Annotated in this window: 195 protein-coding genes, 5 tRNA genes, 1 rRNA gene, 1 other RNA gene, 2 pseudogenes and 1 riboswitch (1 of these 205 cut by a window edge); of the genes and pseudogenes, 69 read left to right on the forward strand and 135 right to left on the reverse strand. The window is 68.3% G+C overall.

From position 1 onward, the window contains the following. The 4 genes from BLR41_RS18040 to BLR41_RS18055 all read right to left on the reverse strand — a co-directional run. A 16S ribosomal RNA gene (locus tag BLR41_RS18040) occupies positions 1-322 on the reverse strand; the annotation flags it as partial. A gap of 555 nt (positions 323-877) precedes the next feature. Continuing rightward, positions 878-4,681 carry a hypothetical protein gene (locus BLR41_RS18045; RefSeq protein ID WP_092630955.1) on the reverse strand — a complete coding sequence of 1,268 codons (3,804 nt, stop codon included), beginning with the start codon at positions 4,679-4,681 and terminating at the stop codon, positions 878-880. 50 nt (positions 4,682-4,731) lie between these two features. After that, a complete protein-coding gene (locus BLR41_RS18050) occupies positions 4,732-6,075 on the reverse strand; it encodes a glutamine synthetase family protein (RefSeq protein WP_092630434.1) in 1,344 nt (447 codons plus the stop codon). Positions 6,076-6,250: 175 nt separating this feature from the next. After that, positions 6,251-7,828, reverse strand: a complete 1,578-nt coding sequence (locus BLR41_RS18055; RefSeq protein WP_092630436.1) for an alpha/beta hydrolase — start codon at positions 7,826-7,828, stop codon at positions 6,251-6,253. A gap of 86 nt (positions 7,829-7,914) precedes the next feature. Between BLR41_RS18055 and BLR41_RS18060 the strand changes: the two genes are divergently transcribed. The 5 genes and pseudogenes from BLR41_RS18060 to BLR41_RS18080 all read left to right on the forward strand — a co-directional run bounded on the left by BLR41_RS18060 (position 7,915) and on the right by BLR41_RS18080 (position 12,259). Then, the gene (locus BLR41_RS18060) at positions 7,915-9,690 is read left to right on the forward strand and encodes an NAD+ synthase (protein WP_092630439.1); all 1,776 of its coding nucleotides are present in this window, start codon (positions 7,915-7,917) and stop codon (positions 9,688-9,690) included. Between the two features lie 262 nt (positions 9,691-9,952). Then, on the forward strand, positions 9,953-10,642 hold the full coding sequence (locus BLR41_RS18065) for a DUF5753 domain-containing protein (protein ID WP_092630441.1): 690 nt from the start codon (positions 9,953-9,955) through the stop codon (positions 10,640-10,642). Further along, on the forward strand, positions 10,632-10,820 hold the full coding sequence (locus tag BLR41_RS18070) for a DUF397 domain-containing protein (protein ID WP_092630444.1): 189 nt from the start codon (positions 10,632-10,634) through the stop codon (positions 10,818-10,820). The genes BLR41_RS18065 and BLR41_RS18070 overlap by 11 nt, the downstream gene beginning before the upstream one ends. A gap of 198 nt (positions 10,821-11,018) precedes the next feature. After that, positions 11,019-11,504, forward strand: a pseudogene (locus BLR41_RS18075) (N-acetyltransferase family protein); the annotation flags it as partial. Positions 11,505-11,632: 128 nt separating this feature from the next. Next, the gene (locus BLR41_RS18080; protein WP_143013125.1) at positions 11,633-12,259 is read left to right on the forward strand and encodes a hypothetical protein; all 627 of its coding nucleotides are present in this window, start codon (positions 11,633-11,635) and stop codon (positions 12,257-12,259) included. A gap of 93 nt (positions 12,260-12,352) precedes the next feature. Here the strand turns inward: BLR41_RS18080 and BLR41_RS18085 are convergent, their stop codons facing one another. Beyond that, complete coding sequence (locus BLR41_RS18085) at positions 12,353-13,186, reverse strand: arylamine N-acetyltransferase family protein (RefSeq protein ID WP_092630958.1); 834 nt, start codon at positions 13,184-13,186, stop codon at positions 12,353-12,355. A 205-nt stretch (positions 13,187-13,391) separates the two neighbouring features. On the opposite strand from BLR41_RS18085, the gene panB reads away from it, so the two are divergent. Then, a complete protein-coding gene (gene panB / locus BLR41_RS18090; protein ID WP_218120232.1) occupies positions 13,392-14,285 on the forward strand; it encodes a 3-methyl-2-oxobutanoate hydroxymethyltransferase in 894 nt (297 codons plus the stop codon). Between the two features lie 116 nt (positions 14,286-14,401). Here the strand turns inward: panB and BLR41_RS18095 are convergent, their stop codons facing one another. The 14 genes from BLR41_RS18095 to BLR41_RS18165 all read right to left on the reverse strand — a co-directional run bounded on the left by BLR41_RS18095 (position 14,402) and on the right by BLR41_RS18165 (position 30,081). Next, positions 14,402-15,382, reverse strand: coding sequence for a glutathione S-transferase family protein (locus BLR41_RS18095; RefSeq protein ID WP_092630456.1), 981 nt, complete (start codon positions 15,380-15,382; stop codon positions 14,402-14,404). Between the two features lie 207 nt (positions 15,383-15,589). After that, a complete protein-coding gene (npdG, locus tag BLR41_RS18100) occupies positions 15,590-16,255 on the reverse strand; it encodes an NADPH-dependent F420 reductase (RefSeq protein WP_092630459.1) in 666 nt (221 codons plus the stop codon). Between the two features lie 318 nt (positions 16,256-16,573). Then, positions 16,574-18,082 (reverse strand): RNB domain-containing ribonuclease, encoded by a 1,509-nt coding sequence (locus tag BLR41_RS18110; RefSeq protein WP_092630465.1) that lies wholly within the window; start codon positions 18,080-18,082, stop codon positions 16,574-16,576. Between the two features lie 6 nt (positions 18,083-18,088). Then, positions 18,089-18,292 carry a hypothetical protein gene (locus BLR41_RS18115; protein WP_176798048.1) on the reverse strand — a complete coding sequence of 68 codons (204 nt, stop codon included), beginning with the start codon at positions 18,290-18,292 and terminating at the stop codon, positions 18,089-18,091. Between the two features lie 78 nt (positions 18,293-18,370). Next, complete coding sequence (locus BLR41_RS18120) at positions 18,371-18,802, reverse strand: hypothetical protein (RefSeq protein ID WP_092630964.1); 432 nt, start codon at positions 18,800-18,802, stop codon at positions 18,371-18,373. Positions 18,803-18,933: 131 nt separating this feature from the next. Beyond that, a complete protein-coding gene (locus tag BLR41_RS18125; protein ID WP_092630468.1) occupies positions 18,934-19,920 on the reverse strand; it encodes a C40 family peptidase in 987 nt (328 codons plus the stop codon). 1 nt (position 19,921) lies between these two features. Further along, entirely contained in the window at positions 19,922-20,548 is a 627-nt protein-coding gene (locus tag BLR41_RS18130; RefSeq protein WP_092630471.1) for a hypothetical protein, read from the reverse strand. Between the two features lie 27 nt (positions 20,549-20,575). Further along, positions 20,576-22,573 carry a hypothetical protein gene (locus BLR41_RS18135; protein ID WP_218120234.1) on the reverse strand — a complete coding sequence of 666 codons (1,998 nt, stop codon included), beginning with the start codon at positions 22,571-22,573 and terminating at the stop codon, positions 20,576-20,578. 2 nt (positions 22,574-22,575) lie between these two features. Further along, positions 22,576-25,506, reverse strand: a complete 2,931-nt coding sequence (locus tag BLR41_RS18140; protein WP_092630474.1) for an ATP-binding protein — start codon at positions 25,504-25,506, stop codon at positions 22,576-22,578. Then, a complete protein-coding gene (locus tag BLR41_RS18145; RefSeq protein ID WP_092630477.1) occupies positions 25,481-26,071 on the reverse strand; it encodes a hypothetical protein in 591 nt (196 codons plus the stop codon). The genes BLR41_RS18140 and BLR41_RS18145 overlap by 26 nt, the downstream gene beginning before the upstream one ends. 38 nt (positions 26,072-26,109) lie before the next feature. After that, positions 26,110-26,382, reverse strand: a complete 273-nt coding sequence (locus BLR41_RS18150; RefSeq protein ID WP_092630970.1) for a hypothetical protein — start codon at positions 26,380-26,382, stop codon at positions 26,110-26,112. 487 nt (positions 26,383-26,869) lie between these two features. Further along, positions 26,870-27,658, reverse strand: coding sequence for a class I SAM-dependent methyltransferase (locus BLR41_RS18155; RefSeq protein ID WP_176798049.1), 789 nt, complete (start codon positions 27,656-27,658; stop codon positions 26,870-26,872). A gap of 368 nt (positions 27,659-28,026) precedes the next feature. Beyond that, an RNA gene (gene rnpB, locus BLR41_RS18160) (RNase P RNA component class A) lies at positions 28,027-28,429 on the reverse strand. A gap of 215 nt (positions 28,430-28,644) precedes the next feature. Beyond that, positions 28,645-30,081 carry a sugar porter family MFS transporter gene (locus BLR41_RS18165; protein ID WP_092630483.1) on the reverse strand — a complete coding sequence of 479 codons (1,437 nt, stop codon included), beginning with the start codon at positions 30,079-30,081 and terminating at the stop codon, positions 28,645-28,647. Between the two features lie 179 nt (positions 30,082-30,260). Between BLR41_RS18165 and BLR41_RS18170 the strand changes: the two genes are divergently transcribed. Beyond that, a complete protein-coding gene (locus tag BLR41_RS18170; protein ID WP_092630486.1) occupies positions 30,261-31,424 on the forward strand; it encodes an ROK family protein in 1,164 nt (387 codons plus the stop codon). Between the two features lie 16 nt (positions 31,425-31,440). Here BLR41_RS18170 and BLR41_RS18175 read toward each other — a convergent pair whose 3' ends face one another. From BLR41_RS18175 to cobC, 4 genes are read right to left on the reverse strand one after another with little or no spacing between them, the layout of a single operon-like run. Next, entirely contained in the window at positions 31,441-32,652 is a 1,212-nt protein-coding gene (locus tag BLR41_RS18175) for a bifunctional RNase H/acid phosphatase (RefSeq protein ID WP_092630489.1), read from the reverse strand. Next, positions 32,649-33,383, reverse strand: coding sequence for a zinc ribbon domain-containing protein (locus BLR41_RS18180; protein WP_092630492.1), 735 nt, complete (start codon positions 33,381-33,383; stop codon positions 32,649-32,651). The genes BLR41_RS18175 and BLR41_RS18180 overlap by 4 nt, the downstream gene beginning before the upstream one ends. After that, complete coding sequence (locus BLR41_RS18185; RefSeq protein ID WP_092630495.1) at positions 33,380-34,240, reverse strand: Nif3-like dinuclear metal center hexameric protein; 861 nt, start codon at positions 34,238-34,240, stop codon at positions 33,380-33,382. The genes BLR41_RS18180 and BLR41_RS18185 overlap by 4 nt, the downstream gene beginning before the upstream one ends. Continuing rightward, positions 34,237-35,370 (reverse strand): Rv2231c family histidinol phosphate aminotransferase CobC, encoded by a 1,134-nt coding sequence (gene cobC, locus BLR41_RS18190; RefSeq protein ID WP_092630497.1) that lies wholly within the window; start codon positions 35,368-35,370, stop codon positions 34,237-34,239. Before cobC ends, BLR41_RS18185 begins: the two co-directional genes overlap by 4 nt. 151 nt (positions 35,371-35,521) lie before the next feature. Between cobC and BLR41_RS18195 the strand changes: the two genes are divergently transcribed. The 3 genes from BLR41_RS18195 (at position 35,522) to BLR41_RS18205 (ending at position 38,033) form a co-directional block, all read left to right on the forward strand. Beyond that, positions 35,522-36,079 carry a low molecular weight protein-tyrosine-phosphatase gene (locus BLR41_RS18195; RefSeq protein ID WP_092630500.1) on the forward strand — a complete coding sequence of 186 codons (558 nt, stop codon included), beginning with the start codon at positions 35,522-35,524 and terminating at the stop codon, positions 36,077-36,079. An 82-nt stretch (positions 36,080-36,161) separates the two neighbouring features. Beyond that, a complete protein-coding gene (locus BLR41_RS18200) occupies positions 36,162-37,055 on the forward strand; it encodes a fructosamine kinase family protein (protein WP_092630503.1) in 894 nt (297 codons plus the stop codon). Between the two features lie 72 nt (positions 37,056-37,127). Then, positions 37,128-38,033 (forward strand): SURF1 family cytochrome oxidase biogenesis protein, encoded by a 906-nt coding sequence (locus BLR41_RS18205; RefSeq protein ID WP_092630973.1) that lies wholly within the window; start codon positions 37,128-37,130, stop codon positions 38,031-38,033. A gap of 24 nt (positions 38,034-38,057) precedes the next feature. On the opposite strand, the gene BLR41_RS18210 is transcribed toward BLR41_RS18205, so the two are convergent. Then, on the reverse strand, positions 38,058-38,999 hold the full coding sequence (locus BLR41_RS18210; RefSeq protein ID WP_092630506.1) for a cobalamin biosynthesis protein: 942 nt from the start codon (positions 38,997-38,999) through the stop codon (positions 38,058-38,060). A gap of 133 nt (positions 39,000-39,132) precedes the next feature. On the opposite strand from BLR41_RS18210, the gene BLR41_RS23180 reads away from it, so the two are divergent. Genes BLR41_RS23180 through BLR41_RS18230 form a run of 4 tightly spaced genes read left to right on the forward strand, consistent with a single transcriptional unit; the run spans position 39,133 to position 47,667 of the window. Next, on the forward strand, positions 39,133-40,926 hold the full coding sequence (locus tag BLR41_RS23180; protein ID WP_245694456.1) for a DUF2397 domain-containing protein: 1,794 nt from the start codon (positions 39,133-39,135) through the stop codon (positions 40,924-40,926). Continuing rightward, positions 40,923-42,179, forward strand: a complete 1,257-nt coding sequence (locus tag BLR41_RS18220) for a TIGR02678 family protein (protein ID WP_092630509.1) — start codon at positions 40,923-40,925, stop codon at positions 42,177-42,179. The genes BLR41_RS23180 and BLR41_RS18220 overlap by 4 nt, the downstream gene beginning before the upstream one ends. Continuing rightward, positions 42,176-46,387, forward strand: coding sequence for a TIGR02680 family protein (locus BLR41_RS18225; RefSeq protein ID WP_092630512.1), 4,212 nt, complete (start codon positions 42,176-42,178; stop codon positions 46,385-46,387). Before BLR41_RS18220 ends, BLR41_RS18225 begins: the two co-directional genes overlap by 4 nt. Then, positions 46,384-47,667, forward strand: a complete 1,284-nt coding sequence (locus BLR41_RS18230; protein WP_092630515.1) for a DUF2399 domain-containing protein — start codon at positions 46,384-46,386, stop codon at positions 47,665-47,667. The genes BLR41_RS18225 and BLR41_RS18230 overlap by 4 nt, the downstream gene beginning before the upstream one ends. 103 nt (positions 47,668-47,770) lie before the next feature. Here the strand turns inward: BLR41_RS18230 and BLR41_RS18235 are convergent, their stop codons facing one another. The 3 genes from BLR41_RS18235 to BLR41_RS18245 form a co-directional block, all read right to left on the reverse strand. Continuing rightward, positions 47,771-50,305 carry a beta-glucosidase gene (locus BLR41_RS18235; RefSeq protein WP_092630518.1) on the reverse strand — a complete coding sequence of 845 codons (2,535 nt, stop codon included), beginning with the start codon at positions 50,303-50,305 and terminating at the stop codon, positions 47,771-47,773. Positions 50,306-50,585: 280 nt separating this feature from the next. Then, positions 50,586-50,969 (reverse strand): hypothetical protein, encoded by a 384-nt coding sequence (locus BLR41_RS18240; protein ID WP_143013126.1) that lies wholly within the window; start codon positions 50,967-50,969, stop codon positions 50,586-50,588. Positions 50,970-51,165: 196 nt separating this feature from the next. Continuing rightward, the gene (locus BLR41_RS18245) at positions 51,166-52,227 is read right to left on the reverse strand and encodes a saccharopine dehydrogenase family protein (RefSeq protein WP_092630524.1); all 1,062 of its coding nucleotides are present in this window, start codon (positions 52,225-52,227) and stop codon (positions 51,166-51,168) included. Between the two features lie 744 nt (positions 52,228-52,971). Between BLR41_RS18245 and BLR41_RS18250 the strand changes: the two genes are divergently transcribed. Beyond that, positions 52,972-53,289, forward strand: a complete 318-nt coding sequence (locus BLR41_RS18250) for a hypothetical protein (RefSeq protein WP_143013127.1) — start codon at positions 52,972-52,974, stop codon at positions 53,287-53,289. 832 nt (positions 53,290-54,121) lie between these two features. Here the strand turns inward: BLR41_RS18250 and BLR41_RS18255 are convergent. From BLR41_RS18255 to BLR41_RS18265, 3 genes are all read right to left on the reverse strand, one after another. Beyond that, positions 54,122-54,193 (reverse strand) — tRNA-Val (locus BLR41_RS18255). Positions 54,194-54,239: 46 nt separating this feature from the next. Beyond that, positions 54,240-54,704 (reverse strand): peroxiredoxin, encoded by a 465-nt coding sequence (locus tag BLR41_RS18260; RefSeq protein ID WP_092630530.1) that lies wholly within the window; start codon positions 54,702-54,704, stop codon positions 54,240-54,242. A 103-nt stretch (positions 54,705-54,807) separates the two neighbouring features. Continuing rightward, on the reverse strand, positions 54,808-55,245 hold the full coding sequence (locus tag BLR41_RS18265) for a DUF3052 domain-containing protein (RefSeq protein WP_092630533.1): 438 nt from the start codon (positions 55,243-55,245) through the stop codon (positions 54,808-54,810). Positions 55,246-55,604: 359 nt separating this feature from the next. Between BLR41_RS18265 and aceE the strand changes: the two genes are divergently transcribed. Next, the gene (gene aceE, locus BLR41_RS18270) at positions 55,605-58,442 is read left to right on the forward strand and encodes a pyruvate dehydrogenase (acetyl-transferring), homodimeric type (protein WP_092630536.1); all 2,838 of its coding nucleotides are present in this window, start codon (positions 55,605-55,607) and stop codon (positions 58,440-58,442) included. A 340-nt stretch (positions 58,443-58,782) separates the two neighbouring features. On the opposite strand, the pseudogene BLR41_RS23890 reads toward aceE, so the two are convergent. Together BLR41_RS23890 and BLR41_RS23185 are read right to left on the reverse strand one after the other, a co-directional pair. Then, positions 58,783-58,869: pseudogene (locus tag BLR41_RS23890) on the reverse strand (nicotinamide riboside transporter PnuC); the annotation flags it as partial. Then, entirely contained in the window at positions 58,830-59,258 is a 429-nt protein-coding gene (locus BLR41_RS23185) for a nicotinamide mononucleotide transporter (protein WP_218120237.1), read from the reverse strand. The gene BLR41_RS23185 and the pseudogene BLR41_RS23890, both read right to left, overlap by 40 nt. 130 nt (positions 59,259-59,388) lie before the next feature. On the opposite strand from BLR41_RS23185, the gene BLR41_RS18280 reads away from it, so the two are divergent. The 7 genes from BLR41_RS18280 to BLR41_RS18310 all read left to right on the forward strand — a co-directional run bounded on the left by BLR41_RS18280 (position 59,389) and on the right by BLR41_RS18310 (position 66,297). After that, on the forward strand, positions 59,389-59,652 hold the full coding sequence (locus BLR41_RS18280; RefSeq protein WP_092630539.1) for a DUF3263 domain-containing protein: 264 nt from the start codon (positions 59,389-59,391) through the stop codon (positions 59,650-59,652). A 77-nt stretch (positions 59,653-59,729) separates the two neighbouring features. Then, on the forward strand, positions 59,730-60,956 hold the full coding sequence (locus tag BLR41_RS18285) for a PucR family transcriptional regulator (RefSeq protein WP_176798051.1): 1,227 nt from the start codon (positions 59,730-59,732) through the stop codon (positions 60,954-60,956). 303 nt (positions 60,957-61,259) lie between these two features. Continuing rightward, positions 61,260-62,207, forward strand: a complete 948-nt coding sequence (locus BLR41_RS18290) for an ACP S-malonyltransferase (protein WP_176798057.1) — start codon at positions 61,260-61,262, stop codon at positions 62,205-62,207. Further along, positions 62,204-63,187 carry a beta-ketoacyl-ACP synthase III gene (locus BLR41_RS18295; RefSeq protein WP_092630545.1) on the forward strand — a complete coding sequence of 328 codons (984 nt, stop codon included), beginning with the start codon at positions 62,204-62,206 and terminating at the stop codon, positions 63,185-63,187. Before BLR41_RS18290 ends, BLR41_RS18295 begins: the two co-directional genes overlap by 4 nt. A 70-nt stretch (positions 63,188-63,257) precedes the next feature. Further along, complete coding sequence (locus BLR41_RS18300; RefSeq protein WP_092630548.1) at positions 63,258-63,497, forward strand: acyl carrier protein; 240 nt, start codon at positions 63,258-63,260, stop codon at positions 63,495-63,497. Next, the gene (locus BLR41_RS18305; protein ID WP_092630551.1) at positions 63,494-64,741 is read left to right on the forward strand and encodes a beta-ketoacyl-[acyl-carrier-protein] synthase family protein; all 1,248 of its coding nucleotides are present in this window, start codon (positions 63,494-63,496) and stop codon (positions 64,739-64,741) included. Before BLR41_RS18300 ends, BLR41_RS18305 begins: the two co-directional genes overlap by 4 nt. A 116-nt stretch (positions 64,742-64,857) precedes the next feature. After that, positions 64,858-66,297, forward strand: coding sequence for an acyl-CoA carboxylase subunit beta (locus BLR41_RS18310; protein ID WP_092630554.1), 1,440 nt, complete (start codon positions 64,858-64,860; stop codon positions 66,295-66,297). 115 nt (positions 66,298-66,412) lie between these two features. Here BLR41_RS18310 and BLR41_RS18315 read toward each other — a convergent pair whose 3' ends face one another. The 3 genes from BLR41_RS18315 to BLR41_RS18325 all read right to left on the reverse strand — a co-directional run bounded on the left by BLR41_RS18315 (position 66,413) and on the right by BLR41_RS18325 (position 69,189). Beyond that, positions 66,413-66,979, reverse strand: coding sequence for a hypothetical protein (locus tag BLR41_RS18315; protein ID WP_245694460.1), 567 nt, complete (start codon positions 66,977-66,979; stop codon positions 66,413-66,415). Between the two features lie 357 nt (positions 66,980-67,336). Next, positions 67,337-67,987 (reverse strand): response regulator, encoded by a 651-nt coding sequence (locus BLR41_RS18320; protein WP_092630561.1) that lies wholly within the window; start codon positions 67,985-67,987, stop codon positions 67,337-67,339. After that, the gene (locus BLR41_RS18325; protein WP_092630982.1) at positions 67,984-69,189 is read right to left on the reverse strand and encodes a sensor histidine kinase; all 1,206 of its coding nucleotides are present in this window, start codon (positions 69,187-69,189) and stop codon (positions 67,984-67,986) included. The genes BLR41_RS18320 and BLR41_RS18325 overlap by 4 nt, the downstream gene beginning before the upstream one ends. Before the next feature lie 252 nt (positions 69,190-69,441). Here BLR41_RS18325 and BLR41_RS18330 point away from each other — a divergent pair, with 252 nt between their 5' ends. After that, the gene (locus BLR41_RS18330) at positions 69,442-70,530 is read left to right on the forward strand and encodes an ABC transporter permease (RefSeq protein ID WP_092630564.1); all 1,089 of its coding nucleotides are present in this window, start codon (positions 69,442-69,444) and stop codon (positions 70,528-70,530) included. Beyond that, complete coding sequence (locus BLR41_RS18335; protein ID WP_092630568.1) at positions 70,527-71,195, forward strand: ABC transporter ATP-binding protein; 669 nt, start codon at positions 70,527-70,529, stop codon at positions 71,193-71,195. The genes BLR41_RS18330 and BLR41_RS18335 overlap by 4 nt, the downstream gene beginning before the upstream one ends. Positions 71,196-71,236: 41 nt before the next feature. Here the strand turns inward: BLR41_RS18335 and BLR41_RS18340 are convergent, their stop codons facing one another. From BLR41_RS18340 to BLR41_RS18360, 6 genes are all read right to left on the reverse strand, one after another. After that, complete coding sequence (locus tag BLR41_RS18340; protein ID WP_092630570.1) at positions 71,237-71,740, reverse strand: DUF3145 domain-containing protein; 504 nt, start codon at positions 71,738-71,740, stop codon at positions 71,237-71,239. A 346-nt stretch (positions 71,741-72,086) separates the two neighbouring features. Continuing rightward, the gene (locus tag BLR41_RS24050; protein WP_218120238.1) at positions 72,087-72,515 is read right to left on the reverse strand and encodes a hypothetical protein; all 429 of its coding nucleotides are present in this window, start codon (positions 72,513-72,515) and stop codon (positions 72,087-72,089) included. Further along, the gene (locus tag BLR41_RS18345; protein WP_218120239.1) at positions 72,455-73,549 is read right to left on the reverse strand and encodes an FAD-dependent oxidoreductase; all 1,095 of its coding nucleotides are present in this window, start codon (positions 73,547-73,549) and stop codon (positions 72,455-72,457) included. Before BLR41_RS18345 ends, BLR41_RS24050 begins: the two co-directional genes overlap by 61 nt. 199 nt (positions 73,550-73,748) lie before the next feature. Next, the gene (locus tag BLR41_RS18350; RefSeq protein ID WP_143013128.1) at positions 73,749-74,357 is read right to left on the reverse strand and encodes a hypothetical protein; all 609 of its coding nucleotides are present in this window, start codon (positions 74,355-74,357) and stop codon (positions 73,749-73,751) included. A gap of 267 nt (positions 74,358-74,624) precedes the next feature. Beyond that, positions 74,625-75,668, reverse strand: a complete 1,044-nt coding sequence (locus tag BLR41_RS18355; protein WP_092630575.1) for a hypothetical protein — start codon at positions 75,666-75,668, stop codon at positions 74,625-74,627. After that, positions 75,665-76,156 carry a SigE family RNA polymerase sigma factor gene (locus tag BLR41_RS18360; protein ID WP_092630578.1) on the reverse strand — a complete coding sequence of 164 codons (492 nt, stop codon included), beginning with the start codon at positions 76,154-76,156 and terminating at the stop codon, positions 75,665-75,667. Before BLR41_RS18360 ends, BLR41_RS18355 begins: the two co-directional genes overlap by 4 nt. A gap of 330 nt (positions 76,157-76,486) precedes the next feature. Here BLR41_RS18360 and BLR41_RS18365 point away from each other — a divergent pair, with 330 nt between their 5' ends. After that, positions 76,487-77,314: an LLM class F420-dependent oxidoreductase gene (locus tag BLR41_RS18365; protein ID WP_092630581.1), complete on the forward strand. Its 828-nt coding sequence runs from the start codon at positions 76,487-76,489 to the stop codon at positions 77,312-77,314. A gap of 445 nt (positions 77,315-77,759) precedes the next feature. After that, the gene (pobA, locus tag BLR41_RS18370; protein WP_092630584.1) at positions 77,760-78,938 is read left to right on the forward strand and encodes a 4-hydroxybenzoate 3-monooxygenase; all 1,179 of its coding nucleotides are present in this window, start codon (positions 77,760-77,762) and stop codon (positions 78,936-78,938) included. Positions 78,939-79,891: 953 nt separating this feature from the next. Here pobA and BLR41_RS18375 read toward each other — a convergent pair. The 5 genes from BLR41_RS18375 to dnaG form a co-directional block, all read right to left on the reverse strand. After that, positions 79,892-79,969: transfer RNA gene (locus BLR41_RS18375), tRNA-Ile, on the reverse strand. A 166-nt stretch (positions 79,970-80,135) separates the two neighbouring features. Then, positions 80,136-80,348 (reverse strand): hypothetical protein, encoded by a 213-nt coding sequence (locus tag BLR41_RS18380; RefSeq protein WP_092630587.1) that lies wholly within the window; start codon positions 80,346-80,348, stop codon positions 80,136-80,138. A gap of 759 nt (positions 80,349-81,107) precedes the next feature. Beyond that, positions 81,108-81,179, reverse strand: a tRNA-Asn gene (locus tag BLR41_RS18385). 436 nt (positions 81,180-81,615) lie between these two features. Next, positions 81,616-82,164, reverse strand: coding sequence for a hypothetical protein (locus BLR41_RS18390; RefSeq protein WP_092630590.1), 549 nt, complete (start codon positions 82,162-82,164; stop codon positions 81,616-81,618). Continuing rightward, positions 82,161-84,062 carry a DNA primase gene (gene dnaG, locus BLR41_RS18395; RefSeq protein WP_092630593.1) on the reverse strand — a complete coding sequence of 634 codons (1,902 nt, stop codon included), beginning with the start codon at positions 84,060-84,062 and terminating at the stop codon, positions 82,161-82,163. The genes BLR41_RS18390 and dnaG overlap by 4 nt, the downstream gene beginning before the upstream one ends. Before the next feature lie 195 nt (positions 84,063-84,257). Here dnaG and sigJ point away from each other — a divergent pair, with 195 nt between their 5' ends. Next, the gene (gene sigJ / locus BLR41_RS18400; RefSeq protein ID WP_245694470.1) at positions 84,258-85,193 is read left to right on the forward strand and encodes an RNA polymerase sigma factor SigJ; all 936 of its coding nucleotides are present in this window, start codon (positions 84,258-84,260) and stop codon (positions 85,191-85,193) included. A 67-nt stretch (positions 85,194-85,260) separates the two neighbouring features. On the opposite strand, the gene BLR41_RS18405 is transcribed toward sigJ, so the two are convergent. The 5 genes from BLR41_RS18405 to BLR41_RS18425 form a co-directional block, all read right to left on the reverse strand. Beyond that, entirely contained in the window at positions 85,261-86,364 is a 1,104-nt protein-coding gene (locus BLR41_RS18405; protein ID WP_245694472.1) for a serpin family protein, read from the reverse strand. Positions 86,365-86,493: 129 nt separating this feature from the next. Continuing rightward, a complete protein-coding gene (locus BLR41_RS18410; protein ID WP_092630596.1) occupies positions 86,494-86,691 on the reverse strand; it encodes a hypothetical protein in 198 nt (65 codons plus the stop codon). 132 nt (positions 86,692-86,823) lie between these two features. Beyond that, positions 86,824-88,116, reverse strand: a complete 1,293-nt coding sequence (locus BLR41_RS18415) for a deoxyguanosinetriphosphate triphosphohydrolase (RefSeq protein ID WP_092630600.1) — start codon at positions 88,114-88,116, stop codon at positions 86,824-86,826. 105 nt (positions 88,117-88,221) lie between these two features. Then, entirely contained in the window at positions 88,222-88,833 is a 612-nt protein-coding gene (locus BLR41_RS18420) for an ElyC/SanA/YdcF family protein (RefSeq protein ID WP_092630603.1), read from the reverse strand. A 93-nt stretch (positions 88,834-88,926) separates the two neighbouring features. Next, on the reverse strand, positions 88,927-90,312 hold the full coding sequence (locus tag BLR41_RS18425; RefSeq protein ID WP_092630992.1) for a glycine--tRNA ligase: 1,386 nt from the start codon (positions 90,310-90,312) through the stop codon (positions 88,927-88,929). A 354-nt stretch (positions 90,313-90,666) separates the two neighbouring features. Here BLR41_RS18425 and BLR41_RS18430 point away from each other — a divergent pair, with 354 nt between their 5' ends. Together BLR41_RS18430 and BLR41_RS18435 are read left to right on the forward strand one after the other, a co-directional pair. Then, the gene (locus BLR41_RS18430; RefSeq protein ID WP_092630606.1) at positions 90,667-91,044 is read left to right on the forward strand and encodes an ArsR/SmtB family transcription factor; all 378 of its coding nucleotides are present in this window, start codon (positions 90,667-90,669) and stop codon (positions 91,042-91,044) included. Between the two features lie 122 nt (positions 91,045-91,166). Then, a complete protein-coding gene (locus tag BLR41_RS18435; RefSeq protein ID WP_092630609.1) occupies positions 91,167-91,583 on the forward strand; it encodes a Fur family transcriptional regulator in 417 nt (138 codons plus the stop codon). A 145-nt stretch (positions 91,584-91,728) separates the two neighbouring features. Here the strand turns inward: BLR41_RS18435 and BLR41_RS18440 are convergent, their stop codons facing one another. The 5 genes from BLR41_RS18440 to BLR41_RS18460 form a co-directional block, all read right to left on the reverse strand. After that, positions 91,729-92,178 carry a YbjN domain-containing protein gene (locus BLR41_RS18440; protein WP_092630612.1) on the reverse strand — a complete coding sequence of 150 codons (450 nt, stop codon included), beginning with the start codon at positions 92,176-92,178 and terminating at the stop codon, positions 91,729-91,731. Then, a complete protein-coding gene (locus BLR41_RS18445; RefSeq protein WP_092630615.1) occupies positions 92,178-93,023 on the reverse strand; it encodes an isoprenyl transferase in 846 nt (281 codons plus the stop codon). Before BLR41_RS18445 ends, BLR41_RS18440 begins: the two co-directional genes overlap by 1 nt. A 73-nt stretch (positions 93,024-93,096) precedes the next feature. Further along, on the reverse strand, positions 93,097-93,672 hold the full coding sequence (locus tag BLR41_RS18450; RefSeq protein ID WP_245694479.1) for a GNAT family N-acetyltransferase: 576 nt from the start codon (positions 93,670-93,672) through the stop codon (positions 93,097-93,099). 29 nt (positions 93,673-93,701) lie between these two features. Then, positions 93,702-94,601, reverse strand: a complete 900-nt coding sequence (recO, locus tag BLR41_RS18455; protein WP_092630618.1) for a DNA repair protein RecO — start codon at positions 94,599-94,601, stop codon at positions 93,702-93,704. 27 nt (positions 94,602-94,628) lie between these two features. Further along, positions 94,629-95,042 carry a DUF2752 domain-containing protein gene (locus tag BLR41_RS18460; protein ID WP_092630621.1) on the reverse strand — a complete coding sequence of 138 codons (414 nt, stop codon included), beginning with the start codon at positions 95,040-95,042 and terminating at the stop codon, positions 94,629-94,631. 165 nt (positions 95,043-95,207) lie between these two features. Here BLR41_RS18460 and BLR41_RS18465 point away from each other — a divergent pair, with 165 nt between their 5' ends. After that, positions 95,208-95,675, forward strand: a complete 468-nt coding sequence (locus BLR41_RS18465; protein WP_092630624.1) for a DUF4190 domain-containing protein — start codon at positions 95,208-95,210, stop codon at positions 95,673-95,675. Positions 95,676-96,001: 326 nt separating this feature from the next. Here the strand turns inward: BLR41_RS18465 and era are convergent, their stop codons facing one another. Both era and BLR41_RS18480 read right to left on the reverse strand, forming a co-directional pair. Then, positions 96,002-96,910, reverse strand: coding sequence for a GTPase Era (gene era, locus BLR41_RS18475; protein WP_092630630.1), 909 nt, complete (start codon positions 96,908-96,910; stop codon positions 96,002-96,004). A gap of 116 nt (positions 96,911-97,026) precedes the next feature. Then, positions 97,027-98,802 carry a chloride channel protein gene (locus BLR41_RS18480; protein WP_176798052.1) on the reverse strand — a complete coding sequence of 592 codons (1,776 nt, stop codon included), beginning with the start codon at positions 98,800-98,802 and terminating at the stop codon, positions 97,027-97,029. Positions 98,803-98,856: 54 nt separating this feature from the next. Here BLR41_RS18480 and BLR41_RS18485 point away from each other — a divergent pair, with 54 nt between their 5' ends. Next, the gene (locus tag BLR41_RS18485) at positions 98,857-99,357 is read left to right on the forward strand and encodes a MarR family winged helix-turn-helix transcriptional regulator (RefSeq protein ID WP_092630636.1); all 501 of its coding nucleotides are present in this window, start codon (positions 98,857-98,859) and stop codon (positions 99,355-99,357) included. Positions 99,358-99,385: 28 nt separating this feature from the next. On the opposite strand, the gene BLR41_RS18490 is transcribed toward BLR41_RS18485, so the two are convergent. The 9 genes from BLR41_RS18490 to hemW all read right to left on the reverse strand — a co-directional run bounded on the left by BLR41_RS18490 (position 99,386) and on the right by hemW (position 108,044). Continuing rightward, positions 99,386-99,751, reverse strand: a complete 366-nt coding sequence (locus BLR41_RS18490; RefSeq protein WP_092630638.1) for a hypothetical protein — start codon at positions 99,749-99,751, stop codon at positions 99,386-99,388. After that, a complete protein-coding gene (locus tag BLR41_RS18495; RefSeq protein ID WP_176798058.1) occupies positions 99,744-101,060 on the reverse strand; it encodes a CNNM domain-containing protein in 1,317 nt (438 codons plus the stop codon). The genes BLR41_RS18490 and BLR41_RS18495 overlap by 8 nt, the downstream gene beginning before the upstream one ends. A 29-nt stretch (positions 101,061-101,089) precedes the next feature. Further along, entirely contained in the window at positions 101,090-101,656 is a 567-nt protein-coding gene (gene ybeY, locus BLR41_RS18500) for an rRNA maturation RNase YbeY (RefSeq protein ID WP_092630644.1), read from the reverse strand. Then, positions 101,653-102,732, reverse strand: coding sequence for a PhoH family protein (locus BLR41_RS18505; RefSeq protein ID WP_092630647.1), 1,080 nt, complete (start codon positions 102,730-102,732; stop codon positions 101,653-101,655). The genes ybeY and BLR41_RS18505 overlap by 4 nt, the downstream gene beginning before the upstream one ends. A 159-nt stretch (positions 102,733-102,891) precedes the next feature. Continuing rightward, complete coding sequence (locus BLR41_RS18510; RefSeq protein WP_092630650.1) at positions 102,892-103,242, reverse strand: histidine triad nucleotide-binding protein; 351 nt, start codon at positions 103,240-103,242, stop codon at positions 102,892-102,894. Between the two features lie 59 nt (positions 103,243-103,301). Further along, positions 103,302-104,042 carry a 16S rRNA (uracil(1498)-N(3))-methyltransferase gene (locus BLR41_RS18515; protein WP_092630653.1) on the reverse strand — a complete coding sequence of 247 codons (741 nt, stop codon included), beginning with the start codon at positions 104,040-104,042 and terminating at the stop codon, positions 103,302-103,304. A gap of 121 nt (positions 104,043-104,163) precedes the next feature. Then, positions 104,164-105,342: a molecular chaperone DnaJ gene (gene dnaJ / locus BLR41_RS18520; protein WP_092630656.1), complete on the reverse strand. Its 1,179-nt coding sequence runs from the start codon at positions 105,340-105,342 to the stop codon at positions 104,164-104,166. A 91-nt stretch (positions 105,343-105,433) separates the two neighbouring features. Continuing rightward, entirely contained in the window at positions 105,434-106,459 is a 1,026-nt protein-coding gene (gene hrcA, locus BLR41_RS18525) for a heat-inducible transcriptional repressor HrcA (RefSeq protein ID WP_165400776.1), read from the reverse strand. Between the two features lie 331 nt (positions 106,460-106,790). Then, positions 106,791-108,044: a radical SAM family heme chaperone HemW gene (gene hemW, locus BLR41_RS18530; protein ID WP_092630662.1), complete on the reverse strand. Its 1,254-nt coding sequence runs from the start codon at positions 108,042-108,044 to the stop codon at positions 106,791-106,793. A 310-nt stretch (positions 108,045-108,354) separates the two neighbouring features. On the opposite strand from hemW, the gene BLR41_RS23895 reads away from it, so the two are divergent. The 7 genes from BLR41_RS23895 (at position 108,355) to BLR41_RS18560 (ending at position 114,538) form a co-directional block, all read left to right on the forward strand. Continuing rightward, positions 108,355-108,471: a putative leader peptide gene (locus tag BLR41_RS23895; RefSeq protein ID WP_342745395.1), complete on the forward strand. Its 117-nt coding sequence runs from the start codon at positions 108,355-108,357 to the stop codon at positions 108,469-108,471. 234 nt (positions 108,472-108,705) lie between these two features. After that, entirely contained in the window at positions 108,706-110,418 is a 1,713-nt protein-coding gene (locus BLR41_RS18535; protein ID WP_092630664.1) for a nitrite/sulfite reductase, read from the forward strand. Then, positions 110,415-110,606 (forward strand): eL43 family ribosomal protein, encoded by a 192-nt coding sequence (locus tag BLR41_RS18540; protein WP_092630667.1) that lies wholly within the window; start codon positions 110,415-110,417, stop codon positions 110,604-110,606. The genes BLR41_RS18535 and BLR41_RS18540 overlap by 4 nt, the downstream gene beginning before the upstream one ends. Further along, entirely contained in the window at positions 110,603-111,328 is a 726-nt protein-coding gene (locus tag BLR41_RS18545) for a phosphoadenylyl-sulfate reductase (RefSeq protein ID WP_092630670.1), read from the forward strand. Before BLR41_RS18540 ends, BLR41_RS18545 begins: the two co-directional genes overlap by 4 nt. Positions 111,329-111,443: 115 nt before the next feature. Next, positions 111,444-112,388, forward strand: coding sequence for a sulfate adenylyltransferase subunit CysD (cysD, locus tag BLR41_RS18550; RefSeq protein ID WP_176798059.1), 945 nt, complete (start codon positions 111,444-111,446; stop codon positions 112,386-112,388). Next, positions 112,388-113,743 carry a sulfate adenylyltransferase subunit 1 gene (locus tag BLR41_RS18555; protein ID WP_092630676.1) on the forward strand — a complete coding sequence of 452 codons (1,356 nt, stop codon included), beginning with the start codon at positions 112,388-112,390 and terminating at the stop codon, positions 113,741-113,743. Before cysD ends, BLR41_RS18555 begins: the two co-directional genes overlap by 1 nt. Before the next feature lie 36 nt (positions 113,744-113,779). Continuing rightward, positions 113,780-114,538 carry a sirohydrochlorin chelatase gene (locus tag BLR41_RS18560; RefSeq protein WP_092630679.1) on the forward strand — a complete coding sequence of 253 codons (759 nt, stop codon included), beginning with the start codon at positions 113,780-113,782 and terminating at the stop codon, positions 114,536-114,538. Positions 114,539-114,677: 139 nt separating this feature from the next. Here the strand turns inward: BLR41_RS18560 and BLR41_RS18565 are convergent, their stop codons facing one another. After that, positions 114,678-115,472 (reverse strand): FkbM family methyltransferase, encoded by a 795-nt coding sequence (locus BLR41_RS18565; RefSeq protein ID WP_245694484.1) that lies wholly within the window; start codon positions 115,470-115,472, stop codon positions 114,678-114,680. Between the two features lie 274 nt (positions 115,473-115,746). Continuing rightward, positions 115,747-116,673, reverse strand: a complete 927-nt coding sequence (locus BLR41_RS18570) for a DUF5818 domain-containing protein (RefSeq protein ID WP_092630681.1) — start codon at positions 116,671-116,673, stop codon at positions 115,747-115,749. Positions 116,674-117,371: 698 nt separating this feature from the next. On the opposite strand from BLR41_RS18570, the gene BLR41_RS18575 reads away from it, so the two are divergent. The 3 genes from BLR41_RS18575 (at position 117,372) to BLR41_RS18585 (ending at position 125,402) form a co-directional block, all read left to right on the forward strand. After that, positions 117,372-122,561 carry a type VII secretion system-associated protein gene (locus tag BLR41_RS18575; RefSeq protein WP_092631002.1) on the forward strand — a complete coding sequence of 1,730 codons (5,190 nt, stop codon included), beginning with the start codon at positions 117,372-117,374 and terminating at the stop codon, positions 122,559-122,561. A gap of 24 nt (positions 122,562-122,585) precedes the next feature. Beyond that, positions 122,586-125,030 carry an ADP-ribosylglycohydrolase family protein gene (locus BLR41_RS18580; RefSeq protein WP_092630684.1) on the forward strand — a complete coding sequence of 815 codons (2,445 nt, stop codon included), beginning with the start codon at positions 122,586-122,588 and terminating at the stop codon, positions 125,028-125,030. Positions 125,031-125,159: 129 nt separating this feature from the next. Next, complete coding sequence (locus BLR41_RS18585; RefSeq protein ID WP_092630687.1) at positions 125,160-125,402, forward strand: hypothetical protein; 243 nt, start codon at positions 125,160-125,162, stop codon at positions 125,400-125,402. A 415-nt stretch (positions 125,403-125,817) separates the two neighbouring features. Here the strand turns inward: BLR41_RS18585 and BLR41_RS18590 are convergent, their stop codons facing one another. Together BLR41_RS18590 and BLR41_RS18595 are read right to left on the reverse strand one after the other, a co-directional pair. Beyond that, positions 125,818-126,597, reverse strand: a complete 780-nt coding sequence (locus BLR41_RS18590; protein ID WP_092630690.1) for a nucleotidyl transferase AbiEii/AbiGii toxin family protein — start codon at positions 126,595-126,597, stop codon at positions 125,818-125,820. 2 nt (positions 126,598-126,599) lie between these two features. After that, a complete protein-coding gene (locus tag BLR41_RS18595; RefSeq protein ID WP_245694485.1) occupies positions 126,600-127,232 on the reverse strand; it encodes a type IV toxin-antitoxin system AbiEi family antitoxin domain-containing protein in 633 nt (210 codons plus the stop codon). Positions 127,233-127,321: 89 nt separating this feature from the next. Between BLR41_RS18595 and BLR41_RS18600 the strand changes: the two genes are divergently transcribed. Next, complete coding sequence (locus tag BLR41_RS18600) at positions 127,322-127,612, forward strand: hypothetical protein (RefSeq protein ID WP_143013129.1); 291 nt, start codon at positions 127,322-127,324, stop codon at positions 127,610-127,612. A 46-nt stretch (positions 127,613-127,658) separates the two neighbouring features. Here the strand turns inward: BLR41_RS18600 and BLR41_RS18605 are convergent, their stop codons facing one another. Both BLR41_RS18605 and BLR41_RS23900 read right to left on the reverse strand, forming a co-directional pair. Beyond that, complete coding sequence (locus BLR41_RS18605; protein ID WP_092630696.1) at positions 127,659-128,888, reverse strand: RNA polymerase sigma factor; 1,230 nt, start codon at positions 128,886-128,888, stop codon at positions 127,659-127,661. Beyond that, positions 128,885-129,253: a YciI family protein gene (locus BLR41_RS23900; protein WP_092631009.1), complete on the reverse strand. Its 369-nt coding sequence runs from the start codon at positions 129,251-129,253 to the stop codon at positions 128,885-128,887. The genes BLR41_RS18605 and BLR41_RS23900 overlap by 4 nt, the downstream gene beginning before the upstream one ends. A gap of 244 nt (positions 129,254-129,497) precedes the next feature. Here BLR41_RS23900 and BLR41_RS18615 point away from each other — a divergent pair, with 244 nt between their 5' ends. Continuing rightward, positions 129,498-130,274, forward strand: a complete 777-nt coding sequence (locus tag BLR41_RS18615) for an enoyl-CoA hydratase-related protein (protein WP_092630700.1) — start codon at positions 129,498-129,500, stop codon at positions 130,272-130,274. Between the two features lie 321 nt (positions 130,275-130,595). On the opposite strand, the gene BLR41_RS18620 is transcribed toward BLR41_RS18615, so the two are convergent. The 6 genes from BLR41_RS18620 to BLR41_RS18650 all read right to left on the reverse strand — a co-directional run bounded on the left by BLR41_RS18620 (position 130,596) and on the right by BLR41_RS18650 (position 136,761). Further along, a complete protein-coding gene (locus BLR41_RS18620) occupies positions 130,596-130,934 on the reverse strand; it encodes a barstar family protein (RefSeq protein WP_425426934.1) in 339 nt (112 codons plus the stop codon). A gap of 250 nt (positions 130,935-131,184) precedes the next feature. Then, on the reverse strand, positions 131,185-131,466 hold the full coding sequence (locus BLR41_RS18625; RefSeq protein WP_218120244.1) for a hypothetical protein: 282 nt from the start codon (positions 131,464-131,466) through the stop codon (positions 131,185-131,187). Between the two features lie 437 nt (positions 131,467-131,903). Continuing rightward, complete coding sequence (gene mmsB / locus BLR41_RS18635; RefSeq protein WP_092630705.1) at positions 131,904-132,791, reverse strand: 3-hydroxyisobutyrate dehydrogenase; 888 nt, start codon at positions 132,789-132,791, stop codon at positions 131,904-131,906. Positions 132,792-132,850: 59 nt separating this feature from the next. Continuing rightward, positions 132,851-133,909, reverse strand: coding sequence for an enoyl-CoA hydratase/isomerase family protein (locus tag BLR41_RS18640; RefSeq protein WP_092630708.1), 1,059 nt, complete (start codon positions 133,907-133,909; stop codon positions 132,851-132,853). Continuing rightward, entirely contained in the window at positions 133,906-135,087 is a 1,182-nt protein-coding gene (locus BLR41_RS18645) for an acyl-CoA dehydrogenase family protein (RefSeq protein ID WP_092630711.1), read from the reverse strand. Before BLR41_RS18645 ends, BLR41_RS18640 begins: the two co-directional genes overlap by 4 nt. 174 nt (positions 135,088-135,261) lie before the next feature. Then, positions 135,262-136,761: a CoA-acylating methylmalonate-semialdehyde dehydrogenase gene (locus BLR41_RS18650; protein ID WP_092630714.1), complete on the reverse strand. Its 1,500-nt coding sequence runs from the start codon at positions 136,759-136,761 to the stop codon at positions 135,262-135,264. A gap of 325 nt (positions 136,762-137,086) precedes the next feature. On the opposite strand from BLR41_RS18650, the gene BLR41_RS18655 reads away from it, so the two are divergent. Then, the gene (locus BLR41_RS18655; RefSeq protein WP_092630717.1) at positions 137,087-137,428 is read left to right on the forward strand and encodes a type II toxin-antitoxin system PemK/MazF family toxin; all 342 of its coding nucleotides are present in this window, start codon (positions 137,087-137,089) and stop codon (positions 137,426-137,428) included. Between the two features lie 135 nt (positions 137,429-137,563). Here the strand turns inward: BLR41_RS18655 and BLR41_RS18660 are convergent, their stop codons facing one another. Together BLR41_RS18660 and aceA are read right to left on the reverse strand one after the other, a co-directional pair. Further along, on the reverse strand, positions 137,564-138,190 hold the full coding sequence (locus tag BLR41_RS18660; protein WP_218120245.1) for an MOSC domain-containing protein: 627 nt from the start codon (positions 138,188-138,190) through the stop codon (positions 137,564-137,566). Positions 138,191-138,659: 469 nt separating this feature from the next. Then, entirely contained in the window at positions 138,660-139,982 is a 1,323-nt protein-coding gene (gene aceA, locus BLR41_RS18665) for an isocitrate lyase (protein ID WP_092630723.1), read from the reverse strand. 115 nt (positions 139,983-140,097) lie between these two features. On the opposite strand from aceA, the gene BLR41_RS18670 reads away from it, so the two are divergent. Continuing rightward, on the forward strand, positions 140,098-141,573 hold the full coding sequence (locus tag BLR41_RS18670; protein ID WP_092630726.1) for an XRE family transcriptional regulator: 1,476 nt from the start codon (positions 140,098-140,100) through the stop codon (positions 141,571-141,573). Positions 141,574-141,898: 325 nt separating this feature from the next. On the opposite strand, the gene BLR41_RS18680 is transcribed toward BLR41_RS18670, so the two are convergent. The 8 genes from BLR41_RS18680 to BLR41_RS18715 all read right to left on the reverse strand — a co-directional run bounded on the left by BLR41_RS18680 (position 141,899) and on the right by BLR41_RS18715 (position 152,393). Beyond that, positions 141,899-143,563 carry a BCCT family transporter gene (locus BLR41_RS18680; protein ID WP_092630732.1) on the reverse strand — a complete coding sequence of 555 codons (1,665 nt, stop codon included), beginning with the start codon at positions 143,561-143,563 and terminating at the stop codon, positions 141,899-141,901. A gap of 429 nt (positions 143,564-143,992) precedes the next feature. Further along, a complete protein-coding gene (locus BLR41_RS18685) occupies positions 143,993-144,898 on the reverse strand; it encodes a LysR family transcriptional regulator (RefSeq protein ID WP_092630735.1) in 906 nt (301 codons plus the stop codon). Next, on the reverse strand, positions 144,868-145,875 hold the full coding sequence (locus BLR41_RS18690; RefSeq protein ID WP_092630737.1) for a formylglycine-generating enzyme family protein: 1,008 nt from the start codon (positions 145,873-145,875) through the stop codon (positions 144,868-144,870). Before BLR41_RS18690 ends, BLR41_RS18685 begins: the two co-directional genes overlap by 31 nt. Beyond that, complete coding sequence (locus BLR41_RS18695) at positions 145,868-148,231, reverse strand: arylsulfatase (protein ID WP_092630740.1); 2,364 nt, start codon at positions 148,229-148,231, stop codon at positions 145,868-145,870. The genes BLR41_RS18690 and BLR41_RS18695 overlap by 8 nt, the downstream gene beginning before the upstream one ends. A 522-nt stretch (positions 148,232-148,753) precedes the next feature. Further along, positions 148,754-149,227: an OsmC family protein gene (locus BLR41_RS18700; RefSeq protein ID WP_092630742.1), complete on the reverse strand. Its 474-nt coding sequence runs from the start codon at positions 149,225-149,227 to the stop codon at positions 148,754-148,756. 224 nt (positions 149,228-149,451) lie between these two features. Further along, positions 149,452-151,314, reverse strand: a complete 1,863-nt coding sequence (lepA, locus tag BLR41_RS18705) for a translation elongation factor 4 (RefSeq protein WP_092630745.1) — start codon at positions 151,312-151,314, stop codon at positions 149,452-149,454. A gap of 175 nt (positions 151,315-151,489) precedes the next feature. Continuing rightward, positions 151,490-151,873, reverse strand: coding sequence for a VOC family protein (locus BLR41_RS18710; protein ID WP_092630748.1), 384 nt, complete (start codon positions 151,871-151,873; stop codon positions 151,490-151,492). Continuing rightward, complete coding sequence (locus tag BLR41_RS18715) at positions 151,833-152,393, reverse strand: hypothetical protein (RefSeq protein WP_176798053.1); 561 nt, start codon at positions 152,391-152,393, stop codon at positions 151,833-151,835. Before BLR41_RS18715 ends, BLR41_RS18710 begins: the two co-directional genes overlap by 41 nt. 46 nt (positions 152,394-152,439) lie before the next feature. On the opposite strand from BLR41_RS18715, the gene BLR41_RS18720 reads away from it, so the two are divergent. The 3 genes from BLR41_RS18720 to rpsT all read left to right on the forward strand — a co-directional run bounded on the left by BLR41_RS18720 (position 152,440) and on the right by rpsT (position 154,136). Beyond that, positions 152,440-153,357: an SPFH domain-containing protein gene (locus tag BLR41_RS18720; protein WP_092630754.1), complete on the forward strand. Its 918-nt coding sequence runs from the start codon at positions 152,440-152,442 to the stop codon at positions 153,355-153,357. A gap of 9 nt (positions 153,358-153,366) precedes the next feature. Further along, positions 153,367-153,573 carry a type II toxin-antitoxin system antitoxin gene (locus tag BLR41_RS18725; RefSeq protein ID WP_092630757.1) on the forward strand — a complete coding sequence of 69 codons (207 nt, stop codon included), beginning with the start codon at positions 153,367-153,369 and terminating at the stop codon, positions 153,571-153,573. Between the two features lie 302 nt (positions 153,574-153,875). After that, the gene (gene rpsT / locus BLR41_RS18730) at positions 153,876-154,136 is read left to right on the forward strand and encodes a 30S ribosomal protein S20 (protein ID WP_092631015.1); all 261 of its coding nucleotides are present in this window, start codon (positions 153,876-153,878) and stop codon (positions 154,134-154,136) included. A 152-nt stretch (positions 154,137-154,288) separates the two neighbouring features. Here rpsT and holA read toward each other — a convergent pair whose 3' ends face one another. Continuing rightward, positions 154,289-155,269: a DNA polymerase III subunit delta gene (gene holA, locus BLR41_RS18735; protein ID WP_092630760.1), complete on the reverse strand. Its 981-nt coding sequence runs from the start codon at positions 155,267-155,269 to the stop codon at positions 154,289-154,291. 106 nt (positions 155,270-155,375) lie between these two features. Beyond that, positions 155,376-155,506: riboswitch (SAM riboswitch) on the forward strand. A 13-nt stretch (positions 155,507-155,519) separates the two neighbouring features. On the opposite strand from holA, the gene thrC reads away from it, so the two are divergent. Further along, the gene (gene thrC, locus BLR41_RS18740) at positions 155,520-156,791 is read left to right on the forward strand and encodes a threonine synthase (RefSeq protein WP_092630763.1); all 1,272 of its coding nucleotides are present in this window, start codon (positions 155,520-155,522) and stop codon (positions 156,789-156,791) included. Between the two features lie 407 nt (positions 156,792-157,198). Here thrC and BLR41_RS18745 read toward each other — a convergent pair whose 3' ends face one another. From BLR41_RS18745 to rsfS, 5 genes are all read right to left on the reverse strand, one after another. Further along, positions 157,199-159,580, reverse strand: coding sequence for a DNA internalization-related competence protein ComEC/Rec2 (locus BLR41_RS18745; protein WP_092630766.1), 2,382 nt, complete (start codon positions 159,578-159,580; stop codon positions 157,199-157,201). Between the two features lie 7 nt (positions 159,581-159,587). Beyond that, positions 159,588-160,436, reverse strand: coding sequence for a ComEA family DNA-binding protein (locus BLR41_RS18750; RefSeq protein ID WP_245694487.1), 849 nt, complete (start codon positions 160,434-160,436; stop codon positions 159,588-159,590). 279 nt (positions 160,437-160,715) lie between these two features. Further along, positions 160,716-161,630 carry a DegV family protein gene (locus BLR41_RS18755; RefSeq protein WP_092631021.1) on the reverse strand — a complete coding sequence of 305 codons (915 nt, stop codon included), beginning with the start codon at positions 161,628-161,630 and terminating at the stop codon, positions 160,716-160,718. 40 nt (positions 161,631-161,670) lie between these two features. After that, complete coding sequence (locus tag BLR41_RS18760; RefSeq protein ID WP_092630769.1) at positions 161,671-162,285, reverse strand: histidine phosphatase family protein; 615 nt, start codon at positions 162,283-162,285, stop codon at positions 161,671-161,673. Then, positions 162,282-162,692 carry a ribosome silencing factor gene (rsfS, locus tag BLR41_RS18765; RefSeq protein WP_092631025.1) on the reverse strand — a complete coding sequence of 137 codons (411 nt, stop codon included), beginning with the start codon at positions 162,690-162,692 and terminating at the stop codon, positions 162,282-162,284. The genes BLR41_RS18760 and rsfS overlap by 4 nt, the downstream gene beginning before the upstream one ends. A 786-nt stretch (positions 162,693-163,478) precedes the next feature. On the opposite strand from rsfS, the gene BLR41_RS18770 reads away from it, so the two are divergent. Then, positions 163,479-163,949, forward strand: a complete 471-nt coding sequence (locus tag BLR41_RS18770; protein ID WP_245694489.1) for a DUF421 domain-containing protein — start codon at positions 163,479-163,481, stop codon at positions 163,947-163,949. Here the strand turns inward: BLR41_RS18770 and nadD are convergent, their stop codons facing one another. The 4 genes from nadD to BLR41_RS18790 form a co-directional block, all read right to left on the reverse strand. After that, a complete protein-coding gene (nadD, locus tag BLR41_RS18775) occupies positions 163,950-164,573 on the reverse strand; it encodes a nicotinate-nucleotide adenylyltransferase (protein ID WP_092630773.1) in 624 nt (207 codons plus the stop codon). Positions 164,574-164,700: 127 nt separating this feature from the next. Next, a complete protein-coding gene (locus BLR41_RS18780) occupies positions 164,701-164,922 on the reverse strand; it encodes a ferredoxin (RefSeq protein ID WP_092630776.1) in 222 nt (73 codons plus the stop codon). 151 nt (positions 164,923-165,073) lie between these two features. Then, a complete protein-coding gene (locus BLR41_RS18785) occupies positions 165,074-166,273 on the reverse strand; it encodes a cytochrome P450 (protein WP_092630779.1) in 1,200 nt (399 codons plus the stop codon). Positions 166,274-166,415: 142 nt separating this feature from the next. Next, complete coding sequence (locus tag BLR41_RS18790; RefSeq protein WP_092630782.1) at positions 166,416-167,006, reverse strand: TetR/AcrR family transcriptional regulator; 591 nt, start codon at positions 167,004-167,006, stop codon at positions 166,416-166,418. A 379-nt stretch (positions 167,007-167,385) separates the two neighbouring features. On the opposite strand from BLR41_RS18790, the gene BLR41_RS18795 reads away from it, so the two are divergent. After that, positions 167,386-169,500: a RecQ family ATP-dependent DNA helicase gene (locus tag BLR41_RS18795; RefSeq protein ID WP_245694490.1), complete on the forward strand. Its 2,115-nt coding sequence runs from the start codon at positions 167,386-167,388 to the stop codon at positions 169,498-169,500. A 385-nt stretch (positions 169,501-169,885) separates the two neighbouring features. Here BLR41_RS18795 and proB read toward each other — a convergent pair whose 3' ends face one another. The 10 genes from proB to ndk form a co-directional block, all read right to left on the reverse strand. Continuing rightward, positions 169,886-171,022 (reverse strand): glutamate 5-kinase, encoded by a 1,137-nt coding sequence (gene proB / locus BLR41_RS18800; RefSeq protein ID WP_092630786.1) that lies wholly within the window; start codon positions 171,020-171,022, stop codon positions 169,886-169,888. Next, the gene (gene obgE / locus BLR41_RS18805; protein WP_092631031.1) at positions 171,019-172,527 is read right to left on the reverse strand and encodes a GTPase ObgE; all 1,509 of its coding nucleotides are present in this window, start codon (positions 172,525-172,527) and stop codon (positions 171,019-171,021) included. The genes proB and obgE overlap by 4 nt, the downstream gene beginning before the upstream one ends. 167 nt (positions 172,528-172,694) lie before the next feature. Beyond that, positions 172,695-172,952, reverse strand: a complete 258-nt coding sequence (rpmA, locus tag BLR41_RS18810) for a 50S ribosomal protein L27 (RefSeq protein WP_092630789.1) — start codon at positions 172,950-172,952, stop codon at positions 172,695-172,697. A gap of 14 nt (positions 172,953-172,966) precedes the next feature. Continuing rightward, complete coding sequence (gene rplU, locus BLR41_RS18815) at positions 172,967-173,275, reverse strand: 50S ribosomal protein L21 (protein WP_092630791.1); 309 nt, start codon at positions 173,273-173,275, stop codon at positions 172,967-172,969. A gap of 291 nt (positions 173,276-173,566) precedes the next feature. Further along, on the reverse strand, positions 173,567-174,373 hold the full coding sequence (locus BLR41_RS23200) for a hypothetical protein (RefSeq protein ID WP_218120248.1): 807 nt from the start codon (positions 174,371-174,373) through the stop codon (positions 173,567-173,569). A 50-nt stretch (positions 174,374-174,423) separates the two neighbouring features. Continuing rightward, on the reverse strand, positions 174,424-175,005 hold the full coding sequence (locus tag BLR41_RS23565; protein WP_245694491.1) for a DUF6114 domain-containing protein: 582 nt from the start codon (positions 175,003-175,005) through the stop codon (positions 174,424-174,426). Positions 175,006-175,107: 102 nt separating this feature from the next. Beyond that, positions 175,108-175,740: a DUF6230 family protein gene (locus BLR41_RS18830; RefSeq protein WP_092630794.1), complete on the reverse strand. Its 633-nt coding sequence runs from the start codon at positions 175,738-175,740 to the stop codon at positions 175,108-175,110. Between the two features lie 837 nt (positions 175,741-176,577). Further along, on the reverse strand, positions 176,578-179,919 hold the full coding sequence (locus BLR41_RS18835) for a translation initiation factor IF-2 N-terminal domain-containing protein (RefSeq protein ID WP_092630797.1): 3,342 nt from the start codon (positions 179,917-179,919) through the stop codon (positions 176,578-176,580). 1,121 nt (positions 179,920-181,040) lie between these two features. Next, complete coding sequence (locus tag BLR41_RS18845; RefSeq protein WP_092630801.1) at positions 181,041-181,577, reverse strand: GNAT family N-acetyltransferase; 537 nt, start codon at positions 181,575-181,577, stop codon at positions 181,041-181,043. Then, positions 181,574-181,990: a nucleoside-diphosphate kinase gene (gene ndk / locus BLR41_RS18850; RefSeq protein WP_092630804.1), complete on the reverse strand. Its 417-nt coding sequence runs from the start codon at positions 181,988-181,990 to the stop codon at positions 181,574-181,576. Before ndk ends, BLR41_RS18845 begins: the two co-directional genes overlap by 4 nt. Before the next feature lie 208 nt (positions 181,991-182,198). Between ndk and BLR41_RS18855 the strand changes: the two genes are divergently transcribed. Continuing rightward, complete coding sequence (locus tag BLR41_RS18855; protein ID WP_092630807.1) at positions 182,199-183,296, forward strand: zinc-binding dehydrogenase; 1,098 nt, start codon at positions 182,199-182,201, stop codon at positions 183,294-183,296. Positions 183,297-183,608: 312 nt separating this feature from the next. Here BLR41_RS18855 and BLR41_RS18860 read toward each other — a convergent pair whose 3' ends face one another. Genes BLR41_RS18860 through BLR41_RS18875 form a run of 4 tightly spaced genes read right to left on the reverse strand, consistent with a single transcriptional unit; the run spans position 183,609 to position 188,490 of the window. Further along, positions 183,609-183,932: a hypothetical protein gene (locus tag BLR41_RS18860; protein ID WP_143013130.1), complete on the reverse strand. Its 324-nt coding sequence runs from the start codon at positions 183,930-183,932 to the stop codon at positions 183,609-183,611. Between the two features lie 24 nt (positions 183,933-183,956). Next, the gene (locus BLR41_RS18865; protein WP_245694493.1) at positions 183,957-184,421 is read right to left on the reverse strand and encodes a DUF4233 domain-containing protein; all 465 of its coding nucleotides are present in this window, start codon (positions 184,419-184,421) and stop codon (positions 183,957-183,959) included. Further along, on the reverse strand, positions 184,418-185,785 hold the full coding sequence (gene folC / locus BLR41_RS18870; protein ID WP_092631040.1) for a bifunctional tetrahydrofolate synthase/dihydrofolate synthase: 1,368 nt from the start codon (positions 185,783-185,785) through the stop codon (positions 184,418-184,420). Before folC ends, BLR41_RS18865 begins: the two co-directional genes overlap by 4 nt. A 56-nt stretch (positions 185,786-185,841) precedes the next feature. Next, complete coding sequence (locus BLR41_RS18875) at positions 185,842-188,490, reverse strand: valine--tRNA ligase (protein ID WP_092630812.1); 2,649 nt, start codon at positions 188,488-188,490, stop codon at positions 185,842-185,844. An 88-nt stretch (positions 188,491-188,578) separates the two neighbouring features. On the opposite strand from BLR41_RS18875, the gene BLR41_RS18880 reads away from it, so the two are divergent. After that, entirely contained in the window at positions 188,579-189,256 is a 678-nt protein-coding gene (locus BLR41_RS18880) for a maleylpyruvate isomerase family mycothiol-dependent enzyme (protein ID WP_092630815.1), read from the forward strand. A gap of 202 nt (positions 189,257-189,458) precedes the next feature. Here the strand turns inward: BLR41_RS18880 and BLR41_RS18885 are convergent, their stop codons facing one another. Continuing rightward, positions 189,459-190,475, reverse strand: a complete 1,017-nt coding sequence (locus BLR41_RS18885; protein ID WP_092630818.1) for an SEC-C metal-binding domain-containing protein — start codon at positions 190,473-190,475, stop codon at positions 189,459-189,461. A 224-nt stretch (positions 190,476-190,699) separates the two neighbouring features. On the opposite strand from BLR41_RS18885, the gene BLR41_RS18890 reads away from it, so the two are divergent. Continuing rightward, a complete protein-coding gene (locus tag BLR41_RS18890) occupies positions 190,700-191,158 on the forward strand; it encodes a DUF6247 family protein (RefSeq protein WP_092630821.1) in 459 nt (152 codons plus the stop codon). A 273-nt stretch (positions 191,159-191,431) separates the two neighbouring features. Here BLR41_RS18890 and BLR41_RS18895 read toward each other — a convergent pair whose 3' ends face one another. Genes BLR41_RS18895 through BLR41_RS18905 form a run of 3 tightly spaced genes read right to left on the reverse strand, consistent with a single transcriptional unit; the run spans position 191,432 to position 192,791 of the window. Further along, positions 191,432-191,674, reverse strand: a complete 243-nt coding sequence (locus BLR41_RS18895; protein ID WP_245694494.1) for a DUF397 domain-containing protein — start codon at positions 191,672-191,674, stop codon at positions 191,432-191,434. Next, positions 191,658-191,882: a DUF397 domain-containing protein gene (locus BLR41_RS18900; protein WP_245694495.1), complete on the reverse strand. Its 225-nt coding sequence runs from the start codon at positions 191,880-191,882 to the stop codon at positions 191,658-191,660. The genes BLR41_RS18895 and BLR41_RS18900 overlap by 17 nt, the downstream gene beginning before the upstream one ends. 12 nt (positions 191,883-191,894) lie before the next feature. Beyond that, positions 191,895-192,791 (reverse strand): helix-turn-helix domain-containing protein, encoded by an 897-nt coding sequence (locus BLR41_RS18905; RefSeq protein ID WP_092630827.1) that lies wholly within the window; start codon positions 192,789-192,791, stop codon positions 191,895-191,897. 129 nt (positions 192,792-192,920) lie between these two features. Here BLR41_RS18905 and BLR41_RS18910 point away from each other — a divergent pair, with 129 nt between their 5' ends. After that, positions 192,921-193,241, forward strand: a complete 321-nt coding sequence (locus BLR41_RS18910) for a hypothetical protein (RefSeq protein WP_092630830.1) — start codon at positions 192,921-192,923, stop codon at positions 193,239-193,241. Positions 193,242-193,528: 287 nt separating this feature from the next. Here the strand turns inward: BLR41_RS18910 and BLR41_RS18915 are convergent, their stop codons facing one another. Continuing rightward, positions 193,529-194,218 carry an AMIN-like domain-containing (lipo)protein gene (locus BLR41_RS18915; protein WP_176798054.1) on the reverse strand — a complete coding sequence of 230 codons (690 nt, stop codon included), beginning with the start codon at positions 194,216-194,218 and terminating at the stop codon, positions 193,529-193,531. A 291-nt stretch (positions 194,219-194,509) separates the two neighbouring features. Between BLR41_RS18915 and fdhD the strand changes: the two genes are divergently transcribed. Beyond that, entirely contained in the window at positions 194,510-195,352 is an 843-nt protein-coding gene (gene fdhD / locus BLR41_RS18920; RefSeq protein ID WP_092630836.1) for a formate dehydrogenase accessory sulfurtransferase FdhD, read from the forward strand. Between the two features lie 27 nt (positions 195,353-195,379). On the opposite strand, the gene BLR41_RS18925 is transcribed toward fdhD, so the two are convergent. The 5 genes from BLR41_RS18925 to tig all read right to left on the reverse strand — a co-directional run bounded on the left by BLR41_RS18925 (position 195,380) and on the right by tig (position 201,085). Then, entirely contained in the window at positions 195,380-196,009 is a 630-nt protein-coding gene (locus BLR41_RS18925) for an RBBP9/YdeN family alpha/beta hydrolase (protein WP_092631046.1), read from the reverse strand. Between the two features lie 438 nt (positions 196,010-196,447). Continuing rightward, positions 196,448-197,734 carry an ATP-dependent Clp protease ATP-binding subunit ClpX gene (gene clpX / locus BLR41_RS18930; RefSeq protein WP_092630839.1) on the reverse strand — a complete coding sequence of 429 codons (1,287 nt, stop codon included), beginning with the start codon at positions 197,732-197,734 and terminating at the stop codon, positions 196,448-196,450. A gap of 420 nt (positions 197,735-198,154) precedes the next feature. Further along, positions 198,155-198,787, reverse strand: a complete 633-nt coding sequence (locus BLR41_RS18935) for an ATP-dependent Clp protease proteolytic subunit (protein WP_092630842.1) — start codon at positions 198,785-198,787, stop codon at positions 198,155-198,157. A 52-nt stretch (positions 198,788-198,839) separates the two neighbouring features. Then, entirely contained in the window at positions 198,840-199,466 is a 627-nt protein-coding gene (locus tag BLR41_RS18940; protein ID WP_092630845.1) for an ATP-dependent Clp protease proteolytic subunit, read from the reverse strand. Between the two features lie 224 nt (positions 199,467-199,690). Further along, positions 199,691-201,085 carry a trigger factor gene (gene tig / locus BLR41_RS18945; protein ID WP_092630848.1) on the reverse strand — a complete coding sequence of 465 codons (1,395 nt, stop codon included), beginning with the start codon at positions 201,083-201,085 and terminating at the stop codon, positions 199,691-199,693. 189 nt (positions 201,086-201,274) lie between these two features. On the opposite strand from tig, the gene BLR41_RS18950 reads away from it, so the two are divergent. Further along, complete coding sequence (locus BLR41_RS18950) at positions 201,275-202,207, forward strand: ferredoxin family protein (RefSeq protein WP_092630851.1); 933 nt, start codon at positions 201,275-201,277, stop codon at positions 202,205-202,207. Positions 202,208-202,303: 96 nt separating this feature from the next. Here the strand turns inward: BLR41_RS18950 and BLR41_RS18955 are convergent. Continuing rightward, a tRNA-Pro gene (locus BLR41_RS18955) sits at positions 202,304-202,377 on the reverse strand. Between the two features lie 164 nt (positions 202,378-202,541). On the opposite strand from BLR41_RS18955, the gene BLR41_RS18960 reads away from it, so the two are divergent. The 3 genes from BLR41_RS18960 (at position 202,542) to BLR41_RS18970 (ending at position 205,129) form a co-directional block, all read left to right on the forward strand. Continuing rightward, a tRNA-Gly gene (locus BLR41_RS18960) sits at positions 202,542-202,613 on the forward strand. A gap of 324 nt (positions 202,614-202,937) precedes the next feature. Next, positions 202,938-204,392, forward strand: a complete 1,455-nt coding sequence (locus BLR41_RS18965) for a DHA2 family efflux MFS transporter permease subunit (protein ID WP_092631049.1) — start codon at positions 202,938-202,940, stop codon at positions 204,390-204,392. 113 nt (positions 204,393-204,505) lie between these two features. Further along, on the forward strand, positions 204,506-205,129 hold the full coding sequence (locus BLR41_RS18970; protein ID WP_092630854.1) for a 2'-5' RNA ligase family protein: 624 nt from the start codon (positions 204,506-204,508) through the stop codon (positions 205,127-205,129). 114 nt (positions 205,130-205,243) lie between these two features. Here the strand turns inward: BLR41_RS18970 and BLR41_RS18975 are convergent, their stop codons facing one another. Together BLR41_RS18975 and BLR41_RS18980 are read right to left on the reverse strand one after the other, a co-directional pair. After that, a complete protein-coding gene (locus BLR41_RS18975; RefSeq protein WP_092630857.1) occupies positions 205,244-206,050 on the reverse strand; it encodes an Fpg/Nei family DNA glycosylase in 807 nt (268 codons plus the stop codon). Between the two features lie 88 nt (positions 206,051-206,138). Continuing rightward, positions 206,139-206,609, reverse strand: a complete 471-nt coding sequence (locus tag BLR41_RS18980) for a ribose-5-phosphate isomerase (RefSeq protein ID WP_092630860.1) — start codon at positions 206,607-206,609, stop codon at positions 206,139-206,141. A gap of 56 nt (positions 206,610-206,665) precedes the next feature. On the opposite strand from BLR41_RS18980, the gene BLR41_RS18985 reads away from it, so the two are divergent. Next, on the forward strand, positions 206,666-206,920 hold the full coding sequence (locus tag BLR41_RS18985) for a hypothetical protein (RefSeq protein WP_092630863.1): 255 nt from the start codon (positions 206,666-206,668) through the stop codon (positions 206,918-206,920). A 142-nt stretch (positions 206,921-207,062) separates the two neighbouring features. On the opposite strand, the gene BLR41_RS18990 is transcribed toward BLR41_RS18985, so the two are convergent. Continuing rightward, the gene (locus BLR41_RS18990) at positions 207,063-207,683 is read right to left on the reverse strand and encodes a mycothiol-dependent nitroreductase Rv2466c family protein (RefSeq protein ID WP_092631052.1); all 621 of its coding nucleotides are present in this window, start codon (positions 207,681-207,683) and stop codon (positions 207,063-207,065) included. A 301-nt stretch (positions 207,684-207,984) separates the two neighbouring features. Here BLR41_RS18990 and pepN point away from each other — a divergent pair, with 301 nt between their 5' ends. Then, positions 207,985-210,558, forward strand: coding sequence for an aminopeptidase N (gene pepN / locus BLR41_RS18995; protein WP_092630866.1), 2,574 nt, complete (start codon positions 207,985-207,987; stop codon positions 210,556-210,558). A gap of 217 nt (positions 210,559-210,775) precedes the next feature. Continuing rightward, positions 210,776-211,525, forward strand: a complete 750-nt coding sequence (locus BLR41_RS19000; protein WP_092630869.1) for a DNA-binding transcriptional response regulator — start codon at positions 210,776-210,778, stop codon at positions 211,523-211,525. A gap of 195 nt (positions 211,526-211,720) precedes the next feature. On the opposite strand, the gene BLR41_RS19005 is transcribed toward BLR41_RS19000, so the two are convergent. From BLR41_RS19005 to BLR41_RS19020, 3 genes are all read right to left on the reverse strand, one after another. Beyond that, entirely contained in the window at positions 211,721-212,227 is a 507-nt protein-coding gene (locus tag BLR41_RS19005) for a DUF5130 family protein (RefSeq protein WP_092630872.1), read from the reverse strand. Continuing rightward, on the reverse strand, positions 212,214-212,453 hold the full coding sequence (ctaJ, locus tag BLR41_RS19010; RefSeq protein WP_245694496.1) for an aa3-type cytochrome oxidase subunit CtaJ: 240 nt from the start codon (positions 212,451-212,453) through the stop codon (positions 212,214-212,216). Before ctaJ ends, BLR41_RS19005 begins: the two co-directional genes overlap by 14 nt. 949 nt (positions 212,454-213,402) lie before the next feature. Beyond that, positions 213,403-213,930 (reverse strand): HNH endonuclease, encoded by a 528-nt coding sequence (locus BLR41_RS19020; RefSeq protein WP_245694497.1) that lies wholly within the window; start codon positions 213,928-213,930, stop codon positions 213,403-213,405. A 391-nt stretch (positions 213,931-214,321) separates the two neighbouring features. On the opposite strand from BLR41_RS19020, the gene BLR41_RS19025 reads away from it, so the two are divergent. The 5 genes from BLR41_RS19025 to BLR41_RS19045 all read left to right on the forward strand — a co-directional run bounded on the left by BLR41_RS19025 (position 214,322) and on the right by BLR41_RS19045 (position 221,258). Beyond that, on the forward strand, positions 214,322-216,421 hold the full coding sequence (locus tag BLR41_RS19025) for a prolyl oligopeptidase family serine peptidase (protein WP_245694498.1): 2,100 nt from the start codon (positions 214,322-214,324) through the stop codon (positions 216,419-216,421). A gap of 207 nt (positions 216,422-216,628) precedes the next feature. Beyond that, on the forward strand, positions 216,629-217,609 hold the full coding sequence (locus tag BLR41_RS19030) for a mechanosensitive ion channel family protein (protein ID WP_092630884.1): 981 nt from the start codon (positions 216,629-216,631) through the stop codon (positions 217,607-217,609). 25 nt (positions 217,610-217,634) lie between these two features. After that, complete coding sequence (locus tag BLR41_RS19035; RefSeq protein WP_092630887.1) at positions 217,635-218,018, forward strand: globin; 384 nt, start codon at positions 217,635-217,637, stop codon at positions 218,016-218,018. 377 nt (positions 218,019-218,395) lie between these two features. Further along, entirely contained in the window at positions 218,396-219,694 is a 1,299-nt protein-coding gene (locus BLR41_RS19040) for an alpha-amylase family glycosyl hydrolase (RefSeq protein ID WP_245694499.1), read from the forward strand. 319 nt (positions 219,695-220,013) lie between these two features. Continuing rightward, positions 220,014-221,258, forward strand: coding sequence for an alpha-amylase family glycosyl hydrolase (locus BLR41_RS19045; RefSeq protein WP_425426932.1), 1,245 nt, complete (start codon positions 220,014-220,016; stop codon positions 221,256-221,258). Between the two features lie 56 nt (positions 221,259-221,314). Here BLR41_RS19045 and BLR41_RS19050 read toward each other — a convergent pair whose 3' ends face one another. The 5 genes from BLR41_RS19050 to ettA form a co-directional block, all read right to left on the reverse strand. After that, complete coding sequence (locus BLR41_RS19050; RefSeq protein WP_092630893.1) at positions 221,315-221,956, reverse strand: DUF8185 domain-containing protein; 642 nt, start codon at positions 221,954-221,956, stop codon at positions 221,315-221,317. Continuing rightward, positions 221,949-222,389, reverse strand: a complete 441-nt coding sequence (locus BLR41_RS19055) for an acyl-CoA thioesterase (RefSeq protein WP_092630896.1) — start codon at positions 222,387-222,389, stop codon at positions 221,949-221,951. Before BLR41_RS19055 ends, BLR41_RS19050 begins: the two co-directional genes overlap by 8 nt. A gap of 191 nt (positions 222,390-222,580) precedes the next feature. Continuing rightward, a complete protein-coding gene (locus BLR41_RS19060; protein ID WP_092630899.1) occupies positions 222,581-227,572 on the reverse strand; it encodes an NAD-glutamate dehydrogenase in 4,992 nt (1,663 codons plus the stop codon). Positions 227,573-227,744: 172 nt separating this feature from the next. Beyond that, positions 227,745-230,519 (reverse strand): hypothetical protein, encoded by a 2,775-nt coding sequence (locus tag BLR41_RS19065; RefSeq protein ID WP_092630902.1) that lies wholly within the window; start codon positions 230,517-230,519, stop codon positions 227,745-227,747. 16 nt (positions 230,520-230,535) lie between these two features. Continuing rightward, on the reverse strand, positions 230,536-230,686 hold the end of the coding sequence (gene ettA, locus BLR41_RS19070; RefSeq protein WP_092630905.1) for an energy-dependent translational throttle protein EttA. It continues 1,526 nt past the right edge of the window; the window shows 151 of its 1,677 coding nt (coding positions 1,527-1,677); the start codon falls outside the window, past its right edge; it ends in the stop codon at positions 230,536-230,538.

Here is a 230,686-nt window from a genome sequence, read left to right on the forward strand (position 1 = left end):
CCCTCTCAGGCCGGCTACCCGTCATCGCCTTGGTACGCCACTACCGCACCAACAAGCTGATGGGCCGCGAGCCCCTCCCAAGCCGGAACACCCCCTCACGAAGGTGCACCTTTCCCCACCCATCCATGCGAATGAATGGGGCCATCCGGTATTAGCCCCGGTTTCCCAGGGTTATCCCCACGCCCAGGGCAGGTTACTCACGTGTTACTCACCCGTCCGCCGCTCTGCACACCCACCACAAAGGCCGGTGCCATCGCTCGACTTGCATGTGTGAAGCGCGCCGTCAGCGTTCGTCCTGAGCCAGGATCAAACTCTCCAACAATGTATGGAAAAAATCAAACCCCAGCACAACCCACACCACACCCGGCAACCACACCCGCGGCCACCCAACCGTGATGCGAGCTGATACTCAAAGCAAAAAAGACAAGAAACAAACACACACACGCGTGCACAAACACTGTTGAATTCTCAAAGAACACACCCACCACCCACGCGGCAGGCCCTGCGATCAAGGAAAACCGAGAGTTTTTCCGGCTGTTCCCGATCGCTTCTGTTTTCAACTCTACCACCCGACTGTTCACCCCGTGGATCGGGGGTCCGGATTCAACCAGAACCCGGATCAGTCAAGCGCTGGAGTCGCCCCCGACAGTTTCCCATCGGGAGCACCAAGTTACTTTACTCGGCCCGACCGGCGGTGTCAACCCGCCTGTTCCGGCCCGTTCGAAACCCTGCGGGCTCCTGTTCACTTGCTCGTATAGCTTAGCCCACCGCTACAGCTCACTCGAACGGGGGTGTCCCTGTAACGTGAACCGCCCCTCCCGAGGCGGCGTCACGCCCGTGAGCCGCGGAAACGGCCGCAACGTGCTTGCCCCGGCGCTCATTCGGCGTTCGGCTCGGGCCGCAGCCACAGCTTGACGGTACTCGTCTCCGAAGCACCGATCGCCCGCATCAACTGCTCCGGCGCGACCGGTTCACTCCTTCCCACCGGCACGATGTCGTAACCCCAGGACGTGAACTCGTGCAACACACCGCTCGGTTCGTCGCCCAGTGCGCGTATCCCCGAGGGCGTGAACGAGCACACCACGGAAGGACGGTGCTGCCGCAACAGCCCCTCCGCCCCGTGCAGAATCCGATGCACCCTGGATCCGACATCCACGTGCAACACGGAGAGGTTGCGCTCACCGATCCCGTGCTCGCTGTTGAGCTCACCATCCAACCGCACCCCCCGCAGTCGGACGACGGAGGAGCGCCCGTCCGGAACGGACTGCTGACCCGTTCCCTCCGGTGCCGTCACTTCCACCCCGCCGGTGCCTGCGGGCAGTCCAAGGAGTTCGAGGTCCTCGTTCCAGGCCGCGCAATCCAGCACGGTGAGCCGTTCCCGGAGCCGCTCGGCGACGTTGACCTCGGCGTTGTGCTCCAGCAGCTCACGGGCTCCCGCGTCCGGCTCCACCGCGACCACACGCCCGGTGTGATTGAGCCTGCCGAGCACGCGGACCGCCTGGTAACCGACGTAGGCCCCCACGTCGAGGAAAACCCCACCCGGTTCCAGCAGGGAATCGATCAGGGCGGAGACCTCGGCGTCCCAGCGGTGGTGCGAGGACAGCCACGGCAGCATCACGGTGTCATCGCCGGGCAGCCGCAGCAGTCCCGCCTCGCACACCACTGGAGTGCCGGGCAGATGTGCCGTGTCGCTGTTGCGTTCGTGCTCCCGCAGCACGATGCGACGCAACGCGTCGGTACCGCGCAACGCGTTGTCGATGTCCAGGGCGCTGCGGCGCAACCCGTTCTCCAGCTGTTCCTGCTGGCTCTTCTCCGACTCCTCGATCCGCTGCTCCAACCGGTCGACCCGGTCCAGCGTCCGCTCCACCGCCCCGGTGAGGCTGTCGATGCGCTCGGCGAGCTCGGAGAGCTGCCGCTGACCGAGCGAATCGCCGGTTTCCTCCAGCCCGCGCAGCCTGCGGTCGTGCTCGGCCAGTTCGGTACGGGCCTGCACCGTGCTGTCGTCGGCTCCCGCCACTCGGGAACCGAGCTGCTCCTGTCGCTGGGCGAGTTGCGTGAGCTCGGCGCGTACCGCGTTGATGTCGAGGTCGTCGGCGCGTTCCTGCTGCCTGCGAAGCAGCTCGGAGGAGGTTTTCTCCACCCCGTCGAGCAATGAGCGAATGATGTCGCGAATGTGCTCGTCGTAGTGGCCCAACGCCTTGAGCACGGCCTTGCGCAACGCGGGTGTGACGGCATTGCGCCCACCCATCCCCACTTCCGGTGGGCGGTGCAGCGCGTGACGGGCGATCAGCAGCGGACGCAACGGGTCCTCGTCAGGGGAGTGCTGGTCGCGTGCCCACTTCGCCCGCCAATTGCGGTAGGCCGCCTCCACGCGCTCTCGCAGCTGTTCGCCCGCCCTGCCCGGGGCGAGCTGTCGGGACAGCCGTTCCCTCGCGCCGACGGCGAACCGCTGAAGTTCACTGGGATCGTCGGCGGCCGAGGTCAGCGCGGCAGCGGCGGACTCCACGTCGGGTTCGCCACTGCCGTGACATCCCACCAGCACCGCGCCGGACGAGCCGAACAGCTCACCGACCGCCCCCTGCTCCACCGTGATCACCGGAATCCCGCACCCCGCGGCGTGCAGCATTCGCAGCGCGTAGCGGTCACCTCCCACACCGCCGTCCGCCCGGTGCAGGGAGACGGCGCAGTCGGCGACCGACAGGACCGTCTCCTCGGCGTCGTCCCGCTCCAACAGCAGGATCCGGTGGTCGGTGGTGGTGGCCAACCGCAGGCGTTCCGCCGCCTCGGGATGCTCCGCGGCACCGCTGACCGCCACGACCAGCCGCACGTCGGTGCGGCTGCCGAACGCGGCACCGAAAGCGGTCACCAGGCCGAGCACGTTCGCGCGGTGTTCCTCGGCGTGGTCGGCGAAGGCTGCGAAGACGAACTCCTCGTCGATCCCGATGCGTTCCCGGGCGGCCTGCCGGGTGGCGGGCTCCGGTGGCTCCTGCTCCGGGAACGGCAGCGCGAGTACGCGGGCCTGCACTCCCACGTGACGCGCCGCGTGCCTGCCCGCCTGCGAGAGCGCCCACAGTTCGGTGGGTTCACCGGAAGCGGGAGTGGTGTCCGCCGGATCCGCCCCAGCGTCCGGCCGAATGTCGATGAGGTGGTGCCCCGCGGGTACGGGCACCGAGGGATCGCAGCGCAGCACGACGGGATAGCGCGCGTCGTCCGAGTTCGGGATGCCGGAGGTGCGTACGGCGAGCCGGACCAGTTCGGCGAGCCGTCCGGTACCGACGACCGCCACCCCGAGTTGGTCGGTCATCTCGGAGTCGTCGGTTCCCCTGCTCCGGGCCAACCGCGCGGGCACGCGCCCACTGGCCACCCCGACGCCGGCACACCACTCGCGGAACGCGGCGGCGTCGTCGGTCAGCGGACTCGGATAGTCGCGCCGCAACACCTGATCGTCCTGCCACAGGGCGAAGTCCCATCGCGAGCACCCTGCGGCGCGCTGCTGCTCGTCGGCGGGACTGCCCGCCCACTCCAGGAATTCGGCGAACGGGTCACGTTCCGGTCCGGCCGGTTCGAAGGGACTGGGCACGACGGGATCGCCCGAGGACTCGGCGGACAACCACTGGCTCCGGTACGCGGCGCGCAGCGAGGTCGGCAGCACCGTACCGTCGGGCAGTTCGTCGAACGGCGAGGCTCGTTCGCTCGTCATCCCCCGCGAGACGAGCGCGTTGCGGTAACCGGCGCACAGCTGCGCCAGCGGCGGTGATTCGGAGAGCAGCACCCGGGGGCGGTCGGAGTACTCCGCGGAGAACAACCAGGGGCGCTGCGGTTCGAACCCCTCGAAATGGACGGTACGCAGCGGATGACCATCCACGGTGTACTCGCCGTCGGAGGTTTCGAGCTCACGCTGCCCGGCGTTGTACACCGACAGCCCCACGCCCGGGTCGCGCAGCACCCGGTGTTCGACCATGGCGGGCAGCCCCTCGAAGAACTCGCTCGCGGCGTCCGGTTCGGCACGCACCCGCTGGGCCCACTCGTCGAGTACCCGTTCCGCACCGCGGGCCACCGCGAGCAGGTTCGGGTCGAACGAGCCCGCCCGGGCCAGGTCCCTCGCTCCGGGGCGCAGCCCGTCGGAGGGCAGCGGGCGAATCACCCGGGGAGCGAGCCCCAACGGCGCTTCGCCGCTCAACGTGGCGAGCGGTTCCCCGAACGGGCCGAACACCCGGACCACCGGCGAGAGGTACAACACGAGTGGTTCGGAGCGCAGCAGGTGGGCGAGCAGTCCGGGAAGTACGACCGAGTTGAGCAGGTCGCCACCGCAGGCCGTGGCAAGCCGGGAGAGCTCGACCTCGTCGATACCGATGTCGGCGGGGGTGCTGACCTCTTCCCGCAGCTCGGCTTCGAGATCGGTGGCGAAGTCCAGCAGCAGGATCGTGAACCGCCCGCCGGGGTGGCACCGCAGGAACGAGTCACGCAGTACCCGCGCCCCGGCGAGCTGACCGTGCCGGGCGACCGTGCAACCGTGCGGGACGGGGAACTCGGCCCCGTCCCCGGCGGGCCGAGTTGATTCGTCCTCCGGCAGTTCGGCGGGCCAGGCAGGCTCGTCGGCGAACTCGTCCGCCGAACCGAGTCCTTCCGGCTCGGCGGACGGCCACTGGTTCGATTCGGAGTGGTCCAGGGGATCGTTCACGAGTCCTGAACCTACCGTCGAGGCTTCGAGGTCGGCACTCCCCGACCGGATCACAGCATGGGCATCAGGGTGCGCAGCTCGTAAGGCGTGACGTGACTGCGATAGGCGTTCCATTCGGCCCGCTTGTTGCGCAGGAAGAAGTCGAACACGTGCTCGCCGAGCGTCTCCGCCATGAGCTCCGAGTTCTCCATCTCGGAGAGCGCCTCGTTGAGGTTCTGCGGCAGGCTGGGGTACCCGGCGGCCTTGCGCTCGCTCTCGGTCAGTGACCAGACGTCGTCCTCGGCGGCCGGGGGAAGCTCGTAGCCCTGCTCCACGCCGCGCAGCCCCGCGGCGAGGATGGCGGCATAAGCCAGGTAGGGGTTGCAAGCGGAGTCGAGGTTGCGCATCTCCACGCGCCGGGAGGAGGACTTGCCCGGCGAGTACATCGGCACCCGCACCAGCGCGGAGCGGTTCGCGTGGCCCCAGCAGACCGCCGTGGGTGCCTCACCGCCGACCACGAGGCGTTTGTAGGAATTCACCCATTGATTGGTAACCGCGCTGATTTCCCTGGCGTGTCGCAGCAGCCCGGCCACGAAGGCCCGACCGGTGTCGGAGAGCTCGTAGGGGTTCTCCGGGTGGTAGAAGGCGTTCTGGTCACCCTCGAACAGACTGATGTGGGTGTGCATCCCCGAACCGGGTTGCTCGCTGAACGGTTTGGGCATGAACGAGGCCCGCACGTTCTGGGTGAGTGCGACCTCCTTGACCGTGTAACGGAAGGTCATCACGTTGTCGGCCATGGTCAGGGCGTCGGCGTAGCGCAGGTCGATCTCCTGCTGCCCTGGGGCTCCCTCGTGGTGGCTGAACTCGACGGAGATCCCCATCGCCTCCAGCGCCTCGATGGCGTTGCGCCGGAAGTGCGGGGCGGCGTCGTGGCTGGCCTGGTCGAAGTACCCGCCGGAATCGGCGGCCACGGGCTCGCTGCCGTCGACGGGCAGATTCTTGAGCAGGAAGAACTCGATCTCCGGGTGCACGTAGCAGGTGAACCCGGCCTCGGTCGCCTTCGAGAGGGTGCGCCGGAGTACGTGCCTGGGGTCGGCCCAGCAGGGCGAGCCGTCCGGCATCGTGATGTCGCAGTACATCCGTGCCGAGTAGTGTTCGCCGTCGGCGGTTTCCCAGGGCAGTACCTGGAAGGTCGCCGGATCGGGGTTGGCGACCATGTCCGACTCGTAGATTCGGGAGAATCCTTCGATGGCGGAGCCGTCGAAACCGATCCCCTCGGCGAAGGCCCCTTCGAGCTCGGCGGGCGAGATGGCCACCGATTTGAGAATGCCGAGAACGTCGGTGAACCACAGCCGCACGAAGCGGATGTCGCGTTCTTCCAGAGTGCGGAGCACGAACTCCTGCTGACGGTCCATGCCCGCACCCTAAGCGTCCGGGCGGGTTCGTGCCCCACCCGCTCGGTCACGAGCGGGTGGGGCACCTCCGCCGAAAAGTAGGCGAGACCCGTTCGGGCCGGAGTGCTCGGCCCGGGCCATCGGTGCGGGGCTCTCGGCTCGGGACGGGCGCACGGTCCCGACCGGAAGACCTCGGTCAGGCCGAGCAGCGCTTGCCCTGCTCGGGGGCCTGCAGCTCGACCAGGTAGCGCGTTCCGGCCTTGTTCACGCAGTCGTTGTCGCCGAGGAAGACCCCGTGCCCCTCACCCTCGTAGGTCAGCAGCCGCCCGCCGAGCGCCTCGGCGAGCTCGCGGCCGTTCTCGTAGGGCGTGGCCGGATCGCCGGTGGTCGAGATCACCACCGTGGCGGGCAGTTTCCCCGGGCGCGGTTCCGGTTTGTCCCCGGTCTCCGGGAGGGGCCAGAAGGCACAGCGGCCACGGGCGGAACTGATCGGATGACCGTCGTCGGTGAAGGGGGCGGCCTGGCGGTACTTCCGGTTGAGTTCGCGCTGTTGCTGCCTGCCGCCGATGCGGTTGGCGTCCACGCAGAGCACCGCCTGGTGCGCGGCCATCATGTTGGAGTAGGAGCCGTCCTCGGCCCTGCCGTGGTAGAGGTCGGCCAGTCGCAGCAGCGTCGATCCGTCGCCGTTGGCCAGTCGGGCCAACCCCGCGTTGAGCGGCTTCCAGTACTGCTTCGTGTACATCGCCTGTACGAGACCGGTCTGGGCATCCGCGTAGGACAGTTTCCTCCCGTCGTACACGGTGGAGGCAGGATTGCCGATCAACGGTCGGGTGATCTCGTGGAACCGCTGCACCGCGCGGTCCGGATCGCTGCCCAGTGCGCAGCGCTGCTGCCGGGCGCACCACTGTGCGAAGGAGTCGAAGGCCTGCTGGAAGCCGGCGGCCTGTTCCAGCTGCATCTCGGTCTGGTCCCACTCCCCCGGCGCCACGGCGCCGTCGAGCACCATGGCCCGGACGCGGTCCGGGAATCGGGAGGCGTACTCGTTGCCGAGCAACGTGCCGTAGGAGTAACCGAGATAGGTGAGTTTCTCGTCACCGAGCGCGGCCCGCAGCACGTCCATGTCCCTGGCGACGCTGGCGGTGCCCACGTTGGCCAGTAACTTTTCCCCGCTGCGTTCGGCGCACTTCTCGGCGTAGCGGCGGTTCTCCCGCTCGATCCGTTCGACGGCTCCGTCGGAGGTGATCACCTCGGAGTTCTGTCGAGCCGCGTCCTTCTCCGTGGGAGTTAGGCACTCGACGCGAGGGGTGCTGGCCCCGACGCCGCGCGGGTCGAAGCCGACCAGGTCGAACTTCCCGCCGAGCTCGGTGCTCTTCACGCCGGAGACCCGTGCGGCGGCGCTCTGCATGCCCGAACCACCGGGCCCGCCCGGGTTGAGCACCAGTGAGCCGATACGCGCCTGCTCGTCGGAGGCGGACCGGCGCAGCACTCCGATCTTCGCGGTCTCGCCCTCGGGCTCGTCGTAGTCCAGCGGCACGGTCAGCCGGGCGCATTCCAGACCCTCGGCACCGAAGAGTTCCTCGGAGCGGGGCGTGGTGGTGTAGGACTTGCAGTTCTCCCAGTCGAGTGACTGCTGGTAGTAGCGCTGCAGTTCGGCGGTGGAGCTCTGCGCATCGGATGGTTCGTTGTGCTGCTGTTGTGACTCCTGCGTGTTCGAGCACGCCGTCATAACCCCCAGAAGAGCGACAGCGGCGACCACGATTCGTGGGCGAGGCATGCGCGAGATCGTGACACGCGACACCAACACCGCACGATGGGTCGCCCCGGCGAACGTGCGCGTCGTCACTGAGCGAAGATGGGGGCATGCCGCAGTTGCGCGTAGCTCTGGCCCAGGTAAACCCCTGCGTGGGCGATATCGCGGGTAACAGTTCGCTGGTCCTGGAACGCAGCGAGGAAGCCGTGGCGCGCGGGGCGCACGTCGTGGCCTTCCCGGAGATGGTGCTGTCCGGCTACCCGGTGGAGGACCTGGCGCTGCGCAAGTCGTTCGCGGCGGCCAACCGCGCCGAGCTGGAGTCGCTGGCGGTGCGGCTCCGGGACGCGGGCTGCGGCGAGGCGCTGGTGATCGTGGGACATCTGGACCGCGACGACGAGGGGGTGCGCAACGCGGCTTCGCTGCTGCACGGCGGCGAGGTGGTCGACACCTACTTCAAGCACCACCTGCCGAACTACGGCGTCTTCGACGAGGCACGCTACTTCGCCCCCGGCTACGACCTGCCGATCGTGCGGTTCCACGGTCTCGATATCGGTGTGGTCATCTGCGAGGACATCTGGCAGAACGGCGGACCGATCGCGGCCCTCGGCAAGGTCGGGGTGGACGCGGTGGTCTGCGTCAACGGTTCGCCGTACCAGCGGGCCAAGGACCACGAGCGCACCCAGCTGGTGGTGCGCCGCGCCGCCGAGGCCGGGGCACCGATGGCCTACGTGAACATGGTCGGCGCGCAGGACGAGCTGGTCTTCGACGGCGACTCGATGATCGCCACGAACCACGGGGAACTGCTGAGTCGCGCCCCTCGGTTCACGGAGCACCTGCTGGTGCGCGACCTGGAGCTCACCGCGGGCGGGCACACCTCCACCGATGTCTCCCCCGAACCGGTCGACCAGGGCACACCGCTGCACTTCCGCCCGCGCGCGCTGCCCGCCTTCCACGTCGACCGGATCACGCTGCGCCCTGATCCGCTGCCCGCCTACGAGCCTTCCGAGAGCGAGGGCGTCGCAGAGCCACTGTCCGAGGAGGCCGAGGTGTGGTGGGCGCTGGTCACCGGGCTGCGGGACTACCTGCGCAAGAACGGCTTCAAGTCGGTGGCCTTCGGCTTCTCCGGTGGCATCGACTCGTCGGTGTGCGCGGCGCTCAGCGCGGACGCCATCGGCCCGGCTGGGCTGTACGGGGTGTCGCTGCCCTCGCACTACTCCTCGGAGCACTCCCGTTCCGACGCGGCCGAGCTGGCCGAGCGGATCGGCTGCCACTTCGAGGTGCACGCGATCGAGGACATGGTCCGGGTGTTCGTCGACCAGCTGGGACTGTCCGGACTGGCCGAGGAGAACGTGCAGGCGCGCTGCCGGGGCATCACGCTGATGGCGCTGTCCAATCAGCACGGACATCTGGTGCTGGCTCCGGGCAACAAGACCGAGCTGGCGGTGGGCTACTCCACGATCTACGGCGACGCGGTCGGCGGGTTCGCGCCGATCAAGGACGTACCCAAGACGCTGGTGTGGCGGCTGGCGCGCTGGCGCAACGCGGAGGCCGAGAAGCGCGGGGAGACCCCGCCGATCCCGGAGAGCTCGATCACCAAGGCACCTTCGGCCGAGCTGCGGCCGGGCCAGGTGGACACTGACTCGCTACCGCCGTACGAACTGCTCGACGAGGTACTGGACGGCTACGTCGAGGGCGACAAGGGCTACGAGGACCTGATCGGTGAGGGATTCGACGCGGAGCTGGTGGAACGGGTGCTGCGGATGGTCGACCGGGCGGAGTACAAGCGCAGGCAGTACCCACCGGGCACCAAGATCACGCTGAAGGCGTTCGGCCGGGACCGCAGGTTGCCCGTGACGAACCGGTGGCGCGAGGCGCGGCCCGCATAACTCCGAGCCGTTCCGGTTGACGGCCCCCACCCGTGGCGGAACCTCTCGCACGCCTCTCGCTGCGGCGAGGCCTGACATCGGGTAGCGACCTACCCAACGTCGGGGCCGTCCTCGCGAGAGCCGCACGGGAGAACCCGCGACGGTGCCGATGGCGAGGGTGGTCGGAGTCCGGCTTGCGTAGATGGAGCGGCGATTTCGTGGGAAATTGACACAGCCGGAGCCACACCGTCGTGCTGGGCATCGATTTCGCGGTTGGCTTCAGGTGGTGGGTGCACCGGAGGAGTCACGAACGCAGATCGGCAAACTGACGCAGCTCGCGCGCCAGCGTCAGCCGCGCAGGATGTACTCCGACACGCTTCCCGGTGCGTTTCGCAGGCTGAGCGATCACGAACAGGACGCCACCGAGCTCTACTATTCGGACAGCGAGCTGATCCCCGGCCTGCTGCAGACCGAGAGCTACGCCCGCGCCCTGATCCGGACGGCACGAGCTGCGAGTGCCGGTGGTGAGCCCGGGGACGTGGAGGCGCGAGTCCAGTTCAGGCTGGACCGCCAGGAACTTCTCAGGCGGCCCGACGCACCCTATATGTGGTTCGTGATCGGCGAGGCCGCTCTACGGCGGCCCATCGGCCACAACGAGGTACTCCGTGAGCAACTCGGTCACCTGCTCGACCTGATCGAGCGACACGAACAACTCGTGATTCAGGTAGCACCGTTGGACATCGTGGATCACCCGCTCCTCGGTTGCCCCATCCAGATATTGCGTTTCGGCGGAATCGCACCGGACATAGTCCACCAGCCGACCTTCATAGGTGCCGGGGTGTATCTCGTGGACGAAGAGGACATCGCTGAGTGCTCACGGGCATTCGACCGCCTCAAAGCGGTATCGCTAGGGCCCGAAGAGTCACGAGTGTACATCGTTAAACGGCTTGAGGGGCTGGAAAATGAGCGCTGAGCAGCACGATTCCGACTGGTTCGTCAGCAGCTACAGCGGTGGCAACAACAACAGCTGCGTCGAAGTCCGTTTCACCGGCCACGGCACCGAGGTGCGCGACACCAAGAACCGCGCGGCGGCAACACTCACCTTCGGAGCGCACCGGTGGAACGCCTTTCTGCGGGCGCTGCGCGGCTGAGCCCGGGTGAGGGCGCTCCGGCCGTGTCCGGGTCAGCCGGAGCGCTGACAGCAGCTCCTCGCGAACCGGACACGGTTCCGGGCGCCGTGTCCGGGCTCGGTGTTCTGGCGAAACACGGTGGACACGTCGCGGAAACCCGTCACCGGTAGGCATCACGGCATGGCGACAGCTCCCCGCCGAGAAAGCCCCGGTTCCTTCGACGTCACCGTCCGCGCCATGTCGCCCTCGGACTGGCCCGCCGTACGGCGCGTCTACGCCGAGGGCATCGAAACCGGCATCGCGACCTTCGAGACCGAGGTGCCAGACGAAGCCGCCCTGGACGCGAAATGGCTGCCCGGTCATCGCTGGGTAGCCACCATCGGCGACACCGTCGTCGGCTGGGCCACCGCGAGCCCGACCTCCTCCCGCGAGTGCTACGCCGGGGTCGCCGAAACCACGGTTTACATCGCCGAGGGCTACCACGGTCGGGGAATCGGAAAATCCCTGTTGCACAAGCAAACCACAGCGGCGGACGAAGCCGGGCTCTGGACGCTGCAGGCCACGATCTTCACCACCAACCACGCCAGCATCGCCCTGCACCACTCGGCCGGTTATCGCACCGTGGGAGTTCGCGAACGGATAGCCCGCCGTGACGGCGTCTGGCACGACACCGTCCTGCTGGAACGCCGCTCCCCCGTCAACTGACGACCCGTGCCCGCGTCCCGCTCGTGCGGCCGAAACCGCGGGAAAGTGGCGCCTCCCGGGAGTCGGAAACCGTCGAGTGGACGAAAACGCCTGCTCGAACGTTCTTCGGTGCGCTACGGTGCCGAACCGTGGTATCCCAGCGACAACAACCGGACGGTCCGAATCCACCAGCTCCGGGGATCACTCCCGCAGTGTTCGACCTCGGCAAGCGGCTGCGCAGGAACGCGCTGATAGGCGCGCTGGTTCTGGGACCGTTCGGGCTTCTCGTGCTGTTCGGGAGCATCACGAACAACGTGGACGGTCCAGCGGCGGCGCGCGTGTTCTCCGGGATCTTCGGCGCCGCGCTGCTCGGTGTGGCCGTGCTGATAGCTCTGCTGTGGCCCGTGATCTCCCGGACGCAGCAACTGGTGCTCGAACACACCGGCATCCGCTGGCACGATCCGCGCGGCCGACCGTTCACCATCCGCTGGCAGGAACTGGCCGAAATCGTGGTGCACCGGAAATGGACACCCTCGAGGTTCGGGCGCTCCTCGGCACAGGTGCGGGTGGAGCTCTACCCCGCCGGGCACGACTTCCGGAAACGCCACCCTGACCTGGAACACCTCCTTCGGGAGGGGGAGGGCCGACCGCACTACCGCCTCACGCTCGGACCGAACAAGACGGCCGCCACGATCGTCGACGAGGGGCTGCAGCGCTTCCAGCCACGGTTGCGGCAGGGGATCCGGGAGGAGAACCAGCCCCCCTCAGCCAGGTGACTTCGGAGTTGAGTCCCGTTTCCCTTCGGCCCGCGTCGATTTCTCGCGAAATCGCCGCGCCCTCGGGACTACTACGAATCGGTCGAACTCGGCTCACACCCCCAGCTTGCCCCGCAGGACGGACAGCTCCTGCTCGGTGAGCTCGACGTCGAGCTCCCGCAGGCGCCGTCCCAGCTCGTCGCCGGGCACGGGAGTGCGCTCGACCTCCCCCGATGCGTGCTCCACCACCAGCTCGTCGCCCAGCAGCTTGCGCGTCGCCACGCGCTCCGGCCGCATCACCACGGGCTTGCCGACGAACGGCGAGTTCGGGTGGGTCGCCGTGTAGTGATGGGCCACCTCGTAGTCCACGGCCCGGCTCGGCGTCGTGTCGAAGGCGTGCAGCGACTCCCATCCCTCGGACGTCCACTTCTGCAGGTACCAGAACGCACCGTCGCGGCTCAGCCGGTGCCGGATGCCGTACTGGTCGACCTCGGCACCGTCGCGCAGCGGCATGGGGTGCGGAACTCCGGCGCCGAAACCGACATCGGCCAGGTAGTCGCCCTCCGCGAACGAGACGAGCAGCATCATGTGGCTGTAGGGGCCGGGACGCAGCGGCTGCACCCGGGCCATGTGCCGGGAGACAGTGAATCCCAGGCGTTGCAGCACGGCGGCGAACAGCAGGGCGTGCTCGTAGCAGTAACCGCCACGGGCGCGGCCCAGCAGCTTGGGCTGGATCGCCTCCAGTCCGAGCCCGGGGTGCTGCCCGAGCACCACGTCGATGTTCTCGAACGGGATCGCGCGCACGTGGGCCTCGTGCAGGGCGTGCAACGCCGCCACCGAGGGGGCAGCGGGCTCGGACTGTCCGACCCTGGCCAGGTAGTCGTCCACCGACACGGTGGCGACGTCCCACTCGTCGATATCGAGATGTCGCGATTCGATCGTCGTCATGTCACCGAAAGTCACACTTCGAGCGTGCTGGAAGTCAACGAGTTTCGCCGCCCGGGAAAACCGCTCCGCACCGGAATAACGAAGGCACGATGTGACGTGCGCCAGAAGTTGTCGAACCGGAGCCGCAACCGTGCCACTGTTGGGGGACAAACATCCGTTACGAGCCCGTGGACCCGCAGTGCGGGCCGCGAGGAAGAGGATGAACATGTCCGAACAGAACACCCCGAGCGCAGCCGGGGCGCACACCACCAACAACGGTGCAGCCGGCACCGAGACCTCGGCGCCCTACGGGAGCACCGCGCCGCGCCGCAGGACCCGCATCCACCACCTGCGCGAGTACAAACGTCGTGGCGAGGCCTGGGCGATGCTGACCTCCTACGACACCTACACCGCGCGGATCTTCGACCAGGCCGGTATCCCGGTGCTGCTGGTGGGTGACTCGGCGGCCAACAACGTGTACGGCTACGAGTCCTCGCTGCCCATCACGGTCGACGAGCTGCTGCCGTTGGTTCGGGCCGTTGCCGGGGCAGCCGAGCACTCGCTGGTGGTGGCCGACCTGCCGTTCGGTTCCTACCAGGCCTCGCCGGAGCAGGCGCTGCACACCGCCGTGAGGTTCATGAAGGCCGGGGCGCACGCGGTCAAGCTGGAAGGCGGGCGCCGCTACGCGGACCACGTGGAAGCCCTGGTGGCCGCGGGGATCCCGGTGATGGGCCACCTCGGGTTCACCCCGCAGAGCGAGCACGGTCTCGGCGGTTACCGCGTGCAGGGACGCGGCGACCAGGCCGAGAACCTGCTCGCCGACGCACGGACGTTGCAGGAAGTCGGAGCGTTCGCGGTGGTGCTGGAAATGGTCTCCTCGGACGCCGCGAAGCGGGTCACCGGCGAGCTGGAGATTCCCACGGTGGGGATCGGTGCCGGTCCCGAATGCGACGCCCAGGTGCTGGTGTGGACCGACATGGCCGGGCTCAACACCGGGCAGACCCCGCGCTTCGTCAAGCGCTACGCCGAGGTCGGGAACGAGCTGGCGCGGGCCGCGAGCGAGTTCGCCTCCGAAGTTCGCGACGGGCAGTTCCCCACCTCGGAACACGGCTTCGACTGATTCGAGAACCGCTCTCCCGGACGAGAGGTGGTTGACCAGCCGGGATGCGAGCCGGTGCACTGCCGCACGGGGCCGACTCCCCCGGCGGCGACCATCGGGTAGTCCCGGAGGCCGGTTCAGTCGACGGGCGGGGTGCCCGTGCCGAACGGGCTCCCGCCCAACGTTTCCCTGCCGTGCGGGGTGTGCCACTCGTCCGAAACGGGCCCGGCCGGCACGATCCCGCTGGGATTGATTGCCGGGTGGGTGCGGTAGTAGTGGTTCTTGATGTGCTCGAAGTTCACCGTCTCGCCGAAACCGGGCGTCTGGAACAGGTCGCGTGCGTAGGCCCACAGCACCGGCAGCTCGGTGAGCTTGTGCCGATTGCACTTGAAGTGGCCGTGGTAGACGGCGTCGAACCGCACCAGTGTCGTGAACAGCCTGATGTCGGCCTCGGTGATCGTCCCGCCGACGAGGTAGCGCTGCCGTTCGAGCCGTTCGGAGAGCAGGTCGAGTCGCCGGAACAGCGCGTCGAACGCCCGCTCGTAGGCACGCTGTGACGCGGCGAAACCGCAGCGGTAGACACCGTTGTTGACGTCGCGGTAGACCAACTCGTCGATCTCGTCGATCTCCGCGCGCAGCTGCACCGGATAGAGATCCGGCGCTCCGGGGCGGTGCAGCGCGTGCCACTCGGTCTCGAGGTCGAGGGTGAGCCGGTGGTAGTCGTTGCTGACGATCGTGCCGGACTCGACGTCGATCAGGGCGGGAACCGTGTAGCGACCGCTGAACTCCGGGTCGCTCGCCAGGTACGCCTCGGAGAGCAACCGGATCCCGGTGACCGGATCACGCCCCTCGGGGTCGAGTGTGAATCGCCAGCCACGCTCGTCCCGGAGCGGATCGACGATGCCGAGGGTGATCGCGTGCTCCAGCCCCAGCAGCCGCCGCACGATCAGCGAGCGGTGCGCCCAGGGACAGGCCAGACTCACCACCAGGTGGTATCGCCCCGGCAGGGCGGCCCACCCCGACGAGCCGTCGGCAGTCACCCGTTCGGTGAACCGGTTGCGCTGCCGCACCCACTCGCCGGTGGTGGCGGTTTCGGCCGGGAATTCGGCGGCGCTCATGCTTTCTCCCGCTCTCGGCCCCTCGTTCTCGGGCGCTCTACCCGAGCACACCGCCCGAGGCCTGGTCACGGCTCCGGCCGTGCGTGCCGGGCCGGAGCCGAACGCGGGCCGCCGGACGCGCCCTCGCACGAGGTATTGTCGACCGGGACCGCGGGCGGCGCCAGCCGGACGGGGTGCGGCGCTGCGGAGCGGACGCGGCGGGCGGGATCACACGTGGGTGATGCGCAGTCCCGCGTGTGCCTTGTAACGCCGATTGATCGCGATGACGTTGGCGGTCAACGCCTCCACCTGGTGCGCGTTGCGCAGCCTGCCGCCGTAGATGCCACGCACGCCGGGAATGACTTCGGCCAGCGACCTGACGAGATCGGTGGCTTCCCGGTCGTCCCCGAGGACCAGCACGTCCAGATCCACGTGCGAGACGTCGGTGTCGGCCAGCGTCACGGCCGAGACGTGGTGGAACGCGGCGGTGACCCTGGAGTCCGGCAGCAGCGCCTCCGCCTGCTGTGCCGCGCTGCCCTCCTCGACCGGGAGCGCGTACGGCCCCTTCTTGTCGAAACCGAGGGGGTTGACGCAGTCGATCACGATCTTGTCGGCCAGTTCCGAACGCAGCTCGCGCAGCGTGTCGGCGTGCGCCTCCCACGGCAGCGCCGCCAGCACCACGTCGGCCTCGGCGGCGCAGTCGGCGTTGCTCCGTCCCAGCGCCGAACCGCCACTGGTGGCGGCGATCTCCTCGGCCGCCTCGCCGGCCCGATCGGCCGACCTGGAACCGATCAACACCTTCAATCCCGCCTGGGCCCACCGGATGGCCAGCCCCTTGCCCTGCGCACCAGTACCGCCCAGCACTCCGACGGTCAGTTCCCGAACGTCAACCACCGTGACTCCTATCGACTCAGATCACGTACCCGCACACTTTATTACCCGACGGTAACCAGACGCGTGGCACCGGCCCGGCGTGTTCGCGACCACGGCTGGAAGTTCCCTCGGCGACGAGCGGAACGAATCGGCTCGCGGCTCGTTGAGCCGGATACCGCCCGATCGGACCGCACTCCGTTCCGGTGCCACTCGGTTCGGGGCCACTCGGTTCGGGGCCACTCGGTTCGGGGCCACTCGGTTCGGGGCGGCTCGGTTCGGGGCGGCTCGGTCCATGACGGGGCTGTGTCCATGACGAGGCCGTGCCACGATGCTCCGAGTTCAGTCGGAGGGCCCGTCGGCGAGTTCGAAAAGGACCTCGCGCCGAGCCGAGTCGACGTCGACGAGCCGTACGGAGACCCGCCGACCGCGAACCAGCTCGGCACCGTGGCAACGCGCTATCACCGGCGGCTCGGGCACGAACACCTCACCCGTGCCCGCCTCCTCGTCGGTGCGCAGCACGGTCGCCGTGAAGACCTCACCGAGCCGATCCGCGAGTTCCCAGGCCTGCACCTGCGCGATGCACGCCCGTTCCACACGCGAGGCCAGCCGGTCGGAATTGCCCATCGCCGAGGGCAGCTCCATGATGCCCTCCCGAACCCATTCCGGAACGGGCCGCCCAGCGACCACGGCGAGGCAGATCTCGGTGCACAACCTGTCCACCAGCCGCCGCAGCGGAGCCGTGACATGCGCGTAGGCGGCACCGATCCCCGCGTGACCGACCACGGCGGGTTTGCCCTCCCGAAAGGCGGTGTATCCCGCACCGCGCAGCAACCGGGTTCCCGCCACGTGCAGGGCCAACGACTCCGGACGCGACGGTTCCAGACCGGCCAGGAACTCCGCGGCCGACCGATCCGGGGGCCAGTACACCCCGAGCCGTTCCGCGGCACGACGCAGTCCCGACACGGCCTCCTCGTCGGGGTCGGGCACCGTGCGCAGCACCCCCACTCCGGCCGCGAGCATGATCTCGGCGGCGCACATGCCGGTGAGCAGGGAAATCTCGGCGTTGAACGCCTCGAGCCACATCCGGGGGCGCAGGCCCAGCCGCCAGCCGGAGCTGTCCGAGAATTCCACCCGTTGTTCCGGGAGTCCGAGCTCGATCGCCCCCCGGTGCGTCGTCTGCTCCCTGCGCAGCAGGCCGACCTCCGGCAACAGCTCCACGGCCGGGTGCGGGGCGCCCGCTTCGAAGGAGCGCAGCAGCCCCCGGTAGTCCAGTGCCGCCACGGAGCGGACCACGGCGCGGCGAACGTCGACTCTTACCGGGACACCGTGGCTGTCGAGGTCGACGGTCCAGAGCACTGCCGGTCTGACCTGCTCGGGCAGCAGGCTGGCCGCCCCCTCGGAAAGCAGCGGCGGGTGCAGCGGGATGTTGCCGTCCGGCAGGTAGAGGGTCTGACCGCGGCGAAAGGTCTCCCGGTCCAACGCACCGCCGGGTGCCACGAAGGTGGCCGTGTCGGCGATCGCGTAGTGCACCCGGAAACCGTGGCGCCGTCGCCGCAGCAGCACCGCCTGGTCGAGATCCTTGGAGCCCTCGGGATCAACGGTCACCAGTGGCAGACCGGTCGCGTCGGTGCGTTCGGCCGCGGAGAGCGGCTCGGCCACGGCCTGCTCCGCCTCCATCAGGGCGGCGGTGGGGAACTCCCCGGGCAGACCGAACTCGCGGCGGATACCGACGAAAGCCGTACCGGGACCGGCAGCGGCTCCCTCGGGAGCCGCTTCCCCTGCGTCCGGGTGCTCCGATTCGGCAGCAGCGACGGAATCGTTCCGCCGAGAGGTCCGCGCCGCTGCCATCGGTACTCAGCTCCCCTCGGCCCCCGGCTGCCGCTCCCAACGCAGATCGGCCTCGTCGGCTGCTTCGGTACGCTGCCTGGCCAGTTCCAGCGCGTGTTCGGCCGAAGCACGATCAGGGTATGGACCGAGACGGTTGAGCGAACGGCACACTTCACCGGGCGCTTCGACTCGTCGGTGCTTCAAGCAGAAGTACCAGCTGTTCGGGTCCATGCCACGAGCCTGGCACGCCGGAACAGGAATGTCACGTTCACGCCGCCGAGTGCGACCGGAGGACACCCGCCCGACGGCTCAGGAAGCTCCCCGGGAACCACCGTGTCGGCGCGGTATGGGATCCAGGCAGGGCACGAGGACGCGCTGCTGTTCCGGATCCTCGACCGGCATGCCGTCCCGGGAGCGGTACTCCAGTTCGCCGGTGTCGTCGACCTCCATGGTGTATCCGATCTCGGTCAGTTGATCCTCGTCCAGGTCGACCAGTCGCTCGTACCGGGTGGGCACGACGCGGTAGACCGGCCATTTCAGATGTCCGAACGCCTGGTGGAACTCGGCCAGCAAATCCCGCATGTGCCGCTGCCAGGGCAGCGGCATGGACTCGGCAAGCGAACGCGGCAGCACGGCATAGGCCTGATCGACACCGTGGTGCTGCTCGGAGAGGTAGTCCCCGAGGGGAGTGCTGGAAGCGGGCGGACCGTTGGGGCGTGGAATCGGGTCGGGGGTGAACATGCTGTTCCTCCTGGAGCGTGCGGCGAACCGTTCGGGGCGCCGTTCGACCGACCTGGACATTCTCGGCGCGATCGCGCCCGAATGCCCGTCTCGCCTGCCGGTGCTGTCGTTCGGGGCTCACGCACGACAGGTCACCGCGACCGGGAAAGCGTGGGGCGCACGGCCGTCGGCAACAGCTCGCCGCCGTCCCAGAGCTTGGCGATCTGGACCTTCTCGCCGGGCTGCGGGGCGTGCAGCACCTTGCTGTCGCCGAGGTAGAGCGCCACGTGGTGCACCTCGGTCGCCAACCGACCGGTTCCCCAGAACACCAGGTCCCCGGCCCGGGCCCGGGACAGCTCCACCTTGGCTCCGCCGCTGTCGTACTGGTCCTGCGAGACCCGTGGGATCTGCACCCCGGCGGCGGCATACGCCTGCTGCATCAGACCGGAGCAGTCGAACTCGTGCGGCCCCTCGGCCGCCCACTTGTAGGGGTCGCCGATCTGCTGCTTGGCGTAGTCGATCGCCTCGCTGACCAGGGAACCGGTGTTGGGCATCTCGTCGCAGCCGCTCAGCGCGGCGACGTCGCCCTGGTTGCTGACCAGGTGTGCCGCCATGGCCTCGGCCTCGTGGTAGCGGTCCGGAAACGCCGAACGTTCCACCGCCTGTGCCGCGGCACCGGGCCGCATCCGCTTCCAGCCCTCGACGTCGAGCAGTACGTCGTAGAACTTGTTGATCGCGTAGCCGAGGTCGGTCACCTGCCGCGGGGTCCCCCAGTTCATCGAGGGCCGCATCTGGAACACGCCCAACGAGTCGGCGTGCCCGTAGTCGAGATTGCGCAGGTTCGACTCCGTCTTGCCCGCCTGGATCGCGATCTGCCAGGCGCGCGGCGGCAGCTCGCGTTGCTTGCCGATCTGGATGATGCGAGCGGCTATCCTGCGCTGTTCGCGTTCGAGCTGGGCGGCCATGCGCTGCCCGCGTTGGCCGGAGTTACCCGAGGTCGCCAACGCGGTACTGCAACCAGCCCAGGTGGAGTTGCCGCTGCCTCCTCCCATACCGGCCAGCAGGCCGGTTACAGCACCGACACCGATCAGCCCACCGAAACCGGTGAGCAGCACCAGGACAACAGCGATCTTGCGCATATCAGTCCACCCTGTCGTAACCGGCAACACGCCAGCCCTGCTCCGCGCGGACCACGTGCAACCGCAACGTGGGTCCGTCGGTGGGCGCCAGTACCCGCATTGAGTTCTTCGTCGACTGCTGGGTTCGTAATTCGCCCGTTAGTTCGGTGGCCGGCACGTTGGCGGGTTCGACGGTCTCCAGCACACCGATGAACTCGGGGGTGGTGTGGGGCCGCAACCGGTCGAGCCACTGCTGCCGCTCCTGGCCGGTGGAGTGGCGTACCCAGTTCGTCACCCAGGAACGCGCCACATCGATTCCCGCCGGATCGGGGGCGGTGGACTTCGCCGTGACGGTGGGAACGGAGATCGTCGGCGGAGCTCCACCGAGCTCGTCCCGGCCGGTGCTCTCGCCGGAGCCCTCGGAGCCGCTCCCCTCCGAACCGGTCTCGACGGTGTAGTCGACGGAGTCGCGGTCGGTGCGGGGCGCGGCGCCGCCCCGCGAGGAGATCTCGGGGAGCAGCGTTCCGATGGCGCTGACCAGCGCCACCACCAGCACCAACGCCATGATCAGGTGTTTGGGGGAACGTAGCGGCCAGCCCCATAACCTGCGGTAGACGGCCGCACGGCCGCGGTGTGTTCTGATCGGCATCAGGATCGACCCTCTCGAAGCGACGCGTCACTCATCGGAGACCTCCAACCCACGCGAGGGGCGATAGACCACATTGACCGGTCGCCCCCGGACGAACTCGTTGTCGGGCCGCCGATCCGCGTCCGGGGACGTCCTCCGCACCGCACCGTTGCCACCGACCCGGGAGGGAACCACCACCGGATCCTGATCGCGTTCGTTCCACGAGCCGTCGCTGATCGGAGAGGTGTCCACCACACGGCTGCTCTCGCCGCCGGCCCCGGCAGCGGGCAGTGCTCCCGTGGCCCGTTGCGTCGCACCCGGGCGCTGCTGTCCGCCACCGGAGTGGTCCTCGGTGGCGGTGCCACCCGTGCGTGCGGCGGGGATCGCCGCCCCGGGCACACCCCCTTCACGACCGCCGTCGTGCCGTGCCGCGGGCCGATCCATGCGTTCGGAGGTCGCCGCCACCGGAGGCTCCACGGACTCGGGGCGGCCGCGCCCGGAACGGCTGCCGTTCGAGGACGAGGAGTCCTCCCCGTCCTCGGAGGCACGCACCCGGTCCCAGAAGTCGTCCTGGGCACCACTCTGCTGCCCGTCCGAGCGACTCCCGCGCGACCGGGAGAACAACGAAGGGGGACTGGGCAGCGCCCCGCCCGCGACGCCTGCCGAGAGCTGGACCATCTGCCCCATCCGACGGATCGGTCTACCGATCATCAGGAAGATGACGGTCAGCAGTCCGGCCAGCGCTATCTGGGGCAGCAGGGCGAACCCGCTCCGCGGAGCGAAGATCAGGTTCAGCACCACCGTGTGCACACCCGCCATCGCCGAGATGACCACCACGTTGAGCAGCGCGGACCCCGCGATACGGCCGACACCGCGCAACACGTCGTGGTGCAGTATCGCGATGAGACCGATGAGCGGCCCCGTCAGGATCAGCACGCGCAGCAGCAACTGGGCCAGCAGGATGGCGGCCTTGGCCAGTAGTTGGAACGTGGTGTAGGCGAGTGCCTGGAGCATGCTCAGCATGCCCGCACCGATCCTGCTGCCGTCCACGCCCTGGAGGTAGCCGTATGCCCCACCCATCCGGGAGGCGACGTCCTCGAACTGCTGCTGCTTCTCCTGCGCGGAACCGTCGGCGGCGCCGGACAGCACCTCCCGTTTGGTCCAGGCCTGCGCGTCGAGCAGCTCCATGCCCAGTTCCTCGGCCTTGGCCGAGTCGGGGTCACCGAACTCGCCGCGTAACCACCCCCGGTAGACCACCTGGTCGTGCAGCATGGTGGGCAGCCCGTCCCGCTCGTCGACACCGACCTCGCGCAGGAAGCCGCCCTGCACCGCGGAGGTACCGGTGATCACGACGTCGTCCAGGGCCTGGGTGTAGACCAGCGGGGTCAGATAGGTGGCGCTGGCGAGCCAGAGGCCCGCGAGTGCCCAGGTCGTCCGCTTTCCGATACTGGCGAGATCACCCCGCCAGATGTAGCGGAACAGCAGCACGGCGAGTATCACCGCGACCACCCCGAACCAGGGGGTGAACACGCTGTCGTACAGCGCCACGGTGGCCTCGGCGATCATGTCGTCCAGCGGTTCCATGAGATCGCCGGACAGCAACGAGTAGTGCAGCGAGTTGGTCACGCCCACCAGGTTCTTGGCGACGTTGAACAGCTGGTTGCCGATCCAGGTGTCGACCATCGCGTTGGGGTTGCTGACCCCCTGCGGCCCGCAGCCGAGATCGTAGGTGTGCCAGACCTGCCCGGCGTAGCCGTACTTGTCGTAGGCGCTGCCGCTCTGTCCCACCCCGATCGGCGCCGGATCCAGCGCGCCGACCATGCCGGTGCCGGGACGTCCCGGCGTCGGGGGTTCGGTGCAGTCCAACGGCTGCGCGTAGGCGGGAGCACCGGCCAGCGCCTGCAGCCCCAGGAGCGCGATCACGATGGTCAACGCGCCGCGACGCCCCCCGCGGGGCACCGGCGAACGAGCGGAACCGCGTCCCGCACGTCGGAGTCCGGCGACCACCGCCGTGGTCGCCGCGGCCAGGATCAACAGCAACCACACGATCAGGTAACACCTCGTGCTCGGTCCCCGCCCCGGTAACCGTTACTGCTCCCGGGATCCTCGTCGGGATCGGTCTGGTGGTTGTCGCGGCCCACACCGGCGGCGGTCAGCTCCCACTCGGTGAAGTCCTCCAGCAACTCCTCGCTCTCCTCCGAGACCGGCTCGTCCTCGGCGTCGGCACCGCTGATCTCGGCGATCGAGTCGGAGTTCGGCGTCAGCGAATCGTTTCCGTTCGAGGTGTTCTCCTCGGACTCCTCGGCCACCGGAGTGGTGTCCAGCGAGTCGCGCAGGTGCTGCAGGTGCGGACCGCTGAAGTCGATCCTGATGCGTTCCACACCACCGTCACCGTCACCGAAGATGAACTGCCGCGGCGAACGGTCCCGCTCGGTGCTGTTGCGCGACGGCCCGGGTCGACGTCCCAGTGCGGAGATGACCTGCTCGTAACCCGCGTCGACCGGCACCTTCAGCAGCCGCAGCGCGTCGGACTGGGCCTGCTCGTCGTCGAGCCTGCCGATGAACACCGAGTCCAGCAGCGACACGAAACCCTGGATGCGCAGGAAGTCGTCGGGAATCTGGCTGGAAAGCAGCACACGCACGTTCCACTTCCGGGAGTCCCGGGCGAAGCGGTTCATCAACACCCGCCCGGTGGGAACCTCGGACAGGAAGAACGCCTCGTCGATCCAGACGCCCTTGCGTTCCTCCTTCGGTCGTTCGTAGACGGTGCGCTGGGTCAGCCACGCCGCCAGGTTGAGCAGCTGGACCCCCAGGGCCTCGCTGTCGGTCCAGTGCTCACGGCCGACGCCGTCCTTGGGGAGGGTCAGCCCGGCCATGGTGAGCACGGTCAGCCGGTCCTCCCTGCGCTGCGAGTAGGGATCGGCGTCGGCCTCCGGAATCAGCAACGACATGCGTTCGCGGACCTCGTCGAGGAAGTCCGCGACCACCACGGCGTGCTCGTGGTGCTCACTGGCGTCCCTGCGCAACGCCTCGAACACCATGCCGGGGTGCGCGTCGGGCCTGCCGCCGACGGCCCGGACCGCGCGCAGCAGCACGATGCGGGTCTGCGGCATCCGGGCGACGTCGTAGGGCAGCAGGCCGGTGAGCACGTCGAGCACCAGGCGACGTCTGGTGGCCGCAGCCAGCGCGCGTTCCCGCCGCCAGCTGCGCTCCGGGTCCTCTTCGTCCACGAAGTGTTCCAGCTCCGGCTCGGCGACCACCCGGTACGGATTGAGGATCCCCGGTTGGGCGTTGAGCAGGTTGATCGGACGCGCGTAGGGCCGAAGTTCGGGCAGTTCGCACAGTTCGGCCAACGGACCCGAGGGATCCAGCAACGTCCAGTACGCCCCGGCCCGCAGCGTCTTGTACACCAGTCCGCCGCCGAGGAAAGACTTGCCGCCGCCGAGACCGGCGACCATGGCGGTCAGCCCGGAGGCGTCGCGCACCTCCTGCGCCATCCACGGGTCCCAGGCCACCGGGCGCCGGGTGGCGGTGCAGGTCTCGCCCAGCAGCACCCCCCTGCGGTCCCCCACCTCGGCGGTGGCCTGCGGTACCGAGGAGGCGGCCCACAGCACGGAGCCGCGACGCATGTAGGCCCCCGAGGCGAGCGGCTCACCGGGAATGAACTCCCGCGCCATGGCGTACTGGGCCTCGGGGTGCTCGATCGCCACCTTGGGTTTGTAGAGATCGAGCAACTGCTGGGCCAGCCGCAGCGCGTCACGTTCGGTCGGCCCGGACACCGACATGCGCCACCAGGAACGCACCCGGGTGGCCAACGCGGTGAAGCCGGAGGTCATCTCGTCGTCGATCTCCAGCACCCTGCCCGCCTGCCGGGAGAGCGAGGTGGGCGGTTCCAGGCCGTGTTCCTCGGTGTAGTGGCGCACCTGGGAGCGCACCTTGTTCATCTGGCGCTGCAGCTCCCCACCGACGTCCTCCGGACGACGGACGTAGATGCGGGCGGACCACTCGACCGGCGCGGGCAACCGGTCGGAGTGCTGCAACCAGGGATCGTCCACTTCGGGTATCTGCAGTCCGTGCGTCTGCCCGAGGGTCAGCACTGCCACCTGCCTGCTCACCCCGGCGTTGGAACCGGTACGCCCGCGGACGGTGACCGTGGGGGCGTAGGGCTCCTGGTGCATGTCGGCGGCGTCGGTGAAAGAGGCCAGATCCTCGGGTTGCCAGTCGCTGCTCGGGGTCGCGGGCAGGTTACGCGGGGCGGGCAGTCCGAGCGAGCACGAGCGGTGCATCAGCCAGGAGACTTCCTCTGCCGTGACCGGCCTGCCGTCCAGACCCGCCGAGCCGATCACCTGATCCAGGTGTTCGATCTCGCTGTCCAGGGCGACCAGTTCGGCGTCGACAGCCTCCGGGAACACTCGACGAAGCAGCGGCGCGGCTCGCTCGACCGCGCGGTCGACCACGTTGCGGGTCTGGACCTGCACCCCCAGGTAGACCTCCTTCTCGGCCATCGAGCGCCCCATGAGCTGCTGCTGTTCCCCGACCATGTAGTCGTCGAAACTCAACGCCCCCGCTACATCGGGAACCGGGTTGTGCGCGTTACGTACGTGCGCCTCGGCCCACATCCGGATCGGATAGGGCCGGTTCGTCACGCGAAGATGCAGCCAACGTCCCTGCAGCTCGGCGTACTGCCCGGCGATGGCGGCGATGAGGTCCTGTCGCTGCGAATCGGATCTGAACGACCAGCGCTGCGGGGAGAGCCGGTACCAGGCGAACACGTCCTGGCCGGTACGTAGCAGGTGACCGTCGATGGAGCGGGCCGCTATCGACGGCGTGTAGCTGGGCAGGGACTGCTCCCCGGAAGGCTTGCGGTCCTTGCGCTTGCTCCGCCGTCCGTTCTTCGACGCCTTCTGCGGCGCGGCACGGTACTGCTGTCCCGAGGCCCGCTTTGAATCGTTCTCACGACCTCGCCCGCGACCGAACACCGCGAACCTCCTTGCTACGCACACGACTGTTGGGGGGACTGGCTCGTCCGGCGGAACCGGAGCGATCACGCGGGGTCCGGACCTCGCGCGCGGGGCGGGTGGCCTCACCCTGCCGAGCGGGTCCGGCGGGTGCGGACCCGGCGGAGGCCCGCTTCCGGCGGGCGGATCGCTTCCCACGTCCGGACTGTTTGGACCGTGCGGGACGGGGACGTCGCGAACTGACCCGTACGGCGGCGGCACTCGCGGCTCCTCCCCTCCCCCGCACGGACCGACGCGGCGCCGTCAGCTCGCGCAACCACATCACCATCACGGCGCTCAGCGGTCGCTCGTGACTGATCCGGGAGCAGATCAGCCGGGTCAGCGCGATCGTGATGACCACGGCCCACGCTGTGGAGAAGAAACCGAAGCCGATGTTCATCCGACGTTCCGCTGCGAGCACCAGCAGAAAGACCAGGATCCCCACACCCCAGGCGACGTAGCGAGCGCGCCACGGGAAGGTCGCCTTCGGCGGGCCCAGCCAGACGGCGTCCACCCGGTAGATCTCGTCGTCGGTACGTACCTGCATATCCTCGCCACCTGCCCATCGGGCCGAACGCTCGGTCGTTACCCACCGCTGGTGCTGAACAGGCCGGCTATGAAGGTTCCGATGTCCACACCGGTACCGCTGACCGCGAGTCCGATGATCGCCAGTGCGACGAAGACGCCTCCGACACGGCGCATCACGCCCGCGTTGTCGCCCTTGCCGCCACCCAGCCACAGCAGCAGCAGTGCCACGGTCAACAGCAGCAGCGGGAGCAGATTGTTCAGAATCCATTCCCGGATGCCGTCGGTGTTCAGATCGGTCTGCGCGAGCACCGTCACCGGCGACCGCGTCATCACGAACGTTGCGATCGGGTCCAGGGCTGCTAGTGGCACGGCGGTCATTGTTACCTCTGTGTACGAGCGGTTGTCGGCTTTTTTCGACAAACCGGGGGATGCCCGGCACGCGGTATCGAGTAGAACATGTCACGTGTCCCGGAAGTAGTGGTAGCGCCCACCGGGTGTGGCGTCGAACGTGTCACTCTTACAGCATGCCCGCCGACACTGAAAACCACTCGTACGGCGCAACTTCGTGTCGCACGGTTCGACCGGGATTCACCCGTTCGTCCACACCGATCCGTGTTCCGTCTCTAGTGGGGGGTTCGACAGTGGCCAACTGAGGACCATCCTTTCGTAACCGACGGAACTCCGACAACGGCCCCGGTGATCAGTCGGCGCCCACACCGATGATGCCGGATCTCACATCACACTTCCGTGAAGCCAGTGTCGATCATCGTCGCACGTGCTCACCGTTGGGGTGGCAGCGGCGGAGAACGACCACTAGTCACCGAATCCCCGAATTGCCGACGAGCAGAAATCCGCGCATCGCGAAACGCCGGTCCTCCAGCAGTCGCATGGCGTGTCGCCAATCGGCGAGGTCAACCCGGCCGTCGGCGAGCACACGGTCCCGCAACTGCGTGAAATTGGCGCGGATCAGCTCACACCCGGGCGAACCACCCCGCCACACCTCGGCGGTCGCCGTGGAATCGACCCGGGTCAGTTCCGTCCGGCACAGCTCGCCGTAAAGGTGCCGTCCCCAGTGTATGTCGGCCCCCACGGCGGACATGGCGTCCAGATAGGACCACAACACGCGGTCGAAAACCTCCGCGTCCGTCTCGCTGGGAGCACAGACGGTTCCCGCGCCCTCCACGTCGAAGTCCTCGAGCAGCAGCACCCCACCGGGCTTGAGCGCCCCCACCAGGTGCCGCAGCAGTTCACATCGTCCTTCGAGCAGGATCAGCAGCAGTCTGCCGTGCACCAGGTCGTAACCGCTCCCGGCGAGTCGGTCCACGGTGAGATCGTGCTCGATGACTCGCAGGTTCCTCGCGGACACGTGCCGCAACCCACGAAGATCCAGATCGGTGGCGACCACTTCACCGCGCCGCCCGACCATGCCCGCCAGCCACGCGGCCAACGAACCGCTCCCGGCTCCCACGTCGAGACACCGCCAACCCGCCCGCACGCCGCAGTCGAGCAGCCGTCGGACGCTGATGTGGTCGAAGCTCCTGTCCAGGGCACCGAGATGGGCCGCGGTGAGTCGGTCGTCCGAGGCGAAGACATACCCTGCTGCCAAGCCGAGCTCCCAATTCCACGGGCGGGGGCGGATCCCGCTGCCCGGGTCGGCCGCCGGCGCGCGGGAAGGCGGCGGTGAAAGGCAGCGGCACGTCGTCGACCCACCTTTCGCGCGGGATCACTCGACGAAACGTCCCGCCTGCTCGCGCTCCGGGTGGCTCGACATCGATTGGTTACCACGCCATCGCGGATCTTTCCCCCGAAAACGCGGCACGGTCGAACCAACGGGTGACCGGATCGCTGCTCGGGATCGACACCGGGGATTCTCACCGGGGCGCCGAGAAGTACGGCCGGCCTACCGAACACGACGGACACGTCCGGTTCGGAAGAAGCACTGACAGCGGACGGCGGAAACGCCGCCCGGGAGAGCGGACGAGTCGACCTGTAAGCCGGATCCTGTACGCGGCGAACGCCCGAGGCGTTCCCGCGTGGCGGCCATCCATCTAGGCCCGCCGTTACCGACGGGCTCCAGCGGTCTACCCGCAAGTCTCGGGCGGGCCGCCCTCGAACACTTGCGCAGGCACCGACAACGGTGCCCTCTTGACCTTGCTCCGGGTGGGGTTTACCGAGCCGTCCCCGTCACCGGGGACGCTGGTGGTCTCTTACACCACCCTTTCACCCTTACCCGACCGAGCAGTACGGTCGAGCGGTTTGCTTTCTGTGGCACTTTCCCGAGGGTCACCCCTGGTTGCCGTTAGCAACCACCCTGCCCTGTGGAGTCCGGACTTTCCTCGACGGGGCCGAACCCCGTCGCGGCCGCCCGGTCGACTCGTCCGCACCGTCATTCTAGTAGGAGTCGGTCGCCCTCGTTCGCCCCAGGTACCCGGTTGACGGGTCCTCCCCTCCGTTCTCGCTCGCCAGTGGTGGCGAGGCCGAGAGTGCCCGCCACCTCGGGCACTGCGCACGGAGGCGGGAGGACTCCGACGGCGAACCGACCTTTCGGACCGCGGACCGGCAACTCGACGGGCCGCGGACCGAACAGGGTGCTCAGACCCTCGACGACACGGTGGTGCGATCCATGTCCTCGAGTGTCCGTCCCTTGGTTTCGGGGATCCACTTGATCACGAACCACACGGACACGGCCGCGAAGGCGGTGTACCCGAGGTAGGTCATCGACAGGCTGATGTCGGACAGCGGCGGGAAAGTGGCGGTGACGAGGAAGTTGGCCAGCCACTGGGCCGCGGCGGCGACCGCCAGCGCGGGGGCGCGGAACCGGTTCGGGAACATCTCACCCAGCAGCACCCACACGACCGGACCCCACGAGATGGCGAAGAAGAACACGAAGACGTGCGCGGCGACCAGCGCCATCGGTCCGTACGGGTTGGCCAGGTTCGGTTCGCCGTCCACGGTGCTCGCGTGGCTGAAGGCGAACGTGGCCAGGCCCAGCATGACCGTCATGCCCACCGAACCCGTCAGCAGCAGCGGGCGGCGTCCGACCTTGTCGAGCAGCAGCAGGGCGATGACGGTGCCCAGCACGTTGAAGATCTGGGTGGACAGGCTCAACAGCAGTGAGCTGGACTCGTCGATGCCGACCGACTGCCACAGCGCCGACGAGTAGTAGAAGATGACGTTGATCCCGCCGAACTGCTGTAACACGGACAGCACGATGCCGATCCAGACGATCGGAAGCAGCCCGGAGCGCGCGCTGCGCAGATCCCGCACCCGAGGACGGTGGTCGTTCACCACGGACTCCCGGATCTCGGCGAGCCGTTCGTCGACGTCGCCCTCCTCGGTGGTGTCCAGCACCTGTCGAGCACTGTCGAAGCGACCCCGTGTGACCAGGTAACGCGGTGATTCCGGGATGGTGAACGCCAGCGCACCGTAGAGAACCGCGGGAACCGCCTCCACAGCCAACATCCACTGCCAGGCGTCGAGTCCCAGCACCGGCTCAGCGGCGCCACCGGCCGCACCCGCGATGGCCCAGTTGATCACCTGGGAAATCGCGATGCCCAGCACGATGGCCAGTTGTTGCAGGGTGCCGAGCCGCCCCCTGCGCCGGGCAGGGGCGATCTCGGCGATGTAGGCCGGTGCGATCACCGAGGCCATGCCGACCGCGACGCCGCCGACGAGCCGCCAGAACGTGAAGTCCCAGACGGTGAACGGCAGGGCCGATCCGATCGCGCTCAACAGGAAGAGCACCGCAGCGGTGCGCATCGTGACCAGTCGGCCGTACCGGTCGGCGAGCGTCCCGGCGTTCCACGCACCGAGGGCGGACCCGATCAGGGCCATGGCGACGGCCAGCCCGGTGACCACCGAACCGACCCCGAAGGTTTCCCGGATCGAGGTGACGGCTCCGTTGATCACGGCGGTGTCGTAACCGAAGAGAAACCCGCCGAGCGCCGCCACCGAGGCGAAGTGGGCCGTGCGCAGTGGTCGGGCGTGAGATCCGGCACCCGAGGTGCCGGTGGTGGAATGGAAGGACATCTATGCTCCATTGCACTCAAGGGGAAGTGTGACCCAGCAATGGTTGGTAAGGATCGTATCCTTACTAATGCGTGTCAATACGGTGAACGACTGTTACTCATGGTTTCGATCGATCACCGAGAGTCGCAGCGCTCGCGGCCGGTAGTGATCCGTGAGCCGTACGAGGAGGTTTTCGCGGCATGGCCGACCCACGGACGGTCCGGCAGCTGAACCGACAGCACATGATCGAGCTGTTCAGCGACGGCCAAGCGCGCTCGCGCGCAGCGGTGGCCCGCACGACCGGTCTGACCAAGCCCTCGGTGTCCTCGATCATCGACTCGCTGCTCGAAGAGGAACTGCTCGTCCCGGCCGGGGTCGGTGAGGCGGCCGTGGCGGGCGGCCGCAGGCCGAATCTCGTGATCTTCAACCCGGACGCGCGTGCCTACGTGGGGGTCCACCTAGGGGTGCGCAACAGTTCGGTGGCCGTGGCCGACGCACTGGGCAGGACGCTGGCGCGGGCATCGGCTCCCAGCTCGGTCGGCGACGCGGCGGCAGGTGTGAACCGACTGGAGCCACTGGTCCGCGAAGCGGCGGAACGAGCGGGAGTTCCCGTGACGCGCATCTCCTCCGTCGGAGTTTCGGTCTCCGGACTGGTCGACCACCGCAGCGGTCGTTGCCTGCTGGCTCCGAATCTGGATTGGCACGACGTGCCGCTTCGGGAGTGGGTCGAGGAGCTGTTCGGCGTCCCGGCGGTGATCTACAACGAGGCGCATGCGGGCGCGTTGGCGGAACAACGCTTCGGTTGGGGCGACGGCATCGCCAACTTCGTCCGGATCATGGTCGACACGGGCATCGGCGCGGGCGTAGTGCTGGACTCGCGGTTGTTCTCGGGAGCGGCGGGAATCGGCGGCGAGATCGGACACTGCCGCGTGGAGGACAACGGTCGGCAGTGCGCCTGCGGCAACTCGGGATGCCTGGAGAGCGTGGCCTCGCGACCCGCGATTCTGCAGTCGGTGCGCGAGGCCGCCGAGGACGGAACCCCGACCGCGCTCGCGTCCGACTGCGACATCGACACCGTGCTGCACGCCGCCGAGCACGGCGATGCCGGGGCGACGGCAGCGCTGCGGCGGGCGGGTACGGCGTTGGGACGCGGAATCGCCTACCTCCGCAACGTGCTCAATCCGGATCTGGTCGTCCTCGGTGGTGCGGTGACCAGGGCGGGCGAGGTACTGCGGCAACCGATGGAGCAGGCGGTGCGGTGCTCCTCGCTACCGCACTCCGCCTGTCGCCTGGTGACGAGCTCGCTGCACCACGCCGAGCTCGACGGCGCCGTGGTGCTGGCTCGCGAACACGTCGCTCTCTGAGCGGCGGTGGAAGCTTTCAGAGACCTCGAAGGTGTGAAGTGTCGTTGACCAACCGAACCGAGGCGTTGCCATCGGGATAGAACTCGGCCACCGACAACGAGGCGAGATCGAGGTGGAGCCGGTAGAACAGTTCGGGCCCGGCCCCCAGGGCCATACGTAACAGCGCCTTGATAGGTGTCACGTGGGTTACGAGCACGATCGTTCGTCCCGCGTAGTCCCGCAGCAGCCGGTTTCGCACCTCGTCGACCCGCGCGAAGACCGCGTTCATGCTCTCGCCCTCCGGGGGTGTCACCGCGGGATCACCGAGCCAGCTGCGATGCAGCTCGGGGTACCGCTGTGCCGCCTCGGTGAAGGTCAGCCCCTCCCAGGCACCGAAGTCGGTCTCCACCAACCCCTCGTACGGCACCAGCTGCCCGCCGATGGCCGTGGCCACCGCCTCGGCGGTGCCGCGAGCCCGGCTCAGCGGCGAGGAGAGCACCGGGACCGCTCCCTCCTCGGGAACGAGCTCCTCCATCGTCAGCAGTCGCCCGGCAGCGGCTCGCGCCTGTCGCCTCCCCAGCTCGGTGAGCGGCACGTCCCCACGGCCGGAATAGCGTTTGTCCACCGACATGGGCGACTGTCCGTGCCGCAGCAACAGCAACCGCGTCGGGGCTCCCACCGCACCGCTCCAGCTGGCGACGCCACTCGGCGCGGAATCGGCCTCGGCCGTTTCGGCCGTCGCGGTTCGCTCAGCGGGCTCGGGCGATTCGACGGACTCGGCGGGCACCGCCGATCCGGGTGCGAACAGCTGGCCGGCTTCGGTCACCGGCTCCGCGCCGTCGCCCTGCCGGTCCATGGCCTCGTTGGCGAGCCGGTCGGCGTGCTTGTTGCGCTCCCGTGGAATCCACTCGAACCGCGCGGAGGTGAACCGCGACACGAGCTTCCGCGCCTCGGCGGCCAACGGTTGCAACACCGGGTTCTTGACCCGCCACCTGCCCGACATCTGTTCGACGACGAGTTTGGAGTCCAGCCGGATCTCGGCCTCCGCCGCGCCGAGTTCCAGGGCCGCTTCCAGCCCGGCGATCATGCCGCGGTACTCGGCCACGTTGTTGGTCGTCTCCCCCAGCCCGTCGGAACGCTCGGCCAACACCCGACCGTCCGCGGCGTCGCGAACCACCGCTCCGTAGCCCGCCGCACCGGGATTACCACGCGACCCGCCATCTGCCTCGACGATCACCCGGTTGCTCACTGGTCCAACTCCTTGGTGCGCACCATGATCGCGCCGCACTCCTCACAGCGCACCACGTCGTCCGCCGCGGCCTCCCGCACCGAGGCGAGCGCCGCACGGTCCAGTTCGAGGCGGCAGGCACCGCACCTGTTCCCCTGCAGACGTCCGGCACCCGAACCACGCTGCTGCCTGATGCGTTCGTAGAGGTCCAGAAGCTGCTGCGGTATGTCCGCGACCAACGACTCCCGTTCGGCCAGTCGCTTGGCCTCGTCGCTTTCCAGGTCCGCCAGCGCCTCGTCACGAGCGTGCCGCGCGTCCTCCAATTCGGACTCCGCGGTGTTCACCTCCTGCTGGGCGTGCGAAACGTCGGTCTCCTGGGCTTCGCGGCGCTCCATGACCTCCAGCATGTCGTCCTCCAGCGCGGCCTCGCGCCTGCTGAGAGTACTCATCTCGTGCTGCAGGTCCTCCAGCTGCTTGGAGGAGTCGGTGGAGTCCATCATCTGCTGATCGCGCTGCTGCCTCGACCGCACCTGGTCGACCTCGTGCTCCAGCCGCTCGACCTCGCTGCGCAGATCGTCGAGTGTGGTCCGCGCTGCCACCAACGCGTCCTGCTTGGTCCGAACCTCGCGCTCGGCTACGCCGATCCGCTCCAGTTCCGGCAGCGACCACCTGCGGTGGTTGATGCGGTTGAGCTCGGCATCGACGTTGGCGACTTCGAGCAACCTGCGTTGTGCGGCGGGATCGGCTTTCACTCCGGCTTCCTCCCAGTATCGGTGGCCGTGGCGTGCGCGTGCACCGTCCATGGATCGGTGCGGCACGAGGAGACGAGGACTTCGACGGTATCGGGCAACGCCGCGCCGAGGACATCGGCTGCCTGCTCGCACCAGGGCCACTCGCTGGCCCAGTGCGCGACGTCGACGAGGTTGGGGACACGCGTGTCCGGCACATCGGCACGCGAGAGGTGTTCGGTCGCCGGGTGGTGCCGCAGATCCGCGGTGACGTAGGCATCCACCCCGGCCTCGACAGCGGCCTCCAGATTCGAGTCACCGGAACCGCCGCACACGGCGACCCGCCGCACGGGGCGGTTCGGGTCACCCGCCCCGCGTACCCCCCAAGAGGTCACGGGCAGCGCATCGGCGACCCGGTGCACGAATCGTTCGAACGGTTCGGGCTCGGGCAAAGTTCCCAGCCTGCCCAGGCCGGTTTCGGCCCCCTCCCGGTGCGGGCTGAGCGGGCCGGTGACGGTCAGTCCGAGCCGCGCGGCGAGCGCATCGGAAACACCGGGGCTCGCCGTGTCGGCGTTGGTGTGGGCGCAGTACAGTCCGATCCCGGCACGGATCAGCCGGTGCAGCAGACGGCCCTTGGGGTCGTCGGCAGGCAGGGCGTGCACCCCGCGCAGCAGCAGCGGGTGGTGCGAGACGAGCAGCTGGGCGCCCTGCTCGACGGCGGCGTCGACGGTCTCCTCGACCGGATCGACGCAGCACAGCACACGACGCACCGTCGCATCGGGATCGCCGCAGACCAACCCGACCGCATCCCACGACTCGGCGTAACTCGGCGGGTAGGCGGCTTCGAGTACGTCGAGCACATCCCTGATCCGTGTGGTCATCGAGTCGCTTCCCGTGTCGTGGATCGATTTTCGGTAACGGTGGCAACCGGCTCGTGGTCGGTGGGTGCGCACCCCCGGCCCTCCGGTGGTGCGACGACTCCCCGCAGCGCCGAGACCAGTCGGGAGTTCTCCGTATCGTCGCGCACGGCCACCCGGATGTGGTCCTCGTCGAGCCCGGGGAAGGTGTCGGCCCGGCGTACCGCGATCCCGTGTCGCCGCAGCCCCGCGCGCACCGAAGAGCCGTCCGGCACCCGCAACAGCAGGAAGGGGGCCGCGGCGGGCAGGGCGACGTCGACTCCCGGGATGTCGGCGAGCTGGGCCGCCAGCTCGTCGCGGCGATGGGCGAGCCGGTCCGCCGCGCGTTGCGACTCGGCGACGGCCTCGGGTTCACAACACGCCAGTAGGGCTTCCAACCCGAGCGTGCCCACCGGCCAGTGCGGGCGACGGTGCGTCAACCGACGCAGCAGTTCCGGTTCTCCCAGCGCGTACCCGACCCGCAGTCCGGGCAGTCCCCACATCTTGGTCAGCGAACGAAGCACGAGCAGTCCGGGGATCCGTTCGGCGGCCAGCGATTCCGGCTCGTCGACCACCGCGTCGGCGAAGGCCTCGTCCACGACCAGCACCCGTCCGGGACGGGCCAGCGAACGCAGGGTCTCGGCGGGGTGCAGCACCGAGGTGGGATTCGTGGGGTTGCCCAGCACCACCAGATCGGCCCGCTCGGGCACGGCCTCCGGCCGGAGTCGGTACCCGTCGGCCGGATCGAGCAGCACTCGGGTGACGTCGACCCCACCCTCGCGCAGCGCCAGCTCCGGCTCGGTGAACGAGGGATGCACCACGGCTGCCAGCTCCGGACGGAGGGTGGGCAGCAACGCGAACCCCTCCGCCGCCCCCGCGAGGGGCAGCACTTCCTCGGGAGAACGATCGTGCCGTCGGGCCACCGCGCACCGGGCCGCGAGGTCGTCCTCGGCGGACGGGTAACCGCCCAGCCTGTCCAACGCGCCGATCAGCCGGTCGCGCAACCACTCGGGGGGTCGGCGCAGCCGGACGTTGACCGCGAAGTCGAGCAGCTCGCCAGCGGCGTCCACATCTCCGTGATGGCGGAGCATCTCCCTGTCGTCCCGGCGAGTCATCCCCGGCAGTCTAGCTACCGATCGGGTCGGGCCGGACAGCGCCGGTGGTGCCGCCGGAACCACCGCACGCCGGTGCTAGGCAGCCCCACGGAAAGCGTCACGTGGGAGAACCCGGCGCCCGGGCGATGCCGCGCAACGGGACACTGGGGGTGTGACATTCGATTCCACCACCAAGGCCTTCCACGTCTCCTTCGTCTGCACCGGCAACATCTGCCGGTCCCCCATGGCAGCGCTGGTGTTCGGGGAGCACCTGCGGCGTGCCGGGCTCTCCGACCGGGTCGAGGTGTCCAGCGCGGGCACCGGTCCCTGGCACGCCGGGGAGTCGGCCGATCCCCGCACCAGCGCGGTGTTGGCGGATCACGGCTATTCCACCGAGCACACCGCCGCACAACTCGACGAGCACCACCTCGACGCGGACTTGCTGGTGGCCATGGACGCGGGGCACCTGCGCGTGCTCCGGGACGAGGTTCAGGACGCCGACCGGGTCAGGCTGCTGCGCTCGTTCGACCCGAAGTCCGACGAGTGGGCGGAGGTGCCGGATCCCTACTTCGGTGGCGAGCGCGGTTTCGACGGGGTGATGGAGATGATCGAGGCCGCTGTCCCGGGACTGCTCGACCGGGTCAGGGCAGGCCTGGGACTGCCCGCCGTGGGAGAGCGGAGTTCCGCCTCCTCGGCCGAGACGACGTCTCCCTCCGAGCCGGCGTCGTGACCGCTCGTCGCACCGGTCGAGAGCGGAAACGACCGGAACCGTTCGTAACTCACGACCCGACGACCCGATCGAGGGGGATTTCATGAGCCGTCCGGGGTTGGCCGAAGCGGTCGCGGAACTGACGGGGGCCGAGGCGGCGGAGCCTCGTCGCCTCGGGGGCGGCGACGCCTCTGCTGCCTACGAGGTCCGACTCGACGACGGCCGCAGCGTGTTCGCCAAGGCCGCCCCGCCGGACATGCCGCACGCGCTGCGTGCGGAGGCGGCCTCACTGCGGTGGCTGGCCGAGGCGGGCACGATACGCGTACCCGAGGTCTTCGGCGAGGACGAGCAGTGGCTGGTCACCGAGCACGTGGCCGAGAACCCTCCCAGCGCCGAGGCGGCGGCGGAGTTCGGACGCGCACTCGCGCGGACGCACGCCGCCGGGGCCACCGCGCACGGCTGCCCACCTCCGGGCGGCCCCGAGGACGCCTGGATCGGTCTGGCCCCGATGCGCAACGAGCCCGTGGCGGACTGGCCGAACTTCTACAGCACGCTGCGCGTGGAGCCCTACGTGCGGCGGTTGGTGGACGCGGGCACGCTGTACCGCTCGGAGGCGGAGCCGATAACCGAACTCTGCGAACGACTCGGCGAACTTCCCGGCGCCGACGAGGCGCCCGCCAGGCTGCACGGCGACCTGTGGAGCGGCAACGTGCACTGGGGGCGAGCCCCGGAGGACACGACTCACGTGTGGCTGATCGACCCGGCCGCGCACGGCGGGCACCGCGAGACCGATCTGGCGATGCTGCGGTTGTTCGGCTGTCCCCATCTGGAGCAGGTGCTGGCCGCCTACGAGGCGGAGACTCCCCTGGCGCCGGGCTGGCGTGAGCGGGTGGGGATACATCAGCTGTTCCCGTTGCTGGTGCACGGCGTGTTGTTCGGTCGCGGTTTCGCCAGTCAGGCCCATTCGGTCGCGCGGGAGGCGTTGCGCTCGTTCTGAGCCGGGAGACGAGTCCCACTACCGGATGGACCCGTGCGGCGCACCGGCCATCGCCCGGCCTACCGTGGACCCGTGCGTTTCGGGTTTCTACTGCGCCCCGGCTGGATCGCGTTGCTCCTGCTGGTGGGTGTTTTTTCCACGCTCTGCTTCACGGTGCTGTCACCGTGGCAGTTCAGCAGGCACAACGAGACGCAGGCGCGCAACGACGCGATCCGGGCATCGATGCGCGCGGAGCCCAAGCCGTTGCGTGATGTGCTGCCGAGCGGGGAGGCTCCGGGCTCCTCGACCGAGTGGAAGCGGGTCACGTTCACCGGTCACTACCTTTCCCGTGGCGAGACACTGGCCTGGCAGCGCACCGTGCTCGGCGAACCCGCCTTCGAGGTGCTGACCCCGTTCCGGCTGGAGAGCGGTGGGACGGTGCTGGTCGACCGTGGATTCATCCGCCCGGTGGAGTCCACCAGGGCGCCGGAGTACGCGGCCGCCCCGGAGGGGACGGTGCGGTTGACGGCGCGGATCCGCGCGAACGAGTACGACGCCGAACAACGCTCGATGTTCCGCCACGACGGCCACCGGTGGACGTACGCGATCAACGCGAACACGGTGGAGCGCGGCGTCGATATTCCGCTGCGCCCCGGTTACTTCACACTGGTCTCCAACCAGCCCGGTGTGCTGCAGGCCGTGCCACTGCCGAGGCTGGAGTCCGGCCCCTACTTCTCGTACGCGATGCAGTGGATCATCTTCGGAGCCATGGCCCCGCTGGCGGTGGGGTATCTGGTCTACGGCGAGATGCGTTCCCCCCGCACTCCGAGCGGCCGGGTACCGAGCGGGGGATCACCGCACGGGGAGGCGTCCGAGAGCGGCGGGCGGAAGCGGAGATCCCGCATGTCGGTCGCCGAGGTGATCGCGGCGGAGGAACGCCGGGAGCAGGAGAGTCGGGAACAGGAGAAGCGGGAGCAGGAGAACTCGGCGGGTACCTGACCGGCGAGCTCCCCGCGGGACGTCTCACCTCCGCCTGCCCACGAGCAGCGCCGTCACCGAAGCCAGCACACCCCCCACGGTGCCGATCAGCCTGGACAGCTCGACACTTCGGGTGATGTCGCCACCGTCGGCGGTACGCCCCTCCCCCAGCACGGGGCGGGTCTCGGCGGTGTGCTCGTAGTCGATCCGGCCTCCCAGCCTGATGCGCAGCGCACCGGCGAACGCCGCCTCGACCTGGCCCGCGTTGGGACTGGGGTGCGCCGAGGCGTCCCGTCGCCTGATCCGACCGCTCTCGCGCGCCGAGCCACCGACCACCGGTGCGCACGCCACGGTCAGCATCGCGGTGGTGCGTGCCGGGAGCAGGTTCAGCAGATCGTCCAGTCGCGCCGCGGCCCAGCCGAAAGCGTGATACCTGCTGCTCCGGTTCCCGATCATGGCGTCGAGCGTGTTGGTCGCCCGATAACCGACCAGTCCCGGAACTCCCGCGAGGGCGCCCCAGAACAGCGGAGCGATGACCGCGTCCGAGGTGTTCTCCGCCACCGATTCGACCGTGGCACGCGCCAGTCCCTGGTTGTCGAGCTCGTCGGCGCGGCGCCCGCACAGTCCTCGCAACCTGGAACGCGCCGCCGCCAGCTCACCGGAGTCGAGGTGACCGGCCATCGCGCTGCCCTCCCGCGCCAGGGATGCGCCGCCGAGCGCACTCCAGGTCGCCAGGGCGGTCAACGTCGCTTCGGCCACCGGCGAACGCCGGACCATCCGCTGCGACAGCGCACCGAGGCCAACGGTCGCGCCGACCAACGCGGCGGTGTGCAGCACGCCTGCCGAACGGTCGGCGCGGTAGGTGACCGACTCCACCCGCTGCGCGATCCTGCCGAACGCCGCCACCGGGTGGCCGCGTTTCGGATCCCCCAGCACCGCGTCAGCGGCTACGCCGAGTAATAAACCGACCGCCCGCCCCGAGCTCACGCCTACTCCTCCTCGCAAGGTCGACCACGTCCGTGGCGGACGCTACCTTTCCGTGACGACACGAGGCACACCGAGGTCACGAGTAACGGAGTGTTTTCGGTGGCTCCCGAGTCCGGGGTTATCGTGGCTGACCGTGACCGCCGATCACGAAGCCGTCGAACCGAGCTCCGGGGCGATGCCGAACGCCGTGCCGCCCCACCCCGCTCCGGTCGCGCATCCACCTGGTCCGGAATGGATCACCGGAGCCGGAACGGACGGCGCCGACCTCGCGAGAACCGCTTCCCCGCACGGCGGGACAACCGCGGGCGCCGAGGTCTCGGACGGTCCGGCGGCCGAACGGGAGCTTCCGACGGACCCGGACGTCGACTCCGGTGAACGACGCCTGCTGCTCTACCGCCACCTGCAGGTGAGCGGCCACCGCACCTACCTGACGATCATGCGGCTGTTCACCTCCACACTGCTGGCGGACCTCTCCGCGGCGGAGGTGGCGGGCACGCTGGCGGTGGCCGAACGCGAGGGCAGGATCGCCGAAGGTGAGTCCGAGCTGTCGACAGTGGTCGAACGGCTGCGCAAGCTCCGCGAATGGGGCAACCTGACCCACGGCAGGCGCGAGACCACCGCGTCCAGCATCGCGGAGTTCCAGCACGGCAGCGTGCGCTTCCAGGTGAGCAAGCTGGGTGTGCGGGTGCAGCGGGACGTGGACGCGCTGCTGCGGGTTCCCGAGGGCGCACGGGAAGTCTCCAAGGAGTTGCTGCCCGCCATCGAGCGCGGGCTGCACGGGATCGTGGAACTGCTTCCCGAGGAGACGAGCGTCGAGACACTGCCGGAACGGACCAGGGAGCGCCTCTCGGAACAGGTAACCACGGTCTTCCTGCAGCACTCCGAGCTCGCCGACACGGTTCGCGACTTCTACGCCTACCTCGGCCAGGTGGTTACCAGGCATCACCTGAACGCGAGCGAGATATCCGGTTTCCGGAATCTGCTGGTGGAGTACATCCAGGCGGTGGTAGAGGACGTGATCCGCCACACCGAGCCGATCGCGGCGTCGTTGAGCGTGCTGGCACGGCGTCGGGAGCAACTGCTGGCGGCGCTGGGCACCGTGGAGGACCTCGGCGCGGAGGTGGAGCGGGCACGCGGCAGGACCGGGGCCGACTGGCAGGAACTCACCGACTGGTTCCTGGACTCACCGGGCAGGCCGAGCCAGGTGTCGGCACTGCGCGAGGCTACCGCACGCGCGATCGGCTCGTTGCTGGCCAGCGTCAAGCACGCAACCTCGGGCGGCGGGCCGGTACCCGGGCGCCGGAGCGATCTGCTCCACCTGGCGCGCTGGTTCGACGACTCCGATCAGGCCGGTGCGCATCGGCTCTACGCCGCCGCTTTCGGGCTGTACTCCTCCCGATGTTTTCAGCCCGCCCCGCCGCACGACGGGGACGAGCACGCCACCAGCTGGCTGGCGGGAAACCGCGTGGAGATCCCGGTCAACGTTCGCAACCGCGCCGACCGGAGCGGCAGCGGCGGCACCTCGCGGGTGCTGCACGACCCCATGACCGAGCGGCAACTGCTGGACGAACGCCGAGCCGAGCAGCAGCGGCGTGCCGCCGCCGTGGACGAGCTGGCCGCGACCGCGGAAAACCTGACGGCGAGCAGGCTCTCCGCCGATGCGCTGGAAGTGCTGTGCGAACTGCTGACATTGGCGATGGCCGACCGGGAGGATCCGACCGAAACCCGCACGGCGCTGGAACCGGTCCACCGACTGCGGCTGCGAATCCGGCACGCCCCGGAGAGCCCGACCACGATTTCCAGCGTGCGCGGCGAACTCACCCTGCGAGAGACGGCGGTGGAGCTGGATGTCTCCGAGATGTCCGGGAAAATCACCGCGACCGGATCCGCGAACCACGAGAACGTCACCGACGGAGCGATCCGATGAGAACACGGGAGACCTCGGTTCCGGGGTTCGACCGACTCGGCGACATAGACGCGGCCAACGTGGTGCGCTGTGCCAGGACCCTGCTGCGCCGCCCGTTACTGCACGCGGCGAGCCAGGACGGCGACCTGCTGGGCATGATCTACCGCCACCGCGCGGTGCTGCGGGAACTGTTCGCCACACTGCTCGGCTACCGGCTGGTGATCCGCAGACGGTACGCACGGTTGTACAAGTCCGGCCCCGGCCCGGACGCCACCAGGGCGGTCCCCACCCTCACCCCGCGCGGCTACGCCTACGTGGCGCTGACGCTGGCCGCGCTGACCGGGTGCGGAAAGCAGGTGCTGCTCTCGCGGCTGATCGACGACATCCGGGGGGCCGCCGTGGAAGCCGGGATCACGATCGACGACGAACCCGGCGAACGCAGGGCGCTGGCCACCGCACTGCGCCATCTGGTCACCCTCGGGGTGCTCACCGAGACCGAGGGCACGGTCGGCCCGCTCGCCAACGACGCCACGGCGGAGGCGCTGATCACCGTCGACACCGATCTACTCGGTCAACTCGTGACCGGACCGCTGTCGGAGGCCGACGGTCCACAACGGCTGGTGGAACTGGCCTCGGGCAGTACGGGGGCGCACGCGGCCACCGTGGAGCAGGCCGTGCGACGCAGGCTGGTGGAGGACCCGGTGGTGCACTACCGGGATCTGCCGGAGGCCCAGGCGAACTGGCTGCGCAGGCACCGAACCGGTGAGACCGGGCTGCTGGAGCGGTACTTCGGTATCGTGGCCGAGTCGCGCTCGGAGGGCATCGCCACCACCGATCCGCAGGACTACCTCAACGACACCTCGTTCCCCGGTAGCTCGACGGTGGCGCGCGTGGCCCAGCTCGCGATCCCGCCGCTGCTGCACGGCTCCGCCCCCCGGGAGGGCGATCACCGGCACCCGGTCGCGCGGGAGGATTTCCGCGTGGCGTGCGAGGAGCTGCTGGAGAGATATCCGGCAGCCTGGTCCCGCCGGGCGATCGAGGATCCGGATTCGCTGGTCACGATGGTGATGGATCTGCTGCGGCGGGTGGGCGTGCTGATCCCGCACGAGTCCGGTGATTCGGAGCGGTGGCTGCTCAGCCCCAGCGCGCACCGCTGGCTACCGATCCCGGACGGCGAACCGGCCCCGGCGGAACGGGAAACGGAGCCTCCCGCCGACACGGCGGTACCCGACCTCGCGTTGTTCGACTACCCGGAAGGAGAAACCGCCCGGTGAGCACGGAAGCGGTGACGAGGCCCGACGGCGCTGCAGGACAGCACCTTTCGACCGCTCCCGGCGGAGACTCCCCAGGGCGGGAAGAAGTCGGTGGCCGGTGGCGTCTGCGGCGGGGCGGCGTGGTCAACATCTGGCAGTACGCCAACCAGACGTTCGACCTCAGCGGGGGACGCGCGATCTTCCAGGGGACCAACGGCTCCGGAAAGTCCCGAACCCTGGAGTTGTTGCTGCCGCTGTGTCTGGACGGTGATCTGCGACAGATCGGGTCCAAGGGATTCGACACGGTCAGCATGAAGCGGCTGATGCTCGACGAACGTGAGAGCGGGGGCAACCGGCTCGGCTACGCCTGGGTGGAACTGTCCAGGACGGCACGCGACGGCTCCGAGCGGTTTCTGACCTGTGGGATCGGAGTGAAGGCCACCGCGACCTCGAACCAGATCAGCGATTCGTGGCGGTTCGTCACCGAACGCCGGGTCGAGCACGACCTGCGGTTGATCGGGTCGGGGGAGGTGCCGCTGAGCCAGCCCCAGCTGCGCGATGAGCTGGGTGCGGAGTGCCTGCACGACGAGCAGTCCTTCCGGGCCCGGATCGCGGGCACGGTTTACGGCATCACCCCGGAGCGCTACGGCGATCTGCTGCATCTGCAACGCACGCTGCGCAATCCCGACGTCGGGCTGCGAGTGCAGGAGGGACAGCTCGAACAGATCCTGTCCGACGCGCTGCCACCGCTGGACTCGACGCTGATACAGCGGCTGGCGACCTCGTTCGAGGACCTGGAGTCGATCCGCGAGAACATCCTGCGACTGACCACGGCCGACAGCGCGCTGAGCTCGTTTTTGACCACCTACGCGGACTACGCGCTGACAGTGCTGCGCACGCGGGCGAAGGCCTCCCGAGAGGCGGCCAGGCAGCACGACTCGCTGCACACGACGATCGACGAGCTGGCCGAGCGGTACCGTTCCGAACTGGACGAACGTTCCGAGAACGAGGAGCTGGTCGGCGAGCTGGAGCAGCGCGACCGCGAGCTGGACTCCTCGCTGGGTGCGTTGCGGCAGAGTCCGGCCTACACCGAGCTGCAGAACCTGCACGACCGCAGGGCACTGGTGGACAACGAGCGCTCCGCGGCGGAAGGCGCGCTCCGCACGGCCGAACGGCATCGTGACCAGGAACAGCGCTCTGCCTCCACGGTGCTGGGCATGTTGGAACGACTGAGCTCGGACATCGACGCGGCCGAACAGCACCGCCGCCAGGCCGATGCGGGACTCAGGGCGTCGGGGCTGGACGGTTCGCTGGCACCGGCGATACCGACGATGCCTCCTACGGAGGCGACGGTCCGCTGGGAGGTCGTGCGCGGCACGGCCGACAGCGGTTCCGAATGGCTCGATGTGGCACGGCACATCCCGCCACAGCCCGACACCGAGGAACTCGCCTCCCGGCTGCGTGAGGTGGACGAGCATGCCGCCGCGGCGGTCGAGGCCGCGCGGGAACGCGGTGCGTTGACCCTGACACTGCGACAGCAGGCCGAGGAGACGGATCGGCAGCGGGCCGAGGTCTCCGACGCCGAACGGCAGGCCGAAGCGGCGAAGGTGACCGCCACGGAGGCCGCCGCGCGGCGCAACCAGGTACGGCAGGACCTCTACGACACCGCCGTGACATGGCTGGACCGGGTTCGACGCTGGTGGCACGACAGCGCCCTGGCGAGCGAGGCCCCGGGAACACCCCCGCCCCCGGAGTCCCCGACGCCGGAGCAGTTGACAGCCGACCGATTCGCGGCGCGCGGCGGCAGGGAACGGATGCGCGAGTGGGCGCAGCCGGTGCTGCATCGCGTGCGGATGCGCATCACCGAACTGGATCGGAAGCTGGCGGAGACCCGCTCGGCGGTGTCGGAACGCGACACCGAACTCGCGGAACTGCGTTCCGGCGGCGAGCGGGTACCTGCCTCGCCGAACCGGGCCACCCCGGAACGGGATCCGGCCTCGGGCGAGGCGTTCTACCGGCTGGTGGACTTCGCGGAATCGCTCCCCGAGTCCGAACGCGCTGCGCTGGAAGGTGCGCTGGAGGCCTGCGGGCTGCTCAACGCGTGGGTGACAGCCGACGGCACCGCCACGGACGCCGCCACAGCCGACGTGGTGGCGACACCGGGCGAGCGGCTCACCGCCGGCTCCCTGGCCGACCTGCTCGTCCCCGCCGCCGAACCCGACTGCTGCGTCCCCGATGCGCGGATCGAAGCGTTGCTGCGTTCGGTAGCAGTGGCCGACACGGCGGGAACAGCGGTGCGTACCGACGGCCACTGGCGCACCGGGGTGCTCTCCGGCGCCTGGCGCAAGGAAACGGCCGAGTACGTGGGCGCGGGGGCTCGCAACGCCGCCCGGCAGCAGCGCATTACCGAGTTGGAGGCCGAGCTGGCGGAACTTCGGGCGGAACTCGGTGAGGTGGAGCGGCAGCGGGCCGCCTCGGCACGACATGCCGAGTCGCTGGAGCGCGAGCTGGAGTCCTATCCGGACGACGACGAACTGTTCAGCGCGCACGCGAGACTGAGCAGCGCCGTCGACGACGCGGACGAGGCACAGCGCACCGCGAACCGGTCGCGGCAGGCCCACGAACAGGCGGAGGCACGCTGGCAGGCGATGCGTTCCGAGCTGTCCCGCGCTGCGGGCCGAGCGGGGTTGCAACCGGAGACCGAAGCGCTGCAGGAGGCCAACCGCGCCGCCACGGACGCCCGCCGGGCGTTGGAAACCCTGCGAGAGGCAGTCGGGTCACGATGCCTCGGCACGTTGAAGCAGTTGGGCACCACGGTGCTGCACCACGACGCGACGGTCGCCGACCGGATGGCGGCGGAGTCACTCGCCGAACAGCACTGCGCGAACCACGCCGAGCAGGCCGCCGCCCTGGCGGAGTTGACCGCCTCCGTCGACGACGAGGGCAAGCGGGTCGCCGAACAGGTCGCCGAGCTCACGCGGGAGCAGGAACAGCTCCGCGAGCGGCTCCCCGAAGTCAGGGAGCGGATCGCCGCTGCCCGGGAGGAGGCCGGGAAACTCGACGAGAAGCTGACAGCGGCTCGTGCCCGGCTCTCCGAGCGCGAGTCGGAGAGCCGCGCCGCGGCGAGCGCGCTGCGTCGGGCGATGGAGCTACCGGGGCTGTGGGCAGCGGCCGTGGCGGCCACCGAGGGGGAGCTGCCCGAATCCCCCGATGGGGTCGAGGAGGCGGCCACCGCGCTGCTGTCCACCGCGGTGACCCGCTCGTCACCGGGTAGCACGACGGCCAAGGCGGTGCACGACAAACTGCACCCGTTGCAGCAGTCGCTGAGCGGTCACTTCGACGTCACCACGGCCGAGGAGGACGAGGTGCTGACCGTGACCGTGATCGGCGAGGAGGGGCCGCTGCCCGTCGCCGAGGCGGCCCTGCGGATAAGCCGTCGGTTGGTCGAGCAGCGCGAGTACCTCAACGAACAGTACCGGTCGATCTTCGCCGACTACCTCATCCGCGATCTCGCGGAGCGGCTGCGCGACCAGATCGCGGTGGCCCGGGATCTGTGCGACCGGATGAATCGGGTGCTGGAGGGGGCGCGCTCCAGTCAGGGGGTGCACGTGCAGCTGGACTGGCAGCCCGCCACCGCGCTGAGTGAGGACCTGCGGCAGGCCATCGAGGTGGTCCGGAAACCGTTCGCGGAACGCGGGGAGCAGGAGGACGCCCTGCTGCGTCGGGTCTTCACCGAGCTGATCGAGTCGCAGCGGGAGAGCGTTTCCGGCGGTTACGGTGAGATCCTGGCCAAGGCGCTGGACTACCGGGACTGGTACGAGTTCACGGTGCGGGTCCGCGACTCCGGCCCCGACAACCGGCAGCGGGTGCGGCGACTGCGGCAGTTGTCCTCGGGGGAAACCCGGCTGGTGTCCTACGTGACCCTGTTCGCGGCGGCCGCTTCGTTCTACGACGCCATCGAGTCCGCGTCCCAGCAGCACGACCCGTTGCGACTCGTGCTGCTGGACGAGGCGTTCGAGCGCCTGGACGACCCGACGGTGGCACGTATGCTGGGGTTGCTGGTGGATCTGGACATGGACTGGATGATCACCTGGCCGAGCGGTTGGGGGGTTTCCCCCAAGATCCCGAAGATGCACATCTACGACGTGCTGCGACCGCGCAGCGGGCACGGAATCGCCTGCACCCACACCGTGTGGAACGGTCGCGGTCTGGAGCGGACGGAACATTGAACGATCCCGAGAGCATTCGCGCCGTCTGGGACCTGCCGGAGCTGCGGGGCCTCTGGGAACGCGCCAGGCAGGCGCTGGAGGCCGCCGACCGTCCCGCGACGTTCCGGCTGGAGCTGCCGGACGAGCGGACTCGCCAGAAGGTGGGCGAGGTCTACGGCCGCCCCATGTGGGGGCAGGGAACCAGGATCAATGTGTCCAAACTGGATGAATCGCTGCGTGCGGGCGAACACGGCGTCGATCTGGAACGGCTGCTGGAGATCCTGCACGAACGACCGATCACCCGGCAGGAGTCGGGTTCACGACGCCGAGGAGGCGAACAGGACCGGACCGTCGGGGTGCTGCACGCGGCGCTGAGCGAGCACGGTCTGGCGGAACAACCGTGGGCCGCGGCATGGACCGACTGGGTGAGGCAGTACGGACGGGTGGCCGACTCGGACCTGGACGCGATCGCGGAACACGCCGCCGCCGTACTGGCCCGTCTCGTGCTGGACCCCGACCGACAGCCACGGGGCTGGTGGTCGCGCACCGAGTTGGCCGCGCGGTGCGCCGGGAGCGAGTACGAGCTGGACAACGGGACCACGCTGAGCCGAGTGGTGCTGCGTGCCGCATCGATGGCGCACGGCACGGACTCACCGGGCGGTGAACGTGACCGCCGGAACCTGTGGGAACGCTGCGGAGTCACCCCGGACGGGATCTCGGTCACGGTGCCCTGCTGGGCGCTGCCGCTGGCGGGGCAGGACACGTGGTCGAGCACCGTGCGGGAACGCACCGAGCTGGGACTGCCGACGCACCTGACACTCCTCGACCTCCGGGCCGCCCCGGAACCCCTGGTCGAACCGGGCACGGTGATCGCGGTGTGCCAGAGCGCGCGGACGCTCGAGGCCGCCGTGGCCGCGGGTGTCCGGCATCCGGTGGTGTGCCTGTCCGGTCGTCCCGGCACGGTGGCGCTGGAACTGCTCGACCGGCTGCGGGCCGACGGGGCGGTGCTGCGGTTGCACTGCGACTTCGACTGGACGGGGCTCTCCGTGGCGGGGGCGCTGTACGAGCGGCCGGGGTTCGTGCCGTGGCGGATGTCGGCAGCGGACTACCGCGAGACGGTGAACCGGGCCGCCGCCCGGCGCACCGACCTGCGGATCCTGGACGAGAACCCCACCGAGGCACCATGGGATCCCGAGCTCCCCGAGGTCATGTCCAGCGCCGGCCGTGCCGTCGAGGAGGAGATCGTGCTCGACGATCTGCTGCACGATCTGCGGAACGGACTCGACGGCGCGGTGTCCTGACGGGGATACGGTCCGGCGATTTCGCGAGAAATCGACGCCGCGGGCGGCGACCGTTCCGGCGGTTGCCGCCCGCGGGCAGCTACGTGACAGGGGACGGGAGAACTCAGGCGTCGAGCGTGAGCTCGGTGCGCAGCGGAAGGTCGGCGACGCTGCGTCCGGCGAGCACGCTGAAGGTGCCGGGTTCGAAACTCCAGCCGCCCGTGGCGGAATCCCAGTGCCGGAACGCGGCGCCCTCCAGCCGCACCGGGACGCTCACCTCCTCACCGGGCGCGGCCTCGATCGCGGCGAATCCCGCCAACCACAGTGCGGGACGGTCCACAACCGACTCGGTCCGCCGCAGGTACAGCTGCACGAGCTCCTTGCCGTGCCGCTCACCGGTATTGGCCAGCCGCACCCGGAACAGGGCGTCCTCGCCGGCCCCGATCCCGTCCGGTCCCAGCAGTGCGGAGTACTCCCACTCGGTGTATCCCAGGCCGTGCCCGAAGGAGTACGCGGGCTGCCGCCCGGCTCGCTGCCACGCCCGGTAGCCGAGGTGCGGACCTTCGGCGTAGACCAGCTTCCCGTGGTCGGGGCGGGTTTCGAGCACGGGGACGTCCTCCTGACGCAACGGCCAACTGGTGGGCAGCCGACCGCCCGGCTCGCTCTCGCCGAGCAGGACCTCGGCCAGCGCGTTACCGCCCTCCTGCCCGGGGAACCAGCTCAGCAGCACGGCGGGAACCTCCTCGTGCCACTCCAGCTCGACCGGTGCGCCCGAGTTCACCACCACGACGGTGCGCGGGTTCACCCTGGCGACTGCGCGGAGAAGTTCGCGCTGCTTCCCGGGCAGCGCGAGCGTGTCCCGGTCGAAGCCCTCGCTCTCGCTCCGAGCGGTGGTACCGACCACCACGACGGCGGCATCGGCCTCGGAAGCGGCCGACACGGCCCCGGAGAACTCCCGCTCCTCGTCCGGCCGTTCCGGAAGCAGTCCCAACGTCACGGCGCTGAGCGGCGCGCCGGACACCCGGTGGGTGGCGAGCACCTCGAACGGACGCACCGGTTCGAGCTCCACCGGAACCGTGGCGTACGGCGGGGCGAGAACGCCCGCCGCCGGATCGTCGCCTTCCGGTTCGAGCGTCCGCTCCAGCACCACCGAGCCGTCGACCGACAGGGCGTGCTGTCCCATCCCCGCCACGCCGAGTTCGTACTTGCCGCCCGCTACCGGGTGCAACCTGGCGAGGACATCGATCGTCTCCGCTCCGTGCAGTTCCGGCCCGGTCCACATCAGTTGGGCGGTGCCACGGTGCTCGGTGGCGAGCAGCTCGCCTCGCGCATCGCGGAAACGTACCCGCACTCCGCGTTCCGAGGTCTCCGGATCGGTCAGCATCTCAGCCGGAACCGGTTCGAGTCCGTCCCGGACGGCCACCCCCTCGTGATGAAGCACCTCGGTCGTGGGTTCGAGGGCCGCACGCAGCCCGTCCAGCGGCGAGACCTCGTACTCCGGCACCACGCTGGAGCTGCCACCTCCCTGGATTCGGGCGGCCGAGGCGTTGGGGCCGAGCACCGCCACCCTGCCCAGCTCGGAGCGCCGCAGCGGAAGCAGCGGCCCCTCGTTACGCAGCAACACCATCGAGTCGGCGGCGATCTCCCGAAGGACTCGACTCCGTTCCGATGTCGTTGGCGAGGCACCACGCGGGGCGGGGTTCTCGAGCGGAGCCGGGTTCTCGAGCGGAGCCGGGTTCTCGAGCGGAGCCGGGTTCTCGAGCGGGGCGGGGTTCTCGAGCGGAGCCGGCTCGTCGAGCGCGCCGACACGCGCGGCCAGCCGAATGATCCGGCGCACCTTCTCGTCGACAGCGGTTTCGGGGATCCGTCCGGCACGGATGGCGGCGAGCAACGGCTCGCCCCAAACTTCGGAAGGTCCCGGCATGGCGAGATCGTTGCCGGCCGCTGCTGAATCCGTGCTGCGCACGGCGGTCCAGTCCGAAATCACCACCCCGTCGAAGCCCCATTCCGCGCGCAGTGGATCGGTCAGCAACGGGTGTTCGGTCATGGTGTGGCCGTTCACCCCGTTGTAAGCGGACATGACCAACCAGGCGCCCGCGGCGACCACGCGTTCGAACGGCGCCAGGAGAACCTCGCGCAGGGTGCGCTCGTCCACCCGGACGTCGACGGTGTAGCGCTCGGTCTCGGAGTCGTTGGCGACGTAGTGCTTCGGGGTCGCGGCCGTACCCGCTTCCTGCAGCGCGGTGACATAGGCTTCGGCCATCCGCCCGGTCAGCAGCGGATCCTCGGAGAAACATTCGAAATGCCTCCCCCCGAGCGGACTGCGATGCAGGTTGATCGTCGGGCCGAGCACCACGTGCACCCCCTTGCGGCGCGCCTCGGCGGCGAGAAGTCCAGCGGCTCGGGCAACCGTCGACTCGTCCCAGGTCGCCGCGAGAGCCGTGGGTGAAGGCAGACAGCTCGACGGATCACGCTCGTCCCAGAACTCCCCGCGCACTCCGGAAGGTCCGTCGGAGAGGAACATGCTTCGCAACCCGATCGCGGGCTCGGCAGGGGTGTGCCAGAAATCGGTCCCGCTGATCAGTCGGACCTTGCGTTCGACGTCGAGACGACCCAGCAGTCCCTCGATGCGCTCGTCCGTGACGTGCGGTGATCTCATGACGGACTCCTCCTCAGCGATTAGGGAATCGCTCTCGGCCGGGAAGGCGTGGTCGGCGGAGCCTACGGCATCGGTCGCGCGGGAACCGACAACCGGGACGAGCCCGCGAGCAGCCCGGCGATGTACGAGCGTGTTCCGACTCCTGCCGCCGTCGATACCGTGCGGCGTCGGGATCCGTCGGCACGGCGGAATACTCCCCAGGGAAACCACGACTCACGCACTGCCGGTCAGGTCGGCGCACCCCGGCAGTGGCGGCAGCGGAGTGAACGGCGCTCGGAGCTCACTCCTCGTCGTAGCGGCGGTAGAAGTCCTTGAGCAGCTGGTGCGCCTTACGTGTGGGGGAGCCGGTTATCTCCACGCTGTCCGCACCCAACCGCAGGATCACGCTCTGCTGGTTGTTGCGTCGCAGCCAGGACTGCACCAACGCGACGATCTTCCGGACGCCCGAGCCGGACAGCAGACCGCGCACCACGAACTCACGAGTGCCCACCCGCTCCTCACCGAGCTCGCCGAGGCCGGGAGCGCGGTCGCATCGGCGCAGGGATTCGATTCGCAGTCCGAGCAGTTCGTGTTCCAACGAACGGGTGAGCCGATCCAGCGCGGCACGGTCGGTCCCGGTTACCGGTACCAGTGTCAGTTCGATCGAATCGGCGTGTTCGGTCATGAACTTCCAACCACGTTCGGAGTGCGAGCCGTCGCGCGCTCGCCGGACTCGCGAACCGAGGGTACTGAAATCGATCACCGAACTGGCGCGACGCGCTCGAACATCACCCGTTCGGAGCACCGGAGACACGCCTACCGGCTCCCGAACCACCTCGCTCGCGTCCGCCGCCGGGGCACGGCAGCTTCCGGAAGCGCACCTATGCCGGAAAGTGCCGGGGTTCCACCACGCGCACGCCTTCGAGGGAACGCACGAAGTCGGCACCGAGGGCCGTAGCGGGGGTACGCGTACCGGTCGGGACCCCACCCGCCTCGATCGCGGCGACCACACGCAGCACCGCGTCGGCGGTGAGATCATAGGTGTCCGGCCCGATCAGCGCGGCACTGACCGAGTTGCCCACCGCATCACCGGCCTCGGCATAGACCTCCACACGACTGGCCGACCTGCTGCCACGACCCGGCCCCCGCACGAAGGCGTCGATCGCGGTGTTGGCGAGGCGCCGAACCCGGCGGTGGCCGAACAGATCTCGCGTGAGCCGCGCGGCGGTCGGATTCATCCGGTCGAGGCCGGGCAACCCCGCGAAGGCCGTGATATTCCCGATGCCGGTGGTTCGGTAAGCCGTCGCCACATCTCCCCAGGGCAACGAGGTCACGACGCGCTGTCCACCCGGAAAGTCGACCGTGCGCCTGCGCCAGCCAACGGGCACGTCGCGCAGTGCGCCCTCCAACCGGACACGACCACCCAACGACACACCCTCCAACGCGCTCTTCAACGTCCCCGGGCTGATACCACCGGTGGTGGTGAACGCGAGATCGAGATCGGTGGCATCGGGCAGTTCGGCGGCGACCATCGCGGCCAGGCAGTCGGTCGGCACCACGTCGAAACCGGCGCCGGGCAACAGCGTCACTCCCGCCGCCCTGCTCTCGGCGTCCCGCGCGAAGACGGCCTCGAAAACGTCGACCTCACCCGTGATGTCCAGATAGTGGGTCCCGGTACGCAGGCAGGCATCGACCATCGGAGCCGAGGTCGCGGAGAACGGACCGGCGCAGTGCGCCACGGTGTCGACTTCCCGCAGGCACGCGTCGAGCCGATGGGTGTCCCGCAGGTCCAGCGTCCGGTACTCCAGCCCGAGCGGCACGGCGGTGGCGGCGAGTTTGCGTGGGTCGCGTCCGGCGAGCACCGGTCGTTGTCCGCGTCGCACGGCGAGCTCCGCGACCAACCGGCCGGTGTAACCGGTGGCGCCGTAGAGCATCCAGACCATGGGTCAGCCTCCGCGATCGACGGTCGGGGTTCACGCCGTGACGACAGGCGCACATCGTGCCGGACTCCGCCCTCGGAACCCGCCACCGTAGCGCGCCGAGCGACAAACTTACCCGATCGAGGGAAATGAGGAAATGATCAGCCGATCCGTGGCGAGGGCGAACGGCGCGTCACAGGAGGTTCGCGGGAGCAGTCACCCTGCTGACGGGGGTCCGGGTGGGGACGACAGGTGCCCCGGTGTTGGCCGCTCGATCCGTCTCACCCGTCTTCGGCGCAGACCACGTCGGACGGGGATGTCGCTGCGCTCGTCGAGAGAAGTTCTCACCCCACGACGCTCGTCGGCCGCACGGCGCGGCGCGCCGCACCCGCGCCGCTTTCCGTGGGAGGCACGGATCCGTGGACCTCGTGACGCGGGTGGAGCGAAACGGGACACGTACTCCGGCTCCGGGAATTCCCCGGGTCACGTGAGTTCCCCTTCATGCAGTTTTCGGTCATTCTTCATGTTTCGCCAACGATCTGAATCACCCCGGAACGCAACAGAATCAATTTCTCCAAAAGGATTCACAGATAGGCGACCTCGAAACAAAACAGCAAGCCCGAACCACGAGTTTCATCCTTTCGTAGTACGCGTCATGCCGAACGCGACCAACGAAACCATCATCGGTACCACCGGACGGAATTATGGAGTTGTCTCATCACGATTCCTCCCCTCCGGGACACGAAAACGTCACAGGATTGGAGCAAGATGCGTACCTCTGTTCGCACGATGGCCATCGCCTCTATCGCCGCCGGATTCCTGGCGGTGGGATCACCCGCGCTGGCTGAGGACGGCAAGGACGACCAGAAGAACGCCCAGGCGCCGGTGACCGTGAACTACTTCGAAGGCGGCGACGGCGGCGAGGCCACCGGCGGCAACGGTGGCAACGGCGGCGACGTCGAGTGCGAGAACATCGTCAAGGACGAAGCCGAGGCCACCATCTACTGTGTCGGTGGTGACGGCGGCAACGGCGGTGACGCGACCGGTGGCAACGGCGGAGCCGGTCTGCTCAACCGCTACCTGTGAGTTTCCGGGGAGAACTACCCATCCGGGCCACGGGCTGATCGGGACTCCCACCGATCGGGGAGCAGGTGCCTGCCCTTCCTCCGGGGAAGGGCAGGCACCTTCGCGTGGAGCCCCGAAGCACCGAGACGAATTTTCTCATGACAATCATCTTCGCTCACTCCGCACCCGGGCTGCCACCACGCGCGGGGCGGCCAGAACGAAAAATACTCACCCTCACATTCTCTCGCCCCAATACCCCTGAGGGAAATTCACTGAAAAATCGATTGATCGCACCGGGAGAGCGAGACCGCGCATCGAACACGACGATGGCGTGCCTCCGATCCTCCGGGCGACGCGTTGCGCGGTGAGCACCGAACGCACCACATCACCGGCACGAGCGTGCGCGAGGGTCGCGATGGCAGGGGCGGACGAGCCGTTCGAAATCACGAGGGCTCCTCAGGTCACTCCGGGGACGATACAGACCACTCCCGAGACGCGAACCTCGACATCCCCGAACACGAATGACTGCGAACGAATCGCTCGAGAGCGTCTCCCTCCTCGGGCACCCGAGGATATCGCCGGCACGGGAACCGCTCCCGGTGTAGGCCCAACCTCGATCCCCGGTACAACAGCGAGCGTCCGTGGGGTCTTCCGAGCAACCACAGAGCCCTGGCCGGTCGAGCCGATCCAACCGGCAGTGCCACTCACCGATCTGTCGCACGGTCTTCGACGAAACGTCCCCTGCCACTCCGATCGAGCAGTCCCGTGAGCCGATCGCCGCAACCGAGACCGGAAGAGAACGAAACGGCTCCTGTCGATCACACCAGGATCCGTTTTCGCAGTTGAAAAGCGGTGGGCGCAGCTGGGCTCGAACCAGCGACCCCCTGCTTGTAAGGCAGGTGCTCTTCCGCTGAGCTATGCGCCCTCGCCGATGGCCGACCCGTATCCTACAGGTCGGCCATCGTGAGGTGTCACGCGGATACTTCCGCGAGCGCCTTTCGCCAGGCGTCCTGGTCACGAGGCTCACCGGGTTGGTTCATCTCGGCGAATCGAACCTTGCCCTCGGTGTCGATGAGGAAGGTTCCCCGATTGGCCATGCCGGCCTGCTCGTTGAAGACTCCGTAAGCCTTGGCGACTTCGCCGTGCGGCCAGAAGTCGGACAGCAGCGGGAAGGTGTAACCCTCCTGCTCGGCCCATGCCTTCAGTGCGAACGGGGAGTCGACCGAGACTCCGAGCACCTGGACACGCTCGTTCTGGAAGTCACCGAGGTCGTCGCGGACCTGGCAGAGCTCGCCCTGGCAGACGCCGCTGAAGGCGAACGGGTAGAAGACCAGCAACACGTTCTTGTCGCCGCGGAAATCCGACAGCGACACCTTCTCCTTGTTGTAATCCGGCAACGTGAAGTCCGGCGCTGTGGCACCGACCTCGAGCGTCATGCGCCCACCCTTCTGTTCGACGACAGCGTTCCGGCGCCGAACCTACACCGATCGGGACGACGAGCGCACCGGCAGCCAGCCGGTTACCGGTGCGTGGGAGTCGTCACCGCTTGGTCTTGGCGGGCTTGCGATAGGCCAGCCTGGTTCCCGTCCACTTGTCGCCGAGACTCAGGTTGGAGGTCTGTGCGAGGTTGGAAGTAGCGGCTGCTTCGGCGATGTCGCTGGGTTCGACGTGCCCATCGAGGCCGGTCTTGGGCGTCATCACCCAGATGACGCCTTCCTCGGCCAGGGGCGCCATGATGTCGAGAAGTGTGTCCGTGAGATCGCCGTCTTCGTCACGCCACCACAGCAAGACGACATCGACCACTTCGTCGGCATCCTCGTCGAGCAGTTCGCCTCCGCAACGCTGCTCGATCGCTTCTCGGACGGTGTCATCGACATCCTCGTCCCAGCCGATCTCCTGCACCACCATGTCTGGCTCGATATCGAGCTTCTCGGCGACGTCGGTTTCGTTCCTACCGGCGTCTTCCGCGGCGACCACGGCTTTCTCACTCCTCCAATTCTCGTGTGCGCAGGTGCTTCACCCAACGCACGAGACAAGTTTGCACGATCTTGCCGTAAGCGAACACCGTCGACGGGCATCAACGCAACCGCAGATCGCACGATACGACGTATCAACACTGACAGTGACCGAACAGCGAACAGCATCCGCCCCCGCTTCCGAGGACCACACCGGCTTCCCGCGCGAGCGCGCGCCCGCGAAATCGAAGCGGTGCTCGTGTTGTCCGTTACGCGTCACGCCACGAGACTGACGGTACTACGGCCACCACACAACCCGGGTCGTGTTCGTACCGAGTGGTAACTGTGGCGGTTCGCATCCGTGCAGCACGATGGGAGACGATGAGGCTGCCGGATCGCGAGCCTCCGGCAAGCACGCGCACGACTTCCTCAGGAGACCCCTTGACCCCGCACAACAACGAGACCGGTGGCGCGAACTCCCCACAACGTGTGCGGGTGATCCGAAACGGTCTGGCCTCGCACATTCCGGACATCGCTCCGGAGGAAACCGAGGAATGGCTCGAGTCGTTCAACTCGGTGCTGTCCGTCGCGGGTAAGCAGCGTGCCCGGTACCTGATGCTGCGGCTGCTCCAGCGCGCGGGCGAGACCGGGGTGGGCGTGCCCTCGCTGACCGGTACCGACTACGTCAACACGATCCCGACCGAACTGGAGCCCTGGTTTCCAGGGGACGAGGAGACCGAGCGCCGCTACCGGGCCTGGATGCGCTGGAACGCCGCCATGATGGTGCACCGCGCCCAGCGTCCCGGTATCGGCGTGGGCGGACACATCTCCTCCTTCGCGTCCTCGGCGAGCCTCTACGAGGTCGGGTTCAACTGGTTCTTCCGAGGCAGGAACGATCCGGGCGGCGGGGACCACCTCTACATCCAGGGACACGCCTCCCCCGGAATCTACGCGCGGGCTTTCCTGGAGGGGCGCCTGTCGGCCGATCAGCTCGACGGGTTCCGCCAGGAGTACTCCCACGCCGGGCCGGGAGGCGGGTTGCCCTCCTACCCGCATCCACGCCTGATGCCGGGCTTCTGGGAGTTCCCCACGGTGTCGATGGGGCTCTCGCCCATGAACGCGATCTTTCAGGCGAGGTTCGACAGGTATCTGCGCGACCGGGGCATCAAGGACACCAGTGACCAACACGTCTGGGCCTTCCTTGGCGACGGCGAGATGAACGAGCCGGAGTCGCGCGGGATGCTGCAGGTGGCCGCGAACGAGGGGCTGGACAACCTGACTTTCGTGGTCAACTGCAACCTGCAGCAGCTGGACGGCCCGGTCCGGGGCAATGGCAAGATCATCCAGGAGCTGGAGGCGTTCTTCCGCGGCGCGGGCTGGAACGTGATCAAGGTCATCTGGGGCCGGGAGTGGGACTCCCTGCTGCACGCCGATCGGGACGGCGCGCTGATCAACCTGATGAACACCACCCCGGACGGGGACTACCAGACCTACAAGGCCAACGACGGCGCGTTCGTGCGCGAGCACTTCTTCGGGCGGGATCCGCGCACCAAGGAGATGGTCAAGAACTTCACGGACGACCAGATCTGGGGCCTGCGTCGGGGTGGACACGACTACCGCAAGCTCTACGCGGCCTACAAGGCGGCGATGGAACACCACGGCCAGCCCACGGTCATCCTGGCCAAGACCATCAAGGGGTACGGGCTCGGAGCCCACTTCGAAGGACGCAACGCCACGCACCAGATGAAGAAGCTGGCGTTGGACGACCTGAAGCTGTTCCGGGACAGCCTGCGCATCCCGATCTCCGACGCCCAGCTCGAGCAGGACCCCTACCTGCCGCCCTACTACCACCCCGGTGACGACGCCCCGGAGATCCAGTATTTGCGGCAGCGTCGGAGCAGGTTGGGCGGCTACCTGCCGGAACGCCGCACCCCCGCCAAACCACTGGTACTTCCCGGCGACAAGGTCTACGACGTGGTGCGCCAGGGCTCGGGCAAGCAGGAAGTGGCGACCACGATGGCGTTCGTGCGGTTGCTCAAGGACCTCGCCAAGGATCCCGAGGTCGGACCGCGGCTGGTGCCGATCATTCCCGACGAGGCGCGCACCTTCGGGATGGACTCGATGTTCCCCTCCCAGAAGATCTACAACCCGGCGGGCCAGACCTATACCCCGGTGGACTACCAGCTGATGCTGGCCTACCGGGAGAGCGACCAGGGCCAGATCCTGCACGAGGGGATCAACGAGGCGGGCTCGGTCGCCTCGTTCACCGCGGCCGGGACGAGCTACGCCACCCACGGCGAACCGATGATCCCGGTCTACATCTTCTACTCGATGTTCGGGTTCCAGCGCACCGGCGACGGCCTCTGGGCGGCGGGCGACCAGATGGCACGGGGTTTCCTGCTCGGCGCCACCGCCGGCCGTACCACCCTGGTGGGCGAGGGACTGCAGCACGCGGACGGGCACTCGCAGCTGCTGGCGGCCACCAATCCGGGAGTGGTCTCCTACGACCCCGCATGGGCGTTCGAGATCGCCCACATCGTGCGCGACGGACTGCGCCGGATGTACGGGGAGCAGCCGGAGAACGTCTTCTACTACCTCACCGTCTACAACGAGCCCTATCAGCAGCCCGCCGAACCGGAGGGGATCGACGTCGACGGTCTGCTGCGCGGCCTGTACCGCTACAAGCGGGCTGCGGATGAACGAGGCCCCAGGGTACAGCTGCTGACCTCCGGCGTGGCCATGCCGGAAGTACTGCGCGCCCAGGAGCTGCTCGCCACCGAGTGGGGCGTGGCGGCCGACGTGTGGTCGGCGACGTCCTGGACGGAACTCCGGCGTGAGGCGGAGGCGGTGGACCGGGACAACCTGCTTCACCCGGACTCCGAGCCTCGGGAGCCGTACGTCACTCGTGCGCTGCGGCCCGCGGCGGGCCCGGTGGTGGCGGTCAGCGACTGGATGCGTGCCGTACCGGACCTGATCCGCCCGTGGGTGCCCGGCGAGATGACCACGCTCGGTGCGGACGGCTTCGGGTTCTCCGACACCCGTCCCGCCGCACGGCGGGTGTTCCTGGTGGACGCCGAGTCGACGGTGGTGGCGACGCTCGCCGCGCTGGCGCGTCGCGGTGAGATCGACCAGGCCCGGGTGAGCGAAGCCACCACTCGCTACCGGATCGACGACGTGGGGGCGGCCGGACCGCAGACCTCGGAGTCCGGCGACGCTTGAATCGAACGGACGCGGGCGGCGGTCCGTTCCGCACCGCCGCCCGTCCCACCGCCCGCTGCCCTGCCGCGACCCCGCTGCCACTCGTGTGAACGCACCGAGGGCGAGCAGGAGCGCTCGCGCAGCCGGACGGGACGTGGCGGAACCGTCCGCACGGCTTCCGTCCGGCGGAACACGACGACGGTTCACCCGACGTCGCGGGGGCGGCTCGGCCGCTGGGCATGGCTTCGTTCCCGGCGTCCGATCGGTCGAGATCTCGCCGGGCGGTGCGCTGCCGGCTGAACCGGCCGTGCAGCACCAACACCGCGAACACCAGGTGGATCGCCGCGCTGAACCAGAGACCGGACACGAGCCGCAACCGCACGCTGACCGCGTCCACCGTCAGCCAGATCAGCCGGAACTCCAGCAGTTCTCGGCCCCGGACCCAGATAGCCACCACGGTGCCGACGAAGATCCAGGCCTCCGGCCAGGGCCCCAGCAGGCGTCCAGCCCCCGCAGCAACGCGCCGAACACTGCTGAGCCCAGCAGCAGCACCGTCAGGAGGCACCACCGTTCACCGGCCGTGCCACGGCGCACCATCACGCCGTGCACCGCGTCACGCCGGCGGTACCAGGCGACCCAGCCGTACGCCGAGATCGACGTGATCACGACCTGCCGGATGGCCATGCCACCCAGTTCCGCGGCGGCGTAGACCGCGAACAGCAGCAGGACAGCGACACCGGAGCGCGCGACGCGACGGCCGAACGCGGTCGGCGTGCGTTTCCTCCCATCCGGACTTTCACCGAGCCTCACGCGTAGACTGACGGCGGACCGACGCACCGCGCCCACGCGGTGATCGCGTCGTGGGACGGCCCGTGAGCCGCCGGAGCAAATCACCACGCTTCACTCGCCCGTGGGGCTAGCCGGGCCCGTGGAGCTCGCCGACATCTCGTCTCCAGGGAGAGTCAGGTTGAACGACACCGACCGGGCGATTCTCGCCTTCGAGAACGAGTGGTGGCGGCACTCGGGCACCAAGGAACGGCTCATCCAGGAACGGTTCGGACTGTCCGCGATCCGCTACTATCAACGGCTGAATCGACTGCTGGACGACCCCGAGGCGCTGGCCACCTTCCCCTCCCTGGTGAACAGGTTGTTACGGGTGCGGGACGGTCGAGCCGAGCAGCGGGAAGGCGCAGGCGGGACCGGTACGGGCGGCTCCGAAACCCTCTGCTGACCGTCTTCCCGGTTCCGCCCCTGCGCGGGCCACCTGACCACCTCGTGCGAACCGAGCGGTGTGCGAAGCTGGTCGACATGGCGGGCGGCAGTGAACCGGAAACCCACGGTACGAACGTGTCGAGGACCGAACGCACCGAATTGTCGGCCAGGACGCTGCGGAAGCTGGAGCGTGCTTCCGGGGGGCTGGCCACCGCGAGCATCACCGCCATGGAGGACCGGCTGGCCTGGTTCTCCCGGCTGCCCGCCGACCAGCGGTCCAACATACTGCTGGTGACCCAGACCGGGGTCTCCAACTTCGTTTCCTGGCTGCAGGACCCCTCCGAGTCCATCAGGCTCACCGCCGAGGCGTTCCGAGCGGCTCCCCGGGACCTCTCCCGCTGGATAAGCCTGCGACAGACCCTGGAGATGGTGCGTACCGCCATCGACGTCTTCGAGCAACAGCTGCCCGACCTGGCCGAGGACGAGCGGGAACGGATCCTGCTGACGGAGTCGATCCTGCGCTACACCCGCGAGATCGCGTTCGCCGCCGCTACGTCGTACGCGGCCGCGGCGGAAGCCCGCGGCGCCTGGGACGCGCGGCTGGAAGCGCTGGTGGTGGACGGGATCGTCCGAGGCGACACGGAGGAGTCGCTGCTCTCCCGCGCGGCGGCGCTGGGCTGGGAACCGTCCTCGGAGGCCACGGTGATGGTCGGCAGCGCGCCTTCGGACGACCCGCCGACGATCGTCTACCAGGTACGCAGCAGAGCCGCCCGCGCCGGCAGGTCGGTACTCCTCGTCGTGCAGGGCAGCAGGCTGGTGGTGGTGTTCGGCGAGGCCTCGGACGGACGTGCCGTGCGGGACCCGGCGAGCACCATCGCAGAGGCCTTCGAGGAGGGACCGGTGGTGATCGGGCCGACCGTGCCCAGTCTGGCGGAGGCGCACAGGTCGGCCGAGGACGCCATGTCGGGACTGCGTGCCGTGGTCGCCTGGCCGGAGGCCCCCAGACCGGTGGCTTCGGAGGACCTGCTTCCGGAGCGGGCGCTGGCGGGTGATTCGGAGGCGGAACGGCTGTTGGTGGAAACGATCGTGGCACCGCTGAACGAGGCGGGCGGCACGCTGTTGGAGACGCTGGACACCTACCTTGAGGTGGGAGGTGTGCTGGAGAGCTGCGCACGAAAGCTGTACGTGCACCCCAACACGGTTCGCTACCGACTGCGCCGGATATCCGAGGTGACCGGACGCAGCCCGTCCAATCCGCGCGGGGCGCACACCCTGCGGGTGGCGCTGGGGGTGGCCAGGCTGGCCAGGTCCCGCGGGACATGACTGGTTCTCCCCGCTCTGCTCCTCGTCACGGAACGCGGCGAGGCGGGCCCACAGCCGAGGCGAACCGCACCGGTCGAGGCTGGTTACGACGACCTCGGCAGGCTCCGGTGATACGAAGGGGGTGGCGCGTGGCAAAACGTACGGTTGATCCGGTTGTCACCCACCGGCCACAATCAACAAGACGGGCCGTGACTGGTAGCATCACCGATGCAGCGTCTTTGTAGGGTTTCCACAAAAAATCGACATTGACTTAGTTGATGTCAGCATCACGTCACCCTGGGTGCGACGTGTTCAGTGAAGAGTGTGATCGCGCTGCTAGCTCCCGGCCAGGGCGCCCAGACGCCCGGCATGCTCCAACCGTGGCTGGAACTGGACGGAACCGAGCGACGGCTTACCGAGTGGTCCGAGGCCACCGGTCTCGACCTCGTACGACTCGGCACCACGGCCGACGCCGAAGAGATCAAGGACACCGCTGTCACCCAGCCACTGGTGGTGGCGAGCACGTTGCTCGCGGCGGAAGAGATGTGGCGCCGCCACCCCGAACTGCCGCTCGACGCACCGGTTGCCGGGCACTCGGTGGGCGAACTCGCGGCCGCCGCCATCGCGGGTGTACTCAGCTTCGAGGACGCGATGTCGCTGACGGCGGTGCGCGGCAGGGAGATGGCCGCCGCCTGCGCCGCGGAGTCGACCTCGATGTCGGCCGTCCTCGGCGGTGATCAGGACGAGGTGCTGGACCGGCTCGACCGGCTCGGGCTGCGACCGGCCAACCGCAACGGCGCGGGCCAGATCGTCGCCGCCGGCCGCGAGGAAGCGCTGGCGGAACTGGCCGAGAACCCGCCGGAGAACACCAGGGTGCGACCGCTGGCCGTGGCCGGTGCGTTCCACACCGAGTTCATGGCGCCCGCGCGGGAAGCGCTGCGGGTGCACGCGGACAAGCTTTCCGTCTCGAACGCCGGACGTGCGATGCTGTCGAATGCCGACGGTACCGCGGTCACCGACGGGGACGAGATACTGCACCGACTGGTCGAGCAGGTCGTTCGACCGGTGCGGTGGGACTCCTGCATGGCCACTCTCGGCGAGCTCGGTGTCACCGCCACGATCGAGTTCCCGCCCGCTGGAACCCTCTCGGGCATGATTCGCCGTGACCTCAAGGGCACCAAGACGGTGTCGCTGAAAACCCCCGCCGACCTGGACAAGGTCGCGGAAGTACTGGCCGAACACGGCCGGGCCGACTCCGGGAGCGATTCGTGAGCAAACCTTCGACGTTGCGCCAGACCAGTGGCCCCGCGGCCACCCGGGTCCTCGGCTTCGGCAGCGCGCAGGGCAACCGGGTCGTCACGAACGACGATCTGACCCAGTACGTGGAGACCAACGACGAGTGGATCCAGCAACGAGTGGGGATCGTCAGTCGTAGGCTCGGCGAGGACGACCAGACGGTCGTGAGCATGGCGGTGGAGGCGGGGTCGAAGGCCGTCGCCGACGCGGGACTCTCCCCCGCCGATGTGGATCAGGTCATCATCGCGACCTGCACCATGCCCGGACCCATCCCGAACGCCGCGGCCCAAGTGGCCGATCGGATCGGGATAACCACTCCCGGGGCGTTCGATCTCAACGCGGCCTGCGCTGGATTCTGCTACGCCCTCAACACCGCCTCCGACTTCATTCGTGGCGGTTCGGCGCGCCGCGTACTGGTGATCGGCGCCGAACGGTTCCAGGAGTGGCTGGACTGGGAGGACAGGGCAAACTGCATCATCTTCGCCGACGGCGCGGGCGCCGCGGTCGTGGGACCGGCCGAGGAACCCGCCATCGGGCCCGCCGCACTGGGCAGTGCCGGTGACATGGTCGACACCATCTACCTGCGGGAGAACCGCTACATCTACCAGGAAGGGCAGACCGTCTTCCGCTGGGCCACCTCGGAGGTGGCGCCGGTTGCCGCGCGAGCGGTGGAGCAGGCGGGACTGCAGCTGTCCGATGTGGATGCCCTGGTGGCGCACCAGGCGAACCTGCGGATCGTCGAGGCCGTGGCGAAGAAACTGCGGCAACAGGGAGCCCGTGACGATCTCGTCGTGGCTCGTGACATCGTGCATTCCGGCAACACTTCGGCCGCCTCGATCCCGCTGGCGATCGATCACATGCGATCGGCAGGGGAGATCAACAGTGGTGACGTGCTGCTACTGGTCGGCTTCGGGGCGGGACTGTCCTACGGCGGCCAGGTGATCATTTGTCCGTGACCGGACGAAGAACCGGTCGGCACCTGCCGACCGACGACGTCGAGCGAATCGAAGCAGGAAGGAAACGAACGTGACGAACGAGGAAATCACTTCGGGCCTGGCGAGCATCGTCGAAGAGGTCGCAGGGGTCGACGCCGAGGAAGTGTCCGTCGAGAAGTCCTTCGTCGACGACCTGGACATCGACTCGCTGTCCATGGTGGAGATCGCCGTCCAGGCCGAGGACAAGTTCGGGGTCAAGATCCCCGACGATGAACTGGCCAACCTCAAGACCGTGGGCGATGCGGTTGACTACATCGTCAAGAACGCATGACGACCAAGGACGTTGTGATCACCGGGATGGGCGCGACGACCCCGCTGGGCGGGGACGTCGCGTCCACCTGGGACGGTTTGCTGAACGGCGCCAGCGGTACCCGCACGATCGAAGCCGACTGGGTGGACACCTACGAACTGCCCAGCCGGATCGCCGCTCCGCTGGCGGTGGAGCCCAACGAGGTGCTGCCCCGGGTCCGGCTGCGGCGCATGGACCGCTGCGAACAGATCGCACTGATCGCGGCACACCAGGCGTGGAGCGACGCGGGCTTCGAGCTGCCCTCCGAGGACGCGGAGCCCGTCGAGCCCGAGCGGCTCGGCGTCGCCATCGGGACCGGCATCGGCGGCCCCATGACCCTGCTGGATCAGCACGAGACGCTGAAGTCGCAGGGGCTGCGCAAGGTCTCGCCGCTGACCGTTCCGATGCTCATGCCCAACGGGCCCGCCGCGCACGTGAGCCTGGAGCTCAGGGCACGCGCGGGGGTGCACACCCCGGCCGCGGCGTGCGCCTCGGGCTCGGAGGGGCTGGCCACCGGGATGGACATGATCCGCTCCGGACGGGCCGACGTGGTCGTCGCCGGTGGTGCGGAGGCGTGCATCCACCCGATCACGGTGGCGGGTTTCGCGCAGTCGCGCACGCTGAGCACCCGCAACGACGAGCCGGAGCGGGCCTCCCGCCCGTTCGACGTCGACCGGGACGGCTTCGTCATGGGCGAGGGTGCCGGTGTCGTGGTGCTGGAGAGCGCCGAGCACGCGGCGGCGCGCGGTGCCAGGATCTACGGACGGCTGGCCGGGGCGGGCATCACCGCCGACGCCTACCACATCACGGGCAGCCACCCGGACGGTCTGGGGCAGATCAACGCGATCAACACCGCCATCGGAACCGCCGGACTGTCGACCACGGACATCGGGCACGTCAACGCGCACGCCACCTCCACGGTGGTGGGCGACGTCGGCGAGGCCGCTGCCGTCCGCAAGGCGTTGGGCGACGACGTGGTGCTGACGGCCCCGAAGGGTGCCCTGGGGCATCTCGTCGGCGGAGCGGGCGCGGTGGAGAGCATCGCCACGATCCTGTCGCTGTATCACGGCGTGATACCGGCGACCCGAAACCTGGATAACCCCGACCCCAAGGTCGAACTCGAGGTGATCGCGGGCGAACCGCGCGAGACGAACGCGACGGCCGCGGTCAACGATTCCTTCGGGTTCGGTGGCCACAACGTCGCGCTGGCCTTCACCAGGAGTTGAGGGCGCCGCGAGCGCCACGGCCGACAATCCGACGAGGTCGCCTCCCGGAATCCGGGTGGCGACGCCCCCCCCCCCCCCGACCCTGCACCGCCCCACTTTCGACATCGGAGAATCCCGTGACAGCAGTGGCGTCTCATTCCGAAACCTCGGGGACAGACTGGGATCCCCGCGACCCCGAGCTGCGGTTGTCGCAGTTGCTGGACACCGATTCGATCGTCGCGCTGTACGAGCGGGACGACAGCGGAGTGTTGGCGGTGCGCGGCCGTATCGGCGGCTCGCCCGTCATCGCCTACTGCACCGACGGAACGGTCAAGGGTGGGGCGATGGGCAGTGCGGGTTGTTCCCGCATCGTCGCCGCGATCGACACCGCCGTGGCCGAGGAATGCCCGGTGCTGGGTGTGTGGCACTCCGGTGGCGCGCGCCTGCCCGAGGGCGCCGAGGCGCTGGACGCGGTGGGTCAGGTGTTCGCGGCGATGATCCGGGCGTCGGGGCGCGTTCCCCAGATCTCGGTGGTGCTGGGGCCCGCCGCCGGTGGCGCGGCCTACGGTCCGGCGCTGACGGACGTGGTGATCATGGCGCCGTCGGGACGGGTCTTCGTCACCGGGCCGGACGTGGTGCGCAGCGTGACCGGTGAGCAGATCGACCAGGACGGCCTCGGCGGTGTGGACGCCCACGGCACCAAGTCGGGCGTGGTGCACGTGGTCGCCTCGGACGAGCCGGACGCTTACGAGCGTGCCCGCCGGGTGACCGGCCTGCTGACGGACCAGGGGAGCTTCGATCTCGACACCGTCGAGACCGGCGTTGAGGACCCGGGGGCGCTGCTGCCCGACACGGCGCGGCGGGCCTACGACGTCAAACCGGTGATCCGGCGAATTCTCGACACCGACGTCTCCGGGGAAACCGTCTTCGAGGAACTGCAGGCCGAGTGGGCACCGAACATGGTCACCGGCCTGGGCAGGCTCGGTGGACGGGCAGTGGGAGTGTTGGCCAACAACCCGATCCGCAAGGGCGGCTGTCTGGACTCGCTGTCCGCCGAGAAGGCGGCCCGTTTCGTGCGGATGTGCGACGCGTTCGGTGTCCCCCTCGTGGTGCTGGTCGATGTTCCCGGCTACCTGCCGGGCGTGGACCAGGAATGGGGCGGGGTGGTACGACGCGGCGCCAAGCTGCTGCACGCCTTCGGCGAGGCGGTCGTTCCGAGCGTCACCCTGATAATGCGAAAGTCCTACGGCGGTGCCTACATCGCCATGAACGCCCGCTCCCTCGGTGCGGGCACCGTGCTTGCCTGGCCGCAGGCCGAGATCGCGGTGATGGGAGCTCGCGCCGCCGTGGGGGTGCTGCACCGCAAGGAGATCGCGGCCGCTCCCGAGGAGGAGCGGGAGGCGCTGCAGGACCGGCTGGCCGAGGAACACCAGCGTACTTCCGGCGGCGTCGATCGAGCCAAGGCCATCGGCGTGGTCGACGAAGTGATCGACCCCGGTGACAGCCGCGCGCGGCTGGCCCGGGCGTTGCACGAGGCCGAACCGCGGCGTGGTGCTCACGGCAACATCCCGTTGTGAGTTCTCACCGGACTCTTCCGCTCGGGTTGGCGAACCACTCACCCGGCGGAACCTCCCGTCGGCTCTCGCTCCGGATATCCGGCATCGGGTAGCGGCGGGAGGAAGACGGTGCGGGTCAGTTCTCGGCGCAGCGCCGCGGCAACGAACTGTCCGGCAGTCCCTGGCCCAGCCGCAGTCCTTCCGAGGTGGGAACGATCCGGTAGACGACCCGCCATCGCAGACACTCCGCGGGCATGGATTTCGGCGCGTCGGCGGGATCCTGCGTACTGACGAAGGTCATGATCACCCGCATCGTCGCCTCGGGTCCTGGAACGATCCGGTGGATCACGACCGTGCCGTCCTCGGTGGTTCTGTACTCCTGCTGCCACTGCTCGAAGGGCTGGTTGATCCGCTTGGCACGGACCACCGTGTTGCGCCACTGGTAGTACTTGTTCTCGTTGATCGCGTCGAAGTGCTCCTGCAGCAGCTGCTGCACGGTCTCGGCGTCCGGATGCCGCCGTGCCCCCTCGCTCAGGGCGACCCTTCCGGTGCCGGGAGGATCACCCTCCGGGGTGGGTGCCGCGGAGCTCTCGGGAACCGGTTCGGCACGTTGCGCCACATCGCCGTAGACGTTTCGTGCGAACAGGCCGGCGGCGACCGCGCCGACCAGGGCCACGGCGGTGATCGGGAGAGCCCACAGCAACAGCCCTCGCGCGGAGGGCGCGGATTTCGACGGCACCCCACGAGCGTGCCATACCGGAAACTCACCGCTCGATCCACACCGAGCACAACGGGAGCCTCCCGTGCGGATACACCCGCTCGCGAAACGTGGAGCGGATCCGCCGAGCGGCTTCGATTCGACGCGGGCCGAACTCGGACCGCTCCCGCAAGGTGAACTCCCACTACCCCGCAGTGGGCGCCGCCGCGGGTTCTTCCTGCGGCACTCGCGAGGAAGGCCCGACGTGGTGTAGGCCGCTACCCGATGTCGGCCCTCGCCGCGGCGAGAGCCGTGCCAGAGGTTCCGCCACCCGCCCCGCCTGGCAGACCATCCCGAAAAGTTCTACGGGGTGGGGCGGATGATGCCTCGCTGTATGGCGGTGGTGATCGCCGCGGTGCGGTTGTCCACCCCGAGCTTGTCGAAGATGTGCACCAGATGCGTCTTGACCGTGGCCTCGCTGATGAACAGCTCCCGGGAAAGCGCGCGATTGGACAGTCCCTGTCCGAGCATCCGGAGTATCTCCACCTCGCGCGGGCTCAACGCCTCCTCGGGACCGCGCAGCCTCTCGACCAGCCGAGCGGCGACGTTCGGGCCGAGCGCGGTTTCGCCCCGCGCCGCCGAACGAACCGCCTGGGCGAGCTGTTCCGGCGGGGAGTCCTTGAGCATGTATCCGGTCGCTCCGGCCTCCACCGCGGCCAGGATGTCGGCGTCGGTGTCGTAGACGGTCAGTACCAGCACGGCGGGCGGATCCGGCAGGGCCGTTATCCTCCCGGTGGCGGTGACGCCGTCCATGCCGCCTCCCATGCGCAGGTCCATCAGCACCACCTCCACGCTGGTGCCCGTGAGCACGTCCAAAGCCGCACGACCGTCCTCCGCTTCGGCCACCACCAGCATGTCGGAGCGTTCGTCGAACATGGCGCGCAGCCCGCGGCGGACGACGGGATGGTCGTCGACCAGCAGCAACCGCAGCGGCTCGTTTCCCGGCTCGTTCACCGGCTCACCTCCTCGCGCAACGGAAGTCTGATCGCCACCACGGTTCCGCCGCCGGTGCTCTCCAGCTCGAACACACCGCCCAACCGCTCGATTCGCTCACGCAGCGATCGCAGCCCGAAACCGCTGCCGTCCGGGCGCGGAGCACGCGAGAACACCGGGTCGAAACCGACACCGTCGTCATAGACGTCCAGTGTGACCTCGGTGCGCAGGTATCCGAGCGTGACGGTCGCCGAGTCGGCCCCGGCATGCTGCACCACGTTGGCCAGACTGGCCTGAGCGGCACGCAGCAGGGCCACCTCGTAATCGGCGGGCAGACCGTGAGCGGTTCCGTCGAGCCGCAACCGGCAACGCAGTCCCGACTCACGCTCCACGCGCTCACACAGCCTCCGCAACGCATCGGCGAGCCCGCCCTCGTTCAGTGCGGGCGGGCCGAGCTCGCTGACCAGTCCGCGCGCCTCGGCGAGGTTCTCGGAGACGGTGTCACGGGCCTCCACGAGATGCCCACGCGCGGTGGTCGACTCGGCGGGCAGCGCGGCCTCGGCAGCGCGCAGCAGCAGCACCACGCTGGAAAGTCCCTGCGCGATCGTGTCGTGAATCTCGCCCGCGAGACGTTCCCGCTCGGCTGCGACACCTGCTTCGTGCTGGGAGACGGCCAGTTGGGAGCGTGTCCGGCGCAGGTCCTCGATCAGCAGGCGACGCTGCTGACTCTCACGGTGGACGGCCGCGTACCCCCACGCCACGAGGACAGCGAATCCGGCCCCCATACTCGGTCCCAGGACCATGGCGACGCTGAACTCCTCGGCGTGTGCCAGCTGGGTGGCGATCACGAGTGCCGTCACGACGACCACGGCCACGACGGCGTGCGGACCGCGCAGCAGGTGCATGTGCAGGAAGAACAGCGGGAAGGCGATCCAGGAGAAGTCCGGGCTCACAGCCAGCAGGGCGGCCCACAGCGCCGTCACGCAGGCCAGCCAGAGCAGGGCGGCTCGCCGGTGGTGGGCCACGCGCCGAGGTAGCGCCCCCACGGCGTAGAGCGCTGCCAGCGCGAGCACCCCGAACAGCGCGAGCATCATGACGCCCCGGGGCCGGTCGGTGGCGAACAACCGGGTGGTGGCGATCACGAGAAGCAGGTAGAAACCCGTGTGCAGCGCCGCACGCAGCACCCGCAGCACCACGGAGCCACTGGGCTCGTGCCCGGTCAACGACTCGTTCCCTCCCACTTCGGCAGCTTAGCGGTGCGTGGCACGTCGGTGCTCCCGAAACCAGTCTCCACGCGGCTGCCCGGGGACGGCATCAATCGTTCGATTGACTTTCGCCTCGATCGGATGACCCCCGGATATCGATCCCGATGTCGATGGCGGCAGGGCGCGGCACGGCGAGAGTGGGTGACGGGCCCCGGCCGCCCGAGCGGCGCCGCGGGCGGTTCAGGACAACCACCAGGAAAGAAGTGACCCGTGTTCGTCGCCATCCGAGACATCCGCTTCGCCAGGGGGCGATTCGCGCTGATGGGTTCGGTCGTAGTGCTGATCACTCTGCTGATCGTGCTGCTTTCCGGGCTCACCTCGGGGCTGGCCGACCGTTCGGTATCAGCCGTGAGAAACCTTCCCGCCACACATCTGGTGTTCGGTGCTGTGGGAAACGAACGACCGGAGAAGTCCTTCGCCGACAGCACGGTGACCGCGCGACAACGCACGGTCTGGGAGAACACGCCGGGTGTGCGGCGAGTGACTCCGTTGGGAATAACGACCACCCGGGTGGGGACCCCGGCCGAGTCCGAGGCGAGTGCCACCGTGTTCGGTCTGCCACCGGACGCACCCGCAGTCCCGGCAGGAACGTCCGACTCGAGCGTGGTGATCAGCCGATCCCTCGCCGAGGACCAACAGCTGGCCACCGGGGACCGGCTGTCCACCGCCGCGGGTGAGCTGCGGGTGGGGGCGATCACCTCGGACGAGTTCTACAGCCACACCCCGGTAATCTGGACCACACTGGACACTTGGCGGGAGCTGCGTGCCGCGCGGGGCGCGGGAGCGGAAACGCCACTCGCCACGGTGCTGACCGTCGATGCGGCACCGGAAGCACGGCTGTCCGAGGCCGATTCGGCCGCGAACACGCTCTCGGCAACCCGCGGGGGGAGCCTGGAAGCGGTCGGCTCGTTCTCCTCCGAGAACGGTTCGCTGCTGATGATGCAGCTGCTGCTGTACGCCATCTCGGCACTGGTGATCGGCGCTTTCCTGACCGTGTGGACGATCCAACGCAGTGGTGATGTCGCGGTGCTCAAGGCACTCGGCGGATCCACCGGGTACCTGCTGCGCGACGCGCTCACCCAGTCGCTGATCGTGCTGCTCGCCGGGGCGGGGCTCGGCGGAGCGGCGGGCGTCGCGGTGGGCAGTGCTGCGGGGGAAGTGGTGCCGTTCGAGCTGACCGTGCGCACGACGCTGATGCCGGTGCTGGTGATGATCGCGCTCGGCATGGTCGGAGCGGCGCTGGCCGTACGCCGCATAACTTCCGTGGAACCGCTGACGGCGTTGGGGGCCGGACGATGACTCTGAGACTGCACGGGATCGGGCTGACCTATCCCGACGGGGAACGAACGGTGCACGCGCTGCACGAGGTCTCGTTGCGGGTCGAACCCGGCGAACTGCTGGCGGTGACCGGGCCTTCGGGCTCGGGCAAGTCGAGTCTGCTCGCCGTTGCGGCGGGTCTCCTCCGCCCCACGGCGGGTTCGGTCCGCGTGGGCGAAACGGATCTCACCGGATTGCGCGGTGCGGCGTTGAGCAGGTTGCGGTTGAACCGGATCGGGATCGTGTTCCAACAGCACAACCTCGTGGCATCGCTGACAGCGGCCGAACAGTTGCAGGTCACCGAGCACATGCGGGGACGTTCCGCCCGGCAGGCACGGGACAGGGCGGTCCAGCTGCTGGCCACGGTGGGGCTGTCGGGGAAACAGCACCGCAGGCCGAACAGGCTCTCCGGCGGGGAGCGACAGCGGGTCAACATCGCACGGGCGTTGACGGCCCGTCCCGAGGTGCTGCTGGTGGACGAGCCGACCGCGGCCCTGGACCAGGAACGCGGCGCACGAATCGTGGAGCTGCTCCGGGACGTGACCGGGCAGTACGGTATCGCCACCGTGCTGGTCACGCACGACACCCAGCACCTGACGCATGCGGACCGGACCGTTGCGATACGCGACGGAAAACTCTCGGAATAAGGAACTCACCCCGGACGTGGGCTCGGGGCGAGGCGGTGGTGTCAGCCGACACTGTGCAACCACTCGACGGGCGGCCCCTCCCCTGCCCCCCGGTACGGCTCCAGCGCCTCGTCCCAGTTGGACCCCAACAGTTCGGTCACCCGGTGTCGCATGCTGTCCGCGTCCTGACAGTCGGCGACCAGGGCGCGCAGTTGGTCCTCGGCGACCACGATGTCGCCGTTCGCACCGGTTCGGGCACGCCACAGCCCCAGTTCCGGGACGTGGCAGAACCGTTCGCCGTCCGCTCCGGGGCTGGGATCCTCGGTGATTTCGAAACGCAGTATCGGCCAGGTGCACAACACCCCGGCCAACCGTGCGGCGGTTCCGGGCTCGGCGTACCAGATGTGCTCGGCGCGAAGCTGTCCGGGAGCGGCGGGCTGTGCGGTCCAGCGGAACCCGCAATGGGTATCGAGCACGCTCGCGATCGCCCACTCGACGTGCGGGCAGACCGCACCGGGTGACGAGTGGATGTAGACAACACCGCTGGTATGGTCACACGTGCTCACTGCTGCCCTCCGCTTGTGCCACGAGGGACGTTCTTCCGCCACGACCTCGGAGCGAAGTACGACTCCGTCAGTCGATCACAAGCGGCGGGCTTACGCACGCTCCTCCGAGAGGGGCCTTCCGCCGAAGAGCTCAGTCCGCAGTGGACCTCCCGGGGTGTTCCGCTCCACCCGACGAAACCGAAATCGCAGTTCGGAGGGCATCGTGGCGGTCCGGGCCCAACGTCCCGGAACCCACGTGGCCGGGGATGTCCCGGCCTGCCCAGGAGGGCTGATACCACTCGAAAGGGGACACTCGTGGTAAATGTCGCTGCCCTGGCGGAATCCCGTGAACCGGCTCGGACGCGGTTCAGAGCCCGTATCTCTCCAGCAGTCGCAGCCAGATCTCGCTGAGGGTGGGAAACGCCGGTACCGCGTGCCGAAGGCGTGGCAGCGGAACCTCGCCGACGATCGCGATCGTCGCCGCGTGCAGCAGCTCGGCGACGTCCTGGCCGACGAACACGGCCCCCAACAGCACCTGGTGTCGTTCGTCGATCACGAATCGGGCCCGGCCCTGATAGCCGTCGGCCCGGAGTTCCGCACCGGCAGAGGCCATGTCCAGTTCGACGGTGCGCACCCGGTGACCGTCCTGTTCCGCCCGCTCCGGGCTGTAGCCGATCTGGGCCACTTCGGGATCTGTGAAGATCACCGTGGGGACGGCGTGCCTGTTGGCCGAGGTCATGTACCGGCCGAACGCCTCGGTGGTGACGTGGCTACCCTTGGCTCTGGCGACGACCACGTCCGCGACCACCCGTGCCGCGTACTTGGCCTGATGGGTGAGCTGGGCCTGCCCGGTGACGTCCCCCGCGGCGTAGAGCCAACCACCGGGAACCCCCTGACCTCGCCGTGTTCGTTTACGTCCACGGCGCCGTCCTCGTGGATCCCCACGGACTCCAGCCCGAGATGCCCGGTGGCGGGACGGCGACCGGTGGCGAGCAACAAACGCTCGGCCGAGACCTCGGTACCGTCGCCCAGTTCCAGCTTCACCATCCCCTCGGTACTCGACACCCCACGGACCACGGCATCGGAGTACAGGCGAATCCCGTCGGCACGCAGAGCCGCCTCCACCAGGTTCCCCGCGAAGTCCGAGGCCGAAGGCAGCGGACGGGGACCGCTCTCGACCATCCGCACGTGCGTTCCCAACCTGGCCCAGGCCTGCGCGAGCTCCACTCCCACCACCCCGGCCCCCAGCACGGCCAGGCTCTCCGGGGCTCGTTCGGCGGAGGTGGCAGCACGCGAATCCCAGTAGTCGACCCGGTCGAGACCGGGAATCGGCGGACGGACGGGCACACTGCCGCTGGCGAGCACGACCGCGCGCCCCGCGTAGAGCGAACAGGTCGTGCCCTCCGGATCACGCACCATGACCTCCCTGCTGCCCGCGAGCCACCCCGAACCGCGGAACAGCACCACCCCGGACTCGTGCACCCAGTCGACCTGCCTCCGATCGTCCCAATAATCGACGAACGAATCGCGCCTGCGCAGGGTGCCGGAAACATCGGTATCACCCGTGACGGCCTGCCGGGCCCCGTCCACCCGGCGAGCGGCGGTAACGGAGTGACCGGAGCGCAGCAGTGCCTTGCTGGGCATGCAGGCCCAGAAGGAGCACTCCCCACCGACCCGTTCACGCTCCACGAGAGCCACCGAGAGCCCACCGGCCGCGGCCCGGCTCGCCACGTTCTCCCCGGCGGGCCCACCTCCCACGACCACGACGTCGTACTCGTATCCGCCGGACTCGGGAACGGCCTCACCGGACTCGGCACCTGTAGCAGCCATACCGGTCAGGGCAATACATCCCGGAGACGACGGCAACCGGAAAGCCGCCCGAACGGACCGGCCCAGCCTCCTTCCGACACTTCCGAATCGGCTCCCGGTGCTTCTGGTGCGACTCCCGGAGCGAAACCGCGGAGCAGGTTCGCGGAGCGAAAACCGGAGCTCATACCACCATGAACCGACCGCTTCCGCCCGTCGGCTCTCAACGGCTCACCCTGCTCCACCCGCCGACACCAGGAGTGTGGCCGCCGTCGTACTCGGTGCTCAGTATCCGAGGGGTGCGGGTCAGATAGGGGTGAAACAATCGGAAAACCAGCACAGCGGGCGCGTAGAGCGGCACGACCGCGGACAACGTGGCCGCCGTGACTCCGGCGCGGAACACGTCGGCGGGCAGCAACCGAGGATAGCGGTCCACGAACCGACCGTTGGCGAGCGAGATCGTCCACAGCACGAGCACGAAGCCGGCCATGGCCCCCACCGCGATGATCACGGCGGGCTGGTACCCCAGCCGCTGCGATCCCAGCATGACCGCGATCCACCCCACCAACGCGGGCATCTGGCCACGCTCGGTGGTGGCCGCCCACAGCAGGCCACCGAAGACCGCGAGTGCCACCCCGGCACTCTCCCAGGCCCGTACCACCCGGTCACCCCAGGCGATATCGGGAACACCGATCCGCTCCAGCAGGCCACGCCCCACTTCCACGGCCGAAGGAGCGGTCTCCGGCGCCAGGAACTGCCCGACGATCCAACACAACGTCCACGTCGAAATTACGAACGCGGCCAGCCGCTGCCAGTACGGTCTGCTGCCCACGACACTGCACAACCTGATTACTTCCCACCAGTGCGCCCGCACGAGGGTGACACCTCCGCCGATCGAATTCGCTGCACCCCGCTGATCTTCACCGGCCGCGGGGTCTCGGGTCCATTGCCCGATCGGCGGCGTGTCCCGAACGCGTTGGGTAATCGGAGCGGTCCGGTCCTCGTCCGGCCGGTCATGCCGGTGCGGCCCGGCACGACCGGCCGCGTGCACCGTGCCCGCCGATTCGCGTTTCGCCCGGTCACATCCCTGGCGAACTCGTCACATGACCGGGGGGACCGAGGTGCAGTCCCGGCGCGAGGCACACTGTCCGGTCGCGGGGTCGACCCCCGCGCCGTCGACCAACCACATTCTCCCGCTCGTGGTCGCCACCAGTATCCGGTCCGTGGCGTCCGTGGACACGCGTATGTCCCCGATGGCACCGAGCGGGCGATCGAGTCCGAAGTGGACTCCACCACCGATCCGACTGCCCGTAGCCGGGTCGATCGTGGTGATGCGGACGGCATCGGTCACGGCACATTCGATGGGCCGGAGCACGGCGAGTCCGGTCGACGTCCACGCCGTACGGAGCGGTCCGCACCCGACCTCGAAGGTGTCGAGCCGAACGGCGCTGTCACCACCCGCGGGAACCACCCGCAGCGTCGGCGGCCCACTGATCGTTCGGTCGCCCACGACGAGCGCCAAGCGTCCCGACCGGTCGAGTGCCAGATCCCGCACCACCAGCTCGGCGGACAGCGTGATCCGGCGGGTGGTGTTCCGCGAAACCAACGCGACCCGATTTCCGCTCGCCACGGCGAGCCTGCCCTCGGAGGTGTCGATGGCGGTCACCTCGTCACCCGGAACCACTCCCCGCATCCGCCGGAACGAGCCGGCCGCGCCCATCCGCAGCACCCCGCCGTCGGCCGTGGCCGCGTAAACGTGCTTCTCGCCCCGCGCAAGCGCCGTGATCTCGGCACCGGGCCTGCCGAACTCCTGGCGCACCTCACCGGTTTCCAACATCACGGAGACGAGTGTTCCGTCGGCGAGCTGAGCGACGTAGCTGTCCGGGGCCGTTCCGGCCGGTACCGTTGGGGGAGTCCGGTCGACGAGGAACACGAGTGTCAGCAACAACGCGGCGGTGGTGGCGGCAACGGCCCCGGTCACCCCGAGGAGCGTCCGCACGCCGGTACGCCTGCGACGTCCGGCGAGCACCCGCGGCAGAGCCGTGGCGGACGGTTCCACATCGGCGACGAGCGCGTGCAGTCCATTCCGCACCAGCTGCTCGTCGGAACTCCCGTCGGGGGGTGCGGTGTCCGACTCCGTCACACGCGCTCCCTCAGCAAACTCGACAATCGCGAGACCCCTCGGGAGCAGTAGGCCTTGACCGCGCCCGGGGTCACTTTCATTATCTTCGCGGTGTAGGCCTCACTGAAGTCGGCGTAGTAACGCAGCACGACGGCTTCCCGCTGTCTGGGAGGCAGTCGGGCGATCGCGTCGGCCAGCACCGTGCGGTCCACACCGTGCACGCTCTCGTCCGGGCCGGACTCACGTTGTACCAGCCGGTGCTGGTACTTGCGCGACACCTGCCGCCTGCGCAGCAGCGAACGGGACTTGTTGAGCACCGTCCGACGCAGGAAGGCCAACGCCTTGTCCCGGTCGCGCAGCCGAGCGCGGGAATCGAACACCCGCATGAACGCGTCCTGCACCACGTCCTCCGCGGCCGCTCCGTCATCGACGAGCAGCACGGCCATACGCAGCAGTCGGGAATAGTGCTCATGGTAGAGATCGGTCAGTTCGGCGCTCGACTCATCCATTTGGAGCAACCCGTCCGACCGTGCGGCGGGTGTGAAGGTGATCGAAGGGGCGCGAAAGACACGACACGCGGGCCCGGCGTGCGGGTCCAAACGCGCGTAAATCCTTCCGACCGATCACCACGACGCCCTCTACCACACTCGAAAAACGGCGAACCCGACACCACGTCGGAGTGACACTTTGATCTTACCCGTTCGGGGAATACTGTCCGACAGTTGTCAGCGTTTCCACGCGAGGAAGGCTGATGTGAGGTATATCCACGGATACCCATCGTCACTCTGCACGACCTCTGGTTGGGAGGAAGGCGCAGTCACGAGCGCCCGGTGAATCTTATGAAGTTCGGTATCTCTACATTCGTCACCGACGAAGGAATAGACCCGGCGGAGCTCGGCGAGGCCGCCGAACTGCGTGGTTTCGACGCGCTGTTCCTCGCCGAGCACAGCCACATCCCCACGAGCAGGAAAACACCCTATCCCGGCGGTGGTGACCTGCCGAGGCACTACTACCGGACCCTGGACCCGTTCGTCTGCCTCACCGCCGCCGCGGTGAGCACCAGACATCTGCTGTTGGGAACGGGCATCGCGCTGATGATCCAACGGGACCCCATCCACACCGCCAAGGAGACGGCCAGTCTGGACCGCGTCTCGGGCGGCAGGGCGATCCTTGGCGTGGGAGCCGGCTGGAACCGCGAGGAGATGCGCAATCACGGCACCGATCCGGGTAACCGTGGTGCGTTGATGGACGAACGCATCCGCGCCATCAGGGCGCTGTGGACCCAGGAGGAGGCGGAGTTCCACGGCGATCACGTGGACATCGACTCCTCGTACTGCTGGCCGAAACCGGTGCAGTCACCGCATCCGCCCATCTACGTGGGCGGGGAGAGCGAACGCTCGGTCGAACGCGTCGCCGAGTACGGGGGCGGTTGGCTTCCCAGGTCGGGAGCCGAGAACCTGGCGGAACAGATCGAGCACGTCCGCGAACGCGCGGGCTGGCGGGTTCCGGTAACACTGTACGCGGCTGCCGACGATCCGGCGGCGGTCGAACAACACGCCCACGCGGGCGTGGACCGGATCCTGTTCTACCTCCCCACCGAGCCTCGCGACACCACGTTGCGTTACCTGGACCAGTTCGCCGAGTCGGCCAGGAAATCACAACGTTAGAGGCGTCCGGGCACGCCGAACCGACGGCGCCGTGCCGTGTCACCGGACTCGGCGTGGAGCGCGGTTCGGCGTGCTACAACCCTCCGAGGAATTCCGAACAAAAGCCACAACGAGACTAAACCTCGTTTACCGAACGCCCATACCCGTCGCACCGCCGACACGAACCGGCACTCTCCGCAGGCCGCACAATTCTCGACTCCGTCGCGCGAGAACATACTCGCAGCACAGCGGGAACGAATCACCTCGTTGAGCTCGGAGCGCGATCACCGGCGAGCTCCGACGAATTGAGCGGTGACAGCCGGGACGACGAAAAGCCACCGATCGAACACGTTATGACGTAACGCGCCCGAACCACTGCTGCTTCCACTGAACGGAAGCCCGCTGCCTCAATTCACGAACGGGACTGAGAGGCTGAATCGAACGCAGCCTAGAAGGGGAGGTTGGAATGCGTACCCAGGTCGCGATCGTGGGAGCAGGTCCAGCGGGCATGCTGCTGTCTCATCTGTTGCACCTACAGGGGATCGAATCGATCGTGTTAGAGCGGCGCAGCCGCGAATACGTACAGCAACGGGTTCGGGCGGGAGTGCTGGAACAGGGCACTGTCGACGTACTGCGGGAGGCGGGTGTCTCCGAACGGCTGGACCGACAGGGCCACCCGCACCACGGAGTGAATGTGCAGTTCGACGGGGAACGGTTGCGTATTCCGCTGTCCGAACTCACCGAGGGGCGGAGCATCACCGTCTACGGCCAGCAGGAGGTCGTCAAGGATCTCGCTGACCGGCGTGAGCGCGACGGGGGCCGGGTCCACTACGAGGCCTCGGACGTCTCGATCGAGGGTCCCGACACCGAGCAACCGCTCGTACGGTTCACGGCGAACGACGGGACGAACCACGAGATCCGGTGTGACTTCGTGGTCGGCTGCGACGGTTTCCACGGTGTCTCCAGGAAGACGATTCCGGAAACGGTCCGCACCGACTACGAGCGTGTCTACCCGTTCGGGTGGCTCGGGATCCTCGCGGAAGTCCCGCCCTCCAGTGAGGAACTGATCTACTCCAACCACGTCAACGGATTCGCTCTGCAGAGCCTGCGTTCCCAGGAGCTGAGCAGGATGTACCTGCAGTGCGATCCCGACGACTCGATCGAGAACTGGTCCGACGAGCGGATCTGGGCCGAACTGCAGACCAGGTTGGGAACTCCCGGGTGGGAGCTGCGGGAAGGTCCCATCATCGACAAGAGCATCAGCGCGTTGCGCAGTTTCGTCACCGAGCCGATGAGCTACGGCAGGTTGTTCCTGGCGGGCGACTCGGCACACATCGTGCCACCGACCGGCGCGAAGGGACTGAACCTCGCCGTGGCCGACGTGGCACGGCTGGCGCAGGCGATGACCGACTTCTACAGCGGCAACGGCACCACCGGGCTCGACACCTACTCCGAGGACTGCCTGCGGCGCGTGTGGCGCGTGCAGCACTTCTCCTGGTGGATGACCTCGATGACCCATCGGTTCGACGGGCCGGACGCGGCCTTCGACCGGCGGCTGCAACGCTCGCAGTTCGACTACCTGCGGACCTCGAAGGCGGCGGCCACCACACTGGCGGAGAACTACGTGGGGCTCGCCTCGGTCTGACGGCCACGGCGGCGACCGCGGCCACCCGAGATCGGGCCGCGGTCCCCGCTCTGCGGAAACGCCCCGACCGGACGGCTCCGTCGCTCCCACGATCACGCACCACTACCCGCACTTCGGGCATTCGGGTGGTCCGCCCCCTTGCGGCGGGATGGTGGGACCACCGCACGTCGGACACATCGGTGACATAGCTCCTGCTTCCGACACACCTCCACACGGTTCACGGCCGCGAAACTCCCGCTGCGGAACTCGAGCTCGTGCCACCCGCTCCCCGGCGGGCGAGCACCGCCTCGCTCCGTGAAGCCGCGTGCCCGACGACATCCCCACCCGCGGCCGGAGCCGGATGTGCCGCCTGTGGGCGCCCCCTCGGGCCACTCCGCTCGACACACCACGCCGCGCACGGGCTTTCCTCCGCACCGATTCCTGCCGCAGCCGGACCAGCGCTGTCGAGTTACCCGTCCGCGTGACAGCAGCGGTATCGGTCGCCAGGACGGACACCGTTCTCCGTTGAATCGGTACAGCATCCCGAAACGACGCCCGTCACCGGGTGTGTCACGCACAACAGTCGCGGCGTTTCCTCCCGCTCCTCCGTATCCCCGCCGCAACCTTCTACCAGACGCGTACTCCGCCTATCAGTCCTTTCCCGCACCTGGCGGAAAGTTCCCGACGTCGAGGCCGTACGAAACGAAGTCGGGGAGCGGAAGCAGTGGGAACGAACCGAGACCGGCCGAACCTTCGATCGGAGTCCCGGGGACTCGGCTCCGAACCCGCGGAGATCGAGCGGATGCCGCGCAGAGGCGATTGAGCTGATTTCGGCCGGGCGCTCCGAAATCCGTCACGTCGAACCGCGAGACCGCCGAGACACCGGAGGCGGTTCGGCTCGCGGAGCGAGGTGCGGCAAAGACGCGGGGACGATCTCGGGCGGATCTCCCCACGTGCCAGTTGCGCTGGGATGTTGGTGGGACGGGTGGGACTTGAACCCACGACAAGACGAATTATGAGTTCGCTGCTCTGACCTGCTGAGCTACCGCCCCGCTACAGACGCCGCCGATCATACCGGCCACGTCCCCCAGTATGACCGCCGGGTCGACCGGACGGTACCACCGGACGAAAAGGGTCGGCGCACCACGGTGGTGCGCCGACCCGGCATTGTCGAACACTGGTCCGTTCTCGGCGAGCCCGTTGTCAACGAGCCCGCTCTCAGCGAGCGATGAAGGTCGCGATGTCGAAGGATCCGGTCAGCTGGCCGACGATGACGATGCTGGCCAGCAGCGCCCCGACTCCAGCGACGGTCAGCACCGCGAGCATGACCAGGTAAACCATTGCCTTCAATGGTTTGGGCAACCGAGTCACAGCCGAAAGATCCGGCATGGACAGCTGCCTAGGGTTCTTACCGATACCAGGTGCGGACATGATATCTCCCCCGTCCTCTGCGATCCCCTGTCATATTCCGCCGTCCCGGGGACGAAGAGCGGCGGAACCGCGTTGTGTATCAGCGGCAACGAATTCGATCGCATCTTTCAGCCTACCGAGGGCCGAAAATCGACCATGATCGCACGATAAAGCCCTGAGCTGCACAGACATCGAGCGCGGCGTTTTTCGTACACCCGGATGATCGCCAACGGAACATGGATCGTTACCGGAGCCTGACCTCGCCGACACCAAACCACACCTTCAGGTGAAAATGTCGACCTTGGCCGCGCAGGAAGCCACTCGTCAGGACGCACCACGGCGCCACCGGACACAGCGAGGAGTTCGATGACGTACTCACCGAACGTCGGACTTCGACCGCCGGTATCCGCTGTCATCGTACCGGGAATGATCGGAACTATCGAGAAGATCGAACGGGTGATTCGCGTTTTCCGGGAGCCACGGCGGCCCTCCCCGTCCGGGGGTCCCATTCCGGCTCCCCGGACTCGGGACGCAGGGAGCCGGTAACTCGCGTACCCACTCCCCCTCCCCCGAGGAGCGCTCGGGGCGTTTCGGACAGCGGGTACGGTATTCCCGCGTAACGTGCCCCGCCGACTCGCGCGGCATTCGGATCGCGAAAGCATCCCGAAAGCCCCACCCCAGCCATAATGTGTCGTGGAACATAATCGGCAAGATGCGCGGCCACGCCCGGACCAACCTACGAAAAAAGCCCGAATCCGGAAACGGATCGGGCTTTGTCTGCTCCCCCGGCTGGACTCGAACCAGCAACCTTTCGGTTAACAGCCGAATGCTCTGCCATTGAGCTACGGAGGAATGTTTTGTTTTCCGCAGCGCCGTTGCGCTGACAACGACAACTCTAGCGCATGCCGCGAGACCTCCGAACACCCCCTCCCCCTTGCGGGGAAACTCCTGGCCAGAAGCTCATTTTCGGTAAGCGGCCGGGAGGCTCCGCCGATAGGCCAACCAGGCCGACCAGTCGGCACGGCACGGGGGCTCTCACGGTCGCAGCGCGTTTTCCACGTCGAGCTCGGGCCGTAACAGCGTGCGGGTTTCCGTGCGGACCACTGATCGACCACTCGCCCCACCGAAGGACGCGCATGCCGACGAGCAGCGCCTACCTCGGGCGCTCGCGCTGCGCCACGAAGGGCCGGACACGGTCCGGGACCCGCATCCGCGCCCGACCGAAAAACCAACAGTACGGACGTACTGTATTCACTCACGCCGGGCCGCGAAACGGCTAACCGCGGGCTCACTCGCCGCTTTCGGCCACGTTCTCCAGCCGGCGGGCCACTTCTCGCGTGTAGTCGACCAGGGCAGCCTCGTCCGTCCCCGAATCGGCCCTGACCTGCAGTACCGTGCCGTCCCGCCCGGGCACACCGCGACGCACGAACCGTGCTCCGCCCACGCCTGGCAGTTCACGGTACTGGGTGGACCGGATGGAGCGGGTTACCCTGCTGTGCACCACGTCCGGCAGCTTGCCCGCGGCGTTCAGTCGGAAATCACGCCGGGGGCGGTCCCGGAGGAGCACCGCGCCGTCGATCCACTGCCATTCCTCGGCCTCGACGATCCCGATCACCCCGTCCTGCCAGCGCACCTTGCTCAGCAGATGCCAGCCGACCCGACGCGCACCGGAGTCCTCCGGCAACCACAACCCGTGGTTGGTGGCCACCAACGGCCCGTGCGTGCCCGTAGCGGTGGCCAGCACACGCTCCTCGCCCTCCAGTTCACCGTCGAACCCCGTGGGCAACTCGTGCGCTCCGGTAAACAGCGCACGCACACGCCCGAGCAACGAAGTCATACGACACCGTCCGCGGCCTGTTGCTGCAACGATCTGTGATACTGCTCCAACGCCACCAGATCACCGAACAGCGCATGGTACTCCTCGGCGTTCTCCAGCGGGGACAACCGCTGGACCCGCGACTTGATCTCGTCGATCTGGCGAGCCACCATCCGCTCGCGGAGTCTGGCGAGCACCCCACCGACGTAGCGGTGGTCCTGCTCGGACTTGGTGTCCGGCGTCTCCACCGCGAGTTGGGAGAGCAGCCTGGTGGACCCCTCGTCGGGACACTGCGCCCGCACCGCCTCCACCAGGGTCGAACCGGACAACCCCGACTGGGTGCCGCCCGCCTTGAGCAGCGCGGTGTGCAGCTTCGCATAACCGGACTCGGTGAATGCCTCTTCCGGCAGCGAGTCGTACACCGGCCCCGCGAGCGCGGGCATCTGCAGCGCGGCCTTCAGCGCCTCCCGCTGCGACCAGCGCAGCTGATCGTGCCGCGGGGGACGTTCCGGCAACCGTTCCCCGACCGGTTCCGACTCGGGTTCGGCACGGCGCTGCTTCTTCCCCCGACGGTTCCCGTTCCCGGTCTCACCCGAGGACTCCCGCACCCGGCGGACCACCTGGTTCTCGTCGTTCCAACCGGTCCAGCCGGAGAGCTGCACGGCGTAGCCGTCCCTGCTCGCGGGATCCTTGATACGCGCCACCAGCGGTACGGTGCGCCGAAGCGCGGCCACCCTGCCGTCCACCGAGTCGAGGTCGTAGCCGTCGAGCAGGCTGCGGATGGCGAACTCGAAGAGCGGACGTCGCCGCGCGACCAGATCACGGACCGCGGCGTCCCCGCTGCGCTGTCGCAACTCGCAGGGATCGTCCCCTCCCGGGGTGATGGCGACGTAGGTCTGCGCGGCGAACCGCTGCTCGCCGTCGAAGGCCTTCAGCGCAGCGTTCTGCCCCGCCTCGTCACCGTCGAAGGTGTAGATGACCTCCCCGCGAAAGGTGTCGTCATCCATCATCAGCCGACGCAGCACGGAGATGTGCTCGTCACCGAAGGCGGTGCCGCAGGATGCGACCGCCGTGGGGACGCCGGCGAGGTGCATCGCCATCACGTCCGTGTAGCCCTCCACCACCACGGTCTGGTGGCGCTTGGCTATCTCGCGTTTCGCGAGGTCGATGCCGAACAGCACCTGTGACTTGTTGAAGATCGGGGTGGCCGGGGTGTTGATGTACTTGGCCTCGATCGGATCGTCGTCGAAGATCCGCCGTGCCCCGAAACCGACCACATCGCCACCGAGATCCTTCAACGGCCAGAGCAACCGGCGATGAAACCGGTCCATTGGGCCGTGCCGACCTTCCCTGGACAGGCCCGCCTTGTAGAGCTCCTCTGGCTCGAACCCCTGGTTGAGCAGGTACTTGGTCAGCCGGTCCCAGCCGCTCGGGGCGAACCCGCAGCCGAATCTGGTGGCCGCTTCCTCCCCGAATCCCCGTTCGGCGAGGAACTCGCGGGCCTGGTGTGCCTCCTCAGAGCGCAGCCGCTCGGCGTAGAACGCGGCGGCGAGCCGATTGGCCTCCACGAGCCGGGCTCTGGTGCCGGGTTCGCGACGACTCGTCGGGTTTCCGTCCTCATAGCGCAGTCTTACGCCGGAACGGTCCGCGAGCCGCTCCACCGCCTCGACGAAACCGAGGTGCTCGGTCTTCATCAGGAAGGCGATGACGTCACCGCCCTCACCGCATCCGAAGCAGTGAAAGGTCCCGTGATTGGCGCGCACGTTGAAGGAGGGGGTTTTCTCGTCGTGGAAAGGGCACAGCCCCTTGAACGCGTCCCCACCGGAACGGCGCAATGCGACGTACTCACCGACGACATCGTCGATCCGGTTGCCCTCGCGTACTTCGGCGATGTCGCTTTCCCGGATTCGTCCCGCCACGGGCCCAGTCTAGATGCACGCGCTCACGGCAGCGGTGACGGTCGCGTCGCGGCGGGGCGACGCGATGTTCGACGGCGCTCGAACCGTCGAGTACCGAACGTGCCCCGCTCGGCCTCGGGGGCACGGGGCACGGCCGAAAAGGTTTCTCAGCAGGGCAACAGCGGATTGTTCGGGCACAATCGCGGTGTGCGATCGGTGGAGGAAGCTTTCACGGCGGAGTCGGACAGCCGGCACGCACGGCTGCTCGGTCTCGCCTATCGACTCACCGGCAGCATCGCCGACGCGGAGGCGGTGCTGCGGCAGGCACGAGCGCGGTTCGCCGAAACCGGAAACGTGGTGGATTCGCCCGGTCACGACCCGAGCGACGGGCTGAGCGGCGCGGTGGGGCGACTCTCGGTGGATCGTGCGCTCTCGGGTGCTGCGCGCCGGGAGCACTACGTCGGTCCGTGGCTACCCGAACCGATAGTCACGCTGGAAGTGCCGGCACGAACCGTGGACCCGCTGGAGCGGATCACCCGTGCCGAGGACGTGCGCATGGCGGCGTTGCGGGTACTGCAGCAACTCACTCCGGAGCAACGGATCGCGTTGGTGCTGCACGAGAACTTCGGGGTTCCGTTCGAGGGGATAGCCGGGATGCTCGGTTGCACGGGGCCGATCGCCGGGCAGTACGCCTCCCGCGCACGGCGGATCATGAGCGAGGCGCGCCCGCCCCGTCGCGTGCCCGCCACCGAGCAGCACGAGCTCGTCGATGCGATGCTCGCCGCGCTGGTGGCGGGGGACCAGTGGCGGCTGGCCCGCTTGCTTCACCCGCACGTGAGCGTGCACGGCGACAGCGACGGCAAGGCCCGTACGGCGCTGCGACCGGTCCACGGGCGGGACAAGGTGACTCGTTTCCTGTTCAGCCTGATGCGCAAGTACCCTTCCCCCACTCCGTCGAACGTTCGTTCGGTGCTGGTCAATGGGGACCCGGGGTTGCTGCTTACCGGAACCTCGGACGGAAACGTCTCCCGTGATCCGGCGGCGGTGCGCGTGGTGGGGTTCGCGGTACGCGACGGGTGTGTCGCGGAGATCCACGACATCGTCAACCCGGACAAACTGAGCAGGATCTCGCACTCGACCACTCGAGGCTGAGCCGCTGGCGGCGACCGAAAACTCGCCGGGTGGGTGAGGTCCGCCGGAATGGTGGGACCCGCCGGGCTCAGGCAGGCCTGCCGGGATCGGTGATTCTCGCCAGGAAGTGAACGAACCCGCTCTGCCGGTGGCGAAGCAGGAACAGGAACGGCCGATCCACCCGTATTCGAACGGGATCGTCGAACAACGAGGTCAACCGCATCATCACCGCGGTGGCGGCCGCCCCCTCCACACCGTGCTCGTCGACCCGCAGCACGGCCTCGTGCAAGGCGGTGGATATCCGCAGCGGGCGCGGGGTCAGTGGGGCGAAGTCCGCGGCGGGTGTGAACGCCCGGCGCACTCCCAGCGCCGCCAACGGCTCGTCCAGCTCGCCGGAACCGGCCACGGCGAAGCGCGGCAACCGGAGTTCGACCGGGCACTGTTCGACCGCCTCCAGCAGCCGGAGCAGCGTGGCGTGGTCGAGCGCCGGTTCCGCGGTGGCCAGCTCCGCGTCGGGCAACAGTACGAACGCGTCGAAGCCCCCGGCCACTCCCGCCCGAACGACCTGCCAACCGTGGTGATGAGCGTAGCCGAGCCGAGCGCTCACCCGCATGAGGGAGACCGGGAGTTCCCCGTCCGGAGTACGGAACGAACCGGTTCTCGTCTCGTTCGGATCGAAGACCTCCTGCCACGGTGCCTTCAGGTACAGCGCGTTGACCAGCGCAGCTACCGTTTCCGAGTTCACCGCTCCCGGTTTGACCAGCTCGGGAATCAACTGCCGGGTCACGTCGGCGACGTCCTGGTTGATCCGCTCCCGTGCTCGCTCCGGGGCGTCCCGGAACGGGGCGGTGTGAATCCCCGCGCCGAACCGCTGTTCGAGCGCTGCCGGGGAATCCGTTTCGAGCGGTAGTCGCTCGTCGGTCCACAGCCGGTTGGCGATCGCGAGGGCGACGCTGTCCGGGGATTCGGCCTCGGGGGACGCGGCCGCGTTCAGCGATTCGACGAACTCCGGGTCGGCGGGATCCATCCCCAGGGCCTCGACCACCTCGGCGCGGGTCCGTCCCCGCGTGGTCTCCGCGAGCAGCCCAAGGGTCGCCGTCACCGAGTACGGGGACCAGCAGTGGTTCTCACGGGGGTCGGGGGCGAGCCGCCGGTGCAGCCACCACAGGAATCGCAGCTCGGTGTTCACCACGACGCGGTACTCCGATCGATCTCGCGGGGTGCTTACCGGAGGCGAGTCTGCCAGTGCGGGACCGCGCCGGGCGAGCTTTCGGAGAGATTCCGCCAAGTCGGCCCGTCGGGCAGCCGAGGCGGGAGGAAGTTACTGACCGAGTGTCTCCTCGATGTCGGCCAGCCCCATCAGGCGGAGCTCCTGGGCGATGTAGCCGGCCGCGCGCTCGGCGGCGGGATCCTGCCAGCGCAGATCCGTCACCCAGTCGGCGACATTGTCCGAGTTGATGTAGGGCTCGCCGTCGACGACGACCTTCTGGATGTGATGCCGGTTCACGTCGTTGGACATCGGGGCTCCTGGCGGCTTATCGGGGACTGCCGCAGATTTTCACACGAAAGTTGTAATCATGACCAGTGAAAATCACGCTGCGTATTAGCGTGCACCAACAGATGCGTTCTACGCTGCCTTGTCTGGCGTAAGTCACACCGAATAACCGGTTCCAGTAACCCAACGTGCATGCCAGGACACCGCCTGGGCGTCGGTGAACGAGGCCACCTGATCGAGCACGGCACGCAGTCGGCCGCAGTCGTCGGCAGCGTCCTGCCAGGCGACCCGCGCCGCCGGCGTCAACGAGGCGGGCGCGGCCCGCACCAGCACGGTCACCAGCTCGGTGAGGATCCGGCGCTGGGACTCCTGCAACCGCAACCGCTCCGGATCGCTCATGACGTAGCGCAACGCCATGGCCTTGAGCACCGCGACCTCGGCTGCCACCTCTTCCGGCACCACCAGATCGGCCGCGTAGCGCGTCAGCTGGCCGTCCCCGAACTCCGACCTGGTGGCTCGCACCGCCGCGGCGACGAACCGTCCCACGAGCTCACTGGTCAGCCGCTTGAGCGCCACCTGCGCGGTGACCGAACCGTCGTAGTCGATCACGGCCGCGAGCGCGGGGTTCGCCATCAGTTCGAAGGCCGCCGTCTCCAACGCCCCGGTCTCCGGCGATCGTGGCTGACGGAAGTACTTGCCCGCGATACGCAGAATCTCGCCACGCTCCTCGGTATCCAGCAGGGCACGCGGCGCGATCCGACCGGTGTGCACCCCGTCCTCCAAGTCGTGCACCGAGTAGGCGACGTCGTCGGCCCAGTCCATGATCTGGGCCTCCAGGCAACGCGTCCGGGACGGCGCTCCCCGGCGCAGCCACCGGAACACGGTAGAGTCCGACTCGTAGACCCCGAACTTGCCGTACCCGTCGTGCGGCAGCGGCCAAGGGTACTTCGTGGTGGCGTCCAGGCAGGCACGAGTGAGGTTGAGACCGCACTCGGTGCCGTCCGGAGCCACCAGTTTGGGTTCGAGTCTGGTCAGGATCCGCAACGTCTGCGCGTTGCCCTCGAAGCCCCCGCAGTCCGCGGCCAGCTCCGCGAGCGCGTGTTCCCCGTTGTGGCCGAACGGCGGATGACCGATGTCGTGGGCCAGCCCGGCGGTGTCCACCACGTCGGGATCGGTTCCCAGCTCCACCGCGATGGCGCGACCGATCTGTGCGACCTCCAGGGAGTGGGTGAGTCTCGTCCTGGGGACATCACCCTCACCGGGACCCATCACCTGGGTCTTGCCCGCGAGCCGCCGCAACGCGGCGGAGTGCAGCACGCGCGCGCGATCGCGCGCGAAGGGCGCACGCGGCAGCGGTTCCCCACCGGCCGACTCGGAGACCTTGGGAAACTCCTCGACCAACCGCTGCAGATCGTGCTCGGTGTAACCCGGCGGACGGAGCGCGGACATCGACCACAGCGTACGGAACGGGCCCGACAACGCGCCGCGAACGAGCCGGCGGGAGGTTCCGCGGGGCGGGACCCGCCGCGAGAACGGGTCGACGAACTCCTGCCGCTAGCCGAGTCCGTAGCCGGTGACATCCGCCGAGGCGTGCATGACGCGGTAGAACAGCATCGCGGCCGCCTCGCGCAGGATGTAGGCGGTCCGTACGTCCTCGGTCGGCCCGCTCCTGGTCGGCGAGACCATGGCCCGCAACCCCTGGTCCTCGGCCATGGTCCGGCACCGCCAGGAGTGCCAGGGATCACTGACGATCAGTGCCGAGTCCCAGTCGCGGCGCTCGGCGATCTCGGAGACGGCACGGATGCTGCGCAGCGTGTCACTACCGACCTCGGCCTCCACCACGTCGCTCGGCGGCACCCCCTGCTCGATCAACCACATGCTGCTCGCCTGGGCCTCCGTGTAGTTGTCACCGGCCTGGTTCCCGCCGACAGTGACGATGTGCTCGGAGAGCCCACCCCGGTAGAGCTCCAGCGCGTGCTCCAGCCTGCTGCGCAACACCGGGGAGGGATCACCGTTGTACTGCGCGGCCCCGAGAACCACGATCATGTCGGCGCTGTGCCGCTGGTCGACGAGCGCGACCTGCCAGACCCGGAAGGCGGTACCACCGAGCACCAGCGAGGCGACCAGCAGCGCGCCGAGGACTACTCTGCTGATCCAGACGGTCATGCGTCCACGGCGCCTTGCCTGTCCGGTCTCGAGGTGATGGGTCACGTCACGCATCGTTGCAGATCCGCGACCGACCACGCGTGAGCCCCGGGATCAGCAGCCGACCAGGCGGGCCGCCAGATACGCCTCCAGCTTGTCGATGGCCACCCGTTCCTGCTCCATCGTGTCGCGTTCGCGCACCGTCACCGCGTGGTCGGACAACGAGTCGAAGTCGACCGTGACGCAGAACGGAGTACCGATCTCGTCGTGCCTGCGATAGCGCCTCCCGATGGCACCCGCGTCATCGAAGTCGATGTTCCAGTTGCGGCGCAGCGTGGTCGCGACGTCCCTCGCCTTGGGGGAGAGATCGGCGTTCCGCGACAGCGGCAGCACCGCCACCTTGATCGGCGCCAGCCTGCGGTCGAGTTTGAGCACGACGCGCTTGTCCACCCCGCCCTTGGCGTTGGGGGCCTCGTCCTCGCGGTAGGCGTCGACCAGGAAGGCCATCATCGGCCGGCCTAGCCCGGCCGCGGGTTCGATCACGTAGGGACGGTAACGGGAGTTGCTGGTCTGGTCGAAGTACGACAGGTCCACGCCGGAATGGTTGGAGTGGGTGGTCAGGTCGAAGTCCGTCCGGTTCGCGACGCCCTCCAGCTCACCCCACTCGCTGCCGCTGAAGCCGAAGCGGTACTCGATGTCGACGGTCCGCTTGGAGTAGTGCGAGAGCTTTTCCTTGGGGTGCTCGTAATGCCGGATGTTGTTCGGATCGATACCGAGGTCAGTGTACCACTCGGTGCGGTTGGAGATCCAGTACTCGTGCCAGGACTCGTCCTCACCCGGCTCGACGAAGAACTCCATCTCCATCTGCTCGAACTCGCGGGTGCGGAAGATGAAGTTGCCGGGGGTCACCTCGTTGCGGAACGACTTGCCGACCTGGCCGATCCCGAACGGCGGTTTCTTGCGCGCCGTGGTCATCACGTTCAAGAAGTTGACAAAGATGCCCTGAGCCGTCTCCGGACGCAGGTAGTGCAGCCCCTCCTCCGAGTCGACCGGCCCCAGGAAGGTCTTGAGCAGCCCGTTGAACATCTTCGGCTCGGTGAACTGGCCGCGGTTCCCGCAGTTCGGGCAGGGAACCTCGGAGAGGTCGCTGTCGTCGACGTCCTTGCCGGTGCGCTCGGCGTACTCCTCGGCGAGCTGGTCCGAGCGGTGCCGGTGGTGGCAAGCGGTGCACTCGACCAACGGATCCACGAACTCCTGCACGTGTCCGGACGCTTCCCAGACCTCACGCGGCAGGATGACCGACGAGTCCAGGCCGACGACGTCGTCCCGCCCCTGCACCATGCTGCGCCACCACTGGCGCTTGATGTTGTCCTTGAGCTCCACCCCGAGCGGCCCGTAATCCCATGCCGACCGGGTACCGCCGTAAATTTCGCCGCTCGGGTAGACGAAGCCACGACGCTTGCACAGATTCACGATCGTTTCGATCTGGTCGGTGGGCACGCTCACTCCACGCTTGTCGCTGGTTGCTCGGGCTCCGGCCGAGGAAGTCGGTTCGGTACTCGACGAATCGGCCGGGCTGGTCCGCGGATTCCCGACGGTGAGTTTCCCAGCGTACCGAGGCAGCATCGAGGGCGGCGCGGCCCCACCCCGCAGTACCGACACCCGCGAGCTCGGCTGCGCCCGCCGAAGTGGACGACGCCCGTAGGATGGACGGTGTTCCACGACCAACTCGCGACGAGGCGATGAAAGGATCCCTTCGGCCACGACACTGCGCCGCGTGTGCCTCGGAGGACTCGTACCGCCGTGACCGGCGGACGGTCGATCATCACGTGGTAGTGCCGCTGATCACCTCTCATGAGCAACGACGAAGAGCACTCCGGCGAACGAGCCGAGCCGGCCACGGTACCCACCGGTGATCCGGAAACCCTTGCCGAGGCGGGTGAGTTGCTGCGGGCGTTGGCCGCCCCGGTGCGGATCGCCATCGTGCTGCAACTGCGCGCGGGAGAACGCTGTGTGCACGAACTCGTCGACGCGCTCGGCGTGGCCCAGCCGCTCATCAGCCAACATCTTCGGGTGCTGAAAACGGCTGGTGTGGTGCGCGGCCGCCGCAACGGGCGCGAAGTGGTCTACCGGTTGGTCGACGAGCATCTGGCACACATAGTCGTGGACGCCGTAGCCCACGCGGAAGAGGACTCGGAGGACGAGAACGCCTCCACGGTGAACGCGCCTTAATCGGTGACACGATCCGCCCGAGGGCTCGCCGACCGCTCCGGTGCGGACCGACGGGCCGGACACGCGAGTCGCGAGAACTTAGTTACAGTCCCGTACACATCCGAGCAGAAGACGGAGAAAGCGTGACCCCCAGCGAGCGTCCCTCGGCCGCGATCCCGGGTCTGCGGTCCACCAAGCAACGGGCCGCGGTGTCGCGTCTGCTCAGCGAGATCGACGATTTCCGCTCCGCGCAGGAACTGCACGAACAGTTGCGAAACCGTGGTGAGGGAATCGGGCTGACAACCGTCTACCGCACACTGCAGTCGCTGGCCGACGCGGGTGAGATCGACGTGCTTCGCAGTGACTCCGGGGAGGCCGTCTACCGGAAGTGCTCCGCCGACCACCACCATCATCTGGTCTGCCGGTACTGCGGCAGAACCGTCGAGGTGGCGGATCCCCCGGTGGAGGACTGGGCGGAACGGATCGCCACCGAACACGGCTTCTCCGAGGTGGACCACACCGTCGAGATAATCGGCACTTGCTCCGAGTGCGGACTCTGACCTCCACCGAGTCGAGCCCCCGCGGCGGGAGCACCCGGGGACCGAAATCGCGAGCGAACCCTCTCGGCCCCGGGGAACGCACCGACCGGGAACTCGTGCTGCCGCGGCACCGGCACGAGACCCGGCCAGCGGCACGAGGATCCGATCAGCCGGGATCGCCGAACCCGGTCACCGCCTCGGAGCCGAACGTCTCGGCCAGTTCCCCCCGCAGCTGCGACCCACCGGAAACCACGAGCATCAGCAACGTGGCCAGCGGCTCCTCGGTCATCCCGTCGGCGGGGAACGCGTAGCGCAGCGTGAGATCCATTCCCCCCTCGTTGCGCACCACACCGAGCGTGCCGAACATGCCCTGACCGGCACGTTCGGCCACCCATCGGGCTATCGCGTCATCCCGGGGCAGGTCCCAGGCGACCACGCAGGTCAGGCTCAGCACGGTCAGTCCCTCGGCGAGGCGCATCGCCTGCAACGCGCACGGCGTACCGGAGTGCAGGAAGGTCAGCGCCCCGTCGTCGTCGACCCGTACCTCGTAGTAGTTCTCCAGCGCACGTTTGGCCACGGTCAGCAGATCGGCCGTCCCGGCGGCTTCACTCGACATCAATGCTGCTCCCCATCGTGCTCGGCCGGGCTCGAGTCCTGCTCGGTTCGGTCCACCGCACCCCCGAATCGACGATCACGGCGCGCGTAGGCGGCGCAGGCGTCCCAGAAGTGCGTGCGGTCCACGTCCGGGAACAGCGTGTCCTGAAAGACCATCTCGGCGTAGGCGGACTGCCAGAGCATGAAGTTGGAGGTACGGCGTTCCCCGGAGGGACGGATGAACAGATCCACGTCCGGCATCTGGGGTTGGTACAGGTGGCGTGCCACCGTACGCTGGTCCACCTTGTCCGGATTGATCTTGCCCGCCGCGGCGAGTCGGGCGATCTCCCGCGCCGAGTCGCCGATCTCCGCGCGACCGCCGTAGTTGACGCACATCGTCAGGTTCATGACCTGGTTCTCGGCGGTACGCCGCTCCGCGGCCCGCAGCTCGTCGACCACACTGCGCCACAGCTTGGGCCGCCGGCCCGCCCAACGCACCCGCACACCGAGTTCGTCCAGCTCGTCCACCCTGCGGTGGATCACGTCCCGGTTGAAGCCCATCAGGAACTTGACCTCGTCGGGACTGCGTTTCCAGTTCTCGGTGGAGAAGGCGTACAGCGACAGCCACTGCACCCCCAGCTGGATCGCCCCGCGCGTCAGCTCCAGGACCACAGCCTCACCGCGTTTGTGCCCCTCGATGCGCGGCAGACCGCGCTCGTTCGCCCACCTGCCGTTGCCGTCCATGACCACGGCCACGTGGTTGGGCACCAGCTCGGGGGGAAGAGAGGGGGGTTGTGCTCCGGAGGGATGCGGGTCGGGCGCCCGTACGTTCGGCGCTTCCCTGTCCCGCCCGCGGCGTCGCAGCATCGGTGGGTCCCCTTCGTGGTCGCTGGGCCGAGTCCTTCCCGAACCGTCGCCTATTCTCGCGAACGCGACTGCGCTACCCGCCCAGTGGTCGGCCGAACCGGATGGCGGGCCCGTCGTCCAACGGCAGGCGTGTCATCCCCATCGCACGGTAGAACGCGTGAGCGGCGGCGTTGGTGGCCCGCACACCGAGCTGCACCCCCGGGGAACCGGCCTGTTCCAGCGCGGTGAACAGTGTACGCAGCAACGCCGCGCCCAGTCCGTTACGACGGGCTCCGGAAAGCACGTTGATGTGCAGATGCGAAGGATAGTTCCCGGAATCCGGCAGCAACATCCGCAGCGGCCGGTGCAGCAGCAGCCGCAAGTGCTCGTCGGCGTCGTCGGAGCGTTCCTCGGTGCCGGTGAGCGGATGACTGGCCGTGAACGCCGGGGTCCACTCCCGCTGCCAACGGTGGTAGAACTCGGTCGAGTCCAACGCCGCGACCACGTAACCGAGCGGTTGTCCCGAGATCTCGGCCAGAAAGCACAGTCGTGGTTGCAGGGCGAGGTAGGGCCCCGCGAAAACGTGGGCCATCAGCTCCGGATCCCGCAGGATGTGACGCGAGTGCTCCCCCGCGTCCCCCGTGGCCACACAGATCCGACGTACCGCCACGGCGTCCTCGGGCCGGCAGGGGCGGATTATCACGAGTTCCCCGACGCATTGGCGGAATCGGGTTGGGCCGCGCCGGACCGGTCCGCGCCGGACGGGGTGGCGTGCTCGACCGGCTCCTCGACACCGCTCGCGCGTTGCCGGATGAGCTCCGGCACGGGGTTCGACGACTCGTACTCGCGCCCCTCGGGCTCAGCCGCGGCGTGCCGCTCGACCAGGGGCAACGAGCGCAGCCGGTGCTCCAGGTGCCACTGCAGGTGCGCGGCTACCAACCCGCTGGCCTCGCCGCGTACGGCCTCACCGGAGTCCTCCGCCACTGCCCATTCGCCGTTGAGCAGTGCATTCAGCAGTCGGATCGTCGTGGCCGCCGGGCGCACCGTGCCCGTGGGCCTGCACTCGGCGCAGATCGTGCCTCCCGCGGCCACGCTGAAAGCCGGGTGTGGCCCGGCCAGACCGCAACGGGCGCATTCGTCCAGCGCCGGGGCCCACCCCGCGAACGCCATGGCCCGCAGCACGAAGGAGTCCAACACCAGGGAGGGATCCCGGTCTCTGCCGCTGAAGGCACGCAACGCCCCGACGGTGAGCAGGTACACGCGCAACACCGGTTCGCGTTCCTCCGCGACGATGCGGTCGACGGTCTCCAACGCGGCGCAGGCCGTGGTGTAGCGGCGGTAGTCGCCGACTATTCCCATCCCGAAAGCGTCCAGGGTCTGAACCTGGGTGATCACGTCGAGCGTTCTTCCGGTGTGCAGCTGGACATCAACGTGCGCGAACGGTTCCAACCTGGCGCCGAACCGGGAACCGGTGCGACGCACTCCTTTGGCCACGGCGCGCACCTTGCCGTACCGCCGGGTCAGCAGTGTGACGATCCGGTCGGCCTCGCCGAGCTTGCCCACACGCAGCACGACACCGACATCCCGATACAGGCTCACGTTCGCAGTATCCCATCGCGGGGGCACTCAGGTGGACAGCGTCGTCAGGGGCGGAACGGGAATGTTTCGGAGGATCGTCCACAGCAGCAGCCCCACCCCCAGCAGGTAGGCGCACGCCACCCCGCCGCGGCCGGCGGGCCAGATCCGCCGTGTGCTGCCCAGCTCGAAACGTACCCCCGCCACGAACAGGGACAGCGCCACCGGGGACAACACCAGCAGCGCGAAAGCGTTGAAATCCAGGGCAAGCAACGGATCACCCGCCAGCAACGCCCGGAGCATACGAGTACCCCCGCACATGGGGCCGTCCAGTCCCAACGTCTTGAACGGGCACGGCGGCCCGACGGGTGAGATCAGCAACACCGCGGCGACGACGCCGAGACCGAGGACCACCGAAAGCGTGCGGAACGGCCCGAACCGACGGGACGCGAATCGTGTCCCCAAGAATCACCTCCGGGGAGCCCCTGGCCGGGCATGCTTGTCCGACGTCGATGTCCACCGCGGGCACCGACCGGGACGATCGTACCCACGGTCCGGACGGTTCGGGACGGCGCGCCACTTTGGTCATCCGGCGTGGTTGGATCTGGACAACGACATCGAAGGAGCAGCATGAGCAATCCGTACGATCCGAATCCGCACAATCCGCCCTCCGACAGCGGGGGCTTTCCCCAGCCCTACCAGGGCTCGTACGGCGGGAGCGGTTATCCCGGTTACCAACCGGGCCAACAGTACCCCCAGTACCAGCAATATCCGCAGTACCAGCAGTACCCGCCCGGCGCACCGGGCTATCCCGGAGCACGGCCGGGCACCAACGGCATGGCGATCGCCTCGATGGTGCTCTCCCTCGCCGCCATCCCGCTCGGCTGCGCATGGGGCTTCGGGATCATACCTGCGATCCTGGGTGTGGTGTTCGGTCACCTGGCCAAGCGGCAGCTCCGGAGCCACGGAGGCGAGGGTGACGGTATGGCCACGGCCGGCCTGGTGGTCGGCTACTGCCTCATCGGGCTGATTCTCGTGCTGATCGTGCTGCTGATCGCGGTCGGCCTCAGCATGCCGATGATGACGACCAATGCGTAAGGCGGAGCCACCCACCCTTGTGAGAGGCCTCGCCAACAGCTCGAGGCGACGGGCGCGGGACCGCTACTCGGCTGGATCATCACGGCCCGCTCGCGCTACCCGGTGGTAACGACGATCACGAACCGGCCGCCGCGACGGTTCCGGACCTCGGCCCCGAAGGGCGAGGGGCTCCGGTACACGAACCGGACACACCGCGAGGTCGCGGGCACGCGGCGGCCGTTGCTGGAGTGCCCCGCTGCTCTGCCGGGCATCGGACTCGCACACCGTAACGTCCCGGAACGTCCGAAGGCGCGCTCGCGCGAGCCGAGCGAACTCTCCCCTCGGCTCTAGAATCCCAGCTTGCGAAGTTGCTTGGGATCACGTTGCCATTCCTTGGCGACCTTCACCTGCAGATCCAGGAAAATCTTGCTGCCCAACAACGCCTGGATGTGCCGCCTGGCGGTCTCGCCGACCTCCTTGAGACGTTCCCCGCTCCTACCGATCACGATGGCCTTCTGGCTGGAACGCTCCACATACAGCGAGGCGTAGATGTCCACCAGGTTGTCGTAGTTCTCCCTGGGCGCCATCTCGTCGATGGCCACCGCCAGGGAGTGCGGCAGTTCGTCACGCACCCCTTCCAGAGCCGACTCGCGGATGAGTTCGGAGATCAGCGATTCCTCGGGCTCGTCGGTGATCTCGCCGTCCGGATACAGCTGCGGCCCCTCCGGAACCTGCTGAACCAGCAGATCGGAGAGCACGTCCATCTGGAACCGGTCCACCGCCGAGACCGGAACGATCTCGGCGAAGTCCATGAGTTCCTGCATGGCGACCAGTTGTTGGGCCACGCGTGCTCTGTTCACCACATCGGTCTTGGTGACGATACCGATCACCGGGGTACGTCGCGCGACCTTGGCGAGCTCCGCCGCGATGTGGCGATCGCCGGGCCCGATCTTCTGGTCGGCGGGCACGCAGAAGCCGATGACGTCGACCTCGGACCACGTTTCGTGCACCAGGTCGTTGAGCCGCTCGCCCAGCAGGGTGCGGGGACGGTGCAGTCCCGGCGTGTCCACGATGACCAACTGCGCGTCGGGCCGGTGCACGATCCCTCGAATCGCGTGCCGCGTGGTCTGCGGCTTGCTGGAGGTGATGGCCACCTTCGTGCCGACGAGTGCGTTGGTCAACGTCGACTTGCCGGCGTTGGGGCGGCCCACGAAGCAGGCGAATCCGGATCGATGTGTTTCGCTTGAGCTGGTCACGGCTCTATTCTGACGTGCCTGCCATCCCAGCGACGTGCGGGGAGCCCGGTCCACGCACCGCTGCCCGCGGCGCGACGGGACGAGGGCCCCCGGCCACACCTTCGTGCAAACCGTTCTCAACCGCTGTTGGCGGTGGTGCCCATGCAGCTCAACAGCGTTCGGTGACTGATCCAGCCGACCGGTTGGGTGCCCTGCTCCTCCAGCACGGGGGCTGCGGTCACCTCGACGGACACCAGCGAGTCGAGTGCGTCGACGAGTTTGGTGCCGGAGGCGATCGCCGGGGGTATCTCCAACAGGTCACCGACCTCACCGTTGTCCACGGTGCCGTCCCCGAGCACTTCGGCCACCGCCCCAGCCGTGACGCACCCCCGGTAGCACCCTTCGTCGTCCAGCACGGGCAGCACGGAGTCGGTGCTCTGGGCCAGCCGTTGCGCGGCTTCGGAGAGCTTCGTGCGCGTGGTCAACGTTTCCGGCAACGGATCCATCACGTCGGCGACCGTACGGTCCGGCAACCGACCACGCCGTTGCCTGGCGTCGAGGTCGATGCCGCGTCTGCTCAGCTTGGTGGTGTAGATCGTGTCCCGACTGAGTGTCCTGCTGATCAACGTCGCGACCACGACGGCGAGCATCAGCGGCAGGATGATCGAGTACTGCCCGGTCAGCTCGAACAGGATGATCACAGCCGTCATGGGTGCCCGTGCCGAACCGGCGAAGGCCGCCCCCATGCCGATGAGCCCGTAGGCTCCCGGCGATCCGGCGATCTCCGGAACCAACCCGTGAGCGAGGAGACCGAACGCGGTGCCCCCCATGCCGCCGATGAACAGGGCGGGGGCGAACACACCCCCGGATCCGCCGATGCCGATGGTGAGGCTGGTGGCGACCATCTTGCCCAACAGCAGCACCACCAGGAACCAGATGGCGTAGTTGCCGTTGATGGCGTTGCCCAGCACCGGATAGCCGACGCCGTACATCTGCGGCAGCACCAGCAACAGCAGGCCGAGGAACAACCCGCCGACGCCGGGACGCAGCCACTCCGGGCCGCGCCATATTCGGTCGCAGAAGTCCTCCACGCGGTAGAGCACCTTGGAGAACAGCACGCCGGAGGCACCGACCAGCACGCCGAGCAGCGCGAACAGCAGGAACTCGGTCGGGTTCTGCAGGTGGAAGGCGGGCAGCGAGAGGAACGCCTCGTTGCCCATCACGGCACGCCCGATCACGCTGGCGGTGACGCTGGACAGCACCACGGCGCCGAAGGACTCCACCGTGAAGTCGCGGAGGATGAGTTCCATCGCGAAGAACGGTCCCGCCATGGGAGCGTTGAACGTGGCGGCGATGCCGCCGGCCGCGCCGCAGGCGACCAGCACTCGCATTCTCCGCTCGGTGAGCCGCATGCCGCGTCCCATGGTGGAGCCGAGGGCGGAGCCGATCTGCACGATCGGACCTTCCCTGCCGACGGACCCGCCACCGCCGATGCACAGCGCCGAGGCCAGAGCCTTGACCAGGCTGACCTGGGGTTTTATCCGGCCACCGCGTTCCGATACGGCGTACATGACCTCGGGGACACCGTGCCCCTTGGCCTCGGGAGCGAACCAGTAGACCAGTGGGCCGTAGATGAGTCCCGCGACGGCGGGGACCAGCACCAGAAACCAGATTCCGAGTCCGGGCAGCCAGGGATGTGGCGCACCGGGCACGGCGGTGTATTCGGGACGTCCGGAGAACAGCTCGGTCGCGGACGTGATCAGCCACCGAAAGGCTATGGCGCCGAGCCCCGAACCGAGGCCGACCAGCAGTGCGAGGGCCATCAGGCCGCTGCCACGTTCGCGGAGCCAGATTCCGATCCGCCCACGTACCGCTACGGGCAGGGCTATCGATCGTTTTGCGGCTTCCGCCATCATCATTGCATAATGCAACTCTTGCCCTGTGCACGTCAATGTGAAAATAGCGACATGAGTAACGAAATGCCGCCGCACGGTGACGAGGTGGACGCGATCACCGAGGCGGTACTGACCGCGTCCCGGTTACTGGTGGGAGTCTCGGCGAAATCGGTCGCCGCGGTTGCCGGACCGATCACGCTGCCGCAGTTCCGACTGCTGGTGGCTCTCGGCTCGCGGGGCCCGCTGAAGCTGGTCTCGCTCGCGGAGATGCTGGGAGTGAATCCGTCCACGGCGACCAGAACGGTGGACAGGCTGGTCACAGCGGGATGGGCGCAGCGCAACAGCAACCCCGCCTCCCGGCGAGAGATCACGGTCAGCCTCACCGAAGCGGGCCGCGGCCTGGTGGATCGGGTCACCGAGTACCGCCGGAGCGAGATCTCGGCCATCGTCGAACGCATCCCGCACGAGGATCGCGCGGGGTTGGTACGGGCGTTGCAGGCCTTCACCGAAGCGGGGGAGGAACCACCAGCCCGTGCCTCGCCCTACGACGCGGGACTGACCGAGTGGCAGTGAGCCACCCGGCCGGCCCGGTCGGGTTTCGTCAGACCTCTCGTGAGAGCTCGACGACCTCGCCGTCGCCGTTCGCTCGGAGCACCGGTGCCGTACTCGCCAGCTCCCGAACCGCAGCCATCGAGTCGGCGTCCACTTCACCCGCCGCAGTGACGACAGCCGCCGCTTCCAGCCCCTCGGCCCCGCTGGAGACGGCGGTGGCCACCGCCACCTGCAACGCCGTCAGCCGCAGCGCGGTCAATCCCACGGTGCAGCCGGTGTAGGTTCTGCCGTCGGTGTCGCGCACGGCAGCCCCCTCCGCCGCGCCGATTCGCGCCCGTGCCGACCGCGCCAGCGTCACGATCTTGCTGTCCTCGGGATCGAGCTGCTCGGTCACGCTCTCGGTGCGTTCAGCCATGCTGCGAATTCCTTTCGTCATCGGCGGCGTTGTGCCCGTTGGACTCGCTCGCCCTGCGAACCAGCAACGCGTTGATCCGGATACGACCGCGATGGTCCTTACCCCCCTCGGCACGCAACCGGAGTCCGGATATCTCGGCCTCGGCGCCGGGGAGGGGCACACGGCCGAGGCGCTGCGCGAGCAACCCGCCCACGGTCTCGACCTCGGAATCGTCGAGCTCCACCTCGAACAGGCTTCCGAGATCGGCCACCGGCAACCGTGAACTGACCCGAACCAGTTCCTCGTCGAGCCACTCGACCGGACGGTGTTCCTCCCGATCGGACTCGTCGGTGATCTCACCGACGATCTCCTCGATGATGTCCTCGATGGTCAGCAGTCCAGCCGTGCCGCCGTACTCGTCCACCGCTATCGCCATGTGACTGCGCGAGAGCTGCATCTCCTTGAGCAACTCGTCCAGTCGCTTGGAGTCCGGCACGAAACTGGCCTCCCGCATCAGATCGGAGACCCGGCCGCTCTCGGACTCGGTGGACTCGCCGCGCTCGCTGGTCATCCTGGCCAGTTCCTTGAGCGTGACGATCCCGACGATGTCGTCGACGCTGTCACCGATCACGGGAATACGGGAGAACCCGGACCGCAGGGCGAGTGCCAGTGCCTGCCGGGGAGCCTTGACGTGCTCGATCCAGATCATCTCGGTTCGCGGCACCATCACCTCGCGTGCCGTGGTGTCACCGAGCTCGAAGACCGAGTGGATCATCTCGCGCTCACCGGCGGCGACCACGCCACGCTCCCCCGCCAGATCGACGAGTTCCCGCAGTTCCACTTCCGAGGAGAACGGCCCCTCACGGAAACCGCGGCCGGGAGTGATGGCGTTCCCGACGAAAATCAGCAACCGCGTGAGCGGGTTGAGCAGTCGGGCCAGCACGGCTACCGGCCCCGCCACCACGAGTCCCACCCCGTAGGGATGCTGGCGTCCTATGGTTCGCGGCCCCACACCGACGAGCACGTAGGAAACCACCAGCATGATCAGCACGGCGAACAGCACCGACCAACCGGGCGCGGCACTCACCTCGAGCACCATCACGGTTACCAGCACCGTCGCGGTGAGCTCGCAGGTCAACCGCAACAGCAGCAACAGGTTGACGTGTCTGGGGCGGTCGGCCAGCACCCTGGCGAACTGTGCCGCTCCTGCCCTTCCCTGACGCAGCAGCTCCTCGACTCTGGCGTGCGAGGCCGTTCCGATGGCCGCGTCGGCGGCCGCGAACACGCCGGCCGCCAACACCAACGACACGGCCCACACCAACAGCGCCATGATCCCGGTGAACACGATGGGAAAGTCCGTTACCGCTCGGAATCGCCGTCGGCCGTGGCCTCCTGGGACTCGTCGAGCCCCACCACACCCAGCACCCGTGAGTCGGCATCGCGCTGCTGCGCGGCGCGCTCGGCCTCCGTCTTGGCCTCCCGGAACTCGGCGAGCAACCGGTTCTGCAACGCGAACATCTCGCGTTCCTCCTCCGGCTCGGCGTGATCATAGCCGAGCAGATGCAGCACCCCGTGCACCGTGAGCAGGTAGAGCTCGTCCTCCATCCCGTGACCGGCCTTGCGTGCCTGGTCCCTGGCGAACTCGGGGCACAGCACGAGGTCACCGAGCAGTCCCGGGCTGGTCTCGGTGGAGTCCTGCCCGCGTGGCGCCTCGTACTCCTCCATGGGGAAGGCCATCACGTCGGTGGGGCCGGACAGGTCCATCCAGCGTTCGTGCAGGTCGGCCATCACGTCGAGCTCGACCAGCACGATGGACAGCTCGGCCAACCTGCTCACGCCCATGCGGTCCAGCACGAAGCGGGCGACGGAGACGATGGTGGTCTCGGGCACCCGTACGACGGACTCGTTGGCTATCTCGATACTCATGCCTGCTCGTGCGCCCGTCCCTCGGAAACTCGTGTCCTTCGGGCGGGCTCGCCGCCCTCACCGTCCTGGCGTTCCTGCCAACGGTCGTACGCGTTGACGATCTCACCCACCAGGCGATGCCGCACCACGTCCTGGCTGTCCAGGGTCGAGAACAGGACGTCGTCGATCCCCTCCAGGATCTCGCGGACGACCTTGAGACCGCTGCGCTGCCCGCCGGGCAGGTCGATCTGCGTCACGTCGCCGGTAACCACGATCTTGGAACCGAAACCCAGCCTGGTCAGAAACATCTTCATCTGTTCCGGCGTGGTGTTCTGCGCCTCGTCGAGGATGATGAAGGCATCGTTGAGGGTACGTCCGCGCATGTAGGCCAACGGAGCGACCTCGATGGTTCCGGCCTGGGTCAGCCGGGGGACCGATTCGGGGTCGATCATGTCGTACAACGCGTCGTAGAGCGGCCGCAGATAGGGGTCGATCTTCTCGTAGAGACTTCCCGGCAGGTAACCCAACCGTTCCCCCGCCTCCACCGCGGGTCGGATGAGGATGATCCGGTTGACCTCCTTGGCCTGCAGGGCCTGCACGGCCTTGGCCATCGCCAGATAGGTCTTGCCGGTGCCGGCCGGTCCGATGCCGAAGACGACCGTGTTCTCGTCGATGGCGTCGACGTAGCGCTTCTGGTTGGCGGTCTTCGGACGGATACTGCGTCCGCGTCGGGACAGCACGTCCATGGTCAGCACGTCACTGGGCGAGTCCCCGTTACTGGCGGAAAGCATCGTCACGCTGCGACGCACGATATCGGGTGTGAGCTGGTTGCCCTTGGAAACGAGCTCGATGAGTTCGTCGAACACCCGTTCGGCGAACGCGACCTCGGTGGGTTCCCCGGAGATGCTCACCTCGTTGCCCCGTACGTGAACATCGGCGTCGAGTACGTCCTCCGCGGTCCGAAGGTTCTCGTCCTTCGAACCGAGCAGGGCGAGCACCGCCGTGTCGGGCACTGTTCGGGTGGACTGTGCCTGCTGAGGCTGGGACGACTCGTTTCCCGAACGAGCCGCCGCCCCGTCCGCTGCGGTTCCGGCCACGCTGCTACCGGCCTGCTTCCTGCGCTGAAGCGCGATTTCGGTACTGGATCCTGTCACTGTCAATGGTAGAGCAACGGACAACTGGATTACCGCCGATGCTCGCCCCTGGACGCGTGGAGTACGCACCCGTGCCCGCCGCGGGGCGCGGCCAGGGGCAGGTCAGGCCAACGGCCCCAACTGGCGCCCCCCGAGCAGGTGCAGATGCACGTGGAAGATGGTCTGCCCGGCATCGGAGTTGGTGTTGAACAGCAGCCGGTACCCCGCTTCCGCGATTCCTTCGTTCTCGGCGATCCGCCCCGCGACCCGGACGAGTTCGGCCAACAACTCCGGATCCGCCGCGGCCAGCTCGGCCGCGTTACGGTACCGCTCGCGTGGGACCACCAGCACGTGGACCGGTGCCTGCGGACTGATGTCGCGGATCGCGATCGTGCGCTCGTCGGTGTGCACGAAATCGGCGGGAATCTCACCCGCGATCATCCGTTCGAACAGGGAGGGCTCGGTGTCGGTCATACCCGCGAGACTATCCACCGCCGATCACACCGTGTCCGGGTGCTCCGCCCGCTTCCCGATCACCGCCAGCGGGAGGTGAGCGCGCCCAGCGCTCCGAGTGCCACCGCTCCCGCGGTAGAGGCACGCAGCACCTCGTGCCCCAGCCGGACCGGCCGGACACCCGCCGCACGCAGCGTCGACAGCTCCTGCTCGGTGATGCCGCCCTCCGGGCCGACGATCACGGCGATCTCACCGGCGGTGGGCAGCTCGGCCTCGGCCAGCCCGAGCTCGGCGGACTCGTGCAGCACGAAAGCCGCCTCACAGCCACGCAGCGCCGCCACGATCTCCGAAGTGGAGCAGGGCTCGGTCACCGTGGGAGTCCAAGCCCTGCGTGCCTGCTTGGCGGCCTGCAACGCGGAATTGCGCCATCGCGCCAGTGCCTTGGCACCCCGAGGTCCGTCCTCCCAGCGCGCCACGCAGCGTTCGGCCCGCCACGGCGTGACGACATCGACCCCCGCTTCAGTGGCCAGCTCGACGGCGAGTTCACCGCGGTCACCCTTGACCAGCGCCTGGACCAGCCGGACCCGGGGCTCGGCGGCGGGAACCGTGTCCCGCCGCACCACCTCCAGGTCCAGGGCGTCCCTGCCGACGTCCGTCACCAGGCACTCGGCCATCCCGCCGCGCCCGTCCGAGAGCAGCAGCCGGGCGCCGGAACGCATCCGGCGCACCGTGGCGGCGTGTTTGCCCTCGGGGCCGTCCAGCCGGGCGAGCTCGCCCGTGGGCAGCTCCTCGACCGAGAAGACCGGGAGGGTGGATGACATCGCGCTGACCCTTTCCGGGAGACGAGCGGGAACACGACGGACGGCTGCGCCGCGCCGGGAACCGTGTCCCGTTACGGCCCCGCGAGAACGGGGCCGGGCGGAATCGGCGGTGCGGGCGGAATCAGCGGTGACCGAAGCCGCGGAAGCGGGAGAAGATGCCGTTGCGGTGCCCGTTGCCACCGGCGCTGACGGTGGGTTCGGGCTGCTCCTCCTCACGCGCGGTGGCCAACTGGCGCAGCAGGTCGGCCTGGTCCTCGTCCAGCTTCGTCGGCACCCGCACATCCAGGTGAACATGCAGGTCGCCGTGACCGCTCACCCGTCCGTTGGAACGCAGCTTGGGCAATCCACGCCCGTCGAGCACGTACTCGGTTCCCGGCTGCGTGCCGGGCTCCACCGTCAGCTCCTCCTCGTCCTCGAGGGTTCGGATGTTGACCACGGTGCCCAGCGCGGCCGCGGTCATGGGCACCTGCACGTGGCAGTGCAGATCGGCACCGTCCCGGACGAACCGCTCGTGTTGCAGTTCCTCCACCTCGACGAACAGGTCACCGGCGGGACCACCGCCGGGGCCGACCTCACCCTCACCGGCGAGTCGGACCCGCATCCCGTCACCGACGCCGGCGGGAATCTTCACCGTGATGGTGCGCCGGGAACGCACCCGCCCGTCACCACCACACTGCTGGCAGGGATCCGTGATCACCTCACCGAAGCCGCGGCAGACGGGGCAGGGACGCGAGGTCATGACCTGCCCGAGGAAGGAGCGCTGCACCGATTGGATCTCGCCGCGGCCTTCACAGGTGTCACAGGTGGAGGGGGCACTGCCCGCGCTGGAGCCGCCACCCTCACAGGTGTCACAGACGACAGCCGTGTCGACGGTGACATCGCGGTTGACTCCCTGGGCGCACTCCTCCAGCGTCAGCTCCAGCCGCAGCAGGGCGTCGGAACCCTGCTGCACCCGGCTGCGCGGTCCACGTCCGGCGGAACCGCCGGACCCGCCACCGAAGAACGCGTCCATGATGTCGCCGAGGCCGCCGAACCCGGCGAAGGGATCGCCACCGGCGCGACCACCCGCGGCACCTCCCCCGCTGTCCATCGGGTCCCCGCCCAGGTCGACCATCTGGCGCTTCTGGGGATCCGAAAGAACTTCGTAAGCAGTGCTTACCTCTCGGAAGCGCTCCTGCGCGCCGTCCTCCTGGTTCACGTCGGGATGGAGTTCCCGCGCAAGCTTGCGGTAAGCCCGCTTGATCTGATCCTGGGTCGCGTCCTTCGATACCCCGAGGATCCCGTAGTAGTCCTTGGCCACCTTGTGCGCTCTTCCTCTGCTCGTCTAGCGGGTACATGCCGAAGAGTTCCGAAGGGCCGGTCGTGGCGCGCCACACGTGCCGACGCGGACGTCACCGCCCCGCCAGGATCTCTCCCACGTAGGACGCAACGGCACGAACCGCTGCCATCGTTCCCGGATAATCCATCCGAGTGGGGCCGACCACGCCCATACCCCCAAGTACCGTCCCATGCGAACCGTAACCGGTGGAAACGACCGAGGTCGTCTGCATCTCCTCGGCCTCGTTCTCCATCCCGATACGAACCGTAACGCCATCCGAGTCCCGTGCCGCCGCCAGTAGCCGCAGTACGACCACCTGCTCCTCGAGCGCCTCGAGCACCTGACGCAACGAACCGGGGAAATCGGCGACGTTGCGGGTGAGATTGGGGGTTCCCCCGAGCACCATGCGCTCGTCGGGGTGTTCCACCAACGTCTCGATGAGCACCCCGCACACCCTGGACATGGTCTCCCGCAGCTCCGGGGGAGACTGCTCGGGGAGTTCGGCCACCGAAGCGGAGGCCTCGGCGAGCCGTTTGCCCGCCATCGCCGAGTTGAGCACGGTGCGCAACCGCGAGACATCCTCCTCGCCGATGACGTCACCCAGGTCGACCATACGCTGATCGACTCGCCCGGTGTCGGTGATCAGCACCAGCATGAGCCGCGCCGAAGTGATGGTCACCACCTCGACGTGCCGCACGGTGGACTGAGTCAGCGTGGGGTACTGCACCACGGCCACCTGCTGCGTGAGCTGGGCCAGCAGCCGGACGCTCCGCCGCATCACGTCGTCGAGATCCAGCGCGCCCTCCAGGAAGGCGTGGATGGCACGGCGTTCCGGCGAGGTGAGCGGCTTGATCTCGTGCAGCCGGTCGACGAAGGTCCGGTACCCGTGGTCGGTGGGGATCCGTCCCGCGCTGGTGTGCGGCTGCGCGATGAGTCCTTCCTCCTCGAGCACGGCCATGTCGTTGCGTACCGTGGCACTGGACACACCCAGATTGTGCTGCTCGACGAGCGTCTTGGAACCGACCGGCTCGTTGGTGGACACGTAGTCGGCAACGATCGCGCGCAGTACCTCGAACCGGCGCTCGTCCGCATTCACCAGCGTCACCTCCTCGTTCGGCGCGCCCCGCGATGGACACGTCCGACTCGGCAGACACGCGTTCCGTGCCTGCGGTCCACCGTCCGAGTTTACGGTGTTCCGACCGCTGAGCCGAGGGCCACGAGGATGGTCGCGGGCAGGCGGGACTCGTGGGTGTCGCGGAAACCGCTCGCACCGGTGTGCGGGGGACGGGCGAGCACCGGCGCACCCGATGTGGCTCGCCCGGTGGCCGCTCCTCGCGGGGAGACTCGCGAGGCGACATCCCGCCGGACATCGGAACCGGCGAATCACCGGCCCCCGCGCCTTCCGAAACGTGGGAGGACGGGTGTGGCAGTCACCCGAGGAGTCGACGGACCACCCCGTCCGCCAGCAGTCTGCCGCGATCGGTGAGCACGCACCGTCCCGCACGCAACTCGTCGTCCCGCAACAAGCCGTCGGTCACGGCGCGCCGGGCCTCGGCGAGCCCGGCGTCGTCGAGCACCTCCGTGGTGAGTCCCTCCCGGAGCCGCAGTTCCAGCATGACTCGTTCGACGCGGCGGTCCTCCACGTCGAGCACCTCGCGCCCCGCGGCGGGTGAGATCCCGTCCCCCAGGGCGGCCGCGTAACGGGCCGGGTACTTGAGGTTCCACCACCGCACGCCACCGACGTGACTGTGCGCACCGGGGCCCGCACCCCACCAGTCACCGCCCCGCCAGTAACCGATGTTGTGCGCGCAGCGGGCCGCTTCGTCGGTGGCCCAGTTGGAGACCTCGTACCAGTGGAATCCGGCCTTGGAGAGCACTCCGTCGACGAGCTCGTAGTCGGCGGCCAGCACGTCCTCGTCCGGCATCGGCAGCTCACCGCGGCGAACCCGCCGAGCCATGGCGGTCCCGTCCTCGACGATCAGGGAGTAGGCCGAGACGTGGTCCACGCCGGCCTCCAGCACCGCTTCCAGCGACCCCCGCAGGTCGTCGCTGCTCTCGCCCGGAGTGCCGTAGATGAGGTCGAGACTGACGTGCTCGAACCCCGCCGCCATCGCCTCCCTCGCGGCGGCGACGGCGCGCCCCGGAGTGTGGTTTCGGTCCAGCACGCGCAGTACGTGTTCGGCCGCGGACTGCATCCCCAGCGAAACCCTGGTGTAGCCCGCCTCGAGCAGGGCGGTGAACAACGCCGGGGAGGTGGACTCGGGGTTGGCCTCGGTGGTGACCTCGGCCTCCGGAGCGAGCCTGAAGGAGGCGCGCACCGCGTCGAGCACCTCGCCCAGGCCGTCACCCCCCAGCAGTGAGGGGGTTCCGCCGCCGACGAAGACGGTCCCGGCGCGGGGAACCGCACGGTTGCCCTCCCCCAGCACCCTGGCCCCGAGCTCCAGTTCGGCCTTGAGCGCGTCGAGCCAGCCGCGGAAACTGCCGCCGCCCGAGAGCTCGTCGGCGGTGTAGGTGTTGAAGTCGCAGTAACCGCACCTGGTGGCGCAGAACGGCACGTGCACGTATATCCCGAACGGCCGCTGTCCCACGCCATGCAGCGCGGTGGCGGGCAGCGTGCCCTGTTGCGGTGGTTGTTCGCCGGTCGGTGGATGCGTGCTCACGGCACAAATTCTCCCAGCAGGCATTCGACTTCCCACAGGAGCGCGGAGCATCCCTACCTCGGGCCTACCTCGGGGCGGAGGACCCCTGCCTCCGGACGGAGCGGGTGGATCCCCGATCATCGGTTCCGCCGTCCCCAGGTCCCCACGCGACGGCGATCGACTAAGGTGCTCCGGGAGTGTGAGGTTACTCCCACCTGGAGGGGTCGGATCTCGCGGCGCGCGCCTGCCCTCACGCCGGGCGCTCCGGGTGCGCGGATGTGTTCGCACCCGGGACCGGTCAACGTACGGGTGACGTGCTGTCCCAGCATGCGGATGAGCCTGGACCGCCCGATGCGTGCGTGGCACGCTGACGACCATGGACGCGACCCCCACCGAGCTGCTGCTGGTCGCCCGGCGTTACCTGGATCTACGACGGGTCTCCAGCGCGCTGTGCCGGAGCACGAGCTGTTGAAGTTTCCCGTCCGTACCTGACGGGGTGCTCGCCCGGCGAATCCGCCGCGGGTGACACCTCCGGGGGCCGCGCCGAGTTGGTCGCCCGCGTCGGTCCGATCGGAAACTCACGGTATTTCCTGTCGCGTTTCGTGTCCGCATCCGATCCGGTGTGTCGGTAACCGGGTCGTGAGCACTCTTTTCCCGTAAAACTGTCGCGGCGTAGTCACGCCATGTCATCGCGGAGGTCGGACGAATGGTCCCCCCGACGGAAGCACCGAGCCCCACACAACGCCGCGCACCCGCACGCAAGGGCAAGGGCCGCGCGGAGGGCCAGTGGGCGCTCGGTTACCGCGAACCGCTGAACGGCAACGAGCAGTCCAAGAAGGACGACAATCCACTCAACGTCCGTGGTCGTATCGAGAACATCTACGCGCAGCGTGGCTTCGACTCCATCGACCCCTCCGACCTGCGCGGTCGATTCCGCTGGTGGGGGCTCTACACGCAACGAGCTCCCGGCATTCCGGGCGCGCGGACCGGAACCATCGAACCGGAGCAGCTGGACGACTCGTACTTCATGCTGCGCATCAGGGTCGACGGCGGCGCGCTGACCACCGAGCAGCTACGGGTGATCGGTGAGATCTCGCAGACCTACGCCCGCGACACCGCCGACATCACCGACCGGCAGAACGTCCAGCTGCACTGGATCCGGGTGGAGGACATGCCCGCCATCTGGCAAAAGCTGGAGTCCGTAGGGCTGTACACCACCGAGGCGTGCGGTGACTGCCCCCGCGTCGTGCTCGGCTCCCCGGTGGCGGGCATCGCCGCCGACGAGATCGTCGACGCCACCCCGGCGATCAGGGAGATCACCGAACGCTACATCGGTGACGAATCACTTTCGAACCTGCCGCGCAAGTTCAAGACCGCCATCTCGGGTTCCCCGCGCCAGGACGTGGTTCACGAGACGAACGACATCTCGCTCATCGGGGTGGAGCACCCCGAGCACGGTCCCGGCTTCGACTTGTGGGTGGGCGGTGGCCTGTCCACCAACCCCAAGCTCGCGGTGCGCCTGGGCGCCTGGGTTCCGGTGGAGGAGGCCGCCGAGGTCTGGAACGCCGTGGTGCAGATCTTCCGGGACTACGGTTACCGCAGGCTGCGTAACCGGGCGAGGATGAAGTTCCTGGTATCGGACTGGGGGGCCGAGAAGTTCCGTGAGGTGTTGGAGAACGAGTACCTCGGCCGCGCGCTCACCGACGGTCCGGCACCGCCGCTTCCGGACGGACCCCGTGACCACGTGGGGGTGCACGAGCAGGTCGACGGCAACTACTACGTCGGCGTGACCTCCGTGGCCGGCAGGGTCGACGGTTCCAAGCTGATCGAGGTCGCCAAGGCCGCCGAACGCGCGGGCTCGCGCCGGGTCCGCACCACCGTGGAACAGAACCTGCTGGTGCTCGACGTGCCCGGCTCCGAGGTGGAAAGCCTCGTCGCCGACTTGGACCGGCTCGACCTGCGGGCACGCCCCTCGTCCTGGCGACGCAGCGTCATGGCGTGCACGGGAATCGAGTTCTGTAAGCTGGCGATCGTCGAGACCAAGAACCGTGCCATGGAACTGGTCGAGGATCTGGAGCGCAGGCTCGACGACGTGCAGGGCGACATCGACAAACCCGTCACGGTCAACCTGAACGGCTGCCCGAACGCCTGCGCCCGCACCCAGGTCGCCGACATCGGCCTCAAGGGTCAGCTGGTGCAGGACGAGGAGGGCAACCAGGTCGAGGGCTTCCAGGTACACCTTGGGGGCGGTCTCGGCAGGGACGCGGGTTTCGGACGCAAGATCCGGGGGCACAAGGTGACTTCCGCCGAGGTGGGGGACTACGTGGAACGCCTGGTTCGTCGTTACGTGGAGCAGCGCGGCGAGGACGAGACCTTCGCCCAGTGGACGAAACGCGTCGGTGACGAGGCGCTAACGTGAGCGGGGGGCGTTCGGCAGAACCGGGTCCCGAGGGCAGGGCCGTTCCGTTCTACTGCCCGTACTGCGGTGACGAGGAACTCACACCGGAGGCTGAACCCGTGGGCGCGTGGAAATGTCAGGCGTGCCGTCGCGTGTTCACGGTACGACTGGCCGGGTTGGCGTTGACCGAGGAGGACGAAGAACCATGACCACCGACAGCACTTCCCGAATCGGCTTTCGACGTGGTGACGACGAACTCCGCGCTCTGGCGGAGGAGGCCTCCGAGCAACTCGCCGAGTCGAGCACATCGGAGGTACTCGACTGGGCGGCCCGCACGTTCGGCGACAATCTGATCATGGCCTCCAATATGGAGGACGCCTCGTTGATAGACCTGGTCTCCAAGGTCCAGCCGGGCGTGGACGTGTTGTTCCTGGAGACCGGTTACCACTTCGCCGAGACGCTCGGCACCCGCGACGCGGTCGCGCAGACCTACGACGTCAACATCATCGACGCGATGCCCGAACAGACGGTCGAACAGCAGGACGCCACCGAGGGGGCGAGGCTCTACGAACGGGACCCCGGTCGGTGCTGCCACCTGCGCAAGGTTCTTCCGCTACGCAACACGCTGGCCCGCTACGAGGCCTGGATCACCGGACTGCGACGCGTGGATTCGCCGAGCAGGGCCGACACTCCCCTCGTGACCTGGGACGAACGCAACAACCTCGTGAAGGTGAATCCGCTCGCGGCGTGGACCGACGAGGACATGGACAATTACATCGCCGAGCACGATGTGCTGGTGAATCCCCTGGTCCCCGCCGGCTTTCCCTCGATCGGGTGTCAGCCGTGCACCGCCAAGCCCGCACCAGGCGCGGATCGGCGCAGTGGCCGCTGGGCCGGTAGCACGAAGACGGAGTGCGGGTTGCACGCCTAAGCCCGCGAACTCGGGAGCTCCGGGGGAGAATGCCGGTACGACCGGCACCAGAACATCACCCGATGGGATGAACTGGTAACTGTGTAAGGGCACGCTGATGACGACGGAAGCGATCATGGATCAAAATCTCGACCTACCGGAAGATCCGGCGACATCCGAGGCACCACCACAAGTGGACAACCTCGATGCGCTGGAGTCCGAGGCGATCCACATCTTCCGGGAGGTCGCTGGGGAGTTCGATCGCCCGGTGATCCTGTTCTCCGGAGGCAAGGATTCCACGGTGCTGCTGCACCTGGCACTGAAGGCGTTCCGGCCCGCACCCGTACCGTTCCCGCTGCTGCACGTGGACACCGGACACAACTTCGAGGAAGTGCTGCGGTTCCGCGACGAGCTGGTCAGTCGCCACGAGCTGCGTCTGGTCGTGGCCAGGGTCCAGGACTGGATCGACGACGGCAGGCTCAGCGAACGGCCGGACGGTACCCGCAATCCGCTGCAGACGCAGCCGCTGCTGGAGGCGATCGAGCAGAACCGCTTCGACGCCGTGTTCGGCGGCGGCAGGCGTGACGAGGAGCGTGCCCGCGCCAAGGAGCGCGTCTTCAGCCTGCGCGACGCCTTCGGCCAGTGGGATCCGCGCAGGCAGCGCCCCGAGTTGTGGAACCTCTACAACGGCAAGCACCGGGCGGGCGAGCACATGCGGGTCTTCCCGCTGTCCAACTGGACCGAGCTGGACGTGTGGCGCTACATCCAGCGCGAGAAGATCGAGCTCTCCAACCTCTACTACGCCCACCGCAGGGAAGTCTTCCATCGGGACGGCATGTGGCTGACCTCCGGCCCGTGGGGCGGGCCACGCGAGGGCGAGGAGGTTCACGAGAAGACGGTTCGCTACCGCACCATCGGGGACGGGTCGTGCACCGGCGCGGTTGAGTCCGAGGCGTACACGGTGGACGACGTGATCGCCGAGGTCGCCGCCAGCCACCTCACGGAGCGAGGGGCGACCCGAGCCGACGACAGGATGTCCGAGGCAGCCATGGAGGACCGTAAGCGGGAGGGCTACTTCTGATGAGCAACGACACCGAAACCCTCACCCGGTTCGCCCCCGACAGCGGGACCGAAGTGGCGCTTCCGGTGCACACCGACCTGTTGCGGCTGGCCACAGCGGGGTCGGTGGACGACGGCAAGAGCACACTGGTGGGACGACTGCTGCACGACACCAAGTCGGTGCTGGCCGACCAGCTCGACGCGGTACACCGTGCCAGCGCCGACCGCGGGCTGAGCACCCCGGACCTGTCGTTACTGGTCGACGGGCTGCGCGCGGAGCGCGAGCAGGGCATCACCATCGATGTCGCCTACCGCTACTTCGCGACCGGCAGGCGCACTTTCGTGCTGGCCGACACCCCCGGGCACGTGCAGTACACCAGGAACACCGTCACCGGTGCCTCCACGGCGCAGCTCGCGGTGCTGCTGGTCGACGCCCGCAAGGGCGTGGTGGAACAGACCAGGAGGCACGCCGCGGTACTGGCGCTGCTCGGCGTACCGCGACTGGTGCTGGCGGTCAACAAGATCGACATGGTCGACTTCGACGAGTCGGTGCACACCGCCATCGCCCAGGACTTCGCGCAGCACGCCAGGGCCCTGGGTTACTCCGACGAGGACGTTGTCACGATCCCGGTTTCGGCACTGCACGGCGACAACGTCGTGGAGCGTTCCGAGCGCACGCCCTGGTACGAGGGCCCCGCCCTGCTGGAGCACCTGGAGACCGTTCCGGTCGCTCCGGACCCGCACGACGTTCCGTTCCGATTGCCGGTGCAGTACGTGATCCGGCCGCGCACCGCCGACCACCCGGACTACCGCGGTTACGCGGGTCAGGTCGCCGCGGGAGTGGTCAACGAGGGCGACGAGGTGGTGGTGCTCCCGAGCGGGGCACGCAGCAGGGTCTCCATGGTGGACACCCCGGACGGCCGGGCGCAGAGCGCGGCGGCCGGACGTTCGATCACCGTGCTGCTGGAGGACGACCTGGACATCGCACGCGGCGACGTCCTCGTCTCGGCGGAGGAACAACCCCGGGTGACCGACGAGTTCGACGCCACGGTCTGCTGGCTCGCGGAGAAGCCCCTCGCGCCGAACACGAAGGTTCAGATCAAGCACGGTGCCCGGACCGTGCAGGCCATGGCCACCGAACTGGCCACCCGCTTCGACGAGCAGGAACTGTCGAGCGTGGACGCCCCGGAAAAGCTGGAGCTCAACGAGATCGGCAAGATCCGGTTCCGCACCTCGGAGTCGTTGCCGATCGACGACTACGCGGACAGCAGGCGCACCGGTTCGTTCATCGTGCTCGACCCCTCCGACGGTTCCACGCTCGCGGCGGGCCTGATCGGTGTTCCGCTGGCCCCGCTGGCCTCGGCAGTGACTCGATGACGATCCCAGCGACTCGATGACGACCGGAGTTCCCGGATGAGCGCACCGCTGGTCGCGGTGGCGCACGGCAGTCGGGATCCACGTTCGGCAGCCACGATTCAGGGGCTGCTGGACGTGGTCCGCTCCGTCCGCCCCGAACTGGACGTACGAACCGCGTTCCTGGAGCTGTCAGCGCCACGGCTCGGTGACGTGCTCGACGCCGTGCACGCCGACGGCAACAGGCGGGCCGTGATCGTTCCGCTGTTGCTCGGCCACGCCTACCACGCGAGTGTGGACATCCCGAACGCGGCTCGGGAGGCCGAACGCCGCAATCCGCTGCTGCGGCTGGGTACCGCCGAGGTGCTCGGACCGGACCCCAGGCTGCGGCAGGCGGCGTGGCGACGGCTGACCGAGAGCGGTGCCGATCCGGCCGATCCGGAACTCGGTGTAGTGCTGGCCGGTGCGGGCTCGGCGCACGAGTCCGCCAACCGGCTGGTCTCCGACGTGGCCGGGGTCTGGCAGCGGCACAGCCGTTGGGCCGGTACCGTGGCGGCCTTCGCCGCCGCTGCCGAACCCGACGTGCCCGCCGCGCTGGAGCTGCTGCGCGCCCGGGGAGCCCGGCGGTTCGCCGTCGGCTCGTGGTTCCTGGCTCCCGGCAGACTGCCCGACCGGGTGCTCGAACGGGCCACCGAACACGCCGAGCGCCCCCTGCTGGCTAACACGATGGGAGCGGCACCGGAACTGGCCGAGCTGGTGATCGAGCGGTACGAAGCGGCGCTGGCCGCCAGGCCCGGACTGCTGGCACACGCCACCTGAGAGCGCACGGCAGTACTCGCCCAATGGCCCGGCGATTTCGCGGGAAATCGACGCCCAGCGCCACACCGCGCGCACCGGGGCGACGATTTCCCGAGAAACTGACGGCGGTGCGAGAAACTGACGGCGGTGTCGCGGGTGGTCAGACTCCCCGTCTCGTGGTGAACAGGTAGTTCCGCTTACGAGTGGTCACCCTCTCGACGGGCATCCACCGTTCGGCGTGCCAGACGTACATGCCGTACCCCATCTCGCGGAGCCAACGGGTGAGTTCGTCCGCTTCGCACCCGTATCTGGTGAGGTGACGTTGTTCGATTTCCAGCAGCAGAGTCGGTTCGCAGTCCGCGAGCGTCCGTTCGGCGCCTTCCAGCACGAACGGCTCGTATCCCTCCACGTCGATCTTGAGGAAGTCCACGCGGTCGAGGCCGCGTGAGCGGCGCACCTGATCCACCGAGAGCACCTCGACGGGGTGGGTTCGCACCTGCCGCACCTCATCGTGCTCCGCGGGGGTGAGTCCTCGCTCGTCGATATGGGCGTGGCCGTGCACCGGGAAACCGAAACGGCGGGGGACCACGAGTCCGCGGGGCTCCGAGCGACTCCCGAGCGCGGCACGGGTGGTCCGCAGCTGGGGCAGGTGGACGAGCCACTGCAGACCCGTGAGTATCCGATGTGGCTTACGCTGCGGTTCGAAGGAGTGCACCGCTCCCTGCTCGCCCACCAGCGCTGCCAGCGAGAAGCTGTACATGCCGTAGGCCGCACCGATGTCGAAGCACACGTCACCGGTACCGACCACGCTCGGCAGACCTCTCGTCTCGGGCTCGAACAACGAACCGGCCGAAGCCGTCCGCAGCAGACCGGCCAGCCGCGATCGAGGTCGGGCCGAAGCCGCGCCTCCCTCGCCGACACGTTTCCCCTCGGCTCGTTCGGACTGCCCCGACACGGAAACTCGCTTTCGGTAGGTATTCGGTCGCTGGCGCCAACCCGGCACGTCACGTTTTCACGTAAAGCACCCGATCAATCACGCAGCGTATGATAATCGATACGCCGAATCGCACCGCCAGGCGCGTGGAGCAGCAACAGGGCCGATACGGACAGGCGGTCCGTATCGGCCCTCGGATCCGTCACAGCGGTGTCGATCGTCTCTCCGGAGCGTGCGAACCGACGGGCCGTCCCGTCTCGTCCGCCCTTGCGGAGTGGGTGTGGAAAGACCTCGGTCAGGAGGCCGCGAAAGTCACCTCGCGTCCGGCGTCACGGCAGGTGTAGTCGTAGCCACCCAGCTCGCTGTCCGCCTCGGTCGCGGAGCACTCGAAACCGTTGCTGCGGTAGTCCTGCCCGATCCGCCCCTCGGCGTCCGCCGCCACGTCACGGGCGGTGTCGCAGTCGACCCCGCTCGCCTCGACGCCGAAGGCACCGTTGTCCGAGTTGGGGGTGAACGGCACGTCACCGCAGGAACGCGTGGCCGCGTACTCGGTGGAAACGGTGGTATCACCGTTGAGCACGACGGTGTTGTCCCGCTGGACGACGCTTTGCGGGTGGATCACCTCTCGCGGCCCCACCACACTGTTGCCGACGGCGATACGCGCGACGACGCGCTGGCCGGTTCGCAGCCCCACCGGGGCGGAGTACACCCCGTCCCCGTCGTTGTCGCGCAGCGCGACCGCACCCAGCTCGTCGATGTCGGCCACCTCGCCACGCGGGTTCGCACCGGGGGTGCCGAACAGACCGTAGAACGTCGTGCTGCCGCTCACGGAACCGTCGGTACGCACCCGGAAGTTCAGGTTCGTGGTGCCGCGCTCGGGCAGCGACCCGCCACGCGTGACCGGCTCCACCGTTCTGACCGCGAGCCGGTCGGTTTCCGGATCCTTCCCGGAGTCGCTCCCGGTCACCTTGACCCGTTCACCCGCGTAGGGCAGCAGCATCCCCGGCGCTCCGGTGAGGCGGTAACGCGTGCCGTCGCTCTCCGCCGTGAGGGCGTATCCCTGGCCGCCGCGTACGAGCGTTCCGGTGGCACTGGTGAACAGACCTGCCCCGCTCTGACCGTTCCGAGCCGACTGCGCGTCGGATTTCTCCGCAGCGGCAGCGGTTCCCGCACCACCCAGTACCGTCAACACCGCGGCGGCGATCGCGAAAGTCTTACGCATCCTTGTCGAGCCACCTTTCGTTCGGGATCGCTTCGATGACCTTTTCGTCCCGAGAGACGTCGCGGTGGACTTCGGGTTGCCCAGAAACGGTCATCGATTCGTATCGAGTTGTGTGCACCCCGCGTACAGCGCTGACACCTCGGAGCCGGGGAAGAACGACCGAAGGCCACCCCGACCCGGAGTCGAGGGGTGCGGTGACCCGTCCGGCGCCCCGTGGTTCCCACCACGTTGCGAGACCGTCCAGACTGCCACTCCCAACGTGGTTTCGCACCCGATCGGAGCAACAAAAATGGGTCCCACTGCGCCTTTCGGAGCAATTCGGGCCCACCCACCCCACCGGCCGCGGCACCAGGAGCATGATTTCGGGGACGGGAGTAGCAAGTGGCACCCGGCGAGCGGGAAACGACAACCCCACGAACGGCCCGGTCCCGTGTACCGGCAGCTGCCTACCACGAAAGCGGTTGACCACGTTGCGAACCGCAACGATCACTCCTGGTAAACAGGAGATACCGAAATTCACTCCGCGAGGTCATGAGACAGTAACGATTGTGCGGGCACACACCGGAACCGATCGCTCAACGCGTCGCGTCGGATCTTCGTAACCAGCCGAGTACGCGTTCCGCCAGGTGGTCGCCAACCGGAAAAGCGCAGGTCGAACCCTGCGCATCGCCGAACCGGAAATGGGAAGCAGCGGGGAGATGAACAGTCAGCAACCGAGCCGACCGGTGATTACGCCCGCGATGCGGGAGCAGGCCGCGCAACAGCCGAACAGCTGGCTCTACGTGGTGGATCCGATCTTCACCGACCCCAACGCGGAAGTCCCGCCCTGGGGGTTCATCGGCGGATTCCGAGTCGACGAGCACGGGGAGATCACCGCGGACTTCTCCCCGAACCCGAACTACCGCCCCTCTCCCGTGGCGCTGCGCCTTCCCGCCCCCACCAACGACGTGGAGCGGGCGCTGCAGCTGACCACCACCGGCTACGCCCCCTCCCAGACGCTGCTCGGCTCCCTGCTGGAAGCCGAACTCATCCTGTTCGCCCAGCCGCAGGGTGAAGGACTGTTCACCTTCGAACACCCCTCGGGACGCAATCAGCTGCAGGTTTTCACCTCGGAAGGTCATCTGCCGCAGAACTGGACCAGCTGGCAGCGCATGACCGGCAGATCACTCGCGGAGCTGCGTCCGCTCGGCACCGATATGCAGGTGAACCCCGCCAGCCCGAGCAAGGTGCGTGTTCCCTGTGAGGATCTGATCCAGGCCGCGGGCATCCCGCTGCGGACCAACGATGCGGTATCGCGCAACGGTGCTGAGGCGACCACGGTGGTCACGGGACTCGGCACCCGCCATCGACCGGATCGATCCGGGAACACGACACAGTCGGTGCCGGTACAACCGCGGACGCCACAGCCACCCCTCGCGGGGGCGACGGCTCCCACGGCACGATCGACCGGCGCACCGAACGTCGCAGCGGGTAGCGCCGCGCCACCCGGAACCACACCCGCACCTGCCGATACGCGGAACGACGAAACCGGAAACGACGAAACCGGCCAGCGCCTGCTCGGCAGCCTGCTCGCCGCCGCTGCCGGTGACGCACTCGGCGCACCGGTGGAGTTCTACCCGCTGGAGCAGATCCGCAACAGGTACGGCAGCGCGGGAGTGACCGACTACGACCGCGACAACCAGCAGGGCGGCTCGTTCACCGACGACGGCCAGTTGATGCTGTTCGCGCTCGAGGGATTCGTGCGCGGTCACATCGCGGTACGCCTGCGGGTCGCTGAGACACCACTCCCCGCCGTGCAGCTGGCGTTGCAGCGTTGGCTGCACAGCCAGGGATACTCCTGGTCACGTGTGGCCGGGCCGTTCTCGGCGACTCACCCGGAACCCGACGGCTGGCTCGTGGAGCGGCCGGAGCTGTTCGTGGTGCGCTCGCCCGCCAGCAGCTCGATCAGCGCGCTGCGCGAGTTCGCGGCCTCGGGCAGGGCGGGCACGGTCGAGGAACCACTGTACTATTCGGACACTCATGGCGCGGTACTTCGCGGAGTCGGTGCCGCGCTCTGGTCGGACGACCCCGCTGAGGTCTTCCGAATGGCCGCCTGCGCCGCCGCGCTGACCCACGGCGAGCCGGACGGTTACCTGCCCGCGGGCACGTTCGCGGTTTTGCTCCGGGAGCTGTTGTGGGAAACCCCGGTTCCGGAGGCACTCGCGCGGGCACGGTGCGTACTCGGCGAGCACGCCGCCGGGTCGGCCACGGAGCGGGCGCTGGCCGCGGCGGTGGGGCTGGCCGAACACGGGCGTCCCACCCCGGAGCGGCTCAAGGACGTACTCGGCGGCGGGTGGACCGGCCCCGAGGCCCTGTCGATCGCCGTCTGTGCCCTGCTGAGCACCGAAAGTCTCGCCGAGGCAGTGCTGCTGGCGGTCAACCACTCCGGCGACAGCGACTCCACCGGAGCGATCTGCGGCGCCCTGGCGGGCGCCCGGTACGGCAAGGAGGCCCTGCCGGGAACCTGGCTGCGCGACCTGCGGGGTCGAGAGACGATCGAAGCCCTGGGACGGGACGCGCTGCTGGAGTTCGGCGCGGAGCCGCCGGAGGACCCGAACTGGCGGCACCGTTATCCGGGCGGGTCGGACGCTTCCGAACTCGGATTCAGCACCGACTTTCCCGTGGCGGTTTCCGAGTCCTCCGCCCAGGCCCCGGAGGAACGGCCGAGCGCCGACGAGCCCCCTACCGACGAACCCCCTGCCGAGGATCCCGCCGTCGAGTCGTCCGAGAGCGACGACGAAAACACGGGCGCCCCGGCGACGGAGGCAGGCGACGTCGAAGGGCGTCCCGACACGGCGGACACTTCCCGTAAACCGGTGCTCGGCTGTCTGCTGGGTGGAGCGGTCGGTGACGCGCTGGGGTACCCGGTGGAGTTCGACTCGCTGCGCGCGATCCGTGACCGGTTCGGCTCCGAGGGGATCACCGACCTCGCCCCCGACGATGCGGGCTCCGCCCTGATAAGTGACGACACCCAGCTGACGCTGTTCACGCTGGACGGACTCATCCGCGCCGGTCACAGCATGCGCCGTGGGTTGGCGACCGACCCGGTCGAGCTGGTGCAGCACGCCTACCAACGCTGGCTGCACACCCAGGGTTTCGAGAGCGAGGAGGTCACCGGTCCCGGCTGCACCGAACCGGACGGCTGGCTGCTCTCCCGTTCCGAGCTGTTCGACCGGCGAGCGCCGGGAACGACCTGCCTCGAGGCGCTGCGGGGATTCGCCGCGGGCGACACTCCTGGTTCCCCCGACAACCCGCTGAACGACTCCAAGGGATGCGGCGCGGTCATGCGTGCCGCGCCCCTGGCGCTGTGGTCGCCCGATGTCGGCGAGGTGTTCCGGCTGGGGGCCGAGACCGGGATGCTCACCCACGGCCATCCCAGCGGGTATCTGCCCGCCGGGACCCTGGCCGTGCTGGTGCGGCGACTGTTGGAGGGGGACACGCTGCGGCGGGCCCTCGACACCGCGTTGGCGCAACTGGCCGGCTGGGAGGGGCACGAGGAGACGACCGAGTGCCTGCTGCGGGCGGATGAACTGGTCTCGCTGGGCGAACCGGGTCCCGAGGTGATCGAACAGCAGCTCGGCGGTGGCTGGGTGGGTGAAGAGGCACTCGCCATAGCGGTCTACGCCGCGCTGAGCCACCCCGACTCGTTCACCGACGCGGTACTGTTGGCGGTCAACCACTCCGGCGACAGCGACTCCACCGGAGCGATCTGCGGCAACATAATGGGCAGTGCGTTGCAGCCCGAGCGGATTCCTACGGAATGGCTGGAATCGCTGGAACCGCGCGAGTCGATCGAGCGGCTCGCGCGGGACGCGGAGCTCGAGTTCGGCACGGGGACGCCGCCCCAACAGGACTGGGCGGAACGGTACCCGGTTCCCGACGGCGGAACACCCGGTACGGCCGAGCCGAAGTGGCCGCTGCGGGAACGGGCGCTGGCCGCGGAACCGGGAACGGCCGCGGCGGGCGAACCGTCCGAAGAGGTGGCAGGCACGGCGGTACCGAACGGGGACGGGACCGAACGGGCCGGCGGGAAACCGGACGACGAGGAATCGCACAGCGGGGAATCGCACAGCGGGGAACCGTACGGCGGGACCGCACAGTCCACTGCGGACGAGGAAAGCACGTACCGGCAGCGGGACGAGGTCGACTCCGAGAACGAGCCGGTGGAGACGGCGGCCGTGACGGACACGGCCGAGGAAGAAACGGACGGGGTGGCCACCGCGGCGGATTTCGCCGGGAGCGACATCCCGGCCACGGATTCCGTCCCCGAGCCGGAGCAGGACGCCACACTGGAGGCGGACGCCGCCTCGACGAGCGCACGAACGGCGGAGTACCTGAACGCGGCGGAGTACGCCACGGTGGACGGTGAATTCCCCGACGACGAAGAAAACCGCGCGGGGGAGGGCGCGGAAGGTGGGGACGAACGCGGTCGCCTGCCGTCGGAGCAGACCAACTCCGAGGGAACGTACGCCCCCTCCCCCGGAACCCCGGAGCCGACGGGAGCCGCACCCGCACCGGAATCCGACGGTGCCGAGGGCACGAGCTCACCGGGGGAATCGCCGGAAACGGAACTTTCCGCGGAAGAAACGCGACTGCTGGCCGCCTGGCGCAAGCTCAGGGAGAGCCCCGAGGAGGTTCCCAGCGAGCTCGCCGGGGAACTCCGCGAGCTCACCGCGCGGGCCTTCGGCGACGAACGGGCCGCGCTGCTCTTCGGTGAGCAGCCCGATGAATCCGCCGACACCGGGGTGCTGGTGCGGGAAACCCCGCTGAGCCTGGACTTCGACGAGCGGCTGGCGGGGTGCGTGCTGGGAGCGGCCTGCGGTGACGCGTTCGGAGCGCCGTGGATGCTCGGCCGGGCGGACCGGCTGCGCCGTCCGGAGTCGATCGGGTTGGCCGAGGCGTTCGGTGGCAGCGGGCGTGTCACGGCGGCGAGCCAGCAACTCGCCTTCGTGCTGGCGGGGACGATCCGCGCCGACCTGCTCGGACGCGGGAGCGGAACCGACTACGTGACCGACGTGCGGGAGGCGCTGCGGCACTGGGTCCGTACGCAGGGCGTGGCCATCGATCCGCCCGTCACGACAGACTGGCTCTCGCACTGTTCCGAGCTCAACGCCCAGCGTTTTCCCGATCACGCCGGCACGGCCGCGTTGGTCGAACCGCGTGACGAGGACGAACTTCCCCGCCCGACGGACCCGCCCAACGACTCTGCCGGATACCTGGCCACTGTGCGCGCGGCACCGCTGGGTCTGCTGGCCCACGACACCGGCGCGGCCTTCGCGCTCGGCGCGCGAACGGCCGTGCTCACCCACGGCGCCCCGGACGGCTATCTCCCCGCGGGTGCGCTGGCCGCGCTGAACCAAGAGCTGCTGCGGGGGACGACGCTGGCCGAGGCAGTGGCCGCCGTGCTGACCGAACTGGACAAGTACGACGGCTGCGAGAACACGGCGGACGCGCTTCGCTCGGCCGTTCGGTTGGCGCGGCGGGGAACCCCGAGCGCCTCGGCGCTGCGTTCGCTGGGAACGGGATGGCAGGGTCCAAGTGCGCTGGGGATCGGTGTGCTGGCGGCACTGTCGTACCCGGACTCCTGGCGCCGGGCCGTCGTGCTCGCGGCGAGTCACGCGGGCAACAGCGCCGCCACGGCGGCGATCTGCGGTGCCGTGCTCGGGGCCTCCCGCGGCAGCAGCGCGCTGCCCGCGAAGTGGCTGGACCGGCTGGAGGTGCGCGAGATCGCGGACCGGCTGCTCGCCGACCGTCGAGGTGTCGCTGACATCGCACCGGACGGAAAACTTCCGGCCTGGGCACGCGCCTACGTCACCGAAACCGAACGGTCATCACACCGTCAGCGGTAACGGTCCGCGACGGGTCCCAATAGGATGACGAGTGCTTTGGACGAGAACACCCTGGAAGACGACGAGAAGCGATTACTGACCGCTCTTCGTGCCCGCGAGAACTCGCGCCGGAAACGGGCGGAATCGGACGCGGCGGCCGATCCGGCCACGTGGCTGGTGCGAAGCTGGCGGGAACTCGTGGCCGACCCGGCGGCAACGCCGCTCTGGGCCACCGGCCTGCGTTACCGGCTCGCCGAGGTGACCACATCGAGCGGGGAAACGGCCTCCGGCGGCGCCGGCGGACTGTTCGATTCGGACGGTTTCGTGGCGCGTTCGCCCGGTCGGCTGCTGGGAACGCTCTACGGCGGCGCGCTCGGTGAGAGCGTCGCGCGACACGACAGCCGGGGCACGGAGCGCACCGCCGCCCTGCTGTGCGCGCTGGACGAGTTGATCCACGCCCACGCCGAGCTGCGGGAACTCGGGCGGGCCGAGCCGCTGCGAGCGGTACTCACGGGGCAACAGCGCTGGCTGCGCAGCCGGGGTGTCCCCGTGGATCCTGCCGTGGAGCGCCACGGAAGCGCGACGCTCGTGGGAACCACCCTGGACGATCCGAGGCTGGTGGGCTCCGGTGGTGGCGACCCGGTGATGCTGACGGTGCTGGCTCGGCTCGCATCGGACGGCGCACCGGCGAGCCCGGAACACCCGGGCAACGACGTCGAGTCGGCGGGAGCCGTGCCGCTCGGCGCACTCGCCGCACTGTGGGCCGAGGACGACCGGAGCGCCTTCCGGTTGGGAAGCGAGATCGCCGCGATCACGCACGGCGGGGCGCGGGGTCATCTGCCCGCCGGGGTGCTCGCCGTCCTGGTGTCCCGGCTGTTGCGCGGCCACGGGCTCGCGGCGGCGGCGGAGCTCGCGATCGGGTCGTGCCCGCACCCGGACATCGCGGCGGAGCTGTCCGAAGCGGTGCGGCTGGCCGGTTTCCGACCGGCGGGCAGCCTGCCCAGTGCGGGGAACCTGGCGGCCACGGCCGATGGCGGCACCGGCAGCGGGGCGCTCGCGATCGCGCTGCGGGTGGCGTTGTCGGCCTCCGAGGACTGCATCGCGGCGATCGACGTCGCCGCTGGCCACGAGGGGGACACCGCGACCTCGGCGATGCTGTGCGGGCAGCTGCTCGGCGCCCTGCACGGGCCGGAGCGGGTGAACCGCACCGGGGAGACCTCGCCGTGGATCGCCCCGCTGCTGGAGCGGGTGACCGCCGCTGCCGTCGCCGAGTTCGGGCCTGCCCCGACCGACACCGCGCCACGCGGGGAAAGCCTTCCGGCGAGGTCATCCCGGCGGCCGGAGCTCACCGAGCACGTAAGCACCGACGAGACCATCGACGAGAGCTCCGCCGAAGCGGCGTGGCGACCGCGTTTCGTGCGGGCCGTGCTGGGATGCGCCGTCGGGGAAGCACTCGGCGGGGCCGTCACGTCCGACAGCTGGCGCGAGATCAGGGACCGCTACGGCGAGGAGGGACTGCGGGAGTACGTACCGGCCGGGCATCCCTCGGGGCGGATCGGCAGTGACACCCAGCTGCTGCTGTTCACCCTGGAGGGCACGATCCGGGCCGGAGTTTCCCGGCGCACGCTCGGCGGGGTGGGGCGCCCCACACGGCACGTGCAGCACGCCTACCAGCGGTGGCTGCACACCCAGCACCTGAGCTGGCCCCGCGCGGCGGGCGAGTTCCGGTCCACCGCGGCCGAACCCGACGGCTGGCTGGTGGAACTGCGCGGGCTGTTCCAGACCCGCAGTCCCGGCAGGACCATGATGCGCACGCTGATCGCCTTCGCGAAGGGGCAGCAAACCATGGGCTCGCCGGAGGAGCCGGTCAGCGACTCGGATGGCAGCAGCGCGCTGCTCCGGGCGATCCCGGCGATGCTGTGGACGCCCCGCGCGGACGAGACCTTCCGGGTGGCCACCGAGACGGCGGCACTCACCCACGGTCACCCCACCGCCTGGCTGAGCGCGGGCACGCTGGGGGTGGTCGTCTCGCGGCTGTCCCGGGACGAGGGGCTCTCGGAAGCCGTCGACGCGGCCGTGACCGAGTTGGGACGGCATCCGGAGCACGAGGCCGTGACGCGCAGGATCGATGCGGCACGCAAGCTCGCCGAGTCGGGCGTGGTCGAGCCGGAGCGGCTGGAACGCACCCTCGGCACGGGGTTCAACGCCGCCGAGGCGCTGGCGATCGGGCTGTACGCGGCACTGGTGGCCGAGGGGGACTTCGCGGCCGGGCTGCGCACCGCCGTGAACCACTCCGGCAACAGCGGGGTTTGCGGCGCGGTGACGGGCACGCTGCTGGCGATGTCGGCGGACGAGGAGATCCCCGAGCACTGGACGCAGCAGCTCGAACTGGGCGAAACCGTCCGAGCGCTCGCCGCTGACGGCTGCCTGGAGTTCGGACCGAACCCGCCGGAGACCCCGGAGTGGTTCGAGCGTTACCCGGGATCCTGAACGGCGGAACTTTCGGATACGCACGTGGTCACGGCCGTGCCGCGGTGATCGTCCCGCGGTTCACGGGAATCGGACCGCCGTCCGCGGGCGGATCAGTGGGAGAGCGAGACGACAGGAGCGTTTTCAGCGATGCGGCGAACGAACCGCGGAACGAACCAGATCCACCTCTTCCTGTTGATCGCCGTAGGAGCGCTTTTCCCGCTGCTGGCGGAGTGGACGCTCGGTCCCGTGGAAAAGGCGCCCTGGTGGTCGCTCATCGCGCTGGCGACGCCGCTGTTCGGATGCTTCTCCCTGATTTTCCTGGGCACCACCAAAGCGATCCGACGCAAAAACGGAAAAGCGTCACGAGCACCGACTATGAGCCACCAATGAGGTTGCTCGAACCCGCCCTGGTCGAGACGAGGCAGGAGTGAGCTCTGACTACCGCGGAGTTCCGTAGGCCCTTTACCTGATCGACGCCTTGACCGCGCGAAAGGTCAGCGTGGCGCGCAAGCGAACGCACCGGATAAGTATCGGTCTCCCGGATCACGATTCGCCGGCACCACTGAGGCACGAGAAACCTTCCCACCCTGCGACAAGACCGGGCACAAGGAGTTTACCGGGCTGTTACGGCCAATACGGGCCTCACGAATGGCCGATCGGCTCGCCGACGAGAGACAAGCCGCCCGGAGAACGGACTCCCGAACGTCACACCTCGAAAAATTTGTCCCCGACAGGCTGTCGGAGAGACGAGCTGCGTACTGTCGCCCCGGTGCGGCTGGGTGGGTGACGCGTTGTCCGCGAGTGGTCACCGAGCATTTCCGTCGTGGTTCTCCTGTGATGAGGCGTCGAGCCAGGTGTCGCGGACGTGGGCGAGGGCGGCGTGCGCGGTGATGTCGAGGTGGGTTTGCCCCGCGAGTTCTCGCTGCCACGTTTCCTCGTCGGGGGCGTGGGTGAAGAGTGCGTTCGACGGAGGCCTGTTGGTGGGGCCGAAGCGTGTGAACAGCTCCGCCGCCTCGGTGGTGATGGCCCCGAGACAGGCGAGCAGCCAGAGATCGTAGAGATCTCGGGAGGTGGCGCGGTGCGCCCAGGCGGTGGTTTTCCAGGCCGCGAAGGCGGCTGCGGTGGGCACACGCAGCGCGGCGGGTCCGGCATCGCTGTAACGCTGCACGAGCCGGCACCGCTCGGTCGGCCAGGGCGCGTAACCGGTGGAGCTCAGCAGCTGCACTCGCACGGTCGGGCCTTCGGGGGCGACGAGCACGGCGGGCGTCACATCGCGGACCGAGGTGAGTGCCGGTTGCCAGCGTAGCCCTGGAAATTCGCGCCGGGTCCCGCGAAGCAGGGTCGTCTCGAGCACGTCGGCCGTGCTGCTGCGACTGCTGCGAGCGATGAGGTCGATGTCTTCGGACAGCCGCCCCTCGGGGGCCAACGTGCGGGAGAGCGCGGTGCCGCCGAAGAAGACGACCTCGTCGGCCAGCCGGTCACTGATGGCCGCGAGCAGGTGAGAGATGAGATGGTCCCGGCGCACCTGGGCGCGGGCCACGCCGAACTGCTCGGCGACGGCGGCTTCCTCCTGAGGGTCGAGCATGGTCAGGCCGCTTCGAGTAGACGGGCAAGGCTGGCTTGACGGCGCTGTCCGACCGCCAGTTCGTCCAGCAGTCGACGATCACAACGGTCCAACAGATCGTGGGCGGCGGCACGAGCCTGCTCGGGCAGCCCCCCCAGATCGGGGCGGGCGACAAGATCGAGCACCGTCTGTTCGACCGTGGTGACCCACCCCTGGCCCAGCTCACTGGTGTGGCGTTGCACGTCCAGGGCGGCTACGCGACGACGAACGAAACGCACGGTGGCCTCGCGGTCGGCCAACCGCAACGTCGGCCGGTGACGAGTGGCAGCCACGACCGCAACCCCCAGTGCCCGCGGGACGGCCCCGTGAACACGGGCGGCGGACAACCCCATCAGCGCGACCGAGTCGATACCCACGTCAGCGACCGCGATACCCAACGCGGCCGCCTCCAGCTCGGGAATCCAGCCCCGATCGAGCTGATCATCGGGAACCACGGCGTAATAACCGGTCGCCAACCGGTGCAACGCCCCGGCACGGGCCAGCCGCGCGAACTCAGGACGCGGGTTCACATACACACCGGCAGCGTCGCGAGGCCGCAACACTCTGGAAGACCCCCGCAGCAGCACTGCGGGCACCCGCGCCGTGATGTGTGCCATTACCGTCACCTCCGTAGGCTAACAGCCTACTCTCGTGCCATACACAAGCATACCTGCGCGCTGGCATCCTCGCGCTGGACCCAACCAGCGTGCGGCTTCAGCCAAAGCTCGGTGGCGCGGTCTGGCTGGTGTTGTCGCTGCGGCGAACGAACCGCGGAACGAACCGGATCCACCTCTTCCTGTTGATCGCCGTAGGAGCGCTTCTCCCGCTGCTGGCGGAGTGGACGCTCGGTCCCGTGGAAAAGGCGCCCTGGTGGTCGCTCATCGCGCTGGCGACGCCGCTGTTCGGATGCTTCTCCCCGATTTTCCTGGGCACCACCAAAGCGATCCAGCGCAAGAATCGGAGCAAGAACACAGCTCACCGGGAGAGCCGTACATAACTCTCCGCATCGCCGAAGTAGCGACCGTCGAATCCGAGGAAAGTCCTCACTCATTCGCGCCGGAGAGGCGTCGTAGCCGGTGTCTGAGGTGTTGTCGCTCGGCGAGATTGACGGTGGCGGCGATGGCTCTCCGGTAGGCGTTCGCCGCGTCCTCGGGTCTGTCGGCCTGCTCCAGCAGGTGTGCTCGTACGGCGTTGAGCCGGGGAAGGCGGGGATGCTCGGCTTCCAGCACATCGATCCGGGCGAGCGCGGTGTCGTTTCCGTCAACCATGGCCTGGGCAACGATGCGGTTGAGAGTGATCGTGGGGTTGCCGTGACCGGTCACGAGTTCGAGGACCCGGTAGAGCGCGAGGATCTCGTCCCAATCCGTCGTCGCGATGTCGGGGGCTTCGGCATGCAGGGCCGCGATGCATGCCTGGAGCAGGTAAGGGCCTGGTTCGGCACCTGGAGCGGCTTGTTCGACGAGCTCGGTTCCCTCGTCGATCAGTTCCCGGTCCCACAACGTACGATCCTGCTCGTCGAATGGCTTGAGGCTCCCGTCCGGCCCTACTCTCGCGGGGTGGCGGGACTCGCTGAGCAGCATCAACGCGAGAAGCCCCGCGACCTCGGTGGACTCGGGGAGGCTCTGGCGAAGGAGCCGGGTCAGGTGAATCGCCTCCGCGGCGAGATCCGCGTCGCGGGGTGGTGCGCCGGTGGTCGTGTGGTGTGCCTCGGTGAACATCACGTAGAGCACGTCGAGCACGGCGGTGACGCGCTCCGCGGCGTGTTCGGGGGACGGGAGCGGCCGGCCGAGTTCGGAGACTCGCCGCTTGGCCCGTGTGATCCGCTGGGCGATGGTGCTCTCGGGGACCTGGTAGACATTGGCGATCTGTGCCGTGGTCAGTCCGGCGACGGCCCGTAGGGTCAACGCGACCTGCCCGGAGCGTGGCAGGTCGGGGTGGCAGCACAACTGCAGCACCAGCAGCGAGTCGTCACGCTGGGCGGCCTCCGGCGCCACGGGAGGATGCGACGACGCGGCACGGGTCTCGCGATGGCGGCGCCGGGCGTCGCTGCGGGCGTGGTCGGCATATCGGCGGCGGGCGGTCGCCGTGAGCCAACCCAGCGGGTCGTCCGGGAACTGCGTCGGCCACCGCTGGTGCGCGTGCAGGAGTGCCTCCTGCACGGCGTCTTCGCACAGGTCGAACCGGGCGCTGCCGTAGGTGCGCACCAGCCGGGCGAGGGCCTGTCGCGTGAGTTCACGCCACAGCCCCTCGCCCGCCCGAGGATCGGCAGTCACCCGTCCCCCAGGTCGGCGAACATCACCGGACGCAGTTCGAGTGCGAGGCCGGGAATGTTCGCATCGGGGATCTGCTCGGCGAGCTCCACCGCGCGGGCCTCGTCCACGACATCGATGAGGTAGAAGCCCCCCATGAACTCCTTGCTCTCGACGAACGGCCCATCGGTCACCTCGGGCCCGCTCCCGGAGCTGCGAACGACCTTCGACTGACTGGGGTCGGCGAGAGCCTGAGTGGCGATGAACTCACCTCGCTCCTTGGTATCGGCTATGAACGCGGCGTGCCCCTCCTGGAGCTGCCGCTGCTGCTCGTCGGTGAGCTGCTCCAGCACCGCCGGGTCGACCTGCATCAGGATCAAGTACTTCACCGTTTCCTCCTCGGTAAGCGAACCACCCTTGTGGCGACTCACCAGAGGGTCGTCACCGACCCGGCGAACACGACACCACGCGAGCAGAATTTTCATCCGGGAGTTTCCGGCACCACGCCCCGCGTCCTCCGCCCGAGGGTTCGATCCCACGGCCGTGCTCCGGCTGACCCGCTCGGAAACGAGACCGGCTCGTTCGACGAGCGCACCGTAGTGACACACCACGAGTACGGCTAGGCTGCGGCGCATGGCTGACGAACTCGTGCACCGCGAGGTGACCGGCGGGATCGCCACGATCACGCTGGACTCGCCGCACAACCGCAACGCGCTGTCCGCGCAGCTGCGCAGGGAGCTACTGGCTGCGCTGCGGAACTCGATCGACGACGAGACGGTGCGGGTGATCCTGCTGACCCACACCGGCACCGTCTTCTGCGCGGGCATGGACCTCAAGGAGTCCCGCTCGGAGAGCGCGGAGAACCAGGGGATCAACGAGGTGCCCGGACTGCTGGAGTGCGTCCGGAACAGCCCGAAGCCGGTGGTGGCCAAACTGAGCGGCCCCGCGCGGGCCGGTGGCATCGGGATCGTGGCCGCCTGCGACATCGCCGTGGCGGCCGAGGACGCCACCTTCGCGTTCAGCGAGGTGCGGATCGGGGTCGTGCCCGCGGTGATCTCGGTGACGGTGCTGCCCAGGCTGCACGCCAGGCAGGCCCACGAACTGTTCCTGACCGGGGAGACCTTCGACGCCAACCGAGCCGAGGCGATCGGACTGCTCAACGCGGCGGTTCCGGAGTCGGAACTGGACAGCGCCGCGGAGCGCTACCTCGACATGCTGGCGAAGGGCGGACCGAACGCGATGGCGGCCACCAAGGGGATGCTGCGGCAACCCCGTCCGGACGACGTGGACAAGGCATTCGCGGACATGCTGCGGCTGTCCGCCGAGCACTTCGCGGGCGAGGAGGGGCAGGAGGGCATGCGGGCATTCGCCGAGAAGCGCTCCCCGAACTGGGTCCCAGACCGGGGCTGATTCCTTGCGGGGGCGTCGCCCTGTCCGAAGGGTGCGGCGTCCCCGTTCTCCCGTGCGTCCTGCGCAGCACCTTTCAGTCCCACTGGCTCCCACCGAGGACTCCCGGTACGTGGATGAGAGCCGAGCGATGGTGTTCTTCGGCGCGCGAGCGCCGAATCACCACTCACGCAGTCGGCACCGCCGCGGGTTCTCCCGTGCGGCTCTCGCGAGGAAGGCCCGACGTGGCGTAGGTGGCTACTCGATGTCGGGCCTCCCGCAGCGAGAGCCGTGCGAGAGGTTCCGCCACCCGCACCGCCCGGCAAACCGAGCGGCCGAGTGCGCTCAGTCCGTAGTGCAGACGGCGCGGAACACTCGTTCGCCCGATTCCTGCGCCGCCGCCACCAGCACCGAACCGATGCCGCGGTACGCCTTGGGGTCGTGCTCGGCCAACACTTGGTAACCGGACCAGATCAACACGTGCTCCCCGCTCGGGAGCCAGGACAGGTCGATCAGGCAGTCGTAGAGGGCGTCGAGATTGCGTCCGGCCCATTCCGGGAACGAGAGCTGGGCGGCGATCGCGCACAGCATCATGCGCTTGTTGACCAGTTCGCTGCCGTCGACCACGTGGGGCCAGGCCCCAGCCGAGCGGACCTGCTCGACCGCCTGTGCGGTGGTGCCCACGACGGGCAGCGGGGCGGGCTCGACCACTGCTGTGTCCTTCCTGGCGTGTCGCTTCAGGAAGCCTACCGCATTCATCATCATCAACCGTGCGATTCAATCCTGCCGGATCGGTGCCTGGAGTCCACGACGCTCACATTCCGTCGACGTACTGGCCCACCCAGCCGAGAACGACCAGTGCGAGCAACAGCACCAGGGTGCCGGTGATCCGAGCGCGCGAACTCATCCACGCCTCCCCCGGAACGACACGTGATCACGAAACACCGTGCCACTCCCGTGCGGAGTCGTCACGGTTCGAGCTCGTCCCCGCGGCACCCGCGTGGCGCTCATAGCTCTCCTTGCTGCGCAACGGAGGTTCGGCGTCGCGAATCCTACTCGCCTTGGCCGAGATCTCGTCGACGATGCGGTCGACGAGTCGCGCCACCAACCAGCACAGCGGCACGAGAACCACGAGTACCAGCGCCACCTGGAACGGGTAGGGAAGCAGCACGAGCCACGACTCGACCCCGTCCCACAACGCGACCAGCTCGCCCATCACGGACCGTCAGCGTACTCCCGGGGTGGTTCCAGCGTGCGCCGGGCACCCCGGGCGACGGAACGGCCCACGACACCGAGCCTTGCTTGACCGGTCCAGCCGGGTACTCCTGGATCGGACGTGAATCGGCTGCCGTACTCGGTCGCGTCGATTCCGACCAGACGCTCGCCCCTCGCACCCGCGCCGAACACCCGTCTTCGCGGGCCAAACTCCCACCACTCCCGCAGGCCGAGCCCCGACCACCCTCGCAAGTCGCACTCCGACCACTTACGCGGTCGGCACCGCCGCGGGTTCTCCCGTACGGCTCTCGCGAGGAAGGCCCGACGGTGTGTAGGTCGCTACCCGATGTCGGGCCTCCCCGGAGCGAGAGCCGTGCCAGAGGTTCCGCCACCCGCACCGCTATGCGGGCCGAACCGCGAACCCCGTGAGGGCCACAGTTAGCTTTCGGAGTGGCGCCGGATGGACTCGATCACGGCGCTGAAGTCGTAACCACCGCCGCCCTCCGAGTTGAACCGGTCGTAGATCCGCGCGGCCAACCGCCCCACCTCGGTGTCGGTGCCGCTCTGCTCGGCCGCCGAAACGGCGAGGTTGAGGTCCTTGAGCATCAGCGAGGCCGCGAAACCCGGCTCGTAGTCGTGATTGGCCCTGCTGGTTTCCACCATGCCCGGCACGGGGCAGTTGGTGGTAAGCGACCAGCTCTGTCCGGTGGACACGGAGGTCACGTCGTAGAGCGCCTGGTGCGGGAGTCCGAGTTTCTCCCCCAGCACGAACGCTTCGGCCGTGCCGAGCATGGCCGTCGCCAGCATGAGGTTGTTGCACATCTTGGTGACCTGGCCGTTGCCGTCGCCACCGCAGTGGATCACCTTCCGCGCCATGGGTTCCAGGAAGGGCTCCGCGGCCTGGTAGGCCCGCTCGGAGCCGCCGACCATGAACGTCAGCGTGCCAGCCTCGGCACCGGCGGTGCCGCCGGAAACGGGGGCGTCGATCGCGTCCAGCCCCGCGGCCGCGGCCAGCTCGTGCGCCCGGCGCGAGTCGGCCACGTCCACGGTGGAGGAGTCGATCAGCAGCGTGCCCGGCGCGACCGAGCCCAGCATCCCGTCGTAGCAGTCCAGCAACTGCTTTCCCCCCGGCAACATCGTGATCACGGCGTCGGCGCCGGTAACCACCTCGGCCGCGGAGTCGACCGTGGTAACCCCGTTCGCCGCCGCGCGCTCGATCACTTCCGGCATCAGGTCGAAACCCCGCACGGTGTGACCTGCGTTGACCAGGTTCGTCGACATCGGGCCGCCCATGTGCCCCAACCCGATGAATCCGATGACTGCCATGGTCGATTACCTTTCTCGCGATCCGACACTGTCACGAAAACCGGGGGTGTGCGGGGAGATCAGCCGGACAGACCGAGATCCCCGTTGGTGGGAGCGCGGAAGAACGCGGCGACGTGCTCCTCGCCCACGTCCTCCAGCTGGGCCGGGGACCAGGCCGGGTTACGGTCCTTGTCCACGAGGGTGGCGCGCACGCCCTCCAGGAAGTCACCGCGGTGCACGCAGGCCAGCGAGACCCGGTACTCCTGGTCGAGCACTTCCTCCAGGGAGTTCAGCCTCGCGGCCGACCGCAGCGCGCGCAGCGTCACCTTCAGCGAGGTGGGCGACTTCGTGGCGATGGTCTCGGCCGCTTCCCCGGCCTCCGGCTCGTCGCGGGAGCGGAGTTCGGTCAGGATTCCCTCCACGGACTCGGCCGCGTAGACCTCGTCGATCCAGCTCGCGGCGGCACGAAGCCCGGAGTCGGGAGCCGTGGTGGCGTACTTGTCCAGCACGGCCGAGGCGTCACCCTCGGTGAGGGCGTTGACCAGTTCGTGGAGTTCGGAACTGTCGACGTAGTGGTCGGCCAGCCCGCAGTGGATCGCGTCCGCGCCGCTGACGGGAGCTCCGGTCAGGGCCATGTGAGTGCCGAGCTCCCCGGGGGCGCGGGAGAGCAGATAGGTGCCGCCCACATCAGGGGCGAAGCCGATACCGACCTCGGGCATGCCGACCTTGGAGCGCTCGGTGACCACGCGGTGCGAACCGTGCGCCGAGATTCCGACGCCGCCGCCCATGCAGATGCCGTCCATGATGCCGACGACCGGTTTGGGGTAGTGCGACAGCGCGGCGTTCATCCGGTACTCGGCCGCCCAGAACTCCTCGGTGTGTTCGGGCTCGCCCGCCTTGACCGCGTCGTACATGGCGCGGATGTCCCCGCCCGCGCACAGTCCGCGGTCCCCGGCTCCCTCGATGAGCACCGTGCGCACCCGGTCGTCGGCGCGCCACCGTTCCAGCGCGTCCAGCACCGCGGTGACCATCTCCATGGTCAGCGAGTTGAGGGCCTTCGGCCGGTTGAGCGTGATCCGACCGAGGGATCCCTGCACGTCGAGCAGCACCTGCTGCTGTTCGGCGTCGTGAGTTGTCATTGGTTCGACTCCAACAGTCCACGGGAAATGATCAGTCGCATGATCTCGTTCGTACCCTCCAGGATCTGATGCACCCGCAGGTCGCGAACGATCTTTTCGATGCCGTACTCGGCAAGGTATCCGTAACCCCCGTGGAGCTGAAGGGCTTCGTTGGCCACGTTGAATCCGCTGTCGGTGGCGAGTCGCTTGGCCATGGCACAGAGCTTGGTCGCTTCGGGGTCCTTGGCGTCCAGCGCGGCGGCGGCGCGCCACAGCAGGGTGCGGGCGGCCTCCAGTTCGGTGGCCATGTCGGCCAGTTTGAACCGCAGCGCCTGGAAATCGCCGATCCTGCTTCCGAAGGCGGAGCGCTGTCCGACGTAGGCCGTACCACGTTCCAGCGCGGCGCGAGCCCCGCCGAGTGAGCAGGCGCCGATGTTGAGCCTGCCGCCGTCCAGTCCGGACATGGCGATGCGGAAACCGAGGCCTTCCGCACCGAGCCGGTTGCGCACCGGAACCCGCACGTCGGTGAACACGACCTGGCGGGTGGGCTGGGCGTTCCAGCCCATCTTGGCCTCTTCGGGTCCGAACGAGATGCCCTCGCTGGCGCCGTCGACGACGAGGGCGGAGATACCGCCGGGGCCGGGTTCGCCGGTGCGGACCATCACCACGTAGACACCGGAGTAGCCGCTTCCGGAGATGAACTGCTTGACCCCGTTGACCACGTACTCGTCGCCGTCGAGCACCGCCCTGGTGCGCAGCGCGGCCGCGTCCGAACCGGCGTCGGGTTCGGTGAGGCAGTAACTGCCCAGACTCCGCATGGCGCACAGCTCGGGCAGCCACTGTTCGCGTTGCCACTGGTCGCCGAACGCGTCGATCATCCAGGCGACCATGTTGTGTATCGAGATGTAGGCCGCGATGGTGGGACACCCGGTGGCCAGCTCCTCGAACACGAGGGCGGCGTCGAACCGGCTGAGGCCGGTGCCGCCGTACTGCTCGTCGACGTAGATCCCACCCATGCCGAGCTCGCCCGCCTCGGCCAGCACGTCCACGGGGAAGTGTTTCTCCCGGTCCCATCGCAGCGCGTCGGGGGCGATGCGCTCCGCGGCGAACTCGCCGGCCGTCTCCTTGAGCGCACGCTGGTCGTCGGTGAGCGCGAAGGGGGATCGCGGTGTTTCGGAGGCGATCACGGAAGCGGTCATGTGGACTCCTGCTCGATCGGGGACGCCGGATCGCGGCGTCGGGCCTCGCGCGGTGGCGGCACCACCGGTTCGCGGTCCGTGGTGGTCACGCCGCCGGTGGGGTCACCACCGGCGGCGTGAACCGGTCGGCACGACGGTGCGGCGGACGGCCCACCGGGTCGCCGGCGGAGCGGCTCAGTGCATGGTCGGGATCGTGAAGCTGGCCTCCTCCTTCCGGCCGGAGGGCCAGCGCGAGGTGACGGTCTTGGTCCTGGTGTAGAACCGGATCGAGTCGGGGCCGTGCTGGTTGAGGTCGCCGAATCCGGAGCGCTTCCAGCCGCCGAACGTGTGGTAGGCGATCGGCACCGGGATCGGCACGTTGATACCGACCATGCCGGTGTCCACCCGGCCCGCGAACTCGCGTGCGGCGTCGCCGTCCCTGGTGAAGATCGCGACACCGTTGCCGTACTGGTGCTGACTGGGCAGCCGCAGCGCCTCCTCGTAGACGGCGGCGCGGACCACCGAGAGCACGGGGCCGAAGATCTCCTCGTTGTAGATCCGCATGTCCGAGGTGACGTTGTCGAACAGCGACGCACCGGTGAAGAAGCCGTTCTCGTGTTCGGGCATGCGGAAGCCGCGGCCGTCGACCAGCAGGTCCGCGCCCTCCTCGACGCCGATGCCGATGTAGTCGTCGACCCGCTGCTTGGCGGCGGCCGTCACCAGTGGGCCGAAGTCGGCGGAGTCGTCGAAGCTGGTCCCGATCCGGAGTCCGTTGACTCGTTCGGTGAGCTTTTCCACCAGCGCCTCGGCGGTGGGCTGTCCGACCGGCACGGCCACCGAGATGGCCATGCAGCGCTCACCCGCGGAGCCGTACCCGGCGCCCACCAGGGCTTCCACCGCCTGGTCGAGGTCGGCGTCGGGCATGATGATCATGTGGTTCTTCGCCCCGCCGAAGCACTGCGCCCGCTTGCCGTGGGCGGTGGCCGTGGAGTGGATGTACTCGGCGATGTCGGAGGAGCCGACGAAGCCGACCGCGGCAACGTCCTGGTGGGTCAGCAGCGCGTCCACCGCGGTCTTGTCGCCGTTGACCACGTTGAACACGCCGGGTGGCAGCCCGGCCTCCACGAACAGTTCGGCGAGCCGCAGCGGCACCGAGGGGTCGCGTTCGGAGGGTTTGAGCACGAAGGAGTTGCCGCAGGCGATGGCCGGGGCGGCCTTCCACAGCGGGATCATCGCCGGGAAGTTGAACGGGGTTATTCCCACGGCCACCCCCAGGGGCTGGCGCATCGAGTAGACGTCGATGCCCGCGCCCGCTCCTTCGGTGTACTCCCCCTTCAACAGGTGGGGAATGCCCGTGGCGAACTCGACGACCTCCAGGCCGCGCTGCACGTCGCCCTTGGCGTCGGGCACCGTCTTACCGTGTTCGGAGGCCAGCAGCCGCGCCAGCGAGTCCATCTCCTCGCGGCACAGTTCGAGGAACCTCATCAGCACGCGCGCCCGGCGCTGGGGGTTCCAGTTCGCCCACTCGCGTTGCGCCTCGGCGGCGCCGCGCACGGCGGCGTCGACCTCACCGGAGGAGGCCAGCGGCACCCTGGCCTGCACGCCTCCGGTGTTCGGATCGAACACGTCGTCGTGGTTACCGGAGGTCCCGGCGACGCGCTTGCCGTCGATGAAGTGCTCCAGCTCGGTGGTCATTCCGCTACGCACCCTTCCCTCGCACCGGTCGCCGACTCCCGCTATGCGCTTGGAAGCCAAACTTTTGGTGTTCCAATCATTGCCCCAATGCAACACATCACAACAGGGTGTGCTGTGTCACAACACGATTGTGTGAGGTCAACGGCCGAACCGGAAGGAGGCGCGGTCCCGTGGTCCGCGCACTTCGCCACGCTCACCAGCGGCACCCCGCCGGCACGCGAGCAGCGGCAGCGGGAGAGGATCCGGCAACGGGGGACGATCCGGCGGCGGAGCCGATTCACGTACCGTTCGCCACCTTGCCGACCAACGAGATTCGGGAGCTCACGTGACCGTCCAACCGATCAGTCCCGGTGACGTCTGGATCGTCGATCTCGATCCGGTGCACGACGAGGAACAGGGCGGGCAGTGCCCGGTTCTCGTGGTCTCGTCGCGCTTCCACCTGGAATCGACCAACAGCGCACTGGTCAACGTGTTGCCGTTGACCGGCGCGGAAGGGAGCGAGCGCTCGCAGCGTGTCCACGTGGCAGCCGCCGACAGCTGGGTCGCCACCGAGCGGGTACGCACCGTGGCCGCGCGAGATCTCCGACGGTTCGCTCCGGAACTGGCTCCCACCGAGGAGGAACTCGCCGAGGTGCGGCGAGCACTCGCCCGCACGCTCGACGTCTGACACCCGTCACCACCGATCACCGGGACCGTCGCGGACGAACCCGCACCTCGGAAAAGCATTGTCACGCGCACCGGTAACCGAGCACGCGAACGAGTTCCACCATCGGTTCTCGGGGAACGGGAGCGGCGGAGACCGCTAGCGAACCTTCGCCGCCCAGTCCTCGGGTAGATCGGGCTCGGCCGCCGCCACGTGTTCGGCCAGTTCGGGCGTCGCGCGCCCCATCCGGAACGCGAAGAGTTCGGCGACGGTCACACCGTGCTCCGGCCGGTACAACACCTCGCGAGGGTCGCCGGCGGTGATCTCCCCTGGCTGCTCCACCGCCAGATAGGCTCCCGGTCTGCCGTAGTCGGTGAAACGCTTGATCAGCCCCGGCATGTCCCAGAAACCCGCGAAAACCCTGCAGGGAGTGCGCGGTCCGGTCACGCGCAGCACGGCCGTGCCGATCCGCCAGCGCTCCCCGATCACCGCGTTGCCGCAGTCGCAGCCTTCCAGGGTCAGGTTCTCCCCGACATTGCCCGGTCGCAGCTCCCGCCCGGTCGCGCCGGACCAGTGCCGCAGGTCCTCGATGTCGTAGGCGTAGACGGCCTGGAACCAGCGGCCGTGGTTGTCGGTGTCGCAGACCGTGTCACCCGCGACTCCCGAGACCTCGACCCGCACCGGCCCCCGCACCGGTCGCTTGTCGATTCCGCTGGCACCGATCCGTCCCGTCCACTCTCCCGTGCTGGCGGTGACTGCGAGGTTGATCTCGTTCACGCGACTCACGGGGCCAGCCTATGCGTCCCACCTCGCCCGATCGAGCAAAATTCGAAATCCGCTCGGAATACGGGCACAGCCCTCGCTCGGCGATCCGACCGTCGGGCACGGAGCGTGGAACGTAGCCGGTTCCACTGCGGCGAGCGGGCACCGCTGGGCCCGACACACAAGCATGGGCGGGAACCCACCGATCCGGGTTCCCGCCCACTCGCACCATCGCGATCATCACACCCCGCCACAGGGCCGCTGGTGCGTCTTGATGAGCGCCGCCGCAGGAGTACGGCGCTCACTGTCGTCGCCCTCCGCCGCGAGAGCCGGAAGGCGCCTCACCGGCTCTCGCGGCGGAAGGGGTCTGGCCGTACCGCGGCTCACCACGGGCCGCGGCACGAGCATCGCCACCCGACATCGGGCCTACCCGAGCGGTGGCCGGAGATTCCGTCCCGGGAAACCACTCGTCAACCGGCCCGGGAGGGCTCCCTCAGAACTGCGCGGTCTCGGTGGAGCCGGCCAGCGCGGTGGTCGAGGAGTCCGGGTTGACCGCCATGCTGATCTGGTCGAAGTAGCCGGTTCCGGCCTCGCGCTGGTGCTTGGTTGCCGTGTAGCCGTCCTTCTCCGCGGCGAACTCCCTGTCCTGCAGGTCGACGTAGGCCGTCATGTCCTCCGAGGCGTAGTTCTTCGCCAGGTCGAACATGCTGTAGTTCAGCGCGTGGAAACCGGCCAGCGTGATGAACTGGAACTTGTAGCCCATCTGGCCGAGCTCGCGCTGGAACTTGGCGATGGTGCTGTCGTCGAGGTTCTTGCGCCAGTTGAACGACGGCGAGCAGTTGTAGGCCAGCATCTTGTCGGGGTACTGGGCCTTGATGGACTCGGCGAACCGCTTGGCCACGTCCAGGTCCGGTGTGGAGGTCTCCATCCAGATCAGGTCGGAGTACGGCGCGTAGGCCAGCCCGCGGTCGATGCAGGGCTCGATGCCGTTGTTGACCTTGTAGAAGCCCTCCGAGGTGCGCTCACCGGTGACGTACTTCTGGTCGCGCTCGTCGACGTCGCTGGTCAGCAGCGTGGCTGCCTGCGCGTCGGTACGAGCGACCACGAGGGAGGGAACCCCGGCGACGTCGGCGGCCAGCCGGGCCGAGTTGAGGGTCTTGACGTGCTGGCTGGTGGGGATGAGCACCTTGCCGCCGAGGTGGCCGCACTTCTTCTCGGAAGCGAGCTGGTCCTCCCAGTGCACACCGGCGGCGCCCGCCTGGATCATGCCCTTCATCAGCTCGTAGGCGTTGAGCACACCACCGAAACCAGCCTCGGCGTCGGCGACGATCGGGGCCAGCCAGTGCCGGTCCTCCTGCTCGACCTCGGTGGCCTCGGCGTCCAGCGCCTCGGCCCAGGCGACCTGGTCGGCGCGCTTGAGCGCGTTGTTGATTCGCCGGACCACCTGCGGAACCGAGTTGGCCGGGTACAGGCTCTGGTCCGGGTAGGTCTCACCGGCGAGGTTCGCGTCGGCGGCGACCTGCCAACCCGAGAGGTAGATGGCCTGCAGTCCGGCGCGGACCTGCTGGACGGCCTGGTTCCCGGTCAGCGCACCGAGCGCGTGGATGTAGTCGTTGTCGTGCAGCAGGTTCCAGAGCCGTTCGGCGCCCAGCCGGGCCAGGGTGTTGTCCTCCTGCACCGAGCCACGGAGTCGGATGACGTCACCAGCGGAGTAGGTGCGCTCGACGCCCTTCCAACGGGGGTTGGTCTCCCAGTCGCGCTGCAGATCCTTGGCGGCCTGCAGGGCTTGTTCACGGGTACCGGGTTGCGGGCTCATGGCTTTCACCTTCCGATCGCTTGCGGCCTGTTGATCCCAGTGTTGGTACTCGACCAAGAAAAAACGAGCCCCAATCCGGGCAAAATTTTTTGATTTTTCTGCTAGAGTGAACTGCATGTCGGAGTTTACGGCTGAGTCAACGGAAGAACGCGGCACTTTTTCCAACGAGCAGGACCTGCTCGTCTTCGGGCAGCGGCTGCGCCACATGCGCAAGGCGGCCGGATTGACCCTCTCCGAGCTGGGACAACGGGTCGATCGAGCACCATCGCAGCTCTCGCTGCTGGAGAACGGACACCGCGAACCGAAGCTGTCACTGCTGCGCTCGCTGGCCGTGGCGTTGAACAGCTCGGTGGACGAACTGATGTCCAAGAAGCCGCCGAACCGGCGTGCCGAGCTGGAGATAGCCGTGGAGCAGGCACAGCTGGACCCGCTCTACCAGCAGCTGGACGTGCCACCGCTGAAGATCGGCAAGCGAGTCCCCACCGAGGCGTTGGAACACGTGCTGGCGCTCTACGAGGAGCTGCGGCGCAGGGAGACGAAACGGGTGGCCACCCCCGAGGAGGCCCGGGCGGCCAACGCGGAGTTGCGCGGCATGATGCGCGAGCACGGCAACTACTTCCCCGAGATCGAGAAATCGGCGGGCGAGATCCTGCGGGGTATCGGCTACCACGGGGGGCCGTTGTCCGAAGGGCTGATCCAGTCGATCGCCACGCACCTCGGGTACGGGCTTCGCTTCGTCACCGACCTGCCCCGTTCGGTGCGGTCGGTGACCGATCTGCGGCACAACCGGATCTTCCTGCGACGCGAATCGCTGGGAATGCACAGCCCCCGCACGATCCTGCTGCAGACCCTCGGACACCTGACCCTCGGCCACCGCCAGCCACGCGACTTCGCCGACTTCCTGCGACAGCGCGTGGAGGCGAACTACTTCGCAGCCGCCGTGCTGATTCCCGAGAGCGCCGCGGTGAGCTACCTGCGCCAGGCCAAAGCGGATCGGGATCTGGCCGTGGAGGACCTGCGCGACGTGTTCTCGGTCTCCTACGAGATGGCCGCCCACCGGTTCACCAACCTCGCCACGCAGTACCTGGATCTGGTCTGCCACTTCGTGCGCAACGACGAGACCGGGATCATCTACAAGGCATACGCCAACGACGGATTGGAGTTCCCCGCCGACCCCACCGGGGCGATCGAGGGACAGCGGATGTGTCGGTACTGGGCCGGGCGGCAGGTGTTCGCCTCCCCGGACCGCTACTCCACCCACTACCAGTACACCGACAAGCCCGGCGCCACCCACTGGTGTGTGGCACACGTCGACCCGAGCCGGGGACGCGACTTCGCCATCACACTCGGCGTGCCCTACACCGAGTCGCGCTGGTTCCGGGGGCGTGAGACCACGAACCACTCCAAGTCGGGCTGTCCGAGCGGCGAGTGCTGCCAACGCCCGCCCGCCGAACTGGCCAACCGCTGGCAGGGCATGGTCTGGCCCTCGGCACGGGCACACTCGCACGTGCTGTCGGCGTTGCCTTCGGACACCTTCCCCGGTGTGGACGAGGCCGACGTCTACTCGTTCCTGGAAACCCACCAGGGGTGAGCCGCTTCCGCGAGCGGCGTTCCGAAAAGGACGCTCCTCCCGCGCGATTCCGGGAGGAGCGTCCACGACGGCGCGAAGCGCCGAGAGTCGCGTGGCGATCAACTCGACGTGGTAACCCGTGCGCCGGAGCCGCCGGAAGAAGACGCTCCCGCGCCGGCCTCGGCCGGCGACTCGGGCTTGGTCCCCTCGGCCCACAGCACACACGCCACCAATTCGAGCAAGGTGCCCTCGCGTCCGAAATACATGGTCACCGAGGCACCCAACCGGTCCGAGGACATCGGGACCGGATCCGGCTATCGCGGATAACCGTGATCATCGGCAGTGGTTACCGGAGGTGCACACGCTCGTCGGAATGTTCCTCACCTCCGGCCCGCCGATCCCCTGCCTCGCTGTCCTCTGAGTCACCGTCCCCTGAGTCGCGGTTCTCGGGCTCGCGGCTCTCGGGCTCGGTGGATCGACCGTACGAGGGTTCCGCCAGGTAGGGAGCGTGCTCCTTGGACAGGGTCTTGTGGAAGGCCACGCAGATGCCGATCAGGACGATCGTGAACGGTGTCCCGATGAGCACCGAGGCTTTCTGCAGCGCGCCGAGGCCGCCGGAGACCAACAGGACCGCCGCGACGCCCGCCAGCAGGAGTCCCCACAGCAGTCGGACCCAGACCTTGGGATTCGAAGAGCCGCCGGTGGACAGTTCGCCCAGCACCACGGTTCCGGCGTCGGCACCGGCGACGAAGAACACCCACAGCACCACCAGCGTGATGATCGACAGGAGCACGGGCAACGGGTACTGCTGGATGAACACGAACATCCCCGCGGCCGGGCTCTGCGCCACGGTCCCGGCGATGTCGGAGGCCTGCCCTTCACGAGCCAGCCGCAGCGCCGCTCCACCGAACACGGCGATCCAGATTATGCTGACCACGCTGGGGACGAGAACGGTGGCTCCGACGAACTCGCGGATGCTGCGTCCGCGGGAGATGCGGGCCATGAACATCCCCACGTACGGGGCCCAGGCGATCCACCACGACCAGTAGAAAACGGTCCAGCTTCCCAACCACTCCGTGTTCGCGCTGAACGCGTCCAACCGGAAACTCATCGGGATTATGTTGGTCAGGTAGTCACCGATGCCCTCGGTGAGGACGTTGAGCTGTGTGACGGTCGGCCCGACGACGAAGTAGAAGAGCAGCAGCAGCGGAGCGATGAGCATGCTGATATTGGCGAGCCACTTGATGCCGTGCTCGATCCGCGTGGTGGCGGAGACCATGAACGCCGCCGTGGTGAGGCCGAGGACCACGAGCTGCACCAACATCACCGTGGGCAACCCGAACGTCTGGCCGAGCCCCGCTGTTATCTGCAGTCCGGCCTGTCCCAGGGCGACGGCGATCCCGAACACGACCGCCAACACCGCCAGCACGTCGATCGTCTTTCCGATCGGACCGTCGACGCGGTCGCCGATCAAAGGCCGGAAAATGGCGCTGATCAGTGCCTTCTCACCTTTGTAGTGGGTGAAGTAAGCCACGGCCAGGCCGGCGGTGGCGTAGATCGCCCAGGGGTGCAGCGCCCAGTGGAAGAAGGAGTACTGCACAGCCACCCCGGCGGCTTCCTCCGTACCGGGCTCGGCAAGGCCGAACGGGACGTTGACATAGTGCGACAGCGGCTCGGCCAGGCCCCAGAAGATAATTGAGGGCCCCATGCCCGCCTGAAACATCATGGCGAACCAGGACAACCGACCGAAATCGGGTCTGTCGTCCTTCTTTCCGAGTTTGATCCTGCCGTATCTGCTCAGGCCCAGGTAGATCACGTATACCAGGAACAAGTTCGCCGCGAGCAGGAAAAGCCAACTCAGATCCGAAACGACGTGGTCGAACAGCCGATTGGTGGCGGCTTCGAACCCCTTCGGCGCCACCACGCCCCACAGGACGACCAGCGCCGAGACCGCGACGGACACGAAGAAAACGACTCCGATCGCGGAGCGATTCGTTCTTGACGTTTGCATGGAAATCACTATCCAAAGATCGGGGACATGCGGACCGGACGAGCGCTGTCACCAGACCGGAAACAACGACTCCCGGAACGGGAACCAGCGCCCCGTGGATCCGCTTGCGGACCACCCCACCAACGTCGACAACACCAACCCCGCCATGCCACACCTCCCTTCCGTTCACGATGTCGCACACCGGCGAACAAATCCGACTAGGATTGTTCGAAAATCCTGCGAATCAGGACCTCCGGACGAAGTCCCGCTGCGCAAGGGGTTCACCGTGCCACCCGAAACATTTTTCGAACAAGCCTCGATTCAGCTGTCTCTCGATTTCCGAAAGAGAAAATTCCGAACCGGATCGTGTCGCCTCCCGAAATGGGAACGACCAGTTCCGCTCAGCGGCGCGCGGCGAACGAGGAGCCGTTGGTCCGCCCCGCACCGCCACTACACTCCGGAGCGATCTCCCGGCCCACGTCGCACGAGTTCCTCCACCAGGCTCACGAACTCCGCAGCCGACGGCGACAGCGGACCGCGGCGCCAGAACAGCACCCCGCGCCGGATCACCCGGGGCCGCAGCGAGACGGTCACCGCGCCGCGTTCGGCGGCCTCCCGGGCCATCGACGCGGGCAGCAGCGTGGCCCCCGCTCCGGCCAGCACGCTGGGAACGATCATCGCCTGGTGGGCGGTCTCGACCGCCACGTGTGGACTGCTGCCCTGGGTGCCCACGGTGTTCTCGATGACCTCGCGGGGCGCGGTTCCCTTCGGGGTACTGACCCAGTCCAGCGCAGCGAGGTCGGCGGGCGTCAGCGCGGAACGTCCCGGATCGGCCGAGGCCGGCAGCACCGCCAGGAACTCCCGTCCCGGCAGCACCATGCTGCCGAGATCGTCCACAGTGTCCTCGGTGGAGTCGACCATGCCGAGCTCGCACTCGCCCGCCCGTACGGCGGCCGTGACATCGGATCCCAGCTCCGGGTCCGTGATGCGCACGGCCACCTTCGGATGCATGCGCAGGAACGAACCGACCAGATCGGCCAACGGGTCCACGGCCAGGGTGGTCTGGGCGACGATGTCCAACCTACCGCCCGCGAGCCCCAGCACCCTGCGCACCGAGTCGGTGGCCGTGCTGAAGTCACGCATCACCTGCCGTGCCGGCTCCAGCAGCGCCTCGCCCGCCGGGGTCAGGCTCACGCCCTGTGCGAGCCGGTGGAACACCCTCCCGCCGAGCCGGTTCTCCAGCGAGGCGATCGCGTGCGACAGCGAGGGCTGCGCGACACGCAGCGTCTGGGCCGCGGCCGTGAAACTCCCCTGGTCGGCAATGGTCAGGAAGTACTCGAGCTCCCTGCGTTCCATCCCGCCGCCTCCTGCTCCTCGTCACTCGACCACACGTCGCGGACGCACCGGAACCCGATGTTGCCGATGGACGAGTCAGGGGTGACTCCCTGACGCGCCGAAACCCGGTAACGCCGACAGTAGGACTCGTGGCACAGGTAGGAACCGCCGCGCGCACTGCGACGTTCTCCCCGCTCGGGCCCCTTCGGGTTGAGCCGGGTGTCCCGCGCCGGGAAATCCGGGTCGAACCGGTCGGCACACCACTCCCACACGTTGCCGGTGGTGTTGTGCAGCCCGTAGCCGTTCGGCTCGAAGGCGTCCACGGGGCAGGTTCCGTACCAACCGTCCGAGCACTCGTTGCGTCCGGGGAACTCACCCTGCCAGACGTTCATCCGGTGCCGTCCGGAAGGTTCCAGCTGTTCACCCCACGGAAAGGGTTTTCCATCGAGCCCTCCCCTGGCCGCGTACTCCCACTCGGCCTCGGTCGGCAGCCGCAGCCCGGCCCAGTCGCAGTAGGCGAGCGCGTCCCGGAAGGAGACGTGGGTGACCGGGTGATCGGGGCGCTCCCCGGCATCGGATCCGGGCCCCTCCGGTCGCCACCAGTAGGCGCCCTCGACCTGGCGCCACCAGGGAGCGGCCGCGACTCCGCGCGTGGGCGGGAAGTCGTCCGGCAGCAGCCCGCCGAACACGAACGACCACCCCCACCGTTCGGCGTCGGTACGGTAGGCGGTGGCGTCCACGAAGGCCGCGAAGTCGGCCACCGACACGGCCGTCGGACTGATCCAGAAGGGGTCGAGCCGCACCATCCGCACCGGCCCCTCGCCGTCCTGCGGGTAAGCCTCGTCCCGCTCACTTCCCATTCGGAACTCGCCACCGTCGAGCCGCACCAGCCCCACGGTGGAGCCGGAGTGAGCCCGAGTACGTGCCGTCTCCGTCCGCGACGCCTCACCCGCGGGCCGGGTGGGTGCGCAGCAGTCTCCCGTAGTCGTGTCAGTCATGGGCCGCCCTGAACAGTTCGCGGTCGCGCTCGCTGTCGCTGTCGCTGTGCAGATCGTCACCGAGATCCACCCGCACGCTGTGCAGCGTGCCCGTGTAGGCGTTGTCCACCGGCGGGTAGTCGTCGGTGACCGGTGACGCACGGTCGACTCCGATGTCGAACGTCTCGTCGAAGGCGAAATAGTACGGGATGGTGCCGCCCACCCGCTGCTGTCCGCGCTGCTCACCGTCGACGTGGAGGGTCGCGATCCCGCCCATGCCGACACCGCCACCGTCATAGGCGAAGTCGAGCACGATCTCGTGCTCACCGGTGGGGAGCGGTTCGTCCGTGCTCACCCGGTAGAGCTCGAGTCCGAAGTAGTTGTACGCGTAGCAGGCGCGTCCCTGGTGTACGTACAGCGACCAGCCGCCGAACCGTCCGCCCTGGGCCACCAGCACCCCGTCCGCACCGGACTCGGGGACCTCGATACGCGCGGTCAGCGTGTGCGAGCGGTTCTTGACGTTGGGCGCCGTCTCCTCGGTCAACCGTGAGGCGGAGGCGTGGAAGGTGATCGACCGACGGTCGCCGTGCAGGTCGCGCCGTCCGGCCTCACGCGGGTTCTCCCGCTCGGTCATGCGGTCGTCGAGGGGGAACACGTTGTAACGGCTGGCCTCCACCAGGAACAGCTGTTGCAGCTCCCGGAGCTTGCCCGGGTGCTCCGCCGCGAGGTCGTGGGCCTGGCTCCAGTCCACATTCGTGTCGTAGAGCTCCCAGCGGTCGTCGTCGAAGTAGTGCCGGGTGCCGTCCTGGACCATGTCCCACGGGGTGCCGTGCCTGGTGACCGCCATCCAACCGTCGTGGTAGATGCCCCGGTTGCCCACCATCTCGAAGTACTGGATCCGGCGGCGTTCCGCCGCTGAGGCGTCGTTGAAGCTGTAGAGCATGCTCGTGCCCTCCACCGGCTGCTGCGTGACCCCGTTCACCTCGTCGGGCTGCGGGATCCCGGCGGCTTCGAGGACGGTGGGCAGCACGTCGATGACGTGGTGGAACTGATCACGGATACCACCACGGTCGGCGATGCCGCGTGGCCAGTGCACGATCATGCCGTCCCTGGTTCCACCGAAGTGCGAGGCGACCTGTTTCGTCCACTGGTAGGGCGTGTTCATCGCCAGGGCCCAGCCGACCGGATAGTGGGCGTGCGTGGTCGCGTCACCCAGTTCCTCCCGGTGGCGGTTGATCGTCTCGGCGTCGTCCGGGATACCGCTGGCGTGCCGGTGCTCGTTGAGCGTCCCGCCGAGTCCTCCCTCGGCGGAGGCGCCGTTGTCACCGAGGATGTAGACGAACAGGGTGTTGTCGAGTTCGCCCTGCTGCTCCAGCTCGTTGACGAGACGACCGATCTGGTCGTCGGTGTGCTCGGCGAATCCCGCGTAGAGCTCCATCAACGAGGCGGCGGACTCTTGCTCCTGTTCGGACAGTTCGTCCCAGTGCGGCACGCCCTCGGCCCAAGGGGCCAGTTCCGTTTCGGGGGGAACGACTCCCAGTTCCTTCTGCCGCTCCAGGGTGATCTCACGCTGCCGGTCCCAGCCGTGGTCGAACCTGCCCCGGTACTTGTCCCGGTACTCCTTCGGAACGTGGTAGGGCGCGTGGGTCGCGCCGAAGGGGAGGTAGGCGAAGAAGGGGGTTTCGGGCTTGAGCGACTTCTGGTCGCGCACCCAGTCGATCGCGCGGTCGACCAGGTCCTCGGAGAGGTGGTAACCGTCCTCCGGTCCGCGGTCGGGTTCCACCGGTGTGGTGCCGTCGAACAGCACGGGGTACCAGTGGTTCATCTCCGCGCACAGGAAGCCGTAGAACTTCTCGAAGCCCTCACCGGTGGGCCAACGGTCGAACGGACCCGCCACGCTGACGTCACGCGCCGGGGTCTGGTGCCACTTGCCGAACGCCGCCGTGTTGTAGCCGTTACCGGACAGGATCTGGCCCATCGTGCCCGCGCTCAGCGGCCGTATCCCGTTGTATCCCGGGGCGGCGCTGGCCATCTCGGTGGTGACGCCCATTCCCACCGAGTGGTGGTTACGGCCGGTCAGCAACGACTGCCGGGTCGGCGAGCACACCGCGGTCACGTGGAACCGCGTGTAGCGCAGTCCGCCCTCTGCCAACCGGTCGGCCGTGGGCATCTCGCACGGCCCACCGAAGGCGCTGGGGGCGCCGAAACCCATGTCGTCCAGCAGTACGACCACCACGTTGGGAGCCCCCTCGGGCGCGCTCGGCGGCTCCGGTGGGGAGAACTGCGGGTCCTGCTCGCGGATGTCCAGCGATGACGCGTGCTGCCGAGTTCCTCCCCGGATAGGGAGACTCGTCCGCGACATCTCCGGATCACTCATGCCAGACCTCCTGAAATCGTAATGAGCGGGACAGCATCCGGTATCCCACCGGCGGAAAACGAAAAACCGCGGGTGGCGGACGAGGATCCTCTTTGATCAATCACGCACACCCGTGGGCACCAACCGACGATTTCACCGGATCACCGAACGCATCGAAACCGCCGTTATTCGCTGGGGCATACTATCCGACGACACGGGAAACGCAACCCCAAGACGCCGAGACGCCTCGCCACAGCGCCGCGCAGAATCGAAGCCGACAAAAGATAAACGCAGGTCAACATGCAAATCCGACATCAGCCAGACCATTTTTGAATTAAAGACATAGACGTTATCTATAGGGAAAAGCGGAAACGGTAGGGCGGGACAGCCCCCCCCCCCGAATATTTGTCACCACCGGAAAGGTAACCAACGAACCACGCTGAGTGCCCGCCGCGGAGCGATATCCCAGCCCAGGGGTCGATTTCGCGCGAAATCGACCCCTGGGCTGGGCGACAAGAAGGCCGGATCGGCCCCGCGGCCCGATCAGCTCGCTACACGGATTCCGGGCTCGTGACGGACCGGAAAGTTCACGGAATTGGCGATGAAGCACTTGCGGTGCGCCTGCTCGTGCAGTTTCGCGGCCCTGTCGCGCATCGACTCGCTTCGCACGGTCACCACCGGGCGCAGCACCACCTCGGTGAAGCGGCCGCCACCGCCCCGCTCCTCGGTCATGGTGCCGCGAGCCGCGTCAAGGTACTCGGTGACCACGACGCCGGACGAGGCACAGATCCCCAGATACCAGAGCATGTGACACTGCGCGAGCGAGGCGACCAGCAGCTCCTCCGGGTTCAGCAGTTCCGGATCCCCCAGGAAGGCCGGATCGGCCGAGCCACGCAGGGACGCCTTGCCCGCGACCTCGACCAGGTGTTCACGGCCGTAGGAGTCGTACTGCTCGGTACCGCTGCCCCGATTCCCGGTCCAGCGCACCACGGTCTCGTAATCGTGCCTTTCGGACATCGTCCCCTCGTTTCGGTCCTCGATTGCGACGAAGATCGATCCTAGGGAAAACGGTCCGGTGCTGCCCCGTCGTTTTTCGGATCCGCACCAGCGGTTCGGCCCGCACCGACGAGCTCCCGTGCCGGAGGAGCACCAGCCCCGAAGCGGCGGCACGCGGGAGGTTCCACCGAACGAGCCCGGCGAAAACCGGGGCGGCAATACGCCGCTGCTACTTTCCCACCAGGCTACTTCTTGCCCTTGGAGTCTCCCTTGGAATCGTCCTTGGCGGACTCGTCGGTGGACAGCGCGGCCACGAACGCCTCCTGCGGTACCTCGACGCGGCCGACCGTCTTCATCTTCTTCTTGCCTTCCTTCTGCTTCTCCAGCAGCTTGCGCTTACGGCTGATATCACCGCCGTAGCACTTGGCGAGTACGTCCTTGCGCATGGCGCGAATCGTCTCGCGGGCGATGATCCGCGACCCCACGGCCGCCTGGATCGGCACCTCGAACTGCTGGCGCGGGATGAGCTCTCGGAGCTTGGAGGCCATCTTGGTGCCGTAGGAGTAGGCGTTGTCCTTGTGCACGATCGCGCTGAAGGCGTCCACCGCCTCGTGCTGCAGCAGGATGTCGACCTTGACCAGGTCCGAGGCCTGCGTGCCCGACTCCTCGTAGTCCATGGAGGCGTAACCACGGGTGCGCGACTTGAGGTGATCGAAGAAGTCGAACACGATCTCGGCCAACGGGATGGTGTAGCGGAGCTCGACGCGGCTCTCGGAGAGGTAGTCCATGCTGTCGAGCCGCCCGCGCCTGCTCTGGCACAGCTCCATGATCGCACCGACGAACTCGGAGGGAGCGATCACCGTGCACTTCGCGATCGGCTCGCGCACTTCCTGGATCTTGCCCTCGGGCCAGTCCGAGGGGTTGGTGACCTCCAGCTCGGTGCCGTCCTGCAGGGTGACGCCGTAGACCACGTTGGGGGCGGTGGAGATGAGGTTGAGGTTGTACTCGCGCTCCAGCCGCGCCCTGGTGATCTCCAGGTGCAGCAGCCCCAGGAAACCGCAGCGGAAACCGAATCCGAGCGCACCGGAGGTCTCCGGCTCGTAGGTCAGCGCGGCGTCGTTGAGCAGCAGCTTGTCCAGCGCGTCGCGCAGCACCGGATAGTCGGACCCCTCGATCGGGTAGAGCCCGGAGTAGACCATCGGGATCGGGTCGCGGTAGCCGGGCAGTGGCTTGTCGGCACCGTTCTTGGCGAAGGTGACCGTGTCACCCACCCGGGACTGGCGAACGTCCTTGACACCGGTGATCAGGTAGCCGACCTCACCGACCCCGAGCCCCTCGGACCGTTTCTGGTCGGGTGAGATGATGCCGACTTCGAGCAGCTCGTGGGTGGCTCCGGTCGACATCATCCGGATCTTCTCGCGAGGGGTGATGCTGCCGTCGACCACCCGGATGTAGGTGATCACGCCCCGGTAGGTGTCGTAGACCGAGTCGAAGATCATCGCCCTGGCGGGCGAGTCGTGCTCGCCGACCGGCGCGGGAACGTTGAGCACCACGGCGTCGAGCACGTCGGCGACACCCTCGCCGCTCTTGGCCGAGACCCGCAGCACGTCGGACTCCGAGCAGCCGATGATGTGGGCCAGCTCCGCGGCGTAGTGGTCGGGGTCCGCGGCGGGGAGGTCGATCTTGTTGAGCACGGGGATGATCTCCAGGTCGTGCTCCATGGCCAGGTAGAGGTTGGCCAGCGTCTGCGCCTCGATCCCCTGGGCGGCGTCCACCAGCAGGATCGCACCCTCGCAGGCGGCGAGCGAGCGGCTGACCTCGTAGGTGAAGTCGACGTGGCCGGGAGTGTCGATCAGATGCAGCACGTAGTCCTCACCGTCGACCTGCCACGGCAGTCGCACGTTCTGGGACTTGATCGTGATGCCGCGCTCGCGCTCCAGGTCCATCCGGTCGAGGTACTGGTCCCGGTACGCGCGCTCGTCGAGCACCTCGGTGAGCTGCAACACCCTGTCGGCCAACGTCGACTTGCCGTGGTCAATGTGGGCGATGATGCAGAAGTTCCTGATGCGTTCAGGAGACGTGAAGGTCGTGTCTGCGAAGGTGCTCACTGAAGTCTTCCTCGCGGGATGTCGACTCGCGTACGGGCAGGGCTTGTGCCCATGGTCCCACGAAAGTGCGGAATGCCCGACCCCAACCCGGGAGTGCGACCGCGCGTCGCGCGTCGCGACGGAACGGGGCGGGCGGGTGACCCGACCGCCCCGCCGGGGCCACGCGGACAGCGGATCAGGGATCTTGCCGAACGTCACTGCGCAGCGGATGTTCGGGTGGCACCTCCACCAGCACGATCCGCACTCCGTCGGGGTCGGCGACGGTTCCCTCGATCAGCCCCCAGGGCTGCCGTTCCGGTTCGGCGAGCACCTCGACGCCGAGCTCACGCAGTTCACGGACGCTCTCGGCGGCGTCGCGCACCTGCAGCCACAGCATCTGGTCCTGGCTGGGGCCGCTGCTGCCGGTTCCGGACACTTCCAGCAGCCCCTGCCCGAGGAAGAACACCGTGCCGCCGGGAAACTCGCGGTGGATCGCGAGTCCGAGCGTGTCGCGGTAGAACCGCACCGAGCGATCGTGGTCACCGGGACGCAGGATCATCCTGCTGCTGAGAACCTCCATGCCCCCGTCCTACCCGATCGGGTAGGGATCCGCCGAGCAGCGGTACCGCTCGGCGGCGATTTCGCGCGAAATCACCGCGCGAATCGGGATGAATCGGCAGGGCACAACACTGTTGCCGGGTCGGATCGTCGATTTCGCGCGAAATCCGCGAACGGAGCGGGGAATCTCGGTAGGCCGGCGGGAACAGCCCCACCAGCATCACTTCGCGCCGGTTTCCGGACCAGACAGCCACGCTCCGCTCTCTCCGGCCCCAGGCGTACGGCGCGAACAGCGCCACCCGGGCCAGCTGGTTGGCCCAGCCGAACAGCAGCGGTGCCAGCGCCAGCGCGGTGACGGCGTAGGCGTCCCAGACGGTGTACAACGCGATCACGCTGCCGGTGAGCAGTCCGAACCCGATCGCGGCCAACTGTCCGGCCGCCGGGGGCGGCTTAATCCCCTGTTCCCCACCGGTCCCCCACGAGTAACCGAGATCATCCGGCGGTTTCCGGCTTTGCCCCCACATCGTAAAAAGTGATATCACTATGATGTCTTCCAGAAATCAGGAAACACGGCAGGGGAGGAAACGGATGGGTACCGAGGAAACCGGAACGGGAGTGGCGATGCCGGAATCGGAGATCAGGGAACAGCCCGCCAGGGGAGCCTCGGGACTCCCGATGCTCGGGCTGGGTGTCCTGCTGCTGCTCCTGGCCGCCGCACTGGCCGCCCTCGGCGGCGTAACCTCCACGTGGTGGCTGCTCGCGGTCGGGATCGCACTGGGGGTCGCCACCCTGGTGGGGCTGGCCGGACTGGTGACGGTCTCACCCGGCGAGGCACGGGTACTGCAGTTCTTCGGTCGCTACACGGGGACGCTGCGCCAGGAGGGACTGCACTGGATCAATCCGCTGACCACCGACCGGACCCGCGTCTCCACCCGCATCCGCAACCACGAGACCAGCGTGATGAAGGTCAACGACGCCGAGGGCAACCCCATCGAGATCGCCGCGGTGGTGGTCTGGCAGGTCGACGACACCGCACAGGCATCCTTCAGCGTCGACGACTTCGTCGAGTTCGTGCAGACCCAGACGGAAACGGCGGTGCGGCACATCGCGACCAACTACGCCTACGACACCAGGGGCGGGCAGGAGCTCTCGCTGCGGGAGAACGCCGAGGAGATCACCGCCAAGCTCTCCAAGGAGATCGCCGACCGGGTTCACTCGGCGGGCGTGAAGGTCGTCGAGTCCCGGCTCACCCACCTCGCGTATGCTCCCGAGATCGCGCAGTCGATGCTGCAGCGTCAGCAGGCCGACGCCGTCGTGGCCGCACGGCAGCGCATCGTCGAGGGAGCGGTGGGCATGGTCGAATCGGCGCTGGGGCAGCTGGCGGAAGACGAGGTCGTCGAACTGGACGAGGAGCGCAAGGCGTCGATGGTCAGCAACCTGCTGGTCGTGCTCTGCGGTGACAAGGCGACCCAACCGGTGGTCAACACCGGCTCGCTGTACCAGTGAGGGAATCGCGTGGCATCCCGCAAGAGCTTCCTGCTCCGCCTGGATCCGGCGGTACACGACGCGCTCGCGCGTTGGGCGGGCGACGAACTGCGCAGCACGAACGCGCAGATAGAGTTCCTGCTGCGCAAGGCACTGCAGGATGCGGGCAGGCTGCCGGGTGGGACCGGGCGGCAGCGCGGCAGGGGAAGACCCCGCAAGGACGACGACTCGGCCTGAGCGACCACGGCGGCGACCACCCGCTACTCGGGCGCACCGCCGACCCCTGGCCCCCGCATCGGGCACCTCGAACGGGCAGCGTCCTGACCAGCGGAGCCGGGCACGGCGGTGCGGCGCGGTGTTGCTACGATGGCCGATCGCACCGCGCGGCATTTCCGACGTGGAGGAAGGCTGCCCGCGAACCGTCGTACCGAACTGCCGGTGAGCCGGAAATCCCCGGCGAGCCGGAGGGTCCCGCGATGGGGCAGCGCCGTTCGAGCGCGGTCGCGACATTCGAGTCGATCAGTGAAAGAGGCGCAACAGTGGCCAACATCAAGTCCTCCAAGAAGCGAGTCCTGATCAACGAGCGCAACCGGCTTCGCAACAAGTCGGTCAAGACGTCGATGAAGACCGCGATGCGCCGGTTCCGGGAGGCCGCTGCCACCGGCGACAGGGAAAAGGCCGCCGAGATGGAGCGCGCCGCCACCCGCCTGGTCGACAAGGCCGCCAAGAAGGGCGTTATCCACCGCAACCAGGCGGCCAACAAGAAGTCCTCCATGGCCAGGCAGCTCAACCAGCTCTGATCGGACTCCCCGGACGGGCGACGACGATCGGGAACCGTTCGGGAAACGCCGGTACACGGGCCTCTTCGCACGCAGCGGAGAGGCCCGTACTCCGCGGGCCTCTCCCCTGCTCGGCCTCACCCCCTGCCCGGTGACCCGACCGGATCTCCCGCTCATCCCTGGTTCCGGGAACTCCGGGTCGCGATCAACCCCAGCACGGCGCGTTCCAGGGCGTAGTCGGCGTCGGCGGCCTGCCCCTTGACCTGACCGTTGAGCGAGGCGACCAGCTGCATCGCCTCGGCCACTCCCGCCGCGTTCCAGCCCCGCGCCTGCGAGAGCGCCTTCTTGACCTTCCAAGCCGGCATGCCGAGCTCCCGGGCGAGCCGGTACTGATCCCCGCCTCCGGCACTGGCCACTCGCCCGATGGTGCGCACGGCGTCGGCCAACGCATCGGCGATCAGCACGTGCGGCACCCCCAGCTGCAGCGCCCAGCGCAACGCCTCCAACGCGCCGGCGCGATCCCCCATCACGGCCTTCTCCGCCACCACGAAGCCGGTGACCTCGGCCTTGCCCTGGTGGTAACGCCGCACCGCCGCCTCGTCGACCTTGCCGTCGGTATCGGCCACCAGCTGGGACACCGAGGAGGACAGCTCGCGCAGATCGTTGCCGACGGTCTCCACGAGAGCGCTCACCGCGGCCGAGTCGATGCGCCCACCGGCCCTGGTGGCCTCCGCCCGGACGAAGCTCTCCCGCTCGGCTGGCCGCGTGATCCGGTTGCACTCGGTGACGGCGGCCCCCATACCGCGCAGCTCGCCGGGGAGTTCCTTGGCGTGCTTGGCCCTGCCACCGCCGTTGTGCAACACCACGAGCACCACGCCTTCGGCCGGGGCGCGCGCGTGGCGGAGCACCGCCTCGGCGATCTCCTTGCTCGCGTCCTGCGCACTGTCCAACGCGATCACGCGCCCCTCCGCGAACAACGAGGGACTCAGCATCTCGTCGAGCTCGGGAGGGGTGAGGTCACTCACCTTGGAACGGCGTAGCTCGGCTTCGGGATCGGCCCGGCGGGCGGCGGCGAGGGATTCGGAAACAGCACGCTCGACCAGCAGTTCTTCGTCACCGAGCACGAGATGCAACGAGGCGGGAGCCGAGTTCATGGTCCGCATTCTCCCACTCGGGCCGACGGTCAACCCCGTCCCGGATGCTGGATCAAAGTGGTCGGATGACGGGTTCATGCCGTAGCGTTGCCGAAACAACTTGGATAGCTCATCCAGAGGGGCAGAGGGACCGGCCCGGCGAAGCCCCGGCAACCAGCGTCGGCACCGCGACCACGTTCGTGGCGCGGTTCGGCGAAAACGGTGCCAATTCCGACCCGCCAGCGGGACAGATGAGGGGAAGGACCTCGCGATGACAGCTGCCGCCCGAACACAGTCCGAGACGACCGACCGGAAGTTCGACCTCGGCCCCGCGGCCGAGCTCGTGTCCAAGGAAGAGGGGCATCGGCAACCCCTGGCTCCGGAGTTCGTCTGCCTGGAGGACTTCTCGCCGCTGGAAGTCGCCTACGACTTCGGCCGCGTGCGCAGGGAGGACATCGAGTCCGGCCCGCGCTCGATCTGGCGCTACAAGAACCTGCTGCCTGTTCCGTCCGATGTGGAGCAGCATCCGAACACCGATCCGGGCTGTACGAGGTTGGTCCGGGCAGACGCACTCGCCAACGCGCTGGGCGTCAAACGCATCTGGATCAAGGACGACACGGGCAACCCCACCCACTCCTTCAAGGACCGGGTCGTGGCGGTGGCACTGGCCGCCGCGCGCGAGTTCGGCTTCAAGGTACTGGCATGCCCCTCCACCGGTAACCTCGCCAACGCGGTGGGAGCGGCCGCGGCACGCGCGGGCTGGGACTCGGTGGTGCTCGTCCCCTCCTCGCTGGAACGCGCCAAGGTACTGATGACCGCCGTCTACGACGGCTCGCTGCTGGCCGTCGACGGCAACTACGACGACGTGAATCGCCTGGCCACCGAGCTGGCCGGAGAGCACGAGGACTGGGCGTTCGTCAACGTCAACGTGCGGCCCTACTACTCGGAGGGCTCCAAGACCCTCGCCTTCGAGGTGGCCGAACAGCTCGGCTGGCGCATTCCGGAGCAGGTGGTGGTTCCCATCGCGTCCGGCTCGCAGCTCACCAAGGTCGACAAGGGATTCCGCGAGCTCGGCGAGGTCGGGCTGGTGGAACAGAGCCCCTACCGGATCTTCGGTGCGCAGGCCACGGGCTGCTCCCCCGTGGCAGACGCCTACAAGCAGAACCACGACGTGGTGCAGCCGGTGCGGCCCGACACCATCGCGCGTTCGCTGGCGATCGGCGCCCCCGCCGATGGTCCGTACGTACTCGACACCGTGCGCCGCACCAACGGAGCGATCGAGGACGTCAGCGACGAGGAAGTCGTCGAGGGCATCCGGCTGCTGGCTCGCACGGAGGGCATCTTCGCCGAGACCGCGGGCGGGGTCACCGTGGCCACCACGAAGAAGCTGATCGAGTCCGGACAACTGGACCCGGACTCGGAGACGGTACTGATGATCACCGGCGACGGTCTCAAGACGATGGACTCGCTGCAGGATCACGTCGGGCCGAAGGCCACCGTGGCGCCGAACACCGAAGCAGTGGACGAGGCACTGAACCTCTGAGGAACGGTACCGCTGAGCGACTTTCACGCTCGGTCGGTTACCGGTCGCTGAGGCGGACGCTTGCCGCGTTGGGCCGCTCTTGAGTAGCTCGCTACGCGGCAGAGCGGCCCTGCCGCACAATCGAGCCACCTCAGCGACCGGGGTTCTGTCGTTCCCAACCTGCTACTGAGGTCGTCGAAGTACTGCAGGGCGGAACCTCTCGCACCGCTCTCGCTCCGGGAGGCCCGACATCGGGTAGCCGATCTACCCAACGTCGGGCCTCCCGCCCGAGAGAACCCACGGCGGTGCCGACGGCGTGCGTGGGCATTCGGCGCTGCCGCGCCGAGGAACAGCGGCAGCGGTCTACCGCACCCGAGCAGAGCTCGGGTATCTACTCCTCGGCCACATCCCGCACCAGAGATCTACTCTCACTCGTCGGGACGGAGCGGGTCGCCGGTGCTGGCGGTCAGCATGCCGCGGTTTCCGCCCAGCACGGCGATGGCGCCACGGCGATCGGTACGGCGCACCGCGGCGCCGAGGTCGCGCAGTGTCGTGACGATCTCGTCACTGGGATGTCCGTAGTCGTTGCCGTGTCCCACGCTGATCAGCGCCACCTCCGGGGAAACGGCCCGGAGGAACTCCTCGCTGGTGTACCTCGAACCGTGGTGCGGCACCTTGAGCACTTCCGCGTCCAGCCGAACCCCCGCCGCGAGGAGCTCCCGCTGCCCGGCCAGTTCGATGTCGCCGGTCAGCAGTACCCGCCCTGCCGGGGTGTTCGCCCGCAGCACCAGCGAGGCGTCGTTGACCCGGTCCGCCGCCACGGGCGCGGCGTCCCCGTCCGGGGCCAGCACCTCGATCGCCAGAGCGGGCCAGCGGATCAGTTGCCCCGCGGACAGCCGCACCAGGTGCGCGTCGTTGTCGCGCGCACGTCGTCGAACGTCGGTGTCCGACCAGATGGACGGACGAGCAGCTCCCGTCGCCACCGCATCGACCTCGCGTCCCACCAGCACTCCGGAGATCCCGGCGTAGTGATCGGCGTGCGGGTGGGTGAGCACCAGCAGCGGAACGTGGCGCACCCCGAGGCGGTCGAGACACCGATCGACCGGGGCGGCGCTGGGACCGGTGTCCACCACGACAGCGGTGCCGCGCACTCCGGTGGCCAGCACCAGGCTGTCACCCTGGCCGACGTCGCAGGCCACGACACTCCAACCCGCCACAGGCCAACCACCGGGCCGCACTCCGATCGTGACCAGCAGCAGTAGCACGGACAACAGCGAACCGGCCAACAACATCCGGCCGGTACGGAACCGGAGCAGCAGCAGGATCGCGGCCACCAGGGCGACCACGAGCGGGATCCCCGGCGCCCCGGAAGGCAACGGGATCGTCGCCAGCGGTGAACTCGCGGCACACCGGGCAACCAGCAGCACCCACTCCAATTCCGGAGCGGCCAGCAGCACCAGGAGTTCACCCAGCGGGGAGAACCAGGGGGCGAGCAACGTCGCGGCCACACCGAGCACCGTGGCCGGGGCGATCACCGGTTCCACCAGCACGTTCGCTGCGACACCGACCAGGCTGAGCTCGCCGGACAGCGCGACCACGAGCGGCGCGGTGGCGAGTTGCGCGGCGGCCGGTGCCACCAGCGCCTGGGCCAGCCGGAGGGGCATCCCACGTCGCCGCAGCCACCCCGACCACGCCGGGGCGAGCAGCACCAGGGCGGCCGTGGCCGCGACCGACAACGCGAACCCCGGACTGACGGCCAGCTCGGGGTGCCACAACAGCAGCAGGATCACACAGCCCGCGAGCGCGGGCAGTGCGGTTCCGTTACGGCCCAACACGAGCGCGAGCAACCCGAGCGCCCCCATGACGGCCGCACGGAGCACGCTCGGTTCGCCCCCGGCGAGAACCACGAATCCCGCCAACGCCGCCCCCGCACATCCCGCGGCCAGCGGCGGCGGAGCACGCATCGCACGGAGCAGCAGCAGTACGGCGCCGCAGACGATCGCCAGGTTCGCACCGGAAACCGCGGTCAGATGGGTCAGCCCCGCCTTGCCGAAATCCCGGCGGACCGTGTCGAGCAACCCGCTGGTGTCGCCCACCACCAGACCGGGAAGCAGTCCTTCGGCGCGTGGGGAGAGCACGGACTCGGAGACATCGCGCAGTCCGGCACGCAGCCGCTCGGCGAACCGCTGGGCCACGGGGGGCCGAGTCACGTTCTCCGGCGGCTGGTGGACCGCGAGAACGAGGACCAGCAGATCGGCTCCACGTGGACGGAGCGCCGCACCAGTGGTGGTGGCTCGCTGTCCCCGCAACAGTCCGCCCCAGGTTTCGGCGGGCACCAGCAACAGCACCGAACCGGAAGCCGGGTGCCACCGCTCCCGCTGTCTTACCGCTCGGATACGGGCTCGGACCACCGACCGCTTCCCGACCCCGCCTCCGCCGCCCGCCGAGGCGCCGCTCACTGGCGTGGGGCGTTCGGTGAGTTCGACGCGCAGCCGTACGCTCTCGCCGCGGGAGGCGACTTCCCGAAGCGGGTGGTTCTCGACGGGCCGCAATCGCACCGCCAGCCCGAAACCCGCGGTTCCCACCAGAACCGAGCACACGATCACCCCGATGGCCCATCTCCGCCCCGTGACGAACAGGCACGCAGCTGCCGCCAGGGCACCGCAGCACGCCAGCAGGGCGGCGGCGACCCAGCCGGTGTGCAGCCCGGCCAACGTGGCACCCCAGACTCCGAGCGCTGCAGGTACCAGCCGAAGGTCCAGCGGGCGAGGAGCCGACGCGGCAGTGGTCGACGCCGTGGGGCCGGTCATCGGCGCCTCACACCCGAACCAGATCGCGCAGCCGCGAGAGCCGCACCGTCCCGATCCCGTCGACCTCGCGAAGCTGGGTCACCGACTCGAATCCCTCGTTCTCGGCACGCCAGCGCAGGATCGCTGCTGCCGTGACCGGACCGATGCCGGGCAGTTCCCGCAACTGTTGTTCATCGGCCCGATTGAGATCCACCTTCGAGGACTCGGTGGCGGTGGTGCCTTCCGGTGCCGACCTCGAGGCACGTGACGGCACCGGGATCCCGACGTAGAGCTGTTCCCCGTCGGACAGTTCCCGAGCCAGGTTCAACGCCAGGGTGTCCGTCTCGGGTAACGGACCTCCCGCCGCTCGCAGCGCGTCGGCGACACGGGACCCCGCCGCCACGGTCACCAGTCCCGGCTCGTGCACTCGTCCCACTACGCTGACCACCAGCTCGGTTTCAGGGGAGGTGGTGACGGCCGCACCGGTCACCGCTGCCGACTCCGGAGCGGGAATCCGAGTCGAGGGAACAGGTGTGGTCCCACCACCGGAATCACGGCTCAGCAGCAGGACGCCGCAGCCGATCACCGCGGCGAGAACGACGCCGATGCACCCCACCCGGCCCGGATCCAGCAGCACCTCGCGCGGTGTTCGGGGCAACCACCGCCGCGCCCGGTCCCCGGTTTCCGTCCTCTCGTGGATTTCCGTCGCCTCGGCGGAATCCGCGGTATCGGCCGCGGAGACCGTTTCGGTCGTACCGTCCTCGGAACCCATCAACTGCCGCAGCCGTCGACGCGCCGGGGGAAGCTCGTCGTTGGCCGCGGCGACGATCCGTTCGTCCGAAGGGGACGAGTCCTCGGGCCGGAAGAGATCGGGCATACCGGCGAAGCTAACCGGCGGCGCACCGGCCGGGAACACCGAAGAACGCCTCCGGTGGACAGCCGAGTACGTTGTGGACACGTACGCGGCGAGCCGCACGATACGAGGCGGAGCCGAGTGCCGCGCGGCGAAGTGGCGAACCGGAACGCGCCGCAGGGCGCCGCGCCCGGATCACTGCCCGGATCACTGTCGGGATCGCTGCCCAGTCACGCGGTCGAGTTCCGCCGAACGAGCGCCTCGACGCCCCGACGCCCCGACGACCCGAGCGGAGAATCCCGATCAGTCGCCGAAAGGTGGGGTGCCGGTGGTACTCCACCCACCGGGCAGCACGACGACTCCCACCGACCCCGGCCCGATGTGGGCTCCGATGGTGGCTCCGACCTCGGAAACAACGCAGTCGGAGCACCCCGGCAATCGCTCTCGGATGTTTCGGGCGAGCGTCTCGGCGCGTCCCGGTGCCGCCAGGTGGTGGACGGCCAGCGCCGGTCCCCGCGGGTCGCCGGTGGGGAACCGCTGCGTGGGCGCCGTCTCCGCCACCGCCTCGACGGCCAGCTGCTCCAACCTTCGCACGGCCGCGCTGGTGGTCCGCACCTTCTCGGCGGCGTCGATCACGCCGTCGTGCAGGTGCAGCAGCGGCTTGATCGCCAGGGCCGTTCCCAACAGGGCTGAGGCGGTGCCGATCCGCCCGCCCCGGCGCAGGTACTCCAGTGTCTGCACCGAGAAGAGGATGGTTCCGCGCTCCGCCACGCGCTCGGCCACTCCGGTGACCTCCTCCAACCCGGCACCCTCGGCGGCCAGCTCGGCGGCGGCCAGCACGGCGAATCCCAGCCCCATGGCCACGGAGCGGGAGTCGACCACGTTGATGGCCGAGGGCGCCACTTCGCGCGCGGCGGTGCGAGCGGCATCCACCGTGCCGGAGAGCTCGCCGGAGAGGTGGATCGAGAGCACACCATCGGCTCCCCGGTCCAGCGCCGCGCGGTAGGCGGCGGCGAACTCGGCAACCGCCGCCCCCGAGGTGGTGACCCGCCTGCCGCGACGCAGCTCCTCGGTCAGTCGCCCCGGACCGAACGAGGTCTCGTCGCTGTACTGCTCGGCCTCCGTGCTCACGTGCAGCGGAATCACACGTACGCCGTAGTACTCGACCCGTCGCGCGGGCAGGTACGCGGTCGAATCGGTGACCACGGCGACGCTCAACGCGAGCCCCACCGAGAACCACGAGCGGACCGGGGGAGCGTCATTCGACGAACCCGCCGTTGTAGGTCGTCAGTCGCCAGCCGTGCTTGCCGAGGGTGCTGCGGGAGAGCACGGTCCAACCGCAGTTGCCCACCCCGCCGAGGCTGGACCAGATCTCGGTCGGCCACCCGAGCAGTCTTGCGGTCAGCGCGGTTATCAGACCGCCGTGCGCGCACAGCAGCGCCGTGCCCTCCATGACCTCGTCGAGTTCACACACCACCTCGTAGGCGCGTTCGGCGACCTCCACCCTGGTCTCGCCGTCCGGTGGTGCCCAGGTCGGCTGGGTGCGCCACGTCCCCATCGCCCCGGGCCATCCCTGCTCCACCTCGGCGCCGCTGAGTCCTTGCCACTGCCCCAGGTGGGTTTCGCGCAGCCGCTCGTCCAGCCGGACCTCCTGCCCGGTGAACTCGGCGAACGCCGCGGCGGTGGTGCTGGCACGACGCAGGTCCGAGCTCACCGCCACCTCGGGGCCGAACCCGGCTACCAGGGGCGCGGTGCGTTTGGCCTGTTCCAGACCGAGTTCGGTGAGTTCGGAGTCGAGGTGCCCCTGGATACGGCCTGCCAGGTTGTAGTCCGTCTCGCCGTGCCGCCAGAGCACCAGACGTTGCAGGGTCACGCTTGACTGCCCTCTTCACTGTGCTGTTCGGCGGAGTCGGCGGGAGCACCGTCGTGGTCGAACTCGATGACCGGGCAGTCCTTCCAGAGCCGTTCCAGCTCGTAGAAGGCGCGCTCCTCGGAGTGCTGCACGTGCACGATGACGTCGACGAAGTCGAGCAGCACCCAACGTCCTTCCCGGGTGCCCTCCCTGCGAACCGGTTTCGTACCCGCGGCCCGCATCTTCTCCTCGATCGCTTCGACGATCGCTCCGACCTGCCGCTCGTTGGAGGCGGAGGCGATCACGAAGCAGTCGGTGATGATCAGTCGGTCGGACACGTCCAGCAGAAGCAGTTCCTCGGCCTTCTTGTCCGCCGCCGCCCGCGCGGCCACCAACGCCAAGCTGCGGGCGTTCTCACTGGCTGCCACATCGCTCCTCTCGGTGGTCACGGTCTGCCACCTGTACTCCGAACGAGGATAACCGTCCCCCGCTCGGCGGGCGGAATCCACCGTACCGGCCGGGGCAGGGGACGAGCTCCGTGCGCAGGACCCGAGAGCTCGCTCCGCATGAGGAGTTTTCACCTGTTCACAACTCGCGTGAAGCTGTGAGCACTGCACTCAAGCTTTTCCAGGACTCGTGCTTTCAGCAAGTACACGGAAGAGATCGATCGGATATTCGCTCCCGTGCAGTCGTGACATTCGCGAACGCACGGCACAACGCACGGCTCCGTGAAACGATCGCGAGTCACCGGAGTACCGGCGAAGCAGTGAGTATTCATCATGAGTCGGTGCTGAACGGACGGGAACGAGATGTTCGAGCTGCTGGCGAAAGTCTCGCACAACGCCGCGCCAAACTTCGCGAGATCGCGGGAAAAGCGGCGGGCAGGAAGCGCTGATCACTCGATCCGGACGGTTTCGGTGTGTCCGATGAGGGGTACGCCACACACAGCTCCGTTGTCTTGTCTTGACACGAGATCAGCCGGGATAGCGAAGCAGCGTGGTTAAGCAGGCAGCCGGGCTGCGAAGCTCCGTTCGGCGTGTCAGTGGCATGGTGCCGCTGCTGCGTCTCTCAAGTACTTACCCGGGAGGTATGCGGTGTTCAGCGGCTTGATCACGAGTTGGCAGGCGCTCGTACTAGTGGTCATCTCCACATTGGGAATCTACGTGGCAATGATCATTTTTTCGCGTGTCGCGGGGCTCCGATCGTTCTCCCAAATGACGAACTTCGATTTCGCGGCGACGGTCGCGTTCGGCTCGATAATGGCGACCACCGCCGTGAGTTCGGGGGTGAGCCTGCTGCAAGGAATCATCGCCCTGGGAATGCTCTTGGCGGCACAGACGTCGATCGCCGCCCTACGAAAACGAGGGAGCTTCGAGCGGCTCACCGATAACCGACCCCTGCTGTTGATGGACGGGCGGGAGGAACTCAGTCGCAACCTCGAACGCGCCCAGATGACCCGCGACGACCTCTACTCGAAACTACGTCTCGCGGGAGTAACGCACTTGGAGCAGGTCCAAGCTGTCGTGTTGGAAACCACGGGCGAGGTTTCGGTACTTACGGTCGACCCCAATGGGCGCTCCTTGGAGAACCGTATGCTCTCCAGCGTCGAAACTTCCCCGGAGTCGCCGCGACACGCACCTCCCGATCCACCGAACCGGAACTCTTCCGGCCAACAAGACACCTGATCACGGCCCCCACTCCTGCGCCGGGGACTGGCCGAAGCGGCGGTAGAGGCCGCGTTTGCTGATGTACTGGACTATTCCGTCCGGAACGAGGTACCAGACCGGCAGGCCGGACGCGACGCGCTGCCGGCATCCGGTGGAGGAGATGGCCATGGCGGGGATCTCGACCAGGCTGACCGAACCACGCGGCAGGTGTTCGTCGTCCAGGGAATACCCCGGACGTGTGACTCCGATGAAGTGCGCCAGGCCGAACAGGTCATCCACCCGGTGCCAGGAGAGAATCTGCTCGAGCGCATCCGCCCCGGTTATGAAGTACAACTCCACGTCGGGGTACTGCCGCCGCAGGTCGGAGAGCGTGTCTATCGTGTAGGTCGGCCCACCGCGGTCGATGTCGACCCTGCTGACCGAGAACCGCGGGTTGGAGGCGGTGGCGATCACCGTCATCAGGTAACGGTCCTCCGCCGAGCTCACATCCTCGTGCCCCTTCTGCCAGGGCTGCCCGGTCGGCACGAACAGCACCTGCTCCATGCCGAACTGGGCCTGCACCTCACTCGCTGCGACGAGATGGCCGTGATGGACGGGGTCGAAGGTTCCCCCCATGACGCCGATTCGGCGAGGACGCGACATGGTTCCCCAGCATAGTCGCCACCCGACGGGAAGATCCCGGAAGGACGCCGTGCCGTGACTGACCCCACGAGGGACGACGCACGCTCACCCGCGGGACACGGCGGGCACCGCTAGGAGCGCGCCGCGGTCACGGCTCGGGCGCCAAGGTACGGCCCGACTGCGCGTCGCGAACACGGATCGCCTCCACCGGACAGGACTCGGCCGCGTCCACCACGTCGTCATTCGGCTCGGTGTCCGTTCGTAACGGGCGCGAGACACCGTCGACCAGCTGGAAATGCTTCTCGGCGATGGCGGCGCACATCCCCGAGCCGATACACGTCTCGCCGTCGACCTCGACCTGCCAACTCATCCGATCACCTTTCGCGTTTTACGGCGCTGACGTCACTGGTTCCGCGTGTTCCTCCCACGGTTTCCGCTCCCGACACGGTGAGACCGGCGGACGGAAGGCTCCACCGGAATCCGGGCAGCACGGCGCTGCCACCGAGCACCAAGTCGCCGAATCACCAGGTCACCGGGAGATCCCTCGGTCCGCGCACCAGCATCCCGGTCTTCCAGGAGACATCCGGTTCCTCCACGGCGAGCCGCAGATTCTCGAAGTCCCGCAGCAACGTGCCCAGCGCCACCTGCAGTTCCATCCGCGCCAGCTGCGCTCCGAGACAGTGGTGCGGCCCGTGCCCGAAGCCGATGTGGGAGTTGGAGTCACGTCGCAGATCGAGCCGGTCGGCCTCTTCGAAGACGGACTCGTCGCGGTTGGCCGAAGCGAGACTGGCCAGGACCGGCTCACCCGCACGGATCAGCACCCCGCCGAGCTCGACGTCCTCCAGGGCGTAACGCGGAAAAGCCGCGTTGACTCCCAACGGGACGAACCGCATGAGTTCCTCGACGGCGGCGGGGATCCGGTCCGGATCGGCACGCAGCCACTCGAGCTCCTCGGGATGCGTCAACAGCACGTAGACGAAGTTGGGGATCTGGGTGGCCGTGGTCTCGTGACCGGCCACGAGCAACCCCACCGAGAGGTCCAGCAGTTCGGTCTCGGAGAGCTTGTCCTGTTCGTCCCTCGCCTGGATCAGCGCGCTGAGCAGATCGTCGGCGGGACGCTCCCGCCGCTGCTCGACCAACCCGGCCATGTAGGCGCGCATCTGTCCGATGTAGTCGTTGACCTGCTGCTCGGACAGCTTGCTCGTGGACAGGAAGGCGTCCGACCAGACCCGGAAGTCGGTCCTGTCCTCGTAGGGAACACCGAGCAACTCGCAGATCACGGTGATCGGCAGCGGCAACGCGAACTCCTCGACCAGATCCAGCGGGGGCCCGCTGCGCCGCATGGCCCGGCTCAGGTCGTCGGCGATCCGCTGCGCGCGTGGCCGCAGCTGCTCGACCCTGCGAGCGGTGAACGCCTTGGCCACCAGCTTGCGCAACCTGGTGTGCTCCGGTGGGTCCATCGTCAGGATGCCGGTCTGCTGCGGGTTCGGGCGTGCGCGTGGCTCGTCCTTGCCCACCGTGGCCGCGCGACTGAAACGCGGATCAGCGAAGACTGTTCGCACATCGGAGTGTCTGGTGGCCAACCATGCCGCCTCGCCGTAGGGAAGCTGCACCCGCGACACCGGTTCCTGCTTGCGCAGCTCCGCGTAGAACGGATCCAGCCGCAGCCTGTCGGGCGCGCTGAACGGATAGGTTCGCGGCGTCGGGTCGACGGTGGTCATGCTCGGCTCCCGGACACGAGACGACAAGTAAGCAACTGCTTACTATCCGAATGGTAAGAGTCCGAACCGGGCCACGCATTCCGCCGAACAGGTAACGGACGTCCCCGTAGCCCGGGAACAAGCCCGGACCGGACGACACCGGTCACTCCTCTCCGGAAGACGCGTTCCGCTCCAGGAGCAGCGGAACGGCACGCATCAGGTACTCGACGACCACCTCGGGCGAAGCCTCGGCCAACGGGCTCTTGCGCAGCACGGATCGCATCATGCCCACACCGAAGAACCAGGCGAGCACGAGGTCGGCGCGCAACTCGGCATCCGGGGCGTCGGTGAGCGAGGCCAGCCGATCCGAATAGGAACCACCCAGCTCGTCGCGCAACAACGTGGCCGCCCGCTCGTCACTGAGGGAACGCAACAGGGCCACCAGCGTGTGTTCGGCACCGGAACGCGTGTGCTCGGACAGCACGCTCTCCAGGATGCGACGCGGCAGTTCCGCCGCGGGCTCGCTGCGCAGCAGCGCCTCGCTGTTGTGGCTGAGCACCTCGGCGAACAGCTCCTGTTTGGAACCGAAGTACCGGAACAGCAGTGCCTGGTTCACCTCGGCACGCGCGGCGACCTCGCGGACCGTGGTCTGGCCGAAACCGCGCTCGGCGAACAGTTCGCCCGCCGCACGCAACAGCGCCGTCCTGGTGGCCGTCGGATCACGCTTTCGCCGTGGCTGCCGGTCCTCGCACAAACCCGCCTCCCGAGACGGTGCCGACACGCTCGTCAGATCACCGGAAGTGCCGCACCGACCGCCGGAAATCGTGACACGACCCACTACAACACAGGAGTGAGCCGAGCAACACTTCAGCCGTGTCCGGTTGATGGTCACCCAAAGCGGTCGGCCGTGCTCGGCGGCCCCCTCTCGCTACGCTCGACCCTCCGCCGCTGGTTCGCCGGGCCGCGCCGCTGGTTCGCCGGGCCGCGCCGCTGGGCCGCACCGTTGGGCCCCGAACCGTACGCGAGCCACGTGGGCGTCGCGGTGCTTCAACAGCCCCGGAGAAGCCGACATGCGATGGGCGAGCACCCACCCGTTGGGCCCGACGACAGCGGGTTTCGGTAAGAATCGGCCCGTGGACGAACAGGCGCTTCGAGAAATGGCCGAGGAACACCTCCGCGCGCTGGCCGGACCGACGGCCACGCTGCGCGAGGACCAGTGGAGCGCCATCCGCGCCCTGGTGCTGGAGCGGCGTCGAGCCCTCGTGGTGCAGCGGACCGGTTGGGGCAAGTCGGCCGTCTACTTCGTGGCCACGGCCCTGCTGCGCGACCTGGGCGAAGGACCGACCGTCATCGTCTCCCCACTGCTGGCGCTGATGCGCAACCAGGTCGAGGCCGCAGCCGCGGCGGGTGTGCACGCCGCCACCATAAACTCGGCCAACCAGGAGGAGTGGGCCTCGATCGAGGAGGAAGTCGCCGTCGGCGATGTGGACGTACTGTTGGTCAGCCCGGAGCGACTGAACAACCCCGACTTCAGGGACAACGTACTGCCGGAACTCACCCGCAACACCGGGCTCGTGGTGGTCGACGAGGCCCACTGCATCTCCGACTGGGGGCACGACTTCCGACCCGACTACCGCAGACTGCGAACCCTGCTGACCGAACTGCCCGAGGGGGTGCCGGTACTGGCCACGACCGCTACCGCCAACGACCGCGTGGTGCACGACGTCTCCGAGCAGCTCGGCGTCACCGAGGACTCGGCCTCCCCCAACCCCCCGCTGGTGTTGCGCGGCTCGCTGGACCGCGAGAGCCTCCGACTCGGCGTGGTTCCGCTGCACTCCACCCGGGAACGCCTGGCGTGGCTGGCCGACAACCTCGAACGACTTCCCGGTTCCGGGATCATCTACACCCTGACGGTCTCCACCGCGGAGGAGGTCGCGGACTTCCTGACGGACCGCGGTTTCACGGTCAGCTCCTACTCCGGCCGCACCGAGGCGAACGAGCGGGCCGCAGCGGAGTCGGCACTGCTGAACAACGAGGTCAAGGCACTGGTGGCTACCTCCGCGCTGGGTATGGGCTTCGACAAACCGGACCTCGGTTTCGTGCTACACCTGGGTGCCCCCGCCTCCCCCATCGCCTACTACCAGCAGATCGGCCGCGCCGGACGCGGTGTCGAACGCGCCGAGGTGGTGCTGCTGCCCGGCGACGAGGACCGTCGGATCTGGGACTACTTCACTTCACTGACCTTCCCCGGCGAGGAGACCGTGCGCGCGGTACTGGCGACGCTGGAGAGCGCCGACAAGCCGCTTTCCACCGCCGCGCTGGAACCGCACGTGGAGTTGAGCAGGTCCCGGCTGGAGATGGTGCTCAAGGTGCTCGATGTGGACGGTGCGGTGCGGCGCGTGAAGGGCGGCTGGACCGCTACCGGCGTCGCGTGGTCCTACGAGAGCGAACGTTACGAACGGATCGCGCGGCAACGAGAGGTCGAACAGCAGTCGATGCTGGAGTACCAGCGAACCGCGAAGTGCCGCATGGAGTTCCTGCGTGCCGAGCTGGACGATCCGCACGCCGCACCGTGCGGGCGTTGCGACAACTGCACCGGAACGAGGTACTCCACCGAGGTGAGCCCGGACACCTCCGAGTCCGCCCGGCAGCGGCTGGAACGCGCCGGGATCACACTGAGCCCCCGCAAGATGTGGCCGAACGGGATGCGGGAGGTCGGGATCCCGGTCTCCGGCAAGATCCCGCCTGCCGAACAACACGAACCGGGACGTGCGCTCGGCAGGCTGAGCGACATCGGCTGGGGTGACAAGCTGCGCGAGCTGCTGCGTGCGGACGCTTCCGACCGCGAGGCACCGGAGGAACTGGTGCAGGCCTGTGTACGGGTTCTCGCCGAATGGAACTGGAAGGACCGGCCGGCGGGAGTCGTGGCCGTGGGCTCGTCCTCGCGGCCGACGCTGGTTTCCGGCTTGGCGGAGCGGATCGCCACCATCGGCAGGCTGCGGCTGCTCGGTCATGTGGCACCCGATCCGAGCCGGGCCCCACGAGGCAGTCACAACAGCGCACGGCGGTTGGCCGGGTTGTGGTCACGCTTCAGCCTGCCGGAGGAACTCCCCCTCACCGACCTCGACGGACCGGTGTTGCTGGTGGACGACTACACCGACACGGGGTGGACCCTCACGGTGGTGGCCCGCATGCTGCGCAAGTCCGGGGCCTCCGGGGTGCTCCCCCTCACCCTCGCGAGCACTTGAGAATTCTCGGGACCGTTGTCGTGGGTGCTTCCGCGGTGGAACCTCCGACGGCGTCTCGCTGTGTTCCTGGGTCGGTCGCTCCGGCGCGGTGGTCGGGTAGCCGGTGCGACCCGCGTGGTCGCTTCTCGGCAGCGTTATCGGGGGCGTCAATTTCTCGCGAAATCGCCGGGCCACTTCGAGGCGAAGCGGAGCTCCCACCACGTCCGCAAACCGAACTCCTACCCCCTACGCGGTCGGCACCGCCGCGGGTTCTCCGGTGCGGCTCTCGTGAGGAAGGCCCGACGTGGCGTAGGTGGCTACTCGATGTCGGGCCTCACCGGAGCGAGAGCCGTGCGAGAGGTTCCGCCACCCGGCCAACCGAGCAAAGCACCGTTCCGAGCGAAACTCAGGTGAGGGGGGCCAGATCATCTGCGTGCACGACCTCACGCCGCTGTTCGAGCGGGAGCTCGTGACTGGAACGGCCGATCAGGCCGGGCAGTTCGGCAGCGTCGAAGCACACCACGCCACGTGCCACCACCGAGCCGGACGGTCCGGCCAGTTCGACGACGTCGCCGCCCTCGAACGCCCCCTCGACCCCGGTGATACCCGCGGCCAGCAGGGAACGCCGTCGCCGCAGCACGGCGTCGACGGCTCCCTCGTCGAGGTGCAGCCTGCCCTGCGCTCCGGCGGCGTGGGCCAGCCAGAAACGTCGTGCGGACAACCGCGGTCCGGTCGCCGCGAACACGGTGCCCACGTCGGCACTGCCGAGGGCATCGCCTGCCAGGTCCGCCGAGGTGAGCAGCACGGGTATACCGGCCGAACAGGCCACCCGGGCGGCCTGCACCTTGGAGGCCATCCCGCCGGTTCCCACCCCGGAGGTTCCGCTCGTCCCGACGGTGATCCCTTCCAGATCGCGCGCTGCCGAGATCTCACGAACCGGACCGGCCGCACCGTCACGCGGGTCGCCGTCGTAGAGCGCGTCGACGTCGGAGAGCAGCACCAGGGCGTCGGCACCGACGAGGTGGGACACCAGCGCGGCCAGCCGGTCGTTGTCACCGAAGCGGATCTCGGCGGTGGCGACCGTGTCGTTCTCGTTGACCACCGGGACGGCGCCGAGGTTCAACAACCGGTGCAGCGTGCGGTGCGCGTTGCGGTAGTGCGCCCTGCGGACGACGTCGTCGGCGGTCAGCAGTACCTGTCCCACGGTGAGGCGGAACCTCGCGAACGAGGCGGCGTAGGCGTGTGCCAGCGCCTGCTGCCCCACGCTGGCGGCAGCCTGCTGGGTGGCCAGGTCCTTGGGCCGTTTCCCCAGTTCCAGCGGAGCGATCCCCGCCGCGATGGCTCCGGACGAGACGAGCACGAGCTGACTGCCCTTCGCCATCCGCGCGGCGAGGGTTTCCACCAGAGCCGTAAGACGGTTCTCGTCGAGACCGCCCTCGGCCGTCGTCAGCGAGGAGGAACCGATCTTGACCACGACCCGGTGCGCCGCCGAGATCGCGTTCCGGGTCGGAGATGACAGGGCGGCGAGTTCACCGGAACTCATAGCGAGTCGTCCTCGTCGTCGGAGCCCTCGCTCGTGTCGTACTCGGCCATGGGGTGCCCGGACTCGTCGGTGGTCCCGGTACGTCGGGCACGTTTGGCGGCCTTGCGCTGGTCGGCCGAGGTCCGGGGCGGCCCCCCGGCACGAGTGGCACGCACGGCCGCGTTGCCCTCCGGGGTGGTGGGTTCCCAGTCGAAGGTGACCGAGCCGATCGTGACCTGACTGCCGGGCTGGGCTCCCTGCCTGGCCAGTTCCTCCTCGACACCGAGTTTGGCCAGCCTGTCGGAGAGGTAGTCGACGGCCTCCTCGTTGTCGAAGCTGGTCTGCATCACCCACCGCTCGGGCTTGTCCCCCCGCACCACGTAGGCATCGGGTTCCTCGGGATCGGCTTCCACGGTGAAACCACCGCTGTCCACGGCCTTCGGCCGCACCGTCGGGCGGCTGGGCTCGGGAGCGGGCAGACTCGCCCGGAACCGCTCCACCTCCTCGGCCAGGGCGAAGCGGAGTTCCCGGAGTCCGTCGTGGGTGGCGGTGGAGACCTCGAACACCGGCCAGCCGCGTTCGCGCACCTGCTCGTGAACCAGATCGGCCATGGCGCGGCCGTCGGGGATGTCCATCTTGTTGAGCACGATCAGGCGCGGACGTTCGGCGAGGTCCACCGCGCCCTGTTCCTCGCTCAGGGCAGGGGTGTAGCGGTCCAGCTCGCTTTCCAGCGCGTCGATGTCGGAGAGCGGGTCCCGCTCGGGCTCGAAACTCGCGCAGTCGACCACGTGGACCAGCACCGCGCATCGTTCGAGATGCCGCAGGAACTCCAGTCCGAGGCCACGTCCCTCGCTGGCGCCGGGAATGAGCCCGGGGACATCGGCGACGGTGAAGACCTTGTCGTCCGCGCTCACCACACCCAGGTTGGGGGTGAGCGTGGTGAACGGGTATTCGGCGATGCGGGGTTTGGCGGCGGAAAGCACCGACACCAGGGAGGACTTACCGGCCGAGGGGAAACCCACCAGCCCCACGTCGGCGACGGACTTCAGCTCCAGCACCACGTCCTGCCGCTGTCCGGGCTCACCCAGCAACGCGAAACCGGGAGCCTTCCGGGCCCTGGAAACGAGCGCGGCATTGCCCAGGCCACCGCGGCCGCCACTTGCGACCACGAACCTGGTGCCCTCCCCGACGAGGTCGGCCAGCACCTCCCCGTCGGGGGTGGAGACGACGGTTCCCTCCGGAACCGGCAGTTCCAGGTCCGCACCGGCAGCGCCGTTGCGCATACTGCCGCGGCCCTGGGTACCGCGGGTCGCGGTGAGGTGCGGGCGGTAGTGGAAGTCCAGCAGGGTGTGCACCCCGGAATCCACCACGAGCGTGACGTCACCGCCCTTGCCGCCGTTGCCGCCGTCCGGTCCCCCCAGCGGCTTGAACTTCTCCCGGTGGATCGAGGCGCAACCATTACCTCCGTCACCTGCGGCGACATGGATCGTCACGCGATCGACGAAGCGCGACACGAAAACCTCCAGGACCGGGGAGAAACCAAGCGAGGGGCGGGTCACGGTGCACGGACCGGACCCGCCCCTCGCGGAAAACAAGTGCGTGCCCGAAAGCGGATCGCCCTACCGGAGTCGATCACCTCGTGCGAGGGAGTTCCGGTACGGGAGCCCGCTCCGGGGCACGTCGCGAAGCCGGTTCAGGCCTCGCTCGGTACGACGTTGACAAACTTCCGGCCGCGCCTGCGCGCGAACTCCACCGAGCCGGACGAGAGTGCGAACAGCGTGTCGTCGCCGCCGCGCCCCACGTTGCCGCCGGGGTGGAACTTGGTGCCGCGCTGCCGCACCAGGATCTCGCCTGCGTTTACCTTCTGGCCGCCGAAACGCTTCACTCCCAGGAACTTGGGATTCGAGTCACGGCCGTTCCGAGAGTTGGACGCGCCCTTCTTGGTTGACATGTATTCTCACGCCCTCACTTGGTGATGCCGGTGACCTCGACGCGGGTCAGCTTCTGCCGATGTCCCAGCCGCTTGTGATAGCCGGTCTTGTTCTTGAACTTGTGGATCCGGATCTTGGGACCCTTGGTCTGCTCGACCAGCTTGCCGGTCACCGAGACCTTCCGCAGCGCTTCGGCGTCGGCGGTGACTTCGGAGCCGTCGACGACCATCAGCGCCGGGAGGGTGACCTCGGAACCCTGCTCGCCCTCGAGCTTCTCAACCTCGACGACGTCCCCGACGGCCACCTTGTACTGTTTGCCGCCGGTCTTGACGATCGCGTACATGAGTCGGAAGTCTCCTGCTGCTCGGTTTCGCTAGTTCACCAGTCTGCGACGGACGCCCTCCCCGGCTGTCCGGAGATCCCAGTACGCCGACCAGGCGGCGTCACAGGGGGTTCCCACCACAGCGACGAAGCCGACCCTCCAGGGTGAGCCCCATCCGGATGAGCCCCGTCTCCTACAGGCGTGGAACCCCTGCCGCCCGTCCGGCGGCGAGAATTTCCCGCTTATCATACAGTCCGACATCCGGTGCCCCGCCGCAGGGGCCGAACCGTGCCGAGCCGGTGGAACAGTCGATCATTCCAGGCTTATCTCCGCACCCGGTATGAACAGTTTACCGCCGCTGAGCTCGGCGTTACGCACCACCGCGTCGCTGAACGTCAGCTCGGGCAGTTCCAGGAAGCCGAGGTCCACGTCGGGCAGCAGGAACGCCTCGGGCGACATTTCCACGGGAACCAGTGGATAGCCGACCACGTTGAGCGTGCCGGTCAGTTTTCGGGTGTAGAGCTCGATGGGCCCCTCGGTGACGCTCGACACCGACCCCGGGGCCGCCGCCACCCGAGCCACCTTTCCGTTGCCCAGGTCACCACGCTGCACGAGGTCACGGATCAGCAGCTCGTCGACGGTGAAGTGCATCGTGCGCACCTGCTCACCCGCGACCTCCCGCATGGCGAAACCTTGGTAGTGCACCCCGCGCAGCGTCAGGGAGCTCGCGGTCAGCGTCCAGCTGCGCCCCGGTCCCGGACGTACGTCCGGGGACTGTTCCGAGGCCAGCGGGAGCCGGGTCTCTCCCCTCTCGTGCGTGGGGGCCGTGGCACCGATGTCCGGGGAGTTCGATGGGGAGGAGCTCATCCCGCTCTCCGAGGGAGGTGCCTGCGATGCCGAGGGAACCGTGGCTTCCGAAGGCGCGGCCTCATCCGAAGTAGCGGTGGATTCCGGTCCGGCGGACGGTGACCCCGATTCGGTCGGGGCCACTTCCGACCGCGAGGGCTGCGGCTGTTGTGCCGCCACGAGCGCGGGCCGGCTGAGCCCGCCCGCACTTCCCAGCACCACCAGCCCGGCGAGCAGCGCGGCCACGGCGCCGAGACGGGGATGAGTGGGCACGAGTCCCGACACTCCTCCCGGACGACCCCGCCGGGTTCGCTGTTCCTCCCTCACTTGTCTCCTTCGCCGATTCGCGTCGCCTCGGTGACCTCTACCGTCTCTCCCTCGTGTGTCCTCCCCCCGTCACCCGTCCCGTTCGTCCGAGGGACCGGGGAGGGCTTGTACCCGGTGGGGCTCCGCCGGCCGTGCTCGGAAACTCCGGGGCGGTCGGCGGTGGTTTCCCGGGTTTCACGCCCCGGCGCGCGCCGGGGCGACCAGGCGATCGCGAGCGAGGAACCGATCACTCCCAGCGTCGTCCCGATCAGGAAGGAACCGAGATTGACGACCACCAATGCCACCAGGGACAGCAACAGCGCCACGATGCCCGCGGACAACCGCCACTCGGGACGGATCCAGAACGAGAGCGCGCAGGCGATCATGACCACTCCGATCACCAGGGCGGAGATGCCGGCCGTCGTACGCAGTGACACCTCGATGTCGCCGAACTTCAACGAGGCGTAGGGCGGATACAACAGCAGCAGCGCCGCGAGCAGGGTGAACAGCCCACCCCAGAAGGGTCTCGTGCGACGCCAGCGCCGGAATCCGGCCAGTGTGGCCGGGACACCGCCACGGTTGCCGATGGTTCCTCTCACCGTTGGTCCTCCCTCCCGGTGGGGCCGAGCCGTGGGCCGCTCCGCTCCTTCGACCGAGGCGGGGCCGCTCGCCGTGGAGTCGGGAGCGGTCCACCGCGGGAATCAGAAGCAGGGGTGATGACCGGGTTTGGTCGTGATCTCGACATCTCGGAGATTGAGCGTGGAGGCGGTGGTCGACCACGCCTGTTGCCGCAGACCGTCGATCCGCGCGCCGGTGGCCTGGATACCGAACGCGCCCGGCGAGCCGCCCACGCCCTCGGGGCCGAGGTCCAGCTGGGAGGCGTCCCTACCGATCTGCACGTTGTTGAGGGTGAGGTCGCCCTTGACCTTCTCCACGCCGAGCACGAGGCGCTGCGCCGCCATACCGCCGGGCGCCTCGATACGGACGGTGGCGTCACCGATCCCGGGCAGGTCCGGCACCACGAAGGACTGGCAGAAATTGCTCAGCTCGGCGTGCTTGAACGCGTTGACCAACACGGGGTGGTTCTTCTCGCCGGATCCCTTGTCGTAGGCGCCGAATTGGGCCACGCCCTCCGCCACCAATTCGTCGGCCGATGCCTTGTAGGTGACTCCCGACACGGCGAAGTTGGCGGCCACCGCCCCCTTGGAAAGACCGGTCAGCATCAACGCGATCGCGGAAAAACTTCCGAGCAACATCAACGCGAAGACGCGCCATCGGGTACGCCCGTTGGGTGCATTGCCGTCATCGGTTCCGATCTCGCGATTCGCCGCCATGCATTCACCTCGGTGTGTGCGGTACTTGCTCGGACAGTCCCCACCGGAGTGGTGAGACACAGAACACGGTGAGTGATCTGCATTACTCCTACCGAGGAGTAACCATAGACGGAAATCACAGCGAACGCCATACCGCGATCCTAAACACGAATGAGTTTCGTGAAGTTAGTCACTCTCTGCCACAATGCGTGTCCTCTTGCACCGGTAAAGCCGCCACCCCGAGACAGCGTTCGCATCACAAGAATCTCGCGCGAAAGAATCAGACCGGAGCCGATCAAGCTGTTCGCAACCAACGCGATTGAGCGAGCACCGGTCGCGAAGCGGAAGAAATCGAACGAGGCTGTCCTCATCGCCGAAGCCTGCGGAGAAGTCGAAGCCGCGGCCCCGCCCGCATAACACGAAAACCGAAATCGGGCGGGACAACGAATATCGCCCGCCCGGGAACAGTTCTCGCCGAACCCCAGAAACCGTTTCCCACCCCGAAAAGAACGCCCCCAGCGGCGGTTCGAACGGGCGAATCGAGCTTTACCCGCGCTACACGAAATACCGGACTTGTCCGAAAACACCGGCTCGCCGGTGCTCCTCGGCGTGCCCGACCGCCGAAGAAAGCCCCCCAGTAGCCCGCCTCTCGGCCTGGCGTCGACGTCCACGGCAAAACGGGCACCCGAGGCAGGGCTCCCACCTCGCACCTACCGGGAAGGACTGACGTGGTACGACTGCCCACTCAAGATCGGCCCTGCCTCGGTGGGTGCGGGCGGGAGACCGTCCACCGGGTGTCCCGGCGAACCGGGACGACAACACTTCGCTACGACTCGCCACGAAGCGAGCGGGGCGATATCACTCCGACTCGGAGCCCGTGCCTGCTTCGGCGGGAGGTCCGGCCGCTCGTCCGGCCGCACGCCGGGACGAACGTCGTACCGGCCCGGCGGAAACCGCGGTGGAACTCGTGGAGCCCGTGGGTTCGGAGACGTTGTCCGCCGTCCGCTCCGTGGGGGCCAGCACGACCGGTTGGGCAGCAGTGCCGGTGATACCGGTCGGCCTGCTGGCCTTGCGCCTCCCCCGCTGAGCCGGTTCGGGTTCGTTCCGAGCGGACTCGTCCGAGGTCGCTCGGTCCGCTGCGGGCTTGCCATCGGCGGCGTTGTCGGCAGCGGCGTCGTCAGCAGCGGCGGGCTCGGCGGCAGCGCCCTTGGCAGGAGCGCTCTCGGCGGCAGCGGCCCGCTGCGGCACCGGATCCACCGGGGCCTCCGGAGCCGCCGGGGCCTCCGAGGAATCCGACGAACGCGCGCTTCCGTTGGAACCCGACTTGGCAGGTTGCTCGGCCACGACGTCCTTGGCGGACTCGGCGGTCCGACGCGTCCCCTGCTCCGCGCTGCCCGAACCGTTCTGACGTCGCTGACGTCGACGAGAGCGGGAGTCGGATCCGGTGTCACCGTCGGTACGGGTGGTCTCGTTCTCGACCGCCGGGGTCTCCGCACGAGCGGGTTCCGTCACCTCACCGGTGCTCTCCGACTGCTGGCCCGACTTGTTGCGCTGCTTACCGCGGCGGGAGCCACTCGTGGCCGCGACGTGCTGACTGTGATCGATCGGCTCCGTGGAGACCAGAACACCGCGCCCACGGCAGTGCTCACAGGTACTGCTGTAGGCCTCCAGCAGACCCGTACCGACCCGCTTGCGGGTCATCTGCACCAAACCGAGCGAGGTCACCTCGGCGACCTGATGCCGGGTCCGGTCCCTTCCGAGGCACTCGGTCAACCTGCGCAGCACCAGATCCCGGTTGGCCTCCAGGACCATGTCGATGAAGTCGATGACGATGATGCCACCGATGTCGCGCAACCTGAGCTGACGCACGATCTCCTCGGCGGCCTCCAAGTTGTTGCGGGTCACCGTCTCCTCGAGGTTGCCGCCGGAACCGGTGAACTTGCCGGTGTTGACGTCGATGACGGTCATCGCCTCGGTGCGGTCGACCACCAGGTAGCCGCCGGAAGGCAACCAGACCTTGCGGTCGAGGGCCTTGGAGATCTGCTCGTCGATCCGGTACTCGGTGAAGACGTCCTTGGTGCCCACGTGCTTGCTCAGCCGGGTCAGCAGATCCGGTGCCACGTGCTTGACGTAGGCCTCGATCGTTTCCCATGCCTGGCCGCCCTGCACCGTCAGCGAGGAGAAGTCCTCGGTGAACAGGTCCCGGACGACCTTGATCAGCAGGTCCGGTTCGGCGTAGAGCAACTGCGGGGCCTGCGCCCCGGCGGACTCGGACTTGTCCCGGATGTCCTCCCACTGCGCCTGCAGCCGGCGGACGTCCCGGTCCAGTGCCTGCTCGCTGGTTCCTTCCGAGGCGGTGCGGATGATCACACCCGAGTCCTCGGGGACGATCCGCTTGAGGATGTCCTTGAGACGCTTGCGCTCGTTGTCCGGCAGTTTGCGACTGATGCCGGTGGCACCACCGCCCGGCACGTACACCAGGAAACGTCCCGGAAGGCTGATCTGGGTGGTCAGCCTGGCGCCCTTGTGCCCCAGCGGATCCTTGGTCACCTGCACCAACACGCTGTCGCCCGTGGAGAGGGCCTGCTCGATCCGACGGGACTTACCGGCCAGCCCGGCGGATTCCCAGTCGACCTCACCCGCGTAGAGCACCGCGTTACGGCCCCTACCGATGTCGACGAACGCGGCCTCCATGCTCGGCAGCACGTTCTGCACACGCCCCAGGTAGACGTTACCGACCAGGGAGTCACTACCCGATGAGGTCACGAAGTTCTCGACCAGGACGTCGTCCTCCAGGACGGCGACCTGGGTCTGCCCCTCGTTCTCACGCACGACCATCTTGCGGTCGACCGACTCCCGGCGCGCCAGGAACTCGGACTCGGACAGCACCGGAGCACGTTTGCGGCCGGCTTCCCTGCCGTCCCGGCGCCGCTGCCGCTTGGCCTCCAGTCGGGTGGAGCCCTTGACGGAGCGGACCTCGTCCTCCGCGTCCTGTCGGGAGTTGTCGGGCGCGGTCTCGCGCACGTGCACGACGGTGTTCGGCGGATCGTCGTCCCGGCTGGTCACGTTCTCGGACTCGCCCGAGGACTTGCGGCGCCTGCGGCGCCTGCGTTTGCTGCCCGCACCACCACTGCCGGATTCGGCGTCCTCGTCCACCGCATCGGAGCGTTCGGCTTCCCGCTCGCTCGTCTCGGCCGGTTCCTCCGAACCGGAGCCGCGGGAACCACCACTCCGCTGCCCGTTGGACTTGTTCTCGCCCTCCGCGGACTTGTCCTTCTTGTCCTTCTTGCTCTTCTTGTCCTTCTTCGAGCCCCGGGAGGGTTTCTCGACGTTGTCCGGCTCGGCCGTGGCCTCGGCTTCCGTGCCGGACTCGGCGGTCGAGCCCTCGGGCTCGGTGGAGTTCTCGGAGTCGCCCTCACCGCCGCGTCCCCGACCGCGACCGCGCCTGCCCCGGCGCCGCCGACGGCGCGTCGCGACGCTCTCGGACTGCTCCTCCTCATCAGCCGTCCCACCGGAGTCGGACGAGGAATCCTCGGACTCCTCCTCTGCCTCGGGGGCGGATTTCTCGGATTCCGGCTGCGCCGGCGAGCTCGTCTCGGACGGGGCCAGGAACATGGCCTGCGGGGCCGCGAAGGCCGGCGCGAGCGCACTGTCGTCCGGAGTGCCGTCGCCGGCGGGGCTCCCGTCCGAACCGCTGTCCCTGTCCGTACGCACCTCGTCGGAGGCGGTGCCGCTCTTCACTGCCGCATCCTCACCGCTGTCGGTAGCCGCCCCCTGCTCCGTCGTCGACGTGTCCGCGGCGGGCGCCGCCTCGGACACGTCCGAGCGCCGGGAACCGGAACCAGCCGCCGAACGGCCGTCCCGGGCCTCCGAGGCCGTGCCCCGGTCGTCGGTGGCCTGCTGTTCGGACTTCCCCTCCGCCTCGGACTGGATCCGGTCCGGACGCAACGAGCGCACCACGTTGAGCGCGACGTCCCGGGTGATGTTGGACTGCGCACTGCGCACGGACTCACCGAGCTCACCGAGTGTGGCTATGACCTCGCGACTGGTGGCCCCCAGCATCTTGGCCAGCGCGTGTACCCGCAGTTTGGCGGGCATCTCGAAAGTCCGGTGAGCGGATTCGCCCTGTGCCCGCTCCTGCTGCTCCGATGTAGCCGAAGGTCCGCTGGAGTTACCAGCGGACGTCTCCCTGTTCAACATTCAGCTCCTTCGCCCCCGGGCGCGTCCGACGCGGACGCGGCCGCACGAGGGTCTGCATACGTTCGCTGCCCTCCGCCACTGGTGGCGGCAATTCTGTTCGTTCCCCCTGCTTCCCTGGTCCGAACCCAGGAACCGCACGGTGGGTCGACGGCGCCCCCGCCGAATCCGTCACCCTAGGGTGAGATCCACCTGTCGAGATCCGGCCGCCGCCCTGTCCGCGGACAGCGGATCGGCGATCGCGCCTCCTCCGTCGAGCCGACCCTGCGCCAACCGTGTGGCTCGCGCAACCCCCGGCACGGGCGAGTCGGCGACGACGCGAAGGGCGTCGAGTACGTCGTCGGGTCGCACGACCGGACTAACGTGCCGTACGACCATTACGATTATCCCATATTGTCTCGCACGATCCGGGCAATCGTCCGTCTGTGGGGCGTCCACCGAAAAACGGTCACGCACCGCGTTCAGCCGGACACCCCGCCCGGAAAAGCCGCGGCTCGGTAGACCACCACCGTGCCACGGGTTTCACAACACGTCGCCCTTCGTAGCGGCATCCTCCCGGCACCGCCCGGCTACCCGCTGCGACCGCAGGAAAACGGGCAACGGGAGTGGATCGGCTGCGTACCGACCGACCCGGGGAGCCGCGTAACGCGTGCTCGAAAGTACGCGCCGGATCACGGCGCGAGACGAACCGTGACTGATCACGTCCGAAGACCCGGTCAAAAGCTCTCCGCGCCGGCACGGCCGCGGCCTGGTAGTGGCTCAGCGTTTCCTCCGTAATCCGATCGAAGGTCCGCCCCACCGAAACCGCTCGGGAGGCACCCCGCACCCTACAGTTTAGGCCGGATGCACACGGCCGCTCCGAAAGGAGCGTCTCGGACCGCGAGGACACGGCGAACCCCGAGGGCTCCGCCAACCGACGGCTCCACCGGGCCCGACTGATGCGCCGGAAGTACGGCGCGCCGGTCGAACCGCGCATCGGGGGCCCACGGCCGCATCGGCGCGGCACGCAGGAGACCACCACCGCAGCCGAGGTTCCCCTTCCCGAACGAGCGCGCCCCCGGGCGGGTGATCACAGCCCCGAGCGGGGCCCGCGCCCCGTACCGCGGCCCACTCGGACCATCCGATCAGAGGTCGCGGGTCAACCAGACCTCGTCCCTCGATTCGCCTTCCCCTACGAGCAACGACCCGGGCCAGCGGCCACGTTCGACCCAGCCCCGCTCGGTGTAGAAGCTCTCCGAGTCGGGGGCCGAACGCATCCGCAGCTGCAACCGGTTGAGCCCCAGCGCACGGGCGTGCGACTCGACGGCGTCCAGCAGCTGTGCACCGATGCCACGTTCGACCACCTGCGGATCGACCAGCAGCCACTCCAGCTCGGCCCGGTGCTGCTCCACCGGGAGTTCTCCCGGACGCAGCACCACCGCACCGGCGAGGGTGTGTTGCTTGCCCGCCGTGAGCACGTGGCGACGTTTCGGCCTGGTGGAAGCGTCGTCGACGATCGCCTGCGCGGTGGTGGTCAGCGTCTCCAACTCGGCATCCGCGGTGAACCCGGTGGCACCACCTGCCACGGTGACCCGCCCCAGCAGGTCGGCCAGCGCCTGCGCGAGCTCGGGATGCGGCTGGTCCACCCGGTGGGGGCCGCTGATGAATTCCGGGTCGGTCATGCCGACAGATCCGGGAACCACAGCTTGAGCTCACGCTCGGCGGACTCGGCGGAGTCGGAACCGTGCACCAGGTTGTACTGCACTTCCAGCCCGTAGTCGCCGCGCAGCGTCCCCGCCTCGGCCTTCTCCACCGGGTCGGTGCCGCCCGCGAGCTGCCGGAAAGCGGCTACGGCCTTGGGGCCCTCCACCACGGCGGCCACCACCGGGCCCGACATGATGAACTCCAGCAACGAACCGAAGAAGGGCTTGCCGTCGTGCTCGGCGTAGTGCTGCTCGGCGAGTTGGCGGTCGACCTGGCGCATTTCGAGCGCGACCAGCTTGAGACCCTTGCGCTCGATCCGGCTGATCACCTCACCGACCAGACCTCGCTCGACGCCATCGGGTTTGACGAGGACGAGAGTGCGCTCGCTCAACGGGTGTTCTCCTTGGTTTGCTGGGGCCGTCACGGGCCCGGTCGACAACGGTCGATGCTTACGTTGTCAAGGGTATTCGCAACCGGTGCGATACCGGTGGGGTGGGTAGCTACCCGATGTCAAGTCTGGTCCGCGCTTCGTCGGCGCGATAGCTTCTGGGCGAGCATACCGACTGGCTGGTCTGTCGCCGAGTGATGAGGAGCCCCGCATGCGCGCCGCCGTACACACCGCAGTGAACGAGCCGCTGCGGATCGAGGAGATCGAAGCCGAGCGTCCCGCCGACGGCGAGGTGGCCATCGACGTGACTTCCTGCGGTGCGTGCCACTCGGACCTGCACGTGCTGAAGGGCGAGTTGCCGTTTCCCACCCCCGCGGTGCTCGGGCACGAGGTCGCCGGGGTGGTCAGCGAACTAGGGAGTTCGGTCAGCGGTCTGGAGGTCGGTGACCGCGTGGTCACCAGCTTCATCATGCCGTGCGGCAGATGCGCGCAGTGCGCGGCGGGCAACGAGGAGATCTGCCTGGAGTTCTTCGCCTACAACCGAGCCAAGGGCCAGCTCTACGACGGGCGGACGAGGCTCTCGCGCGACGGCGAACCGGTGTGGATGTACTCGATGGGTGGGCTGGCCCAACGCGCGGTAACCCCCGCCACCTCGGTGTACCGGGTGCCGGAGGGGGTGGAACTCGCCGACGTGGCGGCTGTCGGTTGTTCGACCATGACCGCCTACGGGGCGCTGCGGCACGCCGCCGACGTGCGGGTGGGCGACACGGTGGCCGTGGTCGCGGCCGGCGGCGTGGGCTCGGCGCTGATCCAGCTGGCGCGGGTCTTCGGGGCCGCCGAGATCATCGCGGTGGACGTCGCGGCGGAGAAGCTGGCGGCGGCTCAGGAGCTCGGCGCCACCAGCACGGTCAACTCGAGCGAGACGGACCCGGCGACGGCGGTGCGCGAAATCACCGGTGGACGCGGTGTGGACGTCGCCTTCGAGGCGCTGGGCTCGTCACGGACCTTCGAGGTGGCGCGGGACTCGGTGGTCGAGGGCGGTCAGGTCGTCGTGGTGGGCATCGCGCCGCCAGGCGACACCGGGGAACTGAACCTGGGCACCATCGCCAGGCGCAAGCTGCAGGTCAAAGGCTCCTACGGCGCCAAACCGCGCAGGGACATGCCGGTGCTGCTGGATCTGGTGGCCCGTGGGCTGCTACGGCCGCAGGACGCGATCAGCAAGCACTACCCGCTGGAGGAGGCGGCCGAGGCGTTCGCCGCGCTGGATCGGGGCGAGATCCGCGGGAGGGCCGTGATCGACGTGGCGTGATCGGAGCTTCTGGTTTCCGGCCTGTCAAGGTGATTGAAGTGGCGGAACCTCTCGCACGGCTCTCGCTCCGGCGAGGCCCGACATCGAGTAGCCCACCTACGCCACGTCGGGCCTTCCTCACGAGAGCCGCACGCGAGAACCCGCGGCGGTGCCGACTGCGTGAGTGGTCGGAGTTCGGCGTGCGTAGTGGGAGTTCGACTTCGGGAACGCCGGAGAAAACCAGCGGGAGGATTCCGCCACCGAGCCCCTGTCCCACCAATGAGGAGAATTCCGTTTCACAGCCGGAGACGAAGACCTTCACATCGCGGGCGATCACTCTTCGTCCATCACATCCCGCAACGAAGCATTGTCCGAAATATCCACATCTGGCTTGTAGCCGCCCAGGTCAACGGTCGCGAGCGTGAACGGCTCGGGTTGCCTCCGCATGCTGCTCAACCGCCCCCGCGGACTTTCCCCCACGAAGTCGCTCACCGTCCGATGGGCCTGCGAAGCCTGCTGCTTGACTTCGTCCAGTAATCCCTGATCGAGAGTGATGGTCGTTCTCGCGGTGGCCATGTATCCGAGCATGGCCGCCATGCACACTGATGCGCATCGCTCGAACGAGCGGGATTCGAGGAAGGCCGTCGGACGAATCACTGGGCGGCGCGACCGCGAGCGGCCTCACCGGGAGGGCGGATGGCCGGGCGGGTGGCCGAGCTGGTCGGCCAGCCTTCCCTCCCGCATCCGCTTGGCCACGTCGTTGCGCACGTAGAGGATGTAGCCCCAGATTGCCGCGAAGATCACTCCCATGATTCCCACCGCCGGGTGCACGAAGTAGCAGCCGATCAGGCACAGCTGCAGCGCCAGCGCCACGCCGAGCCCCCACCGGCGGCCCTGCACCCCGCTCGCCGCCAGCAGCAGCACGGTCAGTACCGCGACCACCACGAACCCTGCACTGCTCACTCCCGCCCCGAGCTGCCAGATCACCGGCAGCGCCAGGCCGAACACGATGAACTCCAGAACGAGCGTGCCCGCCATGATGCCGCGCAGCCCCTTCCAGGGATCGCGCACCTCGGGCGGCGCCTCGGGAAGTCCCGAACCGCGCCGCCCGGTGTCCTCACCATGGGAATCGCGCTGGTCGCTCACGTGGGCTCCTTGCCGAACAGGGCGCGGGCCTCGCCCGCGGTGACCACCGAACCGGTGATCACGATTCCCGCCCCCGAGATGGACTCGCTCGGATCGGTGGTGTGCTCGGCGAGGCTGATCGCCGAGGCGACCGCGTCGTCCAGCCTCGGCTCGGTGTGCACCCGGTCCCTGCCGAAGAGTTCCTCGGCCAACGCCGCGAGATCGTCCGGGTCCATGGACCGCGGCGCGGAGTTGCGGGTGACGACGAGCTCCTCGACCACCGGTTCCAGTTCCGCCAGGATACCCCTGGCGTCCTTGTCGGCCATGACACCGACCACGCCGATCAGCCGACGGAACGAGAACTCGGAGCTGACGGCGTCGGCCAGCGCGCGTGCGCCGTGGGGATTGTGCGCGGCGTCGACCAGTACGCTGGGGGCCGAGCGCACCCGCTCCAGCCTGCCGGGGGTGATCACCTCGGCGAAGGCGTCCCTGACCTGCTCGATGTCGAGCTGACGCTCCGAACCGGCACCGAAGAACGCCTCCACGGCCGCCAGCGCGAGCGCCGCGTTGTGCGCCTGGTGCTCCCCGTGCACGGGCAGGAACACGTCCTCGTAGACACCGCCCAGGCCCTGCAGCCGCAGCATCTGGCCGCCGACGGCCACGGAGCGCTCCAGCACGCCGAACTCGTGGCCGGCGCGGGCCACGGTGGCGTCGACCTCGGCCACCCGCCGCAGGATCGGCTCCTGCGCCTCGGGGGTCTGCGAGGCCAGCACCACCACCGAGCCCTCCTTGATGATGCCCGCCTTCTCCTCGGCGATGCCCGCGACGTCGTTGCCGAGGTACTCGGCGTGGTCCAGCGAGATCGGGCACAGCACCGCGACCTGGGCGTCGGCCACGTTGGTGGCGTCCCAGCCGCCCCCCAGGCCGACCTCCAGCACGGCCGCCTCCACCGGGGCCTCGGCGAAGGCGGCGAAGGCCATGCCGGTCAGCACCTCGAACTTGCTCATCGGGACCTCACTGTTGGAGTCCACGATGGACACGTACGGCGCGATGTCGCGGTAGGCCTCGACGTAGCCCGCCGGGCTGATCGGGGCGCCGTCGATGCTGATGCGCTCGGTGACCAGCTGCAGGTGCGGGCTGCTGTAGCGGCCGACCCGCAGGCCGATGCGGCTCAGCAGCGCGTCGACCATGCGGGCGGTGGAGGACTTGCCGTTGGTCCCCCCTACGTGCACGACCGGGTAACCACGCTGCGGCTCGGCGAGCAGATCGGTCAGCGCCCTGATCCGGTCCAGCGTGGGCTCGATCTTGGTTTCGGGCCAGCGCTCGTTGAGCTCGGACTCGACGACCCGCAGCTCCTGCAGGTTGCCGGGCTCGGAGTCGGCCACCAATTCACTCTCCCTCCAGGTGCGGTCGTCTCGCTCGACGGCCGCACCGGACACGGTCACGCCCCCGGAAGCGATTCCAGCCGGGTGTTGATTCGTTCGATCTCGGCGAGCGCGTTGGCGCGCCGCGTGCGGATCTTCTCCACGACCTCGTCGGGTGCCTTCTCGGTGAACGAGGGGTTGTTCAGCTTCTGCTCGGTACCGGCGAGTTCCTTCTCGGCGGCCTCGAGGTCCTTGTGCAGGCGCTTGCGTTCCGCCGCGACGTCCACCGCCCCCGACAGGTCCAGCCGCACGGCCACGTCGCCGCCGGGCAGGCCGACCTGCAGCTCCGAGGAGGCGTTGAAGTTCTCCCCCGGTTCGGTGAGCTTGACCAGCGCACGGATCGCCGTCCCGTGCTCGGCGATGCCGACCTCGGACAGCCCGTCCAGTTCGGCCGTGACCTTCTGGTTGGGTTTGACCCCCTGATCCGCCCGGAACCTGCGGATCTCGGTGACCAGCGAGCGAACCGCGTCGATCCGTTCGGCTGCCGCGGTGTCGGCCGGGTGCCGCGTCGAGGTGGGCCAGTCGGCGATGACGACCGATTCCCGGCCGGTCAGCGCCGTCCACAGCGCCTCGGTCACGAACGGGATCGTGGGGTGCAGCAGCCGCAGCAGGACGTCGAGCACGTGGCCCAGCACCTCTCGGGTGGCCTCGGCGCGCCTTCCGCCCTCGTCCAGCTGGACCTTGGACAGCTCCACGTACCAGTCGCAGAACTCGTCCCAGGTGAAGTGGTAGAGCGCCTCGACCGACTTGGCGAACTGGAAGTCCTCCAGCAGCTCGTCCACCTCGGTGACCAACGCGTCCGCCCGGTCCAGGATCCAGCGGTCGGCGTCGGTGAGCTCGGCGCGCTCCGGCAGCCGCTCGGGAACGCGGGCGTCCTTGCCGAGGGCGAACTTGGTGGCGTTGAACAGCTTGGTCACGAAGCTGCGCGCCCCGGCGACCCACTCGTCGCTCATCGGGGCGTCGGCGCCGGGATTGGCCCCCCTGGCGAGCGTGAACCGCACGGCGTCGGTGCCGTAGGTCTCGATCCACTGCAGCGGGTCCACGGTGTTGCCGGAGGACTTCGACATCTTCTTGCCGTGCTTGTCCCGCACGATGCCGTGCAGCGCGATCCTGCGGAAGGGCACGGCCTGCTCCGGCTCGCGGTCGGACATGCCGTAGAGCCCCAGCATCATCATCCGCGCCACCCAGAAGAACAGGATGTCGTAGCCGGTGACCAGCACGCTGGTTGGGTAGAACTTGCGCAGGTCGGCGGTGTCGTCCGGCCACCCCAGGGTGGAGAACGGCCACAGCCCGGAGGAGAACCAGGTGTCGAGCACGTCCTCGTCCTGGTGCCACCCCTCGCCGGTGGGGGGCTGCTCGTCCGGTCCGACGCAGACGACCTCGCCCCGCGGTCCGTACCAGATGGGAATGCGGTGGCCCCACCACATCTGCCTGGAGATGGCCCAGTCGTGCAGGTTGTCGATCCAGTCGAAGTAGCGCTTGGCCAGTTCCGGCGGGTGCACCTCGACCCGGCCGTCGCGCACCGCGTCACCGGCGGCCTTCGCCAGCGGCCCGACCTTGACGAACCACTGCATGGAAAGCCGCGGCTCGATGGGCTCCTTGGAGCGCGAGCTGTGGCCCACGCTGTGGGTGTAGGGGCGCTTCTCCGCGACGATGCGGTCCTGCTCCCGCAGGGCCTCCCGCACGGCGACGCGGGCCTCGAACCGGTCCATGCCGTCGAACCGGGTGCCGGTCCCGGCGATCCGCCCGCGTTCGTCCATGATCGTGGGCATGGGCAGGTCGTGCCTGCGGCCGATCTCGAAGTCGTTCGGGTCGTGCGCCGGGGTCACCTTGACGGCGCCGCTGCCGAACTCCGGGTCGACGTGCTCGTCGGCCACGATCGGGATCCCGCGCCCGGCCAGCGGGAGCTCGATCTCGGTGCCGACCAGGTGGCGGTATCGCTCGTCGTCGGGGTGCACCGCGACCGCCGTGTCGCCGAGCATGGTCTCCACCCGGGTGGTGGCCACCTCGAGGGCCGAGTCCCCGTCGCCGTAGCGCATGGTGACGAGTTCGCCCTCGACCTCGCGGTGCTCGACCTCGATGTCGGAGATGGCGGTACGCATCTCCGGCGACCAGTTGACCAGCTGTTCGGCGCGGTAGATCAGCCCGTCGTCGTAGAGCCGCTTGAACATCGTGTCGACCGCGCGGGAGAGTCCGGCGTCCATGGTGAACCGCTCGCGGGTCCAGTCCACGCCGTCACCGAGGTGACGCATCTGGGACAGGATCGACCCGCCGTGCTGTTCCTTCCACTGCCAGACCCGTTCCAGGAAGCCTTCCCGACCGAGTTCGCGGTGGTCGACGCCCTCCTGCTGCAGCTGGCGTTCGACCAGCGCCTGCACCGCGATGCTGGCGTGGTCCATGCCGGGGAGCCAGAGAGCCTCGTAACCCTGCATCCTGCGACGGCGCGTGAGCAGATCCATCAGGGTGTGCTCGAACGCGTGACCGATGTGCAGGCTGCCGGTGACGTTCGGGGGCGGGATGACGATCGAGAACGGCGGGCGGTCGCTGTTCGCGTCAGCGGTGAAGTATCCGGCGTCTAACCAGCGCTGATACAGCTCGGCCTCTACGTCGGCCGGGTTCCAGGTCGACGGAAGTTCACGGGGCTGTGCTGGGCTGGTCTGTGTCACACCAGGATTCTACGAACCCCGTCGGGCATCCTTGTACGGTGCTAGGCTTCAACGGCGGAACCGAGCGTGGGAAGGCGGCCTGCGAACCATGGACGAAGCCGGTCTCGACCCCGTCCGGGAGGGTCACCACAGACTGCTGGACCTGGTCAGCGAGCTGGAGACCAGCGATCTCCGCGAACCCTCCAGGCTGCCCGGCTGGTCGCGCGCCCACGTGGTGGCGCATCTCGCCCACAACGCGATCGCGCTGGCGAACATGACCAGCGCCGCCGGGCGCGGCGAGCTGGTCGACCCGTATCCGGACGGCGACCGCGACGAGGCGATCGAGCGCGACGCCGCGCAGGACGCGATCGGGCTGGTGCAGCAGACCGCCACCGCTCACGCGCAGCTGGAGATCGTCTGGGACTCGGTGGCCGAGCAGGACTGGCAGCGGCCGGTGCGGTTCCGGAACGGCACCGTGGCCGACCTGGTTTCGTGCCGGTGGCGCGAACTGGAGATCCACACCGTGGACCTGAACCTGGGCCACACCGAGTCGGAGTGGCCGCCGGAGTTCTGCGAGCACACCATCGACTTCCTGCTGCCCCGGTTGGAGGGCAGCGGGGTCGTGCTCGCGCCCCGCGATCTGGAGCGCACCTGGGAAATCGGCGACTCGCCGACGCGGAAGATCGAGGGCTCCGGCGCCTCGCTGGCCTGCTGGCTGGCGGGCCGGACCCCGCAGCGGCTCCCGGACAGCGACGGACCGCTGCCCGAGCTGGGTCCCTGGCCGTGAGCGGTTACCTGACTGTGGCCGACTTCCCGGCCGTGAACCACTGAGCGCGCACTCCTGGCCGTGAGTCGCGCGGCGATTTCGCGAGAAATTTACGCCTGGCCCAGCCACGGCGGCGGTGCACGCCGATCCCGAGCTGCACCGCGCCCTCTCCGAGCCGCTGGAGGAGGACCACGGTGCCGTCGGTCCTCCGAAAAGCGTCTGGTCACGTAGTCGTCCGAGCGGTTTCGACGAAGCCCGGTGCGCCGCAGCACTTCTTGTACTTGCGTCCCGAGGAGCACCAGCACGGATCGTTGCGTCCGGGAGGCCAGCTGCTTCCCTCGCCGCGGACCGCCTGGCGCAGGGTGTACTCCTCCAGCGCCGTGGCCCACTTCGGATCCAGTTCGTTCGCCCGGCAGAACTCGGTGAAGTCGGCGACGTTTCCCCACAGCACGAGGGGTGTCTCACCCTGCGCCGCTTCACGTGCCCCTCGTTCCACCGCACGCCGGTGCTCGGCGCGCGGCTCCTCCGAATCGGCCTCCGGACAGAGCGCGAGGTGCCGACGCGCCAGCTCCTCGATCTCCTCTCCCGGCCAGTACAGCACCAACGGCGAGAGAGGCAACTCCGCGTCGTCGTCCTCGAACGGGTCCCCGCACGACTCGCCAGCGGGCGAATCGTGCGTCCAGCCGCGCAACTCAGCACCTGCCGATGCGGCCTCGTCCAGGGAGTCCGCGGGTTGCTCCAGTGCTGCCCGCACCTTTCTTCGGGCGTGACACAGGTGCAGCAGAAACAGATCACGCGACAGTTCCAAGGCATCGGGCGGAGAGGGCAATTCCGGATAGCACCGGCTGATGCCACGATTTAGCCAGTTCAGCGCGGCGTGATAATCACCAACGCCCTCCAGCGCTTCAGCCAGGGACTCGTACATGGACGGATTGGTCGGGAGCTCCCGTCGCAAGCTTTCCAACAGTTCGTAACCACGCGCCGTGTCCCCCTGCTCGAACAGAAACACGGTGTAGGAGACATGTGCCCCGCCGGGTTTCGCTTCCTGCTCGGCAGCCTGCCGGTGGCAGCGCTCGACCTCCGAAAGCTCACCGGCCTGGTACCAGGCCTCCGCGGCGTCGCGGAGGATGTCGATCCGCTCGTCCGGATAGTCGTCGAACTCGGCTTCGATGCTTTTCGCCCGCCTGGCCCATTCGCGCGGTGAGAGATCTCCGGGGCGTGGTGGTTCACTGTCCGTCACAACCCGAACATAGCGCCCCTCCTCGAGAACACCGCGCTCCCCCGCGACGAGGCGAACCACCTGATCGGCGGTCGTGCGCGGACAACGGACTCCGGCGTTCCGGCGCGGCGATTTCGCGAGAAATTTACGCCCGGCAGCGGCGCGGCTCTCCGCCGCTCCAGCCCCTCGCCACTCGATCGTGGCCACGACTTGCCACGAATTCTGAATTAGTTCATAATTCGAGTGTGACTACCGAAGTTCAGTGGAGCGAACTGCAACGCGATCCGCGCTCCGTGGCGGAACGTGCCGAGCAGGGGGCAGTTCGAGTCCGTAGAAGGGGCCGGACACCGTTACTGCTGCTGCAGGAGGAGGACGTGGCGGTGGCAACCGAGGGCGCGGCCACTGCGGCGCGGGCGATGCGCAGCATGCTGCACCACCTGGACTCCGCCGGGATCGCCGAGATGCTCGCCGAGACCTTTCCATGGACCGATGTGCTGCCGGAAGAGGATCGCCACCGGTTCGCCACCGAGTTCACCAGGGCGTTCGAGACGGCTGCCGAACTCGAACGCTGGAACGTGCTCGCCCGGACCATCCGCGAGTGGCGCGCCACGGCGGCAGTGCACGCCGATCCCGAGCTGCACCGCGCTCTTTCCGATCCGCTGGAGGAAGAGCACGGTGCTGTCGATCCCCCGAAAAGCGTCTGATCGCAAAGCCGACGAGGAGGCTGCGACCGAGCCCCAGCACTTCTCGTGCTCATGCCCCGAAGAGCACCAGTACGGCTCGTTGTGTCCGGGAGGGGGCTACTTCCTAGCCGGGGTCAGTACCGTCCATCCTCGCGCACGGAGCGGACGGGCTGCCCACTGTCGCACCGCTGTCGTAGCGGCCCACGCGGCCGTGGGAACAGCTCCTCGACAGTCGATACCTCGGACTCGGCTCGCTTCGTCGGTTCCGGAAAGGATTCCGGATGACCGGTGCGATTACGCTCGCGCTCCTGCGCGAACACTCGCCAGGAAGGACCGCCACTGGGCGGTGGGGACCGCGAGCACACCCGTCTCGGGTGACTTGGAGTCCCGCACAGCGGTGAACCCCTCACCGAAAGCGACCTCGACGCAGTTCCCACTGCCGCTGCCAGCACCTCCGGAGCGGCTGCTCCTGCGCCAGGCCAGACTAGCTGACTCCCCTGCTACGAACATCTTCGCCTCCTCAACTGCCGTACTCATAACGATCGGTATGCAATCCGCTCAAGAAGGACCGCCATTGGGCAGCGGGCATCGCAAACATGCCCTTCTCGGGCGATTTGGAGTCCCGTACTGCGGCGAACCCCTCACCGAAGGCGACCTCGACGCAGTTGCCACCGCCAGTACCGCCGCCTCCAGAACGGCTGCTCTTGCGCCACACCAAAGAGTTAGTGGAGATGTTGTTACTCACGGTATGCGCCCCTCATGCGGTGGATTTCGCGAATTGCTGCGCGGCCCGTTCAATCCTCACGGTGGACTCTTCCGGAGACAATGCTCGTTCAGTAAGAACACCGAACCGAAGTGTGTAGTTTCGCACCTCGTCACGATCTTCGATGTACAGCGTTCCGCCTGGTGCCTCAGCATAACCGAAGTCAGGTATGGGCTCGGGCAGCGTGAGGATCGAGAACGAACCGTCGACAGCCGGGGTGGCTCCTGCCGACATGGGAAGCACTTGGATAGTGATGTGCTCATGCTGCGCGCACTCGACAAGCCGCTTGAGTTGCTCCCGCATGATGGCATCGCTACCTACAGGACGCTCCAGAACAGGCTCGTCGATGATCGCATGCAACCTCAACGGTTCAGCCCTGGTAAGGACTTGCTGGCGTGCCATCCTCGCCATGACCCGACGTTCGATGGTTTCCGCAGACAGATCCGGACTTCCTCCTGTCATCACAGCGCGTGCCCAGTCCGGAGTTTGTAGCAAGCCGGGAACAACCATGGTTTCGAGCTGACGCTGAGCGACCAATGCCCCTTCGACTTCCAACACACCTCGGAAGTCGTGCGGAAACTCCTTTCGAATAGCCAGCCAGTACCCACGTTCGTTGGCTGTAGAAGCGAGAGCCAACAACCACGCTCGCAGGTCAGAATCCGTAACCTCGTAGAGATCAAGCAGTTGCTCGACTTCGCGATACTTGACCTTCTGATCACGCGTCTCGATCCGTTGCAACTTCGACCTGGACCACTTTCCCGGCTGCTTTCGCAGCTCGTCAGCAGCTTCGTGCATCGTGAACCCTGCCTGTTCACGGAGTTGACGCAAGCTTTCCGTCAGCTGCCACCGCCGCACGGTGCTGCTTACAGCGTCCCCATCACCCACGGTCATCTCGCCATGTTCCCTTCAAGTGATCATCCATCCGAGTGTTTATTTGGGTACCCACTTTGCACACGGGTACCCGTGAAACATAGTGGTTACCACAAGCAACTGGCAGATTACTCAACGAAGGAGAGTGCTATGCGAGCCGGATCTAACGAAGGAACGACCTCCAACGAGACCAAGTCCACGTTGCGCACTGGTGGAGTCACTACTCCGAAGGAGCTTCTCAACTCCGCACAACGACCCCAAGTGTTCGCCCTGCTGGAGAGAACCGACCCCGAGTCCGGCGAGCTGGACCTGTACGCCTGGGGCGTGGAGGTGGGCGGAAGCGCCAACGTGTTCCGTTCGGACGGTCACGTGCTGGCCCACTGCGGCTCGGCCGAAGGGGCGCGACGCATGTTCGGCATCATCCGCGACGTCGTGCTGGTCCGGCCCGATGAAACCGGTCATCCGGCCTGAGTTCCTGCGGACGACTCCGGCACCGAGCTTCCATGGTCGGCGAACAACACCGGGGCTTGGGCAGTTACGAGCGCTGTCGACTTCGAAGATCGGCTGAGCTTCGTCGCGAAACCAGGGGCGTGTCCCGCCTGTTCAGTGAAACACGCCCCGTGCGATCGAGAAATCCGAACAGGATCGTCCGAAACCGATTGCCGCGATGAAAGATTCGTGCAAGTCGAGAACTCCGGCACTGTGAGACCCAACCGACGCCCTCGACACGCGAGGGCAGACTTCGAAAGCGGATGGAATCAGGAGGAACAGTCGGCAGCCTCGATTTCCACGACGACGGCGGTGTCGACCTTGCTGACATCGTACTCGGGCTTGGTGGGCGCGCCGTGGCAGCTGGTGACCCCGATCGCGGCCTCCTGCACCTTCTCGAAACCGCCCAGGTAGCGCACCTCGGCCACAGTGGGCAGCTCGGGCTCGACCGCATCTGGCAGCTCACCGGCGGTGGCGTGCGTGAAGGTCACGCCGAGGAAGTTCTGCCCGGCCATCTCCACCGGTTTGCCCGAGCCGGGAGCCTTCGGATAACCGTCGAGGTGCTTCACCTGGTAACTCGGCAACTCGCTCTTGCCACCGACATCCTCGAAGCGGAAGACGACCCGTGCGGAGGCCCCGTCAGCTCTCTTGACGTTCAAACCGGCCAACTCCGCGTAATCGCCGCCGCCACCCGCGGAATCCGCCCCGTCACCCGAACCGCTCGCCCCGCCGGAGTCCGCGGCCGTGGAACGGCCGTCGGAAAAGCTGTCGACGACATCGGTGGCCGTACTTTCCGCGGTCTCACCGGCCGAACCCGCGCTGCCCGCCCCGGTGGAACCGCTGGTCTCGGCGCCCGTCGCGGCTTCCGAAGGGGACGCCGGCTCCGAGGAGCATCCGGCAAGCGGCAGCACCAGTGCCGCCGCACCCGTCAGCAACATCCGTGCACCACGACGTCGCATCTCCCTCACCCTTCCAAGTGATCTCACCGCATCGCCCTGCCGCCCCGTGGGACGCGAAATCACTCCTTCGGGTTGAGCCGCCGCACCAACGCACTTCCGGTGCCGCGGCGGAACTCATCCGAAACAACAGCGCACCCGCACCCGAGACAACCACGGCTCTCGCGGCTGCATACCTCACGGACCGCCCGCGAGGCGTATCCTGAGCGGTCCCGGCACGAGGGCGCCGGCAGAAGGAAACGAACGACCGGAAGAAGCCAGCAGTCGGCAACCACGATCGGGAGGCCCACCCGCATGGGACGGATCACGGTACGCAGGCCGGTGCGGCGCATCGGCCCGAACGGCGAGACCAACCGCCCCGACACGCTGGCCGCCGAGGAGCCGTTGGAGATCCGGCTGGACGGCAAACCGCTGACCGTGACCATGCGCACCCCCGGTCACGACGTGGAACTCACCCACGGCTTCCTGCTGACCGAGAGCGTCATCACCGCACGGGACGACGTCACGGCGGCGCGCTACTGCGACAGCCCCGGCCCCGACGGGCGCAACACCTACAACGTGCTCGACGTACAGCTGGCTCCCCACGTCCCCCGGCCGGACAACTCGGTGGAGCGCAACTTCTACACCACCTCGTCCTGCGGAGTCTGCGGCAAGGCCGCACTCGACGCGGTGCGGCTCCGCAGCGCCCACCCACCGGAATCCGACGACTCCCACGTCAGCACGGAAACGCTGGTCGAACTGCCGGAGAAACTGCGAGCGGCGCAACGCGTGTTCGACACCACCGGCGGGCTGCACGGCTCGGGACTGTTCGACGCCGCGGGCGAACTGTTGGTGGCCCGGGAAGACGTGGGCAGGCACAACGCGGTGGACAAGGTGCTCGGCTGGGCGCTGCTGGACGGCCGCACCCCACTGCGGGGCCACGTGCTGATGCTGTCGGGCCGTGCCTCGTTCGAACTGGTGCAGAAGGCCGCGATGGCGGGCATCCCGGCGATCGCGGCCGTTTCCGCGCCCTCGTCGCTGGCGGCCGAACTGGCCGAGGAACAGGGCATCACACTGATCGGCTTCCTGCGGGGCTCATCGATGAACGTCTACACCCGGCCGGACAGGCTCTCGGACGCCGAGGTCCCGGGAACGTAACTTCGACAGTTCCGAGCTCGGGACCGATCACACCAGGCGGAACGTGCTCGGCGCCGCCCCTCCCGTCTGGGGTGGTGTCTCGAACCTGTCCGCCACCGGCGTCGTGCCGTGCGAGACCCAGCGCAGTACCGCGGGCCAGGGGCCGTACCCCGCGTCGGTGTTGAGGTGCTCCCCGTCCGGGATCACGTCCAGCGCCACCCGCATGGTCTCGGCCAGGTAGTGCCCGTCCTGCACGGACAGGTACGGATCTCCGGTACCGACGACCATCCGCGTGGTGCCTGCCGCCCTGCGCAGCGCGTGCGCGTCGACCGGATAGGGAGCGATGCCGTGGACATCGGGATGGCGCCAGTCCGGGCCGGGCGGTGCGACCAGCAGCACCCGGTCGGCACGGCGCGCGGTGCCGTGGATGGTGGCGGCGTGGTGCAGCCACAGCGCCGCCCCACAGGAATGCGCGGCCACCACCAGCTCGGACTCCGCGGGAACGTCCTCCAGCCGTGATCGAAGCACGGCCAGCCATTCCTGCAGCACCGGTTGGTCCTGTTTGGGCAACTGCGGCATCTCGCAGGTCACGCCCAGTTCGTCCAGTCGTCCACTGAGCCACTGCTGCCAGTGCCACGGCCCCGAACCGCCGAACCCGTGCACCAGCAGAACATGCATCTCACTCACCGTGTTCCCCTCCCGACATCGGCAATCACGATGGTCGGCACCATGATTGCCCATCGGGGGACATTACGCGCGCGGTACACGCGGAGGGGAACACCATCCGGCTAACCGGGAACTTTCTTCAGCTCGGCTGCCGTAGCTGCGCGGGTGGCGGAACCTCCGGCACGGCTCGCGCTGCGGGTGCCCCGACCTCGGGTAGTTACTACACAACGTCGGGGCCGTCCTCGCGAGAGCCGCACCGGAGAACCCACGGCGGTGCCGCCTGCGAGGGTGGCCGGAGCTCGGCATCGCGGCGAGCGGCCCGGCCTTGCAATGCATCCGACTCACGCACCGGGGATACCCGCGCTGCTTACCCACATGGTCGCTCGCCCACGGCAGTCTCGTGGGCGTCAATTTCGCGAGAAATTGACGCCGCGCCCGGGGCGAAAGAATTCAGGCGGACTTCTCGCGGCGCTCGTGGCGACTGCTCTGACGGGCGACGATCGTGGGATTGACGTTCTCATCGACCGTCTTCTCGGTGATGACGACCTTGGCCACGTCGGAGCGGCTCGGGATGTCGTACATCACCGGAAGCAGCACCTCCTCCAGGATCGCCCGAAGCCCTCGGGCGCCGGTGCCGCGCACGATCGCCAGGTCCGCGATGGACTCCAGCGCGGCCTGGGTGAACTCCAGCTCGACACCGTCCAGGTCGAACAGTCGGGTGTACTGCTTGATCAGCGCGTTGCGCGGTTCGGTCAGGATCTTGACCAGCGCTTCCTTGTCCAGGTTCGAAACGCTGGCGACGGTGGGCAGCCTGCCGATGAACTCGGGAATGAGCCCGTACTTGATCAGGTCCTCCGGCAGCACCTCGCCGAAGTGGTCGGCCGACTCGATCTCGGCCTTGGAACGCAGGTCCGCCCCGAAGCCCACGCTGTGCTTGCCGACCCGGTCCTCGACGATGTCCTCCAGGCCGCCGAACGCGCCGGCGACGATGAACAGCACGTTCGTGGTGTCGATCTGGATGAACTCCTGGTGCGGGTGCTTGCGGCCCCCCTGCGGCGGGACGCTGGCCGTGGCCCCCTCCAGGATCTTGAGCAGCGCCTGCTGTACGCCCTCGCCGGAGACGTCCCTGGTGATCGAGGGGTTCTCGCTCTTGCGGGCGATCTTGTCGACCTCGTCGATGTAGACGATGCCCTTCTCGGCCTGCTTGACGTCGTAGTCGGCGGCCTGGATCAGCTTGAGCAGGATGTTCTCGACGTCCTCACCCACGTAGCCCGCCTCGGTGAGGGCGGTGGCGTCGGCGATGGCGAACGGCACGTTGAGCATCTTGGCAAGCGTCTGCGCCAGGTAGGTCTTGCCGCAGCCGGTGGGGCCGAGCATGAGGATGTTGGACTTGGCCAGTTCGACCCGCTCGTCCTTGCCCTCCCGGGATCCCTGCTGCTCACCGGCCTGGATGCGCTTGTAGTGGTTGTAGACGGCCACCGAGAGGTTGCGCTTGGCGCTGGACTGGCCGATCACGTACTGGTCCAGGAAGTCGTGGATCTCACCCGGTTTGGGGAGTTCGTCGAGCTTGACCTCGCCCGATTCGGCGAGTTCCTCCTCGATGATCTCATTGCAGAGGTCGATGCACTCGTCACAGATGTACACGCCGGGGCCGGCGATGAGTTTTTTCACCTGCTTCTGGCTCTTCCCGCAGAAGGAGCACTTCAGCAGGTCGCCGCCGTCACCGATACGTGCCATGCCGCTGACCTCGTCCCCTCCGGCACGCAGTCACGTGCGCGCCTAAGCTGTTTTCACCGTCGGTTCCGCATTCGACGGTACCCGCCATTTCGGCCCAACGGGGTGGACCACGGTCCCGAATTCGTTCATCCGGCCAAGATCGTTCCCCGTCCGGGAGGGGGCGCGGGGCACCGCCTGATCAACACCTTGCCTCGCCGGACCGAACACGTCGAAAACATCGACACGCTCGGCGTGTCGGCGATTTCACGCCTGGTTGACCACTCGGTCCGCCGACCGGCGCGACTCGACCTCCGCTGGGGCGCATCGGACCGCCGGGACCACTTCCGTCGTCCCGCGGCCCACGCCGGATCCACTCGAGCGCCGAGCACGCCCCGGTCGACACGGACCGACACCAACCCGAGAAACGGGCCGACCGCGCTCTCAGGACTTCTTGGCCGAGAGCTTGCGGTACGGCATGACCTCGTCGATCAGGCCGTACTCCTTGGCCTGGTCGGCGGTCAGGATCAGATCCCGCTCGACGTCCTTGTGGATCTGCTCCTGCGAGCGCCCGGTGTGCACCGACAGCGTGGACTCCATCTGGTTCCGCATGCGCTGCACCTCGTTGGACTGGATCTCCAGGTCGGAGACCTGCCCGTAGATCCCCTCGGTGGCGGGCTGGTGGATCAGCGCACGCGCGTTCGGCAGTGCCATCCGCTTGCCGGGAGTGCCGGCGGCGAGCAGCACGGCGGCGGCCGAGGCGGCCTGGCCGAGGCAGGCCGTGCGGATGTCGGGCCGCACGTACTGCATCGTGTCGTAGATCGCCATCAGCGCGGTGAACGAGCCGCCCGGCGAGTTGATGTAGAGCTGGATCTCGCGGTCGGGATCATCGGACTCCAAGTACAGCAGCTGGGCCATGATGTCGTTGGCCGAGACGTCGTCGACCTGGACCCCGAGGAAAACGATCCGTTCCTCGAACAGCTTCTGGTAGGGGTTCGACTCCTTGACCCCGTAGGCCGTGCGCTCTACGAACGACGGCACCATGTACCGGGATTGGGGGAGCTGGAATGAGCTCACTGGGGTGACTCCTCGTGACTGTGATGCCGGCAGGGCTCGGTGGTTCGTAGGATCAGCTGCTCGGCAGGTTGGCACGGTTGGCGATGTGGTCCACGAAGCCGTACTCGAGCGCCTCGTCGGCGGTGAACCAGCGGTCGCGGTCGGAATCCTCGGTGATCTTCTCGACCGTCTGGCCGGTCTGCTCCGCGATGAGCTGGGCCATCTCCCGCTTCTGCCGGGAGAACACGTCGGCCTGGATCGCGATGTCCGAGGCCGTACCGCCCAGACCGGCCGAGGGCTGGTGCATCAGCACCCGCGCGTGCGGCAGGGCGAACCGCTTGCCCTTGGCGCCCGCCGAGAGCAGGAACTGCCCCATCGAAGCGGCGAAGCCCATCGCCACCGTCGCCACGTCCGGCTTGATGAGCTGCATCGTGTCGTAGATGGCCATGCCGGAGGGAACCGAGCCACCCGGCGAATTGATGTAGAGGGCGATGTCGCGTTCCGGGTCCTCAGCGGCCAACAGCAGCATCTGCGAGCAGATCTGGTTGGCGATGGTGTCCTCCACCTGGGACCCGAGGACGATGATGCGTTCCCGCAGCAGCCGCTCGTAGACCGAGTCGTTGAGTGAAAGCCCGTTGCTACCGGTCCGCATCTGCGGTGACTGCGCGTCGAACGCCGGAACAGTCTGTTGCTGGGTCACGTCTCCCTGCCTTCTTCCACAATGGACCCGGTAAGCACTTCGTCGAACCGGGCCCGCCTGAAGTATTGCCCGTTACCGGGATGCCGGAGTCCGGGTGATCCGTTACAACCGACCCTAACGAACGTGGGCGGCACCAGCTTCCCGGTGCCGCCCACGTTCGCTGAGAGCTTGTTAACCGAGTCGGAACCGTCGTCGGATCCGACCGGCGCTCCACCATCCGTCGCTCACTGCGCGGCGGTGCGCTCCTCCTCGTCGGCTACCGCACCCTCGACCTGCTCCGGCTGCTCCTGGTCCTCGTCCTGAGTCCCCAGCAGCTCGTCCATGTCCAGCTGCTCGCCCGCCGAATCGGTGACCGTAGCCTGCCGGACGACCGAGAACAGAGCCTTGCTGCGCCGGATGTCGGAGTAGATACGGCCCAGCTGACCGGACTGCTGGATCTGCTGGACGTACTGGTCCGGGCTGATGCCGGACTGCTGCGCCTGGTAGATGATGCGCTCGGTGAGCTCGTTGTCCGAGACCGAGAGCTCTTCACTGTCGGCGATGGTGTCCAGCACCAGCTGGGTCTTGACCGCCTCCTCGGCTTCCTTACGAGTCTCGGCGTCGAAGTCCTCGCGGGTCTTGCCCTGCTCGCGCAGCGACTCGGCGAAGCGCTCCTCGTCGTGGTCGTAGGGGTGGACCGCGTCGTGCTCGCGGATCTCGACCTCGGACTGCACGACGCTCTCCGGCAGCGGGACCTCGACCTTCTCCAGCAGGGACTCCAGGACCTTGTCCCTGGCCTGCATGCCCTGCTGCATCCGCTTGACCCGGCCGAGCCGCTCACGCAGATCGGCGATCAGCTCGTCGATGGTGTCGAACTCGCTGGCCATCTGGGCGAACTCGTCGTCGGCCTCGGGGAGCTGGCGCTCCTTGACCGAGTTCAGCGTGACCTCGACCTCCGCCTCGCGGTTGGCGTACTCCCCCGCCACCAGCGTGGTGGTGAAGTGCTTGGTCTCGCCCTCGCTCGCGCCGATCAACGCCTCGTCGATGCCCTCGACGAGCTCTTCCGAACCGATCTCGTAGGACAGGCCACTGGTCTGGGCGTCCTCGACCTGCTCACCGTCGACGGTGGCCGAGAGGTCGATGCTCACGTAGTCACCGTTGGCCGCGGGACGATCGACCCCGGTCAGTGTCCCGAAACGGGCACGCAGCTCGTCCAGCTGTTCCTGGACGTCCTGCTCGGTGACCTCCTGGTCGTCCACGCTGACCTGGATGTCGTCGTAGGCGGGAACGGTCAGTTCCGGCCGTACGTCGACCTCGGCGGAGAACTCGATCTGCTCGCCGTCGGCGATGTTGGTGACCTCGATCTCCGGGCGACCCAGTGTCTGGACCTCGTTGCTGGTGACGGCCTCCGTGTACTTGGAGGGAACGGCCTCGTTGACGACCTCGTCGAGCACGGGTCCACGGCCGATCCGGCTCTCCAGCACCTTGGCCGGAACCTTGCCGGGACGGAAGCCGGGGATCCGGACCTGCTTGGCCAGTTCCTTGTACGCGCGGTCGAAGTTCGGCTTGAGCTCGTCGAACGGCACCTCGACGTTGAGCCGTACGCGCGTCGGGCTCAGGTGCTCGACGGTGCTCTTCACGTGGTCTCCTCGTGCGAACGTGCTTGAAAGACTCCCGGCTTCCCTGGGCTTCCCACGGCCGTAACCACGGGAAACACTTTCCGCGCCGGGCTGACCTCCGATTCTATGGCCTGAGCTCACGAGGGGCCGTTCCGGGTGCCGACCCGCCCGAGCGGGCGAATTACGACACCCTCGTGCTTGAGTGGAAACGTGCAGGATCCACGGGAACGAGCCGGTGCGGCGCGGGAGACGTGCTCGGCGTGGTCCGAGACCCTCTCGGAGCCCCTGGCCGGCACCGCGGCGGTGGCGGCCAGCTGGTTGTGCCTGGAACAGCCGGGCCCCTGGGGCGGGGACGCGCTGGTGCGGAGCCATCTGGATACCGAGATCGGCGCCCGCCTGGCCGAGCGTGCCGCCGAGACCGGAGTACGGGTCCAGCTCATCCGCAAACCGGGCAGGCACCCGGACACCGGACAGGACGCGCCACGAACCGTTTACTTCGCCCACACCCGGCCAGGGGCGAGCTGGCTGCGCCGCACGGAACTGACCGACCCGGCGGAACTGCTCGACCTCGACTTCGAGGCATTCGCCCGCGGCGAACACGGCGGCTGGGGAAGCCCCACCACCGAACCGATACTGCTGGTTTGCACCAACGGACGCCGTGATCAGTGCTGTGCGCTGCGCGGAATCTCCCTGCTGCGCGAGATGGGGCTGCGCCACGAGGGCAAGCTGTGGGAAACCACACACACCGGCGGCCACCGGTTCGCGCCCACGGGAGTGGTACTGCCCTCGGGCTACAACTACGGACGCCTCACACCGCACGGCGTGGACGCGGTGCTCTCCGCCGCGACGGCCGGAAAGATGACGACGGCACACTGCAGGGGGCGATCCGCGTTCTCCCAGCGCGCCCAGGTGGCCGAACTGGCACTGCGCGATGCCCTGGGCGAACACGCGGGCGAAGCACTGACCGTCGTCTCGGAGGCCGACGACGAAGTGGTGATGCGGCACCGCGACGGGCGCCACTGGAGCATCCGGCTGCGCGAGGTCGCGCTGGCACCACCGCGCCCGAACAGCTGCGGCAAAGCTCCGGTGCAGGCCGGCACCTGGACCGCCGAGCGGATCCGGCGGGCACCGGAGCCGGAGTGAACCGAGCTCGGAAGCGACGGATTCCCGGCGCCCGAGAGGCATCCCGGGTCCCGACACGAACAAGACCGGATACCCACTGGATATCCGGCCCGAACGTCGGGGTGGCGGGATTTGAACCCACGGCCCCTCGCACCCAAAGCGAGTGCGCTACCAAGCTGCGCCACACCCCGATGACCCCACCGGAACGACTCCACCAGGAGAATTCCCACGAAAGGGGTCCTTCGCGTGCACTCTATCGCTGTTGGCTAGAATACGGCACACGTGGTCGTCGAGATCGGCGGGACCCCCGGGGATCACTTACGGGGATCCGCTGTTGTAGTATCGGTGGCGCACTGCGGGTGTAGCTCAATGGTTAGAGCCCCAGCCTTCCAAGCTGGTTATGCGGGTTCGATTCCCGTCACCCGCTCGGTCTGTCGAGTCGGTGGTCATCCGCGCAGCGGGTGACCACCGATTTTCGTGGCAGGCGCGGGTTTCCACCGCAGGCTCGAGCATCCTCGGATCCGGTCGCGTCCTGGTACGACCGTCGAATCACCGTGCGGCTCCGTCCGCCGAGGAGCATCCCGCCGGGCCCGGCTCCGGCCCCGATGCGGCCCCCGCGGAATCGGGGTGGCCCGCGGCGCGCGGTGCCCGCATCCTGAACGTTCGCCCACGCACCCCGGTCGACGTGTCCTCGCGCGCCCGCGCCGGGATGCCTCGCGTTCCACTCGACACTTACGGAGGCGATGCGCCGTTGCGACGGCTCGAGTACAAGTGGCTCGTCGGGACAACTTTCGTACTGGCACTGGTCATGCAGATCCTGGACATGACCATCCTCAACGTCGCGCTGGCCACGCTGGGAGAACGGTTCGGCGTCGACGCCGGGACCCTGCAGTGGGTACTGACGGCCTACATGATCAGCCTCGCGGTGTTCATCCCCTCCTCGGGCTGGATCTCCGACCGGTTCGGCAGCAAACGAACCTTCCAGTTCGCCGTGATCGTGTTCACCGCTGCCTCCGTGATCTGCGGGGCGGCCCCGGGGATCAAAACGCTGATCGCCGCGAGATTCCTGCAGGGAGTCGGAGGCGGCATGCTGGTCCCGGTCGGGCAGGCGATGCTCTTCCGGGCCTTTCCGGCCGAGGAACGCGCCAAGGCCTCCGCGATTCTGGCCATCCCGATCACCGCCGCACCGGCGCTGGGGCCGCTGCTCGGTGGGACGTTGATCGAGGTGGCCAGCTGGCGGTGGATCTTCTTCATCAACGTGCCGGTGGGCGCGCTGGCGCTGTGGTGCTCGATCCTGTTCCTGGTCGAGGAGCGGGGGCAGCGTCCGGGGCGTTTCGACCTGCCCGGATTCCTGCTGGCGGGCAGCGGGCTGGCCGTGCTGCTGTTCGGCCTGGACCGGGCCGCGCAGGACGGCTGGACCGAGCCCGCGGTGTGGGCCTGCCTGCTGCTGGCCGTGGTACTGATCTGCGGACTCGTGTGGCGGGAGCTGCGGGCCGCCGAACCGATGCTGGATCTGCGGCTGCTCGGCAACCGGATCTTCGGAGCCGGTAACGTACTGCTGCTGTGTCAGACGGGCGCGATGTTCGGGGTGCTGTTCCTCATCCCGCTGTACTTGCAGAACCTGCGTGGTGCCTCCGCGTTGCAGGCCGGCGCGATCCTGATGCCCCAGGCACTGTCCATGCTGCTGGTCACCCAGGTGATCAGCAGGATCTACGGTCGAGTGGGGCCACGGCGTCTGGTGGCGGGCGGATTCGCGACGCTGCTGGTCAGCACCGCCACCCTGCAGTTCCTGAGCCTGTCAGTCTCGTTGTGGGCCGTGGTCGGTTCACTGCTGCTGCTCGGGGCCTCGATGGGGTTGTTGATGACTCCGCTGCAGACGGCCGCGTTCGCACAGGTGACCTCGGCGGCCATGGGACAGGCGACCTCGCTGTTCAACGTGAGTCGCCAGGTGGCCACGGCACTGGCCACCGCCGTGGTCGCCAGTGCGCTGGTGATGTTCACCGAGGCGGCCAGCAGCGGGCTGAACTCACCCGATCCGGGGGAACTGGCGCGGGCACAGCTGAGCGGTTTCCACGGTGCCTTCCTGGTGCCGGTGGTCTTCGGTGTGCTCGGACTGCTGCTGACCTCGCTGGTACGCGACTCGGACGCGGTGGCCACACTCGATCAGCGGGGGAAGGCGCAGCGGGCGAGTTCCGCGGTGAACTGACACGGCCCCGGACCGCCCCGTCGCCGGGAGGCAGACTTGCCTCGTAGACAACCGAACGCCGTCAGAGCAGTCCCGCACCGTCGCGGACGGTGCATCGTCTGGGAGTGACCCACATGCCGCACGCAGATCAGGTCCGCAAACACGCACGCTGGCGCCAGGGGTGGTCCTCCGGCCGTAGCAGCCTGGCCTGGCTGCTACCGCTCGGTGACCAGCCGGAGTTGCGGAGACTGGCCAATCAGTACCAGTACGCGCTGCGCGATCTGCCCGGTTTCGACCCCGTACCGCTGGAGTGGATGCACATTCTGCTGCAGGAGAACGGATTTCACGACGAGGCCCCGGAGGGACGGGTAGCGGCACTGCTGGAGGCGGCACGCGAACGGCTCTCCTCCTTCGCCGCGCTCTCGCTGTCGTTCCACAGCGGGCTGGTGCTCCCGGAGGCGCTGGCACTGCCCGCCGAGCCGCAGGCCACGCTGACGGATCTGCGGGCACGGCTGCGCGAGGCCACCGCCACGGTGGTGGGATCGGATCTCGCCGGGGAACCCGAGGAGATCGACCAGCACGTGAGCCTCGCCTTTTCCACGGCAGACGGGCCCGCGGTCTTCGCGAAGGCCACGCTCGACGCGACCAGTGCCGAACCCGCCACGGTGCGGGTACCGAGCATCTCGCTGGCACGCCTGAACCGGGATCACGCCTGCAACGAGTGGGAGGTCCTCGGCGAGGTCCAACTTTCCGGTTGACGGATCCGGCCGTACGGCTCCCCGCCGTACGGCCGTACGAGCTGTTCACGACGAGCACTCCGGGCTCGGCCCCGGGCCCCGCCGGATCGGCCCGGTCGGTGGTCCTACCAGCTGTCACTCACCCTGACAGCGGGGGCACCAGTAGAGCTTGCGCCCGAGCAGCTCCGTCATGCCGATCGGGGTGGCGCACACCAGGCAGGGAGCGCCCGCGCGCCGGTAGACGTAGACCTCACCGCCGTGGCGGTCGTTCCTGGGCTGTCTACCGGTCGCCTCGGGTGAGTGCTCTCCCCGAACGGTGTCGATGCGCCCGGTACGGACACCGTCGGACATCAGGTCGACCAGGTCGCCCCAGAGGGCGTCCCAGCACTCCCGGGACAGCGCGTTGCCCGGCAATCGGGGCGGGATCCCCTGCCGGAACAGCACCTCGGCCCGGTAGGCGTTGCCCACTCCGGCCAGCACGGACTGGTCCAGCAGCAGCGCCGCGATACCGGAGCGCGAGCGCGTCACGCGCTGCCAGGCGGTCTCGGAATCGGCATCCGAGCGCAGCGGGTCCGGCCCCAGCCGGGCGAGCAGCTCCGTCAGCTCGTCCTCGGTGAGCAGTTCGCAGGCGGTGGGACCACGCAGATCGGTGCCGTGCGTGGGGCCGATCAGACGCATGCGGACCTTGCCCCGCGGCTGTTCGAGCGGGACGGGCGCCTCGGTGAACTTGCCGTACAGCCCCAGGTGAACGTGCACCACCCGATCCGGGGCGTAACGGTGCCAGAGGTGTTTGCCGTGGGCGCCCGCGTCCCGGAAGGTGCCGCCGTCGAGCACTTCGGCGGCGGTGAAACGTCCTTGCGGACTGGTCACCCGGACCGGGTTTCCCGCGAACCGACGCCGATGCAGCTCGGCGAGCCGATGCACGATGTGTCCTTCCGGCACGGAACCTCCACTCACAACCAGTCTGCCCGCGCCGACCGCTGTGGGGCGGGCCGCGAAACGGTGCGGCCGGCGTGACCGGCGGCGGGGCTCACTGCTCGGGAAGGGCGGGGGGTTCGCCGGTGCGTTCGTAGTCGGCCAACATGTCGATGCGGCGTTGGTGCCTGCCACCCTCGAACTCGGTGGTCAGGAAGGTGTCGACGATTCCCTCGACCTCGTCGGTGCTGTGCATCCTGGCACCGATGCCCGCGAGCAGGGCGTTGTTGTGCTGTCGGGAGAGTTTCGCCGTGTCCTGGTTCCAGACCAGCGCGGCCCGCGCTCCGGGAACCTTGTTGGCCGCGATCTGCTCCCCGTTGCCGGAACCTCCGATGACCAAACCGAGGCTGCCCGCGTCGGCCACCACGCGGCGCGCGGCCTCGACGCAGAACGGTGGGTAGTCGTCCTCGGCGTCGTAGACGGCGGGGCCCACGTCGACCACCTCGTAGCCGAGACGGTCGAGTCGTTCGACCAGGTGTGACTTCAATTCGAGACCGGCGTGATCGGAACCAAGATAGACGCGCACACGCGTAGTCTGCCAAACCGCTTCACGCGCACTACTCACCCGGTCAAGGGACAGAAATGCCATACGAACAAGCGGCGGCACCGGCCGCACAGGCCGCTCACACGGTGAGGTTCGACTGGGGAACGGCGGGCCTTCGCTCCCTCGGGGAGGAGTGCGCCGCGCTGGTCGTGGTGGACGTGCTCTCCTTCACCACGGCAGTGGACGTGATTACGCTCCCGGGCTGCTATGGGGAGGACGTCGAGCTGGCGCTCGCGCGGAACGCCAGCTCGACGGCTCCTCGGCTGCAGGCGGGGGTGTTCAGCCACCACTGACCGTTCCGACGACACCGGAGCGGGTGCCCACCAGGAGTCGCGGCACCGGGCGACGGCCAGGAGCACCGTCCGGGGCGGGAGCGTCCGGACGTTCCCGCCCCGGAAACCGCGACAAGTCGGTCCGCCCTCGGTCGGAGCACCGTCAGTCGAACCGGGGATTCTCCGTCCGGGTTCGCTTGAGCTCGAAGAAGTACGGGTAACCAGCCAACGTGCGCGCGGCGTCGAACAGCTCGCCCGCCTGCTCACCGCGCGGAACGCGGGTCGTGATCGGGCCGAAGAACGCCACCCCGTCCACGTGGATGGTCGGGGTGCCCACCTCGTCGCCCACCGGGTCCATACCCGCGTGGTGGCTGGCACGCAACCGCTCGTCGTACTCGTCGGTGACAGCCGCCTTGGCGAGCGATTCGGGCAGCCCGACCTCCGCCAGGGACTCGGCGATCACCCGGTCGAAGTCCTGGTCGCCGTTGTCGTGGAACCGCGTTCCCATCGCGGTGTAGAGCGGGGACAGCACCTCGTTGCCGTGGTGCTCGGCGGCTGCGATGGCGACGCGAACGGGCTTCCAGGCCCGCTGCATCATCTCGTCGTAGTGGTCCCCCAGTTCACGCTCGGCATTGAGCACGGAAAGGCTCATGACGCGGAACCGCAGGTCGATGTCGCGGACTTTCTCGACCTCGAGGATCCAGCGGGAGGACACCCAGGCGAACGGGCAGATCGGGTCGAAGTAGAAGTGGACTTGCGGCTTCTGCGGGCTGTCGGTGCTCATCAACACGCCTTCCACGATCACGTGTGGTCACGATTCCGGTTGGTCAACCACCCGAGGGGGCTCTCGTGTTCCCGGGTGCCGTGGATTTCCGGATGCGGGGGCGCACACCGGACGCGGTTTCCGCCCACATCGCGGGAAGCGGCAGCGCGAGCGGGCGAACGAAGCACGCCCGCACCCGGTGCGACGTGCGCGCCCGGACGGGACGCCGTGCCGGAGCGTGATTTCATTCCGGCATGATTGTTTCCGGGCGTCGCGTGACCCGCGGCCCGACCCCATCCGACGACGATCAACGAGGTGATCCGTGGCTCCGCCGAACCTGACCCGCCAACAGGCAGAGCAGCGCGCCGAACTGCTGCGCGTTCACTCCTACGCGATCGAGCTCGACCTGTCCGACGCCGCGAGCGGGGAGAACGTGGAGGTCTTCGGATCAAAGACGACCGTAAGGTTCGCCGCCCGGCAGGGCACCACCACGTGGATCGATCTGATGGCCGCACAGGTGCACAACGCCTCCCTCAACGGCGTGGAACTGGACCTGTCCGACTACGACGAGGAAACGGGCATCGCGCTCCCCGAGCTGGCCGAGCAGAACGAGCTGGTCGTACGCGCCGACTGCCACTACACCAACACCGGTGAGGGGCTGCACCGCTTCGTCGATCCCGTGGACGGCGGGGTGTATCTCTACAGCCAGTTCGAGACGGCCGACGCCAAACGGATGTTCGCCTGCTTCGACCAGCCGGACCTCAAGGCGAACTTCCAGCTGACGGTGACGGCACCGAGCACGTGGCGGGTGGTCTCGAACTCGCCCGGCGAGATCACCGCGTCCAGCGAGACCCGCAACACGCACACCTTCGAGGCCACGCCTCCGATCTCCACCTACCTGGTGGCGCTGGTGGCGGGTCCCTACGCGGAATGGCGCGACGTGTACAGCGGACCGGAGGGCGAGATCCCGCTCGGGCTCTACTGCCGTGCCTCACTGGCCGAGTACCTGGACCCCGAACGGCTGTTCACCGAGACCAAGCAGGGATTCGGCTTCTACCAGCGGGCGTTCGGCGTGCCCTACCCGTTCGCCAAGTACGACCAGTGCTTCGTGCCCGAGTTCAACGCGGGCGCCATGGAGAACGCGGGCTGCGTGACCTTCCTGGAGGACTACGTCTTCAGGTCGAGGGTCACCGGGTACTTCTACGAGCGCCGCGCCGAAACGGTGCTGCACGAGATGGCGCACATGTGGTTCGGGGATCTGGTCACCATGCGCTGGTGGGACGATCTCTGGCTGAACGAGTCCTTCGCCACCTGGGCCAGCGTGCTCGCGCAGTCCTCGGCCACCGAGTACAACCACGCCTGGACGACCTTCGCGAACGTGGAGAAGTCCTGGGCCTACCGGCAGGACCAGCTGCCCTCCACCCATCCGGTGGCCGCCGACATCGAGGACCTGCAGGCCGTCGAGGTCAACTTCGACGGGATCACCTACGCCAAGGGCGCCTCGGTGCTCAAGCAACTGGTGTCCTACGTGGGGCTGGAGAACTTCCTCAGCGGGTTGAAGATCTACTTCGACAGGCACGCCTGGGGCAACGCGCGGTTGTCCGATCTGCTCACCGCGCTGGAGGAGGCGTCGGGGCGGGACCTGTCGTGGTGGAGCGCGCAGTGGTTGGAAACCACCGGGCTCAACACGGTGCGCCCCGAGTTCGAGACCGACGAGCAGGACCGCTTCACCGAGTTCACGGTGCTGCAGGGTCCCGCGAGTCCGGGCGAGGGCGAGTACCGCACGCACCGCATCGCGGTGGGCGTCTACGACGACGACCCCACCACGGGCAAGCTGGTCCGCACCCACCGGGTCGAGCTCGACATCTCCGGTGAGCGCACCGAGGCCCCCGAACTCGTCGGAGTACCGCGCGGCAAGCTCGTGCTGGTCAACGACGACGACCTGAGCTACTGCACGATGCGGCTGGACTCGCGGTCGCTGGCGACCCTGGTGGAGCGGATCGCCGACATCGACCAGTCGTTGCCGCGCGCGTTGGGCTGGTCGACGGCCTGGGAGATGACCAGGGACGCGGAGATGCGGGCACGCGACTTCGTCAGCCTCGTGCTCGGCAAGGACACCGCCGGCGGTATCGGAGGCGAATCCGAGATCGGCGTGGTGCAGCGGGTCCTGATGCAGGCGCGCACGGCACTGGGTGCCTATGCCGACCCCGGTTGGCAACCGGAGGGTTGGCAGCGCTACACGGATCGACTGCTGGAGCTGGCGCGTGCCGCCCGGCCCGGTTCGGACAACCAGCTCGCCTTCGTCAACGCGTTGACGGCCGCGAAGCTCGACGAGGACAAGCTCACCCTGCTGCGCGGCTGGCTCGACGGTTCACGGGTGCTGGAGGGATTGGTGGTGGACACCGACCTGCGCTGGCAACTGCTGCACGCCCTGGTGGCCCACGGCGCGGCGGAGGAATCCGAGATCGACGCGGAGCTGGCGTCCGACTCCACCGCCACCGGTAAGCGGCGTGCGGAGCGCGCCCGGGCGCTCATCCCCACCCCCGAGGCCAAGGAACGGGCGTGGCAGCGAGCCGTGCACGACGACGAACTGCCCAACGCCATCAACGAGGCGATCATCTCCGGGTTCCAGCATCCCGCGCAGCACGAGCTGTTGACCCCCTACGTACGGCGTTACTTCGACGAGATCGACGAGGTGTGGCAACGGCGCTCCAGCGAGCGGGCACAGCCGACGGTGATGGGGCTGTTCCCCTCCTGGTCCGTGGATCCCGAGACGGTCGAGGCCGCGGACGCCTGGCTCGCCGGGGAGCACCCCTCGGCCCTGCGGCGCCTGGTCTCGGAGGGCCGTGCCGGGGTGGTTCGCGCGCTGACGGCACGCGAGTTCGACCGCTCCTGACCGGGAGCACAGCACGGGCGGCCGGGTCCGCGAAGTCCCCTTCGCGGACCCCGCGCCCGATCCCCGACGCGAGGGCACGCCGCTGCCCGCTCCCCCACCGGACGGCACCGCCGCGAGCACGCCCTTCCGGGTGGCATCCGGCGAAGATCACCCAGTCGCAGGATCACCGCGCGTAGGCTCGTGATCGCGCACCGTCCAACACGTCGTGGAGCGGCCGATGCCCGAGCTGATAACCGCCATCGCCACGCTGTTGTGGCCGCTGATCACTCTGCTGGTACTGCTGCTCTTCCGCCAGGCCATCGGAAGAGTGCTGCGTACCGCCGAGAAACGCGAACTGGAGTTCGAGGTAGGCGGGCAGCGGCTCACCTTCCACGAGCTCAACGATCAACAGAACGAGATGATCCAGGACCTGCAGCGGCAACTGAGCATCCTGAGCAGTCGCCTGGACGAGCGAGAAACGGTGCCGGTGGCCACGGCGCCCCCGGGCCGGGGCGGGGACGGGGCGAGCACGCCCGAGGAGCCCTCCGGGTGGGAACTGGACGGCGACCCCGAGTCGTCCGAGCTGCCCCCGGTGCAGGCACCGGTGGGGCCGGAACCGTTCGCCGTGCTGTGGGTCACCGATCGCGCCCAGAGCCACGCACTGCTCGTGGAGCAGCTCCGCAACAACGGGGTGCGGGTGACCATCACGGCCACCACCTCGGAGGCGGTGGCCGAAGTGTCCAAACGACCCTACCGCCTGGTGGTTTCGGACATGGCCCGCAAGGAGGACGGCCAGTGGATCACCGACGCGGGCTTGGCGCTCCTGCGCGAGCTGCGCGACCTGGGCATGGAGATACCGTTGATCGTCTTCGGCACGCAGCGCGGACAGCTGCAGCACGCCAATCGGGCTCGCCAGCTGGGTGCCGTGGCCACCACGTCGTCGTCCTACGAGATGTTCCGGCACTTCCAGAACTTCGGACTGCTCTGAGTCTCCGCCACCACCGCAGGCGGATCAGGAGCGGGCGTTCCGGCACTCGCCGGGTGTTTCGGCGATTCCGGTACCGAAACACCCGGAGCGGGAGCCCGAAATCCCCACATGGAAAACCCCGAACTGAGAGACCCCGACTGGAAGCCCCTCAGCTGGAAGCCCCTCAGCTGGAAGCCCCTCAGCTGGAATCCCCTGTCAGTGATGCTCGCCTTCGGCTTCGAACTCGGTGCCGGCCGCGTCGGAGAGCATCCGCAACGCGCTGATCAGCCCCTCGATCAGGTCCCCCTCCTTGAAGGAGGCGACCATGTTCATCACGGCCAGGTTGCAGGTGCGGTCTGGTACTCGGCGGTGGGCCTGTTCGCCGGTGACGACTTCCAGGCAACGCTGGGCGGGCGAGACGGCGATGAGCACCCCGCGCGAGGCGCGGTCGCCCAGACCGGCGTGGATCTGCTCGGCACGATCACGGGTTTGTTCTCCCAGCTCACCGAGATAGATCGCGAATTCGAGTCCGGTCGTACGGGTGGACAGTGTCAGCGCCTCGTCCAGCCGGGCCAGCTCCGCCGGGGAGAACGGCAGCTTCGGGCGCTCCGGCTCGATACGGCGCGCGATCGACAGCCGACCACCAGCCGTCAGAGCGTGGCCCGCCTCGATCTCGGCAGGGTTCACGTCCGCTGCTGTTCGGGTCATCTCACCAGTTGCCACGAGCGCCTCCCCTTGCGGTACCGGACTCCGCCTCGGACTCCGCGTGATCGGTGGGTGGGCTGCCGGGGCTCACACCGGCGGGGTTCGCCACCCACAGCACCGACGGGAAGTTCCACTCCCCGTTCGGGCGGTAACGGGCACGGAGCAGTCTCGGCCACAGCACCATCAACATGACGAGGCCGTAGACAGCCGCCGGTATCACGGCCAAGAAGAGTACGGTCTGCACGACAGTCACACCAGCACGGTATCCGATTTCCCCCACCAGCGGTCGACTACCTGTGCTCCCCGCCTCACCCACTGGGAAAACCTCGCCGGCCCCGGGAGACCCCGCCTGCGACCCCGTGAAGTAGTCGAGCGCTCACGAAATACGCATCAAGAGGGCCACCGTTTCGTGATCCCGGGCACCTTCGGTGCTGCTTTCGCCCCATTCGGAACCGCCATTCGGAGCCGAACCGGACGGCCGCTCGGAGGGGTCGAGTTGGCGGCTTGTACCGGACAGTTTCCGATTCTAGATTTCACCTGTATGGATCTTGCGTAATTGATCGCATCCATGACAGGAGCAGTTCCGAACACGTGAGGAAACAAAGATGACCGTCGAAACCGGGAACAGCAGCACCAATTTGATCTTTCCGTGTTACGCATTCATCCCGAATGAACACACTGCGTACTCGAAACAGGTGTTCCGAACCGGAACCGGAACCGGAGCCGGTACCGAAAGCCGGTTCCGGGCGGGTGTGCGGATCAGCGGGTGCGCGGGGGTAAGGATCAGCGGCCGCACGGGAGTGCGGATCAGTGGCCGGAGCGGCGTGCGGATCAGCGGAGAGGCCGGTGTGCGGATCAGTGGCCGTGCGGGTGTGCGGATCAGCTCACTGGGCGGTGTTCGGATCAGCGGCCGCTACCGCGGAGTACGGATCAGCGGCAGTCACGACTCCCGCGACTCGGTCTCCGGCACGGGTGGATCCGCCGACGGCGGCACCGAAACGGGCGGACCGAACGGACGCCGAGCTGTCACCCGGCGCTGGGGCGAGCGGCGCTGGGGCGGACGGCGGGGTGACGAGCGCCGAGGAAGCGGAGGGCAACCGGGCGAACCGGTAGGAGGCGCACCGCGACCAGGCCAGAGCCGCGGTGCTCATCGTGCCGGGCCGAGCACCGGGAACGACGGCCCACCTCACCGTTCAGTGTGATGCGACCTCGCCGAGATAGGGCAGCCACATCGGGTCGGGGTCGGTCGCGCCGGCCAACAGGCGCCAGTGCCTGCCGCGCGGGGCCTTCGGCGTCTCCGGAAGGCGCCACCCGAGCTCACGAAGCGTCCGATCGGCCTTTCGGTGGTTACAACGCGTACAACAGGCCACACAGTTCTCCCAGGTGTGTGCACCACCCCTGCTCCGAGGAATCACATGATCGATGGTCTCCGCACGCACGCCGCAGTAAACACAGCGATGGTTGTCCCGCAACATCAGGGCCGAGCGGGACAGCGGAACCCGCCCGCGATAGGGCACGTGCACGAACCGGCTCAACCTGATGACCGAGGGAACCTCGATGCTGTGCGTCGCCGAATGCAACATCGATCCAGCGGAATCACCGTGCACCACTTCGGCCTTGCCGCAGACGAGCAACACGATCGCCCTGCGCACGGGCAGTGCGGTCAACGGTTCGAACGTCGTGTTCAGCAGTAGCACCCGCCGCTTCGGCCAAGCGCCCACGCCCTCCGATCTGTCGGCGGAGGCCGACAGCCGGTGGCCCCGCTTACGTCCGGCAGGACGCGCGGGGGCGCGGGGCGGCGCCGCCTTCGGAGCGCCGCACGGGATCGGTTTTCGGTCGGGCACTCGACCACCTCCACCGTGTATGTGCATCAGTCGAACACAGAACCCGCCCGGAACGCACGTGTGATCCGCGCCGCACCGACCGATCGGATATCGAAAATTCGACTACGAGAAGACAACACGATCGAAAATGTACGGTTACCCGCGGTGGGGAAGCCACTCCGATCATTCGGCTCCGACCGATTCGGCACCCCACCGACCGCCCGCGTCGTGTGAGCGGACGAACGTTTTCGATGCCCGTATCGTCCGGGGAGTGAACGAGGTTCAGTCATTGCCGGAGTCATATCCGAACGCGCATCGCACGGACACGGTGGAAAGGCCGCACGGAATCGAGGTGCACGATCCCTACCGCTGGCTGGAGGACCCTTCGGACCCGGCCTGCGCGGCGTGGTCACGTGAGCAGGACCGGCTCACCGACGCGTGGCTGCGCAACCTGCCCCGGCGCGAGGAGATCGCCGAGCGACTGAGCACACTGCTGCGCACGGGGTCGGTCTCGGCGCCGGTGTGGCGCAACGGCCGTTCGTTCTTCACCAGACGGGAGAGCGACCAGGAGTTCCCGGTGCTGTTCGTGCGGGAACCGAGCGGAACGGTTCGCCGGCTGCTCGACGTGACCGAGCTCGATCCGTCCGGGCTGACGACGCTGGATCGGTGGAGCCCCAGCCTGGAGGGGGATCGACTCGCCTACCAGATCTCGAGCGGCGGGGACGAGGAGTCGCTGCTGCACGTGCTGGACGTGACCACGGGCGAACTGCTGGAAGGCCCCATCGACCGGTGCCGCTACTCCGCGGTGGCCTGGCTTCCCGGTGGCGCCGAGTTCTACTACGTCCGCAGGATCGCCCCCGAACTGGTCCCCGAGGACGAGCGCCAGTTCCACCGCCGAGTGTGGCTGCATCGGGTGGGAACCGACCCGGACGAGGACGTGCTGGTCCACGGCGAACAGCTGCATCACACCTACTTCTACTCCGTGAGCCTGTCACCGGACGGCAACTGGCTGCTGGTGCACGGCAGTCCGGGAACGGCACGTCGTGATTCGCTGTGGCTAGCGGACCTGCGAAACGGTGACCGCGCTCCCGAGCTGCGACGCGTGCTGGACGACGAGCAGGGCGTGCAGGCGAGCGCTCGGGTGGAACCGGACGGGTGGATGTACATCCGCACCACGCTGGACGCGCCGCGCGGCAGGCTCTGCGTCGCCGATCCGAACCGACCGGACCCGAGCGAATGGACGGAGCTGATCCCGGAGGATCCGGACTCGGTACTGGAGACCTCGCGTTGGCTCGACGGCACGGGTTCGGAGCCACGACTGGCCGTGTTGCGCACCGCACACGCGGTGTCCGAACTGACGCTGCACGACGCGGGAACCGGCGAGCTCCGCCGGGTGGTGCCGTTGCCCGGCACCGGGCAGGTGACCACGATGAACACGGTGGACACCCGGACCGCGACCGGCCGTGACCGCATTTGGCTCGGCTGGACCGATTTCGCCACGCCACCGTGCGTGTACTCCTACTCGATGGCCACGGACGAGACGGAAGCGGTGGAACACGCCCCGGGCCAGGAGGCCGTACCGGAGATAACCAGCACCCAGCTGAGTTACAGCTCCGCGGACGGCACCACGGTACGGATGTTCGTGCTGGCTCCCGCGACCCCACAGCACGGGCCGCTGCCCACGCTGCTGACGGGCTACGGCGGTTTCGCGCTGTCCAGGGAACCCGCCTACACCCCCAACGCGCTGGCGTGGGTGGCCGCGGGCGGCGTGTGGGCGTTGCCCTCGTTGCGCGGTGGCGCCGAGGAAGGGGAACAGTGGCATCAAGCGGGCATGCGGGAGAACAAACAACGCGTCTTCGACGACTTCCACGCCGCGGCCGAGCACCTGATCGAGCGAGGCTGGACCACCTCGGACCAGCTGGCCATCAGCGGTGGTTCCAACGGTGGGCTGCTGGTCGGAGCGGCGCTGACGCAACGCCCCGAGCTGTACCGGGCAGTGGTGTGCTCGGCCCCGCTGCTGGACATGGTGCGCTACGAGAAGTTCCTGCTCGGCAGACTGTGGAGCGAGGAGTACGGCAGCGCCGAGAACCCCGAGGAACTCGAATGGTTGCTGTCCTACTCGCCGTACCACAACATCGGCGAGGCCATCGAGTACCCGGCGGTGTTGCTGTCGGTGTTCGAGTCGGACAGCCGGGTCGACCCGATGCACGCGCGCAAGATGTGCGCGGCACTGCAGCACGCGACGAGTTCACCACCGGACAAGCGCCCCGTACTGCTCCGGCGCGAGACGGAGGTGGGGCATTCGGCGCGTTCGGTCTCCCGTAGTGTGGGCATGGCGACCGACCATTTCGCGTTTCTCGCGGAAGCCACCGGACTCATCCGGAAATAGCAGGTCAGCGGCGGGTGCTCCACGTGAGCACCCGCTCGCGTCGTGGACGGCGGGGCGTTCACGAAGCTCGCTCGACAACGCCGGATTCGCTCGCCGAGATCGGGCAGACCGGCCCATCCGTCGGATCGCCGAAGCGCACGTGTGGGAAGCCCCATTCGTACGCCGACCGTGAAGAACTTTCCAACGTCCGCATGGAGCCCCGAAACCATGACGACCACGTTGCCCCTGGCACAGTCCCGCTGCTCGGACGATTCCAGTTGGTGGTGCGAGACCGTCTTCGACTGGACCAGCAACGCGTGGCTGGCCAACTACTCGGAGATGCTGATCGCCACCCCGCTGCGGATCCTGCTGATCGTGGTGGTGGCGTTCCTGGCTCGATACGTGCTGCACCGGATCATCACCAGGCTCAGCCGCACCAACGGCGAGGCACCGAAGCTGCTGCAGCCACTGCGGGAGCGGCGCGGCGAGGCGGTCTCGGGCGAGACGCTGGCCGAACAGCGGAGCCAGCGCGCGCGAACGCTGGGGTCGGTGCTGAAGTCGGTGATCAGCTTCGTGGTCTTCGTGTTCGCGGGTTTCTACGTGCTGCGCCAGTTCGGTGTGGATCTGGCACCGTTGATCGCCTCGGCCGGAATCGTGGGTGTCGCGCTGGGCTTCGGCGCGCAGAATCTGGTCCGCGACTTCCTGTCCGGCATGTTCATGATGATCGAGGATCAGTACGGGGTCGGTGACTGGGTGGACCTCGGCGAGGCCGGCGGTACCGTGGAGACGGTGGGACTGCGAGTCACCACGCTGCGCGACATCAACGGCACCGTCTGGTACGTCCGCAACGGCGAGATCCTGCGGGTGGGCAACTCCAGTCAGGGCTATGCCGTGGCGGTGGTGGATCTGCCCGTGGCACACAGCAGTGACGTTGCGCGCGCGCAGGAGGTGGCGCAGTCGGTCGCGGCCTCGGCGGCACAACGGGAACCGCTCTCCAAGGACGTACTGGAGCCCCCGGAGATGCTCGGTATCAACCAGATCACCTCGGATACGATCACGCTGCGGTTGACCGCCAAGGTGCGTCCGGGACAGCAGTGGGCCGTGCAGCGCCTGCTCCGCGCCGAGATCAAGCGGGCCTACGACGAGGCGGACATCAAGCCGCCCTACCCGGCTGGACGCTTGATGCCGGAGCCAGGCGAACAGCAGTGACGTCGAAGCCTCCCGAGGAGGGCATGTGAGCACTCCGGAAACCTTTTACGACGAGGTCGGTGGCGAGGCCACCTTCCGAACCATCGTGGCCCGCTTCTACGAGGAGGTCGCCAAGGACGAGCTGCTCAGACCGTTGTACCCGGAGGAGGATCTCAGCGGCGCCGAGCAGCGACTGCGTCTGTTCCTGATGCAGTACTGGGGCGGTCCGCAGACCTACTCGGAGCAGCGCGGGCACCCTCGACTGCGGATGCGGCACGCCCCCTTCAAGATCGGCCTCGCCGAACGCGACGCCTGGCTGCGCTGTATGCGAATCGCCCTGGACGAGGTGGATCTGACGCGGCAACAGCGTGACCGGCTCTGGCAGTACTTCGAGATGGCCGCACACAGCATGGTCAACTCGTGGTTCTGATTCCGCGTCCGCCCGAGCCGGTCGGCCCGCCGAACCGCCCACTCCGTGGCTGACCCCCTGGTCGACTCGGGATCGTCCACCAGGCCACGTCCCCGCTGCGTACCCTGACCCGACCTGTTCGATCGCCGCCACCCCGCAGGAACCGGTCCTTTCGGACGGGTCCACAGCGGACCGCCGTTCTCCGGTGATCTCCCCAGCGACCACCGGCGGCGGTGTGGGTGCTGGAATATCCGACACGACACCGCGACGGAGTTCGCGGTATTACGGTTATCGACAACATCGACACCGGAGACCGGCGTCGCAGCCAGCGTCCGGGCGCATCGGCCCAATCGCCGGACACTCGGCTACGGTGGCCGGACAGTTAAGGGGTGACCACTGTGCGCCGCTGGACAGAACAAGACGCCCCCGGCCAGGAGCAACTTCCCTGGTGGTGGGACGCGACGCACTACGCGATCGACATCCGACTGTTCGCGGATTCCGACGGTGACGGTGTCGGCGATCTGGACGGCCTGCGCCACCGGCTGGGGTATCTCGAACTGCTCGGCATCGACACGGTCTGGCTGACCGGGGTCGCGATGACCGGTGTGGGGCCCAACATCGGCGAACCGCGGCAGGCCGCCGCGGTCCTGGAGTCCTTCGAACACCTGACCACGGCCGCCCACGACTGCGATCTGCGGGTGACCCTCGACATCGGCGCGGACATCTCCGATCTACGGCAGCCCCGGGCGCAGCAGGAGCTGGTCCGCACGCTGCGGTTCTGGACCGACCGGGGAGTCGACGGTTTCCGCCTCGCCCTCTCCCGTCGCGGTGGGAACTCCGGTGGGCCCGAGGCTCAGGGACTGGATCCGGACACCTCCCGCGCCATCAGGGCGGCACTGGCGGAGGAGTCGGACAGGCTGATCGGCTCCCTGGTGGAGGAACAGCAGTCCAGCCGGGGGGTGTGGGACGTCGACTTCAACCGCTCCCTCGCGGAGGCGGAGTTCGAGGCGGGTGAAATCCAGGAGGCGATCAGCAAGGAACTGGCCGCCTGCCGGGAGTTCGGAACGCGCCCCGGCTGGATGGTTTCCGGCCGGAGCACCCCGCGACAGGTCACCCGGTACGGCGGCGGCGAACTCGGGCGTGCGCGGGCGCAAGCGATGTCACTGGTGACACTTGCGCTGCCCGGAGTCGTGTGCATCGACAGCGGGGAGGAGCTCGGACTGCCCGAGGTCATCGCCTCCGCCACCGAGAGCCACCCCGGCGAACTCGTCGGCGCGCGGGTGCCGATGCCGTGGGAGGGCAGCGAGCCACCCTACGGTTTCAGTACGAACCCGACCTCTTGTCTACCGGTGCCGGCGGACTGGCGAGAGCTCACCGTGGAGGCACAGCTGGAAAGCGCGGATTCCACCCTCTCGCTGTACCGTCAGGAACTGGAACTGAAACGCACCGCTCCCGCGGAGGCCGGTGTCGACGAGAGCTCCGGAACCGCGGGGCTCTTCGACGAGGACACCGTGGAATGGTACGGAGCCCCGAGCGGCTGTCTGGCGTTCCGAAGGGGTGTCGGCGGAGTGATCTGCGCGCTGAACACCTCGGAGCAACGGGTACCGCTCCCGCCGGGAGAACTCCTCCTCGCCAGCAGTCCGCTGGTGGAGGGGCAGCTACCGCCGAACTCGGCGGTGTGGTTGACCGCGAACTGACCGAGCCCTCCCGCCGTATCGACGACCGGTGGGAGGTGCACCGACGCGTCGACGCCGGAACACCACGCCGGTGGCTCGCACCGCGGGTTCCGCGACCGGCAGCGGTGCTGTCACTCTCGGGACCAGCACTCTCGGGGCCATCACTCTCGGGGATGGCGGTTCCGAGGACGTCGGAAGCGTGGCGCGGGGAAGCCGTGGTGCGTGGACTGCGGATGACGGCACGACACCTCGTTCGAGCCGACGAGATTTCAAGATCCACCCGATCGTGGTCCCGTCGACAGCGCTGCGGCGGGAAAACTCAGTGACAGGATGGGCCACCGTGGGCTTGAGCGAATTGAGCCGCGAAGACTCGACGACAGGGCGTGGCTGGTGGGAAAACCGAATTTTTTACCGTGTCGATGTCCGGGCGTTCAGCGACTCCGATGCCGACGGGGTCGGTGATCTGGAGGGCGTTCGGGACAGACTCGGGTACCTGGAACTGATCGGTATCGACGCCATCTGGCTGACCGGTGTGCTGGCTTCACCGGTGGGACGCCCCGGACAAGGGCGGGACGTGGAGCCGTTGATCGGCACCCTGGACTCGTTGGAAACGCTGCTGACCGAAGCACACGCGGCGGGAATGCGGGTGGCGTTGGACCTCGCCGTGGACGGCACGGAGATCGTTCACAGCGAAAACCAACGGGAACTGGCGGAGTCGCTGCGGTTCTGGAGCGATCACGGCGTCGACGGGTTCCGGATCGCCGCGCTACCGGGCATCACCGGCCCGATCGACGAATCCGCGCATCGGATCGTGCGAATGATCCGCTCGGTGCTCGACGGAGGGGACTCGGTCATGCTCGGTGGCCTGGTCGACGGCTGGCGCACCGGCCTCGGTGACCTGATGGAGCTGGACGTGGGCGTGGACCTGCGGTTCAGCCTGTCACGGTTCGACGCCACCGAGATACGCCGAATCGTGGAGACCGTGCTGGCGGATTCGGACAGCAACGCGGGCACACCGGTATGGACGCTGTCCACATGGGAAAACCCACGCCCGACCACCCGGTTCGGAGGCGGTGCGCACGGGCTGGCCCGCGCACGAGCGATGGCGTTGGTCCAGTTCGCCCTGCCGGGGGCGGTCGGTGTGGACAACGGAACGGAACTGGGGCTGCCGGAAGCCGAGAAACCCGATCGTACGAGCAGCCACCCGGCCCGCGGCCCGATGCCCTGGGAGGGTACGCAACCACCGTTCGGTTTCTCCGCAGCGCCCGGAAACTGGTGGCCCACCCCACCCAACTGGGCCGCCAGCACCGTGGAGGCACAGTTGGAGGACCCGTTGTCGACGCTGTCGCTGCACCGCAACGCGATGGAACTGCGACGCCGCCACGAAATCGCGCACCGCACCACAGTGCGCTGGTACGGGGCGCCGCCCGGCTGTCTGGCGTTTCGCTGTGACCGGACCGACCTGACGTGCGCGCTGAACGCTTCCGGTACGAGCGTGCCGAAACCGCCGGGCACGGTCGTGCTGTGCAGCGGATCGTTAGAGGGCGAACGCATCCCACCGAACACGGCGGTGTGGCTGACCTGAGTCGACCGGGAGGTCCCGCCAAGCAGCGACCCGACGCCCCGAGCGGCAAACTTCGATCAGGTCAGCAAGGGCAGCAGAGCGTGCCGCCGCCGGACCACCGCCCCGAACCGGGAGTCGATACGGAGCCACGTCTCGGTGGCGCTGACCCGTACGATCTCCTCCTCCGGAGGATCGCTTACCAGAAAACCCATCCCGGTCAACACGAACAAGCAGCGCAGCGGAACTTTGACGTGCAGCCCCGAGCCGCTGACGGTGAACACTTCCTGATCCATCAGCGAAGCGGGCGGCGTGCCCTTCGGCCCCACGTTCTGCCTGGCGACACCGACCCCCTGCTCGGCCACCTCTCCGACGACCCTGGCAGGCAGGTCATCCACGTGCCGCCATCCTCCGGGGGGAGGCAGCTCGGAGCGCCACAGCAGATCCCGCTCCGGGCCGGGATCCATCACCGGCCCGTTGGAAACCGTCAACGCGGCCAACAGCTCGTTGCCCGAGACGCTCACGTCGGCGGGTTGGACCTCACCACCCACCGAACGAGTGCACAGCGCGTCGAACGGGGTGGCCGACCAGACATCGATCCGTTCGGCGTCGGACCTGTTCCGCAACCGCACGACGGCCTGACCGTCCAGCCGCACGGCACGGGCCACGAACGCGCTCAGGTCGTCACGTTCGACCGAACCGGGCATTCGCAGTTCAGGCAATTCGCTGCTCCTCGTTCACGAGCGGATCGAGTACCCACTCCGCGAGGAACGAACGTTCACCCTCGGTGAGGCGACGCGGACGTCCGGCTCGCAGATCGTAGGGCACCATCAGGGTCTCGGCAGTGGCCACCGAATCGTCACCACCCGCGGCGACGGCGTAGTCGACCACGAACGAGGCCGTGCGCAGCTCACGCACCGACATGCGCACCTGCACGGCCCCCATGTGGTATTCCACCGGGGAGCGGTAGTCGACCGACAACCGGGCCACCACCATTCCCTCCGCCATACCGCCGTGGCCCCGCCGTTCCGCTTCGTTGAAGAGCAGCCCCGCACGGGCCTCCTCGAGCAGCGTCACGGTTCTGGCATGGTTCACGTGCCCGAAAGCGTCCATATCGGACCACCGCAGGGGCACTTCGGTGACGTAGGCTCCCACCTTCTGCCTTCCTTAGCGCACAGCCGATCAACGGGGGTCGGACAGCGACCGCGCCGCCCGGGGCCCCGGTTACACCGTACGCGGCCACGGTACGGAACCGGATCCGACGAACGCCCCACCCTCGGTCGGACCGAGCGGGCGGCCCCTCGGGTCGAGCCGCGGGTGAACGAACCCGACCCGAGGGGAAGCCGTCAGCGCACCATGCTGCGCAGCTGCCTGGCCGCCACGGACAGTGTCGCCAGGTCCTGACGTCCGGAACGCTTGATCTCCTCCAACGACGCCCGGGCCCGTTCGATGCGGGAGGCATTCGCCGACTCCCACTGGGCGATCTTGTTCTCGGGGGGCTCCTCCTGATCGCTGCTACGCAGCACATCCACCGCGATGGCACGCAGCGAAGCGTAGAGATCGTCCCGCAGCGCCAGCCGCGCCAACGCGTGCCACCGGTTGCCACGCTCCAGCTCGGCGACCGACACCAGCATCCGCTCCATGTCGAGGTATTCCCACAACGCGTAGTAGAGCTCGGCGCTCTCGCGGGGGCTGCGTTCGGCCACGGTGCCCGCGTCCCATTCCGCCAACTCCGCTATCTCGGTGATGTCCAGCAGTGCGAACGTGTCCAACAACGTGCTGACACGCCGTGCGGTCCGCTTCGGCACTCCCCGACTCACGAGCCGGTCGGTCTCGGTCTCGGCGTTGGCCGCTGCCCGCCCGTGCAGCATCTCCCACACCGACTCGGCCAACTCGGTCACCACGGGACGGAAGCGATGTATCTCGGCACCGATGGCCAGCGGCTGCGGACGGTTGGAAAGCAGCCACCTGGAGGCCCGATCCAGCAGGCGACGGGTCTCCAGAACCATGGAGTCGACGACGTCGATGGGCACCGTGCCGTGCAGCCCTTCGATCTCCTCCCACAGCGAGGGGAGATCGTAAACACCGGTCACCACCTCGAAGGCACGAACCGCGTCGGTGGTGTCGGCGCTCATCTCCTCCGCCAGGCGGTACGCGTAGGAGACACCGGCACCGTCGACCACCTCGTTGACGAGCAGGGTCGTGGTGATCTCCCGGTGCAGCGGGTGCTGGCGCACCGCATCGCCGTACTGCTCGCGCAGCGGTCGCGGGAAGTACTCGGGCAGCCGCGAGGCGAAGGCTTCCGTGTCGGGCAGGTCGCTGGCCAGCACGTCCTGCTTCAGCGCGAGTTTGACGTGTCCCATCAGGGTCGCCAACTCCGGTGAGGTGAGGCCGTCACCGGCCTTCTCCAGCTCCCGGAACTGCCCCGAGGTCGGCAACGCCTCCAGTTCACGATCGAGGCCGGTGCGTTTCTCAAGTTCGGCGACCTGCCTGGCGTGCACCGACAGCATCTGGGTCGCGTGCGAACGGGAAGTACCGAGCACGGCGTTCTGGCGATAGTTGTCGGTTAGCACCAGCTCGGAGACCTCTTCGGTCATCTCCCGCAGCAACTGGTTGCGCCGATCCCGGTCCAGGCGTCCCTCGGCGACCAGCTGGTCCAGCAACACCTTGATGTTGACCTCGTGGTCCGAGCAGTCCACACCCGCCGAGTTGTCCAGCGCGTCGGTGTTGACCTTGCCACCGTTGCGGGCGAACTCGATACGCCCGAGCTGGGTCATCCCGAGGTTGCCGCCCTCACCGATCACGCGGGCACGCAGGTCGGCACCGTCCACCCGCACCGGATCGTTGGCCTTGTCCCCCACCTCGGCGTGGGTCTGGGTACTGGCCTTGACGTAGGTCCCGATGCCACCGTTCCAGAGCAGGTCGACAGGGGCCCGCAGGATCGCCCTGATCAGTTCGGCCGGTGCCAACCGGGCCACGTGGTCGTCGATTCCGAGCGCGGCGCGGATCTCGGGATTGAGCGGGATGGACTTGGCGGAACGCGGCCAGACACCGCCGCCCGCGCTGATCACGTCGCGATCGTAGTCGTCCCATGTGGAGCGCGACATGGCGAACAGCCGGGAGCGCTCGGCGAACGAGGCGGCGGGGTCCGGGGTCGGGTCGATGAACACGTGCATGTGGTTGAAGGCCGCCACCAGCCGGATGTGCTCGGAAAGCAGCATCCCGTTGCCGAAAACGTCACCCCCCATGTCGCCGACTCCGACGACGCTGAACTCCTCGCGCTGCGTGTCGGTGCCGAGCTCACGGAAATGCCGCTTGACGCTCTCCCAGGCGCCCTTGGCGGTGATGCCCATGGCCTTGTGGTCGTAACCGACCGAGCCGCCGGAGGCGAAGGCGTCGCCCAGCCAGAAGCCGTAGGATTCGGCGACCTCGTTGGCGATGTCGGAGAACGTCGCGGTCCCCTTGTCGGCCGCGACCACCAGGTAGGTGTCCTCGTCGTCGTGTCGGACCACGCGCCCCGGACCGACCACCTGTCCGTTGACCAGGTTGTCGGTGAGATCGAGCATGCCGGAGATGAACATGCGGTAGCACGCGACCCCCTCCCCGCGGACCGCTTCCCGGTCGGCCACGGGGTCTCCGGTCGGTGCGGGCTGGCGTTTCAGGACGAACCCGCCCTTGGCGCCCACCGGCACGATCACCGCGTTCTTGACCGCCTGCGCCTTGGCCAGGCCCAGGATCTCGGTACGGAAGTCCTCCCGACGGTCGGACCAGCGAAGCCCGCCGCGCGCCACCGAGCCGAACCTGAGGTGCACCCCTTCGAAACGGGGAGAGTACACGAAGATCTCGTACTGCGGCCGCGGCTCGGGCAGCCCGGGGATCTCCTGCGGTTCCAGTTTGAACGACAGGAAGGAGCGGGGCCGCGAACGCTCGTCCTCGACGAAGTAGTTGGTGCGCAGCGTGGCCCGGATCAGTCCGAGGTAGGCACGCAGGATGCGATCGGCGTCGAGGCTGGTGACCTCTTCGATGGCCCGCTCGGCGGCGTCGATCAGTTCCTGTTCCCCGGAGAACCGCAACGTCTCCGCGAGGTTCGGATCGAAACGCGTCTCGAACAGCCTGATCAGCCGCACGGTGATCGACTCGTGCGTGATCAGCGCGTCCTCGATGTAGTCCTGGCTGTAGGCCACCCCGACCTGCCGCAGATACTTCGCGTAAGCACGCAGCACCGTGGTCTGCCGCCAGGTGAGTCCCGCTCGCAGCACCAGCGAGTTGAACCTGTCGACCTCGGCATCGCTCTGCCAGGCGGCCCGGAACGCCTCCTCGAACCGCTCCCGGAGCGTGTCGATCCGTTCGCCGTCGGACTGATCCAGCACGCCCTGGCCGGGACGGAGCCCGAAGTCGAAGATCCAACGGACGGTGTCGTCGTCGGGGGAAACCTCGTAGGGCCGTTCGTCCACGACCTCCACGCCCATGCTCTGCAGCACCGGAAGCACCCGGGACAGTGTCACCCGCTCGGTGAGGAACATCTTGAAACGACGGTTTCCCGGGCCGGCGTCACGCGGCGCGTAGAACGACATCGCGAGGTCACCGGGGCTGGAGAGCGTCTCCAGTCTGCGGAGATCGACCAGACCGTCGGAGGCCTCGAAATCCTCCTTGTACGCCTCGGGGAAGGCCGCCGCGTAGCGCAGCCCGACCTCGCTGATGGCCTCGGAACCGAACGAGACGAGACGACCGTCCCGTCGCGCCTCCCCGCGGTCGCCCATGCGTTCCGACTCGACCTGTTCGACCATGTCGTCGTCCCAGGTACGGATGGCCTCGCTGAGCCTGCGCTGCACCCGGTTGACATCGGGGTCGAGCCTGCTTCCCGGTTCGGTGTGCACCACGAAATGCACTCGGGCCAGCGCGGACTCACCCACCCGGGTGCTGTACTCCAGACCCGTTCCACCCAGCTCCGCAAGCAGCACCTCCTGCATCGCCAGGCGGGAGCGGGTGGTGTATCGATCGCGCGGCAGGTAAACCAGGCACGAGAAGAACCGACCGTAGGGGTCGCGCCGCAGGAACGGCTTGAGCTTGCGACGTTCCGCGAGTGCGAGCACCCCGGTGATGATCTCCAGCAGGGTGTCGGAGCCGGTGGCGAACAGCTCGGTACGCGGGTAGCTCTGGATCTCCTCGAGCATGCGCTGCCCGGAGTAGGACTCCAACGGGAACCCCGCACGGTGGATCACCTCCCGGGCCCGGCGGGCTATAACCGGTATTTCCAGCACGTTCTCGTGCAGCGCGGTGGTGGTGAACAGCCCGATGAAGCGGTGCTCACCGGACATCCCACCGTCGGAGTCGAAGGTCTTGACCCCCACGTAGAACGGATGGCCGGCACGATGTACGGATGAGTTCGCGCTCGCCTGGGTAAGCACCAGCAACTCGTCGTCCGGGGAGTCGAGGAGCGTGTTCGGACCGGCGGAGAGGGGCCGGACGGCCCCGTCGTCGGAGCGCAGCACCCCGAGACCGGACGCGAGCACCGGTCGCAGCGCCGGGCCGCCGGAATCCTCGTCGGGCACCACCTCGTCGTGGCGGTACCCCAGGAAGGTGAAATGTCCTTCGGCCAGCCAGCGCAGCAGGGCGGCGGCATCGGTGGCCTGCTCCACGGTCGGCCGGGAACCGTCCCGCTCCAGCGATTTCGCGAGCTCGCGAGCGGTCTCGTGCATGCGGTCGGTGTCCTCGACGACCTCGCGCACATCGGTCAACACCCGCAGCAGGCCGTGCTCCAGCTCGGTTATCCGAGCCGGATCGGCCAATCTGTCGATCTCGAGGAACATCCACGACTCGGCCAGGGCGTCCTCGGGCGGGTTCGAGGGGTCCGCACCGGGCAACACCTCCCGCAGCTCACCGGCGACGTCCCTCCGCACCACCACGATGGGATGGACCACGCGCTGCACCTGCGCACCGGCGCGCGACAACTCGGCGATCACCGAATCGACCAGATAAGGCATGTCGTCGGTGACGAGCTGGACCACCGACGCGGGGCTGTACCACCCCTCGACGGCGCGGGTCGGGTTGAATATCCGCACCATGGCACGTCCGGGCGCACGGTGCGCGGCCAACTCGTAGTGCGAGCGCAGCGCACCGGCGAGATCGTCCGGCTCCTCGCTCACGACTTCCTCGGCCGGGACGTGGCGGTAGTAAGTACGTAGCAGGTGGGCCAGTTCCGGGACCGTTCGCACGGCTCGCTCCACCAGGCTCGTCAGATACTCGGGAGTCACCGCACTCGGGTCGGACGCCCACGATGTCCGCTCCCCGTTCGGTACGGCGTACTCGGTACTCAACTGTCCGGATTCAGAGGTCATCGTCACGCAGCTCCACAACTAGCGGCACCTCGTTGTGCCAACACGACCACCCTAGAGTGCTCGACGCCGTGATCGGTGACGGGCTGAACAGATCAAGTAGAACCGGGCCGCAGCGGGGCACACCCCACCTGCGTCGAAAACACCGGAAGCGCGCACGAGGGGCGGACGGCGATCAACGGATCCGGGGGGTCCAACTGTGGGACTCGCCGGTCTCGGTCTCCCCCGCGGCGTGTCGTCTACGTCCCCGGAACGCGGTGTCATCCGTTCCCGTCCGGGCCGCCGGTTCGTCCTCGGAAGGCATCTCGGGTTCACCGGAACGCCGAGAGCTTCGCGCGACCGGGGAGTCCACTCCGGAGGAGGTTTCCGGAGCCTCGGGATACGCATGAGTCGCCTTCGCCGGAGCGGACTGCCCGGCACCGGCGGTGTCGTCGGCCCGGTTGCCGTGGCGGTAGGCCACCAGAGCTTCCGCGAGCAGATCGGCCAGTCCGGCCTGACCCGCACCGGATTCGGCACTCTCGGAAACGTCCATCCCGGAGAAGTCCCTGATCAACTCTCTGCTCTGCTCCAGCAGGTGCTCCGGGACCGCAGGGCGGGAAGTCGTCTCACGCGAGGTGTCGCCGGAGCTCTCGCCCAACTCGGGATAAGTTTCCGAGCCGCCGTGGCCCACCTGTGCCGTCGATTCGGTTCGTTCCGCGGAGGCGGCCTGCTCCCCGGAGGCGGCCGGTTCCGGGGGTTCCGCACGGCGACGGCGTCCTCCGGGGCGCGCGGGGGTGGCGGGTCGGGCGGGCGTACCGGGCTCCGCGGCGCTCCCGGCCTCCTCGGTGGCTTCGGCGGCCGCGGAACGACTCCGACGCTGGCGGGGCGTGCCCCTGCCCTCCGCTTCGAGCGCGGCACGGATCTCGTCCAGCGAGCGACCGTGCGACCGCCGGGCCGGTGGTTCCTCGGCCTCGGCCGGCTCCGCTCGTCGCCTGGCTCCCGTGGAGTCCGACTCGGGCGGGACCGAGTCGGAGGGAGCTGCCGCGGCGTGCTCGTGGAGCGGCTCGGAACCGTGCTCCGGGGAGGAATCAGCGGCACGGGAACGGCGGGGCTCGACGGGTTCGGTCATGCCGCCCGGTTGCGGGTCGGACGGGGGCCAGCCCGTGTGGCCGACCGCCTGATCACCGGGCTCCTCGCCCGAGGGCTCCGATTCCGGAAAGCTCGGGACGACCGGCATTATCGTGGTCACGTCCTCGGTGCGGGAGGACGAGGAGGGGGTGCTGGAGGACGAGGGGAAACCGCTTCCCGAGCCGCTCTCCGCCTCCGTGGCGGTCCCGCCGAATCCGGTTTCGGCCGGGGCCTCGGCGGGAAAGTCGATGTCCTCCCGACCGCCGTACTCACGGGGTGGGCGATGAGCATCCGACTCACCCTGCCGCTCGGTGTCGGGCGCCGCTACCGCTCGCTCGAACCCGCCCGGGGCTACGGGATCGGCAGACCCAACGGGATCGGTAGGGTGGTGCGGATCGGTCGCGCCGTGTTCCTCGGCTCCGTCCGGCGCCCGATGGCGTCTGCCCGCGACGGTTCCACCCGCCGTGACGACCTCGCCGAGGGCGGCACCGGAACGGTGAGCGGCCGTACCGTCCCCCGCACCGGCCGAACGACGATCACCGGTGCCGGCACCTTCGTGCTGCTGCGGCACGGTCGCGGAGTCCCGCGTACTCGGCGCCCCACCGGACAGCAGGGTGTTCATCAACCGCCGAGCCTGCTGCCGGGTGTCCGGGTCCTCCGTCGCGGGCTCCGTGTCGCTCGCCGCGGGAGTCAACGGACCTCGTGACGGATGTTCGACAGGGTGACCGTGCCGGTCGTAATCGTGCCCGCCGTGTTCGGACTGCTGCCGCGGGATCGCGGAGTTCGGCGCCGGGAACTCCTCCAGCAGCCGCAGCCTGGCCTGTTCGACGGTTCTGCGCCAGTGGTGATCGGCCGAGTAGGCATCGCGAACGCAGCGCAACGCCTCGGGAAGGTCGGACGCCTTCTCGTGCAGCGCGGACAGCGTGTTCAGTACCGCGGCCTGCAGATCGAACAGCTCGTGTCTGCGCCCACCGTCGAGAGCCTCTCGCAACGACTCGACCGCGGCCGAGTGCTGCCCGGAAGGCACGTGCACCCTGGTCGCCACCGCGAGTCGCAGCCAACCGACCGGGGCCGCGGCGGCGGCACGGAGCGGCTGCCGCAAGACCTCGGCCGCAGACCGCAGCGCTTCGGCCTGCTTGCCCAGATCCAACAGCGACTGTGCCTGTTCGAGCACCAGCCCGGCGCGGACCTCCCCGCTGTCGGCGGCCGGGTCACCGAGACGTTCCAGAAAGTCGAGGCCCGCCGCGGCGGACTCGATCGCGAGCGCGAACTCACCGTTACCGCGGTAGTGAGCCGCCCGCACGCCCGCCACTCTGGCACGGAGCAGCCGCGTGGTGTCCTGGTCCTCGGTCGACTCGGCGGCGTAGAGCCGGTCGGCCTCGTCCAACGCCTCGACACGCTCCGCCGCACGACGGTGCATCGGCAACGCACCACACAACTCGACCAGCGCGTGCGCGCGCAGCCGCGCCGGAACACGCTCCAGCTCCAGCAACGGATGCAGTACGCGCAACGCCACATCGAGACTGCCGCTGCCACGGGCACAGCAAGCCAGTTCGACCCGCAGCTCTCCGAGCGGTTCCGTGGAGCCCGCGCGCTCGGCGTCCCGAAAGGCTCCGAGCGCGCGTTCGGTGGCGGTGACCGAACGCCCCAAGCGGTTCTCGGCGAAAAGCGCGATCGCCTCCGCCCGGAGTCGCTGCTCGGTGTCCCCGGCCTGGCGGGCAGCGGCAGTCGCGCGGTTGGCGAACAACAGTGCCAGCTCCGGAACCCGCCAGCGCAACTGCCGAGCGGATTCCAGAAGTTCGTGGCCGGGGCTGCTTATCCGCGAACCGCGCTCCCTCGCCAAGTCGACTCTCCGATCCTCAGCCGCGGGTCAGTTTCCGATGGGTAACCCGGTGCGGACGTGCGGCCTCGGCGCCCAACCGGTCGATCTTGTTGTTCTCGTACCCCTCGAAGTTACCTTCGAACCAGAACCACTTGGCCGGATTCTCTTCGTCACCCTCCCAAGCGAGG

The organism is Actinopolyspora mzabensis, from assembly GCF_900101095.1.
Classification (GTDB): Bacteria; Actinomycetota; Actinomycetes; order Mycobacteriales; family Pseudonocardiaceae; genus Actinopolyspora; species Actinopolyspora mzabensis.

Bases quoted from the DNA above. Each gene is read 5' to 3' on its own strand.
- BLR41_RS18780 (WP_092630776.1), bottom strand. From the start codon at position 164,922: ATGAGTTGGCAGGTCGAGGTCGACGGCGAGACGTGTATCGGCTCGGGG.
- BLR41_RS18480 (WP_176798052.1), bottom strand. From the start codon at position 98,802: ATGGCGGAAGCCGCAAAACGATCGATAGCCCTGCCCGTAGCGGTACGT.
- BLR41_RS18915 (WP_176798054.1), bottom strand. From the start codon at position 194,218: ATGCGACGTCGTGGTGCACGGATGTTGCTGACGGGTGCGGCGGCACTG.
- BLR41_RS18745 (WP_092630766.1), bottom strand. From the start codon at position 159,580: ATGACCGGCCCCACGGCGTCGACCACTGCCGCGTCGGCTCCTCGCCCG.
- rplU (WP_092630791.1), bottom strand. From the start codon at position 173,275: ATGTACGCGATCGTCAAGACCGGCGGCAAACAGTACAAGGTGGCCGTC.
- BLR41_RS18510 (WP_092630650.1), bottom strand. From the start codon at position 103,242: ATGACCGACACCGAGCCCTCCCTGTTCGAACGGATGATCGCGGGTGAG.
- BLR41_RS18535 (WP_092630664.1), top strand. From the start codon at position 108,706: ATGGTCCCCCCGACGGAAGCACCGAGCCCCACACAACGCCGCGCACCC.
- BLR41_RS18515 (WP_092630653.1), bottom strand. From the start codon at position 104,042: ATGTCATCCACCCTCCCGGTCTTCTCGGTCGAGGAGCTGCCCACGGGC.
- BLR41_RS18580 (WP_092630684.1), top strand. From the start codon at position 122,586: ATGACGAGTGCTTTGGACGAGAACACCCTGGAAGACGACGAGAAGCGA.
- BLR41_RS18830 (WP_092630794.1), bottom strand. From the start codon at position 175,740: ATGGCGGCGAATCGCGAGATCGGAACCGATGACGGCAATGCACCCAAC.
- BLR41_RS18700 (WP_092630742.1), bottom strand. From the start codon at position 149,227: ATGTCCGAAAGGCACGATTACGAGACCGTGGTGCGCTGGACCGGGAAT.
- BLR41_RS18185 (WP_092630495.1), bottom strand. From the start codon at position 34,240: ATGACCACACGGATCAGGGATGTGCTCGACGTACTCGAAGCCGCCTAC.
- BLR41_RS18835 (WP_092630797.1), bottom strand. From the start codon at position 179,919: ATGTTGAACAGGGAGACGTCCGCTGGTAACTCCAGCGGACCTTCGGCT.
- BLR41_RS18575 (WP_092631002.1), top strand. From the start codon at position 117,372: ATGAACAGTCAGCAACCGAGCCGACCGGTGATTACGCCCGCGATGCGG.
- BLR41_RS18050 (WP_092630434.1), bottom strand. From the start codon at position 6,075: ATGGACCGTCAGCAGGAGTTCGTGCTCCGCACTCTGGAAGAACGCGAC.
- BLR41_RS18420 (WP_092630603.1), bottom strand. From the start codon at position 88,833: ATGACCGTCTGGATCAGCAGAGTAGTCCTCGGCGCGCTGCTGGTCGCC.
- cysD (WP_176798059.1), top strand. From the start codon at position 111,444: ATGGATCAAAATCTCGACCTACCGGAAGATCCGGCGACATCCGAGGCA.
- BLR41_RS18360 (WP_092630578.1), bottom strand. From the start codon at position 76,156: ATGGATGAGTCGAGCGCCGAACTGACCGATCTCTACCATGAGCACTAT.
- proB (WP_092630786.1), bottom strand. From the start codon at position 171,022: ATGAGTTCCGGTGAACTCGCCGCCCTGTCATCTCCGACCCGGAACGCG.
- BLR41_RS18990 (WP_092631052.1), bottom strand. From the start codon at position 207,683: ATGAGCACCGACAGCCCGCAGAAGCCGCAAGTCCACTTCTACTTCGAC.
- BLR41_RS18970 (WP_092630854.1), top strand. From the start codon at position 204,506: ATGCCGCACGCAGATCAGGTCCGCAAACACGCACGCTGGCGCCAGGGG.
- BLR41_RS18710 (WP_092630748.1), bottom strand. From the start codon at position 151,873: ATGGAGGTTCTCAGCAGCAGGATGATCCTGCGTCCCGGTGACCACGAT.
- fdhD (WP_092630836.1), top strand. From the start codon at position 194,510: ATGGGACGGATCACGGTACGCAGGCCGGTGCGGCGCATCGGCCCGAAC.
- BLR41_RS18220 (WP_092630509.1), top strand. From the start codon at position 40,923: ATGAGAACACGGGAGACCTCGGTTCCGGGGTTCGACCGACTCGGCGAC.
- BLR41_RS18490 (WP_092630638.1), bottom strand. From the start codon at position 99,751: ATGGCTGAACGCACCGAGAGCGTGACCGAGCAGCTCGATCCCGAGGAC.
- panB (WP_218120232.1), top strand. From the start codon at position 13,392: ATGTCCGAACAGAACACCCCGAGCGCAGCCGGGGCGCACACCACCAAC.
- BLR41_RS18390 (WP_092630590.1), bottom strand. From the start codon at position 82,164: ATGACTTCGTTGCTCGGGCGTGTGCGTGCGCTGTTTACCGGAGCGCAC.
- BLR41_RS18785 (WP_092630779.1), bottom strand. From the start codon at position 166,273: ATGACCACCGTCGACCCGACGCCGCGAACCTATCCGTTCAGCGCGCCC.
- BLR41_RS18410 (WP_092630596.1), bottom strand. From the start codon at position 86,691: ATGTCCAACGACGTGAACCGGCATCACATCCAGAAGGTCGTCGTCGAC.
- BLR41_RS18115 (WP_176798048.1), bottom strand. From the start codon at position 18,292: ATGGACCCGAACAGCTGGTACTTCTGCTTGAAGCACCGACGAGTCGAA.
- BLR41_RS18240 (WP_143013126.1), bottom strand. From the start codon at position 50,969: ATGACCGAACACGCCGATTCGATCGAACTGACACTGGTACCGGTAACC.
- cobC (WP_092630497.1), bottom strand. From the start codon at position 35,370: ATGACTCGCCGGGACGACAGGGAGATGCTCCGCCATCACGGAGATGTG.
- BLR41_RS18285 (WP_176798051.1), top strand. From the start codon at position 59,730: ATGGCGGGCGGCAGTGAACCGGAAACCCACGGTACGAACGTGTCGAGG.
- BLR41_RS18440 (WP_092630612.1), bottom strand. From the start codon at position 92,178: ATGTCGAGTGAAGCCGCCGGGACGGCCGATCTGCTGACCGTGGCCAAA.
- BLR41_RS18235 (WP_092630518.1), bottom strand. From the start codon at position 50,305: ATGAGATCACCGCACGTCACGGACGAGCGCATCGAGGGACTGCTGGGT.
- BLR41_RS18465 (WP_092630624.1), top strand. From the start codon at position 95,208: ATGAGCAATCCGTACGATCCGAATCCGCACAATCCGCCCTCCGACAGC.
- BLR41_RS18445 (WP_092630615.1), bottom strand. From the start codon at position 93,023: ATGCTGCGACGCCGCGGGCGGGACAGGGAAGCGCCGAACGTACGGGCG.
- BLR41_RS18545 (WP_092630670.1), top strand. From the start codon at position 110,603: ATGACCACCGACAGCACTTCCCGAATCGGCTTTCGACGTGGTGACGAC.
- BLR41_RS18165 (WP_092630483.1), bottom strand. From the start codon at position 30,081: ATGTCCTTCCATTCCACCACCGGCACCTCGGGTGCCGGATCTCACGCC.
- rpmA (WP_092630789.1), bottom strand. From the start codon at position 172,952: ATGTCAACCAAGAAGGGCGCGTCCAACTCTCGGAACGGCCGTGACTCG.
- BLR41_RS18120 (WP_092630964.1), bottom strand. From the start codon at position 18,802: ATGTTCACCCCCGACCCGATTCCACGCCCCAACGGTCCGCCCGCTTCC.
- BLR41_RS18645 (WP_092630711.1), bottom strand. From the start codon at position 135,087: ATGACCGCTTCCGTGATCGCCTCCGAAACACCGCGATCCCCCTTCGCG.
- BLR41_RS18170 (WP_092630486.1), top strand. From the start codon at position 30,261: ATGGCCGACCCACGGACGGTCCGGCAGCTGAACCGACAGCACATGATC.
- BLR41_RS19000 (WP_092630869.1), top strand. From the start codon at position 210,776: ATGCCCGAGCTGATAACCGCCATCGCCACGCTGTTGTGGCCGCTGATC.
- BLR41_RS18685 (WP_092630735.1), bottom strand. From the start codon at position 144,898: ATGGAACGCAGGGAGCTCGAGTACTTCCTGACCATTGCCGACCAGGGG.
- nadD (WP_092630773.1), bottom strand. From the start codon at position 164,573: ATGTCGCGTCCTCGCCGAATCGGCGTCATGGGGGGAACCTTCGACCCC.
- BLR41_RS18415 (WP_092630600.1), bottom strand. From the start codon at position 88,116: ATGTCCGCGCTCCGTCCGCCGGGTTACACCGAGCACGATCTGCAGCGG.
- pobA (WP_092630584.1), top strand. From the start codon at position 77,760: ATGCGTACCCAGGTCGCGATCGTGGGAGCAGGTCCAGCGGGCATGCTG.
- BLR41_RS18130 (WP_092630471.1), bottom strand. From the start codon at position 20,548: ATGCCGATCAGAACACACCGCGGCCGTGCGGCCGTCTACCGCAGGTTA.
- BLR41_RS18380 (WP_092630587.1), bottom strand. From the start codon at position 80,348: ATGTCCGCACCTGGTATCGGTAAGAACCCTAGGCAGCTGTCCATGCCG.
- BLR41_RS19030 (WP_092630884.1), top strand. From the start codon at position 216,629: ATGACGACCACGTTGCCCCTGGCACAGTCCCGCTGCTCGGACGATTCC.
- BLR41_RS18750 (WP_245694487.1), bottom strand. From the start codon at position 160,436: ATGCCCGATCTCTTCCGGCCCGAGGACTCGTCCCCTTCGGACGAACGG.
- mmsB (WP_092630705.1), bottom strand. From the start codon at position 132,791: ATGGCAGTCATCGGATTCATCGGGTTGGGGCACATGGGCGGCCCGATG.
- BLR41_RS18555 (WP_092630676.1), top strand. From the start codon at position 112,388: ATGAGCAACGACACCGAAACCCTCACCCGGTTCGCCCCCGACAGCGGG.
- BLR41_RS18430 (WP_092630606.1), top strand. From the start codon at position 90,667: ATGAGCAACGACGAAGAGCACTCCGGCGAACGAGCCGAGCCGGCCACG.
- BLR41_RS18855 (WP_092630807.1), top strand. From the start codon at position 182,199: ATGCGCGCCGCCGTACACACCGCAGTGAACGAGCCGCTGCGGATCGAG.
- BLR41_RS19060 (WP_092630899.1), bottom strand. From the start codon at position 227,572: ATGACCTCTGAATCCGGACAGTTGAGTACCGAGTACGCCGTACCGAAC.
- BLR41_RS18345 (WP_218120239.1), bottom strand. From the start codon at position 73,549: ATGGCTGCTACAGGTGCCGAGTCCGGTGAGGCCGTTCCCGAGTCCGGC.
- BLR41_RS18680 (WP_092630732.1), bottom strand. From the start codon at position 143,563: ATGCAAACGTCAAGAACGAATCGCTCCGCGATCGGAGTCGTTTTCTTC.
- BLR41_RS18335 (WP_092630568.1), top strand. From the start codon at position 70,527: ATGACTCTGAGACTGCACGGGATCGGGCTGACCTATCCCGACGGGGAA.
- BLR41_RS18260 (WP_092630530.1), bottom strand. From the start codon at position 54,704: ATGACGCTCGAGGTCGGTGCCACAGCGCCGGACTTCACGTTGCCGGAT.
- BLR41_RS18985 (WP_092630863.1), top strand. From the start codon at position 206,666: ATGCCATACGAACAAGCGGCGGCACCGGCCGCACAGGCCGCTCACACG.
- BLR41_RS18245 (WP_092630524.1), bottom strand. From the start codon at position 52,227: ATGGTCTGGATGCTCTACGGCGCCACCGGTTACACCGGCCGGTTGGTC.
- BLR41_RS18060 (WP_092630439.1), top strand. From the start codon at position 7,915: ATGCCGCAGTTGCGCGTAGCTCTGGCCCAGGTAAACCCCTGCGTGGGC.
- BLR41_RS18365 (WP_092630581.1), top strand. From the start codon at position 76,487: ATGAAGTTCGGTATCTCTACATTCGTCACCGACGAAGGAATAGACCCG.
- thrC (WP_092630763.1), top strand. From the start codon at position 155,520: ATGACAGCTGCCGCCCGAACACAGTCCGAGACGACCGACCGGAAGTTC.
- BLR41_RS18845 (WP_092630801.1), bottom strand. From the start codon at position 181,577: ATGACCGACCCGGAATTCATCAGCGGCCCCCACCGGGTGGACCAGCCG.
- BLR41_RS18770 (WP_245694489.1), top strand. From the start codon at position 163,479: ATGACGAACTTCGATTTCGCGGCGACGGTCGCGTTCGGCTCGATAATG.
- BLR41_RS18720 (WP_092630754.1), top strand. From the start codon at position 152,440: ATGGGTACCGAGGAAACCGGAACGGGAGTGGCGATGCCGGAATCGGAG.
- BLR41_RS18625 (WP_218120244.1), bottom strand. From the start codon at position 131,466: ATGGGCGAGCTGGTCGCGTTGTGGGACGGGGTCGAGTCGTGGCTCGTG.
- BLR41_RS18690 (WP_092630737.1), bottom strand. From the start codon at position 145,875: ATGACTGACACGACTACGGGAGACTGCTGCGCACCCACCCGGCCCGCG.
- BLR41_RS18250 (WP_143013127.1), top strand. From the start codon at position 52,972: ATGCGTACCTCTGTTCGCACGATGGCCATCGCCTCTATCGCCGCCGGA.
- BLR41_RS18085 (WP_092630958.1), bottom strand. From the start codon at position 13,186: ATGACGACGATCGAATCGCGACATCTCGATATCGACGAGTGGGACGTC.
- BLR41_RS18305 (WP_092630551.1), top strand. From the start codon at position 63,494: ATGACGACCAAGGACGTTGTGATCACCGGGATGGGCGCGACGACCCCG.
- BLR41_RS18560 (WP_092630679.1), top strand. From the start codon at position 113,780: ATGAGCGCACCGCTGGTCGCGGTGGCGCACGGCAGTCGGGATCCACGT.
- BLR41_RS18200 (WP_092630503.1), top strand. From the start codon at position 36,162: ATGAGCCGTCCGGGGTTGGCCGAAGCGGTCGCGGAACTGACGGGGGCC.
- BLR41_RS18640 (WP_092630708.1), bottom strand. From the start codon at position 133,909: ATGACAACTCACGACGCCGAACAGCAGCAGGTGCTGCTCGACGTGCAG.
- BLR41_RS18495 (WP_176798058.1), bottom strand. From the start codon at position 101,060: ATGGCGCTGTTGGTGTGGGCCGTGTCGTTGGTGTTGGCGGCCGGCGTG.
- BLR41_RS18070 (WP_092630444.1), top strand. From the start codon at position 10,632: ATGAGCGCTGAGCAGCACGATTCCGACTGGTTCGTCAGCAGCTACAGC.
- BLR41_RS18055 (WP_092630436.1), bottom strand. From the start codon at position 7,828: ATGCCTCGCCCACGAATCGTGGTCGCCGCTGTCGCTCTTCTGGGGGTT.
- BLR41_RS18615 (WP_092630700.1), top strand. From the start codon at position 129,498: ATGGCTGACGAACTCGTGCACCGCGAGGTGACCGGCGGGATCGCCACG.
- clpX (WP_092630839.1), bottom strand. From the start codon at position 197,734: ATGGCACGTATCGGTGACGGCGGCGACCTGCTGAAGTGCTCCTTCTGC.
- BLR41_RS18925 (WP_092631046.1), bottom strand. From the start codon at position 196,009: ATGCATGTTCTGCTGGTGCACGGGTTCGGCGGTTCGGGGCCGTGGCAC.
- BLR41_RS18570 (WP_092630681.1), bottom strand. From the start codon at position 116,673: ATGCGTAAGACTTTCGCGATCGCCGCCGCGGTGTTGACGGTACTGGGT.
- hemW (WP_092630662.1), bottom strand. From the start codon at position 108,044: ATGCCTGCTGGGAGAATTTGTGCCGTGAGCACGCATCCACCGACCGGC.
- BLR41_RS18695 (WP_092630740.1), bottom strand. From the start codon at position 148,231: ATGAGTGATCCGGAGATGTCGCGGACGAGTCTCCCTATCCGGGGAGGA.
- holA (WP_092630760.1), bottom strand. From the start codon at position 155,269: ATGAACTCGGCTCCCGCCTCGTTGCATCTCGTGCTCGGTGACGAAGAA.
- BLR41_RS18895 (WP_245694494.1), bottom strand. From the start codon at position 191,674: ATGAGTACGGCAGTTGAGGAGGCGAAGATGTTCGTAGCAGGGGAGTCA.
- BLR41_RS18145 (WP_092630477.1), bottom strand. From the start codon at position 26,071: ATGCAGGTACGTACCGACGACGAGATCTACCGGGTGGACGCCGTCTGG.
- BLR41_RS18125 (WP_092630468.1), bottom strand. From the start codon at position 19,920: ATGCGCAAGATCGCTGTTGTCCTGGTGCTGCTCACCGGTTTCGGTGGG.
- aceA (WP_092630723.1), bottom strand. From the start codon at position 139,982: ATGAGCCCGCAACCCGGTACCCGTGAACAAGCCCTGCAGGCCGCCAAG.
- BLR41_RS18880 (WP_092630815.1), top strand. From the start codon at position 188,579: ATGGACGAAGCCGGTCTCGACCCCGTCCGGGAGGGTCACCACAGACTG.
- BLR41_RS18905 (WP_092630827.1), bottom strand. From the start codon at position 192,791: ATGACCGTGGGTGATGGGGACGCTGTAAGCAGCACCGTGCGGCGGTGG.
- aceE (WP_092630536.1), top strand. From the start codon at position 55,605: ATGAGGCTGCCGGATCGCGAGCCTCCGGCAAGCACGCGCACGACTTCC.
- BLR41_RS18595 (WP_245694485.1), bottom strand. From the start codon at position 127,232: ATGGCACACATCACGGCGCGGGTGCCCGCAGTGCTGCTGCGGGGGTCT.
- BLR41_RS18110 (WP_092630465.1), bottom strand. From the start codon at position 18,082: ATGGCAGCGGCGCGGACCTCTCGGCGGAACGATTCCGTCGCTGCTGCC.
- BLR41_RS18670 (WP_092630726.1), top strand. From the start codon at position 140,098: ATGTCGGAGTTTACGGCTGAGTCAACGGAAGAACGCGGCACTTTTTCC.
- BLR41_RS18650 (WP_092630714.1), bottom strand. From the start codon at position 136,761: ATGACCACCGAGCTGGAGCACTTCATCGACGGCAAGCGCGTCGCCGGG.
- ybeY (WP_092630644.1), bottom strand. From the start codon at position 101,656: ATGAGTATCGAGATAGCCAACGAGTCCGTCGTACGGGTGCCCGAGACC.
- BLR41_RS18150 (WP_092630970.1), bottom strand. From the start codon at position 26,382: ATGACGCGGTCGCCGGTGACGGTGCTCGCGCAGACCGATCTGAACACC.
- BLR41_RS18485 (WP_092630636.1), top strand. From the start codon at position 98,857: ATGAGTAACGAAATGCCGCCGCACGGTGACGAGGTGGACGCGATCACC.
- BLR41_RS18585 (WP_092630687.1), top strand. From the start codon at position 125,160: ATGCGGCGAACGAACCGCGGAACGAACCAGATCCACCTCTTCCTGTTG.
- BLR41_RS18910 (WP_092630830.1), top strand. From the start codon at position 192,921: ATGCGAGCCGGATCTAACGAAGGAACGACCTCCAACGAGACCAAGTCC.
- BLR41_RS18590 (WP_092630690.1), bottom strand. From the start codon at position 126,597: ATGCTCGACCCTCAGGAGGAAGCCGCCGTCGCCGAGCAGTTCGGCGTG.
- BLR41_RS18095 (WP_092630456.1), bottom strand. From the start codon at position 15,382: ATGAGCGCCGCCGAATTCCCGGCCGAAACCGCCACCACCGGCGAGTGG.